199 protein-coding genes, 6 tRNA genes, 3 rRNA genes, 1 other RNA gene, 2 pseudogenes and 1 riboswitch (1 of these 212 cut by a window edge) are annotated in these 230686 nt (G+C 50.1%); of the genes and pseudogenes, 83 read left to right on the top strand and 128 right to left on the bottom strand.

All coding sequences use genetic code 11. The annotated features are described in order from the left end of the window. A protein-coding gene (locus ACFODX_RS01055) for a CheR family methyltransferase (protein WP_378115176.1) crosses the window boundary here: on the bottom strand, positions 1-49 show its start. 869 nt of this gene lie to the left of the window's left edge; 49 of the gene's 918 nt are visible here — the first part of the coding sequence; its start codon is at positions 47-49; its stop codon lies off the left edge, out of view. A gap of 291 nt (positions 50-340) precedes the next feature. Between ACFODX_RS01055 and ACFODX_RS01050 the strand changes: the two genes are divergently transcribed. Together ACFODX_RS01050 and ACFODX_RS01045 are read left to right on the top strand one after the other, a co-directional pair. Continuing rightward, positions 341-934 carry a DUF6088 family protein gene (locus tag ACFODX_RS01050; RefSeq protein ID WP_378115174.1) on the top strand — a complete coding sequence of 198 codons (594 nt, stop codon included), beginning with the start codon at positions 341-343 and terminating at the stop codon, positions 932-934. After that, the gene (locus ACFODX_RS01045; RefSeq protein ID WP_378115172.1) at positions 924-1874 is read left to right on the top strand and encodes a nucleotidyl transferase AbiEii/AbiGii toxin family protein; all 951 of its coding nucleotides are present in this window, start codon (positions 924-926) and stop codon (positions 1872-1874) included. The genes ACFODX_RS01050 and ACFODX_RS01045 overlap by 11 nt, the downstream gene beginning before the upstream one ends. A gap of 210 nt (positions 1875-2084) precedes the next feature. Here ACFODX_RS01045 and ACFODX_RS01040 read toward each other — a convergent pair whose 3' ends face one another. Next, positions 2085-2705, bottom strand: a complete 621-nt coding sequence (locus tag ACFODX_RS01040; protein WP_378115170.1) for a response regulator transcription factor — start codon at positions 2703-2705, stop codon at positions 2085-2087. Positions 2706-2963: 258 nt separating this feature from the next. Here ACFODX_RS01040 and ACFODX_RS01035 point away from each other — a divergent pair, with 258 nt between their 5' ends. The 6 genes from ACFODX_RS01035 to ACFODX_RS01010 all read left to right on the top strand — a co-directional run bounded on the left by ACFODX_RS01035 (position 2964) and on the right by ACFODX_RS01010 (position 8243). Continuing rightward, positions 2964-3761, top strand: a complete 798-nt coding sequence (locus ACFODX_RS01035) for a tRNA threonylcarbamoyladenosine dehydratase (RefSeq protein ID WP_378115168.1) — start codon at positions 2964-2966, stop codon at positions 3759-3761. 170 nt (positions 3762-3931) lie between these two features. Further along, positions 3932-4144, top strand: a complete 213-nt coding sequence (locus ACFODX_RS01030) for a periplasmic nitrate reductase, NapE protein (protein ID WP_378115166.1) — start codon at positions 3932-3934, stop codon at positions 4142-4144. A 10-nt stretch (positions 4145-4154) separates the two neighbouring features. Next, the gene (locus ACFODX_RS01025; RefSeq protein ID WP_378115163.1) at positions 4155-4493 is read left to right on the top strand and encodes a chaperone NapD; all 339 of its coding nucleotides are present in this window, start codon (positions 4155-4157) and stop codon (positions 4491-4493) included. Further along, positions 4490-6994: a nitrate reductase catalytic subunit NapA gene (gene napA, locus ACFODX_RS01020; protein ID WP_378115161.1), complete on the top strand. Its 2505-nt coding sequence runs from the start codon at positions 4490-4492 to the stop codon at positions 6992-6994. The genes ACFODX_RS01025 and napA overlap by 4 nt, the downstream gene beginning before the upstream one ends. Before the next feature lie 10 nt (positions 6995-7004). Then, positions 7005-7532, top strand: a complete 528-nt coding sequence (locus ACFODX_RS01015; RefSeq protein ID WP_378115159.1) for a nitrate reductase cytochrome c-type subunit — start codon at positions 7005-7007, stop codon at positions 7530-7532. Between the two features lie 3 nt (positions 7533-7535). After that, entirely contained in the window at positions 7536-8243 is a 708-nt protein-coding gene (locus ACFODX_RS01010; protein ID WP_378115156.1) for a NapC/NirT family cytochrome c, read from the top strand. A 96-nt stretch (positions 8244-8339) separates the two neighbouring features. Here the strand turns inward: ACFODX_RS01010 and ACFODX_RS01005 are convergent, their stop codons facing one another. After that, positions 8340-8759, bottom strand: a complete 420-nt coding sequence (locus ACFODX_RS01005; protein WP_378115154.1) for a SufE family protein — start codon at positions 8757-8759, stop codon at positions 8340-8342. A 221-nt stretch (positions 8760-8980) separates the two neighbouring features. On the opposite strand from ACFODX_RS01005, the gene ACFODX_RS01000 reads away from it, so the two are divergent. Further along, a complete protein-coding gene (locus ACFODX_RS01000; RefSeq protein ID WP_378115152.1) occupies positions 8981-10108 on the top strand; it encodes a glycoside hydrolase family 18 protein in 1128 nt (375 codons plus the stop codon). 1 nt (position 10109) lies between these two features. On the opposite strand, the gene ACFODX_RS00995 is transcribed toward ACFODX_RS01000, so the two are convergent. Continuing rightward, a complete protein-coding gene (locus ACFODX_RS00995; protein ID WP_378115150.1) occupies positions 10110-10988 on the bottom strand; it encodes a TatD family hydrolase in 879 nt (292 codons plus the stop codon). Between the two features lie 163 nt (positions 10989-11151). Here ACFODX_RS00995 and ACFODX_RS00990 point away from each other — a divergent pair, with 163 nt between their 5' ends. The 6 genes from ACFODX_RS00990 to ACFODX_RS00965 all read left to right on the top strand — a co-directional run bounded on the left by ACFODX_RS00990 (position 11152) and on the right by ACFODX_RS00965 (position 18670). Beyond that, a complete protein-coding gene (locus tag ACFODX_RS00990; protein WP_378115148.1) occupies positions 11152-11913 on the top strand; it encodes an esterase/lipase family protein in 762 nt (253 codons plus the stop codon). Positions 11914-12002: 89 nt separating this feature from the next. Further along, positions 12003-13499 (top strand): alpha/beta hydrolase, encoded by a 1497-nt coding sequence (locus ACFODX_RS00985; protein WP_378115146.1) that lies wholly within the window; start codon positions 12003-12005, stop codon positions 13497-13499. A 90-nt stretch (positions 13500-13589) separates the two neighbouring features. Beyond that, positions 13590-14567, top strand: coding sequence for a GGDEF domain-containing protein (locus ACFODX_RS00980; RefSeq protein ID WP_378115144.1), 978 nt, complete (start codon positions 13590-13592; stop codon positions 14565-14567). Positions 14568-14719: 152 nt separating this feature from the next. Beyond that, positions 14720-15634, top strand: a complete 915-nt coding sequence (locus ACFODX_RS00975; RefSeq protein ID WP_378115142.1) for an AAA family ATPase — start codon at positions 14720-14722, stop codon at positions 15632-15634. 35 nt (positions 15635-15669) lie between these two features. Continuing rightward, positions 15670-16674, top strand: a complete 1005-nt coding sequence (locus ACFODX_RS00970) for a DUF58 domain-containing protein (protein ID WP_378115140.1) — start codon at positions 15670-15672, stop codon at positions 16672-16674. Further along, the gene (locus ACFODX_RS00965) at positions 16664-18670 is read left to right on the top strand and encodes a transglutaminase TgpA family protein (protein ID WP_378115137.1); all 2007 of its coding nucleotides are present in this window, start codon (positions 16664-16666) and stop codon (positions 18668-18670) included. The genes ACFODX_RS00970 and ACFODX_RS00965 overlap by 11 nt, the downstream gene beginning before the upstream one ends. 88 nt (positions 18671-18758) lie before the next feature. Here ACFODX_RS00965 and ACFODX_RS00960 read toward each other — a convergent pair whose 3' ends face one another. After that, positions 18759-19367 (bottom strand): hypothetical protein, encoded by a 609-nt coding sequence (locus ACFODX_RS00960; protein WP_378115135.1) that lies wholly within the window; start codon positions 19365-19367, stop codon positions 18759-18761. Between the two features lie 282 nt (positions 19368-19649). Here ACFODX_RS00960 and ACFODX_RS00955 point away from each other — a divergent pair, with 282 nt between their 5' ends. Continuing rightward, entirely contained in the window at positions 19650-21062 is a 1413-nt protein-coding gene (locus tag ACFODX_RS00955) for an NAD(P)/FAD-dependent oxidoreductase (protein WP_378115133.1), read from the top strand. A gap of 19 nt (positions 21063-21081) precedes the next feature. On the opposite strand, the gene ACFODX_RS00950 is transcribed toward ACFODX_RS00955, so the two are convergent. Both ACFODX_RS00950 and ACFODX_RS00945 read right to left on the bottom strand, forming a co-directional pair. Further along, positions 21082-22092 carry a hypothetical protein gene (locus ACFODX_RS00950; protein WP_378115131.1) on the bottom strand — a complete coding sequence of 337 codons (1011 nt, stop codon included), beginning with the start codon at positions 22090-22092 and terminating at the stop codon, positions 21082-21084. A gap of 86 nt (positions 22093-22178) precedes the next feature. Further along, entirely contained in the window at positions 22179-22691 is a 513-nt protein-coding gene (locus tag ACFODX_RS00945; RefSeq protein ID WP_378115129.1) for a DUF1993 domain-containing protein, read from the bottom strand. Positions 22692-22888: 197 nt separating this feature from the next. On the opposite strand from ACFODX_RS00945, the gene ybaL reads away from it, so the two are divergent. Then, positions 22889-24616 (top strand): YbaL family putative K(+) efflux transporter, encoded by a 1728-nt coding sequence (ybaL, locus tag ACFODX_RS00940; RefSeq protein ID WP_378115127.1) that lies wholly within the window; start codon positions 22889-22891, stop codon positions 24614-24616. Position 24617: 1 nt separating this feature from the next. On the opposite strand, the gene ACFODX_RS00935 is transcribed toward ybaL, so the two are convergent. The 6 genes from ACFODX_RS00935 to ACFODX_RS00910 form a co-directional block, all read right to left on the bottom strand. Then, positions 24618-28805, bottom strand: coding sequence for a YhdP family protein (locus tag ACFODX_RS00935; RefSeq protein ID WP_378115125.1), 4188 nt, complete (start codon positions 28803-28805; stop codon positions 24618-24620). 35 nt (positions 28806-28840) lie between these two features. Beyond that, entirely contained in the window at positions 28841-30310 is a 1470-nt protein-coding gene (rng, locus tag ACFODX_RS00930; protein WP_378115123.1) for a ribonuclease G, read from the bottom strand. After that, positions 30307-30930: a Maf family protein gene (locus ACFODX_RS00925; protein WP_378115121.1), complete on the bottom strand. Its 624-nt coding sequence runs from the start codon at positions 30928-30930 to the stop codon at positions 30307-30309. The genes rng and ACFODX_RS00925 overlap by 4 nt, the downstream gene beginning before the upstream one ends. Positions 30931-30994: 64 nt before the next feature. Then, a complete protein-coding gene (mreD, locus tag ACFODX_RS00920) occupies positions 30995-31480 on the bottom strand; it encodes a rod shape-determining protein MreD (protein ID WP_378115119.1) in 486 nt (161 codons plus the stop codon). Further along, the gene (mreC, locus tag ACFODX_RS00915; RefSeq protein WP_378115506.1) at positions 31480-32358 is read right to left on the bottom strand and encodes a rod shape-determining protein MreC; all 879 of its coding nucleotides are present in this window, start codon (positions 32356-32358) and stop codon (positions 31480-31482) included. Before mreC ends, mreD begins: the two co-directional genes overlap by 1 nt. A 60-nt stretch (positions 32359-32418) precedes the next feature. Then, positions 32419-33453: a rod shape-determining protein gene (locus tag ACFODX_RS00910; protein WP_007644386.1), complete on the bottom strand. Its 1035-nt coding sequence runs from the start codon at positions 33451-33453 to the stop codon at positions 32419-32421. A 504-nt stretch (positions 33454-33957) separates the two neighbouring features. Here ACFODX_RS00910 and gatC point away from each other — a divergent pair. Genes gatC through ACFODX_RS00890 form a run of 4 tightly spaced genes read left to right on the top strand, consistent with a single transcriptional unit; the run spans position 33958 to position 37519 of the window. Continuing rightward, entirely contained in the window at positions 33958-34245 is a 288-nt protein-coding gene (gatC, locus tag ACFODX_RS00905) for an Asp-tRNA(Asn)/Glu-tRNA(Gln) amidotransferase subunit GatC (RefSeq protein WP_378115116.1), read from the top strand. Between the two features lie 53 nt (positions 34246-34298). Then, on the top strand, positions 34299-35753 hold the full coding sequence (gatA, locus tag ACFODX_RS00900; RefSeq protein ID WP_378115114.1) for an Asp-tRNA(Asn)/Glu-tRNA(Gln) amidotransferase subunit GatA: 1455 nt from the start codon (positions 34299-34301) through the stop codon (positions 35751-35753). A gap of 15 nt (positions 35754-35768) precedes the next feature. Beyond that, positions 35769-37214 (top strand): Asp-tRNA(Asn)/Glu-tRNA(Gln) amidotransferase subunit GatB, encoded by a 1446-nt coding sequence (gene gatB / locus ACFODX_RS00895; RefSeq protein ID WP_378115112.1) that lies wholly within the window; start codon positions 35769-35771, stop codon positions 37212-37214. 8 nt (positions 37215-37222) lie between these two features. Then, positions 37223-37519, top strand: a complete 297-nt coding sequence (locus tag ACFODX_RS00890) for a PA4642 family protein (protein ID WP_378115110.1) — start codon at positions 37223-37225, stop codon at positions 37517-37519. 100 nt (positions 37520-37619) lie between these two features. On the opposite strand, the gene ACFODX_RS00885 is transcribed toward ACFODX_RS00890, so the two are convergent. The 4 genes from ACFODX_RS00885 to ACFODX_RS00870 all read right to left on the bottom strand — a co-directional run bounded on the left by ACFODX_RS00885 (position 37620) and on the right by ACFODX_RS00870 (position 39857). Beyond that, positions 37620-38543: a hypothetical protein gene (locus ACFODX_RS00885; protein WP_378115108.1), complete on the bottom strand. Its 924-nt coding sequence runs from the start codon at positions 38541-38543 to the stop codon at positions 37620-37622. A 42-nt stretch (positions 38544-38585) separates the two neighbouring features. Then, complete coding sequence (locus ACFODX_RS00880) at positions 38586-39113, bottom strand: REP-associated tyrosine transposase (protein ID WP_378115106.1); 528 nt, start codon at positions 39111-39113, stop codon at positions 38586-38588. 148 nt (positions 39114-39261) lie between these two features. Then, complete coding sequence (locus tag ACFODX_RS00875) at positions 39262-39588, bottom strand: type II toxin-antitoxin system RelE/ParE family toxin (protein ID WP_378115104.1); 327 nt, start codon at positions 39586-39588, stop codon at positions 39262-39264. Beyond that, a complete protein-coding gene (locus ACFODX_RS00870; protein WP_378115102.1) occupies positions 39588-39857 on the bottom strand; it encodes a type II toxin-antitoxin system Phd/YefM family antitoxin in 270 nt (89 codons plus the stop codon). The genes ACFODX_RS00875 and ACFODX_RS00870 overlap by 1 nt, the downstream gene beginning before the upstream one ends. Before the next feature lie 255 nt (positions 39858-40112). Here ACFODX_RS00870 and rrtA point away from each other — a divergent pair, with 255 nt between their 5' ends. Together rrtA and cysZ are read left to right on the top strand one after the other, a co-directional pair. Further along, on the top strand, positions 40113-40643 hold the full coding sequence (rrtA, locus tag ACFODX_RS00865; protein WP_378115099.1) for a rhombosortase: 531 nt from the start codon (positions 40113-40115) through the stop codon (positions 40641-40643). Positions 40644-40648: 5 nt separating this feature from the next. Further along, positions 40649-41383: a sulfate transporter CysZ gene (gene cysZ, locus ACFODX_RS00860; protein ID WP_378115097.1), complete on the top strand. Its 735-nt coding sequence runs from the start codon at positions 40649-40651 to the stop codon at positions 41381-41383. Between the two features lie 79 nt (positions 41384-41462). Here the strand turns inward: cysZ and ACFODX_RS00855 are convergent, their stop codons facing one another. The 4 genes from ACFODX_RS00855 to rhlB form a co-directional block, all read right to left on the bottom strand. Next, positions 41463-42719 (bottom strand): response regulator, encoded by a 1257-nt coding sequence (locus ACFODX_RS00855; RefSeq protein WP_378115095.1) that lies wholly within the window; start codon positions 42717-42719, stop codon positions 41463-41465. A gap of 86 nt (positions 42720-42805) precedes the next feature. Then, positions 42806-43612 (bottom strand): DODA-type extradiol aromatic ring-opening family dioxygenase, encoded by an 807-nt coding sequence (locus ACFODX_RS00850; RefSeq protein ID WP_378115093.1) that lies wholly within the window; start codon positions 43610-43612, stop codon positions 42806-42808. Between the two features lie 92 nt (positions 43613-43704). Continuing rightward, positions 43705-44589, bottom strand: coding sequence for a DMT family transporter (locus ACFODX_RS00845; RefSeq protein WP_378115091.1), 885 nt, complete (start codon positions 44587-44589; stop codon positions 43705-43707). Positions 44590-44689: 100 nt separating this feature from the next. Continuing rightward, complete coding sequence (gene rhlB, locus ACFODX_RS00840; RefSeq protein WP_378115089.1) at positions 44690-46309, bottom strand: ATP-dependent RNA helicase RhlB; 1620 nt, start codon at positions 46307-46309, stop codon at positions 44690-44692. A gap of 246 nt (positions 46310-46555) precedes the next feature. Between rhlB and ACFODX_RS00835 the strand changes: the two genes are divergently transcribed. Beyond that, a complete protein-coding gene (locus ACFODX_RS00835; protein ID WP_378115087.1) occupies positions 46556-47263 on the top strand; it encodes a type 1 glutamine amidotransferase in 708 nt (235 codons plus the stop codon). Between the two features lie 79 nt (positions 47264-47342). On the opposite strand, the gene ACFODX_RS00830 is transcribed toward ACFODX_RS00835, so the two are convergent. Together ACFODX_RS00830 and ACFODX_RS00825 are read right to left on the bottom strand one after the other, a co-directional pair. Next, positions 47343-48032, bottom strand: a complete 690-nt coding sequence (locus ACFODX_RS00830; protein ID WP_378115085.1) for a VIT1/CCC1 transporter family protein — start codon at positions 48030-48032, stop codon at positions 47343-47345. Between the two features lie 26 nt (positions 48033-48058). Further along, on the bottom strand, positions 48059-48613 hold the full coding sequence (locus ACFODX_RS00825; RefSeq protein WP_378115083.1) for a cytochrome b: 555 nt from the start codon (positions 48611-48613) through the stop codon (positions 48059-48061). A 179-nt stretch (positions 48614-48792) separates the two neighbouring features. Between ACFODX_RS00825 and ACFODX_RS00820 the strand changes: the two genes are divergently transcribed. After that, positions 48793-48990, top strand: a complete 198-nt coding sequence (locus ACFODX_RS00820; RefSeq protein ID WP_378115081.1) for a hypothetical protein — start codon at positions 48793-48795, stop codon at positions 48988-48990. 122 nt (positions 48991-49112) lie between these two features. Beyond that, positions 49113-49730, top strand: a complete 618-nt coding sequence (locus ACFODX_RS00815; RefSeq protein ID WP_378115079.1) for a TetR/AcrR family transcriptional regulator — start codon at positions 49113-49115, stop codon at positions 49728-49730. A gap of 3 nt (positions 49731-49733) precedes the next feature. On the opposite strand, the gene ACFODX_RS00810 is transcribed toward ACFODX_RS00815, so the two are convergent. The 3 genes from ACFODX_RS00810 to ACFODX_RS00800 form a co-directional block, all read right to left on the bottom strand. After that, positions 49734-50102, bottom strand: coding sequence for an FmdB family zinc ribbon protein (locus tag ACFODX_RS00810; protein ID WP_378115077.1), 369 nt, complete (start codon positions 50100-50102; stop codon positions 49734-49736). 100 nt (positions 50103-50202) lie between these two features. Then, a complete protein-coding gene (fmdA, locus tag ACFODX_RS00805) occupies positions 50203-51432 on the bottom strand; it encodes a formamidase (protein ID WP_378115075.1) in 1230 nt (409 codons plus the stop codon). A 138-nt stretch (positions 51433-51570) separates the two neighbouring features. Then, on the bottom strand, positions 51571-52737 hold the full coding sequence (locus tag ACFODX_RS00800) for a helix-turn-helix domain-containing protein (protein ID WP_378115072.1): 1167 nt from the start codon (positions 52735-52737) through the stop codon (positions 51571-51573). Between the two features lie 239 nt (positions 52738-52976). Here ACFODX_RS00800 and ACFODX_RS00795 point away from each other — a divergent pair, with 239 nt between their 5' ends. After that, positions 52977-53309: a hypothetical protein gene (locus tag ACFODX_RS00795; protein WP_378115070.1), complete on the top strand. Its 333-nt coding sequence runs from the start codon at positions 52977-52979 to the stop codon at positions 53307-53309. Between the two features lie 87 nt (positions 53310-53396). On the opposite strand, the gene urtE is transcribed toward ACFODX_RS00795, so the two are convergent. From urtE to urtA, 5 genes are all read right to left on the bottom strand, one after another. Continuing rightward, positions 53397-54086, bottom strand: a complete 690-nt coding sequence (gene urtE, locus ACFODX_RS00790; protein ID WP_324258341.1) for an urea ABC transporter ATP-binding subunit UrtE — start codon at positions 54084-54086, stop codon at positions 53397-53399. A gap of 43 nt (positions 54087-54129) precedes the next feature. Next, positions 54130-54873: an urea ABC transporter ATP-binding protein UrtD gene (gene urtD / locus ACFODX_RS00785; RefSeq protein WP_378115068.1), complete on the bottom strand. Its 744-nt coding sequence runs from the start codon at positions 54871-54873 to the stop codon at positions 54130-54132. Continuing rightward, the gene (gene urtC / locus ACFODX_RS00780) at positions 54866-56113 is read right to left on the bottom strand and encodes an urea ABC transporter permease subunit UrtC (protein ID WP_378115066.1); all 1248 of its coding nucleotides are present in this window, start codon (positions 56111-56113) and stop codon (positions 54866-54868) included. Before urtC ends, urtD begins: the two co-directional genes overlap by 8 nt. Before the next feature lie 15 nt (positions 56114-56128). Next, complete coding sequence (gene urtB / locus ACFODX_RS00775; protein WP_324258344.1) at positions 56129-57055, bottom strand: urea ABC transporter permease subunit UrtB; 927 nt, start codon at positions 57053-57055, stop codon at positions 56129-56131. An 87-nt stretch (positions 57056-57142) separates the two neighbouring features. Beyond that, complete coding sequence (urtA, locus tag ACFODX_RS00770; RefSeq protein ID WP_378115063.1) at positions 57143-58390, bottom strand: urea ABC transporter substrate-binding protein; 1248 nt, start codon at positions 58388-58390, stop codon at positions 57143-57145. Between the two features lie 461 nt (positions 58391-58851). On the opposite strand from urtA, the gene ACFODX_RS00765 reads away from it, so the two are divergent. From ACFODX_RS00765 to ACFODX_RS00755, 3 genes are all read left to right on the top strand, one after another. Then, positions 58852-62376, top strand: a complete 3525-nt coding sequence (locus ACFODX_RS00765) for a hybrid sensor histidine kinase/response regulator (protein WP_378115061.1) — start codon at positions 58852-58854, stop codon at positions 62374-62376. A 12-nt stretch (positions 62377-62388) separates the two neighbouring features. Beyond that, entirely contained in the window at positions 62389-63300 is a 912-nt protein-coding gene (locus ACFODX_RS00760; protein WP_378115059.1) for a response regulator, read from the top strand. A 110-nt stretch (positions 63301-63410) separates the two neighbouring features. Next, positions 63411-63656 carry a type II toxin-antitoxin system CcdA family antitoxin gene (locus tag ACFODX_RS00755; RefSeq protein WP_378115057.1) on the top strand — a complete coding sequence of 82 codons (246 nt, stop codon included), beginning with the start codon at positions 63411-63413 and terminating at the stop codon, positions 63654-63656. Positions 63657-63885: 229 nt separating this feature from the next. On the opposite strand, the gene ACFODX_RS00750 is transcribed toward ACFODX_RS00755, so the two are convergent. Together ACFODX_RS00750 and ACFODX_RS00745 are read right to left on the bottom strand one after the other, a co-directional pair. Next, entirely contained in the window at positions 63886-64221 is a 336-nt protein-coding gene (locus tag ACFODX_RS00750) for a DUF2489 domain-containing protein (protein WP_378115055.1), read from the bottom strand. Positions 64222-64306: 85 nt separating this feature from the next. Next, complete coding sequence (locus ACFODX_RS00745) at positions 64307-64525, bottom strand: hypothetical protein (protein ID WP_378115053.1); 219 nt, start codon at positions 64523-64525, stop codon at positions 64307-64309. A gap of 72 nt (positions 64526-64597) precedes the next feature. Between ACFODX_RS00745 and ACFODX_RS00740 the strand changes: the two are divergent. Continuing rightward, positions 64598-64774 (top strand): annotated as a pseudogene (locus tag ACFODX_RS00740) (response regulator transcription factor); the annotation flags it as partial. Between the two features lie 184 nt (positions 64775-64958). On the opposite strand, the gene ACFODX_RS00735 reads toward ACFODX_RS00740, so the two are convergent. Genes ACFODX_RS00735 through pdxR form a run of 3 tightly spaced genes read right to left on the bottom strand, consistent with a single transcriptional unit; the run spans position 64959 to position 67360 of the window. Then, positions 64959-65471, bottom strand: a complete 513-nt coding sequence (locus tag ACFODX_RS00735; protein WP_378115051.1) for a GNAT family N-acetyltransferase — start codon at positions 65469-65471, stop codon at positions 64959-64961. 41 nt (positions 65472-65512) lie between these two features. After that, a complete protein-coding gene (locus ACFODX_RS00730) occupies positions 65513-65842 on the bottom strand; it encodes an antibiotic biosynthesis monooxygenase family protein (RefSeq protein ID WP_378115049.1) in 330 nt (109 codons plus the stop codon). A 36-nt stretch (positions 65843-65878) separates the two neighbouring features. Beyond that, complete coding sequence (gene pdxR / locus ACFODX_RS00725) at positions 65879-67360, bottom strand: MocR-like pyridoxine biosynthesis transcription factor PdxR (protein ID WP_378115047.1); 1482 nt, start codon at positions 67358-67360, stop codon at positions 65879-65881. A 101-nt stretch (positions 67361-67461) separates the two neighbouring features. On the opposite strand from pdxR, the gene ACFODX_RS00720 reads away from it, so the two are divergent. From ACFODX_RS00720 to ACFODX_RS00710, 3 genes are all read left to right on the top strand, one after another. Next, positions 67462-68133, top strand: coding sequence for an FMN-binding negative transcriptional regulator (locus ACFODX_RS00720; protein WP_378115045.1), 672 nt, complete (start codon positions 67462-67464; stop codon positions 68131-68133). A 150-nt stretch (positions 68134-68283) separates the two neighbouring features. Next, positions 68284-68604 carry a quaternary ammonium compound efflux SMR transporter SugE gene (sugE, locus tag ACFODX_RS00715; protein WP_378115043.1) on the top strand — a complete coding sequence of 107 codons (321 nt, stop codon included), beginning with the start codon at positions 68284-68286 and terminating at the stop codon, positions 68602-68604. Between the two features lie 143 nt (positions 68605-68747). Beyond that, a complete protein-coding gene (locus ACFODX_RS00710; protein ID WP_378115041.1) occupies positions 68748-69173 on the top strand; it encodes a GNAT family N-acetyltransferase in 426 nt (141 codons plus the stop codon). A gap of 554 nt (positions 69174-69727) precedes the next feature. Here ACFODX_RS00710 and ACFODX_RS00705 read toward each other — a convergent pair. Then, positions 69728-69982 (bottom strand): GNAT family N-acetyltransferase, encoded by a 255-nt coding sequence (locus tag ACFODX_RS00705; RefSeq protein WP_378115039.1) that lies wholly within the window; start codon positions 69980-69982, stop codon positions 69728-69730. Between the two features lies 1 nt (position 69983). After that, positions 69984-70445 (bottom strand): GNAT family N-acetyltransferase, encoded by a 462-nt coding sequence (locus ACFODX_RS00700; protein ID WP_378115037.1) that lies wholly within the window; start codon positions 70443-70445, stop codon positions 69984-69986. 275 nt (positions 70446-70720) lie between these two features. Between ACFODX_RS00700 and ACFODX_RS00695 the strand changes: the two genes are divergently transcribed. Continuing rightward, positions 70721-74113 (top strand): glycosyl hydrolase, encoded by a 3393-nt coding sequence (locus ACFODX_RS00695; protein ID WP_378115035.1) that lies wholly within the window; start codon positions 70721-70723, stop codon positions 74111-74113. A gap of 116 nt (positions 74114-74229) precedes the next feature. Then, positions 74230-74787, top strand: coding sequence for a PEP-CTERM sorting domain-containing protein (locus tag ACFODX_RS00690; RefSeq protein WP_378115033.1), 558 nt, complete (start codon positions 74230-74232; stop codon positions 74785-74787). A 35-nt stretch (positions 74788-74822) separates the two neighbouring features. On the opposite strand, the gene ACFODX_RS00685 is transcribed toward ACFODX_RS00690, so the two are convergent. The 3 genes from ACFODX_RS00685 to ACFODX_RS00675 are packed head-to-tail and all read right to left on the bottom strand — an operon-like array spanning position 74823 to position 76350. Further along, on the bottom strand, positions 74823-75281 hold the full coding sequence (locus ACFODX_RS00685; protein ID WP_378115031.1) for a GNAT family N-acetyltransferase: 459 nt from the start codon (positions 75279-75281) through the stop codon (positions 74823-74825). Between the two features lie 34 nt (positions 75282-75315). Beyond that, on the bottom strand, positions 75316-75723 hold the full coding sequence (locus ACFODX_RS00680; protein WP_378115029.1) for a GNAT family N-acetyltransferase: 408 nt from the start codon (positions 75721-75723) through the stop codon (positions 75316-75318). Positions 75724-75753: 30 nt separating this feature from the next. Further along, positions 75754-76350, bottom strand: coding sequence for a CPBP family intramembrane glutamic endopeptidase (locus ACFODX_RS00675; RefSeq protein ID WP_378115027.1), 597 nt, complete (start codon positions 76348-76350; stop codon positions 75754-75756). A gap of 175 nt (positions 76351-76525) precedes the next feature. On the opposite strand from ACFODX_RS00675, the gene ACFODX_RS00670 reads away from it, so the two are divergent. After that, positions 76526-77425 carry an aspartyl/asparaginyl beta-hydroxylase domain-containing protein gene (locus ACFODX_RS00670; RefSeq protein ID WP_378115025.1) on the top strand — a complete coding sequence of 300 codons (900 nt, stop codon included), beginning with the start codon at positions 76526-76528 and terminating at the stop codon, positions 77423-77425. Positions 77426-77541: 116 nt separating this feature from the next. Here ACFODX_RS00670 and ACFODX_RS00665 read toward each other — a convergent pair whose 3' ends face one another. The 4 genes from ACFODX_RS00665 to ACFODX_RS00650 all read right to left on the bottom strand — a co-directional run bounded on the left by ACFODX_RS00665 (position 77542) and on the right by ACFODX_RS00650 (position 80650). Then, a complete protein-coding gene (locus ACFODX_RS00665) occupies positions 77542-78105 on the bottom strand; it encodes a pyridoxamine 5'-phosphate oxidase family protein (RefSeq protein WP_378115023.1) in 564 nt (187 codons plus the stop codon). 10 nt (positions 78106-78115) lie between these two features. Next, on the bottom strand, positions 78116-79246 hold the full coding sequence (locus tag ACFODX_RS00660) for an aspartyl protease family protein (RefSeq protein WP_378115021.1): 1131 nt from the start codon (positions 79244-79246) through the stop codon (positions 78116-78118). Between the two features lie 6 nt (positions 79247-79252). After that, on the bottom strand, positions 79253-79735 hold the full coding sequence (locus ACFODX_RS00655; RefSeq protein WP_378115019.1) for a glutathione peroxidase: 483 nt from the start codon (positions 79733-79735) through the stop codon (positions 79253-79255). Between the two features lie 87 nt (positions 79736-79822). Continuing rightward, positions 79823-80650 (bottom strand): 3-keto-disaccharide hydrolase, encoded by an 828-nt coding sequence (locus tag ACFODX_RS00650; RefSeq protein ID WP_378115017.1) that lies wholly within the window; start codon positions 80648-80650, stop codon positions 79823-79825. Positions 80651-80898: 248 nt separating this feature from the next. Between ACFODX_RS00650 and ACFODX_RS00645 the strand changes: the two genes are divergently transcribed. Further along, positions 80899-81432 (top strand): DUF3833 domain-containing protein, encoded by a 534-nt coding sequence (locus tag ACFODX_RS00645; RefSeq protein WP_378115015.1) that lies wholly within the window; start codon positions 80899-80901, stop codon positions 81430-81432. Here the strand turns inward: ACFODX_RS00645 and ACFODX_RS00640 are convergent. Beyond that, positions 81419-82579 carry a transglutaminase domain-containing protein gene (locus tag ACFODX_RS00640; RefSeq protein ID WP_378115013.1) on the bottom strand — a complete coding sequence of 387 codons (1161 nt, stop codon included), beginning with the start codon at positions 82577-82579 and terminating at the stop codon, positions 81419-81421. The genes ACFODX_RS00645 and ACFODX_RS00640 overlap by 14 nt on opposite strands. A 468-nt stretch (positions 82580-83047) precedes the next feature. Here ACFODX_RS00640 and ACFODX_RS00635 point away from each other — a divergent pair, with 468 nt between their 5' ends. From ACFODX_RS00635 to ACFODX_RS00620, 4 genes are all read left to right on the top strand, one after another. Next, complete coding sequence (locus ACFODX_RS00635) at positions 83048-84424, top strand: CmpA/NrtA family ABC transporter substrate-binding protein (RefSeq protein ID WP_378115011.1); 1377 nt, start codon at positions 83048-83050, stop codon at positions 84422-84424. Between the two features lie 123 nt (positions 84425-84547). After that, on the top strand, positions 84548-85525 hold the full coding sequence (locus ACFODX_RS00630; protein WP_378115008.1) for an ABC transporter permease: 978 nt from the start codon (positions 84548-84550) through the stop codon (positions 85523-85525). A 157-nt stretch (positions 85526-85682) separates the two neighbouring features. Then, entirely contained in the window at positions 85683-86543 is an 861-nt protein-coding gene (locus ACFODX_RS00625) for an ABC transporter ATP-binding protein (RefSeq protein ID WP_378115006.1), read from the top strand. Between the two features lie 111 nt (positions 86544-86654). Next, positions 86655-89204 (top strand): two-component system response regulator, encoded by a 2550-nt coding sequence (locus ACFODX_RS00620; protein ID WP_378115004.1) that lies wholly within the window; start codon positions 86655-86657, stop codon positions 89202-89204. Here the strand turns inward: ACFODX_RS00620 and ACFODX_RS00615 are convergent. The 16 genes from ACFODX_RS00615 to ACFODX_RS00540 form a co-directional block, all read right to left on the bottom strand. Beyond that, the gene (locus ACFODX_RS00615) at positions 89152-91047 is read right to left on the bottom strand and encodes a YfiR/HmsC family protein (protein ID WP_378115002.1); all 1896 of its coding nucleotides are present in this window, start codon (positions 91045-91047) and stop codon (positions 89152-89154) included. The genes ACFODX_RS00620 and ACFODX_RS00615 overlap by 53 nt on opposite strands. A gap of 50 nt (positions 91048-91097) precedes the next feature. Beyond that, positions 91098-91622: a nucleotidyltransferase domain-containing protein gene (locus tag ACFODX_RS00610; protein WP_378115000.1), complete on the bottom strand. Its 525-nt coding sequence runs from the start codon at positions 91620-91622 to the stop codon at positions 91098-91100. 204 nt (positions 91623-91826) lie between these two features. Continuing rightward, the gene (gene bdpA / locus ACFODX_RS00605) at positions 91827-93404 is read right to left on the bottom strand and encodes a BAR domain-like protein A BdpA (RefSeq protein WP_378114998.1); all 1578 of its coding nucleotides are present in this window, start codon (positions 93402-93404) and stop codon (positions 91827-91829) included. 28 nt (positions 93405-93432) lie between these two features. Next, positions 93433-94359 carry a hypothetical protein gene (locus tag ACFODX_RS00600; protein ID WP_378114996.1) on the bottom strand — a complete coding sequence of 309 codons (927 nt, stop codon included), beginning with the start codon at positions 94357-94359 and terminating at the stop codon, positions 93433-93435. A 178-nt stretch (positions 94360-94537) separates the two neighbouring features. Continuing rightward, the gene (locus tag ACFODX_RS00595) at positions 94538-95188 is read right to left on the bottom strand and encodes a DUF3617 domain-containing protein (RefSeq protein ID WP_378114994.1); all 651 of its coding nucleotides are present in this window, start codon (positions 95186-95188) and stop codon (positions 94538-94540) included. Positions 95189-95344: 156 nt separating this feature from the next. Next, a complete protein-coding gene (locus ACFODX_RS00590; protein ID WP_378114992.1) occupies positions 95345-97849 on the bottom strand; it encodes a glycoside hydrolase family 95 protein in 2505 nt (834 codons plus the stop codon). A 163-nt stretch (positions 97850-98012) separates the two neighbouring features. Then, positions 98013-99308: a GDSL-type esterase/lipase family protein gene (locus tag ACFODX_RS00585; protein WP_378114990.1), complete on the bottom strand. Its 1296-nt coding sequence runs from the start codon at positions 99306-99308 to the stop codon at positions 98013-98015. A gap of 192 nt (positions 99309-99500) precedes the next feature. Next, complete coding sequence (locus ACFODX_RS00580) at positions 99501-100346, bottom strand: fumarylacetoacetate hydrolase family protein (protein ID WP_378114988.1); 846 nt, start codon at positions 100344-100346, stop codon at positions 99501-99503. A 132-nt stretch (positions 100347-100478) separates the two neighbouring features. Beyond that, complete coding sequence (locus tag ACFODX_RS00575) at positions 100479-101207, bottom strand: SDR family oxidoreductase (protein WP_378114986.1); 729 nt, start codon at positions 101205-101207, stop codon at positions 100479-100481. Positions 101208-101390: 183 nt separating this feature from the next. Beyond that, on the bottom strand, positions 101391-102632 hold the full coding sequence (locus tag ACFODX_RS00570) for a UxaA family hydrolase (protein WP_378114984.1): 1242 nt from the start codon (positions 102630-102632) through the stop codon (positions 101391-101393). Beyond that, positions 102629-102982, bottom strand: coding sequence for a UxaA family hydrolase (locus tag ACFODX_RS00565; RefSeq protein WP_378114982.1), 354 nt, complete (start codon positions 102980-102982; stop codon positions 102629-102631). The genes ACFODX_RS00570 and ACFODX_RS00565 overlap by 4 nt, the downstream gene beginning before the upstream one ends. Before the next feature lie 2 nt (positions 102983-102984). After that, positions 102985-104154, bottom strand: coding sequence for an aldo/keto reductase (locus ACFODX_RS00560; protein ID WP_378114980.1), 1170 nt, complete (start codon positions 104152-104154; stop codon positions 102985-102987). A gap of 188 nt (positions 104155-104342) precedes the next feature. Further along, entirely contained in the window at positions 104343-105146 is an 804-nt protein-coding gene (locus tag ACFODX_RS00555; protein WP_378114978.1) for an IclR family transcriptional regulator, read from the bottom strand. Between the two features lie 136 nt (positions 105147-105282). Then, positions 105283-106581 carry an L-fucose:H+ symporter permease gene (gene fucP, locus ACFODX_RS00550; protein ID WP_378114976.1) on the bottom strand — a complete coding sequence of 433 codons (1299 nt, stop codon included), beginning with the start codon at positions 106579-106581 and terminating at the stop codon, positions 105283-105285. Between the two features lie 313 nt (positions 106582-106894). Next, positions 106895-107818: a substrate-binding periplasmic protein gene (locus ACFODX_RS00545; protein WP_378114974.1), complete on the bottom strand. Its 924-nt coding sequence runs from the start codon at positions 107816-107818 to the stop codon at positions 106895-106897. Positions 107819-107978: 160 nt separating this feature from the next. After that, positions 107979-108920 carry a DUF4114 domain-containing protein gene (locus tag ACFODX_RS00540; protein ID WP_378114972.1) on the bottom strand — a complete coding sequence of 314 codons (942 nt, stop codon included), beginning with the start codon at positions 108918-108920 and terminating at the stop codon, positions 107979-107981. Between the two features lie 295 nt (positions 108921-109215). On the opposite strand from ACFODX_RS00540, the gene ACFODX_RS00535 reads away from it, so the two are divergent. The 4 genes from ACFODX_RS00535 to ACFODX_RS00520 all read left to right on the top strand — a co-directional run bounded on the left by ACFODX_RS00535 (position 109216) and on the right by ACFODX_RS00520 (position 111788). Then, positions 109216-109593: a DUF1304 domain-containing protein gene (locus tag ACFODX_RS00535; protein ID WP_378114970.1), complete on the top strand. Its 378-nt coding sequence runs from the start codon at positions 109216-109218 to the stop codon at positions 109591-109593. 80 nt (positions 109594-109673) lie between these two features. Further along, complete coding sequence (locus tag ACFODX_RS00530; RefSeq protein ID WP_378114968.1) at positions 109674-110126, top strand: hypothetical protein; 453 nt, start codon at positions 109674-109676, stop codon at positions 110124-110126. Between the two features lie 62 nt (positions 110127-110188). Further along, positions 110189-111373 carry a sialidase family protein gene (locus ACFODX_RS00525; RefSeq protein WP_378114966.1) on the top strand — a complete coding sequence of 395 codons (1185 nt, stop codon included), beginning with the start codon at positions 110189-110191 and terminating at the stop codon, positions 111371-111373. Next, positions 111360-111788: a hypothetical protein gene (locus tag ACFODX_RS00520; RefSeq protein ID WP_378114964.1), complete on the top strand. Its 429-nt coding sequence runs from the start codon at positions 111360-111362 to the stop codon at positions 111786-111788. Before ACFODX_RS00525 ends, ACFODX_RS00520 begins: the two co-directional genes overlap by 14 nt. Before the next feature lie 97 nt (positions 111789-111885). Here ACFODX_RS00520 and ACFODX_RS00515 read toward each other — a convergent pair whose 3' ends face one another. The 5 genes from ACFODX_RS00515 to ACFODX_RS00495 form a co-directional block, all read right to left on the bottom strand. Beyond that, positions 111886-112023 (bottom strand): type II toxin-antitoxin system ParD family antitoxin, encoded by a 138-nt coding sequence (locus tag ACFODX_RS00515; protein ID WP_378114961.1) that lies wholly within the window; start codon positions 112021-112023, stop codon positions 111886-111888. 20 nt (positions 112024-112043) lie between these two features. Further along, complete coding sequence (locus ACFODX_RS00510) at positions 112044-113711, bottom strand: family 43 glycosylhydrolase (protein WP_378114959.1); 1668 nt, start codon at positions 113709-113711, stop codon at positions 112044-112046. A 49-nt stretch (positions 113712-113760) separates the two neighbouring features. Continuing rightward, the gene (locus ACFODX_RS00505) at positions 113761-114234 is read right to left on the bottom strand and encodes a hypothetical protein (RefSeq protein WP_378114957.1); all 474 of its coding nucleotides are present in this window, start codon (positions 114232-114234) and stop codon (positions 113761-113763) included. A gap of 141 nt (positions 114235-114375) precedes the next feature. Then, the gene (locus ACFODX_RS00500) at positions 114376-115530 is read right to left on the bottom strand and encodes a helix-turn-helix domain-containing protein (protein WP_378114955.1); all 1155 of its coding nucleotides are present in this window, start codon (positions 115528-115530) and stop codon (positions 114376-114378) included. A gap of 50 nt (positions 115531-115580) precedes the next feature. Next, positions 115581-116210 carry a class I SAM-dependent methyltransferase gene (locus ACFODX_RS00495; protein WP_378114953.1) on the bottom strand — a complete coding sequence of 210 codons (630 nt, stop codon included), beginning with the start codon at positions 116208-116210 and terminating at the stop codon, positions 115581-115583. 167 nt (positions 116211-116377) lie between these two features. On the opposite strand from ACFODX_RS00495, the gene ACFODX_RS00490 reads away from it, so the two are divergent. The 3 genes from ACFODX_RS00490 to ACFODX_RS00480 all read left to right on the top strand — a co-directional run bounded on the left by ACFODX_RS00490 (position 116378) and on the right by ACFODX_RS00480 (position 120442). Next, on the top strand, positions 116378-117277 hold the full coding sequence (locus ACFODX_RS00490) for a LysR family transcriptional regulator (RefSeq protein ID WP_378114951.1): 900 nt from the start codon (positions 116378-116380) through the stop codon (positions 117275-117277). Between the two features lie 119 nt (positions 117278-117396). Next, entirely contained in the window at positions 117397-118491 is a 1095-nt protein-coding gene (locus ACFODX_RS00485) for an NADH:flavin oxidoreductase/NADH oxidase (RefSeq protein WP_378114949.1), read from the top strand. A 382-nt stretch (positions 118492-118873) separates the two neighbouring features. Further along, positions 118874-120442, top strand: a complete 1569-nt coding sequence (locus ACFODX_RS00480) for a sensor domain-containing diguanylate cyclase (RefSeq protein ID WP_378114947.1) — start codon at positions 118874-118876, stop codon at positions 120440-120442. Positions 120443-120554: 112 nt separating this feature from the next. Here ACFODX_RS00480 and ACFODX_RS00475 read toward each other — a convergent pair whose 3' ends face one another. Beyond that, positions 120555-121547 (bottom strand): LLM class flavin-dependent oxidoreductase, encoded by a 993-nt coding sequence (locus ACFODX_RS00475; protein ID WP_378114945.1) that lies wholly within the window; start codon positions 121545-121547, stop codon positions 120555-120557. A 367-nt stretch (positions 121548-121914) separates the two neighbouring features. Between ACFODX_RS00475 and ACFODX_RS00470 the strand changes: the two genes are divergently transcribed. From ACFODX_RS00470 to ACFODX_RS00460, 3 genes are all read left to right on the top strand, one after another. Beyond that, positions 121915-122664, top strand: a complete 750-nt coding sequence (locus tag ACFODX_RS00470) for a hypothetical protein (protein WP_378114943.1) — start codon at positions 121915-121917, stop codon at positions 122662-122664. A 57-nt stretch (positions 122665-122721) separates the two neighbouring features. Further along, positions 122722-123360: a hypothetical protein gene (locus ACFODX_RS00465; protein WP_378114941.1), complete on the top strand. Its 639-nt coding sequence runs from the start codon at positions 122722-122724 to the stop codon at positions 123358-123360. 173 nt (positions 123361-123533) lie between these two features. After that, entirely contained in the window at positions 123534-124223 is a 690-nt protein-coding gene (locus ACFODX_RS00460) for a hypothetical protein (protein ID WP_378114939.1), read from the top strand. Positions 124224-124385: 162 nt separating this feature from the next. Here ACFODX_RS00460 and ACFODX_RS00455 read toward each other — a convergent pair whose 3' ends face one another. Then, positions 124386-125078, bottom strand: a complete 693-nt coding sequence (locus tag ACFODX_RS00455) for a hypothetical protein (RefSeq protein ID WP_378114937.1) — start codon at positions 125076-125078, stop codon at positions 124386-124388. Beyond that, on the bottom strand, positions 125078-126670 hold the full coding sequence (locus ACFODX_RS00450; RefSeq protein WP_378114935.1) for an alkaline phosphatase: 1593 nt from the start codon (positions 126668-126670) through the stop codon (positions 125078-125080). Before ACFODX_RS00450 ends, ACFODX_RS00455 begins: the two co-directional genes overlap by 1 nt. Before the next feature lie 175 nt (positions 126671-126845). On the opposite strand from ACFODX_RS00450, the gene ACFODX_RS00445 reads away from it, so the two are divergent. Both ACFODX_RS00445 and ACFODX_RS00440 read left to right on the top strand, forming a co-directional pair. Continuing rightward, positions 126846-128198 carry a lytic murein transglycosylase gene (locus ACFODX_RS00445; RefSeq protein WP_378114933.1) on the top strand — a complete coding sequence of 451 codons (1353 nt, stop codon included), beginning with the start codon at positions 126846-126848 and terminating at the stop codon, positions 128196-128198. Between the two features lie 44 nt (positions 128199-128242). Beyond that, positions 128243-129100 (top strand): amidohydrolase family protein, encoded by an 858-nt coding sequence (locus tag ACFODX_RS00440; protein WP_378114931.1) that lies wholly within the window; start codon positions 128243-128245, stop codon positions 129098-129100. 32 nt (positions 129101-129132) lie between these two features. Here the strand turns inward: ACFODX_RS00440 and ACFODX_RS00435 are convergent, their stop codons facing one another. The 4 genes from ACFODX_RS00435 to ACFODX_RS00420 form a co-directional block, all read right to left on the bottom strand. Then, on the bottom strand, positions 129133-130839 hold the full coding sequence (locus tag ACFODX_RS00435) for a DUF5597 domain-containing protein (protein WP_378114929.1): 1707 nt from the start codon (positions 130837-130839) through the stop codon (positions 129133-129135). Between the two features lie 112 nt (positions 130840-130951). Further along, positions 130952-133876, bottom strand: a complete 2925-nt coding sequence (locus ACFODX_RS00430) for a TonB-dependent receptor (protein WP_378114927.1) — start codon at positions 133874-133876, stop codon at positions 130952-130954. A gap of 38 nt (positions 133877-133914) precedes the next feature. Beyond that, positions 133915-136383: a glycoside hydrolase family 95 protein gene (locus ACFODX_RS00425; protein ID WP_378114925.1), complete on the bottom strand. Its 2469-nt coding sequence runs from the start codon at positions 136381-136383 to the stop codon at positions 133915-133917. 183 nt (positions 136384-136566) lie between these two features. Continuing rightward, positions 136567-138054 carry a tryptophan halogenase family protein gene (locus ACFODX_RS00420; RefSeq protein WP_378114923.1) on the bottom strand — a complete coding sequence of 496 codons (1488 nt, stop codon included), beginning with the start codon at positions 138052-138054 and terminating at the stop codon, positions 136567-136569. Between the two features lie 255 nt (positions 138055-138309). Between ACFODX_RS00420 and ACFODX_RS00415 the strand changes: the two genes are divergently transcribed. Next, positions 138310-139257 carry a hypothetical protein gene (locus tag ACFODX_RS00415; protein ID WP_378114921.1) on the top strand — a complete coding sequence of 316 codons (948 nt, stop codon included), beginning with the start codon at positions 138310-138312 and terminating at the stop codon, positions 139255-139257. A gap of 112 nt (positions 139258-139369) precedes the next feature. After that, positions 139370-140518, top strand: a complete 1149-nt coding sequence (locus ACFODX_RS00410) for a phospholipase A (RefSeq protein ID WP_378114919.1) — start codon at positions 139370-139372, stop codon at positions 140516-140518. Positions 140519-140613: 95 nt separating this feature from the next. Here the strand turns inward: ACFODX_RS00410 and ACFODX_RS00405 are convergent, their stop codons facing one another. Both ACFODX_RS00405 and ACFODX_RS00400 read right to left on the bottom strand, forming a co-directional pair. Then, complete coding sequence (locus tag ACFODX_RS00405) at positions 140614-140976, bottom strand: PilZ domain-containing protein (protein WP_378114917.1); 363 nt, start codon at positions 140974-140976, stop codon at positions 140614-140616. Continuing rightward, positions 140973-143405 carry a DUF1631 family protein gene (locus tag ACFODX_RS00400; protein WP_378114915.1) on the bottom strand — a complete coding sequence of 811 codons (2433 nt, stop codon included), beginning with the start codon at positions 143403-143405 and terminating at the stop codon, positions 140973-140975. Before ACFODX_RS00400 ends, ACFODX_RS00405 begins: the two co-directional genes overlap by 4 nt. Positions 143406-143833: 428 nt before the next feature. Beyond that, positions 143834-143954: riboswitch (guanidine-I (ykkC/yxkD leader) on the top strand. Positions 143955-144031: 77 nt separating this feature from the next. On the opposite strand from ACFODX_RS00400, the gene ACFODX_RS00395 reads away from it, so the two are divergent. From ACFODX_RS00395 to uca, 6 genes are all read left to right on the top strand, one after another. Further along, positions 144032-145093 carry a putative urea ABC transporter substrate-binding protein gene (locus tag ACFODX_RS00395; protein WP_378114913.1) on the top strand — a complete coding sequence of 354 codons (1062 nt, stop codon included), beginning with the start codon at positions 144032-144034 and terminating at the stop codon, positions 145091-145093. A 189-nt stretch (positions 145094-145282) separates the two neighbouring features. Then, a complete protein-coding gene (locus tag ACFODX_RS00390) occupies positions 145283-146104 on the top strand; it encodes an ABC transporter permease (RefSeq protein WP_378114911.1) in 822 nt (273 codons plus the stop codon). A gap of 72 nt (positions 146105-146176) precedes the next feature. Beyond that, positions 146177-146962 (top strand): ABC transporter ATP-binding protein, encoded by a 786-nt coding sequence (locus ACFODX_RS00385; protein WP_378115504.1) that lies wholly within the window; start codon positions 146177-146179, stop codon positions 146960-146962. Further along, positions 146959-147699 carry an urea amidolyase associated protein UAAP1 gene (locus ACFODX_RS00380; RefSeq protein WP_378114909.1) on the top strand — a complete coding sequence of 247 codons (741 nt, stop codon included), beginning with the start codon at positions 146959-146961 and terminating at the stop codon, positions 147697-147699. The genes ACFODX_RS00385 and ACFODX_RS00380 overlap by 4 nt, the downstream gene beginning before the upstream one ends. A 3-nt stretch (positions 147700-147702) precedes the next feature. After that, positions 147703-148344 carry an urea amidolyase associated protein UAAP2 gene (locus tag ACFODX_RS00375; protein ID WP_378114907.1) on the top strand — a complete coding sequence of 214 codons (642 nt, stop codon included), beginning with the start codon at positions 147703-147705 and terminating at the stop codon, positions 148342-148344. 75 nt (positions 148345-148419) lie between these two features. Beyond that, entirely contained in the window at positions 148420-152028 is a 3609-nt protein-coding gene (gene uca, locus ACFODX_RS00370) for an urea carboxylase (RefSeq protein ID WP_378114905.1), read from the top strand. 111 nt (positions 152029-152139) lie between these two features. Here uca and ACFODX_RS00365 read toward each other — a convergent pair whose 3' ends face one another. Beyond that, complete coding sequence (locus ACFODX_RS00365) at positions 152140-154560, bottom strand: DUF1631 domain-containing protein (RefSeq protein ID WP_378114903.1); 2421 nt, start codon at positions 154558-154560, stop codon at positions 152140-152142. Between the two features lie 217 nt (positions 154561-154777). On the opposite strand from ACFODX_RS00365, the gene nadC reads away from it, so the two are divergent. Then, the gene (gene nadC / locus ACFODX_RS00360; protein ID WP_378114901.1) at positions 154778-155632 is read left to right on the top strand and encodes a carboxylating nicotinate-nucleotide diphosphorylase; all 855 of its coding nucleotides are present in this window, start codon (positions 154778-154780) and stop codon (positions 155630-155632) included. Between the two features lie 7 nt (positions 155633-155639). Here the strand turns inward: nadC and ACFODX_RS00355 are convergent, their stop codons facing one another. The 3 genes from ACFODX_RS00355 to ACFODX_RS00345 all read right to left on the bottom strand — a co-directional run bounded on the left by ACFODX_RS00355 (position 155640) and on the right by ACFODX_RS00345 (position 158757). Next, on the bottom strand, positions 155640-156443 hold the full coding sequence (locus ACFODX_RS00355) for a glycerophosphodiester phosphodiesterase family protein (RefSeq protein ID WP_378114899.1): 804 nt from the start codon (positions 156441-156443) through the stop codon (positions 155640-155642). A gap of 54 nt (positions 156444-156497) precedes the next feature. Next, positions 156498-158015 carry a sulfatase-like hydrolase/transferase gene (locus ACFODX_RS00350; protein WP_378115502.1) on the bottom strand — a complete coding sequence of 506 codons (1518 nt, stop codon included), beginning with the start codon at positions 158013-158015 and terminating at the stop codon, positions 156498-156500. A gap of 82 nt (positions 158016-158097) precedes the next feature. Beyond that, positions 158098-158757, bottom strand: coding sequence for a pilin (locus ACFODX_RS00345; protein WP_378114897.1), 660 nt, complete (start codon positions 158755-158757; stop codon positions 158098-158100). Between the two features lie 142 nt (positions 158758-158899). Here ACFODX_RS00345 and pilB point away from each other — a divergent pair, with 142 nt between their 5' ends. The 5 genes from pilB to yacG are packed head-to-tail and all read left to right on the top strand — an operon-like array spanning position 158900 to position 163646. After that, positions 158900-160627, top strand: a complete 1728-nt coding sequence (pilB, locus tag ACFODX_RS00340) for a type IV-A pilus assembly ATPase PilB (RefSeq protein WP_378114895.1) — start codon at positions 158900-158902, stop codon at positions 160625-160627. Positions 160628-160630: 3 nt separating this feature from the next. Next, positions 160631-161908 (top strand): type II secretion system F family protein, encoded by a 1278-nt coding sequence (locus tag ACFODX_RS00335; RefSeq protein ID WP_378114893.1) that lies wholly within the window; start codon positions 160631-160633, stop codon positions 161906-161908. A gap of 2 nt (positions 161909-161910) precedes the next feature. Beyond that, positions 161911-162807, top strand: coding sequence for a prepilin peptidase (locus ACFODX_RS00330; RefSeq protein WP_378114891.1), 897 nt, complete (start codon positions 161911-161913; stop codon positions 162805-162807). 16 nt (positions 162808-162823) lie between these two features. After that, entirely contained in the window at positions 162824-163432 is a 609-nt protein-coding gene (coaE, locus tag ACFODX_RS00325; RefSeq protein ID WP_378114889.1) for a dephospho-CoA kinase, read from the top strand. 7 nt (positions 163433-163439) lie between these two features. Then, complete coding sequence (gene yacG / locus ACFODX_RS00320; RefSeq protein ID WP_449244690.1) at positions 163440-163646, top strand: DNA gyrase inhibitor YacG; 207 nt, start codon at positions 163440-163442, stop codon at positions 163644-163646. A 73-nt stretch (positions 163647-163719) separates the two neighbouring features. Here the strand turns inward: yacG and ACFODX_RS00315 are convergent, their stop codons facing one another. The 21 genes from ACFODX_RS00315 to rnpB form a co-directional block, all read right to left on the bottom strand. Continuing rightward, the gene (locus ACFODX_RS00315; RefSeq protein WP_378114887.1) at positions 163720-164670 is read right to left on the bottom strand and encodes a Nudix family hydrolase; all 951 of its coding nucleotides are present in this window, start codon (positions 164668-164670) and stop codon (positions 163720-163722) included. Positions 164671-164706: 36 nt separating this feature from the next. Continuing rightward, positions 164707-165927, bottom strand: coding sequence for a bifunctional glutamate N-acetyltransferase/amino-acid acetyltransferase ArgJ (gene argJ, locus ACFODX_RS00310; RefSeq protein ID WP_378114885.1), 1221 nt, complete (start codon positions 165925-165927; stop codon positions 164707-164709). A gap of 73 nt (positions 165928-166000) precedes the next feature. Beyond that, complete coding sequence (secA, locus tag ACFODX_RS00305; protein ID WP_378114883.1) at positions 166001-168733, bottom strand: preprotein translocase subunit SecA; 2733 nt, start codon at positions 168731-168733, stop codon at positions 166001-166003. Between the two features lie 157 nt (positions 168734-168890). Further along, positions 168891-169820, bottom strand: coding sequence for a M23 family metallopeptidase (locus ACFODX_RS00300; protein ID WP_378114881.1), 930 nt, complete (start codon positions 169818-169820; stop codon positions 168891-168893). 319 nt (positions 169821-170139) lie between these two features. Next, a complete protein-coding gene (gene lpxC / locus ACFODX_RS00295) occupies positions 170140-171051 on the bottom strand; it encodes a UDP-3-O-acyl-N-acetylglucosamine deacetylase (protein ID WP_378114879.1) in 912 nt (303 codons plus the stop codon). Between the two features lie 146 nt (positions 171052-171197). After that, the gene (gene ftsZ / locus ACFODX_RS00290; protein WP_378114877.1) at positions 171198-172373 is read right to left on the bottom strand and encodes a cell division protein FtsZ; all 1176 of its coding nucleotides are present in this window, start codon (positions 172371-172373) and stop codon (positions 171198-171200) included. Between the two features lie 64 nt (positions 172374-172437). Then, positions 172438-173676 carry a cell division protein FtsA gene (gene ftsA, locus ACFODX_RS00285; RefSeq protein ID WP_324258061.1) on the bottom strand — a complete coding sequence of 413 codons (1239 nt, stop codon included), beginning with the start codon at positions 173674-173676 and terminating at the stop codon, positions 172438-172440. Positions 173677-173735: 59 nt separating this feature from the next. Continuing rightward, positions 173736-174713: a cell division protein FtsQ/DivIB gene (locus tag ACFODX_RS00280; protein ID WP_378114875.1), complete on the bottom strand. Its 978-nt coding sequence runs from the start codon at positions 174711-174713 to the stop codon at positions 173736-173738. A gap of 130 nt (positions 174714-174843) precedes the next feature. Next, the gene (locus ACFODX_RS00275) at positions 174844-175815 is read right to left on the bottom strand and encodes a D-alanine--D-alanine ligase (protein ID WP_378114873.1); all 972 of its coding nucleotides are present in this window, start codon (positions 175813-175815) and stop codon (positions 174844-174846) included. A 13-nt stretch (positions 175816-175828) separates the two neighbouring features. Further along, complete coding sequence (murC, locus tag ACFODX_RS00270; protein WP_378115498.1) at positions 175829-177217, bottom strand: UDP-N-acetylmuramate--L-alanine ligase; 1389 nt, start codon at positions 177215-177217, stop codon at positions 175829-175831. Between the two features lie 40 nt (positions 177218-177257). Then, positions 177258-178361, bottom strand: a complete 1104-nt coding sequence (gene murG, locus ACFODX_RS00265; RefSeq protein WP_378114871.1) for an undecaprenyldiphospho-muramoylpentapeptide beta-N-acetylglucosaminyltransferase — start codon at positions 178359-178361, stop codon at positions 177258-177260. Further along, positions 178358-179554, bottom strand: a complete 1197-nt coding sequence (gene ftsW / locus ACFODX_RS00260; RefSeq protein ID WP_378115496.1) for a putative lipid II flippase FtsW — start codon at positions 179552-179554, stop codon at positions 178358-178360. Before ftsW ends, murG begins: the two co-directional genes overlap by 4 nt. Beyond that, a complete protein-coding gene (gene murD, locus ACFODX_RS00255) occupies positions 179554-180894 on the bottom strand; it encodes a UDP-N-acetylmuramoyl-L-alanine--D-glutamate ligase (protein ID WP_378115494.1) in 1341 nt (446 codons plus the stop codon). Before murD ends, ftsW begins: the two co-directional genes overlap by 1 nt. A 54-nt stretch (positions 180895-180948) precedes the next feature. Next, entirely contained in the window at positions 180949-182031 is a 1083-nt protein-coding gene (gene mraY, locus ACFODX_RS00250) for a phospho-N-acetylmuramoyl-pentapeptide-transferase (protein WP_324258065.1), read from the bottom strand. After that, entirely contained in the window at positions 182031-183422 is a 1392-nt protein-coding gene (locus ACFODX_RS00245; protein WP_378114868.1) for a UDP-N-acetylmuramoyl-tripeptide--D-alanyl-D-alanine ligase, read from the bottom strand. The genes mraY and ACFODX_RS00245 overlap by 1 nt, the downstream gene beginning before the upstream one ends. Then, positions 183419-185017 (bottom strand): UDP-N-acetylmuramoyl-L-alanyl-D-glutamate--2,6-diaminopimelate ligase, encoded by a 1599-nt coding sequence (locus ACFODX_RS00240; protein ID WP_378114866.1) that lies wholly within the window; start codon positions 185015-185017, stop codon positions 183419-183421. The genes ACFODX_RS00245 and ACFODX_RS00240 overlap by 4 nt, the downstream gene beginning before the upstream one ends. Beyond that, the gene (locus ACFODX_RS00235) at positions 185014-186864 is read right to left on the bottom strand and encodes a peptidoglycan D,D-transpeptidase FtsI family protein (RefSeq protein WP_378114864.1); all 1851 of its coding nucleotides are present in this window, start codon (positions 186862-186864) and stop codon (positions 185014-185016) included. Before ACFODX_RS00235 ends, ACFODX_RS00240 begins: the two co-directional genes overlap by 4 nt. Next, positions 186861-187217 (bottom strand): cell division protein FtsL, encoded by a 357-nt coding sequence (gene ftsL / locus ACFODX_RS00230; protein WP_378114862.1) that lies wholly within the window; start codon positions 187215-187217, stop codon positions 186861-186863. Before ftsL ends, ACFODX_RS00235 begins: the two co-directional genes overlap by 4 nt. Before the next feature lie 77 nt (positions 187218-187294). Then, on the bottom strand, positions 187295-188224 hold the full coding sequence (gene rsmH / locus ACFODX_RS00225; RefSeq protein WP_378114860.1) for a 16S rRNA (cytosine(1402)-N(4))-methyltransferase RsmH: 930 nt from the start codon (positions 188222-188224) through the stop codon (positions 187295-187297). Between the two features lie 8 nt (positions 188225-188232). Further along, a complete protein-coding gene (gene mraZ, locus ACFODX_RS00220; RefSeq protein ID WP_324258071.1) occupies positions 188233-188673 on the bottom strand; it encodes a division/cell wall cluster transcriptional repressor MraZ in 441 nt (146 codons plus the stop codon). A gap of 368 nt (positions 188674-189041) precedes the next feature. Next, positions 189042-189424, bottom strand: an RNA gene (gene rnpB, locus ACFODX_RS00215) — RNase P RNA component class A. A 259-nt stretch (positions 189425-189683) separates the two neighbouring features. Here rnpB and ACFODX_RS00210 point away from each other — a divergent pair. Both ACFODX_RS00210 and ACFODX_RS00205 read left to right on the top strand, forming a co-directional pair. Continuing rightward, on the top strand, positions 189684-192077 hold the full coding sequence (locus ACFODX_RS00210) for a TonB-dependent receptor (RefSeq protein WP_378114858.1): 2394 nt from the start codon (positions 189684-189686) through the stop codon (positions 192075-192077). 184 nt (positions 192078-192261) lie between these two features. After that, the gene (locus tag ACFODX_RS00205) at positions 192262-193221 is read left to right on the top strand and encodes a DMT family transporter (RefSeq protein WP_378114856.1); all 960 of its coding nucleotides are present in this window, start codon (positions 192262-192264) and stop codon (positions 193219-193221) included. Here the strand turns inward: ACFODX_RS00205 and ACFODX_RS00200 are convergent. The 3 genes from ACFODX_RS00200 to ACFODX_RS00190 all read right to left on the bottom strand — a co-directional run bounded on the left by ACFODX_RS00200 (position 193181) and on the right by ACFODX_RS00190 (position 198092). Then, entirely contained in the window at positions 193181-195202 is a 2022-nt protein-coding gene (locus ACFODX_RS00200; protein WP_378114854.1) for an LTA synthase family protein, read from the bottom strand. The genes ACFODX_RS00205 and ACFODX_RS00200 overlap by 41 nt on opposite strands. A 126-nt stretch (positions 195203-195328) precedes the next feature. After that, positions 195329-196705, bottom strand: a complete 1377-nt coding sequence (locus ACFODX_RS00195; protein ID WP_378114852.1) for a glycoside hydrolase family 5 protein — start codon at positions 196703-196705, stop codon at positions 195329-195331. Between the two features lie 235 nt (positions 196706-196940). Next, positions 196941-198092 (bottom strand): helix-turn-helix domain-containing protein, encoded by a 1152-nt coding sequence (locus ACFODX_RS00190; RefSeq protein ID WP_378114850.1) that lies wholly within the window; start codon positions 198090-198092, stop codon positions 196941-196943. Between the two features lie 188 nt (positions 198093-198280). Between ACFODX_RS00190 and ACFODX_RS00185 the strand changes: the two genes are divergently transcribed. Further along, positions 198281-198754: a heme-degrading domain-containing protein gene (locus tag ACFODX_RS00185; protein WP_378114848.1), complete on the top strand. Its 474-nt coding sequence runs from the start codon at positions 198281-198283 to the stop codon at positions 198752-198754. Here the strand turns inward: ACFODX_RS00185 and rsmI are convergent. Further along, entirely contained in the window at positions 198751-199605 is an 855-nt protein-coding gene (gene rsmI / locus ACFODX_RS00180; RefSeq protein ID WP_378114846.1) for a 16S rRNA (cytidine(1402)-2'-O)-methyltransferase, read from the bottom strand. The two genes, ACFODX_RS00185 and rsmI, sit on opposite strands and share 4 nt — an antisense overlap. A gap of 115 nt (positions 199606-199720) precedes the next feature. Here rsmI and ACFODX_RS00175 point away from each other — a divergent pair, with 115 nt between their 5' ends. From ACFODX_RS00175 to ACFODX_RS00140, 8 genes are all read left to right on the top strand, one after another. Beyond that, positions 199721-201622, top strand: a complete 1902-nt coding sequence (locus ACFODX_RS00175) for a penicillin-binding protein activator (protein ID WP_378114844.1) — start codon at positions 199721-199723, stop codon at positions 201620-201622. Between the two features lie 41 nt (positions 201623-201663). Continuing rightward, entirely contained in the window at positions 201664-202095 is a 432-nt protein-coding gene (locus ACFODX_RS00170; RefSeq protein ID WP_378114842.1) for a YraN family protein, read from the top strand. A 68-nt stretch (positions 202096-202163) separates the two neighbouring features. Next, the gene (locus ACFODX_RS00165) at positions 202164-202748 is read left to right on the top strand and encodes an SIS domain-containing protein (protein ID WP_324258086.1); all 585 of its coding nucleotides are present in this window, start codon (positions 202164-202166) and stop codon (positions 202746-202748) included. Further along, positions 202748-203341, top strand: coding sequence for a BON domain-containing protein (locus ACFODX_RS00160; protein WP_378114840.1), 594 nt, complete (start codon positions 202748-202750; stop codon positions 203339-203341). Before ACFODX_RS00165 ends, ACFODX_RS00160 begins: the two co-directional genes overlap by 1 nt. A gap of 142 nt (positions 203342-203483) precedes the next feature. After that, on the top strand, positions 203484-204077 hold the full coding sequence (locus tag ACFODX_RS00155) for a LemA family protein (protein WP_378114838.1): 594 nt from the start codon (positions 203484-203486) through the stop codon (positions 204075-204077). Positions 204078-204104: 27 nt separating this feature from the next. Further along, complete coding sequence (locus ACFODX_RS00150) at positions 204105-206087, top strand: M48 family metallopeptidase (protein WP_378114836.1); 1983 nt, start codon at positions 204105-204107, stop codon at positions 206085-206087. 136 nt (positions 206088-206223) lie between these two features. Beyond that, positions 206224-207507: an aminotransferase class I/II-fold pyridoxal phosphate-dependent enzyme gene (locus ACFODX_RS00145; RefSeq protein ID WP_378114834.1), complete on the top strand. Its 1284-nt coding sequence runs from the start codon at positions 206224-206226 to the stop codon at positions 207505-207507. Positions 207508-207807: 300 nt separating this feature from the next. Next, on the top strand, positions 207808-208332 hold the full coding sequence (locus ACFODX_RS00140) for an aminoacyl-tRNA deacylase (protein WP_324258091.1): 525 nt from the start codon (positions 207808-207810) through the stop codon (positions 208330-208332). A gap of 108 nt (positions 208333-208440) precedes the next feature. Here ACFODX_RS00140 and ACFODX_RS00135 read toward each other — a convergent pair whose 3' ends face one another. After that, positions 208441-208863 (bottom strand): ExbD/TolR family protein, encoded by a 423-nt coding sequence (locus ACFODX_RS00135; protein WP_324260156.1) that lies wholly within the window; start codon positions 208861-208863, stop codon positions 208441-208443. Between the two features lie 1263 nt (positions 208864-210126). Between ACFODX_RS00135 and ACFODX_RS00130 the strand changes: the two genes are divergently transcribed. Continuing rightward, a complete protein-coding gene (locus ACFODX_RS00130; RefSeq protein ID WP_378114831.1) occupies positions 210127-210954 on the top strand; it encodes a hypothetical protein in 828 nt (275 codons plus the stop codon). A 119-nt stretch (positions 210955-211073) separates the two neighbouring features. Here ACFODX_RS00130 and ACFODX_RS00125 read toward each other — a convergent pair whose 3' ends face one another. After that, positions 211074-211745, bottom strand: a complete 672-nt coding sequence (locus ACFODX_RS00125; protein WP_378114829.1) for a flagellar brake protein — start codon at positions 211743-211745, stop codon at positions 211074-211076. 88 nt (positions 211746-211833) lie between these two features. After that, a complete protein-coding gene (locus ACFODX_RS00120; protein WP_378114827.1) occupies positions 211834-212433 on the bottom strand; it encodes a cyclic nucleotide-binding domain-containing protein in 600 nt (199 codons plus the stop codon). 401 nt (positions 212434-212834) lie between these two features. On the opposite strand from ACFODX_RS00120, the gene ACFODX_RS00115 reads away from it, so the two are divergent. Then, the gene (locus ACFODX_RS00115) at positions 212835-213935 is read left to right on the top strand and encodes a TonB family protein (RefSeq protein ID WP_378114826.1); all 1101 of its coding nucleotides are present in this window, start codon (positions 212835-212837) and stop codon (positions 213933-213935) included. Between the two features lie 87 nt (positions 213936-214022). Here ACFODX_RS00115 and ACFODX_RS00110 read toward each other — a convergent pair whose 3' ends face one another. The 4 genes from ACFODX_RS00110 to ACFODX_RS00095 form a co-directional block, all read right to left on the bottom strand. Further along, a complete protein-coding gene (locus ACFODX_RS00110) occupies positions 214023-214583 on the bottom strand; it encodes a hypothetical protein (RefSeq protein ID WP_378114824.1) in 561 nt (186 codons plus the stop codon). 34 nt (positions 214584-214617) lie between these two features. Continuing rightward, positions 214618-214878, bottom strand: coding sequence for a hypothetical protein (locus ACFODX_RS00105; RefSeq protein ID WP_378114822.1), 261 nt, complete (start codon positions 214876-214878; stop codon positions 214618-214620). An 86-nt stretch (positions 214879-214964) separates the two neighbouring features. Next, positions 214965-216542: a peptide chain release factor 3 gene (locus tag ACFODX_RS00100; RefSeq protein ID WP_378114820.1), complete on the bottom strand. Its 1578-nt coding sequence runs from the start codon at positions 216540-216542 to the stop codon at positions 214965-214967. A gap of 63 nt (positions 216543-216605) precedes the next feature. Then, positions 216606-217964 (bottom strand): MATE family efflux transporter, encoded by a 1359-nt coding sequence (locus ACFODX_RS00095; RefSeq protein ID WP_378114818.1) that lies wholly within the window; start codon positions 217962-217964, stop codon positions 216606-216608. Between the two features lie 305 nt (positions 217965-218269). Here ACFODX_RS00095 and ACFODX_RS00090 point away from each other — a divergent pair, with 305 nt between their 5' ends. Continuing rightward, entirely contained in the window at positions 218270-219460 is a 1191-nt protein-coding gene (locus ACFODX_RS00090; protein WP_378114816.1) for an ATP-binding protein, read from the top strand. Positions 219461-219516: 56 nt separating this feature from the next. After that, positions 219517-220053: a response regulator transcription factor gene (locus tag ACFODX_RS00085; protein WP_378114814.1), complete on the top strand. Its 537-nt coding sequence runs from the start codon at positions 219517-219519 to the stop codon at positions 220051-220053. Here the strand turns inward: ACFODX_RS00085 and rimI are convergent. The 16 genes and pseudogenes from rimI to ACFODX_RS00005 all read right to left on the bottom strand — a co-directional run. Further along, the gene (gene rimI / locus ACFODX_RS00080; protein WP_378114812.1) at positions 220050-220526 is read right to left on the bottom strand and encodes a ribosomal protein S18-alanine N-acetyltransferase; all 477 of its coding nucleotides are present in this window, start codon (positions 220524-220526) and stop codon (positions 220050-220052) included. The two genes, ACFODX_RS00085 and rimI, sit on opposite strands and share 4 nt — an antisense overlap. An 11-nt stretch (positions 220527-220537) precedes the next feature. Further along, positions 220538-221317: a hypothetical protein gene (locus ACFODX_RS00075; protein ID WP_378114810.1), complete on the bottom strand. Its 780-nt coding sequence runs from the start codon at positions 221315-221317 to the stop codon at positions 220538-220540. A gap of 123 nt (positions 221318-221440) precedes the next feature. Beyond that, positions 221441-221626: pseudogene (locus tag ACFODX_RS00070) on the bottom strand (GTP-binding protein); the annotation flags it as partial. Positions 221627-221703: 77 nt separating this feature from the next. Then, a tRNA-Thr gene (locus ACFODX_RS00065) sits at positions 221704-221779 on the bottom strand. 16 nt (positions 221780-221795) lie between these two features. Then, a tRNA-Gly gene (locus ACFODX_RS00060) sits at positions 221796-221869 on the bottom strand. A 59-nt stretch (positions 221870-221928) separates the two neighbouring features. Beyond that, positions 221929-222012, bottom strand: a tRNA-Tyr gene (locus tag ACFODX_RS00055). Between the two features lie 93 nt (positions 222013-222105). Continuing rightward, a tRNA-Thr gene (locus tag ACFODX_RS00050) sits at positions 222106-222181 on the bottom strand. Positions 222182-222226: 45 nt separating this feature from the next. After that, positions 222227-222937: a hypothetical protein gene (locus ACFODX_RS00045; protein WP_378114808.1), complete on the bottom strand. Its 711-nt coding sequence runs from the start codon at positions 222935-222937 to the stop codon at positions 222227-222229. A gap of 16 nt (positions 222938-222953) precedes the next feature. After that, positions 222954-223697, bottom strand: coding sequence for a type III pantothenate kinase (locus ACFODX_RS00040; RefSeq protein WP_378114806.1), 744 nt, complete (start codon positions 223695-223697; stop codon positions 222954-222956). Beyond that, positions 223687-224679 (bottom strand): bifunctional biotin--[acetyl-CoA-carboxylase] ligase/biotin operon repressor BirA, encoded by a 993-nt coding sequence (birA, locus tag ACFODX_RS00035; RefSeq protein ID WP_378114804.1) that lies wholly within the window; start codon positions 224677-224679, stop codon positions 223687-223689. Before birA ends, ACFODX_RS00040 begins: the two co-directional genes overlap by 11 nt. Continuing rightward, positions 224676-225773 (bottom strand): alanine racemase, encoded by a 1098-nt coding sequence (gene alr / locus ACFODX_RS00030; RefSeq protein WP_378114802.1) that lies wholly within the window; start codon positions 225771-225773, stop codon positions 224676-224678. The genes birA and alr overlap by 4 nt, the downstream gene beginning before the upstream one ends. Before the next feature lie 151 nt (positions 225774-225924). After that, positions 225925-226040: ribosomal RNA gene (gene rrf, locus ACFODX_RS00025) — 5S ribosomal RNA — on the bottom strand. A gap of 184 nt (positions 226041-226224) precedes the next feature. Then, positions 226225-229111, bottom strand: a 23S ribosomal RNA gene (locus tag ACFODX_RS00020). A 245-nt stretch (positions 229112-229356) separates the two neighbouring features. Then, a tRNA-Ala gene (locus ACFODX_RS00015) sits at positions 229357-229432 on the bottom strand. Between the two features lie 112 nt (positions 229433-229544). After that, positions 229545-229621, bottom strand: a tRNA-Ile gene (locus tag ACFODX_RS00010). 161 nt (positions 229622-229782) lie between these two features. Continuing rightward, a 16S ribosomal RNA gene (locus tag ACFODX_RS00005) occupies positions 229783-230686 on the bottom strand; the annotation flags it as partial.

Here is a 230686-nt window from a genome sequence, read left to right as displayed (position 1 = left end):
CGCGGATCTTACTCAAGGCGGCGGGGCTAATGTCGCTGTGGAAATTCATGTTTGCAAAACCATCCAAAGTTGTTTGAGGGAACTTATTGCTATCACTAGCAGTTGTTCACAGTGTGATGGTTTGGCAAAAAAGCCGTGAGAGTAAAAATACTCAGGGGGGATGGGGGGAAACACCTAACGGAGGGGGTAATAGCTGCTTAAGCAGGCTTCCGCTCCCCCAAGTCATTTTCATTCTTATTAATCCCTCAGTATCAATATGCATGAATTTTTAATAAAAAAGTTGGCACATCAACGCTAACTGTGTATTTTATGAACAGATAAGTCAGTATCGGGGCGGAACATGAACGCGCTAGATGAGTTAAAACAGCATTTGAAACCTGGCCAGGTTTACCGCAGAAGCGATCTATTGCAATGGAGTAATGCTGTTGATCGCCATTTGAAGTTACTGGTAAAAGACGGAACCTTATACAAGGTCTCCCAAGGGGTTTATGCCTGCCCCAAGAAAACGTCGTTTGGCAAGGCAGCGCCAGAGGATTACAAACTGGTCGAAGCTTTCTTAAAAACGGACGACTTCTTGTTGTTTTCCTCGAATACCTACAACGCATTAGGGGTGGGTACAACCCAGCTCTACAACGAACAGCTTGTCTACAACCGAAAACGTCACGGCAAGTTCAAGCTTGGCAACCGCACCTTTAATTTTCAAATGAAGCCTTACTTCCCCAAAGAGCTGTCAAAAGAATTCCTATTAGTTGATTTGGTAAACAATGTAAAAAAATTGGCAGAAGAACAGGATGCTGTGTTGGAACGTGTTAGCCAGGTAGCCGCCAACATGGATTCATCTTCTTTAAAAAATGATGCCCAGCTTTATGGTGGCGTTAGAGCCAAAAAACTATTTGCATCAATTGATAACAAGACAGTGATACATGCCGCTTGATTATTTACATCGCCATGAAGATTTCAACGATCTCATTCGCACCGTTGCTGAAGAAAAAGGTATTTCGCCTGACCTGGTAGAAAAAGACTACTGGATTATGCATTGCCTTTATGGCCTGACTCAGCAGGGATATTCATTTGAACTAAAAGGCGGTACGAGTCTGTCAAAAGGCTTCCAGATTATTCATCGTTTCTCCGAAGATATTGATATTCGTATCGAACCACATACTGGAAGTACAGTGGCTACCGGGAAGAATCAAAACAAAGCTCAACACTGCGAGAGCCGAAAAGCTTTTTATGATCAGCTAGCCCAAGACATTGTTATTGACGGCATTGATGAAGTGGTAAGAGATCACGCCTTTGACGATGAAAAATTTCGAAGCGCAGGTATTCGCTTGAAATACTCCAGCGCAAATCCAATTTCTGCGGGTGTGAAAGATGGTGTTTTGCTGGAGGTGGGGTTTGATACCGTAACCCCGAACAGGCGTATCGATATCAGTTCGTGGGCTCTGGATTTTGCCAAACAACATAACTTATCCGTCATCGATAATCTGGCCACAGCGATTCCCTGCTATGAGCCGGGTTACACCTTTGTAGAAAAACTCCAAACGATAGCGACCAAATATAGAAACCAGCAAGAGCGTGGCAGCATGCCGAGAAACTTTATGCGGCATTACTATGACGTATATTGTTTGCTTGAAGATGAAAGCGTTAAATCTTTTATTGGTACAGATGCATACCATGCCCATAAGCGTGCCCGCTTCCCCGAAAAAGATTATCAAATACCTATAGCAGAGAATGAGGCTTTCATTTTGTCCGATGTTGCTACGAGGAAGTTATATCAGGAAAACTATTTGGCTACGTCTGCTTTGTATTATCGGGAGCAGCCAAATTTTGATGCCCTGCTAGAACGAATTCGTTCAGTTTTAGATGACCTGTAGAATCTTAAACATTTCTTTCGCGCTGGCGATGAATCATTTTCAAGAATAAATTAGCTTCATATTTCTATAAAAATTGAATCAGCTTTTAGCATTTACAACTACTTTTTGAATTACGATTCACTCATCGCACAACATATTGCCCCTTATCACTCAAACCAAAGGCAGGAGTTAACACACGAGGGTGAAAGGCTTGCTCTTTGTTTTGAAATTCTAACGCGGGGTAATGTTAATAAAATCCCGCATCAACTCCAGCGCAGAATTTACCCTCAACTTTTCCATAATGCGCGCGCGGTGGTTTTCTACTGTGCGGACGCTCAGGTTTAGGTGGGCGGCTATGTCTTTGCTGGATAGGCCGGCGAGGACTTCGTGTAGGACTTCTTGTTCTTTGGGGGTTAAGAGTGCGATGCGCGCTTCGCGGGCGGCGAGTTGCAGGCGCTGTTGATGCAGGTCGCGGCTGAGGGCGAGTGCGGCTTGCAGTTTTTCCAGGAATTGATGGCCCTGAATGGGTTTTTCTACAAAATCGAAAGCGCCTTGTTTCATCGCTTCCACGGCGGCGCTGACTTCGGCGTAGCCGGTGACAATAATTAGCGGTGGTGGCACCGGATAGCGCGCCTGCAAGGCTTTGTGTAACTGCAGGCCGCTCACGCCAGGCATGCGCATATCGGAAATCACACACTCGCAGGGGCGCGGGCTGTAGGCTTGCAAAAATGCCTCGGCACTGCTGAAGGTGATGGGGGCAACTCCAATCGGTTCGATAATGCCACTCATCAGCTCCAGGGTGATGCCGTCATCGTCGATCAGGTAGGCGGTAGCAAACGCAGCAGAATTCATGTCACTCCTTAGGGATAAACGGCTGGCTATGTTATGGGGCTTCTGGTGCCAGATTAGCTGCCATTGAGTGTAGCAGAGGGTGGCGGATTTCACGGGCGATGCTTGTATTCACTGGTCATCTCCGTTAAAAAGCCGCCTCTTGACGCCATGCCTTGGGCGCTCGCCAATGACCGTTTAACCTGGCCAGCCACCGTTAGCTGTTTATTACCAAGTCATCTTTTATTAGCTAGCCACCTTTTATTTATCACCGAGCCATCTATGAACAGACCTCTCACCCCAGCTTATTTGCAGCGCTTTAGTGGTTTGGGCCGGCTTTATGGCCAGGCTGCCCTGCCTGCTTTGACCAATGCGCATTTTGCGGTGATTGGCCTCGGCGGTGTGGGTACTTGGGTGGCGGAGGCGCTGGTGCGTTCAGGGGTGGGCGAGTTAACGCTTATCGAAATGGATGAGGTGTGTATCACCAATACCAACCGTCAATCCCACGCGCTGCAATCCACCATCGGGCAGTCCAAAAATCAGGTGATTAGCGAGCGCTTGCGCGATATCAACCCCGAATTAATTATTCATTCGGTGGAGGATTTTTTGGACGACCAAAACATGAAAACGCTGATTGGTAAACAGCACCATGTGGTGATTGATGCAATCGATGCGGCCCATTTAAAAGCGCGGTTGGTGGCTTATTGTTTGGCGATTAAAGTGCGTTTGATCACCATTGGCTCCTCGGGCGGCAAACGCAGCCCGCAGGCGGTTACGGTGGATGATTTGGGGCGCAGTATTAGCGACCCTATGCTGGCCAAGGTGCGCAGCCAGTTGTATCGCCACCACAATTTTGCACGCGACACTAATCGCCGCTTTCGTGTGGATGCGGTCTATTCCACCGAGCAGATGGTTTACCTCAAGCCTGATGGTTCCGTGTGCATGGATAAACAAGCCTTGGCCGATGGTGTGAAGCTGGATTGCGCTGGCGGTTTTGGCTCCAGCATGATGGTGACTGCCAGCTTTGGTTTGGTGGCGGCAAATCGCGCGATTGAACGCTATTTAACAAAAGTGCTTTAACCCAATCAAAGCCAGATAAAAAACCAGATAAAAATAATTTTTTATTTCATTTAATTTTTAAAATCCGCTTCTTTTTGACATCGATCAAAAACCCGCCCGCTTTGTTTTGCAATCTTTTTTAATCCAACTAGGCTAAAACCGACGTGAGTATTAAACCCCGGAGATAGCCCATGCAGGACCAGCCTATTGCCGAAGACGGCGCGGAAGTACGCGCTGAAGCGGCCCAGCGCAATCAACAAGAACGACAAAAAAAACGCGAGTGGCGCCTGTTTATTTTCATCATCGTTTTCCTTTTTCCCATACTGACTGTTGCACTGGTAAGTGCGATGGGTTTTTCCATTTGGTTTTATCAATTAATAGCAGGGCCGCCGGGTGCGGGCTAAGGGAGTCACTATGTCGATGTCTATGCCCCATTCCTCACCCGCTGCGCTGATTGCGACAGAAACACTAAACCCGCCGCCAACGCATCTGCATATCGCCAGTTTTATTGCCCATGTGCGCCCCGAACAAATGAACGAATTAAAACACTGGTTGCAAGCCTGCGTGCATTTTGAAATTCATGCCGAACACGCGCTGGGAAAATTGGTACTGGTGACCGAGAGCAATAACGAACAACAAATTGTGCAGCGCCTTGATGAGCTGCGCGCCCAAGCCGGTGTATTAAACGCCGCGCTGGTGTACCACGAACAAATCGCATTGGAAGAATTAGCCGCCGAGGAACAGCCTCTATGAACATTACCCGCCGCCTGTTTGCCAAAGCCAACGCTGCTGCCGTTGCCGCCGCTGCCATTGGTTTGCCGGTGCCCGCCAGCGCCAGTAATTTAATTACCAACCGCGAACTCACCAGCCTCAAATGGAACAAAGCGCCCTGCCGTTTTTGCGGCACTGGCTGCGGGGTGATGGTGGCCACCAAGGACAACCGCGTGGTCGCCACCCACGGCGATGTCAAAGCGGAAGTGAACCGCGGTTTGAATTGTGCGAAGGGTTATTTCCTCTCCAAAATCATGTACGGCAGTGACCGTTTGCAACAGCCAATGCTGCGCATGACTAACGGCAAGTACGATAAAAACGGGGAATTCACGCCGATTAGCTGGAAGCAGGCGTTTGAAATTATGGCCGACAAAGCCAAAACCGCACTGCGCGATCACGGCCCGGAAAGTGTGGCCATGTTTGGCTCCGGCCAGTGGACAGTGTGGGAGGCTTACGCGGCGAGTAAATTGATGAAAGGCGGTTTGCGCACCAACAACCTTGACCCAAATGCGCGCCACTGTATGGCATCCGCCGTGGCCGGTTTTATGCGCACCTTTGGTATGGATGAACCCATGGGCTGCTATGACGATTTTGAAGCCGCTGACGCTTTTGTGCTTTGGGGTTCCAACATGGCGGAGATGCACCCGATTTTGTGGAGCCGCATCACCGACCGGCGCATGTCCTTCCCCCATGTGCAAGTCGCGGTGTTATCGCCCTATGAAACCCGCAGTTTTGAGTTGGCCGATGTGCCGCTGATTTTTAAACCGCAAACCGATTTGATTATTCTGAATTACATCGCCAACCACATTATTCAAAGCGGCAAGGTGAATCAGGAATTTGTGAAAAATCACACCCGTTTTGCCAAGGGGCAAGACGATATTGGCTATGGTTTACGCCCGGAAGATGAACGCCAAAAAAGCGCCAAAGGCGCCGATAAAGCCAATACCTGGAGCGATATCACCTTTGACGATTTTGCCGAGTACGTAAAACCCTACACCCTGGAATACACCGCCAAAGAAACCGGTGTGGGCAAGGATCACCTGCTGCGCTTGGCGGAAATTTACGCCGACCCAAAAACCAAAGTCATGTCGCTCTGGACCATGGGTTTTAACCAACATACACGCGGCGTATGGGCCAACAACATGGTGTACAACCTGCACCTGCTCACTGGCAAAATCGCCGAGCCGGGCAATAGCCCCTTTTCATTGACCGGTCAGCCTTCGGCCTGCGGTTCAGCGCGGGAGGTGGGAACTTTTGCTCATCGCCTGCCCGCGGATTTATTGGTTACCGACCCAAAACACCGCGCGATTACCGAAAAAATCTGGAAGTTGCCGGAGGGCACCATTCCCGACAAAGTGGGCTTCTCGGCCGTGCATCAAAGCCGCAAATTAAAAGACGGGGTGATTCGTTTTTATTGGACGCAAGTCTCCAACAATATGCAGGCAGGGCCAAATATTGCGCAGGAAATTTTGCCCGGCTGGCGCAACCCCAATGCCTTTGTGGTGGTATCTGATGTCTACCCAACCGTATCGGCCCAAGCCGCCGATTTAATTTTACCCAGCGCCATGTGGGTGGAAAAAGAAGGCGCCTATGGCAACGCCGAGCGCCGCACGCAATTCTGGCACCAGTTGGTGACGGCACCGGGTGAGGCCAAATCGGATTTGTGGCAACTGATCGAATTCTCCAAACACATCAACACTGACGATGCCTGGCCACAGGAATTATTGGCCAAAGCCCCTGACTACAAAAACAAATCACTCTACGACGTGTTATTTGCCAATGGTCAGGTTAATCAATTCCCCAATAGCGAACGCGATTCCGCTTATTTAAATAGCGACGCCGATGCACTGGGCTTTTACGTGCAAAAAGGCCTGTTTGAAGAATACGCGCGTTTCGGGCGCGGCCACGGCCATGACCTGGCGGATTTTGACAGCTACCACGAGGCGCGCGGTTTGCGCTGGCCGGTGGTGGAGGGCAAAGAAACCCGCTGGCGCTACCGCGAGGGTTACGACCCCTATGTGAAACAAGGCACCGGTGTGCAGTTTTATGGCAAGCCCGATAACCGCGCGATTATTTTCGCCCTGCCCTATGAGCCGCCCGCTGAATCGCCCGATAAGGATTACCCCTTCTGGCTCAGCACCGGCCGCGTATTGGAGCACTGGCACACCGGCACTATGACCAACCGCGTGGAGGAGTTACACGCGGCGGTGCCCGATGCACTGGTGTATATGAACCACGAGGACGCCGAAGCGATTGGTGTGCGGCAAGGCAGCGAAGTGCGGGTGATTAGCCGGCGCGGCGCGGTGCGCGTGCGCGTGGAAACCCGTGGCCGCGTTAAACCGCCGCGCGGGCTGGTTTTTATTCCGTTTTTTGATGCAACCAAATTGGTCAACAACGTCACGCTCGATGCGACTGATCCAATTTCGCTGCAAACGGATTACAAAAAATGCGCGGTAAAAATCGAACTGGTGAGCCTGGCCTAAGGAGCAGATGATGAAAAAAACAATTCTCTTGGCGGCGGCGCTGGTGAGTGCCACATTCATCACCAGCCTGCAATTACAGGCGCAAGATGTAAAAGAACAGGACGTAAAAGCAATCCCGCTGGAAGGCGCCAAGGCCAATTTGGATGCGCCCGCGCCCGATGGCATTCGCCCCGGCGGCACCCTGAGCCAGGAATTGCCCGCGCCTAAAATTCCCCGTCAACGCATTAGTGCTGCGCCGGCCAACCGCAATTACCCCGAGCAACCGCCGATGATTCCGCACAATATTCGCGGTTATCAAATCGACAAAAATTTTAATATGTGCCTGAGCTGCCACAGCCGCAGCGCCAGCCCACAAACCGGCGCAACTATGGTGAGCATCACCCACTATTACGACCGCGATGGGCAAGCGCTTGCTGCGGTTTCACCGCGCCGCTATTTCTGTTTGCAATGCCATTTGCCGCAGCACGATGTAAAACCCACACGCGCAAATAATTTCCAAAGCATAGACAGCATGCTCCAACAACCTGCGGCGGAATAACTAATGAATAACGACAGCAAAAAAAACAATACACAGGCTAAACCCGGCGGCTTTAAACGCGCCTGGGCGTTTATCAAAGAATACTGGGGCCAATTTCGCCGCCCGGCCATGTATATCAGCATGGGCACCCTGAGCATGGGTGGTTTTATTGCCGGCATTATTTTTTGGGGTGGTTTTAATACCGCGCTGGAATTTACCAATACCGAACAATTTTGTATTGGCTGCCATGAAATGAAAAATAATCCCTATCAGGAATTAGCCAGCACTATTCACTACACCAATCGCTCGGGTGTGCGCGCCATGTGTTCGGACTGCCATGTGCCCCACGCCTGGACGGATAAAATCGCGCGCAAAATGCAGGCCTCCAAAGAGGTCTGGGGCAAGGTTTTTGGCACTATTAATACCCGCGAAAAATTCCTCGCCAAACGGCGCGAATTGGCGGAGCGCGAGTGGGCGCGGCTAAAAGCGAATGACTCGCTGGAGTGTCGCAACTGCCACGCGCTGGAGTCTATGGATTTTACCCAGCAATCGCCGCGCGCCCAGGCCATGCATTCCACCCTGCTCGCCAGCGGTGAAAAAACCTGTATCGATTGTCATAAAGGTATAGCCCACCATTTACCGGATATGGCGGGTGTACCCATGGTGACCAGCATTGAATTCCAGGAGCCCTGGCAGGAATTTATCGCAGAGGAAATTGCAAAAACCAATTAATGACTGGAATGTAGGTTGGAAGAGCGCAGCGACTTCCGACGTTTTTCTCAATCGCGAACAATTCGTCAATGTCGGAAGTCGCTGCGCTCTTCCAACCTACGGTAAATCGGAATCGTTTAGGTGTTGATAAATCCGCGCAATAATTGCATTCAAGCCATTATTGCGCGAAGGCGTTAAATGTTTTTCCAAACCCAATCCGCGCAATTCCCCCTGCAAATCCAGGCCAGATAATTCGCTGCTGGTTTTACCATTCACTTGTACAAGTAGCAGCGAAGCCAGCCCTTTAATCACACTGCTATCGGCATCCAGCGCAAAATAATGCCGCTCTTGCTCCACAATATGCCCCAGCCACACCGGCACTTCGCAGCCGCGAATTACCTTATCGGCTACGCGCAATGTCGGTTTGGGGGATATCAACTTGCCCCAGTGGATAATCAATTTATATTGCTGTTGCCAGCTGTGTGCTGCCTGTAATTCGGCAAGGGAAATCGCAGAGAGGTCGTCGTGGTAGGTCACAGCCAAAACTCGTTAAAAAATCAGATTATAAAGCAGCGGCTGAAATAACTTTAAGATTCTTTACCCGGCACCCATGGGTTTGTGCAGAAAACTCTGCGTACAATGCAGCGCATCTGCCCTGGCATTTAATACAATTACCGCAGAATCACCACGCCGAATATGCCCCAGGCAAATTCACACAGCTCTCGCGATTAACTAACCAGCGTTTTTCCGAGGGATTTATGTACTATTTTTTCAAATACTTTTTAGCAATCTTACTGGTGCTGGGCCTATCGGCCTGCGGCACTCACACTAATAATTCGCCCACTGCTGCAACAGCTGAAAAACCCGTTAAAGTCATTGCCTATTACATGGGTGATGGCACCGATTTAGCGCGTTACAACGTCAATCAGCTCACCCATATCATTTACAGCTTTTTGCATTTACAGGGCAACCAATTAGCGTTTGATAATGCGCAAGACGAGCAAGCTTTTGCGCGGCTAGTTGCACTGAAAAAAGATCATCCGCACTTAAAAGTCATGTTATCGCTGGGCGGTTGGGGTGGCTGTGAAACCTGCTCCAATGTTTTTAACAGCGCTGAAAATCGCGTGGCATTTGCCAAATCCACCCTCGCACTTATTCAACAACACAACGCCGATGGTATCGACCTGGATTGGGAATACCCCACAGTACCCGGTTTTCCCGGCCACAAATACGCTGCCTATGACCGCGCTAATTTCACCGCGTTGATTCGCGAGTTGCGTGCACAATTGGGCAGTCGCTATGAATTGAGTTTTGCCGCTGGCGGTTTTGATTCTTTTTTGGAAAAGGCAGTGGACTGGGCTGCAATTATGCCGCTGTTGGATAACGTCAACCTGATGAGTTACGACATAGTCAATGGCGGCACACCACACACTGGCCACCACACTGCACTTTACTCCACACCTGAGCAGAAAGATTCCACCGACAACGCCGTGCAATTTTTATTACGCCAAGGTGTAGCACCGCACAAAATCGTTATTGGCGCCGCGTTTTATGCACGCGTGTGGAAGGATGTGGCAGCCACCAACAACGGGCTTTATCAAGCCGGCACCCATATTGAAGGTTATGGCTATAAGGAATTTGCTACGCAATTCAGTGCCGCCAAAGGCTATCAATATTATTGGGATGATGTGGCTAAAGCGCCCAGTTATTACAGCGCCGCAGAAAAAACCTTTGCTACTTTTGATGACCGGCGCTCCATGGCTGCAAAAGTCAATTATGTAAAACAGCAACGCCTGGGTGGCATTATGTTTTGGCAATTACCACACGACAGCGACAGCAATGGTTTGCTCAATGCAATCCATCACAGCGTGCACGAAGTAAAATAATTTACTCCGGCAAACCAAATAACCGCTGCGCATTGCAGGTGGTGACTTCCGCCACCTGCTCAACACTTACTCCTTGCAACTGCGCCAGTTGTTGCGCAATTTGCGGCAAATATTCCGGGCTGTTGCGCTCACCTTGTTTGCCGCTGAGCGGCATATCCGGCGCATCGGTTTCCAGCAGTAAATATTGCAGGGGTATTTTGCTGAAGGTTGCACGCGTTTTTTTTGCGCGCTCGTAGGTAATAGTACCGCCCACCCCCAACAAAAAACCCTGCGCAATAAATTGCTGCGCGGTTTCCAGGCTGCCACTAAAGGCGTGAATCACACCGCCATAACGCGGTGGCATTTGTTTAAAACACGCCAGGATTTCATTGTGGGTTTTTACGCTGTGAATAATCAGTGGCATCTGGTATTCGTTAGCAAACATTGTGTGCAATTGTAATAACTCTTGTTGCAGCACAAGCGGCACATTGATCAATTTATCCAACCCCGTTTCGCCCACCGCGACGCAGCGTTTTTTTTGCGCTGCCAATGCGCGCTCGCCGTGTAATGTCGCTATTGATTGAGGAGCTGACTGAGCGGCCGACTGAGGAATTAACTGCGCCGTTAATTGTTGGTAAATCTGTGCCTGACTGTGGTCATCCAATAATGTCCCAGGCGAAAACCAGGGTTGTTGGTTAATCCAATGCGGGTGAAGGCCAGCGGCAAAATAAAAACCGGAATATTGCTCACAGAGCGCCGCTGCGTTTAACCACTGCGCGGGGTTTACGCCGGGTATGACCAGCCCCTCAATTCCCAGCCTATTACAGCGCGCCCATAGCTCAGCGCGGTCGCTATCAAACGCTGCAAAATCAATGTGGCAATGGCTATCAAATAACAACATAGGAATAATCAAATAAATGCATAAGAATAATCAAATAAATACATGGCGATAATTAAATGCACACACAAAGAAAGCGCCGGCAGCGGCGATCATGCCCAACAACACGATCATGTCCAACAACAAGAGTGTGGCATACTTTGTTCACTTGCACCGGAAACTGATTATGCCTGTCTACCTACGACTGATTATTGCTCTTGCCGCTGCGGCACTGTGTGGCTGTAGTTTTACTAACAGCCCAGCCAACATAAAACCATCGCTGCCAGTGAAACAAGACTGCGTGATTTTACTGCACGGTTTGGCACGCACCAGCGATTCAATGCGCCCCATGGCAGAAGCCCTGCAAGCACAGGGTTACCGGGTTGTTAATCTAGATTACCCCTCGCGCCAATGGCCTATCGCCACGCTTGCGCAAAAAGCGATACCGACGGCGCTAACACAATGTCGCACACAGCCAACCACCAGAATTCATTTTGTGACTCATTCGCTGGGCGGCATTTTGTTGCGCCAATATTTACAGCATCATCGCATTAGCGAATTACACCGGGTAGTCATGCTGGCGCCGCCCAATAAGGGCAGTGAAATTGTCGATCATTTAAAAACCTTGCCGCCATTTGCTTGGCTTAATGGCCCTGCCGGGAGTGAGCTGGGCACATCCGCCAATGACCTGCCGCAACAGCTGGGCGCAGTGAATTTTGAGTTAGGGGTTATTGCCGGAACCACCAGTATAAATTTGTTGCTATCGCTCTATTTGCCCAACCCGGATGACGGCAAAGTGTCGCTAGAGAGTACCAAAGTAGAAGGCATGCGCGACTTTATCGCGCTGCCGGTTTCACACCCGTTTATTATGAAAGATAAAGACACCGTCGCGCAGGTGATCTATTTTTTACAGCAGGGCCATTTTTTACATGAGGCCAGCGCGCAATAAATACAGGGGTATATCGGCCCCCAAACATTAATCGTAAACATTAATCGTAAACATTAATCGTAAACATTAATCGTAAACAGGGAATTATTATGGTGAGTTTTGCCAGCCAGTCAGGTCTGTCCATGTTGCTGGGCGTTTTTATAGTGTTGGTTCTGCTGCTGGTATTAAATGGCTGCAGCACATTGCGCAGCGCCAAACCCTGGCACAAAACCGAATTACAACAGGAATTTCGCGCAAGCATGGTTAAGGCCGCTACCGCCAAAGCCGTGTTAACCGGTGGCACAACACCGGCTTATCGCTGGAGTGATTATCTCGCGCAGGAGGAAAAACTGTTTGCCGAATTGCGCGCGAGCTTGCATGAAGCGGAGACTTATCAAGGTTACCGGTTCGATGTTAAATCGCCTTTGAACCCACTCAATCAAACACACAATTGGAATCGCAGTTTTGTTTTAACGCCAGAAAAAATTCGCGCAGGTATTGTGATGATCCACGGCCTTACCGACTCACCTTATTCGGTGCGCAGCCTGGCAAATAGTTTTGCACAACAAGGCTTTTTAGTGATTGCCCTGCGCGTTCCCGGTCACGGCACCCTGCCCTCGGGTTTATTAAATGTGCGCTGGCGCGATTGGACAGCGGCAACCCAATTGGCAGCTGAAGAAATGCAGCGGCGCTTGGGCGACAACCCGCATTTTTATATTCTGGGCTATTCCAACGGCGGCACACTTGCGCTCAATTACACCTTGGATGCATTGCAAAACCCGCAGTTACCGCAACCCAAAAAAGTGATTTTATTATCGCCCATGATTGGCATCAGCAAATTTGCCGGCTTGAGCAAACCGCTGGAGTGGATCGGTCAATTGCCGCTGTTAAGTTCGCGCCGCTGGCTCGGCAAAAGCCCCGAATACAATCCGTTTAAATACAATTCTTTTCCGGTCAATGCCGCGTGGCAAGCGCACCGATTTTCTCGCCACGTGCAATTTAAAATCCAGCGCTTAGCCAAACAGCAGCAGTTGAAACATTTACCGCCCGTTTTGGGTTTTCAATCGGTTGTGGATGCAACGGTCAGCACCGCGGCTATCGAAGAATATTTTTATCGTTATTTACCGGCGAATCACAGTGAGTTGGTGTTGTTTGATATCAATCGCCACCAGGATTTTTTGCCCATCACCCGCACCGGCGCCAGCCGTTATTTAACCAGCCATTTTGCGCCGGCGCTGCGCAATTATGATCTGGTGAAAATTGCCAACCGTAACGCAGATACCATGGAAGTGAGTGAGTGGCGGCAGCCAGCAGGCCGCATGGATGAACAGGAGCAGCCTCTGGGGCTGGAATTTCCCGCTGGTGTTTTTTCGCTGTCCCATGTTGCACTGCCATTTGCGATGACCGACCCGCTCTATGGTTTAACGCCCAGCAGCGCGGAAAATTTTGGCATACGTTTGGGTAATCGCCAGCTGCTGGGCGAAACCAACACGCTTATTATCAAAGCGACCACTGGCATGCGGCTCTACTGCAACCCGTTTTACGACTATATGGAAGCGCGGATATTTGCCTGGCTGGATATTGAATCACTGCCGCGCGGGGATTAACGGCAAGGTTTGGTGATGAATAGCAACGGCAAACCCGCTAATGAGCGTCTATGCTGAAACCATAATTACACCAGAAACTGAAATACCACTATGCCTCTAGATTCAAGAAACAAGTTCCAACGCGGATTGGTATACCTGTTTGCCATACTGGCGACCATAGGCATAGCGCCGTTTGTGGTGATCCGCTATTTACATGGCGAGCTGCTGAACGCGGCAGTTGATTTGGCAATTGTGATTGCAGCACTGGGCAGTGCCTTAATCACCTACTGGCGCGGTCAGGCAACACCGGCCATTTCGGTGATGACTGCAATTCTCTATTCCTCGGGTGCGGTGGCCGTGACCCACCTCAACGAACCGATTTTTGTGTTCTGGCTGTTTCCGGCCATTCTCGCCAACTTTTTCCTGCTCAGCATTAACGCGGCACTTATCGCCAACATGCTGTGTATTCTGGCGGTGCTACCCATCGCCAGCCGCCTGGAAACCAATACCGAATTATTTGCGATGATTTCCAGCCTACTGATGTGCGGCAGCATGGCCTACACCTTTGCGCTATTAAATGATCGCCAGCGCACAATGCTGCAGGGTTTTGCTACCCAGGATGCCCTGACCCACCTGGGCAACAGGCGCGCTATGGATGAGGAGCTGCGCCTGTGTGTGGAGGACTTTGCCCGCGCCGGCATTCCCGCCTCACTGATTGTGTTGGATCTGGATTTTTTTAAAACCGTGAACGATAAATTTGGCCACAAGATGGGCGATCAAGTATTGGTGGATTTGGCTGAACTGCTTGAAAACCGGGTGCGTAAAACTGACCGGTTATTCCGTTTTGGCGGCGAGGAATTTGTGGTTCTGGCGCGCAATACCGAGCTTGAGGCTGCCATGGTGATTGCAGAGCAGCTGCGCGCGCAAATCGAGGAGGAAATTAAAGACCCGGAAGGTTCACTCACCGCGTCCTTTGGTTGCGCCCAGCTGCGGCAGGATGAAGATCAACACGAATGGTTTGTGCGCGCCGATAAAGCCATCTACCAAGCCAAACAACAGGGCCGCAACTGCGTTATTGCGGCGGATTAAGGCTCTGCTACAACACACTACTAGCCCGTGAATTTTTTAGCCCGTGAATTTTTCAGCCTGTGACTTCTCACCCGCTTTGCGATTCTTAATCACCCCGATTTCCGCGCCTGCGTTATGCTCGCCGGCGAGGTTCTCCTTAATAAGGCATTTTCATGCAGTCACTGATTAGCAACGTTATCAACCAGGTAGATCAAGTTTTATTAGGTAAGGATCAGCAGGTTCGTTTGGCGCTCGCCTGCCTGTTTGCCGAGGGCCATTTATTAATTGAAGACTTGCCCGGCATGGGTAAAACCACCCTCGCCCACTGCCTTGCCAAGGTGCTGGGCCTGAAGTTTGAGCGGGTGCAATTCACCAGCGATTTGTTACCTGCCGATATTTTGGGGGTTGCCATTTTTGAGCGCGAGCAAGGTGTCTTTAAATTCCACCCGGGGCCGGTGTTTACGCAAGTGCTGCTGGCCGATGAAATCAACCGCAGTTCACCTAAAACCCAAAGTGCGCTGCTAGAGGCTATGGAAGAAGGGCAAGTGACCATTGAAGGCAAAAGCCGCCCGTTGCCAACGCCCTTTTTTGTCATAGCCACACAAAACCCGCTCTCGCAAAGCGGCACTTTTCCGCTGCCGGAATCGCAACTCGACCGATTCCTGATGCGCATCTCCCTCGGCTACCCCAGCCCCGCTTCCGAGCGCTTGTTGTTTGAAGGGGTAGACCCGCGCGCGCGCATCCGCGAGCTGAAACCACTGGTCACTAATGAGCAGTTGGCGGCCATTCAAACAGCGGTAAAACAGGTGGCGGCGAGTGACGTGCTGCTGGATTATGTGCAGCGGCTGGTGGAATTTACCCGCAGCGATGCCCGCTTTAGCTATGGCCTGTCGCCGCGTGGTGCACTGGCGTTATTGCGCGCCGCCAAAGCCTGGGCGCTAATCCACAATCGCAGTTATCTGGTGCCGGAGGATGTACAAACTGTACTGCCCGCAGTGGTAGGCCACAGGGTGCGCGGCACCGGTCACAGCAATGACAGCGAAGCGCTGGTTCGCCACCTGCGCGACAGCGTTAACGTGCTGGTGTGAGCGAGCGATGGGCAAACAATGAGTCTACATAAAACATGAGCCTGGCCACACACTGGCGCGACCTCTGGCAGCGCCGCTTCTTCCGCTGGATTGATAAACGCGCGCCGCGCGCACGCCAGATCGGTCTGGATCGCAATAACCTCTACATATTCCCCAATCGCAACGGGCTGCTGTTTTTGGGCCTGATTGTGATTATTTGGCTGCTGGGCACCAATTACCAAAACAACCTGATCCTCGCCCTCGCCTATTTGATGATTAGCCTGTTTGTGGTGAGCATCCACCATACCTTTGGCAACCTTTCGGGAGTGAAGGTGCGGTTCATTAGCGCCCAGCCGACTTTTGCCGGGGAGGCCGCCGTTTTTGTACTGGAACTTGAAACGGCACATAAACGCGGCAGCGAAACGATTGAATTGGGTTGGCAGGGCAGCGAGCGCCAAACCATTAGCCTCAACCCGCGCGAGCCGCTCAGGGTCAGCTTGCCGGCCCCCAGCCACCGGCGCGGGTATCTGCAACCGGGGCGATTGCTCGTCCAAAGCAGTTTTCCATTGGGCATCATCCGCTGCTGGAGCTGGTTAAATCTGGAGGCGGTTGCGCTGGTTTACCCACAACCTATCGCGATTGAAGAGCCATATCACCAAAATACCAGCGGGCGTGAGGAGGGCGGCACCAGCCGTCGCGGTGGCGATGACTTTAGCGGCCTGCGCGAGTATCAAGCCGGCGACCCCATCAAACACATCGCCTGGAAGCAGTTTGCGCAGCACAAGGGGTTATTTACCAAAGAGTACGAAGCCTATTTTTCCGCTGACAAATGGCTGGATTGGTACAGCTTGAACCAACTGCAGGAGCTGCGTTTGTCCGGCCTGTGTTACTGGGCGCTCCACTACGAGCGCCAGCAGATTCCCTACGGTTTGGCGCTGCCTGAACTGACACTGGAACCCGCACTCGGCGAGACCCATTTGCAAAGGGTACTGACCGCACTGGCTCAATTTAACCTGGAGCCACCTTCCATCCCGACAGCAGGGAAAGATTATGTGGGCTAAACGCAAACCAGCTAAGCCCAGCGTGCGGCGCGAATATCTGGCGCGCGACAAACTCGCCTGGCTGCTGGTAATGCAGGCGCTAGTGATACTGCCGCTGCTGATGAATTTACCCGTCTGGCTCTGGCTGATCTGGGCATTGGCCGGTTTTTGGCGCACCCAGGTATTTCGCGGTCGCTGGGGTGCACCGAGCGGACTGGTGAAAACACTGGTCACCCTGGGCTGCGCCGCCGGCATGGTCGCCAGCTATTCCGGTAAAACCGGCACCGACACTATGGTCGGGCTGCTGGTATGTGCTTTTGTGCTCAAGTTGCTGGAAGTCAATTCCGCGCGCGATGCCTTCTTCCTGATTTTTATCGGCTTTGTTATCACCGCCTGCCAACTGCTGTTTAGCCAAAGCCCGCTGGCCGCCATCTATTGCCTGGGCAGCCTGCTGGTATTGCTGGCCAGCTGGCGCTCGCTCCAATCCAACCGCCAGCAAACGGCGCGCGCCGGTATTTATGCCGGCGGGCGCTTACTGCTGCACGCCCTGCCCATCATGCTGGTGTTGTTTTTAGTGATTCCCCGCCTGGGGCCACTCTGGGCTGTACCCAACCAGCAGGCGGCCAAAACCGGGTTTAGCGACAGCCTCTCGCCCGGCGACCTGGGCCAGCTGGCGCTGAACCGCGCGCCGGCATTTCGTGTGGAGTTCCCCGGTTTAGCAACACCGCCGGCCGCCAACCAGCTCTATTGGCGCGGCCTGGTATTGGATACTTTTGATGGCCGCACCTGGCGCCAACGCGAGCAATGGGGCCTGCCGCCACAGGCCGACAACGCGCAGCTAAAGGTTGTAGAAAGGCTGGATTACAGCATCATTCTGGAACCCCACGGCCAACCCTGGCTGTTCAGCCTAATGACCCCGCTGCGCACCAGCGCGGTCAGCAACCGCCGCCCCATCCGCATCACCCGTGATTATTTGCTGTTCAACCCTATACCCGTCGCCCAGCGCTTGCGCTACGAAGTCAGCTCTGCGCTGCGTCTGGAACAACCAACCACACCCGCGCTGGCCAACGCCGAGCGCGCCAGCTTTAGTCGCCTGCCTGCCAGAAGCAACCCGCAAACCTATGCGCTGGCGGCGCAATGGCGCGGCGAGGGGCTAAACGATGAAGCGATTATTGCGCGGGCGCTGACCTTGTTTACGCGGGAATTTACCTACAGCCTGCAACCACCCCTGCTGGGCCAACACTCGGTGGATGAGTTTTTATTCAACACCAAAAAAGGCTTTTGCGAACACTTCGCCAGCAGTTTCAGTGTGCTGTTGCGCGCCGCCGGCATACCTACCCGGGTGGTCGTGGGCTATCAGGGCGGGCGCTGGAATCCGGTCGAAAATTACCTGTTGGTCAGCCAGTCAGATGCCCATGCCTGGACTGAAGTCTGGATTGAGGGGGAAGGCTGGCGCAGCATAGACCCAACCGCTGCGGTAGCACCCAACCGCATCGAACAGGGGCTGGATGATGCCCTCAGCCTTGAGGAGCAAGCGCTGGTGGGCAACAACTGGAGCGGTTCGTCGCTGCTTTATAACCTGCAACTGCGCTGGGATGCCGCCACCTTTGTGTGGCAGCGCTGGGTACTGAATTACGATTCACAAGCACAGGAGGGCTTGCTTAGCCGTTTGTTGGGCGGCACCGAAGCCTGGCGTATCACCCTGTGGTTGATTGGACTGGGGCTGGTTGCTGCGGCTATTGCGGCCTGGACACTGCTGCGCAGCCAGCTACGCCCCAGCGCTCGCGCCGAGATACGCGCCATCCAGATGCTGGAGCGCAAGCTGGCGCAGTCCGGCTATCTGCGCCAGCAGGGTGAAACACCGGGCGATTTTATTGCGCGGGTGGTACAACAGGAGCCGCGCTGGCAGGCCAGTTTGAGCATTATCGGCCGCTTGTTTGAACAAGTTGCCTACCAGCAACAGCAGCAGGTCTTACCGCAGCTGCAAGCGCGAATCCGCCGCTTTCCCGCTAACTAACGCCCATAAAAAAACCGCTCCCTGAGGCCAGGGAGCGGTTTTTGGTGAACCCATTTCGCGGTTATCGCATCAACCGGTAAAAATGAACTCAGGCGCGGTTATTTCTTCTTACCATCACCAGGCTCAGCAAACCCATCGCCAACAATACCAGTGAGCTGGCTTCGTTTACTTTGGTGCTGGCGGTAACCACTACACCATCCAAAAAGTTGCCAACGGTAGAGTTGTCAGCAGTGGTGAAGGTGATGGTAGTGAGTGCTGAGTTAGCCACAAAACTGCCAGTAAACTGGTTCCATACACCCACGGTGTGATCGTTGAGCAGTGCAGCCAGGGTGCCGGCACTAAAAGAGAAAGCTTCGTTGGCGCTCTGACGTGCGCTGTAAAAGAAAGACACGTCATAAGTCTGGCCTACTACCGTAGCAAAACTTTGGTAGATAGAGAAAACACCGCCGGTGTAAGGATGAGCATTCAATTCGGCGTGCTGGGTACCCTCTGGCGCCACAACGCCATTCATAGAATCCCAAATCTCGATATTGCTGCCTTCCCAACCGTTGACATTGGCGGAAGAGAAGTAAGACCAACTGCCGGTAGCGACGTTATTGTCTTCAAAGCCACCGTTGACGATCAGATTGGCTTGCGCTGAAACAGCCAGAAACGCACCAGCCAATAATGCAAACACAGAAGCAACAGGTTTCAACATAAAGTAATCCTTGGTTAATTGATGACGGCGAGCTGGACTCAGCCACTTGACGCCTAAATCAGCAATTTCTGCGCCATTGATGATTTTTTGATATGCATCAGCCTATTAGTGATAACTGCATCTCATAAAAATCAATTAAATGTAAAAAAAATCGACACAACCTAGTCCTAGCTTGCTGCTGGCCCAACTGGATTTTGGCGACAGCGCCTGTTTATACTCGCGCCCGCGCAACAAGACGGCCAAACAGACCGCGGCCGGTGCATTAGTCATTAAGGAGGCGCGATGAAATCCCCATTGGATAACCCTATTTCCGGCGCTTACGAACGCACCGGCCTGCTCGGTGGCCAGCAGCGTCAATCTATTGAACTTGCGCCAGTGATAACTATTTCGACACCGGTCGCCCAACGCCACAGTGTTGTGGTGATTGGCGGCGGGCCTGCCGGCAGTGTAGCCGCTACCCGATTGGCACAGGCCGGCGTGGATGTTGTGGTGCTGGAGCGTGAGCAATTCCCGCGTTTTCATATCGGCGAATCACTGCTGCCCAATGGCAACCGCATACTCAAAGCGATTGGGGTATGGGACAAAATTGCCGCCGCCGGTTTTGTGGAAAAACGCGGCGCCCAATTCACCCTGGCCGACCGCTCGCGCACGGTGCGCAATGTGTTTGCCCAAGGCTGGGTCAAGGGGCTGGATATGACCTATCAGGTAGAGCGCGCCCGCTTTGATGAAATACTCCTGCGCCACGCCCAGAGCTGCGGCGCCCAGGTGCGCGAACAGTGCCCGGTTACCAAAGTGACGCGCACAGCATCGGGCTGGGAGCTTGAGGCGAACCATGCCGGCCAGCCACAAGTGCTTCATGCCGACTGGGTAATTGATGCCAGCGGCCGGCACAGTGTGATGGGCCGCGCGCTCAAACTCGCCAAATCCGCCCTACCCTATCCTGGCCGCATGGCAGTGTTTAACCACTTTGAACATATGCAGCGCGATGAAGGGGAACGGGGTGGCGATGTGATAGTGCTGCGGCTGGAACACGCCTGGTTTTGGGCGATCCCCATTTCTGCCACAGTCACCTCGGTGGGTGTTGTGCTGCAAAAAAATGGCGGCCGCGAAAAAAATGAAAGCTGGGAACAGCTGTTTTGGCGCAAGGTCAATGAATCCTCTTTCCTCCGCGAGGCCTTGGCCAAGGCTAGACCGCTGGGCGATTACCGCATTGAATCCGACTACAGTTTCTCCCATGAAACCTTTGGCGCCGAGCGCTGTTTGCTGGCGGGTGATGCAGCCAGTTTTATCGACCCGGTATTTTCCTCGGGCGTGTACCTCGCGCTGGAGTCAGGTTTGCTAGCGGCCGACCAGATAGCCGCACAGGTCAAAAAGCCGCGCGCCCCAACGCAAGAAGCCAGGGTCTACGCGCATTACACCCAGTCTTTAAAAGCGCAAATTGGCACCATGCGCCAACTGATTGATGCCTATTACGACAACAGCGCCTGTGAAGTATTTATGTCGCCGCGCCCTACCTTGAGCTTGCCGCAGGCGATTAACTCAGTACTCGCCGGCAGCCTGACACCGGGTTTTGCAGTGCGCTGGCGCCTGTGGCTGTTTAAGCAAATTTGCAAACTGCAACAAAAACGCCAGCTGGTGCCGGCGATTGAGTGGTGTCGTTTATCCAGTAATAAGCCGCCTGAATCGCCCCAATAACCGGTGTGTTTGTGTCGCTTCAGTGCAGGGTAAAACTCTCACTAACCTGTTTTAACAACGCCTGCTGTGCCGGAAAACGCGACGCCAGTGTCCAGGCGTAAATCACATAGAAGTGCTCAGCCGTTTCTAGCGTGGTGATAACGTAAATAATATTGATGCCATCCACCTTGGCGGCAAGCGCAGCTTGTTGTGCGGCTAGGCCATTAATACTGAGCTGGCGCGGCGCCTGTTGCACATAAAATTCCTGAGTCGATTTTTTCAGCCCCTGGGTAATCAACTCGCTGTAGCGCAGCAAATTGAAATCGCTGCCAAAGGGCAATTTGTTTTCACGCAGCACCACGGCGTAAAGGTTATCCCTGATATTGGCGACACCTATAGCCGCCTCAGGGTTGAGGCGCCGCTCGCCTTTCCAATCCGTTGGTGTCGTCAGCGACATGCGCTTGTCATCGCTGTAAGTGCGCAGCAATTCAGGCGGCTTGGGCTGTGATGACCTGGACTGGGCACTGTTGGCAGCCGTTTGTGCTGTGTTTGCGGGTGATGTCACCGCGCTGGCAGCGGGTGGTGTTGCCGGTTTGCCGGTGAAATAAACCAATACCGTAATGCTAATCGCCGCCAGAATCACCACCGGCAGCAGCAAACGCGGGGAGACAAGCTTTTCAATCAGCGGCGGCCGAACCGGTGCAGGGTTAACCCGATGGGGTACCGCCGCGGTGGCCGTTTCAACATCTGGCCCGGCAAGAGTTGCGGGCTGCGGTGCCATCACGCTCGCGGGTGCTTCTGCGCTGGGCGCGGGAATATCCTGCTCAACCAGTTCACACTCGCAACCCGCCTGGCGGATGGCGCGGCAATATTTTTCGGCCATTGCGGTGTCAACACCGGCTTTGATCAGGGTGCGTGGTCTGGCCAGAATTTTTTCAATCGCGGGAATATCTTTTTTGAAGAGTGCGGCAAGGTTGCGCACCAATGTTGCTCGCTCAATCCCGGCGCGAGCCTGGGCTAGCAGGTATACATCCACCGTTTTTTCAGTCATACACGCATCCATTTATTTATTCACCGGCGCACCGCTGTTCATTTGCAAGCAAGGCAGTGCGCAGGTGTATTTATCGATGCGTCATCTTAACTTTTGTAAGGCATGGCTCCAAGGTAATCCTTTTTGCCTACATCCACGCCGTTGTGACGCAAAATGGCGTAGGCGGTGGTGATGTGAAAATAAATATTCGGGATCGCATGTTGAATCGCAAACTCGGTTCCGGTCAGGTATTTACCCTCCCAGCGCGGCTGGCTGATATGGCGCTCGGCGGCGCCGGCAAAATCCTCAGGTTTGAATCCGGCAAGGTAATCCACCACCGCTTGAATGCGCGCTTTTAACTCCGGCAAGGTTGTTTCGGTGTCAGCGTGAACCGGCGCCGACTCTACTGTACCGGTCAAACGCGCCACACCTAACTTGGCAGTATCGCAAGCGATTTGCACCTGACGAATCAGGTTGAATTGATCGGGCGCGAGGCGCGAGTTAAGCAGCACATTCACATCAAACTTTTTGGCTTCAGCGTGGGCCGCGCCCTTATCCAATATCGCACTGAGGTTATTCAATGCCTTGGTGAATTGCACAACAGTAAGTTCGTAAAACATAAGACTCTCCTTTGGGGATGGGCGGATTTTACAATTGGCGTACATAGCGCTTGGGTTAGTGGGGGCCGGGTGCTGCCTATTCAATCCAGCGGGGTGTAAATAGCGCGGTAAAAAAACGCAAATTTTGGCTCATTGCTTGCATTGGTTTTATTTCAGCCAATATAGTTAAGTCTCATTCATCAAGGACTTAGCTGCTTATGCCACACGACATTAGCCTAATTACTACCATTGCGGCTGGCCTCGGTTTAGCCATGATCCTGGGGTTCATCGCCGCGCGCCTGCGCATGCCGCCACTTATTGGCTACCTTATCGCCGGTATTATTGTTGGCCCCTCAACCCCCGGTTTTGTTGCCGATATGGCACTCACCGCCCAGCTCGCCGAAATTGGCGTGATGCTGTTGATGTTTGGCGTTGGCCTGCATTTTTCGGTGGGCGATTTGATGGCGGTAAAACGTATCGCCCTACCTGGCGCCATGCTGCAAATCACTATCGCTACCCTGCTGGGTGCTGGTGCCGGCTATTTTTGGGGCTGGGATCTGGCGCAGTGTCTGGTGTTTGGCTTGTCACTCTCCTGCGCCAGTACCGTGGTTTTGCTAAAAGCCCTTGAAGCGCGCGGCCAAATTGAGACCATCAACGGGCGCATCGCCGTAGGTTGGTTGATAGTGGAAGATCTGGTGATGGTACTGGTGCTGGTGCTGCTGCCGGTGATTGCGGGAATTATGGGAACCGTCCCTGCTGCCGATGGCCATGCGCCCGCCGCCAATGACCAGCATGTCGCGGTCGCGCTCTTGATCACTCTGGGTAAAGTCGCCGCCTTTGTGGTGTTTATGCTGGTGGTGGGCAAACGCTTGCTGCCCAAATTACTCTGGTGGGTGGCGGGTACCGGGTCGCGCGAGCTGTTCAGCCTTTGTGTGATTGCCACCGCTGTGGGTGTGGCCTACGGTTCGGCGCTGCTGTTTGATGTGTCCTTCGCCCTGGGTGCATTTTTTGCGGGCATGATGTTGCGTGAATCAGAATTCAGCCACCGCGCCGCCGATGATTCCCTGCCGCTGCGCGATGCTTTTGCGGTATTGTTTTTTGTGTCGGTTGGCATGTTGTTTGACCCGCAGATACTGATCGACGAGCCGCTCAAAGTGCTCGCCGTGGTCGCCATTATTATGTTTGGGAAAACCATCGCCGCGGTCGCGCTGGTACTGGTATTTCGCTATCCGCTCAACACAGCGCTGATTGTCGGCGCGAGCCTCGCACAAATCGGTGAGTTTTCGTTTATTTTGGCCGGCTTGAGCATCAGTTTGGGTTTGATGGATATACAAGCGCAAAACCTGATTCTCGCTGGCGCGCTGGTGTCCATCGCATTCAACTCGTTGATGTTTACCCTGCTCGAGCCACTGCGCGCTTGGGCGCTCAAACACTCGGCTTTTGCGCGCAAACTGGAAGTGCGCGATGACCCATTGGCGGTATTACCGATGACTACCGACGAGGTTTATCTCTCTGGCCAAGTGGTGCTGGTGGGCTATGGCCGCGTAGGTCGCCGCATCGCCAAGGTTCTCGATGAACAACAAATTCCCTACGTGGTCACCGAAGCCAATCGCGCCATTGTTGAGGAATTGCGTGCGCGAAATATTCCCGCCGTGTGCGGCGATGCCGCTGATGCAAATGTGTTGATCCAGGCGCATATTGCCAAGGCAGGCATGCTGGTAGCAGCAACCTCCAACACCTTTCATGTACGCCAAATGGTGGATATTGCGCGCAAGTTGAACCCCAAAATTGAAACCGTGATTCGCACCCACAACGAAGAAGAAGCGGAACTCTGGGTGAAAGAAAATATCGGCCGGATATTTTTAAGCGAACAGCAATTGGCTAGCGGTATGGCTGAACACGTGTTGCAGCGCATGGGCAAAGCCGCATCAACGGCAGGTCACTGACCTACCGTCGCCGGTTTTCTGTTTTGGGTTCCTTGCCTGCGCGTTTTTTATTGACGCTGTCGCGCAGGCTCTGCTCACTTTCAAACAGGCGATCAAAGCGCATCTTGGGTTCATCCCAGCTGCCTTTGATGGTGTAGCTCACGCTGGTGGCTTGATCGACCTGTTTTTTGAATAGCTTACTGACCACATAGATGCCCGCCGCGGCAGGCAAGCCGGCTGCGAGTGCGGCATAGAAGGTGACGTTACCGGCAACCGGTAGCGAGGCCACCAAGCGGGTATTGAGCCGCTCGCGACGCAGGTCGATGGTGCCGGCCATTTGCATGCCGCTGGAGGGGGTGGTCACCACCAGCGGTTCTTCAAACACTAAAGTGCCCTGGTTAAACCTGACTTTACCGGTGATTTGGTCGTAGGCGAGGCCGCTTTTATAGAGGTCGGAAAAGTCCAGGCGCAGGCGCCGTGCGAGTGAGTCGAAATTGAGGATCGACATCAGGCGCAAAATACCCTCACCGGCACCGGCATCGCGTTTGAAGCGACCATTTTCCATGGCAATAGTCATCTCGCCCCCAAGGTTGAGGATCTTGAAATCCTGCGGCGATCCGGGCCAAAAAAGATCCGCATCGTAGCTGGCCGCGGTACTTTCCAGCATGTCGGGTTTTTGCCAATCGCGCAGTACTGCCCCCATATCACCCGCGCGCAAACGGCCGATAAAGCGGGTTTGTACGCCCACCTCGGTGTTGTGCCAAATCAAGCGCGCACCTGCCTGTTCCGGTTCATCGGGGTTATCGTCTATGCCGCTGACAGTTACTCCGCGAATGGTGCCGCGAATTTTGTCGATCACCACCCCCAGGTCATCGGGGCGCAAGGCTAATGACCAGGTGCCGTAATCCTTATTGTCCAGTAGCAGCGATTCGATACTGATATTGGCGCGCGGCAAACGGCGCGGATCTATCACACTCACCGCCTCTACCACCTCAGCCGAGGCGGGTTCAGCGGCATCAGGCGCACCGGTATTGATCGACTCCGAGGGCGCTGTTGCAGCTGGCTGGCTCAGGCCCAGGGCGACAGAATCCAATGACAGACGACGCAGGTTTACATCCATGGCGACAAAGGGGCTTGCCGGCACAAACAGATCGCCCTCAACTACCGGGTTGCGCACCGCTAACTGCCAACCCGCCGCAACAGGCATAGCGGTCACGGCAAGGTTTTCCAGGGTCATGGGGCCGAGTTCATACTCGCCCAGCACTAATTCAATTAAAAACGGTAAACCGGCAACCTTGCCGATCTGGTCATCCACGGCAGCAACCGGGTTGCTGCCGGCATTCGCGACCAAGGGGCGCACCACCACCGGTGTCAGACGCTCGGCATAGGCGAGGTAGCGGGCCTGAACCGCTTTCCAGGCATCCAGATCGATCCCCGGCAGGAAACCGGATACCAAAAACTGGGCCTTATCGCCCAAGCGGGCATCTTCAGCGAGCGCGATATTCGCGTTTAGCAATTGGTTGTTATTGCCGCGATCCATGCGCAGCAGCGCTTGTACATCGCGGTTGTAGTCCACGCGGATTTGCGATTGTGCTTCCTGTAACCAGAGGGAAAACTTGAGTGGGCGCTCCTCATTGGCAGCCTTGCCGTAGGGGGCGGGCAAATCGACCGCAACACCCGCAAGGTTGGAGTTGAGTGTAACCCGGGCAAAGGACTGTGCAGCAAATTCGCGTGGGCTGGGCGGTACAGCGTCCGCATTGGCTTGAGCGCGGCTGCCCACCTGATGGTTGAGTTCCACCTGCGCCTCATAGGGCATAACCCCTTTCAGGAACAGGGCTTCGGGGCGTTTGCTCCACAGCGCTAACTGTTCGGCATCCACCCTGCCCTGCAAATCAATCAAGGTCTTATTGGCACCCTTCGCCTTATCACTGGCCAGACTCACGAGCAGCGGCTCGCCAAAAAAAGTGCCCTGCAAGTCTTTGCTGGCGATGCCACTGGTGCTGTTGTAACTGATATTACCGCTTAACTCGCCAACGCTGAGGTTGAGGTTTTGCAGTTCAAAAAATGGCACCTGTAGATCCACATCCACCTGCTGGCGCGCATCGGCTGGCTTCTGTTCACCGCTGCCCAGAGGGATATCCAGATCCAGGCGGGCCAACATATCGCCCTGCATTGACCAAGAATCCAGACTGCTACCCAGATACTGGCGCATTTGACCTTCGCGCAGCACCCTGATGCCATCGGCGGCCGGCCCTTTTACTTCACCATCCACCTGCAACAGCGAGCCACGCCCCTGTGCACGCGGGTTTACCTTGATACTGGCCTGTTCTATCTGGCTCTCAAGCACTTTGGCGCTGCTGACCTGGGCAGAGACATGCACATCGCTGACGGACAATTGCCCTTTGATATCACTCAGTGCGGGCCAGCCGGGGTGGTAGTCCAGCGATACACCGTCCAAATCCAATGTTAACTGCGCAGTGCGCGCCAGCGGGTTAGGGGTGTTGAGAGTGCCGCGATAGATAAAACCGACACGCTTGGCGATACCGGGATTGGCCTCGCCCAAGCTATCGCCCAACCATTTGCGCAGTGGCTCTGGCAGAGTCTGGGGAACATAAGTGCGATAGCGACTGGCGCTGACCTGCTGGCCGCCAATTTGTAAGTAGAGGTCGATGTTACCGGTGTTGCGCTGCCAGGGCAGGCCCAACCACATGTAGCCGCGCGCCAGTTCGTCGCCCTTTTGGAACTCGAGCAGGCCACTGTTGACGTAAATCTGGTTTTTATCGCGCTGCAAGTGCCAGGCAACCTGGCCGCGGGCGCGGTCGTAATCCATTGCTCCGGCAAAGGTGGGGGAGTAGTGCATGGAGAAGCCACGACGACTGTCGATATCGACAAAACCGCCTTTTTGCCCGGCTTGCAAGTAGCCATCAACACCCGTCAGGGCCGGCACACCGCGCCAGGCACCCACGGCAAGTTGCTCCAGATTGGCACTTAATTGCCACTCGGCCGGCGCTTTGGGCGGTAAGCTCAACACTATGTTGCGCAGCTCGCCGCGTGGCGACAGGCTGGTCAGCACTTCGGCGAGGCGCCCCTCCGGCAACACACCTGAACGCGTGACAATACTGGTCAGGCCGGCGAGATCGAGGCTATCCATATTGACCTTAACCACCTGGTTATAACCGCTGGCAGAAAAAGCGATATTCATCTCGTCGATTTTTTCGCTCTGCACGGCTGCGGTCAAACCTTGCAGGCCCAGACGCCATTCACCGCCGGGCAACCAATAACCGGTGAGGTCTGTGGTGAAATCATCCAGCGCCAGCCGGCGCTCGGCAAAGGGCACCGACAAGCGCTGCAAGTCCAATCGCCCCGAGAGATCGTAGCCTTTGCCACCGGCGCGGCTCTCAAACCAGATGTTGGCATCCAGGCTACCCTCACTCTGGATGACCGATTTGCCGGCATCACCGAGCAAAAATGCAGTCGCTGCCGCCACTGGTTCACCGGTGGGGAAACTATTCAGCTGCAGGTAGCCTTTGCTGCGAAAACGCGCGGGTTTGCGCGGATCACCTTCAGCTTCCAGCACCAGATAAACACTGCGCGGCTGCCCGTCCACATCTACTTGCAGCGCAAGGCGATGGAAGTCAGCGGCGCTTTCCAGCAATACATAGGGGGATTGCAGCAACATCTGCTGGCCGCTGGTAAACGCAAAATGAAAACGGCTGGATTGCAGCTCAATGCGCGTGGAGAGCAGCAGCATATCAACCAAACTGTTGATATCTGTACCTTTGGCGTCCTGTTCACGCCGCTGGGGAAGGCCGGCAATACGCCAGGAACCGGCCGCTGTCTGGACAAAATCCATATCTACCTGGCTCAAGCCCAGGTGGCTCCACACCAGGCGCGCATTGCGCAGGGACTTGAGAATATCAAAACGCATACGCGCTTCGCCGATAGCCACAATGGGCTGGTCAGCAGGATTGTGAATGTGCAGGTCGCTCACCACCAAGCTGGGTTTTAGCCCGTTCCACTCGGCCTGGATTGCACCTATGGTCACCTTGGCGTTGAGCTGGTCGGAAAAGTAGCGCGCTATATCCTGATTGTAATTGCCCAACACCGGGGAAAAGCTGCGCCCGGACTGCACGACCACCGCCAATAGAATCAGCGCCAGCGCAATCAGCAGGTAACACCATTTCACCAGTTTATGCAGGGTGCGTTTCATCAGCGCAGTAGGTTCCAGGGAGGCAAAAGGACAAGTTAAACCAACACAATATCGTACTGCTCTTGATGGAAGAGCGCCTCAACCCTGAACTCTATAGTACGGTTAATAAAAGCTTCCAAATCCGCGACGTAGCTTGCCTGTTCATCCAGTAAACGGTCCACCACCAACTGCGAAGCCAGCACCAAAAACTTCTCGTTGTCGTAGGTGCGGGCCATGCGCAGAATCTCGCGGAAAATTTCATAACACACAGTCTCGGCCGATTTCACCTGACCGCGCCCCTGACACACCGGGCAGGGCTCACACAGCAATTGGCCCAAGGATTCGCGGGTGCGCTTGCGCGCCATTTCCACCAGCCCCAGCTCCGATACCCCGGTGATTCTGGTTTTGGCGTGATCCTTCTCCAGCGCTTTTTCCAGGGTTCGCAATACCTGACGCTGGTGTTCGGCATCTTTCATATCGATAAAATCGAGAATGATAATGCCGCCCAGATTGCGCAACCGCAGCTGGCGCGCGATGGCGGTTGCCGCTTCCAGATTGGTTTTGAAAATCGTCTCTTCCAGATTCCTGTGGCCAACAAAGGCGCCGGTGTTTACATCCACCGTGGTCATGGCTTCGGTCTGTTCGATGATCAAATAACCATTGGATTTAAGCGGCACCCGCGGCTCCAGGGCGCGGCGGATTTCCTCTTCCACACCATAAAGCTCAAGCAGCGGGCGATCACCGCTGTACAACTCAATCAACTCCACCAATTGGGGCGCATATTTGGCGGCAAATTCTTGCATCTGCTGCCAGGTCAGGCGCGAATCCACCCGCACCCGGTCGATAGGCGCACGCGCCATATCGCGCAGCGCGCGCAAATAGAGCGGCATATCGCGATGAAGTTCCGCCGGCACACCCAAGCTAGGCAATTTAGTGCTCAAGTCCTGCCAAAGCTGGCATAAAAACGGGATATCCGCATTGATTGCCTCGGCGTCGGCACCTTCAGCCACAGTGCGCACGATAAAGCCACCACTGATGCCCTGCCCGGCCACCGCCGCCTCAACCGCCTGACGCAAACGCTCGCGCTCGGGTTCGTCCTCAATACGGGTAGATACGCCTATGTGGGAGGAGTTGGGCATATACACCAGATAGCGCGACGACAGCGTCAGGTGGGTAGTCAAACGCGCGCCCTTGGTGCTGATCGGGTCTTTGGCGACCTGTACCAGCAGGGTTTGGCCCTCGCGCACCAGAGTGCGAATATCCGGCACTTCACCGCGCCGCACTTCGCCTTCCGGCGGCTCTGGCATCATATCGGCAGCATGGATAAACCCGGTGCGCTCAAGGCCGATATCCACAAACGCCGCCTGCATACCGGGCAGTACACGCACTACCTTACCTTTATAGATGTTGCCAACGTAGGTTTCGCCGTGGCTGCGCTCTATGTAGAACTCCTGAACCACACCGTTTTCAACCAGTGCAACCCGGGTTTCCACCGGTGAGACATTGATGAGAATCTCTTCGCTCATGAGCCTGACTCCGCTCCCAAAGGCGTCCACCAAGGCACTGCAAATTCACGCAGCAACTCGCAAGTCATTTCAATCGGCAAGCCCACAACACAGGAGTAACTGCCGCGAATCTCTTTGACAAAAACCGCACCTAGCCCCTGAATGGCATAGCTGCCGGCTTTATCCTGCGGTTCACCGGTTTCCCAGTAGGCGGCTATTTCTTCATCGCTCAATTCGCGAAATGTGACATCCGTAGTGGAGACTCGCAGTGCCTGACGCTCGCCACTGTGCAGGGCAACAGCGGTAACCACCTGATGAGTCCGGCCGGAGAGCTGGCGCAACATCGCCAGGGCATGGTTTTTATCCAGTGGCTTTTCCAGGATCTCGCCATCCAGCAAGCCGAGGGTATCGGCGCCCAATACAGGCGCAAGAGGCAGATTCAGCGCGATAAGCCGGGCATAGCCGGCCTCGGCCTTTTGCCGTGCAAGACGCTGGACATAGGCGAGACCGGTTTCGCCGGGAGCAGCTTGTTCGGGAATTGAAGCGTTGATAACAGCGTGTTGGACACCAATCTGTCGCAACAGCTCGCGCCGGCGCGGCGACTGGGAAGCCAGATACAACGAAGGAACTACTGGTTTCACCCTGAATTCTCCTGCCCCCAAGCTCGGGGCGACAATATTATTCTGTGTAATTCAACCGCAACCGCTAGTGGTGAAAACCATGGGTCCAGCGGTTCAAGGCGCCACAACACAGCGGCCAAATCAGCGCACTGGTAAAGGCGGGGTACAAAAACTGGACGCCAGAGAGTGGGCGCCCTGCCATGCCTTGCACCCAGTTATCGACCAGTTGGGCGATGCCAACCAATATAAATACCCAAGCCGCTTGCCGCGATAGGGGAAAGTTACGCACTCGCTGGTAAGAGAGTATGCAAATGTAAGCCACTATCACCAAACCGAGGCTGTGCTGCCCAAAAGGTACACCTTCGAGCAGATCCTGAAACAGGCCAAGCGCGCACAAGAAGCTAAAACTGACGGTGAGTGGCATAAAGAATACCCAGTAAATAGCTACCACCAATACAAACTCAGGGCGCCACCAACGCCAGTCCATGGGCAATGGATAAACCGACAGCACCAGAGCCAGCAAAAAACTAATGCCAATCGCGGCATAGAGATTAACGCGTGAGGCGGGCATTACTTGGCCCCGTCAGCAGTATCGGGAAGGGATAGCGCGCCGGGTACACTGGCGCGGTCGCGGTCGGCAAACACCAACAGCAAGTGACGGCTGCGATCCAGGCGCGCCATGGGCTTGGCGATTACCGTCAGAAAGGCTTTACCGGGGTCACGCACCACATCAAGAACTTCAGCAACCGGGTAACCCACCGGGAAACGGTCGCCCAAGCCTGAACTGACGAGCAAATCGCCGGCGCGGATATCGGTATTGGCCGAGACGTGACGCAGGCTCAAACTGTTGAGGTCGCCCGTGCCTTCGGCGATGGCACGCACACCGTTGCGGTTCACCTGCACCGGAATGGCATGGGTAGAATCAGAGATAAGCAACACCGTACTGGAGTGCTCTGCCACTTCAATCACCTGCCCCATCAAACCAAAGGCATCCAGTACTGGCTGCCCCTTGAATGCGCCGTCTTTGGCGCCGCGATTGATAATCACCTTGTGGCTCAGGGGGTTGGGTGAGACGCCGATAAGTTCGGTGATCAGCACCGTATCCTGCAGGGTTTGACTGGCATTGAGCAACTGGCGCAAGCGCACGTTTTCCGCTGCCAGCGATGCCATTTGTTGCAATTTGCGCTGATGAATCAACAGCTCGGTTTTGAGTGTGTCGTTTTCCAGCTTGAGGTCTATTTGCGAGACAAAGGTATCCTTGCGCCAGTCATTCACACGGCTGGGCACATCGGTGAGCTGATAAAAAGGAGTGACAAATTGCGCGAATTTTTCGCGCAGGGGTTCAAGCCGGTCGGTGTAGAGCCCAACTACCACCAGCACCATCATGATCACAATGAACAGAAAGGCGCGGCCGGCGGCAGAAGAGCCTCGATTGAAGAGCGGTTTAATGGCGATATCTCCTGTGCAGGTGGAGCGCCAGCGCCAACTGCGCCAGTCGCCCCGCTGTTATCAGGACGAGAGCAGGTCGATATTGCGCTTGTCGTTCATCTCCAGCGCAATACCACCACCACGGGCCACACAGGTAAGCGGCTCTTCGGCAACAATAAACGGCAAGCCAGTCTCGTTAGACAGCAGACGGTCGATATCGCGCAAGAGTGCACCGCCGCCCGTTAATACCACACCGCTTTCGGCGATATCAGAAGCCAACTCCGGTGGTGATTGTTCCAACGCGCTTTTCACTGCCTGCACTATGCCCGCCAGCGGGTCTTGCAGGGCTTCAAGGATTTCATCGCTACTCAGGGTAAAGCTGCGCGGTACACCTTCGGCCAGGTTGCGGCCACGCACATCAATTTCGCGAATCTCGCTGCCGGCAAAGGCGCAGCCAATTTCTTGTTTGATACGCTCAGCAGTCGCATCACCAATCACACTGCCGTAATTGCGGCGCACGTAGTTCACAATCGCTTCATCAAAACGGTCGCCACCAATACGCACGGAATCAGAGTAAACCACACCATTCAGGGAGATAACCGCAATCTCGGTAGTACCACCGCCAATATCCACCACCATAGAACCATTGGCTTCAGAGACTTTGAGGCCAGCACCAATCGCTGCCGCCATTGGCTCTTCAATCAAACGCACTTCGCGTGCACCGGCACCCAGTGCTGATTCACGAATCGCACGTTTTTCCACTTCAGTAGACAGACAGGGAACACTGATCAATACACGGGGGGATGGGTTAAACCAGGAGTTTTCGTGAACCTTGCGAATGAAATGTTGGAGCATTTTTTCGGTGACCTGGAAGTCGGCGATCACACCGTCTTTCAATGGGCGAATAGCAGTGATGTTGCCCGGAGTACGGCCTAACATACGCTTTGCTTCGACACCTACAGCTTCAACAATTTTGGTGCCGTTGTGATGGCGAATCGCCACGACCGAGGGTTCATTTAAAACAATGCCGCGGCCGCGGACATAAATCAGGGTGTTTGCTGTACCCAAATCAATAGACAAGTCGTTGGAAAATGCTCCACGCAAAAGTTTCATCATGACGAGACGAGGCCTTAAATAAATGTGTTGGAATAGGTGTTCGGTAAAAGCAGCCGGAAGACAGCCATACTGAAATTATTGATGCCAGCGGTGACGGCGGCGCGCTCCTGGCTCTTTATCGTTGGCGTTAAGCCAAGCTCCCTGATTCATCAGCTCCACGCGGTGGAGATCCATGCAAAAAAATGTAAGCGCGCAGTATATGTGAATTTTTATTTTTTATCCGAGTCGATTTAGCTTTAAAAAATAAAAAAATCTGCAAAAAACTACCGCAATGTTTCAATAAAGAGGGATTCATCGGATAAAAGTTCACTTTCACCCACAAATCAATTGCCTCGTCCGCGCGTTTTTTGCACAAGCAGATCAGCAACTCACAGGAGTCCGAATCAGGGATTCAGGGCACTCGCCAAATGTGATACCTTGGGCGCCCATTTTTCAGCGACTTGACGCAGGATACCTGCGGTTTAGCCGCACTTTTGCATTTTATCTGCTGGAGCTAATACCACTATGGCTGTAGACCGTTCCGATATCGCCAAGCTGGCCAAGCTGGCGCGTATCCAGATTACCGATGAGGCCGCTGACGAAGCGGCCAAAAGTATCTCCGATGTGCTGGCTCTGGTTGACCAATTACAGGCAGTGAATACCGATGGCGTACTGCCCATGGCGCACCCCTTGGATGCCGTGCAGCGCCTGCGTGCCGATGTGGTAACAGAGCCCAACCAACGCGCCGCGTTTCAGGCAATTGCGCCAGCCACCCAAGACGGCTTGTATCTGGTGCCACAGGTTATCGAATAGCCGGCGCTCAATAGCTGCCCGCCCTTCTTACAAAAAAATCTCAGGAATTTGCAATGCATCAATTCACCATTGCCGAACTGGTCAAAGGCCTGCACAACAAGGACTTTTCCAGTACCGAAGTGACCCAGCACTATCTCGACCGCATCGCGCGTCTGGATCAAACCTACAACAGCTACATCACCGTCACGCCCGAACTGGCGCTGCAACAAGCCGCTGCTGCCGATGCGCGCCTCGCCGCCGGCAATGCGCCAGCGCTCTGTGGTGTGCCCATCGCCCACAAAGATATTTTCTGTACCACCGGTGTGCGTACCTCTTGCGCCTCCAAAATGCTGGATAAATTTATCGCCCCCTACAACGCCACTATCGTCGAAAATTATTTGAATTCTGGTGTGGTGATGCTGGGTAAAACCAATATGGATGAATTTGCCATGGGTTCATCCAACGAAACCAGCTGGTACGGCCCGGTGAAAAACCCCTGGGCGACTGACTGTGTTCCCGGCGGTTCATCCGGCGGTTCTGCCGCTGCCGTTGCGGCCCATTTGGCACCTGCCGCTACCGCATCCGATACCGGCGGTTCGATTCGCCAGCCAGCGGCACTCTGCGGCTTAACCGGCATTAAACCCACCTATGGTCGCGTGTCGCGCTGGGGCATGATTGCCTTTGCGTCAAGCCTTGACCAAGCGGGTATTTTATCGCGCACCGCCGAAGACGCCGCGATTTTGTTAAACGATATGGCGAGCTATGACGCGAAGGACTCCACCTGTGTTGAACGCGAGGTGCCGGATTACACCGCCGATTTGAACAAGCCATTGACCGGCCTGCGCATTGGTGTGCCCAAAGAATATTTCGGTGAAGGTTTAAATCCGCAAACCGCAGCGCTGGTTGAAGCGGCGATTAAAGTGTACGAGCACATGGGCGCAACGATTCACAGCGTCAGCTTGCCCCACACCCATCTCGCCGTGCCGGCTTACTACGTGATTGCGCCAGCAGAATGTTCTGCCAACCTGTCGCGTTTTGATGGCGTGCGCTACGGCCATCGCTGCGAAAACCCAACGGATTTAAATGACCTTTACATGCGCTCGCGCAGCGAAGGTTTTGGCAACGAAGTGAAACGCCGCATTTTGGTGGGCACCTATGCGCTCTCCGCGGGTTATTACGATGCCTATTACAGCAAGGCGCAAAAAATCCGCCGCTTGATCAAGCAGGATTTTATGGATGCTTTTGCCCAGGTTGATGTCATTATTGGCCCAACCTCGCCGTCACCCGCATTCCAATTTGGCTCCAAAACCAAAGACCCGGTGGCCATGTATTTGGAAGATATTTACACCATCGCCACTAACCTTGCCGGTTTGCCCGCACTTTCAATTCCCTGCGGTTTAGTGGATAACAAACCCGTTGGCCTGCAATTAATTGGCAACTTCTTTGCGGAAGCACAGCTGCTTAATGCCGCGCACCAATTCCAGCAAGCAACCAACTTCCACCAACAAACCGCCCCTGGCATTGAATAAAGAGGAGAAGAAAAAATGCAATGGGAAACCGTAATCGGGTTGGAAGTTCACGTACAACTCGCCACCAAAACCAAAATTTTCTCCGGCGCCAGCACGGCGTTTGGCGCTGAGCCAAACACTCAAGCCTGTGCGATTGACTTAGCCATGCCCGGCACACTGCCCGTTGCCAACGAACAGGCGTTTCGTTTTGCCACCATGTTTGGTTTGGCAGTGAATGCAGAAATTGGCAAACGCTCGGTGTTTGAACGCAAAAATTATTTTTATCCCGATCTGCCCAAGGGTTATCAAACCACACAGCTTGCCGAGCCAATTGTCGGCGCGGGCTATATTGATTTGGAATTAAGCGAAGGCCGCACCAAACGCGTTCGCATTCACCACGCGCACTTGGAAGAAGATGCGGGCAAATCCCTGCACGAAGATTTTGCCGGCATGAGCGGCATCGACTTAAACCGCGCCGGCACACCACTAATTGAAGTGGTCACCGAACCGGATATGCGCAGCGCCGAAGAAGCCGTTGCCTTCGCCAAAAAATTGCACTCTATCGTGACCTCGCTGGAAATTTGCGATGGCGAAATGAGTCAAGGCTCTATGCGTTTTGACGTAAATATTTCTGTGCGTCCCAAAGGCTCCGACAAACTCGGCACACGTACCGAAACCAAAAATTTAAACTCGTTTAAATTTATGGAAGAGGCGATTGAGCTGGAAGTCGAGCGTCAAATTGATGTGCTGGAAGACGGCGGCAAAATTATTCAGGAAACCCGCCTCTACAACGGCGACACCAAAAAAGCCCGTAGCATGCGCAGCAAAGAAGACAGCAACGACTACCGCTACTTCCCCTGCCCTGATTTGCTGCCGGTAATTTTGGACGATGAATATATCGAATCCGTTCGCCAGCAAATGCCGGAGTTGCCCGAAGCCAAGCGCGCGCGTTTTGTGGAGCAATACGGCCTGAGCAGCTACGACGCCGGTCAAATCACCATGGATAAATTTACCGCGGCGTTTTTTGAAGCCTCGGCAAAAATTTCCGGCGAAGCCAAACTCACCGCCAACTGGATCATGGCGGACCTGGGTGCTTATTTAAATCGCACCGAACAGCGCATCGACCAATCACCCGTCACCCCCGAACTGCTTGCCGGTTTGGTCGTGCGCGTGAAAGACGGCACACTCTCCAGCAAAATTGCCAAACAAGTGTTTGAAGCAATCTGTAACCGTGAAGGCGATGCCGACACGATTATCGAAACCAAAGGATTGAAACAGGTTTCCGATACCGGCGCACTGGAAAAAATTATCGACGACATCATCGCCGCGAATACCGCACAAGTGGAGGGCTACCGCGCCGCTGCCGAAGACAAACGCGCAAAAATGCTCGGTTTCTTTGTCGGCCAAGCCATGAAAGCCTCCAAAGGCCAAGCGAATCCGCAAGTGCTGAATGAATTGTTAATTAAAAAATTGAATGGTTGAGAACTGAAATGAGCCAACGTAAAGACAAAGAAAAAGTACTGGGTGAAACTTTTGATGATGAACGCATCAAAACCTTTTTAAACTACCCTGCCCCCGCCGGCGTAAACCCGGACTATCACCTGCTGGAAAAAGCCTATCGCGGTATGCTCGGCGACAACTTCAACACCTTTGTAAAATTTTTTGTTGAAGCCGGCAAAGATGTAAACGCCATAGGCCCGGAAGGTAAAACCTTTTTGCAGGTGGTAAAAACCCACCGCAATGGTGAGGAATATGCCGCCGCTCTGGAAGCAGCAGGCGCGAAGTAAATAAAACACCGCATGCAAAATAAAAAGGCAGCCCTCACCGGCTGCCTTTTTCGTTTCTGAGAGCTACTCACGTAGGGCGGCTTCGCGAAGCAAGCCGCCATTACTCCCTATGAATATATATTCTTGCTTTACGTTTCTTATTGAAAATATAAGGCTCCATATTTTCATCAAACAAGAGCTTGAGCTTTAAATCATCTGAATCCAGAAAATTCAACTGCTTCCTGATATTTACATATCCTGCCTTTACGTCAAGTTCAATCTCTTCTATTTTACTAAGCATTTGATCAACACAACGCATGACATGAAAGTTCGATCCATCTGCAGCAAAACCACCACCTAATGACATATATACTGTTCCGTCAGATACACGTACCCAAAGATTCGAATTCTTATCTCTTGAATTTTTACGAGCATCAGGACTCTCGTAAGCTAGATCATCAGCAATCAAATCTGTATAAACAAACCGCCTGATGATTTCAGGCCAATTTGAGTGTATAACCTCTACCAGATGCCTATTGCACCACAAATCAGCATCATCTGTATCGCTCCCATGAGACAAGATATCCAAGAAATAAACACTATTTCCATTAATATAAATAAATAATAAGTCCGCTGTCCGTTTTTCATCGAAATGGAGATGATAAATACCCCACTCGCTCCGCATGTGATCTAAATTTTCTTGTTTAAACTGTCTTACCATCTTGGCTTTATTGCTTATTAAGTGGTTTACATCTATACCGCTTGCAAATGCATTTTTGAAGAATTCACACCGCTTCATTTTCTCTGCGTCAGAAGCAATTAAATCCGAGAAACACACATTGTAATTAATAACTGGAACGCGCCTTGCAGCCACTGAACAGAAATGTTTAAACAATTTTTCTGCACGTACTGCGTCAGGCAATGATTTACTGGAACCATTACTCAAATCCAAATCACTAGGAATCGCGTACCCAAAATTTTTCAACCTATTTTTAACTTCATCAGACAAGTCACGCCAAAAATTAAATTTTAACTTTTCTTTCACAGAATGAGCCTCCGGCGGTTTGCTTCGCGAAGCCGCCCTACATTAATCGTGGTATTGCAATGTATCTTCTTTGCCTCCAGCCCAGTTATGTGGGTAGATGCCTTGCGTTACGTAGCGATGAAACGTGGAATATGGCCAATCGCTAACTCGTTGCACCAAACCATGCTTTAATGGATTGATGTGAATGTAATCCATGTGTGCATTAAAGTCTTGCTGGTCACGAATTAAATGCTCCCAATAGCGGCGCTGCCATATTCCGCGTTCGCGGCGCTTAATTTGTACCGCAGAACGATACTCTTCCCTTGGAATACCTTTTGAAAACATTAATTTTATTAATTGCCAGCGCATAGCAAAATCTGCATCACCTTCCGGCAATTCGATAATGCAATGCATATGATCTGGTAATACGACCCATCCGTGAATTTTGAAGGGGTGGTGCTTGCGTACTCTGGCTACAGAGTTGCGTAACAAATCAATATGCCGAACTAATAGATCGTTATTCTTTCGCTGTTGTAAATTTATAGTGAAAAAATAGGTGCCGCCTGGGTGCCATAGCCTACGATAATCCATTCTCCAATAACTCCTTTTATTAACCTACGGCGGAGTGCTGCGCGACTCCGCCCTACAATCATCGCACCACGTAGGGCGGCTTCGCGAAGCAAGCCGCCGTAATGCACAAGATTAAAAATTTATAACAGACCAATCACCCCACACCCAATTATCCTGCAAACAACCGCCTCTCCAACAATGACTGCATATCCCTGCGCCCATCCGCAATTAAATAAATCAGTATTTGCGATGGCAGTGCGCGATAGATAACGCGATAGGGTTTGAAATAAACCTGCCGATACTCGCGAATACCTAGCTGCAACAATTCTTTAGGGAAGGTTCCGCGCTCTGGGTTTTCACTCAAGTTATTGATGAGCTTTTGCAGCTGATCCAATAGCTGATCGGCCTTTTGTGGGGAGTCGTGTTCGGCGATGTAATCGTAGATGCTGAATAAATCGCGTTCAGCGCCGGCGGTAAAACTGATTGCTAAGGACATTATTCTTTAATATTCCGGGCGCGGGCAAAAACATCATTTGCCGGTGCAATCTTACCTTCTTCCAAATCGCGATTTCCCAGGGCGAGAATTTTTAATAGCGCCATTGTTTCCTGGGTTTCGTTATAACTGGCAACATCCTGCAGGACGGCTTTGGCCTCGCCGTTCTGGGTGATAATCAACGGCTCACGACTTTGGGTCAGGGTTTCGAGCACTTCTGCCGCATTTGCCTTTAAATAGCTGATTGGCTTTATTTGATTGGTGTAGTTCATAGTTTCCGCAAGACCGATTAAAGACCAGATTTAGTCTCACCTAAGCTTAAGTCGATTACCCATGGCCAGCAAGCATTAAATAGCTCTACCTAAGAACAATAAGCTCCCGATAATTTGCACCAACCCGCACCCTGAGTCTAAGATGGCAGCCCACTTAACTTATCTCCCCCCACAACACAGATGCCCGCAATAAAAATTACAGCCACACTTGGACTCTGCTTGATATTAAGCGCAGTAACGCTCAGCCTAACTGCCGTGGAAAGCTCACTGTTTCCTCTGCTCGGCTTATACCCTGACCAAGTCTCCACCGGCGAAATTTGGCGTTTGCTTAGCGCTAACTTTGTGCACTTTGGATGGATTCATACTTTGATGAATCTAGCCGCACTGCTGCTGTGTGTGTTGGCATTTTTTATGGAGACATCCATCAGAAAATTTTTATTCTTGTTGCTCTGGTGCTGTGCCGCGGTCGGTTTAGGAATTTATTTTTTCAATCCGGAATACCAGCCCTATGCGGGTTTATCTGGTGCGCTGCATGGTTTGATTGTGGTGGGCTTGATAGGCGCTGGCGCCTACCCTTGGTGGATACGTGCGGCGGGGTTGTTATTGGTTGCCGCAAAACTCCTGCAGGAAAATAGTGCAGGTTACCAAGCGACAGATCTACAGCAATTGATTCCTGCGGCGGTTGCCGTCGAATCCCATGTGTATGGTGCGATTGCCGGTTTGATTTTTGCGGTTGGTGATAGCTTGCTTGGAGCAATGCAAAAAAAAACAAATATCAGAGGATAAGCTAAATGCAAGGCTCACCCGGTAAGGCGCTGGATTATTTTGTAGAGGGCGGGAAATTAATTATCAAACCAGGTTTCCGCCGCTTTATTTTGATTCCGCTGTTGATCAATATAATTATTTTTGTCGCTATTACTGCTGCGCTGTTTAATGCCTTCGGCGATTTTTTTAACCAGATTTTGGCTTGGTCGCCCGATTGGCTGGATTGGTTAGCCTGGCTGTTATGGCCGCTGGTTGCGTTTATTTTTTTAGTGGTTTATGGCTACAGCTTTAATTTGATTACCAATTTTATTGCGGCGCCTTTTTTTGGCCTGCTCGCTGAAAAAGTGGAAACTCACCTAACGGGTAATACACCACCAGAGGAGCCCTGGAGTTTATTAATTCCCCGAACACTGCAACGTGAACTGGTAAAACTTTGGTATTTTGTAAGCCGCGGTTTATTGGTGTTGATTTTATTAGGCTTCTGTTTATTTATCCCCGGGTTAAATCTGATCGCGGCTATTGTCGCTGCACTCTGGGGTTGCTGGAGTATGGTGGTGCAATACGCCGATTATCCGGCAGACAACCACCAATTGGGTTTTCGGGAGCTGCGGCGCCGCTTAAACAGTCAACCTTTAACCAGTTATAGCTATGGCGCCATTATTTTATTAGGCAGTATGGTGCCAGTGCTGAATATTGTTGTTACGCCGATTGCAGTAGCCGGTGCAACTATTTATTGGATTAAAGAAGTGCGCCACCTTTGAAAGTGGCGGCCTTTGAAAAGCCATTCAACATAAAAAAGGCGCGATTAATCGCGCCCCTGCCATTAAAGAATGCGTATATTTATTCGTCACCATCATCCACAATCATATTGCCGCCCGCTTCTTTAGCGCGCCGCAGGTATTCATTGGCGGTGGTGATTTGTTCATCCAGGCTATTTTTTAACTGCCCGGTGACTCCTGCACTGAAATAAATATGGCGCGAATCACCATTGATATTAATCGGCTCTGCGGCCAGCAATTGTTTCACTTTGCTCAAAAACGCAGCCGCTTTTTCATGGTCAAGCCCCGGCATCATCACAAAAAAATCGTCACTATCCGCACGCGCCAATAAAAAGCGATCCAGCATGGCGGCCAAGCGACTGGCAATTTGTTTAAGGGCAAGATCACCCCAGGCATTGCCGTGCTGTTGGTTAATTTCACTAAAATTATCGATATTAATAATTGCCATCACCAAGGGAGCTGACTTTTCCTGTGCGGATTTATACAACTCACGCGCCGCGTTAAAAAAATGGGAGCGATGGTAAAGCCCGGTCAGGTGATCGCGCTGGGCGTTATAGGTGATCTGCTCCACCAATTCCAGCGACTCTATATTGTGGATAATGCGACAGTAAAACTCTTCCGGATGAAATGGCTTGCGCAAAAAATCGTTGGCACCGTGTTTGATAAATTTAGCAGACAATGCCTCGCTACTTTCACCGGACACACCAATCATAATCAAATCGGTTTTGTCGTATTTGTAGCGCAGGTTGCGCACCAACTCAAAGCCATCCATTTTAGGCATGTTGTAATCGGTGATTAATAATTTTACCTCAGGGTTTTCCAACAGCACTTTAATGGCATCTACACCATCAACCGCTTCAATCACCTGAAATAAATGCCGGCGGAATAAATTCACCATATGTTTGCGCGACATATCCGAATCATCCACCACCAACACTTTAATGTGCTGATTTTTTTCCAGCCGCTGAATCATGGCAACTGCTTTGCTGTAAGCGTAACGGCCTTCTTTGGTTACGTAATCCACTATGCCTTTATTAAAAAGTTGCTCGCGGCGTTTTTCGTCGTAGGAGCCGGTGAGCACTATGCTGGGAATTTTTTTGCTGAGGGTAAAATCCACCACTTCGCCATCCGGCGCATCGGGCAAATTAAGGTCTACCAGCGCAGCAAAAAAATCATTGGGGGATTCGCTATACAAACTGCTCGCCTGCGCCAGGCTGGTCGCATACACCGCCTCGTAGGGAAGTGATGAAGCTTGCACCAAATGGCGCAATATTTTCATCACCATATCGCTGTCTTCAACGATCAGAATTTTTTTCATCGTGGCTTACTCTATTTTGTTCTGGTATCCAAAGAGTGTAGCCAAACTTTTGAAAAATGCGCCAAGTCCTTGAAACAGCGAGATCTTTAACACCAGAGGTAGCCTGAAATAGCCGTATTGAATAACAGCCCGGAGAAATTTTGCTGGGCCGCTTTGCGCTCTGCACAAGCCGCACCAAAACACACATGTAATGGCAACAAATGCTCTTCGCGGGGATGGCAAAAACGTCCTTGCGGCGTGTTTGCCCAAGTGACCAAACGCTGCTCGCGCTCGGCGTGGCTCAGATCCGGGTGGGTAAGCGTGTCGCTAAGCCAGGAATCAAAAATTTCACTTTTGCCGCGCACGCCGGGGTCATTAGAGAAAAAAGCGCGCATATTGTGGAACGACATTCCCGAGCCGAGAATCAGCACACCCTGCTCACGCAGCGGCGCAAGCGCTTTGCCCATGGCGATGTGCGCCGCAGGATCAAGCGATGCCAACAGGGACAACTGCACCACCGGAATATCGGCGGCAGGATAGGCCAACATCAGCGGCACAAAAGTACCGTGATCATAAGCGCGCAGGTTATCCAGCCGCGCCTCAATCTGCTGCGCTATCAACAACTGTTGTATTTGTTTTGCCAGCTCGGGATTACCCGGCGCAGGGTAATTAAATTCATAACTCTCCGGCGGAAAACCATAGTAATCAAACAGCATGCCCGGCGCCGGTGAATAGCTAATGCTGGCAACCTCCTCTTCCCAATGTGCACTGATCACCAGGATCGCACTGGGGCGCGGCAATTGGCTAGCCAGTGATTGCATAAATGCGGTGAGCTCGCGGTGATTGGCGTCGCCCAACAAGGGCATAGGGCCGCCACCATGGGGAACAAAAACCACAGGCATTAACTCAGTCATGGAAACACCTCGCACTTGGTTGTGACTCGCTCTGGGATTGTTACTCACTCTGGGGCCGTTACTTGCTCCGGGCTGTTAGCCAGAGCGAATAATCAAAGGTTAATGGCTGCTGTGGCCGCCGCCTTGCTGTGCTCGCGCACCGATTCATAAATCGCCGCCGCAATAATGACGCTGCCGCCTAATAGCGTGCTCATATCAGGATAGGTGTGTAACACCGCAATTTCATAACCCACCGCATAAACCGGCTGCAGGCAAGCAACCAGCCCGACAGTTTTGGCTTTCAGGTAACGCAGGGAGTAGCCCAACAGGGTATGGGTAAAAGCGGTAAAAAAGATGCCCAAACACAGCAGTAACCAACCGTCTTTTGCACTGGGCTGATGCGGTGAGAGTAGCAATACCGGCGTCATCAGCAGCGCCACAATTAACACTTGATAACTCATGGAGCGGGCAGCCGTTTGATCGCTGAACCAATGACTGAGCAACAAGTTGCGCACGGCAAAGGTCACTGCCGAAATAACGCCCCAAATAACTCCCTGGGTCATGTTATTGCTGAAAGTAAATTCCGGCACCAGCCAGTAAATACCAAATAACACCAGGCAACCGCTGGTTACATCGCGCCAGTCGAGTTTGGTGCCTTTGAGCCAAGGCTCCAAAAAGACGGTAACCACCGGATAGGCGTAAAGCGAGATCATACCCACTGCGATATTGGCGACCTGCATGGAATAGAAAAAAGTCACCCAATGCAGTGCCAGAAGCGCACCCAGAAGCAGCATACGGCGATAATCGCGCGCGGAGCGCAGGGCGACATTGCGCTCACGCCACCACACCCAGGCAAACAATACCAAGGCGGCCACCCAGGTGCGGTAACCCGTGATATCCCAAGCAGGCAACTCAATGATTTTGGAAAAAAGCCCGGTGGCGCCCATTAAAAAGGCACCCAGATGCAGACTTAACAGGGCTGATTTCGCTGAAGACATAAATATTCCAAGCGATAGGTATGCCCGGCAAACCGCCGGCTGTTGCAGGGCTAGCCGCTTGGCGTGCCCTGCTATCGGGTTAATTGCGCTTTATATCGGATTAGTTGCGCGGCCGGCGACTGCGATTTCCGCCGGGGCGATTACCTACCGAGCGGTTGCTGTAGCGCTCCCCTGAATTGCGTGCCCGCGCCGGGGCCGGCAGGCTTTCTGGCGGTGGCAGCATCAGGTATTCAGGTGGCTGTTCGCATTTGATGACCTTGCCGAGCAGTTTTTCAATCGGCTCCAACAACATGGCGTCGTCTTCGCAGGCAAAACTGATAGAGGTTCCGGTTTTACCCGCGCGCCCAGTACGACCAATGCGATGCACATAGTCCTCCGGCTCTTCCGGCAGGGTGAAATTCACCACATGACTGATGCCGCTGATATGGATGCCGCGACCCGCGACATCGGTAGCTACCAGCACTTTGATTTCACCGGATTTAAATGCATCCAGCGTGGACACCCGTTTGTTCTGAGCGATCTCACCGGAGAGTAAACCCGCCTTGATACCGTGGCGCTCCAACTTTTCCTGCAAATCGCGACACTCATCGCGGCGATTGGCAAACACGATCATGCTCTCGGCGTGTTCCTGTTGGATCAGGTTGTACAGGAGTGTGTATTTTTCCTCAGTGGAAACCAGATACACATGCTGATCTACCCGCTCATTGGCAACGGATTCCGGCTCGATATCCACAGTGACTGGTTTGTAAGTCCACTGCTCTACCAAAATGCGCACTTCATCGGTAAAAGTCGCCGAGAAGAACAGGGTTTGGCGATCTTCCCGCTTGGGCGTTTGACGCACAATTTGGCGCACCTGGGGGATAAAACCCATGTCCAACATGCGGTCGGCTTCATCGATAACCAGCACTTCCAACTGATCCAGATAGACATCTTTATTACCGCAAAAATCCAGCAAACGCCCGGGCGTGGCCACCAGAATATCTACCAGATCCTCATGCAGGTGACGCTGCTGCTTCACGTAATCCATACCGCCTACCAGCGTATGAATTTTCAGGTCGGTGTATTTACAGAGCTTTTTAGCATCATCGGCAATCTGGATCACCAGTTCGCGCGTGGGGGCAATAATCAAGGCTCTTGCCTCGCCCGCATAACGTTTTTCACTGATAGGGTTTTTCAGCAAGTCATCAATAATCGCTGTTAAAAATGCAGCGGTTTTGCCTGTGCCTGTCTGCGCTTTACCTACCACATCCTTACCTTGCAAGGCGTGGGGCAGCGATTGCGCCTGAATAGGCGAGCAATATTTAAAGCCCAAATCCGCGATGGCGCGCATCAGCGGTAATTCAAGATCAAAATCGTGGAAACGGGCTTTGCCTTCTTCAGCCTCCACCGGGAATTGCGACAAATCCCAGGGGCCATGATCTACCTTGGCTGGCCGTTTTGGGCGAGGGGCATTGGAGTGGCGCGGCGGTTTGGCATTGGTTGGGGAGTTATTACTGGAAGCTACCGCAGCAGCGGGCTGACTCTCGTGTTTGTGGCCGGAGCGATCACGCTGATTGCGGTTGCCACGATCACGCTGACTATTCGTTTGACCACTGCGCTCACGCGGGTGCTTTTTGGCAGCAGTTTTATCACTCGCAGAGGGGCTTGCTTCCTTTTTTTCAGGCTTGTCAGCCGCTGAACCTATTAGTTTTTTAAACAGTTTTCCGATCAATCTATTCACCAAAAATGTGTAGCCAGAGGCTCTAAAAGGCTGTCACGCAGACAAGCCGGGGGGCAGGAGAGCGCACAATTTGCGTATTAATTGCACGCATAAACTGTGCCCGAGTATACACCAATCGTCAGACAATCAGCGGTTTTGGCGCCAATTGCCCGCAATTAATCGCCAAGCTGCGTGATGAATTCTGCATAATCGCTACCGTTTGCCATCAACCAAAACGCCCCTTACTTCCAATTCATGGAGCGCATCATGCGAATACACAGCTTGCAACACGTCCCTTTTGAAGATATCGGCAGCATGGCAGAGGATTTCCGGCGGCGCGGGTATTCACTCACTACCAGCCATTGGTATAGCGGCGATGCTGCACCCGCGGTGACAGATTTTGATGCATTGATTGTGATGGGTGGCCCCATGGGTATTTACGATGAGGCCATTTATCCCTGGCTCGCCGCTGAAAAAATACTGATCAAAAACGCCATAGATGCCGGAAAAATTGTGCTGGGAATTTGTTTGGGAGCACAGCTGATTGCCGATGTATTGGGCGGCAAAGTCACTCGCAATGCCCACAAAGAAATCGGCTGGTGGCCTGTTACCGTTCAGCCCACCGCACAAGATCACCCAATCGCCCGGATACTGGCGCGCTACCCGGAAGTATTTCACTGGCATGGCGACACCTTTGCACTGCCGCCCGGGGCACTACTTTTGGCCAGCAGCGAGGCCTGCCTGAATCAGGCGTTTAGTTATGGCGACCGGGTTTATGGCTTTCAATTCCACCTGGAAACCACGCCCGACTCGGCAGCGGCGCTCATTGAAAACTGTGGTGATGATATAGACGGCTCAACCTATACCCAGACAGCAGCTAGCCTAACGGCGAGCAGCGAACGATTTGCCGCCATCAACCGCGCCATGAGCGAGGTTATTGCGGTTATTTTTGGCGGCGAATTACCAGCGTCTTAATTCATCCGGGATGGTTTTTGGAGATGGTTCTTGGGGATGGCATTTTAGATGCAGCCCCAACGAACTTGCGACATTCAGTTTACAAAAGCGCGCCAAAGAAATGGCCGGCGGCATAGGTGAGCAACATAGCTGCCGCGCCCCAAAAACCTACCCGTAAAGCGCCCGGCAACACCGGCGCGCCGCCCACTTTAGCGGCCACTCCGCCAAGTATCAGCAGCGCCAGTAACGAGATACCTGCCACCGAATGGACGATCAGGGACGCTGGAACAAACAACAGGGCCAACAACGGCAGCGCAGCCCCCACCGCAAAGGTGGCCGCTGAGGTAAGTGCAGCCTGCAAAGGGCGAGCACTCATCACTTCGGTGATGCCCAACTCATCGCGCGCATGGGCCCCCAGTGCATCGTGCAGCATCAGTTGTTTTGCCACCTCTTTGGCCAATGGCCGCTCCAGCCCACGGGCGACATATATCTCCTCCAGCTCGCGATGCTCGGCTTCGCTGTCGGTCGCCAGTTCGTGCCGTTCACGCGCCAGGTCTGCGGCTTCGGTATCTGCCTGGGAGCGCACCGACACATACTCACCCGCCGCCATACTCATGGCGCCAGCCACCAAACCCGCAACGCCTGCCAGCACAATCGCTGCGCTGTCGCTCGCGGTAGCCGCAATGCCCATCATCAAACTGGCAGTAGAGATAATACCGTCGTTAGCTCCCAGCACCGCGGCGCGCAGCCAACCGGCATGGTGTGAACGATGTATTTCGCGATGACGCATACACAAGCTCCTGCGACTGAACCGGGTTATTTGGATTTGAAGGGCGACATACGCAGCAGGGTATTGTCGCGTTTCACATAGTGGTGAAACAGGGCCGCCACTACATGCAGCGCAATAAGGTAATAACCAATGGTGCCGACTTGTTTGTGCAAATCCTCAACTTGTTCTGCCAAGCCTGGGTTTTTGTCCACTAACGGCGGCAGCTCCACACCAAAAAAAGGTACGCCATGCCCCTCGGCACTCAGAATCACCCAGCCGGCAATTGGCATAAAAATCATAAAGGCGTAGAGGCTGATGTGAACCAGTTTGGCCAGCAGGTTTTCCCAAAGTTTGGGCGCAGGCAATATCGCCGGTGTTTTGCTGGACAAGCGCAGCGCAAGGCGTACCACCACCAGCAAGAGCACACTTATGCCCAACATAAAATGCAGGGCCTTCACCAAGTCGCGCGGCTCGCTGCCACGGGGAAACTGACCGCGGATTTCGATGGTGACAAATACCGCCACCAGCAACACAAACATAAACCAATGCAGCGCAATCAACAGGGTGCTGTAACGGTTGGTATTGGGGGTTAAAGAGTTCATACATTTCTCGGTAGGGATTGATCAAGTAGCGAAGCATAGCGCCTGCACTGAAAAGACGCACACTTTTACACAAAACCCTGTTTGACAGACCAAATGGTCTGTTATTAAATACCGACCAACCAGTCGGTTGGCATTTAATAACCGGAGCGATCCCCGATTTTGACCGCAAGGAGACTCTTATGAACGAGCTGCACTCTCGCGTTAGTCGCCCCCTCTACACACTCGATCACATCCCCATGCTGGGTTACCCGGAGTTTTCCACAGGGCTGCAAACCCATGTGCGTGTACTGCGCCTTTTGGCATACGGTTTTGTGACGCTGGGGGTTTTACTGATTGGCAGCGCGCTTGGCTTTCAATACCTCTGGCAGATTCATTAGTTCGAATGAATTTGTTTAAATAGATGCCATAGTGCCGCCACCGAACCGCCGCCTGGCAATAGATATAGACATCCAAAACCCAGATAAAAACTACCCATAAAAACGAGATTAACGAGAGCACCATGGTCACCGAACGCAACGCCGAACAAACCCGCAGCCGTATTTTGGAAGCCGCCTATGAGGAGATTTACCAAAACGGCTATCAGGGCATGCGTATCGATGCCATCCTGCAAAAAACCAATCTCGCCAAGGGTGCGCTCTACCATCACTTCCCCAATAAACTGGCTCTGGGTTATGCGGTAGTGGATGAGATTTTGATGGAGCATTTCCACCACAACTGGAAGGAATTCAGTAGCAAACACCCCGATCCGCTCACCGCCATGCAGCAATTATTTTTGTGGAAAGCCGAGAGCTACCGCAATGAACAGTGTTTTAACGGTTGCCCGCTCAATAATTTGAATCAGGAAATGGCAGCATTGGACGAAGGTTTTCACCAGCGTTTGGAAATGGCGATGGAAGCCATTTATCAATCGGTGGTGACCGCACTGGAACAGGGCCAAGCGCAGGGTTATGTGCGCGCCGATATCAACCCGACCCGCATTGCTATGTTTATTATGGCGAGCTATCAGGGAATTATGGGAACCGCAAAATGTATGCAGGCTCCCGAATTGCTATCGGATTTATTTGGCACACTCAACGATTACATAGACACACTGCGCAGCCAGGCCACAGCCCGCTAGCCGTCAGTGACTAATCATCCAGGGGCGCATGGAAGGAAACATTTTATTGCCCTCGGCGGTATAGAGCAGATTGGATTTGCGAATCGGTTTATCGCCACAACCACACCCCTTGCCATGTTTGTGCTCGCGCCGCGCCTGTTGCTCAGCGCGATATTCCGGCGTGGATAACACCGGGCTGTGCATCGCTGTTTCATTGCGCGCATGGGCTACGCGATTTTCTTGTTTCATATCCAAAAATTCCGGCGCCACCATAATTACCCGCGCGCAGAGTGTGTTGCACTGCGGGCAGGCTTTGGGCTGGCTGGATTCATCCATCGCCGCTAATTCATAAAACAAACCGTGCTCGGCGCATTTGTAATCGTAAACAGGCATATTCAACTCCAGGATTTTTTTACCCCACCCTAACCCTCTCCTTCACAAAGGGAGGGAACATCTAGCTCCTCCCCCTGACAAGGGGGAGGTTGGGAGGGGGTCATTTATCTTTCGACAAAGGTACATCCATTCCCGGCGAGACTTTTTTGGTCGGGCCTTCGGCGGATGGGTTTACATCAAAGTCGAAAATATCCGTCGGCAGCCAGAGCGTTGCACAGGCATTGGGGATATCCACCACACCAGAAATATGCCCTTGCACCGGTGCACAACCTAATATCGAATAGGCCTGTGCTTTGGAGTAACCAAACTTGGTTAAGTAGTTGATGGCATTCAAGCAGGCCTGACGATAGGCGACGTGCACATCCAAATAATGTTGCTCGCCATATTCATCCACCGAGATACCTTCAAAAATCAAATAGTCGTCGTACTTGGGCGCAATGGGGCTGGGTTTGAAAATCGGGTTTTTAATGCCGTATTTCGCCATGCCGTCTTTAATTAAATTCACCCGCAGATGAATCCAACCGGCCATTTCAATCGCGCCGCAGAAAGTGATTTCGCCATCGCCTTGGCTAAAGTGCAAATCGCCTACCGACAGCCCACCGCCTTTCACGTACACAGGAAAATAAATTTTGGAACCGCGCGATAAATCTTTAATGTCGCAGTTACCGCCGTGTTCACGCGGCGGCACAGTGCGCGCGCCTTCGGCCGCCGCAATTTTGGCCGCATCGGGTGCCATTTTGCCCATGTGGGCAGTATCGGCATAAGGTAGGGTGGCGAGTGCGGGTACGCGATCCGGCTCAGTGTCGTAGAGTTCTTTTTCGCGTTTATTCCACTCCATCAACATTTCTTTGGAGGGCAAACAACCAATCAAGCCGGGATGAATCAAACCCGCAAATTCCACGTTGGGCACATGGCGGGACTTGGTAAACATACCGTTAATATCCCAAATGGATTTTTGCGCTTCCGGAAAATGCTCCGTTAAAAAACCGCCGCCATTTTGTTTGGAGAAAAAGCCGTTAAAACCCCAGAGGCTCTCCTGAAACGCGCCAATGTCCAGAATGTCCACCACCAGCAAATCACCCGGCTCAGCTCCTTCCACACCCACAGGGCCAGAGAGGAAATGCACCTGCGACAAATCCACATCGCGCACGTCGTCGGCGCAGTCGTCATTTTTAATTTGGCCGCCGGTCCAGTCGTAACATTCAATAATAAAATCATCGCCCGGCTTCACCGTTTTCACCATGGGAATATCCGGGTGCCAACGGTTGTGGATCATCTCGTTTTCGTAGGGGGATTTGCTTAAATCTATTTTGATAATGGTTTCGGCCATGGTGCTGACTCCAGTAAGTGGGACAAAGAATTGTCGCGGGACTGGGTCAGTATCCAATTGCGGGGGAGCAGCAACAATACGACAAATAGCGCGGCTAACTACGCTATTTGACGTATGGACTCAGCAGCTAAAAACAGCTCAAGGCTGTTGTTTGCCCGCCTGCTCTTGATACTCGGTGGGCGTCATATTGGTGATTTTTTTAAAGGCGCGATAAAACGTGGATTTGCTGTTAAAACCCGCATCGGCCATCACATCCAACATCGACAATTTGGCATTGCTATTTGTCAAAATATCCGCGGCTTTTTTCACCCGGAAATTATTGATGTAATCAAAAAAGTTTTGTTTACCGGTGCGATTAATCGCCGATGAAATTTTGCGTGCAGAAATGCCGGTGATGTCCGCTAATTGTTCCAGGGTGAGGTCGGGGTCCAAAAATAACTCGCGCTCCAGCATCAGTTGGTTCAGCTTCTCCATAATGCCTGGGTCTATGTTGTCTACCTCCTTGTGCTCGCCCGGTTCCACTTTTTCTTCAGCGGGGTTCAAGGTGTATCCAATCGTGACATGCGCCATGCTGTAAACCACCAGCGCATTCACAAAAATCGCATTAAATACATTGCCGGAGATACCTATCACATTGCCCAACCACATGGATGAACTGAACAGGGTAATCAGGTAAGAGATAAATACCCAAAACCAAATCATCAGGAACCCACCGACCAGCATGGTGAGCCAGAACATATCGATGTTTTCAATATTGGAGTAGCGCTGTTTCAGCTCTTCTTTGTAGCGCACCAACAACAGCAAACAAGCCACGCCGTAACCCACGTACAAAATATTGCGCACCCACAAATGCACTTGATAAATCGGGTTGCTGTAAAGCAGGCCAAATTGGGTGATGCCCAACTCGCGCCCCTCTTCGCCCAAACTCAAATAGAGTGCAGCAATTAGTACAGGGAAGAGTGCAAGCGGAATGAAATGTAATAAATCTTTGCGAGAAAAAACAAAATCGGCATATAAAAGTGATTTGACATAGAAATAGAGCGTGGGCGCCGCAAGGTAAACACTGAACTTTAAACAATAAAAAATATGCACATGATCGGAGAGGTAAACATGTTTGATGCTGGGGCTCCAATAAATCATTGCATCCAGTGCATCCAACCCCAGGGCCATGAGGAAAAACGCAAGAAAAATATTGGCCTGTCGTTTGCCAATTCTTGCCACCAATAAAAGTATGGCAAACAAAAAAGACTGAAAAATAATCAGAATGACCGGAACGTCATTAAAACTAAAAACGAGTTTATCCACGGTTGATCTTCTCTCTATTTATAAGAATTTATTATCGGTATTGAATCGCTGTAGCCGCGCTGCCGTCTGTCAAACAATATACGGGGTTTACCGGGACTCTGCAAAAAAGCCTGCAATAAAAGCCACGAAAAACCCGATTGTGCAAATACTGTGATTCCTCGATATTGCCGCGAACCACAAGGCGGTTGTTGCGTCTCACTATCACTTGATGACAATTCACCACTGCGAGGTAAATTAATATGATTATTAAACTGTTAAAGATGGCAGGCGTTGCCGGAGTTTTGCTGCACAGTGTTGCCCAACCTGTGTATGCGGCCGACCAACAGCGACCACTGCGCGAAGACCGCCAACAGCGCGAGCACACTCACCCCGGCCCACCGGAAGAAGCACTACTTGCCTGTAAAGGCCTGAGCGAAAACGATGCCTGCGCCTTTGCCGGGCGCAATGATGAAATGATTAATGGTGTCTGTGCACTTCCGCCGCGTTTTAGCGACTCAACTGCACTCGCCTGCAAACCGGACCAGATGCCCGACCACCCCGATATGGAACCGCCAGCAGATCGAGAGGATTGATACGAAAAAAGAAAAAAATAGCCGATAAAAAAGCCAGCGATTGCCCGAGACTAGCAAACGCTGGCAGGAAACTTTTGGTGAATGGATTTATACCGATAAATAAGCGGCGACCTTGGCTTCGTTAACCGTTGCGCGCAGCTCTTCATGAACTATCTGTCCCTTCTCGATCACCAAAATGCGGTCGGCAATATCCAGTGCAAAACTTAATACTTGTTCCGATACCACGATGGATAAACCGCGCTGGTCGCGAATCATTTTTAAGGTGCGCCCCATCTCGCGAATAATCGATGGCTGGATACCCTCGGTAGGTTCATCCAAAAATAACATTTTAGGGTCGCTGGCCAATGCCCGTGCAATAGCCAATTGTTGCTGTTGGCCGCCGGACAAATTACCGCCGCGCCGGTTGCGCATTTCCAATAGCACCGGAAACATATCGTACAATTCGCGCGGCACTGAGCGGCGCTTGGTAGTGGTTAAACCGGTTTCAATATTTTCCTTCACCGTCATGCTGGAAAAAATCATCCGCCCCTGGGGCACAAAACCAAAACCACTGGCAACACGTTGATAACTTTTTAATTGGCTGACTTCTTTGCCGTCTAACTTAACGCTGCCGCTACTGCTGGGAATAACACCCATGAGTGATTTCATCAGCGTGGTTTTACCCATGCCATTGCGCCCCATCACTGCCACAATTTCGCGCGGTTTCACTTCAAAATTCAAACCGTGTAACACTTCACTTTGGCCATAACTGACCCGGTAATCGGCTACAGATAACATAAGTATTTACTCCGTCGGTTTAGCTGTTATTGCTACACAGTCATCAATGGCCCAAATAAACTTCAATCACTTTTGGATCATTCTTCACTTTATCCACCGAACCTTCGGCGAGTATTTTCCCCTGATGCAACACCGTCACCTTGTCGGCAATCTGCGCCACAAATTGCATGTCGTGTTCAATCACAATCACCGAGCGATCTTTAATAATGCTGCGCAGTAATTCTGCCGTTTGTTGCCGCTCGCCCACCGACATACCGGCCACAGGTTCATCCAGCATCAACAAGTCAGGGTCTTGCATTAACAACATGCCAATTTCCAGCCATTGTTTTTGCCCGTGGCTGAGCAGCTCCGCTTGCCTGTCTAATTGGTCACCCAAAAAAATCATATTGGCAATTTCATGGACTTTGTTCACGACTTCTTCATCGCGTTTAAATACCAGTGCACCAAATACCGAGCGGCCGCGCGGAAACGAAATTTCCAAATTTTCAAATACGGTTAAATCGCTATAAATCGACGGCGTTTGAAACTTGCGCCCAACACCGGCTTTTACTATGTCGTGCTCCTTCATTTTGGTGAGTTCTTTATTGCGGAACTTGATCGATCCCTCGGTGGCCTTAGTGCGCCCGCAAATCAAATCCAACACCGTCGTTTTACCTGCACCGTTGGGGCCGATGATTACGCGGATTTCATTTTCATCCACATAAAAACTCAAATCATTCACCGCTTTAAAACCATCAAAAGAAACGGTGAGCCCCTCTACCGCCAATACAAAGTCTGTATTACTCATGGAGTGCTCCTTGTGGCATAGGGTGTGAATCTTTGGAAGCTGGTTTAAGCTCAGGGGTTTTAGCGGGTGAGATTGGCGACTCGGTTGTGCTCGCAGCGTTTGTGGCTACCGAGGGAGTTGGCACTTTTTTGGCGAAGAGCTTATCCATCAACGCATCCACCTTGGGCGCAGCATAGGTGTTGTATAAACCAGCCAATCCATTGGGGAATGCCATGACCACGGCGATAAATAAACCGCCCATCGCAAACAACCAGAGTTCAGGGAAACTTTCCGAGAAAGACGTTTTGGCAAAGTTCACCACCAGTGCGCCATAAACTGCACCGATAATGGAGAGCCGCCCACCCACCGCGCAAAAGATTACCATTTCAATAGAAGGCACTATGCCCACCAGGGTTGGCGACATAAAACCTACTTGCAAGGTAAAGAGTGCACCGCCAATTGCCGCAAACACCGCGCCGACACAAAAAACAAATATTTTAAAATTGGAAACGTCATACCCGGAAAAACGCACGCGGTCTTCTTTATCGCGCATGGCCACCAACAAGCGGCCCAATTTACTTTTGCGAATAAACTGCGCGATGAGCAAGCATACAAACAACATAAATACGCACAGAAAATAAAACACATACTTGGCGTTGTCGGTGCGAATATCCCAGCCGTGCAGCGTGCGCAAATCGGTCATACCATTCACACCGCCGGTATAACCCTGCTGGCCAATAATTAAAATGGTGAGAATCGCCGCAATCGCCTGGGTAATAATCGCAAAGTAAACACCACCAACACGGCGTTTAAACATAGCTACACCAATGATGTAACCGAGCAGACTGGGCAGCACAATAATGGCGAGTAAAGTAAAACCAAAACTGTGGAAGGGCTGCCAAAAAAACGGCAATTCGGTGAGCTGGTTCCAATCCATAAAATCGGGAATGCCGGGGGTGGATTGGATTTTGGTGCTTTCCGGGTCTGATGCCTCCAGTTTTAAAAACATCGCCATGGCGTAGCCACCCAATCCAAAAAACACGCCCTGCCCCAAACTTAAAATACCGCCGTAGCCCCAGCAGAGCACCAGTCCCACCGCAACAAAGGCATAGGTTAAATATTTGCCCACCAAATTAAGGCGGAAAATATCCAAACTCAGCGGCAGAACCACCACCAAAATAAACGCAAGCACAACAAAACCCAGCAGTTCTTTTTTGGGCAAGAAGGACGCCATTGCCTGACTCGATAGCATGGAAGACATAATCATCGACTCCTGTTAGCGACGCACTTTGAGAGTGAATAAACCTTGCGGGCGCAGCATTAGAATTACCACTACAAACAAGAGTGTTAATACTTTGGACATGGAACCACTCATAAAAAATTCCATGGTGGATTGCGCTTGGGAAATACTGAATGCTGAAGCGATAGTACCGAGCAAACTGGAGGCACCGCCGAATACAACAACGAGGAAAGTATCCACAATATAAAGCTGGCCAGAGGTTGGGCCAGTAGAACCAATCATGGTAAAAGCGCTGCCCGCCACACCGGCAATACCGCAACCTAATGCAAAGGTAATGCGATCCACCTTCGCGGTATTAATGCCCACAGCACCCGCCATAGGGCGATTTTGTACCACCGCACGCACCTGTGTGCCCCAGCGCGAGCGATACATCAACAGTGCAACGGCGAGTGAAATTCCCAAAGCCAAACACATGACAAACAAACCGTTTATCGGTAATTCAATGGTCTCGGTGAGTTGGTAAGAACCCATTAACCAATCCGGCAGGGTTACGCCCACTTCGCGCGCACCAAATACGGTGCGATAAAGTTGTTGCAGAATTAAACTTAGCCCCCAAGTGGCGAGTAATGTATCCAGCGGTCGATTATATAAATGCCGGATCATCGACCATTCCACTAATGCCCCCAATGCGGCAGCGGCGATAAACGCGAGGATCATGGCGAGAATAAAATAAATACTGAAAAAATCTGGCAGATAGGTGGAAAACACATTGGACGTTAAGTAAGTGACGTAGGCACCGAGAATCATAAACTCACCGTGCGCCATGTTAATTACGCCCATCTGCCCAAAAATAATGGCAAGCCCCAGCGCCATGAGCACAAACACCGAAAATAAAATCAACCCTGCTACACCTTGCATGGCAAAGATCGACAATAATTCCGAGCTACTGTATTCAGCAAACATAGCTGCACCTCATCTCGAATAAAAACTTCTTGGTTTATTGCCTGGATCGAGCAAAACAACCAGCCCGAAGGCTGGTTGTGCTTGATGTTATTGATAACCTTTCGGGAACGGATCTGGCTCGATCAATTCGGCAGTTTCAAACACTACATCGTATTGGCCATCCGCACGTGCATGACCGATACGGGTTTTGGACCAGAGGTGATGGTTGGGGTGAATTTTTACGTAGCCTTCCGGTGCGGTAGTTAACTCAATACCGGGCGATGCAGCGCGCACTTTATCGATATCAAATGAGCCGGCTTTTTCCACTGCAGCTTTCCACAACCAGGGGCCAAGGTAAGCCGCTTGGGTTACGTCGCCGATAACGGTGTCTTTGCCCCATTTGGCTTTAAAGTCAGCAACAAATTTTTTGTTGTTGTCGTTCGGCAAGCTTTGGAAGTATTTCATTGCCGCGTAAGCGCCTTGCATGTTCTCACCACCAATACCCAGAATTTCATCCTCGGTTACGGAAATAGTGAGCACCAGTGGTTTTTCTTTGGTCATATCAATACCGGCGGCTTTTAATTGTTTGTAGAAGGCCACGTTAGAACCACCTACTACAATCGCATAAATGACATCCGGCTTTTTGAGTTTGATTTTGTTAATCACCGAGTTAAATTGCGTGTGACCGAGTGGATAATATTCTTCACCCACCACACTCAAACCCAATTTCTCGATGTGTTTGCGCGCAATTTTGTTGGAGGTGCGCGGCCAAATGTAATCTGAACCCAAGAGGTAGAAAGACTTGGCGCCTTTGGTTTTAGTGACCCAATCAATACCGGCGATAATTTGTTGCGTCGCTTCCTGACCGGTGTAAATCACGTTGGGCGATTGCTCCAAACCTTCATAAAAGGTGGGGTAATACAACATGCCGTTGTACTGTTCAAAAATCGGCAGTACCGCTTTGCGCGAGGCAGAAGTCCAACAGCCAAATACCGCAGCAACCTTGTCGTTTACCAATAACTTTTTGGATTTTTCCGCAAAGGTTGGCCAGTCACTGGCGCCATCTTCCTGAATGTATTCAATCTTGCGACCGAGCACACCGCCCATGGCATTGATCTGTTCAATCGCCAATTTTTCTGCTTGCACAGAACCGGTTTCACTGATCGCCATGGTGCCGGTTACCGAGTGCAGAATCCCCACTTTTACCGTGGTGTCGGTCACCGCCAGGCCAGTGGTATTCACCTCTGCCTGCGCACCGCTAAACGCGAGGGATGCTGCAAGGGTTAATAAACATTTTTTCCAGGGTTTTGAACGCGCGCTTTTTACTGGCGCGGTTGTTGGCAAAGTCGTAGTCATGGTCATTCCTCAGATAATTGAAACTTGTTTGTTCACACAGCCGTTGTAAAACAACAGTGCGCAAAGAACATTGAATAAGAACATTGCATAAAAAACTTACCTACAGCGCCTTGCATTGAATCCACTGAGTTGGTCTTCCACCGAGACATTGCCCTGAAGCGGGAGCAATCTCTACGTGACTCAATGTAAGTCCGGGCACTGGCTATCACCATTCGATAAATGACACAGGCCACTACGTCATTTGACGCAGTGGCAAAAAAGGCGAGTTGGTACAGCAATTGAAAGCAATAGAAACAAGAGATCTAGCGCAGGGAAAACAACCGGAATTGCTGATTAAAACCGCAAGATAAAAAAATCAGGGCGCAGGTATGCACCAAAATATGACAGCCAGTTAATGGCTTGCATGAAAATAAAGCAGAGCAGACACCTCAAGCGCAGCAATTAAAAATGGCGGCAACAAAATGACAGCCAAACAACATATATTTCGTGTGCGGCGCAATTACAACCAGTGGGTGGCCAACCAAACCCTGGAAGATTACGCGCTGCGTTTTACCGCGAAAAGTGCGCGGCGCTGGTCGGCGGCCAGAGTGGCCACCACAGCCTTGGGGGCGATTTCATTTCTGGCGCTGGAGGCCATAGGCGGTGCAATTACCCTGCACTACGGTTTTAACAATGCCGTCGCTGCCATTCTTGCGGTGAGTGCGATTATTTTTCTCACCGCCATTCCTATTAGCTACTACGCCGCAAAATACGGCGTGGATATAGATTTGCTCACCCGCGGCGCCGGTTTTGGTTATATAGGCTCCACCATCACCTCGCTGATTTACGCCTCCTTCACTTTTATTTTTTTCGCGCTGGAAGCGGCCATTATGGCCATGGCGCTGGATTTATTATTTGGCATTCCGCTAGCGTGGGGTTATCTCATTAGTTCGGTGGTAATTATCCCGCTAGTCACCCACGGCATTACCTTTATCAGTCGCTTCCAATTGTGGACACAACCCCTGTGGATTTTGTTACAGCTATTACCTTTCGTTTTTATTATTTACGCCGATGCCAGCGCCGTAGAAAGTTGGACTGAATTTTCCGGCGGTTTTTCCAACGACAATAATGGGGCAGCGGCAGGAGTAAATATTTTATTGTTTGGCGCTGCATCTGCCGTCATATTTTCGCTGATTGCACAAATTGGTGAGCAGGTGGATTTTTTGCGCTTTCTACCAACACCTAAACCACAAACCCGCTGGCGCTGGTGGGCGGCATTAATTGCCGGTGGACCGGGTTGGATTGTGATTGGTGCAATAAAAATTTTGGCGGGGTCATTCCTGGCGGTGCTGGCACTTAACCACGGTATTAGCAGTGAAGAAGCCGCCGACCCGACACGCATGTATATGGTGGCATTTAGTTACATTGCCAATTCACCGGAAGTGGCGTTAGCGGTTGCGGGAATTTTTGTCATCCTCAGCCAATTAAAAATTAATGTGACCAATGCTTATGCCGGCTCCATCGCCTGGTCCAATTTTTTTTCGCGCCTGACCCACAGTCATCCGGGCCGTGTGGTCTGGCTGGTATTTAATGTTGCTATCGCCCTGCTGCTCATGGAATTGGGAGTTTACCGCGCGCTGGAACAAACCCTGGGTTTTTACGGCATAGTGGCGGTAGCCTGGCTGGGCGCATTGGTGGCAGATTTAATTATTAATAAACCACTGGGTTTAAGCCCCAAACATATCGAATTTAAACGCGCCCACTTGTACGACATCAATCCGGTGGGGGTTGGCTCCATGTTAATCGCCTCAGTGATGGGCATTGTGTGTCATGCCGGTGTGCTGGGCGATATTGCACAGGCGCTATCCCATTTTATCGCTCTGGGTTTGGCGCTCATTTGCGCACCGCTCATTGCGCTGGCCACGGGCGGGCGTTATTACCTTGCGCGGCCAGTCACCGGTATTAATTCTGCAGAGTACCGTTATTACGAGCCGCAAAAAAATGCCACCGTTTCCTGCTGTATTTGTGAACACCGGTTTGAATATGAAGACATGACCTACTGCCCCGCCTATGCCGGTGATATTTGTTCACTCTGCTGCTCACTGGATGCACGCTGTAATGATTACTGCAAACCCGAAGCAAATTACAACCAGCAGCTGCGCCGGTTTTTTGCGCGCTTTTTGCCGGCAACTGTCAGTGCCAATATTAATTCCCGCCTCGGCCACTTTGTTATTTTGGTGGCGATTATTAACGGCCTCTCGGCAATACTGTTATCGCTCATTTATTTCCAAACGCCGATTGATGCACCGGAAACGGCAGCGCTGCTGGAGGCCACGCTATGGAAAGTATTTTTTCTGTTAGTGATTATCACCGGTGTGGTGAGTTGGTTGTTTGTATTGGCCCATGAAAGCCGTGTGGTGGCGCAGGAGGAATCGCAGCGGCAAACGCGTTTGTTAATGGAGGAAATTGAAGCCCACGAACGCACCGACCGCGCCCTGCAAACCGCCAAAGAACAAGCCGAGGCCGCCAACCTTGCCAAAAGTCGCTACCTCACCGGCATTAGCCATGAATTGCGCTCGCCGTTAAATGCAGTATTGGGTTACGCCCAACTGCTGGAAAAAGCCACAGATATTCCCGCCAATCGCAAAGAGGCCTTAGCGGTAATTCGCCGCAGCGGTGAACACCTTGCCGATTTAATTGAAGGCTTGTTGGATATTTCCAAAATAGAAGCCGGGCGATTGGATTTGCATCAGGATCAAGTGCGTTTGTCATTGCTGATTGAGCAATTGGTACATATGTTCCGCTTGCAAGCTGAAGCGAAAGGGCTGGAGTTTGTGTACGAATGCAAAGATCGCCTGCCAGAGTTAGTGCGCACCGATGAAAAGCGCTTGCGTCAAATTTTAATTAACTTGTTATCCAACGCGGTGAAATATACCCACAAAGGCAAAGTGATTTTTAAATTGCGCTACCGCAGCCAAGTCGCAGAATTTACCGTGATAGATACTGGCGAGGGCATAGCCACCGAAAATATTGAACGCATTTTTCGCCCCTTTGAGCGAGTGCATCGCCCCGGCTCCACCGCAACCGGCACAGGTTTGGGTTTAACCATTACGCGCTTGCTGTGTGAAATTATGGGCGGCGATATTGCCGTAAGCAGCAAGCTGGGTGAAGGGAGCCAATTTAAAGCGAGTTTAATGCTGGCAAGCATCGCCAACCCGCAGCGCGAAACTATAAATCCACCTGTACAAACTATTTATGGTTATCGCGGCCGGGTGCGCAAATTATTAGTGGTGGATGATGATGCGAGCCATCGCCAACTTATGCGCGCCATGCTCACGCCGCTGGGTTTTGAATTAACCGATATGGATAACCCGCTGGACGTTGCCGGTTATTTGCAACAACAAATGGCGCAAGGCCAGCAGCCGGATTTAATTATGCTGGATGTCTCCATGCCCGGCATGAGCGGCTGGCAATTAGCTGAACAATTGCGCGCCCTTGCATTTAGTGGCCCGATCATAATGGTTTCTGCCGATGCCAGTGAAGGCAAATCCCACAGCGACACACCCGAGCAAGCACCGCACAATGCCTATGTCATTAAACCGGTGCGCTTACCGCTGCTGTTGGATCATGTGGGCAACCTGCTTAATCTCACCTGGTGTTACGAGCAACAGAACGTCCACGCCAATAACAACACAAACATCAGTATTCACAGCAATACCAATAGCGAACATTCGCGCAATCAGTTAATCAGCAGCGACAAATTAATAATCAGCGCACCTAGTAATAAATCGGTAGAAATTACTCAATCCAAACTGCAACACATAAAACAGCTGGCGGCCATTGGCCACAAAAAAGGTTTACTGGACGCACTTGTACAGCTGGCCAGTGAATCAGGCGATGATGAAGTCAGTTGGCTGGAGGAATTGCAACGGCTAAGCGCGCAATTCCAATTTGAAAAAGTCATTGAAATGATTGATGAACAACTTTCCGGTGAGTTAACTCACTAAGCGGAGCAAGGCATGATGAACAACAGCAATGTAGTATTGGTAGTAGACGATTCCATCGACAGCATTCATATGCTGAACGATGTATTGGAGGATGCAAAATTTACCGTACTGGTTGCACTGGAAGGCACACAAGCACTGACCATCACCCAAAATATTCGCCCGGATATTATTTTGTTGGATGCCGTCATGCCCAATATGGATGGCTTTGAAACCTGCAAACGGTTAAAACAAAACCCGCAGCTCGCCGATGTGCCGATTATTTTTATGACGGGATTAAGTGATACCGAACACATCGTTAAGGGGTTGGGCGCAGGCGGTGTGGATTACATTACCAAGCCGATTAAAGCCGACGAATTAATTGCACGCATGCAAGTGCATTTAGCCAATGCGCGCATCACCCAAAGCGCACGCGCCGCACTGGACACTGCCGGCCAATATTTATTCACCATCAACGCGCAAGGCAATCTGGTCTGGGCTACGCCCCAGGTTTATCAACTATTGGACAACTCCGGCGCAACCCGGGATTCCATTGCACTCACACCAGCCATTGCCCAACAGCTGCGCGACTGGTTAAGCCACAAACCCGAAAACGGTCGCCAACTCGGCTTGCAACAATTGCAGCAGGAATTGTCGGTAGAAATGCTGAATTTAATCGATGGCAAAGAATACCTACTGCGCCTGACACCCGCCCACAAACCCACCGACGACACCCAATCCCTCAAACAACAATTCGCCGTCACCGGCCGCGAAGCCGACGTACTCCTCTGGATAGCCAACGGCAAAACCAACCGCGAAATAGGCCAGATTTTAGAAATGAGCCCGCGCACAGTGAATAAACATCTGGAACAGATCTTTAAAAAATTGGGCGTGGAGAATAGAACCTCGGCAGCGGCAGTGGCGATTAAGTGTTTGGCGCGGGGGTGACCGGTAAACCAAAACCTTCTCTACCCAAGGACAACAACACTCGGCCCGGCATATTGCACTTTAATATTCATGCGCATAGGGTATGCAGATACCTTGTGCGGACAAATATCATGAATCGAACCTACAACACCCAAGCCCCCAAAAAGCCCGTTAATGTCAGTATAAACAGCGACTTACTTGAAAGGGCCAAAGGGCTTAGCATCAACCTATCTGCAATATTTGAGCAGGCATTGGCTGAACAATTACGAAAAGAACAACGTGCACAATGGCTGCAGGAGAACGCCGAGGCCATTAAAAACTACAATCAATTTATTGAATCCAACGGAAGTTTTAGCGACGGCTTAAGGAAATTTTAATCACCCAGTTCTACTCCTATAGAAACTCAAATACCGGAACCTACTCCGCGAACAATTTTATGATTTTTCAATATATCGCGATGAAATTATTACCTCCGTGGTCTTTACGATTCCTAGTATTTAATAAGAACTGATTTTATGGAAAACCTTTGCACATAAAAAAACAAAACACCACTTACAAACAATCGTGCGCAAGTACGAAACGCTGAAACAGTTCTGAATTCAATCATTACACATCGAATCTTTCTATAATGGATTTACAATTCGACAAAGAAAATTCCTTTGCCCAGTGAATAGATTGTTCTATTTCCAACTCGTGTTCATTAAGCGCTTCCTGAGACCAATACTGCCGTGCCGCTCCAAGTGGAAGATGATCAACTTCCGAAGCTACTGCCGTAAAAGCAAAAAAGTCAGAGTCATTTTCAGAAAGTCCGACTTCAAACCTTAAAGAGGATAATTCAACAGCCCCCTCCAGATAATCTATTGAACCATCAAGCATCCCTCGAGCAAGCTCCACCGCCCGACAGCGTTGCTTTTGTATATATTCTTCGCGACTCATTTTCATAATTTTTTAATGTCGTTTTTAATGGCAGCTATTAAGTTGTGGTTTTGTAGAATACTTTTGCGCGGAAAAACTAAAACTCCACGATTTAAAAACCTTCTAGAGCATGAAACTGTAAAGGCTCATACTCCTCAATGCTGAGTACGATATTACCCTCTAAAGCATTTTCAAATCGATGCCCAATTACACCGCGAAGAATTACATTACCACTTTCACTATCGTGATGCTGCTTAAGTTTGAGTGTAATTTCGCGCCGTCCACAATTTACGCCATACCCATAGATATTGAAATCATGAAAACTCTTCATGCTACTCCTGCATAACATTAGGTTCAGTTGCGGATTGTAGGTGGTGCGTTACGATAAACCTGACGCAGTGATGAAGCCGACGTACTCCTCTGGATAGCCAACGGCAAAACCAACCGCGAAATCGGCCAAATTCTGGAAATGAGCCCACGTACAGTGAATAAACATTTGGAGCAAATCTTTAGAAAATTGGGTGTGGAGAATAGAACCTCGGAAGCGGCAGTGGCGATTAAGTGTTTGGCGCGGGGGTGAAATCTACTTTTTATGAAAAGTAGATTTCACCAATTAAATATTTTTAATTACGTAGCGCGCGCTTCGCGAAGCAAGCCGCCGGGCGGCGGCTTTCGGCCATGAGCGGAAGTTGGAGTGAGGCCACCCGTTTCGGCATCGCGTGTACGACTGGAAAAATAACTCTGACCTGGATTGAGAAAAAAGTTTAAATAACACACTGCATGATCACGTCTCGTTGCGGGTCATCCCCCAAGGTGAAGACATGCTCTCCAACTTCAACAAATCCGGATTTTTTATAAAAGGAAATTGCACGCGGATTTAGCTCCCAAACACCGAGCCAAATAACATTTTTTCCTAACCCCTTCAATTCCTGCATACAGGCTTCCATTAAATTTTTTGCGATACCTTTCCCATGGTATGCACTGGAAACATAAAGCCGCTGAATCTCTCCTGGTGCGTTCCCGCAAACACAATCCGGTACTGAATCCCAACGAAGCTGGGCATACGCAATCAGCCTCTTATTTTCTTCCACCACCAATGTGACCGTATTTAGATCAACAATTTCGCCGTATTGAATTTCTTTGCCGTAGCTAGATTGACAGTGGCTATCCATATTTTCTATCGAATTCATTGCGCCAAATGTTGCTCTGAATGTTTCTTCCGCAAGCTCTGCCAACGGAGCCGCATCAGCGGAGTTGGCTTTTCGTATGATATACATGGATAGCACCTTGAACATTAACGTTAATTGAGACTAACAAACTAAAGCGGTGGAACTTTCGCAATGGGAAGATCAAGAGTGCCATCACCGTAGGTTCGTAACACTTGTGATATCACTACCTGATACCCTTTAAGCCATTCTCCTTGTTTCGCTTTTGCAATGTTATGACTTGGATTGTTCATTAGCTCCTTTAAACCATCCATACTTTCCCAGTAGTAAACATTGGACACCAGCCCTGCATCGTTATTCATCCAGGATTCTTCGCCAAGATATCCGACGGAATTCTTCGCAGCCTCGGCAATTTCTTTATCGAGTTTGAAAAACTCCTCATTGAAATCACCCTCTTTAAAAATAAAAGTTGCCGAATACATAGTTCACTCCTAACAATATAATTAACACGGTTATTTCTATGCAGCATTGTTGAACTGCTTCAATACTTTTTTTAGTTTTCTTGCTGCGGCCTTAAGCTGGTCTTGTGAAAATCCGCCAAATCCCATCATCAATCCTGAAAGTTTTAAGTTTGCCGAACACATCGGTGAAATTGCCCTAACAGCAATTCCTGCTAACCGGGCAGCTTCAGCAATTTGGATATCATCTATCCCTTCTGGAAGCCAAGCCACAATATGCATTCCTTGGTCAGCCGGTTGAACTTTTAACTCGGGGGCTTCTTTTTCAAGAGCGCCGATTAACACTTCCCGTCGCTCTCCATAAACACTTCGAATGCGGCGAATGTGAGCATCGAAATAACCTTCACTCATATATGCAGCAATAACATGCTGCTCAGTGGAAGGCGATCCGCGCCCCATTAAGGCACGAGCACCAATAAAACTCGCCACCAAACTGTCTGGCACTACCATGTAACCAAGACGAAGTGATGGTGCTAACACTTTGCTAAATGTTCCTAAATAAATTACTCGCTCACTATCCAAACCCTGCATTGAAGGAAATGGATATCCTGCATAGCGCAGCTCACTATCGTAGTCATCTTCAACAATCCAGCTATTGTATTTTCGAGCCCATTCAACCAAGGTCAGCCGCCTGGACATGCTCAATGGCATCCCAATTGGATATTGATGAGACGGTGTAACAAATACAGCTTTAGCGTTCGCCGAAACTTCAATAGCTTTAGCTACGTTGAAACCCTGATCATCAACAGGGATTCGATGCAACTGAACATTTAAATCTTCTAATATTGAAATCAATCCTGGATATGCAGGATCTTCTGCTAACACCGAATCGCCATTTGACAACAATACTTTGCTTGCAAGATAAAGCCCTTGTTGCGCACCTTCAGTGATTACAATATTTTCTGGTTTACAAAGCACTGCGCGAGACTTCCGCAAATATTCTGCAATGGATTCACGTAGTGAAAGCAAACCGCTAGGATCACTGTAACCAGTCAATGCAGCTGATTGTGAACCTCTAATTCGATTGCTTAGCTTCCGCCAATGCTCATCCATCGCCACTTCCCCTTCGGGAACTGCAATAGCAAATGGAGCTGAAGGCAAGGGATTTAATTTATTTAGAACAGCTGCATAACGTTGTGCCGATTCGGGAATTGGTATTGGAGAGGTGGGCTTGGTCATTGAAGATGGCAATACATGTGGCATGAGGTCATGAAGAGCGGCCGCCACCTGAGTACCAGATCCTGTCCGAGCTTCCAGGCATCCTTCTGCAATCAATTGCTCAAACGCATCACTTACGGTGCCACGAGATAACCCCAGAGTCTCTGCCAGTGTCCGTGTGGATGGCAACCGCTCGCCAACCGCTAGGTGCCCTTTAGAAATAGCATCCCTTAATGCATCAACCAACTGCTTGCCTAGATGTCCTTGCGTGCGATCTATGGCCCCCAATGCCGGAATCTGGCTCATTACAGGACGCTTAGGCATATCAAACTCCAATATTTTCTCAAGCAATTGGCTCGCTCTGCCTACATCAAAGTGGACTACTAATATTTGATTTAAATGGCACTACATAATAGACCATTTAAATGGAAAATATACCTGGTCGTCAACTAGTGAGAAAAAATCAAATGTACTGCCCGCGCGCATTCCGAGAAGAGCGATTGGATATCCTTCATGAACTGATCAAGGCCTATCCGTTGGCAACATTGATAACCAACGGGCCTAACGGCCTCATGGCTAATCTCATCCCTTTCTCTTTAGTCCACGATGGAAAGAATGGAATTTTGCAGGCGCATGTTGCACGAAACAACAGTCAGCTTGACTCCATTCGAGAGGCGAGCGAGGCGTTGGTGATTTTCCAAGGCCCACAGTGCTACGTGACGCCATCATGGTATCCATCAAAAGCGAAAGATGGAAAGCAGGTGCCCACCTGGAACTTTGTAATGGTTCAAGCCAGAGGAAAACCGACAGTAATTGAAAATACTAGCTGGCTCCTCACCCAACTCAATAATTTGACTTCGCATCTCGAAAGCAGTCGCGATCATCCATGGAGGGTATCCGATGCCCCTGAAAATTATATTGCTGCTCAACTGAAAGGACTTGTGGGCATTGAAATTCCTATAAGTACAATCGAGGGAAAGTGGAAGGTTAGCCAGAACCGATCAGAGATAGATCGCAAAGGAGTTATTGCTGGCCTGCAAGCAGAAAACGCATGTCCAGCGATGTCGCAATTAATGAATTCGAATTTCAATACTTAACTGCAAAAAATAGTAGGAGGTGAATGGCCACTAAAAAATAAATCAACACTCATTGAGGCTGCATAAAAACAGCATCTGTCCAATGAGGTAAGGACGACCTTACCTGTCTTTTGCATCGGGGACGGCCCCACTTAATTTCAGGATAGGTTTATGAATTGGTTTATTCTTATCATTGCAGGTTTACTCGAAGTTGGCTGGGCGATTGGCCTTAAATACTCTGATGGTTTTACAAAACTATGGCCGTCTATTTTCACTATCATCGGAATCGTATTTAGCCTTGGGCTATTAAGTATTGCCATGAAAGGATTACCTATTGGAACTGCCTATGCAGTGTGGGTGGGGATTGGAACCATCGGAACAGCAGTGCTCGGAATTATGCTTTTCGGTGATTCAGCTAATGCGTTCAGATTAATAAGCCTTACATTAATCGTTGCTGGAATAATTGGATTAAAGCTGGCCTCTCCAGCCTGATCAAAAATACGCTACATTTTTCATAGGGCCGTATAGCCCATATTGTCAGTCTGCTGGCTGAATCAAAGTAAAAGCCTGAAAGATTTTTTAAAGAAATGTATGAAAGCGTGCCCGCACAAAGGGCAAATACGAGGAAGACTGAATTGAATTTTGCAATATTAATCGCCAACACCGATCAAGAAATCAATTCCTGCTTTTCAGTTTTTAAAGAATTGAGACCAACATTGAATTATCAGGAGTTCCTTCCTCAGGTTAGAAGACAAGAGAGTCAGTCTTATCAGATTATTGCCATTCGTCAACATGGTGAAATCAAGAGTGTAGCAGGCTTTCGATTTTGTGAGTTTTTTGCGTGGGGCAAAGTACTTTACATTGACGACCTTGCAACACTTTCGAGCGACAGGGGACATGGTTACGCTAGTTCACTGTTAGCTTGGTTAATCGAATATGCTAAAACAGAAGGCTGTAAAGGTGTCCATTTAGACTCCGGATATGCTCGCCACGCTGCGCATCGTTTATATTTGCAAAAGGGTTTTAGACTCAGCGGTCATCACCTTTCCTTAGAGTTCTAAAAACATGCTTACTACTTTACTTACGTATCCGTCACTTCGCTCAGTTATCCAAGTCTCAGTATGCACGCTGGCTATATAGACGCAAAGCAAGAGTTGATTGTTGCTTTCGCGCACTGGCCAGAGCGTTTTTTTATCTGACATTCAGAATTACTTAATACAAACGCGTAGGTAGATTTTTCTGGTGCGTAGCCAACGCTGCATCAAAAAGTAAAATAAGTTTTTTGCCTCCAACGAGCATGTGATGGCCAAGTCATTACATGCTATTTATTTTTGAAATTTTCAGAATTAACATCTGGTCGTATGCCAAATTTTACAGGAGGCCATAATTAATTAAGGTCCGCTTTGGGCACGTTTCTGCCCTTCGGCGGCTTGCTCCGCGAAGCGCGCCCTACAGATACCAACCTATCGTTCTGGTATTAGCATATTGAGGGCCACCAATCTGTACGGCTCTTAAACTCTTATTACACGGATTTAGATTACAAATCCATTACTCCACATAACACATGCGTCATAAACAACATAGCACTGACCGACATGTTGCTTCGGTTAAAGCGTTATTCATCCCGAACCTTACTGTAATGCAACTCATTAAAAACCGAGGCGTTTTTGTAAATCGCTTTTTGCAATACGGCTTCTAATCTATAGCCGCTGTTCTCCAACACCTTAGCGGATGCGTGGTTTCCCTCCATGACTGAGGCGTAGAGCCGGCTCAGGTCGGTGGTTTCAAAGAGGTTTGTGGTGAATTTTTTTAACGCTGCAGAGGCGATGCCTTTGCCCCAATGAGGGCGGGCTACCCAGTTGCTACACACCTTAGCCCAACTCAATCTTCATCAAAGTCGCCTGGCCGCCGCGATAGGATTCTTGTGCGATAAATTGCCAGCCCAGATTTTTATAAAAGTGTTCCTGATCCGGTGTGAATAAATAGAGGGGGCTGTAGCCGAGGGTTTTGGCTACGGTGACCACTTTATTCACGAGTAAGGCGCCTATGCCGCGTTTGCGGTAATCCGCATGGACATAGACGCTGGCGAGCCAGGGTGATAATTCCGGGTGGCTGTCCATGTCGCTTTCCACCAAAGCGGCAGTGCCTAATACCCTGTCGCCCTCCACACAGATGTACATGCTGGGCATGGCCTCGCCGCGCAAATAGCGCTGCATTTTTTCGATGCGTGTTTGTACTGTACCACCGGGATTTAAATAGCCCCACTCGGCGTGATGCCATTGGGCGATGGTGGGTATGTGTTCCGGCGCTGAGCGCAAATTAATAATTTTCAACGATTGGCCTCCACCGTTTTAGTTTTTTTACTGAATTCAATACTAGCGAATAAACAGATTTTTTCTCAGATCAAATGATTCACTCATGCGCCAAATACCTTGCCTGTCCCAGAAAAACAGCCGGTTTATTGCAAAGTGGAACCGTCCCACCTTGATATTCCAGTCAATTTGGGACGATTTCAATGCGCGCCCTACTTAGATTGGGACACCGCTCAGCTGAGGATTGGAGCGGCTTTAACTCTAACAATAATGATGCACAATCAATAGGACATCACATGAAACAGTTACGCAAAGCCCTGCTTGCTCTGGGGGCCAGTGTTATTACACCCATTGCTTTTACCTCCATCGCCATTTCCCCCGTTGCTGTTGCCAATGTCACCGCTTACGGTGCGGGCAATATTGCCAACGCACCTAACCCTGCGGGATACAAATGTGCGACTGATTATGGTTACTGGATTTACAACGCCGGTTTGGTTAAACCCGGCGTAAGTAGCTGTAACCCGATTGGTTCGCCAACACCCATTTACCCACAATTAGTTGCACCGGCGGCCGACAAACCCACCATGACCCATCGCTGGTGGGGCTCTATTTCGTTTATGGGCGAGATGAAAATTGGCGACCCCAACGGCGCGGGTTACATAACACCAGACCCTATGACCGCGCGCATCACTGATCGCGGTGTGCGCATTTTGGGAATACCCGGTGGTTTGCGCACTAATCCAACCGCCACACAATATTCCATTCCCGATCCCTTTAATGAAGTGTTTGATGGCATAGCCGTTGGCAATAGCGATTACAACAATCTGGAAGCCTATTTAAAAGATTACAGCGATGGCTCAGTGACCGTGCAATGGCAAAGCGCGGGCACGGCAGTGATGGAAGCCACTTTTGTACATGGCTCGCCCTACGCCTATTTCACCGCGCTCAAAGGTAATTTGCAGCTGCGCACCAAAGCGGCGGACGGCGGCGAGAAAGGTGTGTTTTATCAAGCGGGAAATAGCTTGGGTGTGTGGACGAACGTTGCGGGTAATCACAATAATTTTTTAATTACCGGTCACGATGCCACCAGTTTCAGCAACCCAAATACCGCAACGATTGGTGTGAACAACGCCAGTAAACGCATGACTGTTACTCTGCTTCCGCAAATATCCGGCAAGCCTTCCACCGCGATGATTCAGGATTTTGCCCAGCACGCGACCCAGCGGGTGGACAAGGTCAACATCACCTACGCGGTTAATCGCAACACCAATAAAGTGACTGTCACTCACAGTTATCAATTTAATGGTGTGCCAGTAACTACCATGGCGGGCCTGCTGCCCATGGCGTGGAAAAATGCCACGCAACAAGCCTTTACGCCTTACAAAGTGCGCAGTGCGCGCGGTGTGACTAAATTTGCGGCGACCAAAAGTTTTAGCTACACCATTCCCTTTGTGGGTGTACTGCCCTACTTGCCGGAAAATATTGGCGACTACGATGAAGCCCGTTTGCGTCAATTGGTGAATGAATTTATTAACCAGGATCCCGCCAGTTGGAATACGTTTACCGATACTTATTGGGCCGGAAAAAATTACGGCAAAATCGCAGAGCTTGCCGCGATTGCACGCTCAATTGGCATGACCGCAGAAGCGGATCAATTAATTCAATGGCTCAAAGCCGAATTGCAAGATTGGTTCCGCGCCAATACCAACGGCGGTTTGGATACCACCAAATATTTTGCCTACGACAACAACTGGAACACGCTGCTTGGTTTTGATGAATCCTTTGGTTCACAACAACAATTAAACGATCACCATTTTCACTACGGTTATTTTGTGCGTGCCGCTGCAGAAATTTGTCGCGTAGAAGCCAGCTGGTGTAGTGCAACCCAATACGGGCCTATGGTGGAATTATTAATTCGCGATTACGCCGCCGCGCGCAACGACAGCATGTTCCCCTATTTGCGTAACTTTGATCCTGCGAATGGTTTTTCCTGGGCATCCGGCCACGCCAATTTTGTGTTGGGCAACAATAACGAATCCACATCGGAAGCCGCTAACGCTTACGGCGCGATGGTGCTTTACGGGCAAATCACCCGCAATAAAGCCATCACCGATCGCGGCATGTATTTGCATGCATCCTCCACCGCCGCCTATTGGGAGTATTGGAATAATATTGATCGCTTCCGTGGTTTAGGTGGCGATTACGATAACTTTGATTCCGCTTACCCCAAAATGACCACCTCCATTATTTGGGGCAACGGCCATGTATTTTCCACCTGGTTCAGCGGTGCCTACGCGCACATTTTAGGTATTCAAGGTTTGCCCCTGAGCCCATTGGTATTTCACATTGGCCAGCATGCAGATTATTTGGATAAGTATGTTGAGCTGGGCTTGAGCCAATCCAGCAATGGCAAACCTTCGGGTTTAATTGATGATCAATGGCGCGATGTGTGGTGGAATATTTGGGCGATGAGCAACGGTGAAGCCGCCGTGGAGGACATGCTCGCCTACAATTTTAATTACACGCCTGAAGCCGGTGAAACCAAAGCCCACACTTATCACTGGGTGCACACATTAAAACAACTCGGCCATTTAGCCACGGGCACAGGTGCATTAACCGCATCCAGCCCCAGCGCCGTTGCATTTAATAAAAATGGTTTGCTGACGTACATCGCTTACAACTTTGGTTGCAGCCCGCAATATGTGCGTTTTTCCGATGGCATGACATTAAATGTACCGGCCAATAGTTTCCGCATAAAACGCACCGGTGAAACACCCGATGCATTGCCCACCTCAACCAGTTGTACACCGACTACGGGCAGCAGCAATAGCAGCTTGGCAAGTTCGGTGACCAACAGTGTGACTTCATCAAAAGCCAGCAGCTCCGCAGCAACTTCGGTTGCAACATCAGCGGCAAGCTCAGTGACTACATCGAGTGCCATTGCAAGCTCAAGTGTAATGTCATCCAGCAGTACGCAGGCATCAAGCATCGCCAACAACAATCAATATGGTCACACAGTTTTGAGTAGTGACAGCCTGCGCTTTTTTGCCAACAACGCGGCCTGGGCGGATATTCATTTCACGGTGAATGGCGGGCCACAACAAAATATTCGCATGACACACAGCAGCGACAATTCCAATTATTACGAATTAACCGGCATCCCCGCGGGTGCAAGGGTTCGCTACTTTATGACTATCGCCCAGGAAATTGGGGCAATGGATACGCCCTGGGCTGAATTGATCATGAGTGGAAATAATCAATCCAGCGCGCCCGCCAGCAGCTCATCCAGCAGCAGTTCGGTTGCCGCGTTCAGTCGATTAATTGAGGCAGAAACCTACGCATTTATGTCCGGGCTGGAATTATTTCCCTCGGCGGATGCCGGCGGTGGCCAAGTGGTAGGCGCGATTGATAGCGGTGATTGGATGGCCTTTACCAATATCAACTTTCCGTCATCCGGCAGTTATTTGGTGGAGTACCGAGTTGCCAGCCCGAGTGGTGGAATGCTGTCGCTGGATTTGAATGGCGGTTCAATTGTATTGGGCAGCGCGGCGATTCCAGCCACTGGTGACTGGGGCAATTTCACTACCATCAGCCACACGGTGAATATCAACGCAGGAACATTCAATGTTGGTATTTATGCACAGCAAGGTGGTTGGAGCATTAATTGGTTGCGCATTACCAAGCTCTGAAAATTAACTATTGAAGATAATTAACTTTTTAATTAATCAGTTTTCAATCACTCAAACACACCCTGTCACTGCAGCATAAACAGTGGCAGGGTTAACCAGAAAACCAATGGATATTTATGATGAAAAAAATAATTTCTACCTTTGCAATCACCGCCAGCCTGTTGCTCAGCACCCAGGCAAACGCCGTTATTATCGATGCCTCTACCATTATTCCCGATGAAAATATTTTATTGAATTTTAATGGCCTGGATTGGGTTTACGCTGGCCCTATAGGTACGGGTGAGTGGGGCGAAGGCAATATTGAAGCGCCTGAATATCGCGCCAGTGAAGGCTGGCGTTATGCCACTGAAACCGAGTGGGCCATGCGCCCGGATTGGACGGATTTTATTATCGGCAATGCCATTATTAACCCTGAATCCAGTTTTGGCGATCATTCACTCTATCGTTTTGCAGCGGAATACTGGAGCAACTTTAATCACATCGATTTAAGCGATGCCTCCATGGGTTTGATCACCAACGGCTTTGATATTGGCTCACTGGAAGACGCCTGGGAAACCTGGTACGTGCGCGACAGCCGCGCCAGCACCCCGGTGCCCGAGTCATCCTCCATCATCCTGCTGAGCCTGGGTTTACTCGGCCTTGTGTACTCGCGCAGAGTAAAAAATAATAAATAAAAAATTCAAAGCGCCGCACAAAAGTGCGGCGTTTTTTATTCGCTAATTACATGCTTGTTGTAAGTAAAAAACACATCATCCCTAACCCACCCCAAGGATTCATATAAGCTTTGGGCAGTGAGGTTTGTTTTTGCCGTTGTCAGATCCATGCGTTTCATGCCGGCGCGTTTTGCCTGCGCTTCTGCCGCTAACAGTAGTGCCTTTCCTGCACCAATTCCCCGCTGTTCCGGGTGCACAAATAAATCATAAAGCACATAAATAGGCGCCGCTATTACCGAGCAAAAACTGGGATACAGCTGACAAAAACCCACAGCCTCACCTTTAAACTCCGCTAACAGAATCACTGACTCGTTATTTCTGATTCGCGCTTCGATAAAACCTTGCGCCAGTGTCTGGTCTGGTGCCTGTTCATAAAACTGGCGATAAAGATTGAATAAGTTTGCAACAGCAGCGACATCACTTGCACTCGCCTGTTTGATAACCAGATTAGTCATAAAGATTCCTTTTAGAAGGTTAAACGTAAAAATATCAACGCATTGTCAGCCGCATTAATTGCATGCCGCCTACATCGGTGCCAAAACCAAATTGTTGATAGTAGCTCTGCAATTCCGGCAGGCAGTAGAGTTCAAGGTGTTTTACGCGGGCAAGCCTGGGGTGGTGTTTTACGTACTCCACCAACTGCGAGCCAATTTTGTGGCCGCGATAATCTTCGCTCACAATAACGTCGAACATAATGGCTTTAAAAATGCCATCGGTTAATACCCGGGTAAAACCGATCAAATTATTTTCAGCATCAATAACACCAAGAGTGAGCGAAGAGCCGGCAAGTACAGCGCTGACTTCTTCCAGTGTGCGGGTGTTTGACCACCATTGTTGCAAATAGAGTTGGTGCAACTGTGGTTGATGATGTGGCTCAAGCGATTCAATAATTTTCATATGGTGATTGCACAGCAAAAGAAAAATTCATCAGGATAAAAAGGCGTTTTTCACCGGAGGAGGCAAACCCAACCACTGGGGATATTTGATCATCACCCCCAGTGCAATCAGGTCATAGACCGCGTGCCAGATAATCACCAGCATGGCACTTTGGGTGTAGTGGTAAACAATACCAAACGCCAGCCCCATTAGTGTCGCCGCAATAAAATAAGCCCAGGACAAAAAGTGCAGCAGGCCAAATACCAGGGCAGGTATAACAATCGCCAGGGGTACAGATAAATAGCCGGTCAGCCCGCCCTGCAGGGCAAGGCGAAATAACAACTCCTCCCCCACACCCGCGAGCAGTGCAACACAGGCGATTTTGGCCCAGGAATAGTCGGCAAAATGCAGGGTGATTTTCTGCATATCCGCCAAGAGGCTGGCAGCAAAACGCCCGGCATGGCGATACATGAGGTAGATAAGCCCATAGGTGAAAAGTGCCGCCAACACCGCCAGCAGCGAGTCCACCAAGGGCGAAAAAACCCATAATTGCCAGTGAATTTCGCCAAACCCGAGCGCAAGGGCGCCCACCAGCAGAATGGCCAGCTGGCTGACAACAACCTCGCCAAAGCGTAATTTTCTTTCCATAGATCCCCTGTTATTACTGAAAAATAGCGCTAAATAGTGGCGTCTGGCGGCAGAGTGAACATTTTGTACAACCCGGGCGCCTCGCCGTGCAATTCTCTTACATTTGTCCATTGAAAAGCCAAAACCGCCTGATTATTCTGCGCGCCGTTTTAGCTTGCCCCCGGAGAGATGACAAATGGGAATTTTTATACTGGCTATTTTTGTAGTTTCAGCCATTTATATCCAGAATCGGGGTGCTGTACAGCACGACCGATGGACGCGCAAAATCACTGATCACGCCAACTTTTTAGCCCCTATCAATTGCCTGTTTTATATTTTTGGCAAGGATAAAAAAACCGCTTATTTGGAGCCTGACGATTTTCCCGAGCTGAAAATCCTGCAGGACAACTGGGAAACCATTCGCGATGAAGCATTGAACCTGAATGCCGAGGCTAAAATCAAAGCGTCCGATAAGCTGGACGATTTGGGTTTTAACTCTTTTTTCAAAACCGGCTGGAAGCGTTTTTACCTGAAATGGTACGGCGCCAACCTGAAATCCGCTGAACAGCTCTGCCCCAAAACCGTCGCGCTGATTAATCAGGTGCCCAACATTAAAGGCGCCATGTTTACCATGCTGCCACCGGGCGCACGCCTGGTAAGGCATCGCGACCCCTACGCTGGCTCGCTGCGTTATCACCTGGGTTTATCCACCCCCAACTCCGAAGATTGTTTCATCAGTGTGGATGGCCAAAAATATTTTTGGCGCGATGGCGAAGCGGTCATGTTTGATGAAACTTATATTCACTACGCACAAAATAAAACCGATCAAAACCGTATTATTTTGTTTGTGGATATAAAACGCCCGGTGAATTTCTTTCTGGTCGATTGGTTTAACGAACTGTTTTCCCGCCTGGTAGTGGCCGGTTCAGCCACCAAGAATATGGACGGCGATAAAGTAGGATTTTTAAACCGCGCCTTTGGTACGCTGTATAAAATTCGCATGCTGGGCAAGAAACTGAAAGCCTTTAACCGCACTCTGTATTATCTGGTGCAATACAGCATGTACCTCGCGCTCATTTACTGGATTTTCTTCTAAAAAAATCTGCAAAAAAAGCAGCTTTTGTAGCTGCTTTTTTTGTTTTTACTCTGTTGTTTTACTCTTTTTTTGTAAGCCTTGTGTATCGATTGTTTTCAATAACTCGCCGGCCACAGCTACGACTCGCCTGCAGTAATCGCCTTATCAATACCCGTCGCTATACCATCCAGACTGAAGCGATTTTTCTCGCGCCAATAATGGCGAATATCTGCCTCACCTTTTTTATTGGCCCATTGGTTTAACTGTTCGCGCTCACCCTGGTAATCAAAAAAAGGCACTGCCATACCGCAGGAGGTTTGCACCAGATCTACCTGCAAATCAAAAATCTGCCGCGCGCCGGTATTGGCAGGAAACTGTGCGTAAAGGGCGGGCCACTCGGCATCGGTGCAATGAATAGCGCGCGCCGTGCCATAGAGGCGCAAGATCATGGGCGCGCCTTCAAATGCCGCAAACATAATTGTCATGCGCGGATGGGTTTGCAGGTGCGCTGCCGTTTCATTGCCACTGCCCGTCACGTTTAACCAAATCACCCGGTTGGCGCCCAGTACACGCAGGGAATCCATACCCTTGGGGGAAATATTTACCCGGCTGGTATCGGTGGCTGTGCCTACAAAAAATAGTTTTTGTCTGGCGATAAAATCCTGCAGCTCAGTTGATATAGCTTCATAGCGTTTACCCATTTGTCGCTCCTTAATGACGTTTGCGCAAGCGCAATTGCGCTGCGTCCTGATCTATTACAAATTCAAAGCGGCCCAGAATATCCACACCGAGCAAACCATCAAACGGCGCGCTGCTGTCCATGGGCAAACGCGCAAGTAAATGCTTAGGGAAATCCAGCGAAGCGAGGCGCAGGTTGTTCACCACAAACACATAACTTTCTACTGTGCCGCTTGCGGTGTTGAGGGTGATGGGTTTGGTATTGCGCACCAGGTTGTGATGCCGCTCCACAAAACTGGACGTAAGCCCGCTGATGGATGCCCCTGTATCCAACAGCAGGCGCGCGGCAATGCCATCAATCTCCAGCGGAACCAAAAACTGGTTGCCGTACCGCTGCAGTGCGAGGGTGACTTCTTCGCCACTTGCCACGCCGCCCGCCGTATCGCCATTGATTACCAGCAGCAGCGCCTGTGCCCGCGTGTGAGTGTCCTGCTGATTGGCGGCCATCAGCGCGTGGTATTGGGAGAGTTCTTTGTCCTTCGCCTCCCAGTGCATATTGGCAAGGCGCAAATGCAGCTCGCCGTTGTCCGGCGTCAGGCGGATCACATCATTTAACTGCTGCATTAACCAGTCTGCCTGCTCCTGTGCAAACACCGGGTTCGCCGCGAGGCGCAGCAGATAACTGGCAAGGTATTGCAGGCCGTCCTGCAGCTGCTGGGCATCCACTTCCTGAGCGACATAATCAAACCAGCTGGCGATGGCCAACACATGGCGCCCCTGCTCTTCGTACACCCGCGCCAGCAAGCGCAGCGCTCTGGTGTGTTGCGCATCCGCAGCGGGTAATTGTGCGAGCAGTTGTTCCAGCAACTGTGCCGCTTGTGGGTAATTGCCCAGGGCGATCCAGCGATTGGCCTGCTCCAGCGGGGTTAATAGAGCGGCACTGGATATAGCCAGTGCCGCGGCAGGCGATGAGCCGGGGGATGTCGCCGACTCAGGTATTGGCGAGCCGCCAAGGGACGGGGTTGCGAGGGCTTGTGGCGCGGCGCCTGCAGCTAGCGGCTCACCAGCGCCGGCCCCGGCTTGCAACTGGTGGCGATAGTCATTTGCGTAAAACCCCGCCGCAAACGCAGCGAGGCACAGCGCCAACACTCCCGGTGTACGCATGGCGAATCAGTTTTTTAACAGCGCCTGGATATCATCGGCCAGGGCTTCCGGTTTGGTGATGGGGGCAAAACGTTTTACCGCATCGCCCTGGCGATTGATTAAAAACTTGGTGAAGTTCCATTTGACCGCATTGCCCAGCAACCCCGGTGCCGCATCCACCAGCCATTTAAACAGCGGGTGCGCCTCGCTGCCGTTGACATCTACCTTGGCAAACATAGGAAAGGTCACGCCGTAGTTGAGCTGGCAGGTCTGGGCGATTTCCGCAGCATCGCCCGGCTCCTGGCCGCCAAATTGATTGCAGGGAAAGCCGAGGATGACCAAGCCATCATCTTTGTAGCGCTGATAAAGCGCCTCCAAACCAGCGTATTGAGGGGTAAAACCGCACTGGCTGGCAGTGTTCACCACCAGCACCAGTTTGTCGCGATAGTCAGCCAGCGCAACCGGTTCGCCGGACAGTGATTCAGCAGAAAAAGTATAGAAAGGGCTCATAGCGTTTCCTCATAGGGAGATGAGCCCAGACTGCCCGCCCCATGGTTTTTAATCAAGGGGGTTCTGACCGTGAAGCGGGTTGGCAGATCAGTATTCGGCGGCGGGTTTATCCAGGCTCTTGATGTAGATGTTGCGATAAAAAGTCTCTGCACCTTCGGACTGGATCTGCAATTTGCCGCGCTGGAGCGGGACGTATTTGCCATCCACTTTATGGCGAGAGTTAAAACCGCGGAATACTTCGTGACCGTTCACCTTGTGGATCAGCGTTTCGCCATCGGCGATCACTTCCATAGTGTCCCACTCGCCACTCGGTTTTTCGTGCAAGCCGAGTTTTAATACGCGCGCGGCAATGTCTTTGCGCAGTGGCGCTTTGGGGTCGTAGGCGTAAAACTTCCAATCGCCGATATTGGTATCGGTGGCGTGTACATCAATAATCACCCCGTCCAGGCTGTGATAATCGCCGCTGTCACCCTCCTGCACCTGAAATTCATGGCTGCGCAGCCAATGCTGGCTCTGGGCGCCCTCTGGCCCTACCGCAAAATACAGCAGGCCGCTGTCGCGCGGGGCATCCAAACGCGGCGGCCATTTTTGCTCGCCCCACTTCACCTCGAACTTCAAATGAAACGCGCCAAACTCCTCGTTGGAAGTTAAGCCGCCCCACTCTTCCCCCGATACCCGCAGCAGGCCATCCACCACCGTGAATACTTTTTTCGGATCATTGTTGATGCCGCGCGGTGTGTGTTTGGAGACCAGATTGTAGGCGTTAGTCTCGGGCTGGAAACTCACATAAGGCTGCCAGCCGGTGAGGTCTTTGCCATTAAAGAGAGAGCGCCACTCGCCCGTCCCGGCCGCTTGCAGCGGGGTGCTTAATACCAGTGCGAGCACGCCGGCCCAGGCGGATCTAGATACTTTCATTGCAATTCCTCTTGTCGCTGTTTCTTGTTGTAAGTGCGGCAGCCTAGAGGCTGGGGCGCGGCGAGTCCATATAGGCAAATAGACAATTACAGTCTTTTACCTGTGAACACCGGTGATCCTGCCTATGACTGGCGGCGTATCTAGTTTTAACAATATTGCGTTCACCAATGTTCAGCGGCAGGCCGTTTTTAGCGGTCGTCCATGTAGATTTTTAACCATGCAGGAATGCCCAATAAAGGCCCAACCCCATGCGCACCTTGTGGAAATCGCTCTTTTTTTCAGGCTTGATACTTATGCTCTCCTCTTGCTCCAGTACGTCCATTAACGACTACACCAACAACACACCGGTGCTTGATCCCAAGCAGTTTTTTAACGGCTCGCTCAGCGCTCACGGCGTGTTAAAAAATCGCAGCGGCAAGGTGACGCGGCACTTCAATGCCAGCATCAAAGCCTATTGGGTGAATGGTGTGGGCACACTGGAGGAGCGCTTTGTATTTGATGATGGCGAAGTGCAATTTCGCACCTGGAAACTCACACCCAACGGCGAGGGTTACGATGCCACTGCCGGCGATGTGATAGGCACAGGCAAAGCCAATGTCAGCGGCAATGCTATGAAACTGGATTACACCCTGGAAATCACCTACAAAGATTCACCGCTGCAACTGCAGGTAGAAGACTGGATGTGGCAAGTGGACAACAAGGTGCTGCTCAACGAATCCATCCTGCGCAAGTGGGGCTTTAAAGTGGGCAGCATTCAACTGGTTATTGTTAAAAACGAATAGTGCTTAATTGATACACCTTGTCGCGCATATGTTCCGCGTTTTGTTTATCGCCCAGCGCATCGTAAATAGTCACCGCCAAGCGATAAAAACGCACTTCATCTTTTTCTTTTTTAATCGCAGCTTTAATTAAACCGAGCGCTTTGGTGTAGTCCTGCTGATCAACGGCGTCTTGCGCGCGGCGATACATGTAATAGGGGTTGGCGTTGCGGTGTTTGCGCACTCGCTCCTGATAATATTGCTGCCGCTCTGCATTGCCGGTTTCTTTATACAAACCCGCCAGGTTATGCATGATGGTGTAATCCCTGGGGTTTACTTTCAGGCCATGCAAATAGATAGCCTCAGCCTCAAGCAAAAACCCCTGGCGGCGATAAAAGCTGCCGAAGTTGCTCCAGATATAACTTGGCTCCTCGCTCATTAACAGCGCTTTGCGCAAATACAAAAACGCATTGCGACTGTCGCCCTCCGCCGCCAACTCCATACCGCGATTGGAATAAAACTGGGCAGCGATCAAATCCTTGCCAATCACTTTTTGTTTGTAATGAGCGCGAAAGCGACGCATCTCCAAATCCACCACTATGTCAGCCACGTCGGCGGTATTCACGGCGCGCACCCAGGAGCGCAGGCCACCACCGGACATAAATACCTTGGCGTTGACATGCCGCATAAATAAATAGGTGTCGCCTTCACGCATATCCCAGGTCGGCGGCAGGATCACCTCATTCACCTCGGCCTTTAAACCCAAGTGACGCGCCATGGCCACATACAGCAGGGTGTAACTCAGGCAATTGGCCTGGCGCTTTTCAAAGGCATCAATACCCGTGTTAGTGGTGTACGCCGAATAGGTAATACCGCGCCCACCCAACTGCGTGGAGGTCATCAACGCCTGATGCAGTGCCTCGGCTTTTTTATCCGCTGTTGTTTCTCCCGCTGCGGCGGCCTCGGCAAAGGCTTCCATCTCCGGCGTCAAGGCAAACAGCTCATGGTCCGGCAATTCGCTCGCGCTATAGGGGCGCCCTAAAATCAATTCTCCCGAGAGCGCGCGGCTCACCGGCCCCTGATCTCCCATCAAGGGCACCTTTTGCACCACTGCAGAACAACCGCAGAGACTGAAGTAGAGAAAAACCGCAAAAAACCGCCATAGACTCATGGTTATTTATCCTGATCGAGGGGCTTGTCTGTTATTGAGTATAGCCGGCAACGGGCGGGTATCTAGGCGCGCCAAACGCACTAGCCCATTGACTGCAAAGGTTTTTTACACAAAAACAGCAAGGCCCCTGCAGATTCACCAATCACTCACTCAGGTTCGATTGCGCCGCCCTAGTGCAATTTTGCGCCAAGAGAGTGCGGCTCGCCGCTCACCAAGCACCAGTCGCTGACCACCGGATTGTGCACGGCCGGCACCAAAAAAACGCAGCGCATTTTTTTGTGATCCGACTGCGTGCAAAAGCTAAAAATTTTCTCTTCCCCGGTGAAATTCCTGCGCCATAAAAATGCATTTCAGTTATTGGCACAGTGTTTGAATAAGGTCTGATACAAACGTTTTATTTTTTTGTAAAAACAAAATCACTTTCGCCAACACTATTTCGTTTTCGTTCATAGCCAGGAGCAAAAAAAAATGCATGCAGTCTCACGTTTTTTAAAACCCATGAAAAAAGCGGCTGCGGTTCTTGCAGCCACTATTTCACTTATAAGCACTGCTCAGGCAGCAACCGGCCCCGCTGAAAAAACTGATTTGAAATTTGGTTTTATTAAATTAACTGACATGGCCGATTTAGCGGTGGCTTATGAAAATGGTTACTTTGACGATGAAGGTTTAACGGTAGAACTGGAAGCGCAAGCTAACTGGAAAGTGGTGCTCGACCGCGTTATTTCCGGCGAGTTGGATGGCTCACACATGCTGCTCGCACAACCTGTTGCAGCCAATATTGGTTATGGCACCCAGGCCGATTTGGTGTTCCCTTTCACCATGACGCAAAACACCTACGCGATTACTGTTTCCAATGACATTTGGAAAAAAATGAAAAAAAATGTTCCCCTGGGTGCGGATGGAAAACCCGTTCACCCCATCAGCGCGAGCAGTTTGAAACCCGTAGTAGACAGCATGAAAGACGCGGGCAAATCAATTCAAATGGGCGTGGTATTTCCAGTATCAACCCACAATATGGGTTTGCGTTATTGGTTAGCAGCCGGCGGTATTAACCCAGGTTTATACGCTCCGCATAAAGGCGACACCACCGGTCAAATCAATGCCGATGTTTTACTCTCGGTCACACCACCACCACAAATGCCGGCCACAATGGAAGCGGGCACCATTCAGGGTTATTCCGTAGGTGAACCCTGGAACCAACAGGCAGTATTTCGCGGCATTGGTGTTCCAGTCATGGCGGTGCACAACAAAATTGGCGATAAAGTATTTGGTATGCGCCGCGATTTTATGGAGAAAAACCCCAACACTACCGTGCGTGTTGTAAAAGCCATGATTCGCGCCGCCTACTGGTTGGATGAAAAAGAAAATGCCAATCGCCCCGCCGCTGCAAAAATGATTTCTGCCAGCCACTACGTTGGTGCCGATTACAAAGTTATCGCCAACTCCATGACGGGCGTGTTTGAGTATGAACGCAAAGATGTGCGCCCAACGCCGGACTTCAATGTGTTTTTCCGCTACAACGCCTCTTACCCACATGTTTCCGATGCAGTCTGGTACCTGACCCAAATGCGCCGCTGGGGCCAAATTCCTGAAGCCAAACCCGATAGCTGGTACATGGATATGGCGAAAAAAGCCGTGGCACCGGAGATTTACCAACAAGCAGCCGCTGATTTGATTGCCGAAGGAAAGATGTCCGCCAGTGACTTCCCCGATTTCAAAACCTTTAACGGCATTCGCACTCCCGATGAAACTGTGTGGATTGACGGTGTGCAATTTGATGCAACCAAACCCAATGACTACCTCACCAAATTCCCGATTGGTTTAAAGGGTGATGAGAAAATTTAATTGCCCAAGCGGGCTCCGCGCTCGCTGCAATTAATAGATGTTGGTTACGACTGGATTCTTTTTTGATAAATGCTGTCGCCCACTGTCGGATCACACATCGGCAGTGCGGCCGAGGAAACAATCATGAGCACTAAATTAGCAACCTTGAAACTTGAACAATTTAAAGCAATTAAATGGCGTGAAGTTGTCATTAGCATGTTAATGCCCATGATTGGTGTACTCATGTTTTTAATGCTCTGGCACAGTATTGCGCCCCACGTAAAAACCTCACTGGGTGAATTCCCGCAACCCAAACAAGTGTATGAGCAATGGGGCAACCTGGTGGACGAATACACCGCCGAACAGGAGCGCGCGGCGTTGTTTTACGAGCGTCAGGAAAAGCGCAACGCTGAGTTATTAGCAAATGACCCCAATGCAAAATTGGATGAGCGCAGCTTTAGCGGTCGCCCCACTTTTTTTGACAAAATTAAAACCAGTTTGGTAACGGTGCTGTCTGGCTTTTTAGTGGCATCGGTGATCGCAATTCCCTTGGGCATAGTGATTGGTTTAAGTCAGCCCTTGTACAGCGCCTTTAACCCGCTCATCCAATTATTTAAACCGGTATCACCACTGGCTTGGTTGCCACTGGTCACTATTGTGGTGAGTGCTGTTTACGTTTCTGACTCGCCGATGTTTTCCAAGTCCTACATTATTTCTTTATTAACCGTGAGCCTCTGTTCACTCTGGCCCACCATGATTAACACCGCCGTCGGTGTTGCCGGTGTCAGCAAAGATTTAATCAACGTGAGCCGTGTATTGCGCTTGGGCTGGTTTACCCACGTAGTAAAAATTGTATTGCCCTCGGCAATTCCCATGATGTTTACCGGCTTGCGTATTTCCCTGGGTATCGCCTGGATGGTACTGATCGCCGCAGAAATGTTGTCGCAAAACCCCGGCCTTGGAAAATTTGTCTGGGATGAATTCCAAAACGGTTCATCGGATTCACTGAGCCGAATTTGCCTGGCTATTTTGGTGATTGGCGCCATAGGCTTTTTCCTCGACCGCACCATTTTAATGATTCAAACCTACGTGAATTGGGATAAAAGTGCGGTGGTACGCTAAGCCGCATTCGCTCCAGCGCGGCATAGCATTTGCTTGATTGAAGCTGATCCGCCTGTGTGTTGTTAACCCAAAATAGTGTTAACCAAAACTGTTTAGCCAAAAGCCTATTTATTTTCGCAACTGTTTATTTTCGCAATAAGATTGCAGAGGAAACACCATGAGCCAGATTCATTTGGAACTCACCAAAGTCGGTATTGAATTCCCCACGCCTAAAGGCCCATTTTGCGCGCTGCAAAATGTGGATCTGAAAATTAAAAAAGGCGAATTTGTTTCGCTGATTGGTCACTCTGGTTGCGGTAAATCCACCGTGCTGAATATTGTTGCCGGCCTTTACCAAGCCACCACCGGCGGCGTTGTGCTCAACGGTCGCGAAGTAAATGAACCAGGCCCGGAGCGCGCGGTGGTTTTCCAAAACCATTCACTGCTGCCCTGGTTAACGGCCTATGAAAATGTGGAGCTGGGTGTTAAGCGAGTGTTCAAAGGTAAAAAAACCAAAGCGCAAATGCGCGAGTGGATTGAACACAACCTCGAATTAGTCCATATGAGCCACGCCATGCACAAACGCCCCGATGAAATTTCCGGCGGCATGAAACAGCGCGTGGGTATTGCACGTGCACTCGCCATGGAGCCGCAAGTGTTATTAATGGACGAACCTTTTGGTGCGCTGGATGCACTGACCCGTGCACATTTGCAAGATTCACTGATGGAAATCCAGAACCAGTTGGGCAATACCGTGATTATGATTACCCACGATGTGGATGAAGCCGTATTGCTTTCTGATCGCATTGTGATGATGACCAACGGCCCCGCTGCCACCGTGGGTGAAATTTTGGATGTACATTTGCCGCGCCCGCGCAATCGCCTGGCATTGGCGGACAACGCCGAATACAACGGCTATCGTTCGGCAGTGCTGCGCTTCCTCTACGAAAAACAGCGCAAAGTCGAGCCCATCAGTGCAAAGCGCGCGGAGAAGCTCGCCGATAAAGACGCTACAACACCCGCCAAAAGTGTTGCCTGATATTGAATTAGCCGTATAACCGACAAGTGCGCAGTGAGTGACGCGCGTTAGAGTTAAAAACCAGGGAGGGTTTATGCTAGTCTGCGCGCAGGTTAACGCGGAGACACAAGCGTGTTTAATAATAATTTCAGACAAAATCCCCACGCCTTTATCAGTATTCTGGTGGTCAATAGCGACAACAAAGCGCTGGACGCCATACTTACCTGCCTGGAAGATGCGGATTATCAGACAATACATGCCGTAGATTCCGCCCAAAAAGCCCTTCGATTGTTGCGCCACCAACCGGTGGATTTATTAATTGTCGATGTAGAAACCCCCGATCTGGATGGCTGGCGCTTATCGCGACTGGTGCGCAGCGGTATTTTGCACTGCCGCGCCGACCTGCCCATCATCATCACCGCGCGCACCTGGTGCGAGCGCATTGCCGAGGTGACCGCACGCGAATATGGCATTAACCAATTGGTGCCGCTCGATCATCTACACCGTTTGATTCCCGCCATCACCCAACTCAGTCAGGCGCAGGAAGTGGGTTCACGCAAACCACGCCTGTTGGTGATAGAGGATGAACCCGACACCGCAGACCTGATTAAACGGGTGTTAGCGGCTAATTTCGAAATAGAAGTTGCCGACCAGGGCGATACCGGCCTTGCGGCCTGGCAGCGCGGCCAGCACGACCTGGTGTTGCTGGACGTTATGCTGCCAAAATTATCCGGGCGCGACATATTGATTGAGATACAAACCAGTCGCCCCAGCCAACCGGTTGTAATGATGACCGCGCACACCACTATTGATCAGGCCGAAGAATTAATGTTGTTGGGTGCGGTGGATTTTTTACCCAAACCCTTCCGCGCCGACCAACTGCGCCGCGTATGCGACATAGCCATTCACCGCGACGACTTTTTAGTGAGCAACGCGCAATTTGCCGCGCGGGTAAAATCCCTGGAGGCGCGCGAACTCGCGTTTCGCCAACTCTATGAAAACCACCATCAACTGCTCAACGATTTGCAATCCGTGGTGATGGAGCTGGATTTGGATTTCCGCATTCACTATTTAAATCACGCCTGGGAAAAATTGCTGGGGTTTGCGATTTCCGACTGCATAGGCCACAAGCTGGATTATTTTATTGCGCCCGATGATGTGAGTCAGTTTGCGCTGTTTAAAAGTAAAATTCGCAAAGCCCTGCAACAGAAAAAACCCTGCCCGGAAATTGAACTCTGCTTCAGCACCAATCGCCATCAGCGCATTTGGGCGCAATTAAAAATCAGCCGTTCCAGCAAAATTAATGAACAGACTACACTCACTGTGTGCCTGGATAATGTGACTGAGCGGCGCGAGTCCCAGGCGCAATTAAAATACCTGGCAATGCACGACTCGCTGACTGGTTTGTACAACCGCCACTTTTTTGAAACTACACTCAGCCAGCTTACCGCCGACGCTGTGCGCACCCAAACCCAACACGCCTTGGTGTATATGGATTTGGATCACTTTAAAGTGATTAACGATACCTTTGGCCATCAGCGCGGCGACGATGTGTTGCGCGATATGTCGCGCCTGCTCAGCCAGCAAGTGCGCAGCAGCGACATACTCTGCCGTTTGGGCGGCGATGAATTTGCAGTTTTATTGCGCGACAGCAGCAACGGCGAAGCGCATGAATTTGCCTTGAGTTTGCAAGCCATAGTTGCCAGCTTCAGCTTTCCCTTGCACGAACAGCAAATCAACCTGGGCAGCAGTATTGGCATTAGTTTAATCGACGGCAGTAGCCACAACCCCGAAGAATATTTAATGCGTGCGGATATAGCGCTCTACGTCGCCAAGGGGCGCGGGCGCAATTTGATTCACCTCTATAATCCGCTGGACAGTGAGAGCGATGAGCTGCGCCACTCCATTAATATGTCGCAAAAAGTGCGCAAGGCCATTGTGGAAGACCGTATAGCACTTTATTTCCAACCGATTTTTGATGTGAAGGCCAACCAGGTTTCCTATTACGAAGCGCTGGTGCGCCTGCAGGATGTAGATGGCAAAACTATTGGCCCCTGCAGTTTTATCCCGGCGCTGGAAGCCTCCGGCGAAATGCACTTATTGGATCGCTGGATTATTAAATTAGCGATTCGCCATTTGCGCGATTATCCCCTGCTCAACCACATTGCCATCAACCTCTCGGCACAAGCCTTTAAAGATGAACAATTAATGCCGACCATTCTCGCCAGTTTGGAAGAGACAGGCGTGGACCCGAGCCGAATCACGTTTGAATTAACCGAGAGTGCGAGTTTATTTAACCTGCATATTACCCAGCGCGTGATTGCCGAATTACACAAGCTCGGTTGCAGTTTTTCGGTGGATGATTTTGGTTCCGGCTTTAGCAGTTTTGCTTATTTAAAAGATTTACCGGCGGATTACATTAAGTTGGACGGCTCGTTTATCCAAAATCTGGACAGCGATGAAATTGATCAAACCCTGGTGAGATCCATGATTCAGGTTATCCAAACTCTGGGAAAAAAAGCGGTGGCCGAGTATGTGGAAAGCCACGCGATTTTGCGCATATTGGAACAAATGGGTGTGGACTATGTGCAAGGTTATCACCTAGGGCCCCCCAAACCCGCACAGGAACTTATTCAGGCGCACCAGCCATTGCCGGTGCGAGAGCTGGAACTGAAGGTTTAATCGGCAGGGGCAGCTCAATAATAAAACGCGCCCCTTTGCCCAACTCACTTTCCACCTGAATACTGCCCCCCATCAATTCACACAACTGGCGGCTAATAGACAAGCCCAAACCGCTGCCCTGATATTTTCGGGTTGAACCGGAATCCGCTTGTTTAAAGGGTTCAAAAATACTGGTGTGCTGCTCCGGGGGAATGCCAATACCGGTATCGGCCACGCTGATAAAAATTTCCTCAGGGCGATGAAACGCCTGCACTTCCACTTCGCCATGCGGCGCAAATTTAACCGCGTTACTGAGTAAATTAATCAGTATGTGTACAATTTTTTCCGGGTCGGCCAGCGGCAGGGTTTCACCATCATCCACATCAACCCGCAACTGAATGGCATTTTTTTCCAGCAGTGGTGCAACCGCGGTCAAGGCTTCATTCACCAAGCGCGACAACTTCACCTGGGTGAGATCCAGACTCATACCACCCGCTTCGATTTTGGCCATATCCAACACGCCATTGATTAATTTCAACAGGCGCTCGGCGTTATTAATCACACGCTGCAAATCATCAATGTGGGTTTCATCGCAGGCCAACTTTAATTCTTCCATCACCAATTCGGTGTAGCCAATAATGGATTGCAGCGGGGTGCGCAACTCATGGCTCATCAGCGACAAAAATTCACCCTTGGCCTGGCTGGCATCTTCCGCTTTGCGCTTGGCAATGGCGAGGCGATCCTGGGCCAATTGCAAATCCTCACTGCGCGCCGCCAAGCGCCGGTTGTCATTTTGTTTCACTATATAGGCGATAAAAATAGTGATAATTAACAGTACCCCTAATACCACCGAGCCCCACAAATAGCGCAGCGCTACCTGCTGTGAATCAACCTGCTGATCCAAACCCATAATCGCATTTTTTTGCTCCAGAATAGTGGCTTCCAAATCGCTAATATTTTTATTCAGATAAGCAAGGCGCCGCTCGCGCTGGTCAATCTCCTGCAAAATAGTTTGCAAATATTGTTTTTGTTCTTCCAACTGGTTAGTGCGCAGCGCTACCTCATCCACCAGCTGTTCACGCTCATGTAAACTCAGTTCAATTTGATTTTGCTGCAACTCCAGCTGGTGCTTCTGGTGGGCAATTAACGCATCGCTGGCATCAATATTTTCGGCAAGCTCAGCCATTTGTACCTGCAGGTTATTATTGGTTGCCTGTTGGCTTTCAATGGCGGCACTTAACTCCTTCAAGGTTTTTTCCCGATTGCGCAATTGTTTTTGCAACGCAACCAAAGAGGCTTGGCCCTCGCGGTAAAGCCTCGCCACATCAATCTCGGTGCCGCCACTTAAAATCAATTCAGACTGAACCCCCAAACCCTGGTTGATAATGTTGGGTTTATTCACCTCAAATTTAAGCCGGCTTTTGCCTTCACTCACAATATTAATCATCACCAATTGCTGGTTGCCATAATCTTTGGTCACCAACAACACCGGTTTACCATCCAATGCATCGTACACATCGGTCATGGTTTTTTTATCGGCGCGCGCTAGATACACCATCTGGAAATCCGCCAACTCCGCCAAGGTTTTTACTTGCCGGTAAGTCACGCGCAACCCATGAATTTTCACCCGTTCACGCATCCCCTCCAACTCCGCCAGCAGCGCCGGATCAATATCACCATAGAGCGCAATCGCAAACGAATCACGCGCACGCAACTGCGGCCAATCAATTTTTTTGGCAAAGTTATACAGGTAAGAAGCAACAATTTTTTGCTCTTCCAATGGCTGGGCATATAAACGCGGCGCAAGTAGTAATATGCAACTAGCGCAAAAGAATATGGCAACAAAGCAGGAAACTAGACGCATAAATTTTCTATTTATTATGAAAGTATTTTCGATGAGCAAATAATTTGCTGCTATTTTGAGTCAAACTCAGCTCTTAGCCGTTGGACTTTTGCATTCCCCACTACTGAGCAGACCAGCGCATAAGAATACTGATGTTTTGCCGGCCACTGGTTCTGTGGGAGTTCATCGGCGTAATAAAAATAATCCCACAGAATGGCTTCCCAGCTATTGCATCTAACCTTCACGCCGTTTAGCGTCCCTTCGTAAGCTGCCGGACAAGAGCCTGCTGGTGTTTCCTCAATTTCGTAAGCGCTACCAGCCCAATAAGCTGGTTCACAGTCCAGCAATATATTGCGCAGCTGCGCTAGAAAACCATAATCCGTCTCTTCTGTTATTTGCCCACCCATAGTTGTAAGCAAGGCTAAAAAATCGCCCTTACGCTCTGCGGGAAAGGTGATGTCTATATCTTCATGTTCGCGAGTAATATTGCCCAAGCGGGCATCAATTGCCCAACCGCCACCAATCCATATCGGCATATCCATTTTTTCAGCGGCAGCAAATAATTCGTCGATCAACTGGAGATGGAATTCATTCATACAAATTATTCATCATCAAAAAAATACTGGCAGACAAAAAGTCACCGCAAGAGAAATTTTGATCAGCAGCCCTTGTTGCTATAGCTGTTTTGAGCGTCCCAGAACCTTATCACCGCGTGCAGTCCTGTTCCAGAAAATTTGTTGCTTAAAAACAAAAACGCCCCAACTTGTGGGGCGTCTGAGAGTATTAATACTCGGTAGTTGTTACATGTACGCCTTGGCAAACGCCGCTTTGGATTCCTGGATGTAGGCGCGGACTTTTACCGCGTGGGATTCCCATACGGCGCGGTCTTTGTCGTTGGTGAAGGGGTTTTGATCCTTGGCGACTGAGCGGTCGAATTTGTCGTAAAAGGTGATGACCGACGAGGCGATTTGGTTGAAGCGCTCCTTGAAGGCTTGGGTTTCCTCCATGGTGCGGGTGGCCTTCATCATGAACTGTACGAACTCGGTGTTGGAGCTGGAGAAATTTTGGTAGCTCTCGGCTTGCACCATAAAGTAATTATTGATTTCTTCCAGTGCCGCGGCGCGCACCGGCTCATCCTTACTCATCACGCGATTGTAATTTTCTTTGCCGCGCCCCATGCCACCGGCAATCAGCGATTCTTTTAAATGTTTGTCCAGGTCTTTGCGGAATTTATCTACTTCGCGCTGGATATCTAACAGGTCTTTATCCAATGCGGTAACGGTGTTGAGTTCTTTTTCAATTTCACCGAGGAAGGTTTCGGTTTTTTTGAAAGTCTCCAAACCATTGGCTTCTGCAAACTTACGCGCTTTGCGGTCGATGCCTGCATTTTCATAGGAGGAGCGATCAAACGCGGTTGCCACAATAGTTTTGAATGGCTCCGCAAAAGCCGCGTAGGTGCCATTGGTCATGATATTCAACGTGGCGGTGGCAATATCACCCAATGGGCGCAACATGGAATCCATCCGCGCCTTTTGAATAGGCGATGCCACGGTGCGCACATCGTTCACTACACCTTTAAACGTTTGATAGCCGAGTGGGTTGGCCATTTTGCCGCGCTCTGAGGTGGCGAGTACCAGCGTTACGCTGGAGTAAATACCGTTGGCATATTCCAGATACTGGCGCTGCACATCCACCTGCGCGGCGTAATTTTTACCCAGGGTGCGCAGGGCATCGGCCTGCACCTGATAATTTTTATCGTCGCGCAATTTGCCTAGCACTTCGGCAATCACTTTTTCCTGATTTTTTTGTAGCGCAGTATCCAGCAGAATTTTTTCTACGCGCAGATCATCAATCCACAATTGACCGTTTTGCACTTCAATGTCCAGGCGCAAAAACTTTTTGCCCGGGTCGTCAATAGAAACACGTTTGGCGTAGTACTCGGCGGTGTCGTTATTGCCATTAATTTGCCCCACATTTACCCAACCGTTATCACTGTTTTGGCTGGTCGCTACCAACACATTGATTTTGTATTGGGTTGCGGGCGATGAAGTTTTGAGCCACAACTCCAGTGTGCCCTGCTCACTTAAACTGACACGACTGCGCAGCGAGGCCTCGCCCTGCTCGACAAACAGTGCGCCACTACCGGTGCGCGCATCAGCCTCGACAATAGTGGCACCGTACATGAGAGCCCACTGTTTGCTGTCGCTGCCGGCTTCAAAACCATTTTTAAAAATAACGGATTTTTGTTGTGCAGCGAGCGGCATAGCAAGCAGTGCTGCCAACACCAATACAACCGGGCGGCCGAGTGCGGGGAACACTGGCAGGCGACGAGCGCTGACTGAATCCACACCGGGTTTGATTGCAGTTTTCGTTTGCATTTGGTTTAAAACTCCCTAAACAACACAATTAGTTTTCAAGTAAACCGGGAATACGGTTTTGTAAAAAAGTATCTACTTCTTGTTGGCGCTCACCCAGTGTGCGCGGGTAAGCCACGCGCCTGTCGGGCAAACCCGTCACCGCCGGCCACACACTGTTTGCGCCCCAGCCGCTATGGAATAAAGGGTTGGCGATGGGCGCCTCCAGCAAGCGCCGGGCGGTAGTTAACTGCCAGCCTTGTGCGACCAATTTATCCACCAGCGCCACAACAAAATACGCGGCTAAATCATTTTCCTGTAACACCAGGGTTTGCGGTGGCGAATAGCCCAGCAGGTTGAACGCGAGGGCATCCTGTTGCTGCAGGGCTTGGGTAAGCAGCTCTGTGTAGGCAGACTCCAGCGCCGCCATATTCACCGGGCGATTGCGTTTTAGCCGCGCTTGATACAACTGGTTCAAGTAAGCATCCACACCGCGCCAGGGATTAAAGTTGGTAAATGCCGGGCGATAACCGCGCTCGGCCAAAAAAGCGATCAAGCCGCGCTGGATGCTGCTATCGCCCTGCTCATGCAGGTAGGAAAAATGCACATGTTGTTGATAACCGCTATAAGGTGCCAGCAAGCGGTTCGCTTTAAGTATGCCCACTTCATAGGCATAGAGATCACCCTTGCTCACCAAGCTGTGGTTATAGCCCGCATTTACCAACAAATGGCCGCGCTCGCTGTACAGCTGCAAGCGGGCTTTATCTTTGTTGTCCAACGCGCGCGGCTGCACCAGAAACATCGCCTGGGGCACACCGGCCATGGCCAGGTTGCGCATCAGCATTTGCGAGCGCGCCATGGCATCCAGCGAGGAAGAAGGCTGCAGGCTATTTTCAAACACTATCACCAGTTCGCGCGCCTGGGCGGCAAGGCTGGTGGCCAGCATCAATAACCCGATAAGGGTGCAGCGTTTAATCACAATCGTTACTCGCACAGTGTGAAAAATGTGGCGACAAGGATAAGCCAAAGCAGACTATAGGTCATCGCATGAATGGAGAATTAATAACCAGTGGCGGGCGGTTGCGCGGGCGACAAATACTAAAAAAGCACCCTGCGGTGCTTTTTTAGCGTTTTGCCAAGATGTTAGCTAACAGACATCAGAGCTGGTCATCTGGCTGGATGGAACCGCAATCGCTCCCCAGCCAACTGCCTTCCACCGCCACACTGATGTTGTGGGTTTGGCCGTTGACAGTTTGGGTCATAACACCGGTGCCCGAGTAGCGTTTGGATGAGCTGAAGGTAATTTCCGCTTCGCTGCGCGATGGATTTTCACCGCCACACTCCTGCAGGGATTTAAAGCGATTTTTGCTCACTTGGGTCAGGCTGTGGGTACATTCATCGCCCTCTTTCAAACCCATTTCACCTGAATCAATTTGCGCCTGGGTCACACATTGTTTAGTGGTGATGCCCTCTTTGGTCATGCTGACCTGATCATTCTTGAAGTTCATTCCATCTTCGGTAATTTCCATTCCCGACTGTGACATCAAGGCTTCCATTTGTTTGCGCTGCTCTGGTGGCATAGCGGCAAATTGTTTTTTCATCTCCTCCATCGCAGCTTCCATCTGCCCGGACTGCATCTGCTGCATTTGCTCCGCGCCATCGCCGGTGTAGCGCATTTTGTTTTCCCACAAACCGGGCGTCATATCCACATCCAAAGGTTTGGCAAAAGCAGGGATAGCCATAGACACCAGGGCAATTGCAGCGAGGGCTTCAGCAATGGGCGAGGTCAAAATAGAAAATGATTTCACGGTTAGCTCCTTGGTTTTCCTTAGATTGATACACAGGGTAGATTGCGGTGCGCAATAAGTTGATGCGCGCAAACAGGCTCAGGTTATAGAACCGCAAGGCTGAATATATCATTAACCGGCAACAAAGCATCCCTGCCGTGTCACACCGCGCCAATGTTAATGAGCGGCGGGTGATTGCCACTCCAGAACCTGCCCTGCTTTGGTCGCCACATCAATCACATAGGCATTAGCCAGCGATAAAAGCGGCACCACTTTTTGGGTATTGATAATGGGCGGTTTGATGTTCGCCTGGGCATAAAACCCATTGGGGTTAGGCTTATTCGCCGCAACTTTTTTCACCTTTAAACCTTTTACCGCCGGCAGCGGTGTGTGCGTGCGCAAACGCAAATTCCCGCCCAGACGCGAATGGATTTTTAATGCTGTTATCTGGCCTTTTTCCCAACGCATATCCACCACAAAACCGCCGCGCATTAACAGGCCTTTTACTTCGCCCTCCGGCCATGCCTGTGGCAGCGCCGGCAATAAATGTACGGCACCGTCGTGGCTCTGCGCCAACATTTCCACCATGCCCGAGGTAAAACCAAAATTGCCATCAATTTGAAACGGCGGGTGCGCGTCAAACATATTGGGATAGGTGCCGCCACTTTCATTGACACTGCCATCAAGTGTCATGGCCGGGCTAATTTGTTCGCGCATGAGTTTTAAAGCGCGATCACCATCCAGCAGGCGCGCCCACAAATTAATTTTCCAATTCATCGACCAACCGGTGGAAGGATCACCGCGCTGTTCCATAGTCACACGCGCTGCGCTAAATAATTCGGGGGAGTTAATGGGCGAAATCTGGTTGCTGGGAAACAGGCCGTACAAATGTGAAATATGGCGATGTTTATCCTGCGGGTGATCCCAGTCTTCCAACCATTCCTGCAATTGGTGGTACTGGCCAATTTGCATAGGCGGCAGACGTGAAAGGATTTTTTTCCAGGCCGCAAGGCGGGGTTTATCTTCACCGAGTATTTGCGCGGCGGCGATGGTATTGGAAAACAAATCAAACAAAAGCTGGTTATCCATAGTCACGCCGGCGGCAATTTTAGTGCCCGTGGCAACAGGTGCATTTTCCGGAGACATGGAGGGTGAAACAATCAGCCAGGGTTGATCGGGTGAATTTTTACCAAGTGCTTCAATTAAAAAATCTTCAAAAAATTCCACTGCCGATTTCATTACCGGGTAAACACTGGCAAGGTAATTTTTATCGTCTGAGTACAAATATTTTTCCCACAAATGTTGGCTTAACCAGGCATTGCTGGTGGGCCATGAGCCCCAGGTGCGATCCACTCCGCCGGTAATGCGCCAGATATCGGTATTGTGGTGCGCCATCCAACCGCGCGCGCCGTACATGGTTTTTGCACTTTGCTGCCCGGTTTGCGCCAGCTCTTTTACCATAGTGATAAACGGCTCGTGCAACTCATTTAACTGTGTTACCTCAGCGGGCCAATAATTCATTTCGGCATTGATGTTCAGGGTGTATTTGCTATCCCAGGGCGGGTCCATGCGGTGATTCCACAGGCCTTGCAAATTAGCGGGCTGGCCACCGGGTTGCGAGGAGGAAATTAATAAATAGCGGCCAAACTGGAAATATAAACTGGCGAGTTCAGGATCATGCCGGCTGGCAAATAAACGAATGCGGGCATCGGTTGGCTCGCGGGAAAATTCACTGCTTCCCAAATTCAAACTGACGCGCTCAAAATAGCGTTTATAAAAATCGCTGTGCGCCTGTTTGCGCTGCTCATACTCCGCCGGATTAAATTGCACCGCAGCGCGACTTAAATAATCCTGCGCGCGCGCGAGTGCATTAGCGCTGATGTCCTGATAGTTGACAAAGTTAGTAGCCATGGCAATTAAAATAATCGCTGAGTCAGCACCTTTAACCGCAATACGCTGATTATTTTTTGCAACCTGGCCACCTGTTGCCATCACTTTGGCAAGCACCGCCAATTTCACCTGACCTTTAATGCCTTCGTGATCCTTGGACATACCTTGCATCACCAGCGTGTCATTATTTTCGGTTGCAAACTGCATCTCAGCAGGGTGGGATAAATGGGCCGCAAAAGTTAATTGCCCCGGTTTACTCGCCGAGAGTTTTACCGCAATGACCTGATCCACAAATGAACTGAATACTTCGCGGGTATAAACCACATCGCCCACTTGGTAGCGAGTAGTGGTTAGCGCCCGGCCTATATCCAGTTCGCGATAATAATGGCTGAATTGTTTATGCGCAGGAAATTCCAAATGCAAATTGCCCGCCGTTTGATAAGGCATGCCATTTGAACCCTGGCTGGTAATCGTATTTGCCGCCAGATTTTCTGCCGCCAGATAATTGCCCGTTGCAATTAACCGGCGAATTTCCGGCAGTGACTCCAAGGCTTTAGGGTTTAGATTATTGTGCGGGCCGCCCGCCCAAAACGTGGCTTCATTCAGTTGGATGTTATCGCTGGTTACACCGCCATACACCATTGCCCCCAAACGCCCATTACCCAGAGGCAGGGCCTCCTCCCAATGTTCGGCGGCCTGTTCGTACCAGAGAATATTAGGCTTGGCAGCGACACTAAGACTAAAACAAGCCAGTAGCAGGCTGATAATAAAATAAGGCAGATATAATTTCATAACGCGGTCTCGTGCAGTTGATTGTTGTTATTTGCCGACATTTATTTTTTGCTAATTATTTATTGAAAGCTATTTTCCGATATTTTTTATTTGTTACATTTTTTAAAACAAACGGCGCCTGCAGGCGCCGTATTGTTATTTATTACAGGCATATGCACAGCGTTTATTTCAATAGCTTTTGCAAATGCGGCTCCAGTGCCTCCGCCCAAAGGTCGTAACCCTTTTCATTGGGGTGCAACAAATCCGGCATTATAGCTTTGGGCAGAACACCTTCGGGGGTTAAAAATACTGAGTTGATATCGGCAAAAAATACACGTTTGTTATCGGCATAATCTTTAATAATGGCATTGACTCCATCGTTAATTTTACGCAGATCACCATCGGGTTTTGCATCGCGCGGGAATACCGCCAGCAATAAAATTTTTGCCTTTGGTTGACGTTGCTGAATTTCAGTGATTAAACGTTTAATACCAGCAGCTGTGGTTGCCGGATTTTCCTGGCGATGACCGGTATTGTTGGTGCCAATCATCATCACCACTAACTTGGGTGACATATTATCCAGCGCGCCATGTTGCAAACGCCAAAGCACATTCTCGGTGCGGTCGCCACCAAAACCTATGGCAAAGGCATTGCGCTGGGCGTAGTGTTTTTGCCAGGTCGCTGCGCCTTCTTTTTCCCAGCCCTGGGTGATGGAGTCACCAATAAATAACAAATCAATTTTTCCACCCTTGGCAGCGATGGCTTTAGCGTCTGCGAGTTTTTGCTCGTGGCGCGGCAGCCACCAATCGATAGACCACCACTCATTTAACATGCCGGGTGTTACCGAGACAGTTTTATAATCCGGACACTGGTGCAACACCGCATCCTTGGGCGCGGCGGCTAACAAATTCACATTGGCGACCGACACATCGCCCTTGCCGCCAACTTCCAGCGCAAAGGGCATAGTGGTTTTACTAAAATCATCCTGCTGCTGTTTGAAACAACCGAGCGGCACATACACTGTGCTCCAGCCCTTGCCACGCAATTCGCGCGCGGCCATAGTAAACGGCACCACGCGCTCGCAACCTTGCGGCTGGCATTCCATTTTGAAAGAAACGCCACCCTTCTCCAGCTCATTGATTTTTATATCCAGTGCCAGTACACCTTGTTTCATTAAACCATTCAGGTTGATGGGCGCACCCGCCTCCAATGTCATCCCGGCGCGCCAGGTGTCTTGCCAACTGAAGGTGAGCACATCGGCAGAATTATCTTTACCGCTGATTTGCAGTTTTACATCGTCTTTGGGTAACGCTGCTGCCGCGGCAGTAACTTTTTGTTGCTGCTCGGGGTTTTCAATAAACAATTGCCATCCATTTAGTGGCTGGTTGTTATAGAGCGCGATATTGTCAGCTGCCATCGCCGATGCAGAAAAAATGCTGCTGGCGATTAACAATAATTTATTGAATGTATTTTTTTTCATGATCACTTCTCGTGTTGTTAATTTTTTTAACCCCAACCCTTTCTTAATAAGGAGAAAGTTGTAACACCACCCTGTCCCCTTCGTAAGGAGAAAGTGTAACCCCACCCCGACCCTCCCCTTCATAAGGGGAGGGAGTAAAGCTCCTCCCCGGCTGCGCGCCCCGCTTTAAGGGGGAGGTTGGGAGGGGGTTACTCACGCATTTACCACCACTTGTTTTTGCGTGCCCATACCTTCAATGCCCAATTCAATGACATCGCCCGCATTCAAATACACTGGCGGTTTTTGCCCCAGGCCAACACCGGGCGGCGTGCCGGTGCTGATCACATCGCCCGGTTGCAAACTCATAAACTGCGAGAGGTAATGCACTAAAAATTGCGGGCTAAATACCATTTGATCGGTGGAGCCATTTTGGAATGTTTTGCCATTAACCTTGAGCCACAAATACAAATCCAATGGATTTTTCACTTCATCGCGCGTAACCAAATAAGGGCCAAGAGGGCCAAAGCTGTCGCAGCCTTTACCCTTATCCCACTGGCCACCCGGCCGCTCTAGTTGGAAATTGCGTTCGGATACATCGTTAATCACACAATAACCGGCGATGTAATCCATCGCTTCATCCAGCTCCACATAACTGGCGTGTTTGCCGATGACAAAACCCAATTCCACTTCCCAATCGAGTTTGGTGGAGTTGCGCGGTTTGATCACATTGTCGTTGGGGCCGGTGATCGCGCTGGTCGCTTTCATAAACACCACAGGTTCAGATGGCACAGCCACACCCGATTCAGCGGCGTGATCGGCGTAATTCAAACCGATACAAATAAATTTACCCACGTTGCTTACACAGGGGCCAAAACGCGTACCCTCGGGCACCAGAGGCAAACTGGCCAAATCCAGCGCGGCAATTTTTTTCAGCGTTTCATCGTTAATCGCAGCGCCATTAATATCAGCAATCACACCCGACAAATCGCGCAACTGCCCGCTACTATCAACCACACCCGGTTTTTCTTGGCCGGGATTACCGTGACGAAATAATTTCATGTTGTTGCTCTCAATTTATTTAACACTTACTAACCCCTTCATAATCGACCCCCTCCCAACCTCCCCCTTGGCAGGGGGAGGAGCTTTTACTCCCTCCGCTTGTGAAGGGGAGGGTCGGGGTGGGGTTAGTTTTTAATTACTCCAACCACCATCAATAATATTGATGGTGCCAGTGGTGAATGCCGATGCGTCGCTCGCCAGATAAAGCGCTAGCTCTGCCATTTCTCGCGCAGTGCCTAAACGCCCCATAGGTTGGCGGGCGACAAAGTTTTTATAAGCAGTTTCGTAATCACCGGTTGCGTGCAAACGCTGCTCAAGTGATGGGGTTTGTACTGTGCCGGGGCAAATTGCATTGCAGCGAATCCCCTGGGTGACAAAATCGGCAGCTACCGCTTTGGTTAAACCAATCACCGCCGCTTTAGTCATGCCATAAGCAAAACGGTTGGGCGCACCTTTAATGGAACTGGCAACGGAAGACATATTGATAATAGAGCCACCACCGCGCGCAATCATGCCCGGCAAAAAAGTGCGGATCATGCGATACATGGAACTTACGTTTAAATCGATGGAAAAATTCCAATCGTTTTCATCACATTCCAAAATGGTTCCGCTGTGCACGTAACCGGCGCAATTAAATAAAATATCGATACCCTCAATGGTTTCGCTGAGCTGCTGAATTTTTTCCTGGTTTAATACATCCAAACCATAAATTTCGCAGCCTTTTAAACCATTCATAGCCGCGACATTAATATCGGTGGCGATAACACGCGCGCCTTCGGCGGCAAATAATTCTGCACTGGCGCGCCCAATACCTTGGGCCGCGGCTGTAATTAATGCGGTTTTACCTTCCAGTCTTTTCATAATTTTTTATCTTTCATATTCATAAAAACCCCACCCCTGCCCTCCCTTTCATAAAGGGAGAGAGAAACCCCACCCCAGCCCTCCCCTTCATAAGGGGAGGGAGAAACCCCACCCCAGCCCTCCCCTTCATAAGGGGAGGGGGTAGCAGCTCCTCCCCCTGCCAAGGGGGAGGTTGGGAGGGGGTTAGCCGCGCACCGGTAAACAACCCGGGCCAATGGGTTCAAAGGATTTGTAGGTCAAAATAAATTCCTGATGCCCCAAGGCTTCCGAAACACTGGGCGCACCGCTGGCTACCGCAATCACTGTTTGTAAAATTTCTTCGCCCACTTCATCGAGCGTTGCAGCGCCGTGCAAAATGCGCCCGGCATTAACATCCATATCTCCCGCGAGGCGGCGATAGGTTTCCGGGTTGGCGCAAATTTTTATGACCGGCGAAATTGCCGAGCCAACGACCGAGCCGCGCCCGGTGGTAAATAAAATCACATGGGAACCGCAGGCAATTAATTCGATAATTTCAGCGTTGTCGGAAATGTTGGGGAAACCAAAACGCGGTTCACCGTCAGGCACTACATCCAATAAATACAAACCGCCAACGGGAGGAATATCGCCGGGTTTAATTAAACCGCTAATGGGCGATGAACCGGATTTGGAATAGGCGCCCATGGATTTTTCTTCCAGGGTTGTTAAGCCGCCGTCCGCATTGCCCGGTGCAAAACTGCCAAAACCCATCACCCGATAATAGTGCTCGGCCTTGGCGACACAGGCTTCAATGGCTGCGCCCAATTCCGGCGTTATCGCGCGGTCGGCCATAATGGTTTCGCAACCGATTAATTCGCCGGTTTCTTCAAAAATACAGGTGGCATTGGCAGCGACCAGCGCATCAAAACAGCGGCCTACCGCCGGGTTGGCGGTGATACCGCTGGTGCCATCGGAGCCGCCACAAATAGTGCCCACCACTAATTCGTGTAATTGCATGGGCACGCGCTGCACCTTGGCGGCTTGTGCCTGCAAACGTTTTACTGCCGCAAGACCGGCACTGATGGTCGCCTTGGTGCCGCCCGCCTCCTGGATCACCAACAATTCAGCCGGGCGCCCCGTTGCCATCACATCGGCCAATAATTTTTCGCGATTCATACTTTCGCAGCCGAGCGATACCAGCAGTGCACCGCCCACGTTGGGGTGGGTACACACGGCGCGCAGCATCTCATAGGCATATTGGTTGGGATAACAACCGGGGAAACCGATCAGGTGTACATCGCCAATGGCGTTTTCGTCCTGCGGGTTGGCGAGGTTTACTATCTGGCGCGTGACGTGGTGGGCGCACTCCACCAAATAGGCCACCACAATCACATTGCGGATACCTTTGCGCCCATCACTGCGCGGCCAGGCTAAAAATTCCGGGGAGGCGGAGCCAGGTTGATTCATTGCTCACTCCTGTCTTGATGCTGGCGCGAGCGGGTATGGCTCGGGATGTAATCGCTTTTCATGTTGTGCATATGCACATGCTCACCTTTGGCAGCCGCCTGGGTCATAGAACCTATGGGGGCGCCATAGCGATACACCTTGTCGCCCGGGGTTAACGCGCGGCGCGCGATCTTGTGGCCCAGCGCTATGTCAGCGGCCAGCCGAATGGTGTCGTTATCAATCAGAATTGCATCGCCCGCATTGAGCTGTTTTACACACACCAGAATATTGTCTTCGGGGTGCAGCAAAATAACGGCGTTAGCGATTGTTTGGGCGTTAGCGATTGTTTGGGTGTTATCAACAGTTTGCATAATCAGTTCGCACTCCCGTAGATATGCGCCGGCGCAGCAGCCGATAACGCAGATGCAACAGCCTTGGGAATTGGCGCGGCGGGGTGCAACAGATCCTGCGCGCGTAGCGCCTGCCAGCATTCGGCGGGGATAGGTGTATTCATCCACTGACTCGCCTGCTGCACTTGGGTCGCGCTGGCAAAACCGGCCAGTACCGAGCAAATTTGCGGATGCGCCGCCGGAAATTGCAGCGCTGCGGCGGCCAATGGCACCCCAAAACGGTTGCACACCCGCTCGATGGCCGCCACCCGATCAATCACGGTTTGGGGCGCCGGTTCGTAGTTGTAATAAAGCGGTTGTTTGCCGGAGGCGACAGCCGGTGCAAGCACCCCGGTGGCGAGAATGCCGGAGTTAAACGGCCCGCCCAAAATCACCGAGGCACCGCGCTGGGCGCAGAGTGGTAGAAAGGTTTCGCAGGCGCCCTGCTCCAACAAGGTGTAGCGCCCCGCCAGGAGAAAGCCATCAAAATCCCCCTGGCGCAGTGCCGCCTCGCAGATCTGCCACTCATTGGCGCCCAGACCTATGGCCTTTACCAAGCCCGCCGCTTTCAGCTCACACATGGCGCGATAACCGCCATCCATAAATTCGCGAAAACGCGCCGGGTGATCGGCGCCGTGGGTGAGCGGGCCAAGGTCGTGGGCAAACAGGATATCAACTCGCTCCAACTGCAAGCGCTTGAGGCTTTCCGCAAAGGAGCGCATCACCCCGTCGTAGCTGTAATCGAATTGCGGCTCCAGGGCCGGGGCGTTGGCAAAACCGTGGCGCAGGCTGTCGGCTGAATCCGTGGGAACCAGCAACCGCCCGACTTTGGTGGAGATCACCAAGGGTTCAAGCAAAGGTTCCGTTGCCAGCGCCGCGCCCAGCCGGGTTTCGCTCAGCCCGAAACCATAATGGGGCGCCGTATCCAGGTAGGTAATACCAGCGGCGAGTGCGGCCGCGACAGTGGCGCGCGCTTGATCATCGCCCATGGCTTGATAGAGGTTGCCAATCGGCGCTGCACCAAACCCCAGGGGTGAAAGATGTAAGCCCGACGCCCCAAAACAGTTCGCCGAACCATTGACCAAACCACTGCCCGAACCATTGCCCGACTGAGACGCCGCATCACCCGGCTCATTACCGCTTGCTGTGCTCATAAAAAACTCGCGTATCGCTATTTTTATAATTAAAACCAAATCCGCCGATGAAAATCAGCTTATCCGATAGCCTCCCCAATTAACATATAGTTATTGTGACTTTTTGGTAAAAGAATGAAAAAAATCGCCGCAGGTGCGGCGATTTTCAGTGGGCAATTCATAGATAAAAACAGAACTTGCGCTTGCGCTTAATCCATCAAGGCTTGCGAGATTTTATCGGCGGCCTGCAGCAGGCGCTCAAGCACCCGCTCGGTACTTACCGCTTGAGCTTTGATATTGATAAATGGAATGATCAGCACCCCCACCGCACCATGCACGCCAATCACCGGCACACAAAAATCGGTCACGCCCTCCACAAAATCGCTGCCCAGCTGGATATAACCCTGAGTCACGCCTTTGCGCACCTTGGCGAGGAAACGCTCTATGCGCTCCAGATCGACCGTTGCGGAGAGTTGCGGCAGCCAACTGGCCTGCACATCGGGCGATGCAAAACCGTAGAGCAGCGCCCCTGAGTTGGTGTCTATGAGACGGCGGCGATAGCCAACCCGCACCGAAAACCCCAAATCCATAGGGCTTTCCTGCCGGGCAATGACCACTATCTGGTCGCCCGAGGGCACAACCAAATGACAGGATTGCCCCAGTTCACGGCTCAGGTCTTTCATCGCTGGCAGGGCAACCTCCAACAAGGTCTTGGCGGTGCCCTGGGAGATACCCAGAGTAAATAATTTATTGGTGAGCATGTAGCCGTCGCGCCCGTCGCTCATGTGGCTGATATAGCCGCGATACTCCAGCGCCAACACCATGCGGAACAGCTCGCTCACCGAGCGCCCCAGCTGTGCCGCCATTTGCGACGTGGTTAAGGGCGACGAACTGCGCGCCAACAGCTCAAGGATATCCAACCCTTTTTCCAGTGCCGGCGCACGGTATTTGCGCTCGGCGTCCTCGGTTAGTTCCAGCTCCATACGGTCTGCCACATTGCTCATAGTTGTCATAGCTCTACCCATTATTAATTGTCGTTATGGTTTTATGTCGCTCAAGATTTAACATCATCACTGTTTTACTGCGCACCACTTTAGGAAATTCGCTAAAAGCGCAAACTGGTGCCCCCTGCACCAGGCCCCGAAAGGCCTAATCACAACCCGCTTCCGCGCGCATTGCCGCCGAAGCCACAAGGCTTTGGCTGTCAGCGCGACGGGCGTAGATTGCAATCACCACAAAACACAACAATGGCACCACTACTGCCACATGGATGGCGCTGAGGTCAGAGATCAGCCCCATCACTGCCGTCAGTACTGCACCGCCGATAATCGCCATCACCACCAGCGAGGAGCCAGCCTTGGCCAGCACACCCAGGTTTTTCAGGCTGAGCGCAAAAATCGTAGGGAACATCAGCGACATAAAAAAGCTGGTGGCGACCAGAGCCAAGAGCCCGGTATGACCGGGGTGCACTATGGCAAAGGCGCAGAGCAGCACATTGATCAGCGCGTAAACCCACATTAACCAAGCGGCGCGCAGGCGCGTCATCAAGGCCGTGGCCACAAATCGCCCGAGCATAAACAGCACCAGCGATGCCATGAGGTAAGTGGCCAGGGTTTTCTCGCCGGTACCGGGCATGGCCTCCTGCCCGTAGCGGATCAGAAAACTCCAAATGCACACCTGGGCGCCCACATAGAAAAACTGCGCGCTCACGCCAAACATAAAGCGACCGTTGCGCAACAGGGTTTTGTAGTCCGCCCAGCCACTCCAATCCTCTTCATGGCGCTGGGTGGCAATACGCGGAAACTTCACCCAGAGCACCAGCAGTGCCCAGGCGATAACCACCAACCCCAGCACCAGATAAGGCAGCTGCACCGCCTGCGCCTCGCTGCGGTAAAACTGTTCCAGCTGTGCGCTGCTCATGGCGGCCAGCTCCGCCGCCGTAGGCTCATGGCCAGAGAAGATAAACTCGCGCCCAATGTAGATGCCCGCAATACAGCCGAAGGGGTTAAACGACTGGGCAAAATTGAGCCGGCGCTCGGCGCTGGCGGGGTCGCCCATGGCCACAATCAGCGGGTTGGCCGAGGTCTCCAAAAAGGCCAGGCCACTGGCAATCACAAACAGCGCCAGCAAAAACAAACTGTATTCGCGCACCTGCGCCGCCGGGTAAAACATCAAGGCGCCCGCGCCGTACAGCAGCAAACCAAACACCACCGCAGCCTTGTAGCCAAAACGTTTCATCCACAGCGCAGCGGGAATAGAGAACACAAAATAGCCGGTATAAAAAGCGGATTGCACCAAACCTGCTTTGAAATCCGAGAGCGTAAATAGCTTTTTAAAATGGGTGATCAGTATGTCATTGAGGTTATTAGCCATTCCCCACAGAAAAAAGAGGCTAATAATCAGCACAAAAGGCAGCAGCAAAGTCGCCGACCTGGGCGTTGTGTTCATCGTTACTCCGCAGCTGCATCGGGTGCAGCTTGTTATTCGTTATGTAAGCTGGAGGTGGTTTCCGGAACCTTTCTATGAACCCGGCATTTTACCGCGGCAAGCCCAGGCTCACTCACACGCAAAACACGCTTCATATTTAAAACATACTAGCATAGAGTCAAAAAAACCATAACTCTTTTGCAGGATGATATGCCGGCAGGGAATTCTAGACAACAGCGAGCATTAACAGCGGGAAAAACAAAAGAGGAGTGAGGCGACAATCGATACAGCACCGACCACCAGAACGGCGGCCGGCACTGTGCAAACGCGGGCGTTATTCGGGCAAATCCAAGGGTTGATCGCTTTCTACCGGTGCCGGTGCTGGCTTTTTGAGGCTATTGATGTCAAACCACAGCTCCTCGCGCTCCAGCGGCGTTTCTTTGGGCAGGGTTGGGTTATCGATCATAAACGCAATCCGGTCATGCATATTGGACTGCTCAATCGCCGAGCGAACAATGGGGTGACGGAAAAACACCTCGTTAAAACTGCCGTCTGCAATTGCGCGATTCAACCCCAGCTCAAGGTCAGCCGCCAGTTTGGTATTGCCGTGTTTGGTGAAAAAATACAGCGGCATGCGGTACACCAGCATGATGCGCTTCTCCACCGCGAGCGGCAGGTTTTTGTTCGTTTCCAGTTCCGCCCAAGGCTCCTGCACCCCGCGCGGGAAGGCATCAAACCGGCCGCCATCCAACATATAAAACAGGCCGGGGTATTTATTGGTGCGAATCACTGTTAAGCCGTTGCTCTCCAAAATACTGGAGTCGGCCCAGGTAGTGCCTTGGCCAAAGCTGAATTTTTTCAGGTCTTCAAAGGTTTTTACCTGATCAAACTGCGCCTGGGATTCAGGCCGAATAATAAAAATCCGGTGGCCCAGCAAGCCGCGGTAGAGCGGAATGCGGATCGGCAGCAGCATTTCTTCCATTTCCATATTGGTTGCCGCCCAGAGCAAATCCATACGGCCAGAGGCAACATCATCCATGTTGCGCGCCTGGGTCACCGGCGTGTTATCGATTTTCAGTTCGTAGCGGGTGTCCAGCTTGCTGAGTGCCAGGTTGAGAATCTCCATGACATAACTGGAGTTGCCATCGGCAGCACCATTAATGCGAATCACGTTGGACTGCGCATGGCTGGGCAGCGCCAGGGATAAGGTCATAAAGACCAGGGACATAAGCAGGGTACGGGAGGGGAATCTAGTCATAAATACACGCCGGGGTTGGTAGTCTGGGCTTTTTTCATCATGAATTTCTTGTTATGTGCACAAACTTGTGGCGAAAAAAACCAGCAGTTTGTGCTGGTTTTTAGTGTAGCTCTTATTGGACTGGCGCGCCGACCTTAATCGCCCACGCCAAAGGCCCCCCTTAACGGCGGGCGCGACGGCGCCACAGCAAACCGCCCACCAACAAAGCCAGTAGCGGCAAACTGGCAGGTTCGCTCACCACCAGAGGCGGCAGGGGAATATCAACACCAACGCCTTCAAATAAAAATACATTGTCGTTGTAATCGCGATCGCCACCGCCCCAGATATCTTCAAAACCCACCAGGAAACGGTTGCTGCCAAGGTTCAATACCTTGGTGTGCACCTGACCGTCGTTCCAGCCTTTGCGATCCTGGTTATTGGCCGCTGCACCGCTGAAAAAGTAGTTGGTATTGGGGTAGTGAATATTGTCGGCGTTGTAATGCAGCACCAGCGCCTGCAAACCAAAAATTAAATTTTCGCCCACGGTTAAACCGGAAATAACACGCGACTGACCAAGGTTGGTAGGCACACAGCTATTGCCCGCTTTGGCCTGGGCGTATTCACAACCGCCGCGGGTTTCAAACAGGCGATTGTTACTGTTGACCGGGTTAAAAGTGCCCAGGTTATTGGTGCCGCCGGTTGCATAGATGGGGTCCCAGAAGGCATCGCGATTGAGCAATGCACTGCCCTCTTGCGCCAAAAACAACACCGAGTTGCGCGCCGCGCCGGTGCCTAAAAAGGTCACACGCACCGATTCCGAGGCCGCCGTCAAACCGGCTCCGGTAGTGTCCTGCAGGGGCGCATTGCGGAATTGCCCGAGAATAGACTCATCGATATTAAAACGGCTGTCGCCATTGCCGACGGTATAGCGGGAAAACCACTCGTTAGTCCCGGGGGTTGCACCGGGTGTAGCGATAATTTGGTGGGGCGCGGTAGTACCAGTCCAACCACTACCGTTGGTGCTGGCGCTCTGCAAACCGCTAATGGAATAAGCCTGAGCCATTGCGCCTATAAGCGACAGGCCACCCGCCAACAAAGATGAAACAAGGAATGAGTTGCGCATATAACTGTTCGTTAGCCTCTTGCCGTAATTTATGGTTATTGGTTTGTATAAAAAACAAACTGTAAATTATCACGCCAAAAAATGTGATGCCATCGACAAACCAATCAAAGCCCAATGAATACGAATGCAAAAAAACAGCGCCGCCAGCAACTGGCGGATTAGTCAGATTTATTTGCCGTATTTCCCTCGGTCGCCGCTAGGCTTATAGTCACTCCTGCCATACCACAGCCGGCGACAACACAATCCAGCGACACCACCGGTACAACTGCATCCAACACAACACCAAGGGCAATTTATGGACTCACCGCTTCTACTTGCTGCCAACCTCCTTATCGCCGCCATTGCCCTGCTGCACATTTATATATTGGTGCTGGAAATGTTCCTCTGGGAAAAACCCGCCGGCCTGCGCGCCTTCCGCAACACCCCGGAAAAAGCCGCCACCACGCGCGTACTGGCAGCCAACCAAGGTTTATACAACGGCTTTTTAGCCGCAGGTTTACTCTGGGGTTTATGGCTGGGCGATGCCGGGGTTCACATCAAGATTTTCTTTTTACTGTGCATCGCCATCGCCGGTATTTACGGCGGGCTAACCGCCGCGCGCAAAATTATATTTATCCAAACAGCGCCAGCGGTGCTTGCGCTGGGGTTATTGGCTCTGGTGATAGTTGTGTAATTATGAATCGCGGAAAATAATTTAGCGGCGGCAACCGTTAATGTTGCATAACAGGCATAACAACTTGTGCAGGAGCACTAATGAAAAATATTGAAATACTCGGCAGTCCGGACATTCATCTTTTAAGAAGCTGGCTAATGCCTGCGTTGTTTGGAGGGCTGCTTGTCGCTGATTACATAGCATCGGACAAATTCAATTTTATAATTGCACTTTGTTTCCTGTCCTGGACGATCCTTGTAGCAGCTAACCGCCGAGCGCGGCCCGATGAAAAAAGCAGAAGCCAATATGTATTAGAGTTTGGCGACACAGCGCTGATTTGCAAATTCAAAAACGCCACATACTGGCATATCCCCTACTCAAACATATCTCATGCAGCAGAAGAGGAAGATAAGTCTGGAACAATTTTTCTTCCCAAAATAAAACACTTCCTGATTCATACAAAAGATGGTGATTCATTTTCAATTCCAATAAAAATAAACTCCACACAAATCGCAGAAATTAAAACGGCAATTGCACAGATGGCAAATACATAACAAAAGACCAGAGCACAATCGATAGCGCAAACAAACCGCTCAACCACAAAAATGTAAATATTATGCAGCCGACTTCAGGGTTAAAAATTATTATCGCAAGCGCTTTAGTACTGCTGAGCGCTGCTTGTGCGATAAAAAACACAACAACCAACACTACTAACAACACCGCGCTCTTGGTAGTGGATGAGGTGTTTGATAACACTCAGCCAGACACTTTGGGCCTGCAAAAACCGGCGCAACTAAAACATCACTCGGTGTTTAAAGCCAAAGCCGGCAGTGCGCAATACAACCATGGGGCGGTACTGTTTGCGTTTAATAGCGAGCTGCTTATTCAGTGGCAAAGTTCACAGCAGGATGAAGACGCACCTGAAACAAAAATTCTGTATAGCCGCAGCCGCGATGGCAGCGAGTGGAGTGCGCCACAAGAATTGGTCGCGGCGCGCACCAATGCGCTGGTAACCAATGGCGGTTGGTGGAGTTATGGCAATACATTAGTGGCATTTATTAATGTGTGGCCGCAGGGTTTACAACCCAAAGCAGGCTTCGTGGAATACATTACCAGTCGCGATGGCATTCACTGGTCTGCACCTAAACCGCTGCGAGACTTTGATGGCAACGCGGTTGCGGGAATCATTGAGCAGGATTTGAAACAATTACCTAACGGCAGAATTCTCACCGCCATTCATGCACCCCCCGGTTTAATTGCAAAACCTTTTTATACAGATGACCCAACCGGGCTGAGTGGCTGGATGCAAGGCGAGATGGAAAACCTGCCGCATCAACCGGGTATTAGCCGTGAGCTGGAACCCAGTTGGTTTTTAACCAAACAAATGAACCCGGTGATGGTGTTTCGCGATCAGGGCAGCAGCTTTGCTCTGTTAGCAGCAAGCAGTAGTGACAAGGGAAAAACCTGGAGCAATCCCGTCATCACGAATATGCCCGACTCCCGCGCCAAACAAAGCGCCGGCAACCTGCCGGATGGCCGCGCATTTTTAATTAACAACCCCAGTGGCAACAAAAACCGCGCACCGCTCACCATTACGTTAAGTGAGGATGGCCAGCGGTTTGATAAAGCCTACCTGCTGCGCAGTGAATCCGAGTTGCCGCCAATGCGGTACGCCGGCAAATACAAACGCACTGGCTACAGTTATCCGAAAAGTATTGTATGGAATAATCGTGTCTGGGTGAGTTATGCGGTGAACAAGGAGGATATCGAGGTTACCTCGGTCGCAGTTGGAAATTTATAGCGGTGCAGCGGCTTTAGTATATTTGGGATGTATTGTTTTCGGCGGGGATTGGTACCGTTTTTTGGGTGCCGGAGAGCAGATGGCACAAATGGCTGAGGCGGGGCTTATTTATCCAACTATAGTGACATCTGTCCTTGTGGCAGTGTTAATTATTTGGTCGCTCTATGCGCTTTCTGGTGCAGGTATTATTTTCAGGCTTCCGTTATTACGTTTGGGCTTGTGTATTATCGCCGCAATATATTTGTTACGCGGCCTGGCCTTTATCCCTTTAATGCCGATGTTTCCGGAAAATAGCATTACCTTCTGGATAGTAAGTTCGGCTATCTGTTTTGCATTTGGTTTGTTTTATGTATTAGGTATCCGGCAGTCCTGGGCGCAGCTGAGTCGCTATGAAAAAAGCGACTTAACGTATTAAATCCACATCCATGCTTTTGTGGAGTATGCGCACAATAAAAACATTCGCTGTTGTGCTGGACGTGTAAAAAATCACATGACTAGTCCGTGTGATCCTTCTAGCCTGCGGGGGCCATATAGTGCGGATCATCCAGTTCGTTAATAAATTCCTCATAGTCATAATCGGTCGCGCCGCTTTCTTCACCCTGAGTCAGCATTTGGCGTAGCGCCTGAAGTTTACTTTCAGAATTTTCCACAGTCTGTTTCCGCTATTAAATTAGTTTTCCAATGCACGATAGCAGAAATCCCCCAGCTGCACCTTGCCGCTGCCGGCGCAGTAAATACCCACGCGTAAGCTCAGGAAGCCGCCAAACACATTGTGATTTAACCCCGAAACTTCCATGCGTGTGGGGTGGCGTGTCCAGGTTTGGCCTTCATCCTGCGAGTATTCGTAGGTGATGACTTGATGGTCGTTGGTGATGCGCATCCGCAGGTTTCGGGTGTTGAGTGGGATGCGCGCCCAGCTTTGCTCCTCGGCATATTGGAAACTTTTGATTGCCTCGGGGCTGAAACCCATACCGACAAACGCCCTGTGGTTGTAAAACAGCAACAGGCCCGCTTCGGCATTGCCCTCCAGTTGCAGGCTCACCTCGACCTGGTAGGCGCGATCCACCACCCCGCAGGTCAGCGGCGATGAATCTGCCGGTGAGCTGCCAGCGGCGGCCAGCTCCAAGACTTTTTTGCCGTAGTTAACCCGCGCTAATTCCTTGGCGCCGGGGTTGTGGAATGCCCACTGGATACCAAACCGGTTGCGCGAGAAATCGTCCGACAGCGCCGCGCCACTTGCACTGGTTTTGCCATTGCGCGGTTTGGCGATGGGTTGCGACAGGTCGCCGCCTTTGGCGTGAAACCAGCCATCCTCCGTCCATTCGATAGGTTCCAGCAGCGCTTGGCGGCCCAGGGTTCTAAAGCCGTTTTCGTAACCGTGGTAGACCATCCACCAGTCGCCCTCCTCACCTTTGGTATCACCGTTGAGGGAAGGCCCTTGAATAACGGTGGCGTGACCGCGCGACCACCAGGGTTCCGCGTCAGACAAGCTGCGCACCAGCGGGTTGTGCGGGCAGTGTTCCCAGGGGCCGTGAATGGAGCGCGAGCGCGCCGCAATCACCATATGGCCGGTGACCGGGCCGGCGGTGCCGCCCACGGCGGTGACCAAATAAAACCAGTCGCCGCGTTTGAATAACTTGGGGCCTTCGGGCGCAAAGTTTTCCACAATCCAGTGGTCGGGGTAGCGCCAGGGGCTGTAGGCCGCTTGCAATTCGCCATCGGTGGCGAGGCCGTCATCGCTGAGGCGGATTTTGCGGATGCCATTCACAAACAAATAGCGTTTGCCATCCTCCCCCACCATGTGGCCGGGGTCGATACAGCCCTCTATCTGCAAGTCGATGGGGTCGCTCCAGGGGCCGTTGATGTCGTCCGCCCAAATCACATAGGTAGACCAGGGGTTGCCGTCACTCAGCGCCGGAATGTAGATGTAATAGCGGTCGCCGTGTTTACAGATGTCCAGCGCCCACACAGTGCCAATATTTTTGCTGAGCGCCGCACCAATAGGCGCCCAGTTCACCAGATCGGTGGAGTGCCAAATCACTATGCCGGGGTAGGTATTAAATGACGAAAAAGTCATGTAGTAGTCGGCACCGTCCTTGAGGATGGTCGGGTCAGGACGGTCGCCGGCGATGATCGGATTCAAATAGGTGCCATTGCCCAGATCGGCCTTGCGCTGACCTTCAACTCCCCGCCCCCACTGCGGGCGATAGGGAATACAGGTGGAAGCAACAGGTGCAGGGGCGACAGCTTGGGCTCCACGGGTCAGTAGCGCCAAGGGCGATGCGGCGGCGCCGGCAAGGCAAACTTTGAAGATGTTTCTGCGAGTTGAATCAAACATGGGCTGAACTCTTGATGGTCTTGGTGATTGATGTCAGAAATGATGGGTATTAGTGCGCGCAAGCGCCCTGCAGCTCGCGCCAATCGGCCATTACTACCAAATTATTGGTGTGCTGCTTGTGGGGGCGCAGGCGTTTGAGGGTGCCGCAGGCATTTGCCACTAACTGATTGTCCGGGGTGTAGATGCAGCTGGTAAAAAGGGCCAGGCTGTTTTCGACCAGATCCAGGCTTGCCTCGGCAATAAACTCACGGGGCAAGTCTGCCAGCAGCGGTTCATGGTGAAAGTTCACTTCCGACTCTGCTGCCGCACAATCCCCCAAAACTTGGTGGCCGGCGATGCTGGCAAGGCAATCCAGGGCGCAGCCCAGGGCGCTGGTGATGTGGCTGGCCTTGGCAAATTCGCTGCGCAATACCAGCCCCAGGCGAGCGCTGTTCGCACTGCACACCAGAGGGCGAATCTCAAAAAATACATTGGCGGAGTGGTTGATAAGGAGGGAGGTAATTACCTCTGGCTGTTCGCGCATAGTTATTAGTCACTGGCTTGTCACAAAAATGCCAGTCTAATTAGCGCGCCAGTATGGCAATAACGCTTTAACGCAAAATTGCTGTCTTAATGCAAAAGTTGAAAGATTCTTTATTTAATTGCTAATTTTCCGGCTGATCGCTTACGGATTTTTACAAACACTTTTGTAGGTTTTGGGTGTGCAGCCGTACTCCTCCTTGAATAGCTTGTTGAAGTAGGAGGTATTTTTGTAACCCACCGAGTAGGCGATTTCACCCACGTTGGCCTCGGGTTTGTCCGCCAACAAACGCGCCGCCTCGGTTAAACGCAGTTTGTTCAGGTAGCTGATAAAGGTGTAACCCAGTTCGGATTTCAGTATCTCGTTGATCTTGGCGCGGGTGATATTGATGGCCGCCACCATAGTGTCCAGGTCGAGTTCCGGGTTGGCGTACTCGCTCGCCATGTATTGCAAAATGGCGGTCTTCTCGCGGTCGCGCAGGGGGGCGATAGACAGCTGCTGGTAGGCCAATAGCGGCCGGTCGCGCTCGCGTTTGCGCGCCAGGCTTTGCACCAGCGAGCGGGTGTATTGTTTGATCAGCCAAACCGCAAACCCACTCCAGGCCAGCAGTAAAAACCCCGCCAGAAAATACAGGTAGCGCCAATCGCGCCCACTCAGGGTGATGTTGTTTATCAACACCGAGACTGTCTGGTTAGCGGGACTTTGGAAACTGTTGCCTATGGCGATACGCGGCACCTTGTCCAACCGGTACTCCTGGCGCGACAGATCCAACTTGTGCAAATCAAACCACCACTGCGGCGTTTCCAGGCGGGTGAGATCCAGATGCACACTCGACCAGTCCTGGCCGCAGGAGAAATAGGACGAAGGGGCGCGGTAACTGACCAGCTTGTCGGTGAGGGGAACGCCCTGCTCAATCGTGTACACGCTGAGCACCATGGTATTGGCGGGCGAACATTTGGTGTTAAAGGAAATGGCATCGTAAGCGGTTAAGTCTACCTGCCGGGGCTGCCGGGATTCATCCACAAATACCAGCGCCACCTCGGCGTAGGGGTATTGGGCTTTGCTGGTGAGGGTGTAGTCAAAACTCAAACTGAACTGGTCATCCAGAATGTTGACCTGTGAACTGCCGCCCTCCTCGACATCGGTGCGCGGTACAGCACGCCACAGCAATTCACTTTCGCTGACGGGCACCAAAGGCAGCGATAAATAGGAGCGGCTGACGCAGGCATAAACGAGCAACAGGCTAAGCAATAGCAAACACATGCCACTGATAAACGCATTGGTATAAAACTTTTGCATGACCCCGCAACAACCTCTGGCTAAGCACTCAAGCCCGCCAGTGTAACGCCTCAGTCATTCAAGGTCACAATCATCAAGCTGCCTTCAAATTTTTTGGGCTGTAACGCCAACCAAATCAAATGTTCGGTGGGCCACTTTTTATCGCAGCGGTCAATCAAGTCCAAAAACGGCTGGCGCCCCGGGTCGGCCAGCACCAGTTTTTTTACCCCGGCGGCAGCAGCGCGTTTGAGCATGGCAAACCACTCTTCCGCCAGCTCGTCCCAAAAACAAATATCGCCGCCCACAATCACATCGTAATTGGCCAAGTCTTTCTTTTTCATCTGCTTCATGGAGCGGGTCAGGGTTTGGATTTTCACCTGATTCAAATCCGCCTGGGCCTCCAAAAAGGGAAACACCTCACTGTCCACATCCATACCGGTAACCCTGCAGCCCTTGCGCGCAAAAAAGATGGAAGTCGGCCCCCAGCCGCAGCCCACATCCAACACGCGGGTATGTTTGCGCGGGCGATGCTCGGTGAAGTAATCCATCAACAGGTAACTGGAATCCCAATGGCGATCACCGTGCACGCTGGGGCTCACGGTTTTTTTGATTTGTTTCAGGCGGGGGTTTTTGTCGGTAAACAACCAGACACCATAAGCACCCCGGGTATGTTTGGCGGGCGGAGCAATCAGTTCAGGCACGTTGTTTCCTTAAACAAATGGATGGCTTAGCAACAGTATATGAAGGATTTGTTACGGTTTTTTGAACTCACCGCGCAGCACCGTCACTGCAGGGGAATATCGGTTTCACTTCGCCGGCAGAAAGCTTTAGGCTGGACACCGGTATTTCACCCGCGAGCCCAAGCAATATGCGCGATATCAAAACCGTCGATCTGAATTTATTAAAAGCCCTGGATGCGCTATTGGATGAGCGCAACGTAACGCGCGCGGCGGCGCGGCTGTCGCTCACCCAACCGGCAATGAGCGGCATGCTCACCCGCCTGCGCGAGAGTTTTAACGACCCGCTGTTTGTGCGCTCGCAGCGCGGCATAGTGCCCACCCAGCGCGCGCTGGATTTGGCCCTGCCGGTAAAAAAAGTATTGGCCGAAATAGCCACTCTGCTACAACCGGCAGAATTTGATCCGCGCAGTGCAAGCCTCACTCTCACCATCGCCGCCACCGATTACGCGCTGCAGGCGATTGCCGTGCCCTTTTTGGTGGAGCTAAAAAAACGCGCGCCGCAGATTCGTGTCGCGCTATTGCCCATCGAAAACCAACTGCTCCCACAGCAACTGGAGCGCGGCGAAATTGATCTGGCGCTGCTCACGCCGCCCAATTGCCCGGCGGAATTACACGCGCGCCGCCTCTACGATGAAGACTATGTGTGTGTGATGCGCAGCGATCACCCCAACGCCCAACAGCCGCTCAGCCTGGATGAATTTTGCACCCTGGAACACGCGTTATTTTCCTACACCGGCGGCGGTTTTCTGGGCGTGACCGACGAAGCGCTAGCGCGCATTGGCCGCGCGCGGCAGGTGATGCTGTCGGTCAAATCCTTTCTGGTGATGGCGAGCATACTGCGCGCCAGCGACATGATTGCGGTAGTGCCCAAACGCTTGGTGGACAGCCTGGACGGGCTGGTCACCCAACCAACGCCTATCCCCGTGGAGGGTTTTACCAAAATCGCCGCCTGGCATGAGCGCACCCATCAAAACCCGGCGCACCGCTGGATTCGCGACTTGCTGTTTGAGCTGTTTATCGCACCCTAGCTGTCATAAGCGCAGCTTATAAAGCAGATAACAAAAGCTGATTATTTTTATATCTCAGCAGGCCTTACTCTAGGCGCCAAACCCTGCACATCAGGGTAATGATCCCGTCTGGAGGAAGTATGTCCGCTCTTTTTAGCCGTTTTAAACTCAAAGATGTTGAACTGCGCAACCGCATTGCCGTACCCCCCATGTGCCAATACATGGCCACCGATGGTTTTAGTAACGACTGGCACCTGACCCACTACAGCAGCATTGCGCGCGGTGGCGCCGGTTTGGTGATAGTAGAGGCGACCGCCGTCGCGCCGGAAGGCCGCATCTCCCCCAACTGTTTGGGCCTGTGGAGCGACGAACACGCCATAGGCCTGGCACAAATTGCCAGCGCGATTAAAAAAGCCGGCGCCGTACCGGGCATTCAAATCGCCCACGCCGGGCGCAAAGCCAGCGCCAATCGCCCTTGGGAAGGTGACGATCATATTGCCGAAGGCGATGCACGCGGCTGGCAAACCATTTCCCCTTCCGCTATCGCCTTTGGTGATGGTTTGGAAAAAGTCCCGCAGGAAATGTCCATCGCCGATATCAAACGTGTGACCGCCGATTTTGCCGCTGCCGCACAGCGCGCCCGCGCCGCTGGTTTTGAATGGCTGGAATTGCATTTTGCCCACGGTTATTTGGCGCAAAGTTTTTTCTCTGCCCACGCCAACCAACGCACCGATGAATACGGCGGCAACTTGGAAAACCGCAGCCGGTTTTTATTGGAAACCTTCGCAGCCGTGCGCGCCGTCTGGCCGCAACATTTACCGCTCACCGCCCGTTTTGGGGTGATTGAATACGATGGCCGCGATGAACAAACCCTCGCTGAATCCATCCAACTCACCCAACAATTGCGCAACAATGGTTTGGATATGTTGAGCGTCAGCATCGGCTTCTCCACACCTGATGTGAACATCCCCTGGGCACCGGCGTTTCTCGCCCCCATCGCTGAACAAGTGCGCAACCAGGCCGATATTCCTGTCGCATCCGCCTGGGGTTTTAGCACACCGCAATTAGCAGAGCAGGCCATCGCCAATAAACAGTTGGACTTGGTGATGATTGGTCGCCCGCATTTGGCTAACCCACACTGGCCCTATTTTGCGGCGAAAGAACTGGGCGTAGAAAAATCCGCGTGGGTTTTACCTGCATCCTACGCGCATTGGTTGGAGCGCTATCGCACGTAATAATTTTTATTGCGATGCAGCAAATCCCCCGGCTTCGTTTACACCCTGAGCCGGGGGAGATTCACCGCGTCCCCCCCCCTTACCCACATGACCATCAATTAATTTGCCCGCAACAACAGCGGCACCACCGGCACACTGGCCCCGAATAATTGCACAGCTTCCATAATCTATTCCTGTGATTTGTTGCCGGTTTTTCCCCCTGCGGAATACTGCCAGCCATAGGATAAAAATGTATATTATGGCGACAAGTTAATCACACAAGGCATGCTAATTGTTCAAGCACAGTAGCTTTAGAGTGAGGCTGGCATTGTGGTTTGGCGGGCTCTCGCTATTTACGCTTCTCAGCGTAGGTATTTATGCGGGCTGGATAACAACCAACCAAATGAAAATAAATGCCGGAGAAGCTGTTCATGCCCAAGCCGTTGCCGCTGCCGAACTGCTGGGCGCCAACTTGCGTGAGCGCGAAATAGAAATTGTACTGCTCAGCCAAGCGCCGCATTTTGTGCGCGGCGATTTAACCAGCCCCGACATTCTCGCCTCGCTCGACCGGCGCCGCACACTGCGCAGCGAATTTGCCTGGCTGGGCGTGGCCGATGCGGCAGGCAATGTGATTCAAGCCAGCAACAATATGCTCGTCGGGCAATCTGTAGCGCAGCGCCCCTGGTTTATCGCCGGGTTAAAAAATATTTACAGCGGCGATGTTCACGAAGCACTGTTACTCGCCAAATTGTTGCCCAACCCTCACGCCGATGAACCCCTGCGCTTTATCGATTTTGCTGCGCCCATTCGCACCAATGATGGCAAGGTGGTTGGTGTTGTTGCCGCACACGCGCATTGGAACTGGGTTACCAACACAGTACAAGCCGTCATTAATCGCCGAGAAACTAACAGCGATGCGCAGATCCTGATTGTGAGCAACAGCGGCAATGTGCTCTACCCGCAAGCGCTGGCAGGCGTGAGCCAACTCCCCAAACAGTTACCACTCAGCAACACCTATTCAATTGCAACCTGGGATGACGGGCGCAGTTATATAACCAGTCAGGTATTGGTAAATGCAGATTCGCCCACCAATTTTGGCTGGCGAATTGTGGTGCGCCAATCGCTGGAAAATGCACTCATCCCGGTGTACGACATGTACGCGCGGTTGTTAGTGCTGGCATTTATCGCCGTTATAGTATTTGCATTATTAGCCTGGCGCCTGGCGCAAAGTGTGAGCAAACCCATCGAGCAACTCGCCGCTGCCGCGCACTGCATTCAACACAACACCAGTGCACCGCAATACCCTAGCGACACTAGCCTGAGTGAAGTCGCGCAGTTGAGCAACGCCATGCAATCCATGACTGACTCGCTACTCACACGCGAGCACGAATTGGAATTATTGAATCGAACGCTGGAGCAACAAGTGTTGCAGCGCACCGAAGCTCTGGCGGCCGCCAATAAACAATTGGAACACCTGGCGACCACAGACCCTTTAACCGGCATACACAATCGGCGCAGCTTTGATGAAACATTAACGGCTTATGTACAAATGGGTAAACGCACCGGGCGCGGCTTTTCTATTTTATTGCTCGATGCGGATCACTTTAAAAAAGTAAACGACAACTATGGCCACCCGGTGGGCGATGCAGTGTTACAACAAATCGCCAGCTTGATTACGCAAAACACCCGCGCGACGGATTTTGTCGCACGCTACGGCGGCGAAGAATTTGTGGTGCTTTTACCCAATGCGCCCAGCGCTACCGAAGTGATGACTGTTGCCGAAAAAATTCGCAGCGCCATTGAATCTGCCACCTTCCCCGAAGTCGGCCGCATGACCATGAGCATCGGTAGCAGCGATTGGCGCGCAGAGGAAACACATGCAACCGATCTAATCCTACGCGCCGACGAAGCGCTCTACAACGCTAAAGCCTCCGGCCGTAATCGCGTCATCACCTACGCACAACTTCCGTAGCCCGTAAGAAGTGCAACGGCTTGCGGGGCTGTTGCTACTCCCTAGATTAAAAGTTACGCCCTACATTAAAAGTTAAGCCCTACATAAAAATTTACGTCCCATATAAAAATAGTTAGCGCAAATGCGCTTTAATACGCGCGAGCACTTCCAATGTTTGAACGCGCAGTGCGCGATCATAAACATCGATGGTAAACATAAACTCATCTACCGCGAGTTCATCGCGCAGCTGTTGTAAGCCATCCAAAATTTCCAACTCATCGCCAATTTGTGCCAGCGCCAAAAATTCTTGTACGCTGTGTTTTTCACCTATCGACCAGTCCAATTGCTCAACCGGTTTCGGCGGGCACAACCATAAAGGTTCACCGCGAAATAAAGCGGTAATGCGCTGAAAACTGGTGCTCGCGTTAAACATCGCCTGCTCGGCGGTTTCACTCCACACCACCGGCAAACCCAACACAAAATAAGGTTTTTCCAAATGTGCAGAAGGGCGAAACTCTGTGCGGTAACGTTTAAGCGCCGCGCGCATATAAGCCGGTGCAAAATGCCCCGCAAATGAATAAGGCAAACCCAGTTGTGCGGCTAGGCCTGCGCTGTAAAGGCTGGAACCTAAAATCCAAATCGGCACCTGTGTGCCCTCGCCCGGCACCGCACGCAAACGCTGCTGCGGTTGACTCGGTTGCAATAATTGCTGGATTACCTGCACTTCTTGCGCAAAATTTTCTGCCGCCGAATCATCGCGTTTTAACGCGCGACTGGTCACCGGGTCAGTACCCGGCGCACGCCCCAAACCTAAATCAATACGGTCGCCATACAGTGACGCCAAAGTGCCAAATTGTTCCGCCACAATTAACGGCGAATGGTTGGGCAACATAATGCCCCCAGAACCCACACGCAGCCGCTGCGTATTCCCCGCCACATGGCCAATCAACACCGCCGTCGCAGAACTGGCAATGCCCTGCATATTATGGTGCTCCGCCAACCAAAACCGCTTAAACCCCAACCCATCCGCCGCCTGCGCATAAGCCACCGTGTGCTTAAACGTATCGCAAGGCGTTTCATCCACTCGCACCGAAGCAAGCTCAAGCAAAGAAAATTCAACTGACATAAAAACCTCCTCAGTGATTTCCCGATATTTTAAAGCCAAACCACCCACACAGGGCTTTACCCGCAGCGGCTTATTAATTCTTTACGCGTGTAATAAGCGGTAATTACGTTTGTGTGCGGGATTTGTTATTCAGTTGTTATGTGCTTCAATCATCGGGTAATGTTGTGTAGGGCGAGCTTCGCGAAGCAAGCCGCCGAAGGGATGGAGTGTGCCAAAGCGGACGTTTGAGCAGAATAAACAGCTCATGCGGTTTATCGCTTTGATATCATGTGATTTTAAGATTCTGCAAAACTTCATCAGAATTAATATGCTGCGGGAAAATATATGGCTTGAGCCGTCTAATAAACTGTTATGTTGAAGGAAAGGTATGGCCAAATATAAAGGTTGGGATACATCAAGATCACTATTGATTGCTTATGAAAGCATGGCTATGGCCTATAAAAAGCAACATAGCATAGAAGAAATTAATGCGGATTTTGCAAAAAGAACTCCAAGTAAGTACGTCAACTATAATCATGCTTTTGCACTTCTGATTCTCAATGCTTCAATAATAGAAGGAATATTGAGAGGAATAATTTCTGACCGAGTAACATCTGATATTGATCAAGCTGTTATAAAAGGTCGTTCGCTAGGGCAAACCTCACCATCAAAACCAGAACAACTACTTTCTAAGTTTTTATCTGACATAGAAATGCAGGGTGGCTGGGACAAACTGAAAGAACAATACTCATTCTACTATGATGTTTCTCTTGAAAAATTAGTATCCGAAGAAATAAAGGAGGGAATTAGCTCGCTTTTTGTTTTGAGAAATGTTCTTGCGCACGGAACAACTCTTATTCAGCCGAGCGTTAAGATGGATGAATCTCTTCAAGATACATACCCTTATAATTGGCAGAGAAAGTTACAACGAGTAGCAGTGTACCTTGAGAAGCAATTTTCAAAAGGTGAGCTATTTGAAAATTTAGCAGAATTTGAAATGCCATCGCACTTTTTTGAGGTTACAAAGCAATACATAGAGGCTGTGGAAAAGCGATTTAGTCCATTGCCACAGAGAATTGAAGAAACCATCAAAATGGTTAAAGAATATAGTTTTGGCTATATTAACTATACAAGGTAAAACATAATAAAGTGCTCCAACATCGCGCACTGCGTGCGCTGGACAGTAGGAATGAACATGGAGGCAAAAGTAAAGGCATCGTGGCAAAGAGCGCTTCACCCCAAAACACTTAAGAAAAATATTATTACGGCCTCAATATTTTCTATGGCATTTGAAATGCTAAAAGATAGCATTGTAGAAAAAATACATAGCTTCTACACAAATGGCCTTGATGAAAATGGATTTATAATCAGCGAAGAATACAAGCACAAGGTTCTTTCATTAAATAAAAGCCCTCTATATGCTTCTTTAAAATGGTTGCAAAATATAGGCGCCATAAATGAAAAAGACTTGGAACGTTTTGAGTACATTAAGAAATGTAGGAATACCTTGGCTCATGAAATGCTTAAATTCACCGCAGAAGAGCTAGATTTTGAGGTTTCTGAAGTGTTTTCAGAAATGGTTAATCTGCTAAGAAAAATAGAGCTCTGGTGGTTTGAAAATCTGGAAATGGCCATAGTGCCTTGCTGCTCGATCAGTAGACAGAAGAAAGTTCCTCGCATTAGAAAATTATTGATAAGGAAAACCACCACTGCCACGATGAGCCTACTTCCATTTTTTTCCGATCCTAATTTACAGTGCCCCTCAATGCCCATGCTGCTCCACCAATTCATGCTGGATTTTCATGACAAACGGGTCGCGCTCCATATCACCTAGACCGGTGTATTCGATGGTGCGAGACCGTGCGATATCTGAAAAGATAAAGAAAGCTTAGGCAACATGGATGTGCAATTTACAAATAGTAACCATGGGTTTTTGCTGCGCAAAAGCACGCTACTAGTTTATGGATTTAAAAAGCTACCCGTGCTTAACATGAAAAAAGGATAATCATGAATAAAATTTCTCTCCTTGTATTACTGATCTTAATTTCCATTAAGGCTAGCGCTATTGATTTAAGTACACCTGAAAATAAAGTGTCCTGTCCGGAATTAGGAAATAGTTTTGAATGTGCATTAAAAATTGAAAAAAGTATTATCGCACTCAATAAGGGAATAATTTCCAGAAAAAATGAATCCCTAGAAATTGTTTCTGCTGCGGGCGACATACATCATATAAAAGAGAATAAGAATAAAGATGACAGTGAGGCTACTGTACATGTTCTGGCAGTCGGAGTATCAGATGACAAAAGATTTGTATCGCTATATGTTCAATATTTTGAAGGTAATTCATGGAGTATTTTTGATAGGAAAACAGCCGTTTTAACTCCCGTTTGTGGTTTTCCTATGTTCTCTCCAGAAAACAATTATGTGGCGTTTTCAGAAATGAACCCTTACACAGAAATGACCCCAACCTGCCTTCAAGTTTATCAAGTCAAAAAAAATGAAATAAGAAAGGTTTTTGAAGCAAGCACTGAAAATATTTGGTGGCCCGAAAAAACAAAATGGGTAACGAAGGAAAAACTCATATTCAAAAGAGCCGAATGGAACCCTTCACGCTCCACAAAAGGTCAGCCAGATTTTATTTTCAAAGACTATAGCCTTCAGTTAGATAATGGGGCGTGGAAAATGGTCAAAAATTAGCCTGCACAATCCATAGCAACCCGTAATGTCCAGGTAAAAATCAAAAAAATATATCGTTGAGTTGGGCAAAAAATAATTTTTGCTGATTAAAAACTCCGATCAGCTAATTCGCTGCCCGGGGTTTTATTTTTTACCACGCCCAATTTACAGCTACCCCCCCCCTCAATGCCCATGCTCCAACAACTCATGCTGGATTTTCATAACAAACGGGTCGCGTTCCATATCGCCTAGATCGGTGTATTCGATGGTGCGGTACTGGGTGATATCTGAAAAGGTGAAAGGGGCTTGTTGATTCACGTAAAGCGCGCGGATTGCGGTGATGGTTTTTTGCTTGCCTTGGGTAGCGGTTATGCGGGCGGCGAGGGAGAGTTGGGGGAGCCATAGGACTTCATAGTTAATGCCAGATTGTTCTCCGCTGTAGAGGATCGCTAAAAACCCATGAAAATTTTCGGCGGCGTTGCTGTGGGTGAGTGCCGGTAATATTGCAGGGTTAATGGCGAAGTACTGCCACTGCTGGTGCATGCCGAGCAAATTCATGTCCACCGGGGAATATTCAATCACTTGGCGGTCGGTGTGAAATATTTTGTGGTAAAACCACAAATTGTTCGTAGTTTTTTTCCATAACTCGCTGGTGTTGTTAGCGAGGTAATTCCACTCCACCGCATCGCCGCTGCGCACCAGCTGTGCAATGTTATGAGTGGAATTATCGCCCGCAATGGTGGTGACAAATTCTGCCGCGAGTGGCGGCAGGTTGTTGGTATTAGTGACCGACACCGGCTCGCTTAATTCATCGCAATGAAATGCGCAGCTCAGGTTTACGCCGGCAATAAATAACACTACCCAAAACGATTTCATTATTTAGCCTGTTTATTCAGGCCAAGCGCATCGGCCATGACGTGATAAATAAGGTGCTGCTCTTGCACACCGCGAAATAAATGCGCGTTTGGCCCCAGCGCATAAATACCTACGTCCTCACCGCCGTGGGTTTCTGACGCGAGTGGTACAGCTGCTTCTTGCATATAGCTGGGACTGGTGGTGTCCACCTGGGTTAAATCGGGGCGCGCGGCGGTGCCGCTGTAGGTGGCGGCGGTTGCAGTTTCATTGTCGCCATTAAATTCGCGGCGAATTTTTCCACCGGTAAAACCGGGGCCGTTCGCGTAGCCGAGTGTGGTGTAGGGTAAGCCAAGAGAATCGGTTGCAAATTCTCCATCCACTTTGGTTTTGCCCAATATGGGATTGCCGCGCTCGGGGTAGCCGGCGATGGTAAAGGTGTGACTGTGATCGGCGGTGACGATAATTAATGTCTCGCGCGGATCAGTGGCAGCCTGCGCCGCTTTTACGGCATTTGAAAGTGCAATCGCATCGGTGAGTGCGCGGTAGGCATTGCCGGCATGGTGGGCATGATCAATGCGCCCTGCTTCCACCATTAAATAAAAACCTTTTCTATTTTTTTGTAGCAACTGAATGGCGGTTTGCGTCATTTCGGCGAGCGATGGTTCACCCGCTATATCATCGGCGCGATCGGCTTCGTAACGCATATGCGATGGCCCAAACAAGGCGAGCAAATGTTTGGTTTTTTTAATATCCAACGCATCCAATTGTTTTTTATTCCACACATATGCCGCCTGCGGATGTTTTGCCAACCATTCCTTGTGCAGGTTGCGACCATCGCGCCGAATACCGGTGCGACCGGTGTATTCAGGGTCGGCTTCAGTGCTGGCATAAAATTGTTTACGCCCGCCGCCCATCACCACTTCAATGCCATCGCCGTAGGGAAATTCAATTAATTGCCGCGCTATATCTTTTACTGTTGCGCCAGCGGGCAAATTGGCATCGGCCTCCCATTCTCGATCAGGCACATGGGCGTAATTGGTAGCGGGCGTGGCATGGGTGACACGCGCGGTGGTGACTATGCCGGTGGCCAAGCCCTGCTCTTCGGCTTGCTGCAAAATACTTTTTACACTGGCGGCCGCTACTTGCTCGGCGCGATGTTCATTGCGCGCGAGGGTTTGATTAACCGAAATCGCGCCATCATTCGCTTTTATTCCCGTCACCAATGCAGTGGCAGTGGGGGCAGAATCCGAGGTTTGTTGGTTGGCACTGGCCGTCACGCTCAACGCAAAGTAGGGAAATTTTTCAAACGCGAGGCGATTGCTTTCACCATCGCGCGCTTGCTGTTGCCCTTCCAAAATACGCGCGGCAGTCACGGTGGATATGCCCATGCCATCGCCCACAAACAGAATGACATTTTTAGCCTTGCCGGTCTGCGGCACCGGCTGTTTAGCGGCGGCAAGTGCCGCCTGCCCGGATTCATACCAGAATTGCGGGGTATTAAATTCAGTGGCGGGTTTGGCAACACCCGGTTGCGCCGCCAGTGGCAAGCTGGCGATAACGGCCAAACGCAGTAAATGCTGCAAACGCAGAGAGAAACAGTAATGAGGACTCATTCGATATTCCAAAGAAACTAAAACGCAGGGGCGCGGTGGATAAATCCCTCTACCCCAAAAGAGGAAATAGATGACAAGCATGCAACCCATAGAATAGATGAGTCAATGCCCTTTGCCAGAGGATGGGCATACAATAGCCCCATAGCACGCCAGAAACCTGAGGAAAACGCACCCCATGCCAGACACCCTGACGCTACACACCAGACTCCCATTGGTATCGACTAATCGCCTGCGCCAGCTGCTCACCATTACCTGTTGTACCAGCCTGCTCTCCTGCGCCAATACGCCGCCGACACCCGCGACACCAAACCAGCCAGCCGCCGCTACATCAATAAGCGCGACCAACACCGCCACCGCAGCCACAACCGCACCCACACACACCAGCGCGATGATCAGCGAAGCCGATTTTGCGCAGTGCCTTACCAAATTCGCGCAAATCGCAAAAAACCAGGGCATTTCAGCGCCGGTGATTAATAACAGTTTGGCGAATGCCAGATTGAATAAACGTGTGTTGGAGCTGGACAAACAGCAACCGGAATTTACCACCAGTTTTGCCGACTATTTTAATCGCCGCGTAACCGAACAGCGGGTAAAACAAGGGCGTGAGCTTTGGGCAAAACATCGCGTCCTGTTTGATAAAGTGGAACAGGAATACGGCGTACCAGCGCCTTATTTATTGTCCTTTTGGGGATTGGAAACGAATTTCGGCAGCTATTTTGGCAATATTAAAGTGGTCGATTCACTCGCCACACTTGCTTGCGATGCACGACGCAGCGAATTTTTTACCATCGAATTAATGAACGCGCTGCGCATTCTGGATGAAGGTGCTATTGCGCCCGCGCAAATGGTTGGCTCATGGGCGGGCGCCATGGGGCACGTGCAATTTATGCCTTCCGCCTTTCTCAAAAACGCCGTTGATTACGATGGCGACAACAAACGCGATTTATGGAAAAGCACAGCAGACGCCATGGGTTCTGCCGCTAACTTTTTACGCAACCTTGGCTGGCAACCCAATTCGCGCTGGGGCCGCGAAGTGAAACTGCCCGCGAACTTTCCGTTTTTGGAAGCGGGTTTAAAAAATACCAAATCATTAAACGAGTGGCGCCAATTAGGAATAACCCGCGCCGACAATTCACCACTGCCCGCGGAAAATATTCAGGCGTCACTGCTGGTGCCTGCCGGCCATCAGGGGCCAGCATTTTTGGTGTATGAAAACTTTAACGTGATCATGCGCTGGAACCGCTCGGAGTTTTATGCGATTGCCGTTGGCCAACTGGCCGATCAAATTGCCGGCGGCGGAAAATTAATGCAATCGCCACCGGAAAATGTGCCGCGTTTGCATCGCAACCAGGTGATTGAATTGCAAAGCCTGCTCAATACCAAAGGGTTTGATACCGGCACGCCCGATGGCATATTTGGCCCGGCCACACGCCGCGCCCTGAGCGAATTCCAACAACAGCAAGGTATGATTGCCGATGGTTTCCCCAGCCGCGAATTGCTGAAATTACTAGGCATAAAGGCGCGCTGAGTTTGCCGCGCCCAAGGCCAGAATAACAATCACAGGAGCCTGCATTGACCAACTATTTGCGTATCGATAGCCATCAACATTGTTGGCAATTGGCCAGAGGCGACTACCACTGGCTTAATAACGGCCCGGCAAAACTCCAGCGGGATTTTTTACCCGCTGATTTGCAACCACAACTGCAACAAAATGGCATTGACTATTCGGTTATAGTGCAGGCCACTGAAACCCTTGCAGAAACGGAGTTTATGTTGCGGCTCGCGCAGCAACATCCATTTATTGCAGGCGTGGTTGGCTGGGTGGATATGAATTTGCCCAATGCTACCGAGTTGCTCAGTGCGCTACACCAACAGCCAAAATTTCTGGGAATTCGCCCGATGATTCAGGGCATAGCTGACCCCAACTGGATGCTAAAACCTGAACTGGATTCGGTGTTCACCTGGCTGATCGATAATGATTTAACTTTTGATGCACTGGTAAAACCTGTGCACCTGAATGCGCTGTATCAATTATTGCAGCGCTACCCCGAACTCAAACTGGTGATTGATCACGGCGCAAAACCGGATATTGCCGCCAATGTTTTTAAGCCCTGGGCGGAACAACTGCAAAAAATCAGCGAGGAAACAGCGGCCTACTGCAAATTTTCCGGCTTGGTAACTGAAGCGGGAACTGATACCTCTTTTAATTGCTTGCTTCCCTACATGAACCAGTTAATAAAATGTTTTGGCGCAGAGCGCTTGATGTGGGGTAGCGATTGGCCGGTATGTACCCTTGCCACTACTTATGGGCAATGGGTGGAGACAACGGAAACTTTTTTAGCGCGTTATACACCGCAAGCAGCGCAAGCGATTTGGGGTGGAAATGCCATTCGTTTTTATAATCTGGACTTGCCGCGCCAAGATGATTGACGCAGCAAGCCCAGCCTATTTCACAATAAAACTTAATGCGTGGTGTAAGCCGCCATTTTCACTTTTAACAGCACTGGGCGATCACTGAAATTTAACCCCCAATCGGTTTGATCGCCATTCCAAACACGCGACAGAATCCATTTGCCATTCTCATAGCGGCCCTCTTCTACACGATCAATCATGTACTTTTTATTGATAAGTTCAGCGGAAGGTTTAAATTCCACACGCGCTTTATGTGCAGTAACCAAATATTCGTTATCACTTAATTGCACCACCAAGGCACCGCCAGCCGCCGGGGTATTGCCTTCGGGGGGCGCTATCCAAAACATGGGCCGACCGTAAGTGACTTCTATATCCCACAGGCCCGCATCCACCAATTGCGTAAGCGCGGCGGCTTTGTCTTTTGCGTGCTGTTCTTTTTCGGCGGGTGTTGCTTCAGCGTTCCAGATTTTTTGCGTATCGCCCGTGGTATCCAGCGGCTCGGCGAAACCCCAACTGTTATTTTCAAATAACAATTTTGCCCAAGCGCGCATATTGGGCTCTATTGCGCGATAGTGCTGCGCAAAATGTTCGATGGTTTCATCGTTATATTCTTTGGCACCGAGCGGATAGTTGGTGTAACCGGTGTCGTCCATACCAAAGGGAGAAAAACCAATACCACCCAAACCGAGGGTGGAATAAAAATAGCGCGCATAGGGTTGGTCGTTACCTATCTCGGCTACAAATAACGCATTATCCGGGCGCGCATATAATTCCAATACTTTAGTTACGGTTTTGTGATCACGGAAATAAATATCCGGGCCGATTAAATTTATCGCGGGTGCGGCGGCTTTCCAAATGTGCAACACATTATCGGTGGCACCACCGCTGGAATACTGGCCGGGCAAGCCGGGGTTAAACGGGTTGCGCAGGGCTACGTTTACATACATAGGTAAATTTTTAATCGCTTTACCCGCTTGTGCAATTTCATTGCAGTATTTGGCGATGTAATACGCATGAAAAAATTCGTCCGCATCGCTACCAAATACTTGTGCCCAATTGCCAGGTTTTAGATTGAGTGTATTCAGCAAGTCGGCAGGTACAGGAGCGTTAAATTGTTGCTGGGCCAAGGCGGAATAATCGCGCACCGCACCATAGGTGCCCACTTCGTTTTGCACCTGTACCATAATCACTGTGTGATCTTTATCGGTTTTTTTCAGGTATTTCATTAATTCCACAAAGGCTTTTTTATCTGCTGCCAGGGTATTTTGGCCCAGCGGCGAGAGTGAATTCAGCGTGTCGCCATCCTGTTTTACCACGCGCGGAAAACGTTGGTTATCCAATTTCACCCATGCAGGCGCATAGTGGGGTGCGTTGTTTTTCCAGGTGGCAAACCATAACAAAACAACTTTTACCTTGCGCTCACGCGCTTGTTTAATTAGCACATCGACAAAAGAAAAATCGAACTCGCCTTCAACCGGTTCAATTTGCTCCCATGCAACAGGAATACTCAAGGTATTCGCGTGCATTTTCTCCACCGATGGCCAAACGTCTTTTAACGCATCAGGGTAGTTACTGGAGTTATTGGTTTGTGCTCCCAAGATTAAATAGGGAGCGCCATCTACCATGAGCGCATGACGGCCATTGTTGCTAACCAGATCAGGCAATGGCGCCGCCCATAAAGGCATAGCCGCAAAACATAAAATACTTGCACCCAACCAGCGCAACAGCGATGAACAACAGTGAGGGGAAGTTTGCATAATTCCTCTTGCGATAGTGCGAATGTAAAAAAGGAGAATAGCGAATTATAAAAACAAAAAAACCTTGCCCCGAACGGGGCAAGGCGGGGCAAGGTTTTTTTAACTGCGCTAATTAAAATCTGGCGCGGATACCAAGAGCAAAACGTGCATCCTGTGCATAAGAATAAGCAACATGATCGCCCGCTGCGTTTTGGTCGATAATACCCACGGTTTTCTCTTTCAGCAGATTAGACGCTTCCGCAGTCACAGTGTAGTTATCGAGGAAGGTGTAGCTGACAGACGCATCCAATTGACCGTAATCGTCGTTGTAAACAGGAATACGTGCCTTACCACCTAAACCATCGTTGAAGTCTGGATCGAATCCATTACCACCCCAGCTGATCAGGTATTTACTTCTCCATGAGTAAGCCAAACGCGCAGAGAAGCCATCTTTTTCATACATACCAATAATATTGAATGCATTTTTAGAGAGCTGATCGATTGGCAATTGACCATAGGAAGAGCGGTCGGTATCCAATGGCGCAGCGCCTGCTTGGGTGTCACCCGTGGTTGGCTGGGTATTTAACGGAATATCCGCATTGCTATCGATGTAAGTGTAGTTTGCTTGAATGCCCAGGCCATCAAAGGGTGCAGGCAGTGCATCAAAGAATTTATTGACACCGATTTCCAAGCCGTTGATATCACCGCTACCTACATTGTCCAACCAAGTGGCTTGACCAGTGAATTCACCGATGGCAAAACCGTCAGTATTCTTTTTAAAGAAACCTTCAACTTGTTTGTTAAACAATGCCGCGTAAGCCATACCACCGTTTGAATCAAAGTACCACTCAACCGACAAGTCGAACTGGGTTGCTTCCATCGGTTGCAGGTAGGGGTTGGTATCCTGACTCAAATTAAAGCCTTCGATAACACCGGTTTCGTCATTGATATCAGCACTGATAGTTACAAATGCTTGCATATCGGAAAACGATGGATTCCAAATCGCTTCGGAAGCGGCAAAACGGACAAACAGATCTTCCGTTGCTTGCATGCGCAGGTTGAAACTTGGTAATACATGAGTTTGGTTAGTTTTAGCATTCAGCGGTTCATTAAACGCATCGAATACAACATTACCGGCTTGATCCTGTGCTTCATTACCTACCAAAAACCCTGATGCAGTATTATCGGTTTGCACAACACGCACACCAATATTACCGTCGATTGGCATAGCCAAATCATCAAAACCGTAATTCGCCATCATGTACATAGCGACAGTTTTTTCTTCCTGCAGGTTTCTATAAATTGGATTCTCTAAACGATCCCATTCAGAGTATACAAAGCCATCACACCACCATGCGCCACCGGTTTCACAATCGGCGTTAACTGCATCTGTGGTTGCACGGAAATTTCTGGCGGCATTGGATGAATACAAATATCCCGCCGCAGGAACAGAAACGTCACCACGTTGGAAATCATCAAATGAATAGAGAGTTAAATAATTTTCAGCTTGTTCCGGTGTTACTTTTGGAATGGAGTTTTTGTCAAAACCAAACCAGGTTGCGTAACGGGTATTCCAGTCGTAACCAGTGTTAATGTTGTCAGCAGTTTTCTCAGAGAAACGCACACCGGCTTTTACCGATTTAATAATGTCACCATCAAAATCGTATTCTGCATCAATGCGGCCGGTTTTAGCCTCTGCTTCATTGCGCTCAAAATGTGTCATCGCCTGGCCAAGATTGTAATTGGCAAAGTTGGACATGTAGGCGTCATCAATAATGATCGAAGGAGTCTCTGTGCCAATGCCGTCCATATAGGCTTCAGCAGGAATTACTTTCAAGCCAAGGGTGTAATCATCCACATGGGCTTCTGCTTTTACATATTGTAAATCTGCAGAGAATTTCCACTTGTCATCTGGCGACCACTTGATGCCGGTAGCGTAATCAGTGGTTTTTGAAACATTCTGCGCCCAGCGTGTACTGGTACCAAAATCCAGCCCCCACTGCGCGGGATTGGTAACGGTCACTGTGCCCGACTCCATTGCACCGTTTTCGCTGAACACCCAATCATTATCACTGGTTGGCACTAACGCTTGATCGCCTGTATGACCTTCGAGGAAGAAAGCATTTTCGTCATAAACGTTATCGTGTTTGGTTTGGAATGCAGTGAAATAAAGTTCAGTGTTTTCATTAGGTGCCCATTGCAATGCAAGGTAGCCACCTTCACGGGTACTTTGGTGATCGTTGCGGCGCCAGTCCACACCTTTGGAAACCCAAACATCGTCGCCATCAATAGTTCTTGGCATATAAGCGCGGGAGTAAACCTGATCTGAACGGGTTGCCAAATCCGAGGTAGAGGCGTTCACGAGAACACCAAATTCACCTGCATCGGTTTCCCAACGGTTGCTGTATAAACCGGAGTATTCACCGTCGGTTTCTTTCATTTGATCGCCGTAGTTTGCCTTGGCAGATACGCTGACCATTTGGCCATCAGAATCGAAAGGCATACGAGTGCGCAGGTTTACTGTACCGCCCAAACCACCTTCAATCATGTCTGCTGATGGGCTTTTGTAGGTATCAACGGCGTACATTAATTCAGCCGGAACCGATTCAAAACTGATACCGCGACCACTGGCTGCGGAGAATACATCGCGGCCATTTAATTCAGAGCGAACTTGCGTTAAACCGCGAACTGCAACACCGCTACCTTCTGCAGCAGGATGCTCGGCATCGTTGTTGGTATAACGGCCAACGGTTACACCGGGAACACGTTGCAGTGCTTCAGTTACGCTGCGATCCGGCAATTTACCAATATCTTCCGCAACGATTGAATCTACAACCACGCTTGCATTTCGTTTTACATCTTGCGCTGATTGAATACTCGCGCGCTGACCCGTGACTACAACTTCTTCCAAGGCATCAGCGTCGTCTTGCGCAAATGAATAAGGCGCTACGCCCATAGCACCAACAACCAGCGAAACGCTGGAAGCCAGTTTTATATAAGCCGGTAATTGTTTTTTTAAAAATGTTTTACCGAGGTTGTGCTTGTTATTAGCTGTCATGATTTTCTCCAGTTAGTATTGTAAAACTACCCCTAAAGCTATCTCCCGCTGCTGGATAAGAGATATGTTCCCGCTCCCTCTAGCGTATAACTCCCTGAATTCCCCTGGCCGTCTAGCCTTAGGGATTTCCCGGTGCTTACATCCACCAGCGTAAATTGCGCTGCTGGGCGTGAAGTTCTGATGTGTATTTTTTGTGGCGCTTTTTTATGCTGCGCAGATTGTTGGATAAGCGCACGGGTTAATTCGCCGTTGCGCCATTCCAAATCAACAGTGAAACCACCGCGCGCGCGCAAACCTTTTACCGAACCATTGGGCCAGCGGGATGGCAGTGCGGGTAACAAATGCAATTCATCGCCGTGACTTTGCAACAACATTTCTGCAATGCCGGCGCTTGCGCCAAAATTGCCATCGATTTGGAAAGGTGGATGGTTGTCCCACAAATTACTGAGAGTGCTGCGCTGTAATTGTTCGCCCAATACTTTGTGCGCGCGGTTGCCATCTAATAAACGCGCCCACATATTTACCTTCCAGGCCTGCGACCAACCGGTGCCACCATCGCCACGCGCATTTAATGTGGTGCGCGCGGCCGCGAGTAATTCAGGTGTGTTGCGCGGGTTGATATCGCGCCCCGGGTGCAAGGCAAATAAATGGGAAATGTGGCGATGATCATTTTTGGGATCATCCAAATCTTCTTTCCACTCTTGCAATTGCCCCCAGCTGCCAACGCGCATACCGCGATCCAGTTGTGCGAGTGTTTGCTGCAATTTTTTTGCAAAGGTTTTATCGCCAGTGCGCAGCGCCGCTTCATGGGTATTGCGCAATAAATCGAACACAATTTGCTGCGACATGGCGGCGCCGCGAGTAAAGGGGCCATGCTCGGGCGAGAAGCTGGGCGTGACAATGAATAAACCATCGCGCGGGTCCTTTACTAAAAATTCCAGCCAGAATTCGCTGGCGCCTTTCATCAGGGGATAAGCACGTTTGCGCAGGAATTTTTCATCGCCCGAAAATAAATAGTGCTCGTAATAATGTTGGGCGAGCCAGGCAGCGGCCTCGGGTTGCCAAAAGGCGGTGGGCCAATCGATAACGCCGGTAAAGCCCCAGATATTGGTGTTGAGGAAGAGCGCCCAACCTTTATTTACACCGGCCACTTGTTTTGCGGCAATGCTGCCGGGTTTAACCAGGCTATCGACAAAGGCAAAAAAAGGTTGCGCCAGCTCCGGCAAATTGGTGGTTTCCGCCAACCAATAATTCATCTGCAAATTAATGTTGACGTGGTAGTCGGCATTCCAGGGTGGAGTGATGGAATTATTCCAAACACCTTGCAAGTTGGCCGGCAGTGAACCGGGGCGCGATGAGGCAATTAATAAATAACGGCCGAATTGAAAATAAGTCGCTTCCAGTGTGCGATCCAAATTGGCATCGCCTTTTTGATAGCCCGCCAATAATTGCGGCGTAGTGAGTTTGGCCAACTGGGCATTGGGTTTCTGGCCTATATCCAATGCCACGCGCTTGAACAGCGACTGATGATCAGCGCGATGTGTTTGCTGAATTTGCGCGAAGGATTTTTTAATCGCGTTATCCAGCAGTGCATTCAAACGCTGGTGCGGATGTGCGCCGCGATACGCGGGGTAGCGCTGGGCATAGTCAGTGCCTGCAGCCAACAAAACGACTACCGAGTCGGCGCCCGTGATTTGGATTTTATTGCCGGCTACCGCCTTGAGTTCGCCGCCCTGGTTGAGGAACTGGATTTGGGTTTCAAATTGCAATCCATTGCTGTGCAATTTGCCGCTGGCAATCAGTCGCCCCTGCTCAAGGTTTACATTCAGGCTGCGGTTATCCGGCACTTGCAGGCTGGCAGAAAAAGAAATGCTGGCAGGTTTATCCGCCGAGTATTTAATAGCGATAACCCCATCGGGATAACTCGCCAGATATTCGCGGCGATAATTCACGCCGGCCTGCGAATAGCTGACATCCACCTGGGCATCACTGAGCGACAGCGCGCGGCGATAATCACTGAAAGGTGCCAGATTAGCATCACTGACACCGCTGTCATTTTTATCCGACACAGTTTTACCGGACACAATAACCAGATCGCCGAATGTCTGATAATCACCGTAGGCGGTGATTTTGCGGCCAAGCTGCTTGGCGGCGGCTTCCGGTGTTATGGAACCCTGCGCATCGATTAGGCGACGAACCTGCGCGACCTTTTCGCCCTGGGCAGTGTCTGGCCAGCCAAAATCGTAACCCTGAGCGCCTGGGCCACCGGTCCACAGGGTTTTTTCATTGAATTGGATACGGTCTTCTTGCACGCCACCGGCTATCACCGCGCCCATGGCACCGTTGCCAATCGGCAAACCTTCAGGCTCCCACGCGGATGCCGGCGCAGCAAACCAAATTGGCGCCACAGTCTCCGCCTGCACCGACACAGCCGCTATGGCGAGCATCAAACCAAAAGGTGCAATGCTGGCCTGCAGGGCAGATGAATTCAGGCGGGAACTGGACAATGGGCTCACTCCGGAAGGATAAAATCTATATGGTATATATGACTATATGAGCGAATATTAAGGTAATGATTTTATCGGTGCAAGCTTTATCACCTATAACAAAATTGGCGCCTATTTCGTGATACCAAAAGAAACAATTCCGCCGATTTCACTCGGCTTGTGGTCCTTCGGCTAGCCCTTCAGCTAGTCCTGCAGCGTCTGTAAAAAGCCGGCATGGGAGGGGGCAAGGGCGCAACCCTTGAGGATTGCCGCGCGCATCTTGTCCATAACGGATTGCATTTTTTGTGGATCGGAAGAAGGTGCAAGCCCATTGGGATTCACCCCGAAACCGGCAAACATGCTGATCCAGCTCTCCTCCACAAAGGTTTCCTGCTCCAGCAATTTCACTTTGCCCTGGGCTTTAAACACAGCGATTTTTTCTGTGAGCGAGGGCGGAATATCCATCCCCCGCACCGCTTGCCACAGGGGTTCGGGGCGACCATTGAGCTTGTAGTGCAGGATGATGAAATCGCGGATGCGCTCGTATTCCAGGCGGTTGAGGCGGTTGGCTTCGGCGACCTGCTGCGCGTTTATCTCAAAACTCACCAAAAACGCGGCGAGCTTGCTAATGCCGGTTTGGATCAGGGAAATGCTGGTGGACTCCAAGGGCTCCAAAAATCCGCTGGAGAGGCCAATGGCCACACAGTTTTTGTGCCAGAAGTCGCGGCGCATGCCCGTTTTGAAACGGATCAAACGCGGCTCGGTCAGCAGCTCGCCCTTAAGGTTGGCCAGCAGCTCGGCGCGCGCCTGATCCTCGCTGATAAATTGGCTGGCATAAACGTAACCGTTGCCCACCCGGTGTTGCAGCGGGATATGCCACTGCCAACCGGCACTGCGCGCACTGGAGCGGGTAAAGGGGTCAGGCTCGGCCACACTCCGGGTTTGCACCGCGAGCGCCGAATCGCTCAGCAGCCAATGGCTCCAATCCTCGTAACCCACCCCCAAGGCCTGCTGGATTAGCAGCGCGCTCATGCCCGAGCAATCCACAAACAAATCGCCATGCAGCGACTGGCCGGATTCCAATACCAGCGACTGGATGAAACCGCTGTCCGGGTCGAGCTGGACTTGCTGGATCTTGCCTTCGATGCGCGTCACACCGCGCGCTTCCGCATAACTGCGCAGGTATTTGGCAAAAAGTGAGGCATCAAAGTGATAGGCGTAGTTGTACCAGGCCAGGCGGCTCTCGCTGTCAAAGCTGGGCTGGGCAAACTTGCCGGCGCTGGCTAATTGGGTACAAAGACAAAAATCACTCAGACTGGCGCCATAGCCCTGCCCCTTTGCCGACCACCAGGTTTGGTAAAAAGGGCGGTTTTCAATGGCAACGCCATAACCGGCAAAAGGGTGGAAAAACGCCTGTTCCGGTGCCGACCAGCCGTCAAATTCAATACCCAACTTAAAGGTGGCATGGGTCGCTGCGATAAATTCGCGCTCTTTCACGCCCAAATGCTGGATGAACTGGTGGATGCCGGGAACTGTCGCCTCGCCCACCCCCACAGTGCCAATCAATTCAGATTCCACCAGCGTGACGCTTAGACCCGTTCCCTCCAACCAGCGGGCCAGATAGGCAGCCGTCATCCAACCGGCAGTACCGCCACCGGCAATCACTATCTGTTTGACAGGTTTATTGGGCATGGAAACTCCACAGCCAGCGTAATCGCTGACAGAAACATTATTGTCATTAGGACAAGATGATTGATATTAAGCCGGTGTTTTTATGGGCACAAGCATTATCACCTGTGCAAAAAGTTTATTTTGCAACTGGCACGGCTGTTGCCACTAATTGGGAAATAGCAGTTATCCAACCCCTTCCGTGCAGATAAATGCACCGGAATGCAGCGAATTATCTTGAAAAGAGCGATAGCAATCATGGGAACAGGCACTATCATCATGCACAACCCCTCTTTTTCTGCACCAACGGGTAGCAAGGGTTCAGCCCAATTTGTCCGGTTTTGCGAGGAGTACCAGCAGCGGCTGGATGCCCTCACCTTGCTAAAACAACTTATCCATATGATTAAAGCGGTGCAGCGCCACCGGGGCATGTCCATGGGGGCACTGGGTGGTAACAGCCTGTTCCGCAGTGAGCTGACCCAGCTGCAGGCGCAACTGGAGCGCCGCCTGGAATTGGTACAGGCGTTTGCGGCGCGCAGTTTGAACCTGCTCAGCCCACGGGACAGGGACAACCTGAGCAATGCCTGGCTAACCATCAGCCGCGATTGGCAGCAGGATGCCGTGGTGGATAACTATGAACTGCACTGCCACCTGATCGAGCAATTGCTGAGCATGGTCGCCGCGCTGGGCAAACAGCTGGAGCTGCCAACCTCCCAGGCATTGCTGCAGAGCGAGCGCAACACCGATCAGCCCAGCGAGGCCAGCAGCTATCCCAACCGTTTTAAATACCTGGAAGTACTGCATTTTTCTACGCGCCTCATGCCCGCCGTCGCCGAGCAGATCGGCCGTATTCGCGCACTTTCCACCTACGCCTCGGCACTGGGTTACTGCGATAAGGATGTCACCAGCAAACTGCGTTACGCCATCCAGTGCACCCGGGTCAACAATGAAAAACTGCGCCATCAAACCAAACGTTTGGAGGGTTTGCTGGACAAAGACCTGAGCCTGCTGGCACAGCTGAAAAGTTTCGAGATCAAACTCGACTTCCTGCTCAGTATGGTGGAGAGCGATGTAGTCAACCCGCACCAGATCAATGCCGACAGCCATCGCCTGTTTGTGCTGGCGTCAGACATCATCGACATGTATTTGAAGGTGGTGGACGAAGGGGTACACCTACTGACCGATTGGCACGAACAGGACATAGAACTCTGGTTGGAGCAGGTGTAGCCCCACAAAGGCATGACGTCTGCGCCTGACTTGTCTCTATTGCGATAGCGCCTAGAATAGCGGTCAACGACTGCTCACCTCTGTACCGCCATCCGCCCGGAGACTTTGCCCAATGCGCTACTGCCCCTCCCAGCATCACCGGCACCGGTTAAGCCTTTTGCCGCTCACCCTTGCCAGTGCGCTAGCCACGGCGCAAACCGCCGACAGCAGCGCGCCGGAAATGCCGCTGGAAGCCATGAATAGTTGTTTGCAAGCCTCGGTTACCAGTGCAGCCTCGGCCATGACGGTTGCCGAACTGCGCCAGGCCTGCCAGTTACTCTACGAACAGCAGCTCCAAAGCGCGGGGGTGAACGAGCAAAATCAGGCGCAATTAACGGAGCAAACCATTGCCGGCAGTGACGCGACTACTAATGCGACAAGCAATTCGACAAGCAATGAGGACGACCGACTGCTAAAGCGACGCATGACGCTGGAGGCTCTCAACCGCTCCAACCGGTTTATGCTGACACCGCACAAAATCAATTATTTTTACCCCGCCAGTTACACCCGCACCCCCAACGAGTCGCCCTACCGGGACAACGCCAATGAATCGCTCAGCGACCTGCGCAATGTCGAGGCAGACTTTCAGCTGAGTGTGAAAATCCTGCTGCGCGAGGATATCTTTGGCGAGAACGGCCACCTGTATTTGGGCTACACCAATCACTCGCTCTGGCAGCTTTACAGCGATTCAGACTCGGCGCCCTTTCGCGAAACCAACCATCAACCGGAATTGATCCTGAGTTTTACCAATGACTGGGAAATTCTGGGGTTCCGCAACGTACTCAACGACCTGATCCTCAACCATCAATCCAACGGTCAGGGCGGCCTGCTATCGCGCAGTTGGAACAGGGTGATGTTTACCAGTGTGTTCGAGCGGGGCAACTTTGCCTTTGCGCTCAACCCCTGGTATCGCCTGCCGGAATCCGCACAGGAGTACCCCGGCGACCCGGACGGCGACGATAATCCCGACATTACCGATTACCTGGGCAACTTTGAATTAAACGCTGCCTACCAGCACCATGACGATATTTACAGCCTGATGCTGCGCGACAGCCTGGACGGCACAAGCTGGGGTGCCATTGAGTTGGGCTGGAGCTTTCCGATTAGCAGCAACCTGCGCGGCCAGTTCAAATACTTCAACGGCTACGGCCACAGCCTGATCGACTACAACGTCGACCTTGAAGTCTTTGCCTTGGGCATAGTGTTTACCGATCTCTTCTAAAGCAAACCACCCATCAACAAAAACGCCGCGTGATTAGCGCGGCGTTTTTGGTTGTTAAGGGCAGGCTGGTGAGGGCAAGCTGAATAGGAAAGCAGCTAGTAGGATTCCCCCAGGCGCTCAACCAAATCCCGAATCGACTGCAGCGACTCGGTAGACGCATCGATAATGGAAAAGCCCATCCAATATTTACCCGCCAAATCTGCCTCGCGCGTCCACAGACAATCCACACCCAATTGGATTACCAATTGATCATTGATCGGCTCCGGCAAATGCAGGTCAAGGGTGTAGAGACGATCCTCTTCCAGCGACAGATCCCCCATGACCATCAAACCCTGGGTATGGATATTGACCAGGCGCCCCAGATACAGGTCGCGCAGACTGTCGTAAACGTCTACGTCGCCCTGGATGATGTGCCGCTCCATGTCGCGGTCGTGCTCTTTGCTGCAGTTGTGACTCATGAGGCGGCTCCGGTTTTCAGGTGATCCGCACGCTCGTTGAGGTTGTGGTAGATATTCTCCAGCGCCCGCTCAAAGAAGGGTTTGGTACTGCCGGCGATAATGCGCGCGCGCCCGGCGATCATGTCGCGCGCCAGCTGCAAACCACCCGCCAGTGACACTTTACGCCCCTGCTGATCCACCAACATGTAGTGCTGGGTCTTTTTGTTGTACCAGGCCACCTTCAGGCGTTTACCGCCATCAAATTCAAACCAGGTGCCAAACTCCACCATTTTGAGGCTATCCACCAGCTTGGCCTCCTCGGGGGAGACGGGATGTTGCTGGGCCACCACATGACCCGCTTTTTCCGCCGCTAACAGTTCCAACTTGGTGCGCATAGGCGCCGGTGCCGGCTCGGCTTTGCGGCTGAGCAGTGCCATGCGCTGCAATGAGGCAACCGCATCCAGCAGCTTGCGCCCCTTGGCCTGTTCATAACCTATGGTTTCAAACCCGCGCTCCAGGCTGGATAAAAGATCATCCTGCAGCTCCATGTGTTTAACCTTGTCCTGCTGGGTGGTTTTAGGCTCCAACGACCAGAGCAGATCATCGATCACTCTGAGCGCCCGCGCCCAGCTTTCCGATTTATCGCCGTAACGCAGCAATACAAACGACAGGTAATCCGACCAGGGCTGCAATAACAGCAGCAAAATCGCCGAGGGCATGTCGCGATTATCGGTGCGACTGCGCACCTCATGGTTCACTTGCAACTTGGCTTCGCGCAGTTTTTCTTCGCCCTGGGCTTTTTCCAGCGCGCGGCGCTCCATCAATTCCTGACGGCGGGCAACGTTGTTGGTGTAGCCGTTAAATTCAATCAGCAGCTCGGCAAAAATGCGCACGTCATTTTTGAATTCGTGCAGCAGGCGAAACACCGTGGTTTTGATCTTGGTAAAAATATCGTACTGGTCGCTGCCGTCATTGCTTACCCAGCGCACTCCCGCCTCGGCCAAACTGTTGAGCAGCACTCGCGCCGGGTGTTCGGGTTGCTCAAAAAAGCCTTTGTCGATAAACGCAATTTTCAAAAATGGCGTGTGCAAATAACTCAGCAGGGCTTTGACTGAATCGGGCAGATGATCGTCGGACAGCATGTACTCAAACAACATGCCCACCAAATCAATGGTCTGCATATCGCCCGCTTCCACCGCGCCGTTTTCGTTTTCGCTGGCGATCTGCCGCATCATTTGGCGACTGACTTCAGCCGCACTCTGCACCGGAATAACTGCCGGCGCCGCGGTTTCCTGATCGGCCAGCGCCTGCTGGCTGGCATGGAGAGCCTGAGCCTGCATCTGATCCAGCACATTCACCAGCTGCGGGCTGGTGTAGACCTGCAATTGCGCTGGTGGCGTTTGCGGCACGGCCGCCGTCGGGGCGGGCTGGGCGGCGGCATTTGCCTGAATCGCCGGCATCATCTGGGTGACGTGGGTTTGCAATAAGCGAATAGCGTTCAACAGGCTATTTTGATACTGGATGTCGTTGGGGTTGAGCGCGCCATTTAACAGCTTGTCGCTGGCGCGGCGCTGGTGTTGCTGCGCATCTACCGCCTGCTGCTGTGTGCTGGCTTCGGCATGGTGTTGTTCAGAAGGGTCATCCTGAATCGCGTCTTCACGCAGGCTCTCGGGTTTGTCATGGGCCACCACAAAACGCAGGTTGGGCAGCAAGTTTTGGCGAATCAGGTAATCGTTCAGCTCGTTATAAAGCTCGCCCAACATGCCAACTACATCCTGATCAAACAGCTTGTAGCCGATGATCTTGGTTTTTACGTCCACATCCAGATTGGTAAGCACCCGGCGCAAGGCTTCGCAAAACTGCACCGGGCTTGCCGGATTGGTGCGTTCATCGATCTTTTCGCCATCGTTCAGTAGCGCCAAACGCTGTTGCAACGCCCAGAGGTTTTCGGCAAAAAAGTTATCGGCGCGGTGGGTGATGGAGGTAATAGCGATGGTTTCTTCCAAATCGGAATGTTCCACGAGGGATAGGATATCGCCACTAAAACGCTCTTCCCCGGTCAAGGTATTGAGCGATTTGTTTTTGAATTTCACAAAACCATTGGCCAGATGCTGGCAAAACTCCTGTTCGGCCGCTTGCTGCACGGCGCTCAACAGGTTTTGGATTTCGTAGAGCGCGACCTGATCTTTATTGGATTTTGCCTGCTCGGCAATCTCCAAAATCTGCTTACACCACTCGCGCCAAAAATTGGGAAAAACACGGTAGGCAAAACCGCGCGTTAAGTCGCGGCAATGTTTGAGATGTTCGATGATAAGTTGTTCTGACATAGCCACACTGGAGTATTGCGAAGGTTTAGTCGCATCGCCACCTGGCAAGCCTGTACCGCCCACACCGGAGTTGTGCATACCTGAGTTGTGCATAAGAATTCCGTACTGATCCATGAGATTCATATTCCTTAGCCCCTGCTGTTAATGCCCAATAAGGGACCTCTGCAAACCTTAATCATCCATCAGCTGATCAACCCGCAACCAGCGACGCCGAAAAAAGGTTGTCCTGAGCGACAATCTTAGCAGTTTGTGCCCAATGTTTCACAGAATAGCGCGGCTTTACCCCCTCAGCGAGCAAAAAATAATCAGCTCGACTTTATCGGAATACCGCGCCACCTTGGTGCACTTACCCCCTCAAGCAGAGGTGGCTGCGCACCAAAAAAAAGCACCCATCGAGAAGCAACACCTGCCCTTATTGTTTACCCCAATGCTGCAACTAGCGCCAACACTGGTGGATAAACATAAATTCCACACTTGGCACCCATATTGCGAGAGTGCAGGCTGAAATAACTGACTCGCAATCTGGGCGGTCGGGCTATTCACACAATTAATTAATAGGGAGCTAGGGTTCCGGTCGCGGCGATTGCCAGCGATGTCTGGTCCGAGAGCTCTCGACCTCTAACGGCCTCTCACAGGCGCGGGGTTACACGGCGGGACAAAAGCCCGGGAGATGATTGGCCTAATCGCCAGAGCGCTCTCTTTCATTTTTGTTACGTCGCCGCTGTATACCCATACCTGGAGGTTTGTTCATGTTGCGCCATTCCCGTCTGCATAAGCTATTACTCGCCCTTACACTTGGCATGAGCGCCCAGCTCGCCAGTGCCGCTGAACCCTTTAAAGTCTGCTGGTCGATTTATGTGGGCTGGATGCCTTGGGGCTACGCCGCCGAGCAAAAAATTATCGACAAGTGGGCGAGCAAATACGGCATAGCGATAGAAGTCGTACAAATTAACGACTACATAGAGTCCATCAACCAATACACCGCCGGCGAGTTTGATGGCTGTGTGATGACCAATATGGATGCCCTCACCATTCCCGCTGCCGGCGGCGTGGATTCCACCGCGCTGATTGTGGGTGACTTCTCTAACGGCAACGATGGGGTGGTACTCAAGGGCGCCAATAAAACCCTCAAAGACATCAAAGGCCAGCAAGTCAATTTAGTGGAGCTGAGCGTGTCGCATTATTTGCTGGCACGCGCGCTGGAATCAGTCGGCCTGAAAGAGTCCGATGTCAAAGTCGTCAACACCTCTGACGCCGATATGGTTGCCGTGTATAGCTCCAAGGATGTCACCGCCGTGACCACCTGGAACCCACTGCTGAGTGAAATACTCGCGCAACCCAACAGCACCAAAGTATTCGACTCGTCACAAATCCCCGGTGAGATTATGGATTTGATGGTGGTGAATAGTGCGACCCTGCAAAAAAATCCCGCCCTCGGTAAAGCCTTGGTGGGCGCTTGGTACGAAATCATGGCCACCATGAGCGGCAGCGACAAGGCCGCCACCGCGGCTAAAACGGCAATGGCCGTTGCATCAGGCACCGATCTGGCCGGTTACGAGGCGCAGTTAGCCAGCACCAAAATGTTTTACACCCCGGAGGCCGCGCTGGAGTTAGTGAACAGCGATGCCCTGCTCACCACCATGCAAAAAGTCGCGGAGTTTTCCTTTGATCACGGCTTGCTGGGCGAAGGCGCACCCGACGCGGAATTTATCGGCGTAGCCGGCCCCAAGGGTGTTTATGGCAATAAACAAAATGTGAAGCTGCGTTTTGATACCACTTACATGCAAATGGCGGCGGATAAAAAACTTTAATTTTTTAACCCCCTCCCGGCCTCTCCCCTTCACCAAGGGGAGTAGCTAGACCCCCTCCCAACCTCCCCCTTGGTAAGGGGGAGGAGTTTCCAGTCCCCTTGTGAAGGGGAGAGTTAGGGTGGGGTGAGTTCCCTCCCCTTACGGAGGGTCAGGGTGGGGTTAAAGCCTTAACAACGCAGCGATAAAAACATGAAACGATTGATTAATCTCACGCCATCAAAACCACTCAAACTGCTGTTAGGCATTTTGCCCTTTGCGTTAATTCTGGTGATTTATTTAATCGCTTCCGATGCGCGACTTGCCGAAAATGCCAACGACAAACTCCTGCCCAGTTTTTCGCAAATGGGCGCAGCCATCAACAATCTGGCATTTGAACCGAGTAAACGCACCGGCGAGTATTTATTTTGGCAAGATACCTTCAGCAGCCTGCATCGTTTAGCGCTGGGTATTGTTATCGCCGCACTATTAGGTTTTAGCATCGGCCTGTTAACCGGTGCCATTCCCACCCTGCATTCACCCATTGCACCACTGTTAACCGTTATCTCGCTGGTGCCGCCCATGGCATTACTACCGGTGTTATTTATTGTGTTTGGCTTGGGCGAGTTATCCAAAGTGGCACTGATTGTCATTGGTGTCGCACCTTTTATCGCGCGCGACATTCAGCGCTGCACCCAAGAAATTCCCCTGGAGCAATTGGTCAAAGCGCAAACCCTGGGCGCATCCACCTGGCAAATTATTGTGCGGGTATTAACCCCACAACTCTTGCCACGCTTGATTAATGCCGTGCGTTTATCGCTCGGCGCCGGTTGGTTATTTTTAATTGCTGCCGAAGCCATAGCCTCCACCGACGGTTTGGGTTATCGCATTTTTTTAGTGCGCCGCTATATGTCGATGGATGTGATTCTGCCTTACGTTGCCTGGATCACCCTGCTCGCCTTTTTAGTGGATTGGTTGCTGGCCAAAATAAATCTCTGGTGTTTCCCCTGGCACAGTGCCGGCAATCAACGCTAACACAGAGTGAGTCGCACCATGACCGTGATTCCTTTTGATAAAAACCTGCATGAAAAACAAAGAGCCAACCGCATGCCGATGATCCAAGCAAAAAACCTGTGGAAAACCTACGGCGATACTGTCGTGCTGGAGCGTTTGAATATCAGCGTCAATGCCGGCGAATTTATTACTATGGTGGGCACATCTGGCTGCGGCAAAAGTACGTTTTTAAAAATGTTGTTGGGCATGGAAACGCCCAGCAGTGGGGAACTATTACTGGACGGCAAAACCATTCCCGATGAACCGGATCAAGCGCGCGGCATTGTGTTTCAACAATACTCGGTATTTCCGCATTTAACGGTATTACAAAATGTGATGATTGCGCGCGAGTTTGAACACTCTCCGCTGTTAGGGAAATTATTTGGCCAACAAAAACGCAAGGTAATGGATGAGGCCAAAGCGTTGCTGGATTCTGTAGGTTTAAGCCACGCCCTCACTCGCTACCCGCACGAATTATCGGGCGGTATGAAACAGCGTTTGGCGATTGCCCAAGCACTTATCCGCAAGCCGCGCATTTTATTATTGGATGAACCATTCGGCGCACTCGACCCCGGTATTCGCGCCGACATGCATCAATTAATTTTAAAACTCTGGCAAGAACATCAGCTCACCGTGTTTATGGTGACCCACGATTTAAGCGAAGGTTTTTATTTGGGCACTCGTTTGTGGGTATTCGATAAATTACGACGCGATAATCAAGCGCCCAGCGCTTACGGTGCCAGCATCACCTACGACTTGCCCATTACCAAACGCACGCAAGAACTACCGCCAGAATTAACCAGCATCACCCAAGCAATAAATAGCGAACCCCAGTCATGAGCAAAACACATTACACCACTACCCTGCCCGGCAATGGCCACTGGTCATTGGAGTTGCGCCGTGGCAGTTTTATGAAAATAACCGACCTCACGGGCGGCGCCAATGTTGGCATGTTGTTTTATAACCCGCGCAATTTATTGGAGCGCTACAACGCGCCCGACACACTCAAGTGCCAACACACATTTAAATTACAGCGCGGCAATTGTTTGTATTCCGACATGGGCAGAATTTTTGCGTCCATCATTGAGGACTATTCTGCAAATGGCACCGGCAATTGGCACGACACTATTTGCGGCAACAGCACCGCGCAAAGTATTGAACAGCAATTTGGCAAACGCGATTACCAGCATGACCGCAATCAGTGGTTGCAAAATGGTTACGACGCTTTTTTAGTCGAGCTGGCCAAATACGGTTTGGGCCGCGCGGATATGGCCGCGAATATTAATTGGTTCAGCAAAGTTATCGCTGACGATTGCGGCAATATCACCCTGGATACCAGCAATCACGCCAAGGGCAATAGTGTCACCCTGCGTTTTGAAATGGATACATTGGTGATCATGCATGGCTGCCCTCATCCATTAAATAAATCCAGCAGTTATCCCTTTACCTCGGTGCAAATTGAATTGGGCGAAGCCGATCCGGTCGCTGAGGATGACTATTGCAAAAATTTCCGCCCCGAAAATCAGCGCGGTTTTCACAACAATCAACTCTATTATTTGGCGGCGAATCCGAGGTAAACCATGTCACTCAAAACCAGCCATTTGCATCCGGAAACGGCAACTGCCCGTCATCATGTTAAAGCGGGCGATTATTTTTTAGGTGAAATAAAACAGGGGCAAATTTTTCGTATTGTGGATTTGGAAGGCAACCAGGCCGCCGATGTATTGTTTTACAACGCCAAAGACCCGAGCGAACGCTACAGTGCAATGGATACCATTCGCACCCAAGGCAATTTGTATTTAAGCGCGGGCACCAAATTAATCTCCAATGCTAACCGCGAGTTATTGGAAATTGTGGCCGACACCTGCGGCCGTCACGACACCCTCGGCGGTGCCTGTGCTACCGAAAGTAATACCGTGCGTTACAGCTTGGAAAAACGCTGCATGCATGCCTGTCGCGACAGTTGGATGCTCGCCATTGCCGAGCACCCGGAATTTGGCATTTGCAAGCGCGACATCACCCACAACATTAATTTTTTTATGAATGTGCCAGTGACCAGCGAGGGTGGCCTCACCTTTGCCGATGGCATATCCGCACCGGGAAAATATGTGGAGCTGGAGGCAAAAATGGATATCGTCATGCTGATTTCCAATTGCCCGCAATTAAACAACCCTTGCAACGGTTACAACCCAACACCGATTGAAGTTATCGTGTGGAATTAAATTTAATTTTTTGAAAGCTTCAATGGACGACCATTGTCGTATTAATCCCAGCGGGACGACCCGCCGGAGCAGAGCATGTTCACCAAAGTCTTAATTGCCAACCGTGGCGCTATTGCCACCCGCATTATTCGCACCCTGAAAAAACTGAATATTACTGCCGTTGCGGTTTATGCTGAATCCGATGCGGATTCTTTACACGTGCGGCTCGCTGACGAAGCTTATTGCCTGGGTGAAGGCGCGGCGGCACAAACTTATCTGAATCGCCAAAAAATCATTGCCATCGCCCAGCAAACGGGCGCGCAGGCCATTCACCCCGGCTATGGTTTTTTAAGTGAAAACGCTAGCTTTGTGGCCGAATGTGAAGCCGCCGGTTTGGTGTTTATTGGCCCCACCGCCGAACAGATGCTCACCTTTGGTTTAAAACACAAGGCGCGCGCACTGGCGCAAGCAGCGGGCGTTCCACTCTGCCCCGGCACAGATTTATTAACCAGTTTGGATGACGCCAAACACGCCGCGCAGCAAATTGGCTACCCGGTCATGTTAAAAAGTACCGCCGGTGGCGGCGGCATAGGCATGCAGTTATGCCAGAGCGAAGCGGATTTAATTAACGCCTTTGATTCGGTTAAACGCTTGGGCAAAAACAACTTTGCTGACGATGGTGTATTTTTAGAAAAATTTATTGCCGCCGCGCGCCATATTGAAGTGCAAGTTTTTGGCGATGGCAAAGGCAAGGCGATCGCGATTGGTGAGCGCGACTGTTCCAGCCAACGCCGCAATCAAAAAGTGGTTGAAGAATGCCCCGCCCCCAATTTGCCGGATGTACAGCGCATTGCCATGCAGCGCACCGCCGAACAATTACTCGCCTCGGTCAATTATCGCAACGCTGGCACGGTGGAATTTATTTATGACGCCAACACACAACAATTTTATTTCCTGGAAGTAAACACTCGCCTGCAGGTAGAACATGGTGTGACCGAAGAAGTGTTCGGTGTGGATTTAGTCGCCTGGATGCTGCGCCAAGCGGCGAATGAACTTGAGGATATTCACACACTGAGCGCAGGCTTATCACCGCGCGGCCATGCCATTCAAGTGCGGGTCTACGCAGAAGATCCAGCGCTGAATTTTCAACCCTGCGCCGGCCTCTTGAGCAAGGTGGAATTTCCTCCATGCAACGAGCAGTTACGCATCGACCACTGGATTGAAAGCGGCATAGAAGTACCGGCCTACTTTGACCCTATGCTCGCTAAAATTATTGTCAAAGGCGAAGACCGCGACCAAACGCTGAAAAATTTGACCCATGCGCTGGATAACACCTATCTCTACGGCATAGAAACCAATATCAATTATTTACGCTGCCTGCTAAAAGATGAAACGCTATTACAGGGCCGCATGACAACGCGCTATTTAAATAGTTTTGTCTTCACTCCTGCGCGTATCGACGTGTTGCAAGGCGGTACACAAACCACCATTCAGGATTTCCCCGGCCGCACCGGCTACTGGCATGTAGGCGTGCCCACCTCCGGGCCATTTGATAATTATTCGTTTCGTTTGGCGAATCGCTTAATCGGCAACAGCGAAACCGCCGCCGGTTTGGAAATCACCCTGCAAGGCCCCAGTTTAAAATTTTATTGCGACACTCAAATTGTATTAACCGGCGCGAGTATCGAAGCAAACATTAATGAGCAGAGCATCGCGCTGTATCAAGTCATCACCATCAAAGCCGGGCAAATTTTGCAGCTGGGGCGTATTAGCGATAAAGGCGCGCGCACTTATCTTGCCGTGGCTGGCGGCATTCAATGCCCTGAATATTTAGGTGCAAAATCCACCTTTACCCTCGGCCAGTTTGGCGGTCACAACGGCCGCGCCTTGCGCACCGGTGATGTGCTGGCGCTGGATGAACAAAAGGTTAATCCAGAAAGTGGCACACCGGTTTTTGATTCGCAATTAATTACCCCCATTAGCAACCATTGGCAGCTGCGCGTTATTTATGGCCCACACGGCGCGCCGGATTTTTTTACTGAACAAGACATCCATACTTTTTTTACTAGCGACTGGGAAGTTCACTACAACTCCAGTCGCACAGGTGTACGCTTGATTGGCCCCAAACCCGAATGGGCGCGCAGCTCCGGCGGCGAGGCGGGCATGCATCCCTCCAATATCCACGACAATGCCTACGCCTTTGGCACAGTGGATTTTACCGGCGATATGCCGGTGATCCTCGGGCCGGACGGGCCATCTCTCGGGGGGTTTGTCTGCCCTGCCACAGTAATTACTGCCGACCTGTGGAAACTCGGCCAACTGCGTGCGGGCGATAAAATTCGTTTTGTTCCCGTCATACTCGCAGCGGCCGTTGCGCTTGAAAAATCGCAAAATGAATCACTGCAGCAACTGCAGCCAACAGGTTGTGATTGGGAAACAACTCGCCCGACATCACCCATTGTCAAACAACTCAGCGCCGCTGAATTTGGTGAAGCGGTGACCTATCGCATCGCAGGCGATCATTTTCTGTTAGTTGAATACGGCGCGCTGGAGCTGGATATTAAATTGCGTTTTCGTGCCCATGCACTCATGCAATGGCTGGAAAAAAATACGCTTGATGGGTTGCGCGAATTAACACCGGGAATTCGCTCACTGCAAATTCATTACGACAACCAGCAAGTATCGCTCACGCAATTATTAGCGCACCTTGAAATTGGCGAGCGCGAGCTGATGACACAACTCGCGCAATTAAGTGTGCCTTCGCGCATCGTACATTTACCCCTGAGCTGGGATGACGAGGCCTGTCAGCTCGCCGTGCAAAAATATATGCAATCGGTGCGCGCCAACGCCCCTTGGTGCCCCAGCAACCTGGAATTTATTCGCCGCATTAACGGTTTGGATTCTATCGCCGAGGTAAAACACATTTTATTTAATGCCTCTTATTTAGTGATGGGACTGGGCGATGTGTATTTGGGGGCGCCAGTTGCCACGCCGATTGATCCGCGCCATCGTTTAGTCACCACCAAGTACAACCCAGCCCGCACCTGGACAGCAGAAAACTCCGTAGGCATTGGTGGCTCCTACCTGTGTGTTTATGGCATGGAAGGCCCGGGTGGTTATCAATTTGTGGGGCGCACCCTGCAAATGTGGAATCGCTATCGCCAAACGACTGAATTTAAACAGCCCTGGTTATTGAACTTCTTCGATCAAATTCGTTTTTATGAAGTGAGCGCCGACGAACTTAAAACCATTCGCAAGAATTTTCCACAAGGCCGCTACCCCATAAAAATTGAAGAAAGTCATTTCAGCCTGAGTGAATATCTGGCTTTTGTTGAGCACAACCAAACATCCATTCAACAATTCACCCAGCGGCGGGAGCAAGCCTTTGATGAAGAACTAGCGCGCTGGCATGCCAATGGCCAATTTAATTATGAGCAACCAGACCAGGTTGAAGAACAGAGTGAAACTGAATTTCCTGAACATGCGATAGGTATCGACAGCCCGGTATCCGGCAGCCTATGGCAAACCCAGGTTCAGCTGGGGCAAGTAGTAAAAGCAGGCGATTTGCTGCTGATTTTGGAGTCGATGAAAATGGAAATTAACATCACCGCTCACTGCGCCGGTAAAGTCACACATTTGTTAAAAACGGATGGCGCGCGCGTACAGGCCGGACAAACGCTGGTGGTGCTGGAACCCTTGGAATAAATAGCACTGACCAATTAGCGCCCACAAAAAAACCGGCCGGCTGCCGGTTTTTTTGTTTGTTTCAGAATGTCAGCGCTCGCGCTTGCAGCACATGAACAACGATACGTTGAACTAACCCAAGCTGCGCTGATCGCGCAGACTACCAATTACCGCTTCCAGGGCGCGGTCGAACAACATACCGTCATCCAATATAGTTAACCGTTTGGTTTGCAAGGCAATCGCCAAACTTTCGCGACTTTCCTCAGCCACTTTCATACCTGAGCGATTCACAAAAATATATTTTCCAACCGAGCGAATAATCGCAGCCAAGCGGCAGCGGTACTTCTCCCCTGCCTCGCCTTGCATTTCAAACCAGGTGCCTTGGGTAATGTTATTGACCAGCGCTAAGTGTTGAGGGTCTGCCACAATGGCTTCAACCACTGGTTCAGCCATTGGCTCAACCTGAGGTGAATCTACAGTTTGCTCAGCAATGGCTGGCGATGGCTGAGTCTGAACCTCATTTACAACAGGCTCGCTCGCAACCACAGCCGGAGCTTCAATTACAGCAGGAGCCTCAACTGCTGGCTGCTCCACAACCGGTGTAATTATCGCTTGGGATCTGGCCTGGGCATCAGCCATAGCCGCTTTCATGCTTGCCGCTTTTGCAGCCATTTCTTGCGCTTTTACAGCGACATCAACCGAGGGTGTAGAAGGTGCAATAGGTTTGGTATCACCACGCAATCTGGCCAAATGAACCATTTCAAGCTGTTTAAATAAATTGCCAGTTTCAAACGGGCTGAATGAAATACTTTCCAAACCAGTGCGCAGTTTTTGTAGCAGCTCAGGCACCAACTTCAATAGTTTTTGGCGATTATCACCCTCCATCGGCGCCACAACACTCCACACCAATTGTTGGGCGGTCAGGGTGCAGCGACGCCACTCATCACTCTCCACGCCTTGTTTAAGCGATGTGATAAACATTACGTTTGCCCAGGCTTCACGCAGCAATTTAGTCACCGCCAATGGCAGATCGCGGCCCTGGGTGATGCGATTTAATTCTGCATCCACCTGCGCACGTGCACGTTCTGATTTTGCTTTACCATCTTCAGCATCAATCGTGCGTTGTTCAAGAATTTGAGCGCGACGTTTTTCCTTGTCCAGATAGGAGCGAAAATCAACCAACAACCGTTCAAATAAGCCAATATCCGTATCGAACTCAGCAACTATGGTTTGCACCATCTCTTCCATTTTCGCGAAGAGCGTATCTTTACGTTGATTCTCCTCGGTGGGTTCCTGCCACCCCAAACAAGCCATCGCCATTTCATTCAACAATCTGCGCGCAGGGTGCCCGCCTTTACTAAAAAATGTTTTGTCCGCAATGGCAACTTTAACCATAGGGATCTGCAAGCGCCCGATAAGCACCTTCATGGGCGCCGCCAGGTTGCGGTCATCCAATATAAACTCAAACATCATACTCACCAGATTGATAACGTCATCATCAACCTGATTAATCGCGGCAGCTGTCTGGGTTTCGTTGCGCAAAAGTTCAGTAAGAAAACTACGCAAGTTGGTAGGCGCGGCAGTATTAGCGGCCAGACTATTTTGCTGCTGTGCAAGCGACAGCATCTTTATTAGATCCTGGGTATTTATTTCTTCGCCAGGAACCTGATTGCGTGGCGCACGGTTACTGCCCAGCAAGTTGCGCAACTGGTGTAAGACCTGCTGCGTTTGATCATCGTAATGGCTCAAACCAGCTTTTAATTGCGCAGTGAGACCATCGCCAAAATTATCAGCATGAGAGGCTGTGTCAGGGCGCTTTACCGGGCGCAACTCGGACTTGAGAGAAGGCAATATATTGGCGTCAATCAAGGTCTGATTGAGCACCTCAAAAAGTTTGCCCAATTTACCCATCATCACGTTGTCAAATATTTTGTACATCACCAATTTTGCTTTGAGATCGATGCTTAACGATTCAGCCGCATCAGTAAATGCACTGCAAATAACATCAACACCCAGCGGATTATTTTTTTGATAAACCTTGGTCGGCACCAAATGATCGATACGCAAAGTGAGGTGCTGGATTAGCTCGGCAAACTGTTCATTGGCCTTGTTCACCATACCTTCAATGGCAACCATTTCTTCCAGTTCGTCATTTTTTACAATCGACAACTCGTCCAGCGCAACAGCCCGTTCTGCGGAGCGCTTTTCATCTTTATAAGCCGTTGGATCTAACAGCCGTGCAAAACTGATATCGATGGTGCGAAAAAAAGAGTTTTCAATAGCGCGACGGCGGATACGAACTTCGCGCATGGAATCAAAAAAGATGTTTTGATCCTGATTGTTGTTGGCCTTGTCCGCCAGCTCAAACATGGCGTCATCAATACGATCAAATAGTTCGCGAAGATGCAACTGCAGTTGCTGGCGAGCCTTGTCACGCAACGCGTGAATGGGCGCTGGCAGGCGCGCTAAAACCACTGGCTGGTTAACCGGGGCGGGGCGATCAGGAACTAACTGAACCACCTTATTGGTATCTGATTTCATCTGTTCGCTCATGGTGAATTACCAGAAAAGTAAACCTCTATGCGAGAAGTATAACGAAGCAAAAGACACATCAAGCGGGCAAATGATAAGATCGAGAGACATATCACAAATGGCTATAACCATACCTTTGGCTTACCCCTTTTAAAGTTCCTTTTGGAATTAGCGGATGTTTAGGGCGCCAAAAAGACGATTTATTAGCCTTTTCTGGCCATTTTTTGGACACCCCAAAATGACTTCACCACACAAAATCCAACCGGAAACCCTCAGCGCCGACATTCAGCAATCTGTCGCCTTTGCATTACAAGAAGACATAGGTTCGGGTGACATTACCGCCAAGCTCATCCCCGCTGAAGAATATGCAAGCGCAAAAGTTATTACTCGGGAAACCTGCATATTTTGCGGTAGAGCATGGGTTGAAGCGGTGTTTCGGCAGATAGATCCAGAAGTGCGTATTGACTGGGAAATTGACGACGGGCAACTGGCGCAGGCCAATAGCACCCTGTTTACCCTGCATGGAAAAGCCCGCAGCCTGCTGACCGGAGAGCGCACTGCTTTAAACTTCGTGCAAACCCTGTCAGGTACTGCCACCAGTAGTCACTTCTTTGCCCAACAAGTCGCACACACCAAGGTGAAATTATTGGACACCCGCAAAACTATCCCCGGCCTGCGCACCGCGCAAAAATATGCCGTGGCTTGCGGCGGCTGCCACAATCATCGCATCGGCTTGTACGATGCATTTCTAATCAAGGAAAACCACATCGCCGCCTGCGGCAGCATCAGCCAAGCAATTACCAAAGCCCATGAAATCGCACCGGGCAAACCGGTTGAAGTGGAAGTAGAAAATTTTGCGGAATTAGAAGAAGCACTAGCTGCCGGTGCCGACATCATCATGCTGGATAACTTCACAATTGAAGACATGAAAAAAGCTGTTGCGATTAATGCTGGAAAAGCAAAACTGGAAGCGTCAGGAAATATCAATGAACAAACATTGGTACCAACAGCAGAAACAGGGGTTGACTTCATTTCTATTGGCGCCCTGACTAAACATTGCAGGGCAGTGGATTTGTCGATGCGGTTTTTATAACTGCACATTACATACAATCAATTGAGGGATCTAATGAGTCTGTAAATACTTCCCGCACTTGAAGCGTATCTTTTAAAATACACATTAAGCGCTTGTCATTTATGGTATGAACATATACCGGGATTTCGAGACGACTGGATCGCAAATCATTAAGCAGTCCACTATTAATACGCTGCATACCAACAGATATTGCTATTGGTTTTGAAATTTTTTTAAGTTCGCCAATAACACTACTATTTTCACCATCAAAACGATACAAGGCCCAAATAACACGATCAAAACCTAACGATCTTACCTTGCTGAAATCATTAGGTTGAAAAACTTGTGGAATAATGCGGTTTCTCAGCTTTGGATACTCTTCACTTATGCTGGCCAAGGCGATCAGTTCATTTTGTTTTATGTCGGCTATCAATGTTGCATCACTGTGCTCACTTAGCCAACTCATCAAGCTTTCTTTGACGCAGGGAGTAAACAAGTGCTCTGAATAAGCATCCAGATACTCATCTCGTGTCGGAGTGTGATCCGACCATAAAACTTGTCCTTTTTTACTCCCCCATCGATGAGCACACACCAAAAACCCATCTTTGGTGTAGTTCAAATCTATTTCAAAATAACGATACCCGCTAGCATAACTAGCAGTTAATGCATGTAGACTATTGGTGAGTATCATTCCATGAAACTGCCCGCCGGCATGGGCAATACGGCTAGCCTCAAAAGCCGGCCCCCGCAATAACAGACTCAACAAAAAACACACCACAAAAAAAAATGTAGTAAAAAGAATTACTATCGATACACGAAAGAATGGACTCACAGTTGGAATTTCCTCGATGGAAACTGCCAATCCATTAACAGTTAAAGTTAATAATTACTCTTCTGCGTTTTCTTTCCACAACTTCCAAAATTCGGCGCGCCATAACACAAGCTGATCAAAAAAAGACTTTTCACCAAAGGTTTCCGTCAGAGTCTGCAAATTTTTATTCCTTAAATCTCTCCCTAAGCCATAAGCATCAATATCGTAGCCAAGAATATTTAACACCGTGGGTGAAATATCCAAGGTTGTTGCATGGCGTTTGATTACTTGTGGGGCAATATTTTTATCAAAAACCATCCACATGTTGGTGCGATCAACCTGATCAGGTAATAAACCAACTTTGTTTTGCATCATAAAATGATCTGATGCAACAAATATCGTTATGTCGTTGGCTTTTGGTGAGGCCATAACCTTAAGCAGAAATTCAGCAAGCAGCTTATCCGCACAATGCACAGCATTAAGCATCTCATTGGAACCGTCACCATATTTTATGTTGCTGCACGCCGGTGTTTGATGGCCAAGAGGCGAATGAGTATCCAAAGTGAGCATAAAAAAACCATAAGGCTCATCTCTATTACTTATTTCATCCCATTTTTTATAAGTAAGTGTGTAGAGATCATCATCAAAGACGCCCCATTTGGATTTGGGCAATTCGCGGCCAGCATATGCATCTAACTCTGCACCGCCCATAATTTCATCAAACCCATGATCATCATAAAACCCCCCCTTATAAGAGAAATTTAAACTGGCCCCCCCCATATACGACAAATGATATCCAGCCTCTGAAAGTATATCTCCCAAACAAATAGAGCCTGGCAATATTTCATCCACGACCGATATGGTATTTCGCCCCTCCTTATAGGTAGACAACGGAAAACCACATTGACTTGCAGTCATGCCCGCAATAGTCCATCCAGTCATAGGAGCCTGACGAATACCCTCTACCCGAAGCGCCTGTTGCTCTAATGATTTCATGTGTGGCATCAAGCCGGGAAAACGAGTTTCATTAAAGAAAGTTCGCTCGAGGCTTTCTGCATATATATAAATAAAGCTCTTTTTACGTTCGGGATGAACCTTGGGTGGTTCACTTTGAATATAGGATGAAAGTTCGCGCGCACTCTCATTTAAATATAATTGCTCAATCATTCTCTGTGTATCAGACACAGCGGGGTGAATTATCAAACTGACAAAAATGGCGAGCCAACCCACTAACGCCATGAACGATCGAAAAAAAATTGTTCCTGACGGGAAGAAATATTGGTGCGATGCAGACCAACGCTTCGAGTAAAAACGCCAAATTATTAAAAGCGATAAAAGTACCAGCGGAACCAAAAACAAATATGGCCAGAACTGTAACAATACCTCAAAGTCAATGAGATAAATTATGTGAAACACTGCGGCATCATTTATGCCGTTACCCGAGAAATGATCGCAGACCAAGTAAAATGCAGTTATCGTCATCACCAACATGCAAGCGATAAGCACAAGCTTGGCTACAGGTTTGTATCCTGGATAAAAGCGAATTACAACCAGCCCCAACAAAAGCAAGATCAAACTTGGGTAGAGAAACATCAGTGCCACAAAAAAACCTCTTATAAATAACCAAAAAAAACACCGCCTAAGCGGTGTCTTTTTCAAACTAGAATACTATGAATTACTCTCTGCATTGAGACGGCAAGTGTTTAGCAGTAACTGTAGTTGCGTCAACACCCTGAACAGTCAACCCAGTAGGCACTAGAGCACGACCACAAATCCAGCTGATGTCTCCTGAACCCGAAGTAGCAGGACGCAGGGTAAGAACTAGAGTATTTAACGCGGCGTTGGTCGCGCGATCATTGGTATTATCATATGTGATTGTAATAACACCATCTTCGCTAACAACACTCCCAACGAAGTTACCTTCGATAGTACCACTGATACCTAAATCGGCGTTATCTGCTGGCCACTCACCACGGTTAGCATAATGCTCAGAGATAGCAGCTTTTAAACCAGCCGCCAAAGTTGGGCCTTCAGCTACCTGAGAACGGATGGTGTAGTCTTGGTAGGCGGGCAATGCAACCGCAGCCAGAATGCCGATAATCGCTACAACGATCATCAATTCAATTAAGGTAAAACCTTTTTGTAGAGTTTTTTTCATTTTAGAGCTCCGATTATTTAACAAGTTAGAAACACACATCTGGATAAAAGCAATGAGAATGCCAACACTGGCAAAGCTACTGAACATGCCACCTCGAGCTTTTATCTTGTGACCAACATCACAAAACAATGCTTTCTGCAAAATGCAATATAGACACGAATCGAAAACAACTGACATTTTTTGTCATTCATCTGTGTTTTCGACAGCACATCCCCCCAAGTAGCAGATTTCAGGATTGGTTAGCGTGTTATTAGGTGCTAGAGTTCAATTCATATAAAAATTGCATACCATTTGAAATCAGCGGTTAATGGCACTAATTATGAACAACCCGTCCCCTATTGCGCTAAACGGTTTGGCTCGCAGGCTTGTTGCAGACAATATTTTGGAGGCAGAACTGGCAGCCAAGGCCGTCGCCCAAGCCAAAAAAGATAAAGTCACACTTGCCCAACATCTGGTGAATCACGCCATAGTAGATGCGCGCACCTTGGCATTGGTAGCTGCAGAAGAGTTCGGCTCTCCCGTATTCGACCTGAATGCATTGAATAAGGATTTGATTCCGCAAAAGTTGGTAGATGAAAAGCTGATTCGCAAGCATCACACCCTACCTATAGCTCGACGCGGCAACCGTTTATTCCTTGCCGTCACAGACCCTACCGATTTACATGCCCTGGATGAAATTAAGTTCAATACAGGTATAAATACCGAAGCAGTTTTAGTGGAGGCAGATAAGCTTCAAATTGCCATCGAAAAGTACCTAAACGCCCAAGAGGAAACATTGGGAGGTGCGCTGGGAGATCTGGATGAAAATCTGGATGATCTGGATGTGCAGGCGGTGGGCGATACCCCCGCACAGGAAGATGCCAGTGAAGCTGATGAAGCGCCGATTGTTAAGTACATTAATAAGGTATTGCTGGATGCAATTAAAACCGGCGCATCGGATATTCACTTTGAGCCTTACGAAAAAAGCTACCGCATCAGATTTCGTACAGACGGTGTTTTGCATGAAGTTTCTCGTCCGCCGGTCAATCTTGCCTTTCGTATGGCGGCGCGTTTAAAAGTCATGTCGCAAATGGATATCTCAGAGCGACGCTTGCCGCAGGATGGCCGTATTAAACTCAAGGTATCCAAAACCCGTGCAATTGACTTCCGCGTCAACACACTCCCTACCCTGTTCGGTGAAAAAATTGTACTGCGTATTCTTGACCCCAGCTCTGCCAAGCTTGGTATTGATGCTCTGGGTTATGAAGACGACCAGAAAAAACTCTACCTAGACGCGCTGGCTCAGTCGCAAGGCATGATATTGGTAACAGGCCCCACGGGTAGCGGCAAAACAGTGTCGCTTTACACGGGCTTGAATATTCTGAATACCAGCGAAGTGAATATTTCTACTGCCGAAGACCCAGTGGAAATTAACCTGGAAGGCATTAACCAGGTACAAATGAACACTAAAGTCGGCCTTACTTTCGCGGAAGCACTCCGCTCCTTCTTGCGCCAAGACCCTGACGTGATTATGGTGGGGGAGATTCGCGACCTTGAGACAGCTGAAATTGCGATTAAGGCATCACAAACCGGCCACTTGGTGCTATCGACTTTGCATACCAATTCAGCACCGGAAACCTTAACGCGTCTGTTAAACATGGGAGTTCCTGCTTTCAACGTAGCAACCAGCGTGAGCTTAATTATTGCGCAGCGTTTGGCCAGACGTTTGTGTACTGTTTGTAAAAAGCCAGCCACAGACATTCCTGCCGATATTCTTACCCAAGAAGGCTTTGATGAGATCAAGATTCCGCGCGCCGAGTTTCAACTATTTCACCCAGGGCCAGGCTGTGAAAAATGCAATGGCGGTTATAAGGGGCGCGTAGGTGTATATGAAGTGGTTCGCATCACCCCATTAATAGCCAACCTTATAATGGAAGGCGGCAATTCACTGCAAATCGCCCGCGCCGCTAAAGAAGCGGGTTTTAATAATTTACGGGTATCTGCATTGCGCAAAGTCGCAATGGGATTAACCAGCCTCGAAGAGGCCAACCGAGTCACCAAGGATTAATCCATGGCACTAACTACAACCAACAAAACAGCTGCCGCAAGCAAAAGTAAAGCCGCCGCCAAGCCAAAACAGATTGCTACCAGCAATACCTATGTCTACAAAGGTATTGACAAAAAAGGCAATAAAATTCAAGGCGAGATTAATGGCGGCAGCCCAACCATTGTTAAAACATTACTAGCCAAACAAGGAATTACTGTCCGCTCAGTCTCTAAAAAGCCAAAACCTTTGTTTGGCTCCAGCGGGAAGGCGATTAAACCTGCAGATATAGCGGTATTTTCTCGTCAAATGGCGACCATGATGAAAGCAGGTGTACCGTTAGTCCAAGCTTTTGACATAGTGGCAGATGGTCTCGAAAATCCTAATCTGAAAAAGTTGGTCTTACAGATCAGGGACAGCGTGGCGGCGGGGGGAGGCTTTGCAGCCTCTTTACGAGAGCATCCAAAATATTTTGACGATTTATTCTGCAACTTAGTGGATGCAGGTGAGCAGTCAGGCGCACTTGAAACAATGCTCGACAGGATCGCAACCTACAAGGAAAAGACAGAAGCACTGAAGGCAAAAATTAAAAAGGCAATGACATATCCTATAGCTGTAGTTGTAGTTGCGGTTATTGTCACGGGAATCCTACTGGTAAAAGTAGTGCCTCAATTTGCTCAAACTTTTAGCAGTTTTGGTGCAGAACTACCTGCATTCACACTTTTTGTTTTACATCTTTCCGAGCTTGCTCAATCTTATTGGTTTTTAATTCTTATAATTACTGTAGCGTCAGTCTTTTCACTTAAACTTGCAGTTCAGCGCTCTCCAAAATTTGCATATATTGTCGATAAATACATACTCAAACTTCCTATAATCGGGCAAATAATCTATCTATCTGTGATGGCGAGATTCGCAAGAACACTTGCAACCACCTTTGCTGCAGGCGTACCACTTATCGACGCATTAACATCAGTATCTGGCGCCGCTGGCAATAGAATTTACTCAGAGGCGATAATTAGAGTGAGGGAGGATGTCTCTACGGGTATTCAGCTCAATACAGCTTTAAAAGCAAGGTCAATATTTCCAACGCTTCTCATTCAAATGTCGGCTATTGGTGAGGAGTCTGGTGCTTTAGACGCGATGCTAGACAAAGTAGCAGTTTATTATGAAGAAGCTGTAGACAATATGGTTGATAGCTTAACTTCTTTGCTGGAACCCCTCATTATGTCTGTGCTCGGTATTTTAGTTGGCGGGCTTATGATCGCGATGTACCTACCGATATTCCAACTAGGTCAGGTTGTATAACAGTGTCTATTGTCCCTGCTCTGCAAGCCTACCCGTTATTGGCTATGGCATGTGCACTAACCCTAGGCTTACTCGTTGGCAGCTTTTTGAACGTAGTAATTTTTCGCCTCCCTAAAATGATGGAACGCGATTGGCAAAACCAGTGTAGGGATTTTCTAGCTAACGACACCGATATAGCCAAGCTTCCTGAGCAAAATGAAAAACAAGAATCATTTAATTTAATGGTTCCTCGCTCTCGCTGCCCAAGCTGCGGACACCAAATCCGCGCTTGGGAAAATATCCCTGTGATCAGTTATCTCGTACTCGGTGGCAAATGTAGCCAGTGCAAAGCGCATATCTCCTTGCGCTACCCAAGTATTGAGCTTGTTACCGGTATTTTATCGGTGATTGTAGTCGCCTATTTTGGCGTGAGCTGGAATGGCCTTGCGGCACTGGTATTGAGCTGGTCATTGATCGCATTAACGATGATCGATATAGACACCTATCTACTCCCTGACGACATCACCTTGCCCTTGCTATGGCTCGGATTAATACTCAATTCCGGCGGTATGTTTACAGATTTGAGCAGTGCCGTTTGGGGTGCAGTTGCAGGCTACATGTCACTTTGGTTAGTTTACCAAGGCTTCAAACTAGTAACGGGTAAAGAGGGCATGGGTTTTGGTGACTTTAAACTGCTCGCTGCCCTTGGAGCCTGGATGGGTTGGCAAATGTTGCCACAAATTATTTTGCTGTCGTCACTCGTGGGCGCAATTCTTGGCGTGGCGATGATGGTTATTCGCGGCCGAGATAAAAACATCCCTATTCCTTTTGGACCTTATCTTGCGATAGCCGGCTGGATTGCTTTTATCTGGGGCGACACCATCAACCAAACCTATTTGAAATTATTTGTTGCACCTTAGCCTAAGGAGTTTGCGCATGATTGTGGGCCTTACAGGTGGCATAGGCAGCGGTAAGTCTCTGGTGGCAAGCCGATTTGTAAACCATAAGATCACAATCGTAAACGCCGATATATTAGCTCGTGATGTGGTAGCCAAGGGTAGCCCTGCACTTGCTGAAATCTCCCTGCATTTTGGTCAAGATATTCTGGATGCAGAGAGCAATCTCAATCGGCGTAAACTGCGCGATATTATTTTTAACTCACCCGCAGAAAAACATTGGCTTGAAGCCTTATTACACCCACTCATCAACGCGGAAATTCGCCGCCAACTCAAGGCATCAACTAGCGATTACACCATTCTGGAATCCCCTCTTCTGTTGGAGACAGAACAATACAAGCTAGTCGATCGTATTTTGGTGGTCGATGCTAGCGAACATATTCAAATTGAGCGTGCAAGCCAACGTGACAATAGCGACCCGCAACACATAAAACAAATTATGGCTACACAGCTAAATCGTCAGGAACGCTGCGCGAGAGCGCATGATATTATCCAAAACCATGGCAGTATCGACGAACTTTATCAGCAGGTAGACAAACTGCATCAGCTTTATTTGGAAATTACCCAGACCCAACACACCGATAACTAATCCACTTATGCAATCGACAGACCAAATGACAGACTTTACCACATTGCAGCTTATGTGCCCAAGCTGTAAAAAAAACGTGCTATGGAATAACGACTTTCCTCACCGTCCATTTTGCAGCGACCGCTGCAGGCTTATTGACTTGGGGGAATGGGCTAGCGAAAACCATCGAATCGCTGGTGATGATTTGGTAATCAACACTGAGGAAGAGCATTAACGCTCAACCATGGTCTGCGCGAGTTGCTTCAGAACCTACCGATATGGTTTGTGTTTGAGCCAGATACCCTTCACTACCACCACTCTCTAATGCTGGCGACGCCTTGCGCACCATGTTTTCTGGCCTCTGGCAAATCAGCCGCTACAACACCTCCCAACGCATAAACTGGCACGTTTGCAAGCTCAACCAGCTTGGAAAAACTAATCCAACCCAGCGGAATCGCATCAGGGTGTGATGAGGTGTTTTTAACAGGCGATAACAGGAGATAGTCGGCCCCTATTGACTGAGCGTGATGAATTTCCTGCTCATTGTGGCATGACACTCCCAGTAAAATATCAGCACCCACCGGGCGCTTATCTAAACTTGCAGCCTCATGACGATTTAGATGAAGACCGATATGCCCGGGAGATAATTCCTGAATCCGGGTGAACAGCTGTGGAGAAGTATTTATTTGCAGCAGCGCTTTGCGAGATAGGGTTAAGTCAGCGAGCCGTTGCACCAAGCTCTGATGCTCATGCGGCAAGAAATTAGGAATGCGCAGCTGCAACAGGCCTGCACCCGCATCAATTGCGCGCGCCGCTTTCATCAAGAACTCTGACTCATTGAGCAGTGGGCCACTGATGGCATAACAGGATGGCAAATTAATCGCGGAAATAATCGGGCGATTGGCGGCGGGAAATTCATACTGATAAAGTTGCGAGCGATTAACCCACTGAATAGGCTGCCCCTCGTTGCCGCAAGGGACGCCAGAAAAATCAGTGATTGCATGAACATCCAACAATACCGATTTATCAACATAATGATGGCGAATTTGAATGAGGGGCTCGCTCGCCAGTACTGCGATGTTCAACTCTTCGCGCAATTCACGAGCCAGCGCTTGAGTGACAGTTTCGCCGGCATCAACCTTACCCCCAGGAAACTCCCATAAACCGCCCTGATGAACGGTATCTGGTCGTTTGGCGATAAGGATTCTGCCGTCTGTACCATAGATCACGCCTACAGCAACATGAACTAGTTTACCCACGATAACACCTGTTCTTGATTATCTATTCCGTAGCGATTAGGAACGATAGTCAGCGTTGATACGCACGTATTCGTAGGACAGGTCTGTGGTCCATACAGTTTCCGCATATTCACCGCGACCAAGATTAATGTTAATAGCGATTTCCGCTTGATTCATCACTGCCTGGCCCTGGGCTTCGGTATAACTTTTCGCCCGACCGCCATGCTCTACGATAAGAGTATCATTCAAGTGCACACGCACTTTGGTTGCATCCAAATCGGGAATACCTGCATAACCTATGGCAGCTACAATCCGCCCCCAATTGGGATCGGATGCAAACAAAGCCGTTTTGATGAGCGGCGAGTGAGCGACCGCATAAGCCACATCCAGACACTCATCTCGATTAGCCCCGCCACTGACCGCTACAGTTACAAATTTGGTTGCGCCCTCGCCATCACTCACAATACTTTTTGCTAGATGAACATGTGCTGCAAAAATTACCGAGCGCAATTTTTCATAAAGCTCACCCTCAGCCTCGTTAACCTCAGGCAAATCTATTTGGCCCGTTGCGATCAAAATGCAGGAGTCATTAGTTGATGTATCGCCATCAATGGTGATGCGATTAAAAGATTTGTCCGCCGCCTCACGCGCAAGTAATTGCAGTAAAGGCTGGGCAATTTTTGCATCGGTGGCGATGTAACCCAACATGGTCGCCATATTGGGCTTGATCATGCCCGCCCCTTTGGAAATTCCGTTAACGGTGATGGTTTTTCCCTGATGCTCAAATTGTTGGCTGAATCCTTTTGGGCGAGTATCGGTAGTCATAATCCCCGCGCCGGCGTCTTCCCAGCCGTTGATGTCAACTTTGGACAATGCCTCAGGAATAACCGCTGTAATTTTCTGCACAGGCAAAGGCTCACCAATGACTCCCGTGGAGAATGGCAATACCTGTTCTGGTTTGACACCAGCAAGCTCTGCAATTGCAGCACAGGTGGCTTTAGCATCCAATAAACCCTGCTCTCCAGTGCAGGCATTCGCGTTACCCGAATTGATTACCAAATAGCGGATAGGCGCTTGAGCTAAATGCGCCTTACAAACAGTTACCGGAGCTGCACAGAATGCATTACGAGTAAACACACCTGCGACACTACTACCCTCCGCCAGCTCAAATAGAACAACATCACGACGCCCTACTTTTTTTATACCCGCACTAACAGCGGTCAATTTAACCCCTTGTACAGGGTGCATATGAGGAAATGGATAATCGCCAACAGCCATAGCATTCGCTCGCTAAAAATTGTTTGTTTTCAATTCAGGCAAAAATGCCTAAAACCGCATTAATTCGATAACTTTATTCAAGCGCACCATGGCAGCTTTTAAATTTTTTCCCTGAACCACAGGGGCAAGGATCATTGCGACCAACTTTTCGCCCCTCTCTAACAACAGTTGCAGGAGTGCGTGGTGCCTGTGGCTCGCTAGGCTCACCCAAGCCGGAAAGTTCATCGTGACGAAGCTGCATTTTTTGTCGCGCCAACTCTTCGCGGCGCTGATTTTCCATTTCCTCCATTTGCTCGCGCGAAATTGGTTCTACACGTGCCATCAAGTAAATGGTTTCACGCTTAACAGTCATCAACAAACTTTGAAATAATTCAAAGGACTCACGCTTATATTCCTGCTTGGGGTTTTTCTGAGCGTAAGAACGCAAATTAATACCCTGACGAAGATGATCCATAGTGGCAAGGTGATCTTTCCACGCATTGTCCAACACCTGCAGCATCACCTGTTTTTCAATTTCCAACATGATGTCGCCAACTCGCTCGCACTTGGCGTCATAGGCACCTTGCACCTCATCAAGAATTTTCTTACGCAAGGTTTCTTCGTGTAGACGATTATCTTCTTCTAGCCATTTAGAGATGGGCAAATGTAAACCAAAATCCATTTCGATTTGTTTTTCAAGACCAGCAATATCCCACTGATCCTCAATGGATTGTGGCGGGATAAACCCATTAACCAGATCCTCAACTACCTCGCCACGAATAGCAGTAATGGTGTCGCGAATAGAGTCAGCATCCAACAGTTCGTTGCGCTGATGATAAATAATCTGACGCTGATCGTTGGCAACGTCATCAAATTCGAGCAATTGTTTACGGATATCAAAGTTGCGCCCTTCCACTTTGCGCTGTGCCTTTTCAATTGCGTTGTTCACCATACGATGCTCAATCGCCTCTCCTTTTTCCATGCCCAACGCTTGCATGAAATTGCGCACACGCTCTGAAGCAAAAATGCGCATCAGGTTATCTTCAAGGGATAAATAGAAACGAGTTAAACCCGGATCTCCTTGACGTCCTGCGCGTCCGCGAAGCTGATTATCGATACGGCGCGATTCGTGACGCTCGGTGCCGATAATATGTAAACCACCGGCTGCCAATACGGTTTCATGACGCTGCTTCCAATCGGCTTTAATAGCCTCGATTTGTTCCGGTGTCGGATTCTCCAACTTGGCAACATCAGACTCCCAGCGCCCACCCAGAACGATATCGGTACCACGACCAGCCATATTGGTTGCAATAGTTACTGCGCCAGGGCGCCCGGCTTGAGCAATGATTTCCGCTTCTTGGGCGTGGAATTTAGCATTGAGTACCTGATGCTTAATGCCTGCTTTAGTCAAACGCCGCGACATTTCTTCCGAGGTTTCAATCGATGCAGTCCCTACCAAAATAGGTGCATTTTTGGATTGGAATGCTTTAATGTCCTCAACGATGGCCTGATATTTTTCTTCCAGCGACAAATAAACTTTGTCGTTCATATCCAAACGCTGAATCGTCCTATTAGTTGGGATTACTACAACATCCAATCCGTAGATTTCACGAAATTCATAGGCTTCCGTATCCGCAGTACCTGTCATACCGGAAAGCGTTGGATATAGACGGAAATAGTTTTGAAAAGTCGTGGAAGCCAATGTTTGGCTTTCACTTTGAATCGCAACGCCCTCTTTTGCTTCAATTGCTTGATGCAAACCTTCAGACAAACGACGCCCAGGCATAGTGCGGCCGGTATGTTCGTCAATTAAAACAACCTGACCTTCCTGCACTATATATTCAACATCCAAATGGAAAAGTGCATGAGCGCGCAGCGCGGAATTAACATGGTGTAAGAGCGCCAAGTTGTTAGCTGCATAGAGATTTTGATCGGGTTGCAATAAACCCGCTCTAATAAGCAAATCTTCTACGTGCTGATGACCATCTTCAGTCAGCTCTACCTGGCGGGATTTTTCATCAACCGTAAAATCGCCAGGCTCGGAAATAACGCGACGATCGCCATCTTCGCCATTATCAACTTGGCGCTTTAATTTGAGCACCAACTGATTCATGCGCTTATAGAGCTCAGAACTATTTTCGGCAGCACCTGAAATGATCAGTGGAGTACGGGCCTCATCGATAAGGATCGAGTCAACTTCATCGATAACCGCAAAATTTAATGGACGCTGTACTTTATCGCGTTTGCTCAACGCCATATTGTCGCGAAGATAATCGAACCCATATTCATTGTTAGTCCCATAAGTAACATCGGCAGCGTATGCCGCACGCTTTACTACCGCTGGCTGCATAGACTGAATGACACCAACAGTCATACCCAAAAATTCATATAAAGGCATCATCCAGTTAGCATCACGACTGGCCAGATAATCATTGACTGTAACAATATGCACACCCTTTCCTGCAAGAGCATGAAGGTAGCTTGGTAACGTAGACACCAGGGTTTTACCTTCACCGGTACGCATCTCTGCAATTCGACCTTCGTGCAGCGTCATACCACCAATCATTTGCACATCGAAATGACGCATCCCCAATACACGGCTACTTGCTTCACGTACTACAGCAAATGCTTCTGGCAGCAACTGATCCAAAGATTCGCCCTTACTGTAGCGGTCGCGGAATTCTGTTGTTTTGGCTTTTAATTGCTCATCACTGAGCTTTTGTATCTCAGGCTCAAGTGCATTAATGCGCTGCACTACTTTGCTCATGCGCTTCAACTCGCGCTCATTTTTTGAACCAAAAACTGCTTTTATTAACTTACCGATCATGATGGATACCGTAAAAAACTAACAACTTGAATACAATTTGCGCAGCATTGAAAGTGGACAGATTATCCCGGCCAATACGGAAAAAATGCTGGCAAGTAAATAGGAAGGCGCCGACTAAAGCAAGCAGGGAATGTGCTGTCAGCAGGGTAGGAAAAAACTAACGAGTGGTATGGCGGATGTAAGATGCTGGATCTACTACGCGTCCATTTTTATACACTTCAAAATGAACATGTGGTGCGGTCGAGCGGCCGGTTGAGCCAGAAAGAGCAATTATCTGCCCTTTTTTGACGACATCGCCAGCCTTTACGAGGTTTGATTTATTGTGGGCATAGCGCGTGACAAGACCATCGCTATGCTTAACTTCCACCATGTTGCCATATTCGGGATGGCGGCCGGCCCAATTTACAATTCCAGCGGCAACGCTACTAACTTTACTACCCGTGGGGGCGGCAAAATCCAACCCTGAATGGAACTCTGTTTTACCCGTAAAGGGATCCTTTCGGTAACCGAATCGTGACGTCATCCAAGCATTCGCAACCGGCGCGCCAGACACTAAAGTCTCTTCCAACAAACTGCGATTAGCTAACAATGATTCGATAGTGTTGAGCTGTTGCTCTCGGCTATCAATCTGACCAGATAGCTGATCTATTGCAGCAAAAAAGTCGGGGGTTTGATAAAGCTGATTAGGTGTTACCTTGGATGGTCCGCCCACCGCAGGAATCTGGCCAAAGTCGAATTCGCCTTGCTCAAGATTGGCAGCAGAGGTGAGTCGCTCCCCCAAGGCATCCAGTCGCATCAGTCGCGCCTGAAGTTCAGCCATTTTGCTAGTTAGTGCCGCAATTTGCGCTTCTGAGGCGGCACGCTCCTGCTCTATTTCAGTTTCGTGAGCAGAAAGAATATCAGTCCAGGCTTTTGTGTCTGATGAAAAGAAGCCGTCTTTGTCTCCTGATACCAGCCAGCTATAGCCCCAAGCGCCAACAAACGTGGGAATCCCCAATAAACACACAGACAAAAACGCGCGAGTCCACCCACCAAGGGTGAAACTGCGTGCTTGCGCATGATTTTTATTGACGATGATAATCTTCATTTACTAATCGAATTTTTATTAAAAAAATAATTTCTTGCAGAGAAATATATCTGCCAAATCACCTTGGATTCATATTGAACTAAGAAACAGCTTTGGCGGGAGCTATCCGCCCAGAGCTTCCTGCACACGAATCTGCACAGCAAAATTCGCTTTCAGATCAAAGAGTTGCGCCATTTTCAGAGGAAATTAAGAGGCGCGAAGATTCCTTGCAGCGCGCTTGAAACAGCGCGAGCAGGAAATATGGCACAGAAGGGAAGTCTTTAACAAGCATAAAATCAGGGCATGTTCACATTTTGAACACGCCCTTTTGGGTTTGCGATCAGGCCGCTAACACTGGCTCAATAAACCGGATTGGTACACCCTGCTGTTGATCAAAAGTCACAATCTCCCAAGCATCAGGATGGTCAAGCAACAATCGCAGAGCACGATTATTAAGCGAGTGCCCTGATTTATGCGCCTTGTACTCACAGATCAGGCTGTTGCCCAGCATATAAAGATCGCCAATTGCATCAAGGACTTTATGTTTTACAAACTCATCCTCAAACCGCAAACCCTCTTCATTTAATATGCGGTACTGATCAACAACAATAGCGTTATCCATGCTTCCGCCACGAGCCAAGCCTTTGGAGCGTAAATATTCGATCTCATGCATGAAGCCAAAAGTACGGGCCCGACTGATATCTTTTACAAAGCTTGAGCTGGAAAAATCCAGCTCCGTTTGCGGCCTGCGATCTTTAAATACTGGGTGATCAAACTCTATGGAAAAAGAGACTTTAAAACCATCAAAAGGAACGAAAGTAGCGAATTTATCGCCGTCCTTCAATGTAACCTCTTTTTTGATACGCACGAATTTTTTAGGGCCATTCTGTTCCTGTACGCCGGCAGATTGAATCAGGAACACAAAGGGACCGGCGCTGCCATCCATGATAGGGATTTCTGGCCCCGTTAATTCTACAACTGCATTATCAATACCCATACCCGCCATCGCTGACATCAGGTGCTCTACGGTTGACACCCTGACGCCATCTTTAATCAGACAGGTGGATAAGGTTGTTTCGCCCACGTTGTGAGCACTTGCCTTAATTTCTACCGGGGGATTCAAGTCCACCCTACGAAACACAATTCCGTGGTCAACTGGAGCAGGCTTGAGTGTCAGGTGGATTTTATCCCCTGTATGCAAACCCACCCCTGTTGTTCGCACAGAGTTCTTAAGTGTCCGCTGTTTGATCATCGGTCTACCTCTACCGGGTCGGCATAATTCATACGGTGATTGAACGATTGGGGTTAACTTACCCCCCACCAATGCCAGATATGCTACCAACCCGAGGGAATATCAACCAGTTAAAGCTGACAATCCCCGCTATAGCCAGAGTTTAATTAATCTGCCTGACGACGCAAAAAAGCCGGAATATCAAGGTACTCAAGCTCTTTATCACCCAGCGGTGCAGCCAGTGCCGCCGCACCAGCAGAATGCGCATTGGCACGCAGGTGCGCAGGACGATCCAGCGCTGCATAATCCGCAGGTGGTGCTGCACGACGAGTATTGTCGACGACCTTGGTTGGTGCCGGCTTAATTTCTTTAGCCTGAGCTGGAGCAGCAACCCCCAAACCAGTTGCCACCACAGTGACGCGCAGTTCGTTAGTGAGTTCCGGATCAATAACGGTACCTACCACTACTGTTGCATCACCAGATGCAAATTCTTCGATAATGCTGCCAACTTCGGAGTACTCCCCCAAAGAAAGGTCGATGCCCGCAGTAATGTTTACCAAAATACCACGTGCGCCTTGTAGATTTACATCTTCCAACAAGGGACTGCGAATTGCGGCTTCAGCTGCTTCGCGAGCACGGTTTTCACCCGTTGCGCGACCAGTACCCATCATTGCCATACCCATTTCGGACATAACGGTACGCACATCTGCGAAGTCAACGTTGATCATACCCGGGCGAATAATAAGATCAGCAATCCCCTGCACTGCACCAAGCAATACATTGTTTGCCGCCTTAAAAGCATCAAGCAAACTGGTGGACTTGCCCAGTACTGATAAAAGCTTTTCATTGGGAATGGTAATCAGAGAATCAACACGCTCACCCAACTCCTTAATACCTGCATCGGCAATGACCATGCGCTTGCGGCCTTCGAAAGGGAAAGGCTTGGTAACTACCGCAACGGTTAAGATACCTAAATCGCGCGCCACTTCAGCAACAACCGGCGCAGCGCCTGTGCCAGTACCACCGCCCATTCCCGCCGCGATAAATACCATATCGGCACCGCGCAATACCTCAGCGATACGCTCGCGATCTTCCATTGCTGCCTGACGACCAATTTCCGGATTGGCGCCAGCTCCCAGACCTTTAGTCATGGAATTACCCAGCTGCAATACGGTGCGAGCATCAATGTCTTTCAATGCTTGCGAGTCGGTATTAGCACAAATAAATTCAACGCCTTCGATCTTGCTGGCGATCATATGTTTAACAGCATTTCCGCCACCGCCACCAACGCCGATGACTTTAATTACTGCGTTTTGATGCAGGTTATCTACTAATTCAAACATGGCCACACCCCTTTGTTTCCCTTGACTCAATCTGTGAAAAAATAATTTGGTTTATGCGTAACGATTAAAAATTACTTTGGAAAATCTTTTTAATTTTACTAAACAGCGAACCTTGTGATTCTTTAGCGGCAGGCGACGAACGCCCCTGGCTGTGCTGTTGTTTCATGGCGTAAATCAGCAAGCCAACACCCGTAGAATAAATAGGGTTATTAACTATGTCGGACAAACCCCGAATATTCTGCGGCGCTCCCAAGCGTACTGGCATGTGGAAAATTTCCTCAGCCAACTCGATAACACCTTCCATTTTTGAAGTGCCACCGGTAAGAACAATGCCGGCAGCTAATAAATCTTCATAACCACTGCGGCGCAGCTCAGCTTGAACGAGGGTAAACAATTCGTCATAGCGCGGCTCAACCACTTCAGCCAATGCTTGGCGGGATAAATCCCTGGGCTGACGATCACCAACGCTTGGCACTTTAATGGTCTCATCCGGGCTGGTGAGTTTTGCCAAGGCACAGGCGTACTTAATTTTGATCTCTTCAGCATTGGGCGTAGGGGTACGCAATGCCATAGCAATATCGTTTGTTACCTGATCCCCCGCGATGGGAATGACACCGGTGTGACGAATAGCTCCCTCTTTAAAAATCGCTATATCTGTAGTGCCACCACCAATATCAACGACACAAACACCCAACTCTTTTTCATCGTCAGTCAACACCGAATAACTAGATGCTAATTGCTCCAGAATGATGTCTTCGACTTCCAAACCACAGCGACGAATACATTTTTCAATATTTTGCGCAGCATTTACCGCACAGGTAACCAAGTGAACCTTAGCCTCCAGGCGAACGCCAGACATGCCCAAGGGTTCTTTTACGCCATCCTGATCATCGATAAGAAACTCTTGCGGCAGAATGTGCAGGATTTTTTGATCCGCAGGTATGGCGACAGCTTGCGCCGCATCGATAACGCGCTCCAGATCCTGGGAAAAAACTTCACGGTCGCGAATCGCCACAATTCCATGTGAGTTCAGGCTACGGATATGGCTGCCAGCAATACCGGCATAAACCGAATGAATCTGACAGCCGGCCATCAGCTCCGCTTCTTCAATCGCGCGCTGAATCGATAACACCGTGGATTCAATATTAACTACCACACCTTTTTTCAGCCCGGTTGAACGATGCGAGCCGATACCAACAATTTCCAACTGGCCTTCAGGAGTAATAGCACCAACAATAGCTACAACCTTGGATGTACCAATATCCAAGCCTACGATCATTTTGTTGTCGCTAACATGTGCCATTCAACCAACCTCATTTGCCAGTAGTAAGCCAATTTCAATACAACTGGCGATATTCATTATCAATTAACTTGGGGTAAAACTTTTGTTGCCGGAACAGCAACACCATCTTGAGCTTGGCTTTTTATATATTTTTTTGCCATCTCTGAATCAGCAACCCAACGCACTGCGACCCCATTGCTATACCGTAGATCAATCGCTTTTACATCAGCCCATACAGTATTTAATTTTGTGTCGTATACAGTAACAAATCTACGTATTTTTTCCATCACTTGATCGCGTCCAAGCGCGATTTCTACGTGATTTTTTATCGTTAATCGCCATGATTTTTTGTTATCACACTTTAACGCTAAAACTTCCAAGCCACGCGACCGCAAAATTTGGGATAAATCCTGATATTGCTGCAAAATTTCAATCGCATCTGCTTCATTTCCCTGCAACCAAGGAAGACCGGAAAGTTTGGTTGCATCTTCAACGCGGACGATCTCTCCCCGCTGATTTAGAAAACCATCTCCCCAGCGGGCAATCGGTTTTTGCTCGGTAATTTTTACCACCAAGGTGTCGGGCCAGCGACGATTCAACGTAACCTTTTCCACCCAGGGGTCAACCAACAAAGCCTCTTTTAAACGCATTAAGTTGAGCTGCAAAAAATCGCCATCAATTTCGTTGCCAATCAATTCTGTTGCCCGGGCTTTGGTGATGAGATTGAATTCACCTTCCACAACAACGCTTTTGATTGGGCGCTCAAATACCTTTGCCAGTGGCTCACTTATCCAATAAAGCCCGCCCGCCAGAAGCATTACAAAAACCACAGAGGCAAAACGCCGATTGAGCCAGGAAAAATTCCATCGCCAAGACCGTTTTGCTGCCGTTGGCCGACGAGCACTTTCGCGCGTCTGCGGCGATGCTTTTGCATAACCTTGCTCGCGTCGCGACACGCGAGCAGAGCGAGGCGCAAAATCATTCTGTACCCCCGCCGCTTCAGACGATTCCAATAACACATCACGAATAACTCGCGACTTAGGCGCAGCAACTTCCACAGCACCCGGGGCATCCACTCGCTCAACTGTCGAACGACGGGAACGAAGCGGCACACTTTCCCCCTCTGGCTGCGCATTACCAAAACGCGGCTCTATACGCTCCCGAACACCCTTGAAATCGCGCATATAATTAAGCTTTCGCCTTTACGCTTGCACCCAAAATGGTTACCACCAACTCTGCAAACGACAAACCAACTGCTTTAGCTGCCATTGGCACCAAACTGTGACTTGTCATGCCCGGTGCGGTATTAACCTCCAACAAATAAAAATTTTGCTGTTGATCAGCCATCACATCGACTCGCCCCCAGCCGCGGCAACCAACAGCGTTAAATGCATTCAGTGCGAGCGTTTTCAGCTCCTGTTCTTTTTCTGGTGGCAATCCACAAGGACATAAATAACGCGTGTCCTCCGCGATATATTTTGCATTGAAATCATAAAAGCTATGATCAGTTTCCAGTTTGATAGGAGGCAGCGCCTCACCATCCAAAATAGCAACGGTATATTCGCCCCCCACAATCAAACGCTCTACCAATACACGCCCTTGGTATTGAGCTGCTTTGTTAAATGCAATTTCCAGTTCTTCTGCAGAGTTCACGCGCGACATTCCAATACTGGAACCTTCATTGGCCGGCTTAACCATGACTTCACCGCCCAAATGGGCGAGTACTTCAGCAAAATTTGAATGCTTATCCAAGACTGCAAATTCAGGTGTTGGCAAACCTTGTTTGCCATTAATATCAACCCCACGCCACAGTTGTTTGGTGCGCAATTTATCCATGGCCAGAGCAGAAGATTGAACATCGCTACCAGTGTAAGGAATATTTAAAAACTCAAGCAGCGCCTGAATACGGCCATCTTCACCACCCGGGCCGTGCAGAATTAAAAATGCACGATCAATATTCGCCGACTGAATATCCGCAATAACGTTATGCCCAACATCTATCGCCACATGTTCAATACCCGCATCAGTCAGTGCCGCTAAAACCGCAGCGCCACTTTGCAGCGATATTTCCCGCTCAGCGGAGAGGCCGCCATATAAAACACCCACACGGCCAATTTGTTTTTTTAGCGCCTCATCAATAGGCAGCTTGACTGCTTGCATGACTTTAAAACCTCTACCGCAATTGTCGTTTTGCTAATTCAGGGGAAAGGACACCGACATTACCGGCGCCTTGAGTAATTACTATGTCGCCGGCACGCACCAGATCTTTCACTATCGCGGGCACACCATCGACCGTTTCAACAAAAATTGGCTCAATAACGCCACGTGCACGCACACTGCGACACAGATGACGACTGTCCGCACCGGGAATAGCATCTTCACCAGCGCTATAAACTTCTAACAAGATCAGTGCATCTACCGTGGAGAGAACCTCTACAAAATCCTCATACAGGTCACGGGTTCGGGTGTAGCGATGCGGCTGATATATCATCACCAGACGTCGATCAGGCCAACCGTCGCGCACTGCTTTAATCACTGCAGCAACTTCACGCGGGTGATGCCCATAATCGTCCACCAACATGGCATCGCCATCGCCCACTGGAAAATTGCCGTAAACCTGGAAGCGACGGCCTACACCCTGAAAATTTTCCAAGCCTTGTTGAATTGCTTCGTCATTAATTCCTTCGTCGGTAGCAACAGCAATCACTGCAGTTGCATTGAGCACATTGTGGATGCCCGGAATATTGATGCGGATATGTAATGGTTTTTCATGCCCGGGACGAATCACATCAAATTCAGAATGCATTTTATTCTGGCGAATGTTAATCGCGCGGAAATCACAGTGCTCGTCAAAACCGTAAGTGAGAATCGGGCGGGCTACTTCGGGGATAATTTCGCGAATAACCGGATCATCAGCACAGAGCACAGCCAAACCATAAAAGGGTAAGTTATGCAGAAACTCGATGAACGTTTTTTTCAGTTTGGAAAAATCGCCACCGTAAGTCTCCATGTGGTCTGCATCGATATTGGTAACAATCGATACCATGGGTTGCAAATGTAAAAAGGACGCATCACTTTCATCAGCTTCTGCAACCAAATAGCGACTGGCACCCAGCTGTGCATTAGTGCCAGTGCTATTTACCAAACCACCAATAATAAATGTAGGGTCCAGTTTTGCCGCCGCCAGCACAGACGCCAGCAAACTGGTTGTTGTCGTTTTTCCGTGAGTACCAGCCACCGCGATACCGTGGCGATAACGCATTAACTCAGCGAGCATTTCTGCGCGACGAACGATGGGGATACGCAACTCACGCGCCCCTTGAATCTCTGGATTTTGGCTATTAACCGCGCTGGAATTTACCACTACATCGGCGCCCTGCACGTTTTCTGCCGCATGGCCAATATAAATAACAGCGCCCTTACTTTTTAATCGCTCGGTAACATTTGATGCTTTTATATCAGAACCCGATATTTCATAACCCTGATTGAGCAATACCTCGGCAATCCCGCTCATGCCCGCACCACCAATGCCAATGAAATGAATACGGCGAATACGCCGCATTTCCGGCACACAAAACTGACCTATGGACTTCTGCGCAGAATTATCCACGGGCTACCTCCTCACAAATATCAGCTACTTCGCGCGCAGAATTTGGCTTGGCCAACTGCCGCGCTTTCTCCGCCATAGATTTCAAATGTTGGCGATCAGCTAATTCGGTTAACAGTAATGCAGCTAATTTTGCTGCGGTTAAATCTTTTTGTACCAAAGCAATACCGGCACCGGCATCGGTTAAATTTTTTGCATTAAATGTCTGGTGATCATCAATCGCCGAAGGCAAGGGAATTAAAATCGACGCAACACCTGCCATCATCAATTCCGAAACAGTAAGTGCACCAGCGCGGCAAATCACTACATCGGCCCAGGCATAAACCGCAGCCATGTCATCGATAAACGCATCGACTTTGGCGTTAACCTGATGTTGCATATAGAGTGCTATGGTTGCTTCGGCGTGATTTTTCCCGGTTTGATGACGAACTTCAGGGCGCAGATTTGCGGGTAAATCAGCCAGTGCTTTGGGTACCAATTCGTTAATGGCTTTAGCTCCCAAGCTTCCGCCCACAACCAACAAACGCAGCGGTGCCTGCTGTTCAATTCGCCTTTGGTAGCGAACTGATGGCACTTCCAAATTCTGGATTTGTTGACGCACAGGGTTGCCAACTACTTGTGTTTGTAACTCACTGCGACCAACAAACGCATGGGGAAATGCAGCCAGCACACGGCGTGCAATTTTTGCGAGAATTCGATTCGTTGTTCCCGCCACTGCATTTTGTTCGTGAATAATTAATGGAACACCTGCGATTACTGCTGCTGCACCACCAGGGCCAGAAGCAAAACCACCAAAACCAATAACCACATCGGGCTGCAAGCGGCGAATAATTTGCAAGGATTGAATGAGTGCATAAGCAATTAAAAAAGGTGCTTTAAGCAAGCCTATTACACCGCGACCGCGCACGCCTTCCACACTAATAAAATGCAGAGGAATATTTGCTTCAGGCACCAGGCGAGTTTCAATTCCGCGCGCAGTGCCCAACCAATGAATGCTCGCACCGCGTGCACGCAACTCCTCGGCTACCGCGAGTGCGGGGAAAACATGGCCTCCGGTTCCGCCGGCCATTACCAACACTTGTAACGGTTTGTGTGTCATACACTGGCCTCCATCAAACGAGTGCGCGGCACCTTAGCCGGCTCGGGCACTTCGGGCACATAACCCGCCAGCTCCCATTGCACACGCATCACAAAAGCCATCAGTACACAGCACATTAACAAACTACTTCCGCCATAACTGATAAATGGCAGCGTCAAACCTTTGGTCGGCAATAACCCGGAAGAAACGCCCATATTGATAAATACTTGGAACGAAAACAAAATCGCTATACCAAAAGTCGCCAAGGCAGCAAACATTTTTCCGGCGGCAAGATTTTGTTTGGCCACATTAAAAATGCGCAGTATCAATGCAGCAAACAAACCCAGCAGTGCTACTGCACCTACCAAACCAAATTCTTCGGCGATAATGGCAAAAATAAAATCAGTGTGCGCCTCAGGCAAAAAGAATAGTTTCTGCAAACTATTACCCAAGCCCAACCCAAACCATTCACCACGCCCAAACCCAATAAGCGATTGAGTTAACTGATAACCGGTATTAAATTGATCGGCCCAGGGGTCAAGAAAAGTAATTAAACGCTGCATGCGATAGGGAGACAAAACGGCAACCGCAGCAAGCCCGCCAACACCAATCACAATAAGCAATAAAAAGTGCAGCATTCTTACGCCGGCGATAAACATCATGGCAAATACGGTTGCACTTAATACCACCGAGCTACCAAAGTCGGGTTCAAGCAGTAACAAACCAACAAACACACCAACAACCATCAAAGGTTTTAAAAAACCCTGCCACCCAAAATGTAACTCCTGATAGCGGCGCGCAAAAAAGCTGGCAAAAAAAACTACCGCACAAAATTTGGCAATTTCTGAAACCTGAATAGATATAACACCAAGACTGAACCAGCGCTGACTCCCGTTAACCTTCTTTCCAATCCCCGGGATAAGAACAATAACTAACAGGAAAATAGTCAGCAACAAAAAATGCCCTGCATATTTTTGCCAAACACTCATTGGTACACAGACAACAAATGCCGCCAAACACATCCCCATCAACATATAAACCGCATGGCGTTTGGCAAAAAACCAGGCATCGTTATAAGTTAATGCAGCAAAAGAAACAGAGGCCGATGCCACCATGACAAGCCCCACAGACATCAGCGCCAACCACAAACACAAGAGTGGCCAATCGATACGCTGACTCAGTGGCACTGATCTAACCAGGGTGGCGGAAGTCATCATGATTGACATAACTCCCGCACCGCGAGGCAGAACTTTTCGCCGCGATCTTCATAGTTTTTGAACATGTCAAAACTGGCACAGGCAGGCGACAAAAGAATTGCATCACCTGGATGGGCGAGCGCGAACGCTTTATTGACGGCATCCTGCATTGAGCCGGCGAGAGATACAGCAACAGTGCTCGCGATTGCCTGTTCGATAAGCGGTGCATCGCGCCCGATTAATACCGCACGACAATTTGCGGCGGCGAGCGCAGACGTTAACTCGGCAAAATCTTGCCCCTTGCCTTCGCCACCCAGAATCACGATTAACTGTTGCGGATTGCGCGCCAAGCCGGAAATGGCGGCAAGGGTTGCGCCTATATTGGTGCCTTTGGAATCGTTGTAAAACTCCACAGCATTTTTCTCAGCAACAAATTCACAGCGATGACGCAACCCGGAAAAGTTTTTTAAGGTTGCCACCATCGCATCCAGCGGAATGCCTGCTGCATCACCCAAGGCCAGAGCAGCCAGAGCATTATCGATATTGTGGCGACCGCGAATTTTTAATTCGGCTGCCGGCATCAAGGGTGTGAGATTCTTGGCGAGAAACTCAACACCGTCACGCGACAATAAACCAAAGCTGCCAAAATCAGCACGGCCGCCAAAATAAACAGGCTTAACACCGGCCGCTAACGGCGGTTGAGTCAATACGTCATTGCGATTGACCACAATATTTTCAGCACCAAAATAAACCCGCAGCTTGGCCAGAATATAAGCGCGCATGTTGTCGTAACGATCAAGATGATCCGCGCTGATATTTAAAATAGTCGCCACCTTGGCGTTGAGCTTAGTCACCGTTTCCAATTGAAAACTGGAAAGTTCCATTACATAAAGTTCAACCTGGTCATCTAGCAATTCCAGTGCCGGCGTTCCCAAATTGCCGCCAACAGCCACGCGAATGCCAGCAGTTTTTGCCATTTCGCCCACCAAGCTAGTCACTGTACTTTTAGCGTTGGAACCGGTAATTGCCACAATCGGCGCTCTGGCATAACGCGAAAATAATTCGATATCGCCCACTACGGAAATGCCGGCAGCTTGTGCCTGGGCAATGGCAGGTGTAGCAACGGCAACACCGGGGCTTACAATTATTTCATCGCAGGCGAGCAAGGTCTGTGGGTTTAACTCACCGCATTCGACAGTGACACCAGGAAATTCTTTTTTAACTTGCTCAAGATTAGGCGGTGCAGCACGTGTATCCAGCAACACAAATGCCTGTTGTTGTGCCGCCAAAAAGCGTGCAACCGACAAGCCGGTAATACCGGTGCCGATAACCGCTTTCACTTTACTGGTGGCAATCATTTGAGTCACAGTATTTTCTCTCGTCTGCAGAATTTGTCTTTGGGTTTAAAAAATCTAGCGCAGCTTTAAGGTCGCAAGGCCGATCAACACCAATACCAACGTAATAATCCAAAAACGCACAATTACACGCGGCTCCGGCCAGCCTTTTAATTCAAAGTGATGGTGAATAGGTGCCATGCGGAAAATGCGGCGCCCCGTTAATTTGAATGAGGCGACTTGCAGAATTACCGATACAGTCTCCAGGACAAAAATGCCGCCCATAATAAAAAGTACAATTTCGTGACGCACAATCACCGCAATTAATCCCAATGCAGCTCCCAGAGCGAGCGCGCCTACATCGCCCATAAAAACTTGTGCGGGATATGTGTTGAACCATAAAAATCCGAGACCTGCACCTACTAACGCACAACAAAAAATTGCCAATTCACCGGCACCAGCAATGTAAGCAATTTGCAAATATTGGGAGAATTGGGAATGGCCGGCCAGATAAGCAATCAGTGCCAAGGCGCCGGCGACCATCACACTCGGCATAATTGCCAAGCCATCCAAACCATCGGTAAGGTTCACCGCATTGCTAGTACCCACAATGACAAAGTAAGTGAATACAATGTAAAAAATGCCCAAATCGATAGCGACGTTTTTAAAGAAGGGAATAAATAACTGCGTTTCAGCCGGAGTTTGTGCGGTGTAATACAAAAAGGTCGCCGCGCCAAAACCGGCAATGGACTGCCAAAAATATTTCCAGCGCGCAGGCAAACCGCGCGAGTCGCGTTTGGCCACTTTGCGATAGTCATCCACCCAACCTACTGCACCAAAAATAGCAGTGACAATCAGCACCACCCACACATAGCGGTTGGACAAGTTTGCCCACAGCAAGGTACTGATAAAAATGGCGGACAAAATCAGCGCGCCACCCATGGTGGGTGTGCCTGATTTACTCAGGTGTGATTGGGGGCCATCATTGCGTACCGATTGGCCAATACGCAATTCAGTTAACCGCCGAATGAACCAAGGGCCAAGCAATAACGAAATACCTAACGCGGTAAGCACACCCAATATGGCGCGTACAGTCAGGTATTGAAATACTGCAAAACTACGCAGGTATTCTTGTAGGTATTCTGCCAGCCAGTACAGCATTAGTGATGATCTCCTGCCGAAGTGCAAAGCTCGCGTACAACTGTGTCCATGGCTGAACTGCGCGAACCTTTTATTAAAATAGTGGTGTGGTTATTGGCAATGGATTTTAAATGCGCAACCAAGGCGACTTTGTCTGCAAAATGTTGCGCACCCGCGCCAAATGCTTGGCTTGCATTTTCACTGAGCTTGCCTACCGTAAATAAATGACTCAATTTTTTTGCGCGCGCATATTCACCCAGCTCTGTGTGTAACTGCGGCGCTTCTGGCCCCAGTTCACCCAAATCGCCCAACACCAAAATGCTATTCTTTTTTTGTGCAAGCACATCAATAGCTGCGCGCACTGAGCCGGGGTTAGCGTTGTAGCTATCATCAATAATGGCCGCTTGATTGATGCCGATATGACGACTCATGCGACCAGCAACAGGCGCAAAGTTGGCCAGCCCCTGTTTAATGCTTTGTAAATCTGCCCCCACTGCAGAGGCGCAAGCTGCGGCCATTAAGGCATTGCGAATATTATGTTCGCCTTGCGCATTGAGGCTCACCTGCATCACCTGGCCATGCAGGTTGATGGAAAATTCCAAACTATTGGCACTGGTTTGAATGTCCTGCGCAAAACAATCGGCACCGGTCTCTTTAAATGACACACGCAGCACGCGACGATTAGTTAAAGCGGCCAACCAGTCAGACACGAAGCGATCATCCATATTCACCACGGCGACACCGGCTGCGGGAAGTGCGGCGTAAATTTCACCTTTAGCGCGCGCAACGCCTTGCAATGAGCCAAAGCCTTGGATGTGCGCAGCCATGACATTGTTAATCATGGTCACGTCAGGCTTGGCTAAGGAGCAGAGATATTCAATTTCACCCGGGCCACTCGCGCCCATTTCAATAACGGCATATTGGTGATGTGCTTCCAACTGCAATAAGGTCAGGGGCACACCGATGTGATTATTAAAATTACCTTTGGTCGCGTGAGTGGAGCCACACTCGGCGAGGATGCAGGCCAGCAGGGTTTTAACTGTGGTTTTGCCACTGCTGCCGGTAATGGCTATAACCGGGCCGGTAAATAAACTGCGATTGAGTGCTGCAATCTGACCAAGCGCCAGCAGCGAATCACTCACTACCAATTGCGGTAAATTGATGTCCGGGAAAAACCGCTCCACCACCAAGGCGCAGGGATTTTTAGCAACCGCATCCTGAATAAAATCGTGCGCGTCGAAACGCTCGCCACGCAATGCAACAAATAATTCACCGGCATTTAAATGACGCGAATCAGTACTCACCGCTGTGAACTCGGCATTGCCCTGATGGCATTTTGCACTCACCGCACGCAGCGGCTGATTTGCCGCTATAAATTCTTCAACCCACTGGAGATTCAGAGGCTTGATCATGAGCTAGCCCCTTGTGACGCTGTGTCGTTTTCAGATTTGGCGATGCGTTTTTGCAACGCAATACGCGCTTGTTTGGTATCGCTAAACGGCAGGGTTTGGTTGGCAAAGATCTGGTAATCCTCATGCCCCTTACCGGCGATTAATACTATGTCGCCCGCCTTGGCTTGCTGCACGGCAAAATCAATTGCCTGGGCGCGGTCTGCAATCACCAGACAACCACTGGGGCGATTCATACCGCGCAGGATTTCTCCAGCAATGACCGAGGGATCTTCCGAGCGTGGATTATCGTTAGTCACTATCACGTAATCGCTCAAACGCTCGGCGATTGTGCCCATTTGCGGGCGCTTGGTTTTATCGCGATCGCCACCACAACCAAAGACAGTCCAGATATTTCCGGGCCGATGTTGATGAATTGCGCTGAGGGTATTTTCCAACGCATCGGGGGTGTGGGCGTAATCCACAATGACTTGAATTTGTTGTGCTTGCTGATCAACCACCACCTGTTGCATGCGGCCCGGCGCTGGCAACAATTCCGGCAGCTCGGCCACCACCGCATTCAATGGAAAACCTTGCACCGCAACCGCGGCAATCACAGCCAATAAATTACTGAGATTAAATTCACCCAACAGCGGCGAATGAATATCTGCAGTGCCCCAAGGTGTAATGAGAGTGGCGCTTACCCCAAAAGGATTTAGCTGAATATTTTTGGCGTAAATATCAGCCGGATTTTCAACCGAATCACCCTGCGTAGAAAAAGTCAGTGGCGTCACGCCAGCCGGCATTTTGGCGAGCAAACTTTTTGCCCAAGCATCATCGGCATTGAGGATGGCAGTCTGTAGACCCGGTGCATTTAATAATTGCGCCTTGGCATTACCGTAGCGTATTAAATCGCCGTGATAATCCAAATGATCCTGGGTGAGATTGGTAAAAATGGCAGTGCGAATATTTACACTGGCAATGCGTTTTTGCTCAAGGCTATGCGAGGAAGCCTCTATCGCAATAGCGGTTGCACCCTGCTCCACCAGCTCAGCCAAAATACGCTGCATGGCGATAGGATCGGGCGTGGTTAAACCTGTGTTTTGTAACGCGCCCAGCTGCTGGGATATAGGCGCAACTGCCTGTGCATCCAATAAACCATAACCGATGGTGCCAATTACCGCTGATTTTTGTTGCAACTTTGCAAGCAACTGTGCAGCCAGCAAACTGCACGTGGTTTTGCCATTAGTTCCGGTGATTCCGATCACTGGAATTTTTTTGCTGGGATTGCCGAAAAAAATCGCCGCTAAAGCACTGACTTGCGCTGCAAGATTTTCGATAGCAATCACCGGCACTTTGCCCAACCAGGCAATGCTCTGCCAATTTTTATCTGCCTCAACCAAAATTGCGCTGGCGCCCGCTTCAATCGCTTTGGCGATAAAATTGCGCCCGTCAACTTTAGTCCCCACCAACGCAATAAAAGCAGCACCTGCCGCTAACTGGCGGGTATCCAGGCACAAATTATTGACCTTGATTTGCGCCGCATTGCTTTCCAGTGGTATGGCGGGCAACAACTCTTGTAAGGTCATGGTTATGGGCGTGTTGTGAGTAGTCATCATGTTGCTGACCTCTCATTCGCCACAACTTTGGTTTGCGATTTTTCGCGCTGTACCGCTTTGGCGGGTTCAGTTTTTGAAGCTGATTTATCAACAACTTTTTCATCGTGTTGATAAATATTATCGGGCGGTACTTGCAACATCCGCAGCGCATCTTCCGCCACCTTGGAAAACGCCGGCGCCGCAACCCATCCACCGTTGGCATAAATGCCCGAACCTTGCGGTTCATCAACAATCACCATCGCCACTATGCGCGGGTTATCTGCAGGAGCCATACCGATAAAAGAGGCAATTTGTTTGGTGGAGTAGCGCCCGTTTACAGCTTTGTACGCAGTACCCGTTTTTCCGGCAACCGAATAGGAAATTGCTTTTGCTCTGGAGCCGGTACCTTCCGCCGTTACTACTCGCTTAAGCATTTGAGTCACTTGATCGGTATATTTTTTATCGATCACACGCTCGCCGACAGGCGGGTTATCTACACGCAGTAAAGATACCGGACGCTTAACACCTCCCGAGGCGATTACCCCATATGCCTGCACGACTTGCAGCGGGGTCATGGTCATTGCATAGCCGTAAGAAATATTGGCGCGCTCAATGCGCTGCAGTGGCTTAAGCACGGGCACATTGCCGGTGCCTTCCCCCGGAAAACCGGTGCCAACAGGTTGCGCCGCGCCCAAGCGCGCAAACATATCGCGCACGGTATTGGTATCCAGCGCAAAAGAAATTTTTGTCATGGCAATGTTGCTGGATTTGGCAATCGCCATGGCCAGATCCATCGCACCGTAATTGCGGTGATCTTTGATCGGCTTGCTGCCCACCATGAAATAACCGGGGTTGGTGTCGATAATATCTTCGGGTTTGAATTTACCACTATCGAGCGCGGCCAATACCACCCAGGGTTTTACTGTAGAGCCTGGCTCATACAAATCCGTGATAGCGCGATTGCGCAGACCATCGCCGCGGGCACGACTGCGGTCGTTGGGGTTGTAACTGGGCCAGTTGGAAATAGCCAATACTTCACCGGTTAGCACATCGAGGATAACAATAGAACCCGCAACCGCACTGCTGGACTCAACCGCTTTTTTCAATTCGCGATGGGCCAGATACTGCAAACGCAAATCGATACTCAATGTCAGGTTTTGACCAGAGCGCGCTGCGCGCACCAAGCGCAACTCTTTAACCGTGCGACCACGCAAATCCTTCAGCACTTCTTTTGCGCCATTCTCACCAGTGAGCCAGGCATCGTAAGCCAGCTCCATACCTTCTTGTCCGCGATCATCCACATCAGTCATGCCAACCAAATGCGCGGCCACATCGGCTGCCGGGTAATAACGGTGATATTCAATCTGCTCGTAGACGCCGGGAATATCGAGCGACAACACCGCTTGCGCGGCTTCGGGGGACATTTGGCGCTGCAGGTACATAAATTCTTTATTGGCATAACGCGCAAGCCGCGACTCCAACTCAGCCTTGTTGGCATTCAGCGCTTGCGCCAAATCGGCAATGCGGTGTGGTGCCTGGGATAACACCTTGGGATTGGCCCAGAGCGTAGATACGGGCGTGCTTACCGCCAGGGGTGAGCCGTTGCGGTCGGTAATCACACCGCGATAGGCGGGAATCACTTCCGTGCGCAGGGTGCGCGACTCGCCTTGATCCTGCAGGAATTCATAGCCTTTATCGGCATTAGGTAGGACTTGCAAGCTGGCCACATGCACGACCAGCACAACCACTAATAGCGCCAATACCAAGCCAACGCTGTAAAAACGCCAGCGCGCTACTTTTAATGGTTTGTGATCCGGCTTGACCGGTGGCCGGGCGCGGCGCGGCTCAAAAGCAGATGAGCGACTCATTGGCCACCTGCCGCGGGTGCATGCAGCTGATCACCGGCATTAATAATGCGATCACCTGAAATCATGACGATTTCTTCGGGTGTCGGGGCCATCATATTCAATTCAGAAATCGCCGCATTTTCCACGCGACTATAAGCAGCCCACGTGCTCTGCTCCAACAGGTACTGCCCCCACTGAACCTGTAGCTGGGCAGCTTCACGGCGCAGGGTTTCCAAGGTGTTCACATCGCGGCGCACAACCTGGGTAGTTGCCACCACACCCAATGCCGACACCAAGGTTGCCACCCACAATACCGCCACAATCAGCAAAACGCTGGTCGCTGGTGGTTTTGGTGTTGGCAGGTTTCTGTTCATGGTTTCCTTGGCAAGTGTTGGAAATAAATTAACGCGTGTTAGGTTTTAACTAATGGGTCGAGCTTGTTGGGCTGGTTTTACAATTTTTCTGCCACACGCATAACGGCGCTGCGCGAGCGAACATTTGCATCCACTTCCGCATCGCTCGCCTTTATTGCCTTGCCAAGTGAGCGCATGCGTTTATTGAGCTGGTCATCGCGAATCGGCAATCCTTTTGGCACCGGATCGCCCTGCTCCTGGCGACGGATAAAACGCTTTACAACACGATCCTCAAGCGAGTGAAAACTGATTACCACCAAGCGCCCGCCCGGTGCGAGAACGGTCAGCGCCTGTTCCAGCACCGTTTCCAAATCGCCCAACTCGTTATTCACATGAATTCGAATCGCTTGAAATGCACGGGTTGCGGGGTGCTTGCCTTTCTCCCATGCGGGGTTGGCCTCTTTCACAACCTCTGCCAAGTGTTTGGTGCGGGTGAACGGCTGCTTCTGGCGCTCGGCAATAATCGCGCGCGCCATGCGCTTGGCAAAACGCTCCTCGCCGAACTCTTTGAGCACCCGGATAATTTCATCTTCATCCGCACTATTAACCCAGTCGGCTGCGCTTTGGCCGCGACTCTGGTCCATGCGCATATCCAAAGGGCCATCCTGCATAAAACTGAACCCGCGCTCGGCTTCATCCAATTGCGGTGATGACACCCCCAAATCCAGCAGCACACCGGCAACCTTGCCTGTCATACCACGCGCCTCAACCAGCGCCGCCAATTCCGCGAAAGAACCATGGGCGATAGCAAAACGTGAGTCATCGCCAAAACGCTGGTTGGCAGTGGCAATTGCGGCCAAGTCTTTATCTATGCCCAACAACCGGCCATCGGCGGCGAGCTGCTGCAAGATCAAACCACTGTGACCGCCGCGGCCGAAGGTGCCGTCCACATAAAAACCGGAGGTATCGGTAACCAGTGCCTCTACCGCCTCGTTCAAGAGCACGGTGATGTGTTGAGCGTCAGACACGGAGTTACCTAAAAAGAAAGATTTTGTAATTCGGCAGACATTTCGCCGTCGATGTTCTGATCCATGAGCGCATTCCAGCTGTCTTCATTCCACAGCTCGAACTTATTACCCAAGCAGACCAACATCAGTTTTTTGTCCAGATGCGCAAATTCGCGCAGGGTGGGGGGAACCAGGATTCGGCCATTGGCATCCATTTCAAGATTCACCGCATGGCCCATAAAGCGGCGCTGGATCTTGCGTACTTGCTCATTGCCAGACGGCAATGCCTGGATTTTTTGCAGCACAGGCTCCCATTCGGCCTCGGTGTAAACCAACAGGCAGCGCTCGTACATATGAGCAGTCACCCACAAACTCCCGGCACCCGCCGCCAGCAGCGAATCGCGAATGCGCGCTGGTATCGCCATGCGACCCTTAGGGTCCATGCTGATGGAGTAACTGCCTGTTGCCACTTTTCACCACTTAACGGGTTTGATATCCAAGAAAATCCACAAAAAACCACAAATACCCACTTTTCCCCACGGTGCTCACTATAAATCGGAGCAAGTCAAAGTCAAGCGAGCTGGCGTGAAAACACACGCAATTTCACGGGAAAAATCAGGAAAAATCGGCGAACAAGAAGGGAAAGCGCAAAAAGAAAGCACAGCAAAAACCAATAAAAATAGATAAAACAAAGCGATAGCAAGCAAACCTAATGTAAAACATTAAGTTTGCGATTATTTCGCGGTAAAAAGCAGGGATTTATAGAAGGATTTGGTCTAAATCGACCTTGAAGAAAACAACAAACCACAAACTAAAGATCACAAATTGCAGGAAATTAAGTCGGAGTCAGCCGATAAGCCGGGTTCTGTCGTGGACAGTCATTCATCTGGGACCAGTGTCACCACTGGCCTCGAGCAACCTACCCGCCCTCGATACGGGTCGCATCATAGAGGGCCTATTTGGTCTTGCTCCGAGCGGGGTTTACCATGCCGCAGCCTGTTGCCAGTTGCGCGGTGCGCTCTTACCGCACCCTTTCACCCTTACCGTTGCCCTTGCGAGCACTTAGGCGGTCTGCTCTCTGTTGCACTTTCCGTAGGCTCGCACCTCCCAGGCGTTACCTGGCGCTCTACCCTATGGAGCCCGGACTTTCCTCCCCGATGCACCAACCGACACTCAAGAGAGCCAATCAGTTAACACCGGAGCGACTGTCGGGCCGACTCCGAGGCGGCACATTAACCGCCCCGAGCGACAAGCGCAAGATCATAAATATGACGATATGCGTTTTCCTTGATCGGCCAGTTTACTTTTTTTGCTAACCGGATCACTTCTGCCATGCGAGGGGCTTACAAATCTCACTAACAGCAACAGTAAACTGGTATTTTTGCGGCTTTAGGCTATTAATTAAGACAAATCAATTACGCTTGATTACAGCCCATCTCCCCGAATCGGATCTCACAATAAAAGCGCAGGAGAACTTCCAGTGAAAGCTTATCAATACAACCTTCTTGCCCTGGCCATAGCAACGCAATTAGCCATTCCCGCAAGCGCGCAGGACACCCCTGCCCCGAGCGATAGCCCCGCGCTGGAAGAGGTCATGGTTACGGCACAAAAACGCCCGCAAAGCCTGCGCGATGTGCCCATTTCGGTGAATGCGCTGTCCAGTAAAAAAATCGAGGAGGCCGGCATTACCAGTGTGGAGCGTGTGGCTGATTACATTCCCAGCTTCAACATGACCCAGACAGGCATAGGTACAAATATTGCGATTCGCGGCATCAGCTCCGGCGTGAACCCGGGGTTTGAACAGTCAGCAGCCCAGTTTGTCGATGGCATCCACTTTGGCCGTTCGCAGCTTTCACGTGCGCCGTTTTTGGACTTGGAGCGGGTAGAAATTCTGCGCGGCCCACAGAGTATTTTATTTGGTAAGAACTCCACCGCAGGTGCAATCAGTATCACTACCGCCAAACCCGGCACAGAACATGAGGCCAAGCTGAGCTACCTCTATGAGCCGGAACATGGCGAGCAGGACCTGCGCTTGATTCTCTCAGGCCCTATTAGCGACACAGTCGGTGGCAGACTTGCGATTCTCGACAGCCAGATTGATGGCTTTATGGAAAATACCACCCTCGGACGCGACGAGTCAGGCGATGACAACCGTGTAATCCGTGCCACGCTGGTATGGCAGCCGAGCGACCTCTGGGACATCACCCTGAAACTGGAGGACGGCTCCTTTGATAGCGAGGGGCGCAATATTGAAGTGCTGCGGCCCGTAGAAATCCCATCCCCCACAACAGGGGTTGCAACACCCTACGCTAACGCCCTGCAATTCTTCACCCAAGGAGCCTATTTACTCGATACTACTCACGACTGGAAACGCCAATCCAACGGGGATTTCAGCTACAACGACACCGAAAACGTGACACTCACCGTGGAGCGCGAATTGGGTGAACACACCCTGACCGCCGTAACCGGCTATAACGCCTACACCTACGATGAACTCTGCGATTGCGATTTTACCGGTGCCTCGGGGTTCAATATTTTGTCCAACGAAGATTACCGCCAGGTAAGCCAGGAGATTCGCATCACCTCACCGGAAGATGGCACCTTTAGCTACATCGGCGGCCTGTTTTTCCAAAGCAGTTCGATGGATTTTAATGATGCGGTAAGGGTTCCTACCGATAGTTTTATCGCCACTGCCTTCACCCCCATTTTGGGCGCGGGAGCAGCTAACCTACTGCGCGGCGCTTCGTCCAACCGCAGCTTTGAGCAGGATACTGACCTTGCAGCTATTTTTGCCCAGCTGACCTGGAACTTTACCGATACTTCTCGCGCCATCTTTGGTGCCCGCCACACCACAGAAACCAAAGAGGCAAGCCGCACCCAATATCATGTGAGTAATACCGGCACCATCCTTCCGCAAGGCAGCGCGACTGATCCTTACAACATCATTTGGAGTCAATTCAAAATCGACCCCCACTCAGTAAAAGGGGATCGCGACGAATCAGGCTTTACGCCATCGATCACCTTCCAGCAAGACTTCTGGGGCAGCGATATGTTCTACCTCAGTTATACCACCGGCTTTAAATCTGGCGGTTTTGACGTGAGAGCTAACGCTGCACCCAATGAGTTGGATGGCGTCTATCCAGCCATTGAAGGAACCTGGGAGTTTGAGGAGGAGAAAGTTCAAAACTTTGAAGCGGGCACAAAACTGGTATTAGCCGATGGCGCGGCGGAATTAAACATCGCCGCCTTCCGCTCCGAGTTTGAAGACATGCAGACCAGCCAGTTTGATGGCAGCCTGAGTTTTAACGTGACCAATGCTGGCGAGGCGGTAGTACAGGGGGTAGAAATCGATGGCCGCTGGGCGATTATCGACAACCTGATGTTGCGTGGCGGCATGGCCTATATCGACTTTGAGTACACCGATTTCCCCAACTCGCAATGCTACTTTGGCCAACCGGACAACGTATTACCAACCGGTGATGGTGTCTGTGATGCGACTGGTCAGCGCCGTGAGTTCACCCCCGAACTCCAGGGTAATGTGGGTGTGGACTACACCATCAACTTCAGCAATGGCTTGAAGCTGGTGAATACTCTGGACCTGATTTACAGCGATGAATACCTGACCACGCCATCACTGGATCCGCGCTTTAGCCAAGACGCCTACACCAAGGTGAATGCCCGCATTGCACTGAGCGGCAATGACGATACCTGGGAGCTGGCGGTCATTGGAAAAAACCTGGGCGATGAATCCATAGTCTCCTACGCCAATGGCCTGCCGGTCGCATCCACCGTAACACGCGGTACTGGCTCGGGTTACTACGCCTTCTATGAGCGCCCAAGAAGTGTGGCAGTCCAGGGGACAATTCGTTTCTGAGGCCACTGAGATATCAACATGGTCGGCATTCGAGGGGGCGCACTGGCGCCCCTTTTTTATGGTCGGGTCATTGTCGGACGCGGACTATTATTCAGGGTATTTTGCTACCGCCACTGCCGACTAATTTGCATTACTGCTATTATTAATAAGACTTATTTTTGTGCAGCGATTGGACTACAAGCAAATGAGCGATTCACCTACCGGCCAACCACCGGTGACGCCCTCTACACCAGAGATCAGCACCCAACCGCAGCAAGCACACTTGCCCCACAATATCCTCAAGGGCTTTTTGCTCGCCGCCGCCGCGCTTTTTTTGTTTACCTGCATGGACAGCATCACCAAATACCTGACCAGCCACTACAACGTGCCCTTTGTGGTTGCCATGCGCTATCTGGTGCACTGCTCGGTAATGCTGATTATTCTGGCGCCGCGCCATTCGACCCAGCTAGTGAAAACCCAACGCACCGGCCTTGTCATTCTGCGCGGGCTTGCGCTGACACTTTCTTCGCTGTGTATGGGAATGGCGCTGCAGCGCATGCCACTGGCAGAGACTACCGCGATCAATTTTCTGGCGCCCACACTGGTGGCTTTATTAGCGGGTTCACTGCTTAGCGAACGCATTGGTGCCTGGGGTTGGCTGGCGATTGTGACCGGGTTTATTGGCGTGTTGTTGATTGCACGCCCGGGCGGCGGGCTGGATGCACTGGGAGTCTTTTTTGCGCTGATGGCGGCCTGCGCTAACGCGACTTATCAATTGTTGTCGCGCCTTCTGGCGAGTACCGAAAAAGCGATAGCCTTGCTGTTTTACACCGCACTGATCGGCTCCATCATTTTTGGCTTGGCACTCCCTTGGTATTGGGAGAACAAAACGCCCAGCACCCTCGAACTGGTGTTGCTGCTCAGCATGGGGCTAACCGGTGGTTTGGGCCATTACCTGTTCACCCTGGCCTACCGCCATGCGCCCGCCTCAGTACTTGCGCCTATGACCTACCTGCAGCTGATTTGGGCGGGCTTAATGGGCTGGTTTATCTTCGGCACCATTCCTGACAGCACCAGTCTGATCGGCATGTGTATTGTCGCGGCCTCAGGGTTGATTATTGCCGTTAAATCCCGCCCGGCGAAGCCGGTGGCTGATCAGTTGTAAGCGAGGAGACGGGCGCGCATGCATCACCGCTGCGGTATTTATGCTCTCGATACAAATAAGACGGCAATTGCACCTGCGCCAACGCCCTGCGCTGCTCTTCCGGCGTGGCTGGGCGCAACACCGAGAGCTTGTTTTGCTCCTCGTTGTAATGCGCAATAGCGGCGGAAGCGTCGGGCTTGAGTAGGGTGAGCTGTTCCGTCTCCATCAGCGCAAAATAATCGCCGAACTGCAGCAGCGCCCGCCCGGGGCTTGCAGGGTCGGCAACAAAATCGCGCCCGATTAAAGCGTGACAACTGGAAACACCAAGCAAGGATAACAGCGTAGGCGCCAAATCGATCTGGCTTGCCAGTTGGCTGATTCGCTTGGGTTCCACATTAGCACCCAATATCAAACCGGGAATTTGGAATTTTTCTACCGGAATCAAGTTATCGCCATAAACACGATTATCGTGGTCGGCAACAATCAAAAAGAGCGTGTCCTGCCAGTAATCGCTTTGTTTGGCATTTGCAAAAAATTGCCCCATCGCCCAATCCGCATATTTAACTGCGTTATTCACCACACTTTTGGGTTGCTCGTGCAGTTCAATACGACCATCGGGAAACTCAAATGGCTCGTGGTTGCTGGAGGTAAAAATCAGCGAGAAAAAAGGTTTTCCGCTCTGATGTAATTGGGTTAGCTGTTGATGGGCGGTATTAAATACATCCTCATCACTCGCGCCCCAACTGCCGATAAACACCGGGTTTTTAATGCTATTCACATCAATGATTTCATCCACACCATTGCCGGTAAAAAAGCTGGCCATGTTGTCAAAATGCGCTTCACCGCCATAAATAAATTGGGTGCTGTAGCCGGCGTTTTTTAATATGGATGCCAGGGTAGTAAAACCCTGTTGGCTTTTTGAAAGCTTGACCACACTTTGCGCCGGGGTAGGTGGAAAGCCTGCCATCACCGCTTCTATACCGCGTACCGAACGGGTTCCGGTCGCGTACAGGCGCTCAAACCAAATCCCCTGCCCGACCAGTTTGTCCAACTCCGGTGTTACCCCCGCGCCACCTAAAGCACCCACAAAGGTTGCCCCCATGCTCTCCTGCAGCACTATGACCAAATTCAGCGGCTTTGCGCGCGCGTTTGCCGCTTGCTGGTAATGGGCTGTGGGGTAATTCTGGTCATTGAATGCATAGTTTTTTAGCCAGGGCCAATCCCGGCTGAGCGTCAGCATCTCCGGCGTAGACAATTTGCCGTACATCTCGGTAGAGCGGGCCTCATGCTTGAGGTTATAAATCGCGTAGAGCACCGAATAACCGGAATTAATGACCAGCGAATTCACCATGGCATCGCCAGTAATCGCAAAAAAAGCCGGGTTAGCGGGGCGATGATCTGTTGTAGAACGCACCCCCATAAACAGGCACAGCAATACCAGCGGCCAAGCCAGAAGATATTTTGGTAACGACCATTGAGGCGCAGATGCTGCTGGCAAACGCAGCACCCGATAAAGCACCACACTTAACAGAACCGTCAGGCTCAGCCCTCCGATAAATGGCAGGGTAAAACCAAATAACAGCGTGGACAGCACCTCTTTGGGGTAACGCAGGTATTCGATAAACAATCGATTGGGACGGGAATCAAACTGCAGCAAAAAGGCGGGCGTTGCCAATTCGATAAACACAATCAACGCAAGCCCCAGCCAAGCCCAATAAAAAGAAACCCGCAGCCAGAGCTGTCGCCAGGCGACCACCAAGGGCAATAGCAGCGCCAAAGGAGTCAACCAGAGGGAGACTAAAATAATGTCGGCGCGCACGCCCTGCAGCAAAATGCCAAGCCAGTCGCCCGTGGCACTCACCCGCTCCGCCTGCCAGAGCGCCAAACCGACACGACTCAAACTCAACAGCAGAAGCGCAATAGCCGCCATGCGCAACAAATAGACATAGGGGCCTGCAGCCATGCCCCAGAATGATTCTTCAGGTTTATTGCTTTTATTCATCGCTCAATCCAATACCACAGCCAAAATTGTTTTTAGCTTAGCTAGCGAAACTTAAGAAATCCTTAAAAGTGAAAAAAAGCCGGCAACCTCGCACGAAAGGTTGCCGGCTAAAAGAGGAACAGGGGTTTAACGAGAATTTGCCGCGGGAGACATTGCCGACGCAGAGCTTGCAGCGGCACTTGATGTTTTACCTGCGCCTTGTAATAAGGCGTCCAATACCCGTTGATCAGTGACCACCAAGTTGTTGCGACTGAATAGACTGCCGGTATCCCACACAAACGGAATCAAGCCCTTGGTATTGGCGCGTTCAGTTACGTAGCGAAAATAATAAGCGCGGGATGCCAAATGCAACTCCAGCGCCTCACCCGTCAGGTTGTCGCGGCGCATGGCGCTGTATTCACCCAAAATCACAGGAATACCCTGATCGACAAAGCGGGTTTTCATCAGGTCAAACATTTGATCCACCCAGGCTTCTTGACCCCAGCTGGCATTGCGCTCTGTGTCAGTCGCGGAATGAAAACCTTGACCCCAGTAGTAAAACTGTTTGCCCCAGCTCTCGTCTTTGGTCATCAGGGTAAAATTGAAGGGTGTATAGAAGTGCACCTCTGCCATAAGTTTGTTGGTTGCGCTGTCGCTGGGCATTCCAGTCCAGAGGCGGTCAGTTTCTTCAATATCTGTTTTAGGCCCCTGCAGCACCAGTACCCGGTTGGCGTTTTTGCCACCGGTCGCGCGCACGGCATCGACAAATGTCTGGTGATAACTATCGAGCACCGCCATCTGCGCAGCATTATCCACATTAGGTTCATTGGCGCTGGCGAAGATCAGGTGTTCATCAAAGTCGCGCAAATGGGTCGCTATCTGCTGCCAAAAGGCCTTCTGTTTGGCATTGTTAGCACGCTGTTTGTCGGTGGTGACATTGTTTTCCAACCAACCGCCGTCCCAGTGGATGTTTACTATCACGTACAAATTATTATCTACCGCGTAACCCACCACCTGCTTAACGCGATTAAGCCACTCTAGGCTGATGGCGGCAGTTTGCTGATTGGCGTATTGATCCCAGGCAACCGGCAGGCGAATCGCATCAAAACCGGCCTCTTTAACCCACTGGATCTGCGCCTCGGTGATCAGCGGATTGCCCCAGGCCGTCTCGCCACCAATAGCCTCCAGGGTGTTGCCAAAGTTAAAACCGAGTTTGATCTTGCTGGCAACTTGCACCGCCGTGCTGCCCATACCGGTTGCATCGGCGGCCAGTGGGCTGGTGTTGTAGTCTGGATAAAGGCTCGATACCGGGCTGGATGAGCTGTTGCCGAGCGATGAGCTGGCCGCCAGTGACGAAACAGGCGCAACCGATGCAGTGGACAGACTGGAAGACTGCGCGATAGAAGATGGGATAAGTCTGGCACTGGAAGCACCCGCGGCTGGCGATGAGCCACCCCCACCGCCTCCACATGCGGAAAGAAACGACACTAGAGACAAGAGAACAAACAGATTGGCAGACTTCATTGGCATTTCGGCTTTTATTAGTATTTCGACTTTTTATTGTCAGGCATCTTGTGCGGGCCTGTTCCTCCCTGAGCCCAATGCCGCGATATCCCGCTGCGGTCAACAAAGCCTATAAAAAACCGGGAAATGCCAATAACGCTTTTCCAAAAAAGCCTAGAACTTGCAAAAAATTGAAGTTTTTTTCGTTTTATTTGAAGGTGACGATTAAAAATCAACCAGCCTGATAACTGGAGTGTTACTTATTGCACAGGCTTTTGAAGGTTTTGGGGGTACAGCCGTACTCCTCTTTAAACAGCTTGTTGAAATAAGACACGTTGTTATACCCCACTGAGTAGGCAATTTGGGCGATGTTGGCCTCTTCTTGTTCGGCCAGTAATCGCGCGGCCTCGGTCAGGCGCAACTTATTCAAGTAGCCGGTAAAGGTAAAACCCAGTTCCGCCTTGAGTATGTCATTGATCTTGGTGCGGCTGACGCCAATCCGGCTCACCATCAACTCCAGGCTCAGTTCGGCATTGGCGTATTCAGTGGCCATAAAGCGCAGAATGGCATCGGTATCCTTGTCCCGTTGCGGCTCTACAGATAACTGCTGGTAAGCCACCAGAGGGCGGTCTTTTTGCAGGCGGCTTTGTAAATCCGCAATCAATGCGCGACTGTGAGCGCGAAAAAACCAAAAGCCAAAACCGCCCCAGGCAAGCAGCAATAACACCCCCAACAGATAAAGGTAACGCCAGTCGCGCCCCATCAGGGTAATTTCATTCAACTGCACACGCGCTTCAAGATCCGTCGGGCTCTGGGGGCTGCTGGCAAATAACAGTTTGGGCACTTGTTTGAGCTGATACTCCTTCATGGATAACTTCAGATGAAACCGCTCCAGCCACCACTGCGGCGTTTCAAGGCGAGTCAGATCCAGCACAACCGGAGTCCAGTCTTCATCACAGGCAAAAAAAGCCGAGGGGGAACGGTAACTCAAAGGATCGCTGGCAGTGGTGATTTTCTCGTCAACCGTTACCAGGCTAAAAGTGAGCACATTAGCCGGAGCGCATTTGGCACTGAAGGAAATAGTTTGGAAGGAGGCAAGATTCGCCAGCACCGGCTTTCCCTTGGCATCGCCAAACACCAGTGATACCGACGCAAAGGGGTGCTCCACCTTGGAAGAAACTTTTATATCGGCATCGATACTAAAGCTGGCATCGTTAATTTTTACTGACGAATCACCACCCCAGTAGCGGTCATCTCCGGCTTCGGCCGACCAGGGTAAGGCACTTTGTTGTGCTGGCAGCAGCGATAACTGTAAGAAGGTGCGCTGCATACACCAATAGGCGGCCAGCGCGCTTAACAACAATAACCCCGCCAGGGCGAGTAATACTTTTTTATAAAATGCCAGCATGGGTGAAGCCACCAAAATCAACGCAGGCAGACAATTTAGTCGCGAATCGCACCACATACAAGTTTTGCAAACTGCACCAAGCCTCTGGAAACAAATGCAATTTTGCTTTGCAGCAACGCGTGCCTGAGGTTTAATCCAACCATTCCAACCGGCGACGGTTATCAATCACAACTAAGGCTGGGCACACCATGACTAGCAATCTTTTGAGCACACTCCTGGATCAGGAAGCAGAACTGCAGCTGCACTACTTCAACAACAGCACCGCCTGGGAGCTGGGCAGCCTGATTAAAGCGGCGGCAGATCAAAACGCGGCCCCCATAGCCATAGAGATCTATGGTTTTGAGCAGGTACTTTTTAGCTACTTTATGCCCGGCACCAACAAGGACAATCAGGACTGGATCTACCGTAAGCGCCAATCAGTGATGCGTTTTGGTCACAGCTCCTATTACACCGGCCAATACAACCTCGCCAAAAACCGCGACTTTGAAACCATCCCCCACCTGGACCCCAAACAATACTGCGCCCATGGCGGCGCGTTTCCGCTGCGCATTAAAAATAGCGGCTTGATTGGCGCGGCCACTGTGTCTGGCTTGGCTCAGGAAGTGGATCACCAAATGGTGATCGATGCCCTGCGGAAGGTCGTGCTGGCGCAAACGCGTTAACTATCCCGCTGAAGCGCCCAGTCATACAAAAAATTCTTTTTCAAACCGGTGAGCTTGGCGCCCAGGCTCGCCGCTTGTTTTACCGGCAATTCCTCCAGCAGGACATTCATTATGTGAATTTGCTCAGGAGTAATAGCATCGCCCTCGGGTTTGGGCGCGCCGTGTACCAATAACACTATTTCACCGCGCTGCTGATTGCTGTCCGCCGCAACCCAGGCAGCAAGCTCGGCCACCTTATCGCCTTTAATCGTTTCAAAGGTTTTGGTCAGCTCTCGTGCCATCACCACTTCGCGCTCGGGGCCAAACACCTGCACCATATCCTGCAGGGTTTCCAGAATGCGATGCGGCGCCTCGTAAAAAATCAGGGTGCGCGGGTCGGCCACAAGGCTCTGTAAATGCGTGCAGCGCGCCACCTGTTTCGCCGGTAAAAAGCCTTCAAATGCGAAACGATCCGAGGGTAAACCGGCAGCGCTCAGGGCGGCGATCATGGCGCAAGCGCCGGGCACAGGCACAATGGTTATCCCCGCCTGACGCGCGCTGCGCACCAGACGATAACCGGGATCAGACACCAGCGGGGTTCCCGCATCAGAAATTAAGGCAATGGATTCACCGGCTTGCATACGCGCAATCAGCTGTGCGGTGCGCTGCTCATCGCTGTGATCGTGGTAGGCAACGCAGGGGGTTTTAATATCGAAATGCGCCAGCAAACGAGAACTGTGGCGCGTATCCTCCGCGGCGATGAGCGCTACAGTTTGTAGAGTTTCCACCGCTCGCGGTACCATATCGCCCAAATTGCCAATCGGGGTTGCCACGACATAAAGGGTGCCTGGGTTGGAGCTAGGAGTTGCCATAACGCATTCCGCAAAAGTGAGATCAGGCCAGTTAAGCGCGCACTGATACTGATATGAATGTTGATATTGAATTGTTACTGCAGCTTGCTAGCCGCAGTTTTTCACCGAGGTCGTCATGCCCCACAGGCTAATGTTGCGTAGCGTTTTTCGCCCGATTGCTGTATCCAAACTAGTGCTTTGCTCGCTCTCGGCAGCATTGTTACTCAGTGGCTGCAGCAGCACACCACCCCAGTCTACAAAAGCAGCCAAACCCAAGCCGGCATCCAGCCAGCCAGCGCAACTCAGTGCCGGCAAATTGTTACAAATGGCCAACCAGGCACAATCGCCTGAGCGCGAAAGTTTGGTGTTGCAAGCGGCACAAGTCTATATCGACGGAGGGAAATACAATCGCGCTCGCGATTTGTTGGTGGATATAAACGCAGAGGCATTGCCCGATCAGGCCTACATCAAACACACCGATTTGCTGAGCGCCGTCGCCTTAAATGAAGGCTCCAACTTTTTAGCGCACGGCATTTTAACCAAGCCGCGCCTGGAACAACAATGGCAAGCCATGGAGCCGGCGATGGAAATCTCCCTGCGCGATAAACGCGCGCAGGTGTTTGCGCTTTTGGGCGAACAACAAAATAGCGTGAATGAACGTATTCAACTTGCCGCGCTGACCAACAATAAAAAATTGTTGCAAACCAATCAGGATGCGCTCTGGCAAAGCCTCATGAGCATTCCTTTTGCAGAGCTACAACAGTTAGCCATGAGCGGCATGAGTGATACCGCGCGCGGCTGGTATAGCCTGGCCGCCATCAATAAAAATAATCAAATCGATTTGGAACAACAGCGCGAACAATTACAGCAATGGCTGCGCGACTGGCGCCAACATCCGGCACACAATAATCTGCCAAGCGATTTAAAACTCCTGCAAAGTTTAATTGACCAACAACCCAAACAAATTGCGCTGCTATTGCCTATGCAAGGCAAACTTGCCGAAGCCGGCGAGGCAGTGCGCGATGGTTTTTTTGCGGCATATTTCCAAGCGCTAGGCAATGGCCGCCAAGCGCCTGAAGTGCGCCAATACGATAGCAGCGAAGATGCCATCAGCGCTTATCAACAAGCCGTAGCCGATGGTGCAGATTTGGTGATTGGCCCCATCGACAAAGAAAAAGTCACTGAATTGAGCCTGATGCCAGCGCTGGAAGTGCCGGTGCTTGCGCTAAATTACCCGGACAACCAACCCGCACAACCACTCAAAGGTTTTTATCAATTCGGATTGGCGGTAGAGGATGAAGCGCGACAAGTTGCGCGTCAGGCTTTTTTAGAAGGTCATCGCCAGGCGATGGTGATTATTCCCTCGCAAGAATGGAGTGAGCGCAGTGCTCGCGCATTTGCGGAGGAGTGGGAAAAACTGGGCGGCGTGGTGGTGAATCGCAGCCAATTCCAAAGCGGCGCTAACTATTCAAAATTAGTCAAAGATGCGATGCAAATTGAAAACAGTTTGGTTCGCAACCGCGAAATGCAAGAGCTGCTTGGTGTACCGCTGCAAACTGCTCCGCGCAGCCGCAGCGATGTGGACATGATTTTCCTGATTGCCGATCCGGCACAAGGGCGCCAGATCAAACCAACCTTTGCGTTCCACTATGCCGGCAACATTCCGGTGTACGCCACCAGCCAAATTTATTCCGGCCAGGCCAACATAAAAGCAGATCGCGATTTAAACGGTGTGCGTTTTAATACTATGCCCTGGTTATTTGACACCAGCAGCGCAGAGAAACAAGCCGTTGCGCAACACACTCAATCAGCGGCAGTTTACGGTCGTTTGCATGCGTTGGGCGCAGATGCCTTCCGTCTTTACGCCCGTTTACCACAGCTGGAGCAGGTGCCCGGCATGCGTATTTTTGGCGCGACTGGGGCACTGCAAATGGCAAGGGATGGCCGTATCGAACGCGAGCAGATCTGGGTGCGCTTCCGCAATGGCGAAGCACAACCCCTGCCGATGGTCATCAACCAAAGTGATCTGCAATATTAAACATTCATCACGCTCAACATCACCCACAAGGAATAGACGCAATGCCCAACAAGGATGTTACAACCCCGGCACAAAATAACCCGCCAGTTCACAACAGTATTGCCCTTGGCTCCGCCGCCGAATCACAGGCCGAAACTTTTTTAAACCAACAGGGGCTGGTCACTCGCCTACGCAATTACCGCTGCAAACTGGGCGAAATCGATTTAATCATGCTCGATAAAACCCCGCATTCCAATCCCAGCGAGAACACGCTGGTATTTGTGGAAGTAAGGCTGCGTACCAACAAACGTTTCGCACCGGCACTGGAAACGGTGGACTATCGCAAACAACAAAAAATTATTAAAACTGCGATGCGTTTTCTACAGGAGCAAAAACTTTACGACAAAGTCCGCTGCCGGTTTGATGTGATAGCATTAGACCAAACCGGCACTGCGCCCGCTATTCAATGGGTTAAAAACGCTTTTGGGGTATAACACACCGGGCGACAGCTACAGTAGCTACCTTCTATTTTTATTAGCACCAACACGGCAAGTAGTCTCTTATGGATCAACGCGTTATCACTCTCTTTCACGAAAGTATTGAAGCCAAAATGCACGCGGGTGAGCAGCTTGCACCGCTAATTGCCCATGCCAGCCAGGTAATCGTGCATGCACTGCTGAATGAACGCAAAGTGCTGACCTGTGGTAATGGAATTTCTGCGGCACAAGCACAAATTCTCACCGCCAGCCTAATCAATCGCTTCGAACAGGAACGGCCAAGCCTGCCAGCACTAAACATAGGTGCAGATTTCACCACCCAAACAGCCATAGGCAGCGATACAAACTTTAATGATATTTATGCAAAGCAAATTCGTGCACTCGGCCAGGCCGGCGATGTGTTGATTCTGCTCACCAGCACCGGGAAAGCTAGCAATTTATTGCAGGCGATTAGCGCCGCACACGATAAAGGCATGCAAGTTATTGCCTTCACCGCTAACGATGGTGGCGACGTAGCCGCACTACTGGATCAACAAGATATTGAACTTCGCGTGCCTTCTGCAGCCAAACCCCGTATTCACGAAGTTCATCTGCTCAGTTTGTTTTGTTTGTGCGACCTGATCGACCAGCAATTATTCGGAGGATTCTAATGGGATTCACGCGCACCGCCAGCCCTGCTTTTTTTATGCTGTTGCCGGTTTTGCTCACACTGATACTGTTCAGTGGGTGCGCTAAAATAATTCAGGTCACTACCAGCGAACCAGTACAAATCAGCACCAATAAACGCAGCCTGGGCACGCGAATTAATGATGAACAGCTGGAAACCTTTGCACGGGTAAACATCCATAAAGCGAGCAAAGAATTTGAAAATGCACGCATTAATATCGACAGTTTCAATGGCATAGTGCTGCTCACCGGGCAGGTGCCAAGTGAGCAACTACGTCAATTGGCGGGCACTACCGTTAGCCAGATTAATACCCTGCGTCAACTTCACAATGAGCTTGCGGTCAGTGAGCGAACTCGCCTGCCCACACACGCTAAAGATGCCTGGATCAGCACCAAAATAAAAACAAAACTCATTGCAAGTAATATCCAAAGCAGTCGTGTGCGGATAATTACCGAATCCCAAAGCGTTTATTTAATGGGGTTGGTATCGCGCCATGAAGCGGAGCGCGTCACCGAAATGGCCCGCACCACCAAGGGTGTAATACAAGTCGTTAAAGTATTTGAATATATCGACTAGTAAACCAGCTTTCTCCCACCCCCATCCTCACTGCGTCAACCACTAGTATTCTGTCGCCATCCTGCTAGTATCGAGTCGGTATTTAGCTGTGCGATATTTGCCCAGTTCCTAGCGATAATATTTCCAGGCAAAGGAATTCACTATGATTACTACTTTGATTGTTCTTGTTGTACTTGCCCTGTTGGTGTTTTACGTCATTGGGATTTACAACAAATTGGTGACCTTAAAAAATCGTTTTGAAAATGCATTTTCCCAAATTGCCGTGCAACTCAAGCGCCGCTACGATTTAATTCCAAACCTGGTAGAAACGGCTAAAGCCTATATCACCCATGAGCGCGACACACTCGAGGCAGTAGTTAAAGCGCGCAATCAAGCATTGCAAGGTTTACAAGCGGCAAGCGCCAACCCGGGCAGCCCTGTGGCAATTGCCGATTTGGCAAATGCAGAAACCCTGTTGGGTGCAGCCATGTCGCGTTTGAGTGTCGTAATGGAAGCCTATCCCGACCTGAAAGCCTCGCAAAATATGCTGCAAGTCTCTGAGGAACTGACCAGCACTGAAAATAAAATTGCCTTTGCACGCCAAGCATTTAACGACGCAGTCACTGAATTTAATACCTACAAACAAACCTTTCCCCCGGTACTTTTAGCGAATGCTTTTGGTTTCAGTGAAAATGCCAGTTTGTTGGAGTTTGATGATCACACCGAGATTCAGGCTGCACCTAAAGTGCAATTTTAATCAGGCCTACATATCGCAAGGTGCAAGATGAATTTTTTTGAGCATCAGGATCGTGCGCGCCGCAAAACCAAGCAGTTGATCGCCTTGTTGGCACTGGCGGTATTGGCATTGGTGAGCATCACCACTTTCGCGGCAGCCGCGCTGGTTTATTTTTCCGGCAATGCCTCTCCTTGGATATACGAACAACCGCACAGCACGTGGAATGGCGTGCTGCATGCGTTCAGTGTGCAAACTTTTTTCTGGATTGCACTGGCGGTCACCAGCGTAGTTTTTCTTGGTAGTTTTTTTCGCTTTATGCAATTAGGCTCCGGCGGTCGCGCTATCGCCGAGGCTATGGGTGGGCGTTTATTGCTAGGCACCAGTCAGGATCAGGATGAACGCAAAATCCTGAATGTAGTCGAGGAAATGGCCATCGCCTCCGGCACACCAGTGCCTCCTGTTTACTTATTAGAGGACGATGCAATAAATGCATTTGCCGCTGGCTACCGCGCCCAAGATGCAGTGATTGGCATCACCCGTGGCTGCATTCAACAATTATCGCGCGATGAATTACAGGGGGTCGTCGCGCATGAATTCAGCCATATTTTTCATGGCGACATGCGTTTGAATATGCGCTTGGTCGCACTGCTTTACGGCATTTTAGTCATCGGATTAATTGGTGATTTTTTGCTGCGCGCCAACCGTCGCACCAGTCTGGTGAGTTCAAGCCGCAATAAATCTTCTGGCGGATTTATTGTATTGATTGGCTTGGGTTTATTAATTATTGGTTATACCGGTACATTTTTTGGCAATTTGATTAAGGCCGCGGTGAGCCGTCAGCGCGAGTTTTTAGCCGACGCCTCTGCCGTGCAATTCACACGTAACCCCGAGGGTATTGCAGGCGCGCTAAAAAAGATCGGCGCCAGCACAGCAGGCTCCAGATTGCACAATGACAATGCCGCCGAGTTCAGTCATATGTACTTTAGCCAAGGCGTGAAGCACTTATTAGCATTCATGGCAACGCACCCGCCCTTAGGCGAGCGCATTAAACGCATACTGCCGCGCTGGGATGGAAAATTTGAATCCACACATGCTGCAAACAATGATAGTGATCAGACTAATAAAGGAAGCAAGACTTTTACCGATTCGGACTCCAGCCCTATTGCTTCTATATATAGCAATGAATTTCACAACGACCAGACAACACTGCATCCATCTATTGATAACAACCTGGCACAAATCGCCCAACCGACACACGAACAGTTAGCTTATGCACAAGACTGTTTAACCCATATAACTCCCGCGTTAAAAAAAGCCTGTCAGGAACCCTTTAGTGCGCGGGGTGTTGTGTTTGGATTATTGCTGGATCAGCTGCCGCAAACGCGAACCGATCAATTAAGTGCGTTGACCGAACAATTCGATGCCGACGAACTGGGCAGTTTGCTACCGATTATTAATATTAGCGCCGCGGCTGAGGTACACCTGCGCTTGCCGCTAGTTGAACTTTCTATAGCCGCATTGAAGCAATTATCTGCCGCACAACAACAGAACTTTTTGTCTGGATTAAATCGATTGATACAGGCCGATGAAAAAGTGAGCCTGATGGAGTGGGCAATCCATCGCATTGTATTACACAACATTTGTCCGGCTCCTCTGCCATTGAGCAAATATTCCTTGCAGCAAATGCACGAGGAATGCCAGCTTCTGATTTCGTTAATGGCCTACACCGGCGCCACCAACCAAGCGAATGCAGAGATGGCGTTTGCCCTGGCATCCAGGGTTTTACCGTTTAAACAATTCACGCTGCTTGCACGCAGTGCGATAAAACTCGATGCGGTGGACGCAGCCTTGACGCGCTTGAATCAGTTGCAGCCACTGCAAAAACCACAGCTACTAAAAGCCATGAATCTTTGTGTTATGCAAGATGGCAAACTACACATAGCTGAAGCAGAATTATTGCGCGCACTCGCCGATGGAATCGACTGCCCGATACCACCGCAATTGCAAGCGCTGCCAATACAGTCGCGCTGAGTTTCTGAGGCATATCAACTGACCCGTAAAAGCGCACGGGCACCAGCTAAAAGACCCGGCAAGTTGCTACAACATTTATGGCCCGAGCGGTTATAATGCCGCGCACTTTATCCCGCCAACCAAAGAGGTAATCACCTTGCAACTGGACAACGCATCTGTAGCGCAATTGCGCGAATGGGAAAGCCAACTGACCGAACAGTATCAGGCAATCCTCGCTAAAAAACTCAATCTGGATTTAACCCGCGGCAAACCATCTGCTGAACAATTGAATCTGTCTGATGCGATGGACGGCTTACTGCAAGGTAACTATATTGCTGCCGATGGTACTGACACCCGCAACTATGGCGGCCTGGATGGCCTACCCGAAGCCAAACAGCTCGGCGCTAACATTATGGATGTAGACGCTGCCAACGTATTGGTCGGCGGCAACTCCAGCCTGACACTGATGTTCCAGGTAATGCTGACTGCCCACCAGTTTGGCCTGAAAGACGCCGCGAGCGCCTGGAAACATGAAGGGGAAGTGAAATTCCTTTGCCCGGTTCCCGGTTACGACCGTCATTACACCGTATGTGAACAACTGGGCATCAAAATGATCAATGTGCCCATGACCTCTACTGGCCCGGATATGGATCTGGTGGAATCTTTGGTCAAAGCAGATAAATCTATCAAAGGCATGTGGTGCGTACCCAAGTACTCCAACCCTACCGGCGTGGTATACAGTGACGAAACCGTTGAGCGCATCGCTAAATTGGGCCAAATCGCCAGCGCCAATTTCCGTGTCTTTTGGGATAACGCCTATTCTGTGCATGATCTGGCGCCCAACGCACCCAAACTCGCCAGCATTCAAGATGCAACCCGTCGCAACGGCACCGAAGACTCAGTCATTCAATTTGCCTCAACCTCCAAAATTACCCATGCGGGCTCGGGAGTTGCCTTTGTGTCCGCCAGCGCAGCCAACCTGGCAGGCTTCAAGAAATTTCTCAATAGCTGCACCATTGGCCCTGACAAGGTGAACCAGATTCGCCACACCCGCTTCCTGCCAACCAAAGATGCACTAATGGCACACATGGGCAAACATGCAGCCCTATTAAACCCACGTTTTGAGGCAGTATTGACTGCGCTGAGCAATGCCTTTGATGGCACAGATCTGGGTGCATGGGAAAAACCCGTAGGCGGTTATTTTGTCTCGTTTGATACACGCAAAGGTTGTGCTAAAGAAACTGTACGTCTTGCTGCAGAAGCCGGCGTAAAGTTAACCCCCGCCGGTGCCACCTACCCCTACGGCAAAGACCCGGAAGACCGCAATATTCGTATCGCACCTTCAGTTCCAACAGTCCCAGAGGTTGTTGGCGCTATGGAAGTCTTTGTAACCTGCGTAAAACTCGCCTCGGTAAAACAACAATTAGCCAGCATGGGTTAATTTTGTTTTGCAACACATGAAAAAGCCGCTCATTGAGCGGCTTTTTTATTTCTGCCAACCGGGTTCAACTGATTCCGCACTAAAACTGACTGATCTAATAATTGCGGCTTAATTCCAAAACACTTGGCACACAGTTTAAAAGCCTTCCTATACTCAATAACAGCAAGATTGATCCAAGCTTGCATTCAAGAAGTATCACAAGACATTCATTAACCAATGAGCTTCTAACAAACAGCGTTCAATAGCTCAATAAAACACTACTTAATCCTTTCTCTGTGAGAGTCGCTTCAGGAGATTTTTATGGGTGTTGCTGCCACTGTTGAAAACTATCTAAAAGCAAAACAAATTGAATTTACGCTACTTGAGCATGAATACTGCGAGGGCACTTACAACACAGCACGCGTAGCAAAAATAGATGATCACTGCCTGGCTAAAGGTGTACTGCTTCGCGATGAAGATTTTCACTACACCCTCTGCGTACTGCCAACCCGCAATAAGATATTGCGCCACACACTCAATCAAATCTTTGACCGACACATGGAGTTAGTTGAGGAGGAAGAGTTAACCGAAATTTTTCGTGACTGCGCTGAAGGCGCCATCCCAGCGTTAGGTGAAGCTTATGGTTTGGATGTTATTTGGGATGAAGAGCTACTGGGCGTAGAGGATATTTATATAGAAGCAGGCGACCATCGCCATTTAATTCGCTTAAAACAACCCGACTTTGTTCACCTTATGGAGAACAAACTGCACGATCACTTTAGTGCTGACAGAAGCCGTCACAGCAGCCTACCCAAAAAATACATTCGCCAAGAGTACGAACTCTGATTAACCGGCATCAACTCTTCAAAAACCAAGTAATCCAGTACAACCCAGAAAACCCAGGCATAAAAAAACCGCCTTGTTACCAAGGCGGTTTTTTTATTTCAATGCCACTTATTTGGAAGGAACAAGCACTACAGTTGGTGCCTTGGCTTCACGAGCGGCATCAGCTACCGCAACATAAGTGCCAGTGTGAGCAGCAACATCAGCCTGGATAATAACGGCTGCTTTTGGCAACTCCGCACGAAGACGTTCAATATTAGAGCGTACAGCACGGGTATCAACACGACGCTCTCCCTCTTTCTCCATTAGCCATATCTGGTTGTCTGCAGAGATGCGAACCAGAATATTCGGCTCAGCATCTGGCGGAGGAGGGTTATTGTTCGGCTCAGGAACATTAGGGTTGATACCGATTTCCTTCACGAAGGAGGCGGTAACAATGAAGAAAATCAACATAATGAATACAACGTCCAGCATGGGCGTCAGGTCAATATCATTAGTATCGTCGCCAGCACGGCTCTTCTTTCTGCGGCTCACTGTGGGTACTCCTCGTGATGTTATGTAAAACGTTATATTTAGATATCTAGCAAAACACCAATTCTAGCAGTTTTGGCGCCGCAAAAACCAACCCTTAGCCCCCTAATACAGGGAATTTACGCCAAATATTCGGGCTGGATAAGAACCTTAACCTTTTCCCCATATGCTGTTCATTCTGCCCCCTAAAAACGTCAAGAAACAGGCACGTGCATTGCGTCTCTGAATGTCACACAAAGGCAGAGCTGCCCCCACAACCAATAACGAAGCACCAAAGCTTGGAATCGCTGCAAACATTGGCCAAGTTACATGATGCAACAGCTTTGCCCGAGCTACCGACAGCAATACAAACACCACACAGTCACAAGCTATTTACCGAAACAATCATGGCCATGCCTTACGCCACATAAAAATGAAAAGATGGATTCAAAATGGCTAGCTCCCAGCAATAAGACCAGTTATCGAGTCCCATTTTTACTGCAACACAAAGTTAACGGATAAATTTAGTATTCCTGCGCCCCCGCCCAACACAAATTACCCATTCAATTGACCTTTAGCCGTGGATCTCAACCTGATGCGACTAAAGTAGAAGTACAATTTAATTAAGCGCCACTAAAAAAGCAGAACTCTCAGTCTCCGCACAAGGCAACACAATGCGCTCCCGCAATTTAAACAAATAAAACGATAACGATTGAAAGTCTCTTCAGGGAAAACAGCACGCACATTGAGCCGCTAAGCCATCTCCTTACCGTAACTAGTTGTGAACGACAGAAGAAATTCCTGCTGCAGTAATAGGTTTTATCGCGCCTGTTATCGCAAGTAGTTGCCGCAACTTCCAGCATGCTCAGATTTAAAGGCAGATTAAAAAATAGAATCGGTGGTTGCCGTTCATAATCCCAAAAATAAATTAGACATACGTTCAATCAAAGGAATAGTGACGCCCAGCAAAAAAATTCTGCATCAAGAACTCAGATTGATCGAAGCAAAGGAAATGAAGATGAAAAAATCATGGGGGGCACTCTGCAAATGAATTCAAAAGAGGCCCCTGCAGTTTAGATTTATCAACTGAGGATAATAAACATTGCAGGAAAAAATTCGAAAACTTTCCTAAAAAGACAAATTTTCACTAAAAACCATCAAAAACCCGCGATTTCACCGACTATTTGACGCAAAAAACTTGAATTTTTTTCATAAAGTTTTAACTTATACATGTTGGACTTTTTAATCCATTTATCGACCTTTCGAAAACCATAAAGGAAGCACACCATGGCTGCACGTAAACAAACCGCTGTTAATACTGTTGCAAGTTTGGAACAGCAATTAGCCCAACTGAAAACCCAACTCTCTAAAGCTCGTGCCGCACAAGCTGCAGATGCTGTTAAAGCTGTTGCTGGTTTAGTTAAAGATGCCGCTAAAGCTGCTGCTGCACTGAAAGCTGCTCAAACCAAGTTGACTGCTGCTGCTAAAAAGAAAACTCCAGGTTCAGCTAAACAAGTAGCTGCTGCTAAAGCTGCTGTTGCTGCTGCCAAGAAAGATGCTGCTGCTGCAAAAGCTGCTGTTGTTAATGCCAAGAAAGAAGCCGCTGCTGCTAAAGCGGCTGCCAAGCTTGCTGCAGCTCACGATAAAGCAGTAGCCAAAGCTGAAGCAGCTGTTGCCAAGCGCCTGAAAGCTGCAGCCAAAAAATCTGCAGCCAAAAGTAAAATTGCTGAAAAGAAAGCGGCCGCTAAAGCAAAATTAGCCGCTAAAAAAGCAGCAGCAAAAGCAAAACTGGCGGCAAAAAAACAAGCAGCCAAAGCTAAAGTTGCTGCCAAAAAAGCAGCTCTGAAAAAGAAAGCAGCTGATAAAAAAGCGGCTATGAAAGCGAAATTAGCAGCGAAGAAAGCTGCAGCTAAGGCCAAAGCAGCTGCAAAAAAACCAGCCGCTAAAGCAAAAAAAGTAGTAGCTGCTAAACCAGCTGCTGCAAAAAAGCCAGCAGCTCCAAAGGCAGCCGCTAAAAAGCCAGCAGCTAAAAAAGCGCCTGCCGCTAAGAAGCCAGCTGGTTCAGCACCAGCTAAACGTGGCCGCAAGCCAAAGGCCGTTGTTGCAGCCGCTTAATACGCGATGCACCAATAAAAAAGGCACCGAAAGGTGCCTTTTTTATTGGTGATGTACGATCCCGAATAAAGCTGATGTTTTCTAAGCTCTATTGAGGACACAGGCTAGGCGTCTCGATATCAACCGGCAGCCTGTTCTTGCTGAGCCATATGACTGAATACAAAGGCATACATCACTAAGCGCTCCTGCTCTTCCAGCTCAGTGAACTCAATGCCATAACTAACTAATACCCCTGCTTCCAAATTATCCGTGGGTTCTACTCGCGAGCGAATAATCCCTTTTAGCGACAACTGCTGTTTTAAACCAAGAATATCAACTTCTAATTGCAACTCCAGGTTACCACCTAATTCGGCAACCTCTTCATCAACCTCTATGCGACAACCATTGATACTGATATCACAAATGAAGCCCACCAAAGAACGCTCCGGGTGCGCAGGAGATTTGAGCGTAACTCGTTCACGCACAGCAACCCGGGTTGCACTTCGAATCCCTTTGAAGGTGACTAATTCAGGAAAGCTCAAATGTAAAATTGGATAAGGCTCAAGGGTTTGTGCCTCGACAGCAACTGCAAAAACTCCAATTCCGTTATCAATCATAAAGCGAACAACAACTTTCTGACCTATTTTGAACTTCACCAATTTGCCAGAAACTTTGGGGACGGAAAATAAAAGTGATCTTCCCGGCAGGCAACCAATCAAACGACATGAATATCGTTCTGGCTGCCCGGAGAGAGAGGTGGTTTGTAATTGCAACGGATAACCAAAGGTCAGCTTGATATCATCGAATTTCATTGCAACATTCACTGATTGTTAGTTGTTATTTTTTTAGTCTAGCAGTGTTCGATGGCTTTGCCTGCACATAGTATAGGCACAGCAGAGGTCAGGTTTGCACAGAAGTCTGATCTTGCAAAACATCAGCACTCAACACACCAAATTCATTATTCCATTCGAGCAAAAGGATAGCCAAGGCTTTGGACTGCTCAAAGAGTGATTGCAGCTCTTCGTATGTATCTTTGATCCCATGATAAAGCTTGATTTGGCGATGCTTGTTGGCCAAAGGATGTTGCAGATGCTGGGATCGGTAGACTTCCAGTTTCCAACGGAGATTGTGGGCCATATTGCGATAGTAAATAAGCTTGGTTGCCAGAGAAATTGGATTAGTTGCGTTAAGCGGGCCGAATACATTGATATCCAATGCCAACACAGTTGATTCTTTTACGCTTTGATCAGCAACAACAGTGGCCGTGCGTGGTTGCCCAACAAGCTGCGCCAAATCACCAAAAACCTCGCCCGGCGTAACGTAATTTACCAAGTCACTGACGAGTGGTTGCTCCACATAAACCGCTAACTTTCCTTTTAACAAAAAATACTGCCAATTACTTTGTTCACCTTTTTGTACAACGACCTCCCCGGGAAGATAGGAAACGATTCGGGAGGCCTGCAGTAATAAATCAAATTGCTGGGGATCTTGCTGACGCACAGCCTTAAAAAAAGATATGCCCGAGAGCAAATGCTCCAGAGTGGATTTGGGGAATTTATGTATGGACTTGGTTTCCATCGTTGACCTGTGTGATGTGTTTTTATCTATAACGCAGGCATTAAACTAACGCATATTAGCCCTTTCGCACGAGCATCATACTACCGAAAAGACTTGGAACAACAGTACAGATCTCATTTACATGGTTCGCTACTCGTAGATTTTTCTATATCATATAAACGCACTTATAGTGACCGCACCAACAGCTATAGAACAATAAATTCACCATAGACAATAAAGTCTCATCAATAGAGAGTCGTACCACTATGCGTTTGAGCCATCTAACCCGCTTATTGTCCAGTTTTCTTCTGGCAACCTTTTGTCAACTTGTACACGCAGAGCCAATGCTGAACGGTGTAGGTGTTCACCAAGAGCTTGGCCGCGATGTATTTATAGGTGCACTTTTCTCCGAGTCCCTAAGTAATGATGCAGGAACACTGCTTAGAAACTCTCAGCCGATGAGAATGGAGTTAAAAATTGTGGCCCCCGAAGGAATCACGGCAAGGCGTTTTAGCCGGTTGTGGATTGAAGGCCTAGCGGTAAATAGCAAGGCGGATGAGCTGATGGCTCAAGCCGACAACACTGTTCTTTTTGATGGCTTATTCAAAGGTCGTCTGCAGAAGGACGATCATCTGGTAATCTCCCATTCACCCGGTGCCGGGCTATCCATCAGTCTCAACAAAGTTGAGTTGGGAAAAATCGAAGATGATTCTTTCTTTTATATGTTGTTGGCAACCTGGATCGGCCAAGTGCCCCTATCATCTGATTACCGCGACAGCCTATTAAAAGTTGGCGACGTAGATGCCGGCTTAAGAGGTCGCTTTGCCAGTATTAACCCCAGCCCCAGCCGCGTGGCAGAGATTAATGGTTGGAATAATAAAGCACTCGCGGTTGAGCCTACAGCCAACAATATAGCAGCCACCACAAAACCAGAAACGGCGAAAGTAGAAGTTCCCAAACTGGATACCCCTGCAATCGAAAAACCTAAACTCGATATTCCACTACCAGTCGCACAAGCAAGCAGCAAGAGTAAATCGTCTGTAGCAGCTATAGCTGCAGCGGCCACCTCCAGTTCAATCGCCAGCACCGCGCCTGTGGCAGCAACAGAGGTAGAAGAAGAGGATGAAGGCCCGGCGCTGACCACACAGACACTCTTGGCTCGTCAGTTTTATGTCTCGGATTCAATCAAAAAAATCCGCTCCAAAACTAAATATCCGCAACGGGCGTTGGATCGTAATCAGGCAGGCAACGTGCGTGTTGCGGTTGTCGTTGATCGCGATGGCAACTTGATTAGCAGCAATATTATTGAAAGTAGTCGTTATGAATTGTTGAATAAAGAGGCCTTGGAGGCAATTAAACGCTCCGCCCCTTTCCCCAAATTGCCAGAGGCAATCAGCGGCACCCGGTTTGAATTTTCAGTTCCAATGCGCTGGGCTTTACCATAGCTAATAGATGATCAGGATTAATCAGACACCAAAACCAAAAAGCCACCCTCGCGGTGGCTTTTTGGTTTTGGTGAAAACAGCAGCTCACTACTTTAACTGACGCAACCGCTGTTCAATGACTTTGTGAATTCCTGTGCGCTCCAAGCCTGAGTGCTCAGTCAGCCGATCCAAATGGATTGCATGCAAATGCAAACAGGGAGTGGATGCATCCAGCTCGCGCAAGTCTCCTTTCATGAGCACAGGCAACAAAGGTTTGGTTGGCGGCAGTTTTTGGCGAACTATATTAAGCCCCATCTGCAAAGGCACCGCCCTATATTTAACAGTGCCACTCCTAAAAGGAATGCGCAAAAACAAACAAGGGGAGGACTGATATACACCGGGAATGATTTCCATGCCGGTAGGAGTTACCGCTGATTCAGGAATACCATTAAACGTATCATGAGGAGCATAGGGATTTGGCAGAATGACCAGCTTACGATCTTCCTCTTTGGGAAAGAATATATTGTAGTTAGTATAAAGTTGCTCCACAGAACTTGAATAAACACAGAGTTTATTCTCGAACCCCATGACAAAGTCTACGGCGCGCTGTCGCTGGTTAAAGGCATCAAGATCCCAAATCAGATCCTTGTTATCAGAAATAGTTGTCACAGTAACGCTCGCCGATTATTAGAGAACTCAATAATTAGTTAATGGAATCAATATCCAATACTTCAACTTGCTGAAGAATAACACGCAACTGTGCAAGCCCATGGTCGCTAAATAAAAAGCCGGCGCGGGTGTGACCAAGATATTCTTTTTCATCAACAGCGGCGCAGGCATCACGAATAACTTCTAGCGGTGGGCAGTGGCGAAATGAAGTGGATAAAAAAATAGCCCAGTCATTTTCACTCGCCTGCCCCACCAAAACACGCTGCAACAGTGTTATCACATCAGCCTTAGTCATCTGATAGCGCGGCGTTTTTACCCACAGTAACACGCCGACAACTATCACAAACATCAGCAATGTAACGATAAACACCGCCACAGTGCTTAGTGCTCCCGTGTTGCGCGGAACACCACTTCGGGATGGCGCTCTTGTGTAAGCGACAAGTTAACCCGCGAAGGTGCGAGGTAAGTCAAATGCCCGCCGCCATCAACGGCGAGATTCTCTGCGCATTTACGCTTGAACTCTTCGAGCTTTTTAGCATCGTCGCAGTCGCACCATCGCGCTGTTGTGACACTGACTGGCTCATAAATCGCTTCCACTTTGTATTCATCTTTCAAGCGATAAGCAACCACTTCAAATTGCAACACACCCACAGCGCCGACCACTATGTCATTGTTGTTCAATGGGAAAAACACCTGAGTAGAGCCCTCTTCGGATAACTGCTGCAGACCTTTTTGCAGCTGTTTCATTTTGAGCGGATCTTTTAAGCGAATACGACGAAATAATTCCGGCGCAAAATGCGGAATACCGGTGAACTTTAAATTTTCGCCCTCAGTGAAGGTGTCACCGATTTGAATCGTACCGTGATTGTGTAAACCGATAATATCGCCGGCGATGGCTTCATCCACCGCGCTGCGATCCCCCGCCATAAAGGTCACTGCATCAGCAATTTTGACATCTTTACCCAAACGCACGTGTTTCATTTTCATGCCCTGGGAATAGGTGCCAGAGCAGATGCGCATAAAGGCAATACGGTCGCGATGTTTTGGATCCATATTGGCTTGAATTTTAAAAATAAAACCGCTGAATTTTTCTTCGCCCGGTTCAACCACTCGCTCGTGGGTCGCGCGCGCGCGCGGTGTAGGCGCCCACTCAACAAAACCATCGAGCATTTCACGCACACCAAAATTGCCCAACGCGGTACCAAAAAATACTGGTGTCATGCGCCCGGCAAGGTATTCATCCAAATCAAATTGATGTGTGGCACCACGCACAAAATCTATTTGCTCGCGGTAATCATCGGCGTAGGCGCCCATGAATGCGGTAGCTTCCGCGCTATCGAGACCTTTAATTTGCACATCGTCGGGAATGGTGTGGCCAAAACCCTGTTCGTACACGTGAATGACATCGGTGTAAAAATTGTAAACACCCAAAAATTCTTTCCCGCTGCCCAGCGGCCAATTAATCGGCGCGGCGGTAATTTTTAAGACGTTTTCAATTTCATCCAACAACTCAACCGCATCGCGGCTTTCGCGATCCATTTTGTTGATAAACGTCAGAATCGGCGTATCGCGCAGGCGGCAGACTTCCATCAATTTAATGGTGCGATCTTCAACACCTTTGGCGCCGTCGATCATCATCAATACAGAGTCCACCGCCGTGAGTGTGCGATAGGTATCTTCCGAGAAGTCTTCGTGACCGGGGGTATCCAACAGGTTAACAATGCGATCTTTGTAGGGGAATTGCATCACCGAGGAGGTCACCGAAATACCGCGTTCTTGCTCCATGGTCATCCAATCAGATTTTGCATGGGGCCCACGCTTGCCTTTTACCGAGCCGGCCAATTGAATCGCATTACCCCAGAGCAATAATTTTTCGGTGACGGTGGTTTTACCGGCATCGGGGTGAGAAATAATGGCAAAGGTACGACGCTTTGCCAGTTCAGCAGTTAAGTTAGTCATAAAAATATCGCGAGTAAAAAAAGAAAGTGAAAAATTATACCCTGTTGCTCTGGGTTGAGCGCGCTAGGGTTGTGCAGCGCTGGATTGCTGCTTGATATGCGCATTAAGCCAATACCAAGCCCAGAGGCCGAGCATCACATTAGCGGTGGCCGTGGCGACAAAAATACCGGTGATACCAAACCAATGCTGTCCGACCCAAGCCAGCGGCAGGTAGATGTAAAACACTCGCCCGGAGGAAATGATCATCGCCGGCCAGGGACGGCCTAATCCATTAAAGGCAGCGTTGACTGCCATGACCAAACCGTAAGCACCGTAGCTGATGGGCACTATCATAAAATACGCGGCAGTGATGTTGACCACCTCTTGATGCCCACCGAACAAGCTGGCAATTTCTGCCCCTAACAGCCCTAAGATTACCGCCAACAGCAAACCAAATAGCAAACAAAACAGCGTTAAAACTCGCAGCGCTTCGTGCAAGCGTTCCAGTCGCCCAGCTCCGGAGTTCTGCCCGAAAAACGGCCCGATAACACCGGAGAGGGCATAAAACACAATCAACGCTAGCGGTTCGATACGCATTGCAATACCCAAAGCCGCCACGGCATCGGTGCCATAAGCAGCAACCATAGCCACCACAATCGCACTGGCAAACGGAATAATCACATTGGCCACCATGGCTGGCACACCAACCTCAATGATCGCCATCCAGGATTGCTGTAATCGCGCCCAAGGTAAAAACGGGTTAACCAGCATGTGCACGCGAGCATGGAGAATATAAATCGCCACCACCAGCATCAGCACCCGGGTAATGAGTGTCGCCACGGCTGCGCCTTGCAACCCCATGGCGGGGAAGCCCAATAATCCAAAAATGAGCAAAGGGTCGAGCAACACATTCAACAGTGCCGCGCCCCCCATCAAATAACCCTGTACCTGACTCATGCCCATTGCACGCAGTGCCGACAAACACACCATGGGCACCATCAAACAGGGTGCACTGAAATACCAAATCGCCATGTAGGAGCGAATCAGCGGGATTAACTCCGGCGTTGCACCCAAGGCCAAAAAAAGCGGCTCCAGAGTCAGCCATCCCAGCAGGCAGACACTTGCGGAAATAATAAACGTGAGGCTCATGGCATCGGTTGCCAAGCGACGCGCTTTGTTGGAGTCGCCCTCGCCGATCGCACGTGCCACGGCAGACGAAGTACCCGCACCCAGTCCAATACCGAGACTGGTGAGCACCATAATGACAGGGAAAGTAAAACTGAGCGCAGCGAGGGGTTCACGCCCCAGCTGTGCGATAAAAAAAGTCTCAATCGCATTGAGCGACATGGTAGCCATCAGGCCCCACACCAATGGCAGCGCCAAACTTTTCAGCTGTTCGGAGACGCGCCCTTCAGTGAGGGTGGCCTGCAGGGGTTCTGCCATAAAATCGCCAATCATTACCGATCAAAAACGGATCGGCAGTATACACCAGCTTAGTAGCGCCCCTGCGCTTGCGCCTGTTAAAGCTGCGACAAAGTGTCGCACAGCCAGACGATGCCACACCCTCACAAAGCGAGCGGGCTATAATCGCCAAACTCTCTCACTTGAATTCTTGTCGACCTATGTACGCTCAGCAGATTTTCAGCCACAAATCCAAAATATCCACAGCCTCATTAACACTGGCTGATCACGGGCAACACCTCAGTTATTGGGTAATGATTCGCACATTGGTTTTGGTTTGTTTAGGTGTGTCAGCACTGTTTTGTCTTTGGCAAGACGCGATGAATTTGCCCTTTAAAGAAATACTCATCGCGCTGGTGATATTAACGGTGGTGAATCTGCTCACTTTTGTTCGCTTGCGCCAGCAACTACCCGTCACTGAGCTGGAGTTTTTTATTCAATTACTCATTGATCTGCTGTGTTTAAGCAGTGTGTTTTATTTCAGTGGCGGGGCAAACAATCCTTTTGTTTCTTATTTTCTGGTACCCATCTGTATTTCTGCTGCCACCTTAAATTACGGTTACACACTCGCCATCACCCTGCTAAGTGTTATCAGCTACAGCCTACTCATGTTTTTTAATGTTCCTCTGCCAGCCTTATCACCCCATCAACATCACGCCGAGAGTGGTTTAAATTTTCATGTGTTAGGTATGTGGCTCAATTTTTTTATCAGTGCTGGGCTGATCACCTATTTTGTTGTCCGAATGGCGCACGATTTACGCCAACAAGAAGCGCGTTTAACGCGCGCGCGGGAAGATCAGCTGCGCGATGAACAAGTCATGGCGGTAGCAACCTTGGCAGCAGGTACAGCCCACGAGCTTGGCACACCACTATCCAGCATGAAATTATTATTGAAAGAATTGAGTGATGAATACCAAACCCATTCATCACTGCAGCAGGATTTGCAACTATTACAACAACAGGTCGATCACTGCTCAGCGATTTTACGCAACTTGGTAGCGACAGCGGAGCAAACTAAAGACGGCACCACTCAAGCTGAAACGGTGAAAGTTTACTGCAATCAGATTCTCAATCACTGGCAACTATTACGCCCTGAAGTAATCGCCGTGATTGAAATAAAGGGAACAGACGAAACCCAAAAGTGCCACTATCACCCCACTATTGCGCAGGCCATTTTAAATTTGCTCAACAATGCCGCCGATGCTAGTTCGCACAATATTCAGGTAAAAATCACTTGGGACGCCCACCATCTCTATTGGACGATTACCGATGAAGGCCCGGGAATTCATGACGACATTGCTGTGCGTGCAGGAAAAACATTTGTATCAAACAAACATCAAGGAATGGGAATTGGTTTACTACTGACCCAAGCAACGATTAATCGTTATGGTGGCGAAGTTAGACTCTACAATCGTAAACCACTGGGCGCAGTCACCGAATTAAGCTTGCCGCTAAACTCCAGCGACATCAATACATAATTCAACCAGCTCAAATAATTAATCAGCGATCAATAGTTATCAATTGGGTAGGCATCATGAATAAACAGCGGGATTTTTTAATTGTCGATGATGACCCAACCTTCGCCGGACTTTTACTGCGCGCGCTAGAGCGACGCCAACTGAGCGGAGAAATAGCGCACAGTGCGGCCGATTCACTGCAACTGAGCGAGCAATTTTTATTTGCGCGCGCCATTATTGATTTGAAGCTTGGTGCGGATTCAGGTCTGCAACTCATTCGCGAACTTAAGTTGCGACAGCCAGACATTGCAGTGCTGATGCTTACAGGCTACTCCAGTATCTCGACCGCCGTAGAAGCCGTGAAATCAGGTGCGATTAATTATTTATGTAAACCTGCCGATGCGGATGAAATACTGGCGGCGTTTGGAAAAGATCAGAAGATCACAGCCACTGACATGGACTACACACCCATATCAGTTGATCGTTTGGAGTGGGAACATATTCAGCGAGTACTACAAGAAAATAATGGCAACATATCGGCAACTGCGCGGGCGCTTAACATGCATCGGCGCACACTACAGCGCAAGCTGCAAAAGCGCCCAGTTAAACATTAAAGCTGTAACGCCATTAGCAAGGCATCCTCGCGACCGTTCAGCGTAGGGTAGTAGTTTTTACGATTACCTAATTCAAAAAAACCCATCTTGGCGTAGAGGTCAATAGCTTTTTGATTGGATACTCGCACTTCCAAAAACAGCATATCCGCTTTACCTGTTATGGAGGTTAAGGCGAACTCTAGTAAACACTGAGCAATCCCCTTACGCTGAAAAGCTGGAGCAACCGCCAAGTTTAATAATTCCGCATCACCGCCACCATGAGCAAACACTACATAACCAACCAAAACATTATTCGCTTCTGCCAACCAACATTTCTGGCGCCCTTTCAAACAATCTTCAAAACTGGACTGCCTCCAAGGGTGAGAATGCGCACTGCGTTCAAGATTCATAACCGTCGCAATATCGTCGGATGATAATTCACGCAAATGTAAAACCAAACCGGAGTAGGTAGTTAAGCAAATAGATGTCGTCATCAGCGCAATACCTACGTCACAGTTGCCCAAAAACGCGCTTTGAGTTCAGGCTGTTGTAACAACTCAATCAAACTCGGTGTAACCCAAGCGACAAGTGTTTGTGTCGAAGAATGAGTAACAACACTGCGTTGCTGCCAGTAGCTTTCACTGATAGGTGAATTGTCTTCTAACCAATAGCGCGCAGCGTTATTACCCATCAGCCAAAGCTTTTGTATAGGACGCAGTTCATTTTCAACGGAGAGCCATGTTTGCAGCTCGTTGCGTGCATCATCCTCCGTGCGCGCCACAAAGCGATTCTCCACCATTGGCCAACGCATAACCTCTTCTCGCAAATCCAACTCTTGCGAAGGTAGATAACTAAGCAGGATATTTTTCAGTAACAATTCTGTGGGGAGAGCCAAACTGGAATTACGCGCATCAATAATCAAAAAACCTGTAACTGGCCGCCAAATGCTCAATGAGAATGGATTGAGTTCAGGAGATTTTTTTATTTCCAGTTGCTGAAGGATTGTCTCAGCGTTGACTGTTACCGTCATTTTTTTAACGGGAATGATGTCTGTCAGTATTTCACTAGCGCTAATACTGCTGGACTTCTGAACCGAAATAGGATTTAGATCTAGGGCAGCATCTTGTGATTCAGAGAGTATTGAAGTGGAAATTTCTTGCCCAGGTGCCAAATCCGGCAACAAACAGGCTCTAGATTGTGCCGCAAACGGCAAACACATCCGTGGCATATAATTTTCAATGCCTAATGCGGAGAGATAGGACTGCCGTTGCCACTCGTTAATCATGAAAAACCAACTGTTTTTGTCAGATACATGGAGCTAGATTTAAGAGCGAATCGAATTTCCTGAGATTGCTCAAAGCGAAATGATAATCCATCACAAGATTTTCGGTTTAGATTAGCGTAACNTGGTAATACCGCGCGCCTTTTCTTCAGGTGCGTTATCGATACCATCATAACCAACAAACGCACCACCCCAGCTTTCTGCGCAAACGCGAGTCAGCGCTGCAGTCAGAGTGGTTTTACCGTGGTCAACGTGACCAATGGTGCCCACGTTGACGTGGGGCTTGTTACGTTCAAACTTTTCCTTCGCCATTGCGAGCGCCTCCTCAGACGTAAATAACAATCACACAGATAAAAAAGCTGCGAGAGCTCTACCCTCACAGCATTATTTGGAGCTCATAAGCAGATTTGAACTGCTGACCTCACCCTTACCAAGGGTGTGCTCTACCAACTGAGCTATATGAGCACTAACTTGAACATAGTGGAGCGGGTAGCGGGAATCGAACCCGCGCCATCAGCTTGGAAGGCTGAGGTTCTACCATTGAACCATACCCGCTTTAACGAGATATTGGTCAGACACCAGACTTACCTAACCCCAATGAAATCAAGGTAATTTGGTGCAGGGGGATGGATTCGAACCATCGAAGCTTGCGCGTCAGATTTACAGTCTGATCCCTTTGGCCACTCGGGAACCCCTGCCGAAAACCGCCGGCATTGTCCGGCCCAAACAATTAACTGTCAATCTATTTTTTCAATAAATTCACAGAGTTATGATCAAAAACACTCCAAAACTGGAGCTGGCGAGAGGAATCGAACCCCCGACCGGCTGATTACAAGTCAGCTGCTCTACCTACTGAGCTACGCCAGCTTTTTGACCACCGCTGTTTGTGGAGGCAGAATTCTATTGGAAGAACTACTGAGACGCAACACCAAAACAGTAATTTTTTCTTCTCTCGAGACCTTTTTGCTTTTCCACCAACATCGCCCACACCGAACCGTCTATTTTCTCGGCAGAATCAGCAGAAAGAACAACCCAAGTCTCCTGAATCATTCTAGGCATAATCTTTATTTGAGCATCGTACCCAATACTTTTAATATGCTTGGCATGAGTCTCTGCATCCTCATACAAAGAAAAACGCCCCAGCGAGATACCATTCATCAACTCGCCTTTTGATATGACATGACTTTCAATTTGCTTCCCCTGCAATTCATAAAGCCTATTCAGAGCTTCACGCTCAGAAACCTCTGGATTTAAATAAACCCAGAACAAATCTCCTTCTTTTATCTCCAAAGGAGCTATATGAGCCTTAACACCCAAAGCAGACAGATGCTCTACAGCATATTCAGCCTGAAGCAACTGATCATAGGGGCCTATGATCGAGCAAAGCTCAGTTTTCCGAGTAGCTTTTTCAATCTCATCATCGGCAACAACATGATTCTGCACTGTAGTTTTTTTATTGAGCACCACATCTGGCTTTTCAGACAACAAATGTAGAGCCCGATAATCCGAATCTACAGCCTCACCCTTATTCTTTATATCCTCATGGAGATCGACCGAAAAAAAATATTGTTGCGCAAAGAAAATTATATTGGATGCAAGAATCAGAAAAAAAATTGACCTCATTAATTACTCCAAGGAGTCAGCACTCTCCCATCACATATTTAAGCCCATCCAACACCAAGTCATTGATCAACAATGCTGATGAATAGAAGGGCAACAAGCGAATCGCATCGCCTCCGGTAAATATTAATTCAAACGGCTCATCGCCTATTTTTAGACGCATTTGCTCGATTGCATTATCTACAAAACCACAAAGCATTGATGTGCAACCTCCACAAATCGCCTCAGAAGTGGACAAACCGAAATCCGCACTCAAGTAAAGACCTGTGGAATCTAATTGAATACGGCCTGTGTTATTCAAGAGTGAGCCGACCAGTAAGGACAGACCGGGGCCGATAAAGCCACCAAGATGCCGCCCATCAGCCCCGATAGCATCAACTGTAGCCGCAGTCCCAAAAGAGAAAACAATACAAGCCCCACCCACTCGATGATAAGCAGACAAAATACCAAGCCACCTATCAACACCAAGCGACTCGGGCTCTTTATAGGCATTTGTCACACCACAAATAGTGGCGCTACTTTTGGCAAATAGTGGCTTAAGCGAGAGCCGGTCTTGAACCCAGCGTATTATTTTCGCTTCCTGTTTTTCACTTACAACACTGGCAATCCATACCGCTGTCACTCTTTCAATGTAGGGATTCATGATTGAGTCGAGTTGATCCAATCCCTCATCTGCGAAAAAAAAGCCCGTATTAACTATATTTAAACCATCCCTAATACGCCATTTGGTACGAGTATTGCCCATATCTATTTCAAGATACATTTGAAAATCTCACAGATACCTCGCCGCCGTGAAATACTTTTTCGCAACCTTCTACATCAACCAGCAGAGCACCACTACTATCTACACCTCGCAAAACACCAGTTTGCGTACCATTAGCAGCATGAATGTTAATTTGCTCATTAATATATGCAGCGGCCATTATCCATGACGCTCTATATGCTCTAAAGCCATCTCGTTGATATGTAGATAGGGCAGAAAGCAGATTATCGAGGAGGGAAAACACAATCTGATTGCGACTGATTAGCGGGACTCCCTGCTCAATCGAAATCTCTTTGAGGCTCGTCCAAGGTTGCTCAATCAAATCGCATGAAGCACGGCACATTGAGACATTTAGACCAATCCCAATCACGCACAAACAATCTCCAAGAGGATCACCATTTACTTCTATTAATATACCGCCGAGCTTTTTATCCCGATAAAGAATGTCATTTGGCCACTTCAAGGCCAGATTCTTGAAGCCATAAATCTCAAGAGCCCGCACCACTATTACGCCGACAGCAAGACTCAATCCCTCGATAGAGGCAAGGCCACCATCAAACCGCCAGCCCATAGAGAGATACAAATTCTGGGCAAATGGGCTTACCCAGCCTCTCCCACGTCGGCCACGCCCCGCAGTCTGAGCTTCAGCAAGACAAACTTGGCGATCTGCATTATCTTGTCGCAAAAGATAAGAATTGGTTGAATCTAACTGAGTAAAGACTTTTACATCCAATTTGTTGAGATATTGTTTTTGAATAACAACGCTATCCAGCAGATCCAAACCACCCACTACACAATAGCCGCGCCCTTTAACAGATAAAACCCGAACCCCTAGCGACTCAAACTTTTTCAACGTTTTCCACACAGCTGCCCGGCTAACGCCAAGCAGTGCACCCAACTCCTCACCCGAATGAAACTCTCCATCGGCTAGCAATCTGAGAACCGAGATTAACGGTTCAGACTCAGCCGGAGCGTTGCTCATAGATCTCCACCTACATAAGATCGAGTAAATCTATCACCCAAGCTTGTAAGCACTTCATAGCCCAAGGACTGTCTATTGGCTTGCATTAATCCATCTAATGGCAATTGCTCTCCAATCACCTCAATAGTCGAGTTCATCAATTCTTCTTCAGAGGCCGATACGGAAGAAATATCAAAAATCATCGAATCCATTGATATTCTTCCTGCAACATTTACACGACGTCCATATAAAATCCCGGCGGGCTGCGCCCCTAAAGTTCTATGCAAACCATCAGCATAGCCTCCGCTCACAACTGCGAGCCTTGCCCCCACAGGAAGATTCGCTGTTGCACCATACCCCACTGATTCAGATAAGCTCAGTGTACGAATTTGCCTAATAGGCAAAGCGAGTTTTAACACTTGAGACATAGGGTTTTGCTGCAGAGGCATAGGATTCAAGCCATAAAGAGCCGCACCAGGACGAACAAGATCAAAATGCCAAGACTTGCCCAAAAAAATACCAGAAGAGTTAGCCAGACTAGCGCGAATATGAGGGAGTTTTTCCCTTATTTGTTCAACTGAGATTAAAAATTTATTAAGTTGTTCAGCATTTTTACTATGGTGCTCATCGTCAGCACATGCAAGATGACTCACGATTAAGGCTGGATTGAGTGCGGTTATTTGCTCAATATTAGCACAAAGGCTAGACAGCTCCATGCCATCAATACCAAAGCGATTCATACCGGTATTTATTTTTAAAGCTGGTTGAAAAACTGGGGGGTTATTTTTTTTTAACTTCAACCATTGCTCAATATCAAAACCAGAACAAAGCACTGGAATAATTTGCTGATTATGTAAACCCTCAAGATCTACACCACGCAGGCCTCCAAGCATATAAATTACCGCATCAGGAGGCAAAAAAGATCTCGCGGCTACTGCTTCATCAAATGTAGCCAAAAAAAACTCTCTACAACCGGCAGTATATAAAGCCGTACCTACTTCTTTTGCACCTAATCCATAGGCGTTCGCCTTAATAACAGCAGCAACAGAGGCTCTGGTCATCGACGCGAGTCTAAGCCAATTATTTTGAATAGCACTTAAATCTATTGTTAACACTGGAGCATCTCATGCGTGAATTAAGTAATTATATAAGCAGAGCGGCGCCATAAATACCATCTGCATCATGAGATTTAGCCATACGACTTTAGGCAATAGCAAAATAGAAAAAAGCCCCTGCAGCTATTCTGCAGGGGCTTTGGGTTTAAGAGCTTGACGATGACCTACTCTCACATGGGGAGACCCCACACTACCATCGGCGCTAAGTCGTTTCACTTCTGAGTTCGGAATGGGATCAGGTGGTTCCAACTTGCTATGGTCGTCAAGCAATTCGTGATGAGTTCGAAGGTCTTAGGATGTGTAGTACATCAGCCTTGATTGACTCAAATAGGGCGGCAGAACGTAAAGTTTGCTGTGTTTTTTTGGATGCTTGCGTATCGCACAAGTCCGGTTGCAGATAATTTTTCTCTCTGCATTGAATCGTAAACCGTCTAACAGTCGATTCTGTTATATGGTCAAGCCGCACGAGCAATTAGTATCAGTTAGCTCAACGCTTCGCAGCGCTTCCACACCTGACCTATCAACGTCGTAGTCTTCAACGGCTCTTTAGGGGGCTTAAAGCCCCAGGGAGATCTCATCTTGAAGGAGGCTTCCCGCTTAGATGCTTTCAGCGGTTATCCCGTCCGAACATAGCTACCGGGCAGTGCCATTGGCATGACAACCCGAACACCAGAGGTTCGTTCATTCCGGTCCTCTCGTACTAGGAACAACTCTTCTCAAATCTCCAACGCCCACGGCAGATAGGGACCGAACTGTCTCACGACGTTCTAAACCCAGCTCGCGTACCACTTTAAATGGCGAACAGCCATACCCTTGGGACCGGCTTCAGCCCCAGGATGTGATGAGCCGACATCGAGGTGCCAAACACCGCCGTCGATGTGAACTCTTGGGCGGTATCAGCCTGTTATCCCCGGAGTACCTTTTATCCGTTGAGCGATGGCCCTTCCATACAGAACCACCGGATCACTAAGACCTACTTTCGTACCTGCTCGACATGTCTGTCTCGCAGTCAAGCGTGCTTTTGCCTTTACACTAACCTCATGATTTCCGACCATGATTAGCACACCTTCGTGCTCCTCCGTTACTCTTTGGGAGGAGACCGCCCCAGTCAAACTACCCACCATACACTGTCCGTAACCCCGATAAGGGGCCGACGTTAGAACCTCAAACATACCAGGGTGGTATTTCAAGGACGGCTCCATCGAAACTAGCGTCTCGACTTCAAAGCCTCCCACCTATCCTACACAGATAGGTTCAAAGTTCAGTGCAAAGCTATAGTAAAGGTTCACGGGGTCTTTCCGTCTAGCCGCGGGAACACGGCATCTTAACCGCGATTTCAATTTCACTGAGTCTCGGGTGGAGACAGCGCCCCCATCATTACGCCATTCGTGCAGGTCGGAACTTACCCGACAAGGAATTTCGCTACCTTAGGACCGTTATAGTTACGGCCGCCGTTTACCGGGGCTTCGATCAAGAGCTTCGCTTGCGCTAACCCCATCAATTAACCTTCCGGCACCGGGCAGGCGTCACACCCTATACGTCCACTTACGTGTTTGCAGAGTGCTGTGTTTTTAATAAACAGTTGCAGGGGCCTGGTATCTTCGACTGCCAGTAGCTTACGGAGCAAGTCCTTCACCACCAGCAGTGCACCTTCTCCCGAAGTTACGGTGCCATTTTGCCTAGTTCCTTCACCCGAGTTCTCTCAAGCGCCTTGGTATTCTCTACCTGATCACCTGTGTCGGTTTGGAGTACGGTCTCTTTTTACCTGAAGCTTAGAGGCTTTTCTTGGAAGCATGGCATCAAGCACTTCGTGTTCCGAGGAACACTCGTCATCAGTTCTCAGCCTTAGCATCCCGGATTTACCTAAGACACCAGCCTACGACCTTAAACACGGACAACCAACGCCGTGCTGCTCTAGCCTTCTCCGTCCCCCCATCGCAGTAAAAAGAGGTACAGGAATATTAACCTGTTTCCCATCGACTACGCGTTTCCGCCTCGCCTTAGGGGCCGACTAACCCTGTCCCGATTAGCGTTGGACAGGAACCCTTGATCTTCCGGCGGGGGAGTTTTTCACTCCCCTTATCGTTACTCATGTCAGCATTCGCACTTCTGATACCTCCAGCATGCTTCTCAACACACCTTCGACGGCTTACAGAACGCTCCCCTACCCCACATACAAAGTATGCAGCCGCAGCTTCGGTTGCTAGTTTTAGCCCCGTTACATCTTCCGCGCAGGCCGACTCGACTAGTGAGCTATTACGCTTTCTTTAAAGGGTGGCTGCTTCTAAGCCAACCTCCTAGCTGTCTAAGCCTTCCCACATCGTTTCCCACTTAACTAACATTGGGGACCTTAGCTGGCGGTCTGGGTTGTTGCCCTCTTGACAACGGACGTTAGCACCCGCTGTCTGTCTGCCATGATTGCACTCCTCGGTATTCGTAGTTTGCATGGGTTTGGTAAGTCGGGATGACCCCCTAGCCCAAACAGTGCTCTACCCCCGAGGGTGAGACATGACGCGCTACCTAAATAGCTTTCGGGGAGAACCAGATATCTCCCGGCTTGATTAGCCTTTCACCCCTATCCACACGTCATCCCCAAATTTTTCAACATTTGTGGGTTCGGTCCTCCAGTTAGTGTTACCCAACCTTCAACCTGCACATGGATAGATCGCCGGGTTTCGGGTCTATTGCCAGCGACTAGACGCCCTATTAAGACTCGCTTTCGCTACGGCTCCCCTATACGGTTAACCTTGCCACTGACAATAAGTCGCTGACCCATTATACAAAAGGTACGCAGTCACACCACGAAGGTGCTCCTACTGCTTGTACGCACACGGTTTCAGGATCTATTTCACTCCCCTCACAGGGGTTCTTTTCGCCTTTCCCTCACGGTACTGGTTCACTATCGGTCAGTTGGGAGTATTTAGCCTTGGAGGATGGTCCCCCCATATTCAAACAGGATATCACGTGTCCCGTCCTACTCGTTTTCATGACTAAGGCATTTTCGTGTACGGGGCTATCACCCTGTATCGCGGCACTTTCCAGAGCCTTCCACTAATACCAAAGCCACTTAAGGGCTGGTCCCCTTTCGCTCGCCGCTACTGAGGGAATCTCGGTTGATTTCTTTTCCTCCGGGTACTTAGATGTTTCAGTTCCCCGGGTTCGCCTCCAGCAGCTATGTATTCACTGCAGGATACTTACTAAAGTAAGTGGGTTTCCCCATTCAGAGATCTCGGGATCACAGCTTGTTTGCCAGCTCCCCCGAGCTTATCGCAGGCTCCTACGTCTTTCATCGCCTCCAACTGCCTAGGCATCCACCGTGTGCGCTTAGTCGCTTGACCATATAACACAAGCGACTGCTTTAACGATTTACAACATTGATACGCTCACGATAATAAGCGTATCGCATGAGTATGATTCGCCGGACTTTTGTGTAGAGATACACAAGACATCCATAAATCAGCAATTTATTACTTTACATTCCACCTTGTTAAAGAGCTTCTGGCGTAAAAACCAGTCAGTTGTTTTCTCGATTCATTTCTAAATCCAGACAACAAGTGACTGACTTCTTTAATCAATAAAAGAGTGGTGGAGCTAAACGGGATCGAACCGTTGACCTCCTGCGTGCAAGGCAGGCGCTCTCCCAGCTGAGCTATAGCCCCTTAATCATCACACCATTAAAGGCAAGATTCTTAATTTGACTCAATCGAGGCAAAGTGATGTGAAGTGTGCTTTAGCACATGAGCATCGCTTTAACGAAGAGTGAGGCAAATTTGGTAGGCCTGGGCAGACTCGAACTGCCGACCTCACCCTTATCAGGGGTGCGCTCTAACCAGCTGAGCTACAGGCCTATATCCTGGTCTGTAGACACTAGTTGTCGGCCGCTTACCTTTCCAGTAACTCGCGGCGTCTAGCGACAAGCACTAGGGGACTAGCGACTAACAAATCTTTTATTGATTCCAGTTGATCAAGCAATGCGTGTGAGCACTTACAGACGGGTTGGCATATCGTTTAAGGAGGTGATCCAGCCCCAGGTTCCCCTAGGGCTACCTTGTTACGACTTCACCCCAGTCATGAATCACAAAGTGGTAACCGTCCCCCTTGCGGTTAGACTAGCTACTTCTTTTGCAACCCACTCCCATGGTGTGACGGGCGGTGTGTACAAGGCCCGGGAACGTATTCACCGCAACGTTCTGATTTGCGATTACTAGCGATTCCGACTTCATGGAGTCGAGTTGCAGACTCCAATCCGGACTACGAACGGTTTTACGGGATTAGCTCCACCTCGCGGTTTGGCAACCCTTTGTACCGCCCATTGTAGCACGTGTGTAGCCCAGGTCGTAAGGGCCATGATGACTTGACGTCATCCCCACCTTCCTCCGGTTTGTCACCGGCAGTCTCCTTAGAGTTCCCGCCATTACGCGCTGGCAACTAAGGACAAGGGTTGCGCTCGTTACGGGACTTAACCCAACATCTCACGACACGAGCTGACGACAGCCATGCAGCACCTGTCTCTAGATTCCCGAAGGCACCAATCCATCTCTGGAAAGTTTCTAGGATGTCAAGACCTGGTAAGGTTCTTCGCGTTGCGTCGAATTAAACCACATGCTCCACCGCTTGTGCGGGCCCCCGTCAATTCATTTGAGTTTTAATCTTGCGACCGTACTCCCCAGGCGGTCTACTTAGTGCGTTAGCTGCGCCACTAAGAGCTCAAGGCTCCCAACGGCTAGTAGACATCGTTTACGGCGTGGACTACCAGGGTATCTAATCCTGTTTGCTCCCCACGCTTTCGCACCTCAGTGTCAGTATGAGTCCAGGGTGTCGCCTTCGCCACTGATGTTCCTCCAGATATCTACGCATTTCACCGCTACACCTGGAATTCCACACCCCTCTACCCTACTCTAGCTTGCCAGTTC

Source organism: Cellvibrio fontiphilus, assembly GCF_042646205.1.
Taxonomy (GTDB): Bacteria; Pseudomonadota; Gammaproteobacteria; order Pseudomonadales; family Cellvibrionaceae; genus Cellvibrio; species Cellvibrio fontiphilus_A.
The sequence above is the reverse complement of the archived record's forward strand: the minus strand, read 5'-3'. Positions and strand labels throughout refer to the sequence as shown.

Coding starts and splice junctions, on each gene's coding strand:
- ftsW (WP_378115496.1), bottom strand. CDS start 179,554: ATGACTTCCGCCACCCTGGTTAGATCAGTGCCACTGAGTCAGCGTATC.
- ACFODX_RS00945 (WP_378115129.1), bottom strand. CDS start 22,691: ATGTTTTACGAACTTACTGTTGTGCAATTCACCAAGGCATTGAATAAC.
- ftsZ (WP_378114877.1), bottom strand. CDS start 172,373: ATGTTTGAATTAGTAGATAACCTGCATCAAAACGCAGTAATTAAAGTC.
- pdxR (WP_378115047.1), bottom strand. CDS start 67,360: ATGCCTAAGCGTCCTGTAATGAGCCAGATTCCGGCATTGGGGGCCATA.
- ACFODX_RS00485 (WP_378114949.1), top strand. CDS start 117,397: ATGTCCGCTCTTTTTAGCCGTTTTAAACTCAAAGATGTTGAACTGCGC.
- ACFODX_RS00200 (WP_378114854.1), bottom strand. CDS start 195,202: ATGAATAAAAGCAATAAACCTGAAGAATCATTCTGGGGCATGGCTGCA.
- cysZ (WP_378115097.1), top strand. CDS start 40,649: ATGCAAGGCTCACCCGGTAAGGCGCTGGATTATTTTGTAGAGGGCGGG.
- ACFODX_RS00755 (WP_378115057.1), top strand. CDS start 63,411: ATGAATCGAACCTACAACACCCAAGCCCCCAAAAAGCCCGTTAATGTC.
- ACFODX_RS00175 (WP_378114844.1), top strand. CDS start 199,721: ATGCCCCACAGGCTAATGTTGCGTAGCGTTTTTCGCCCGATTGCTGTA.
- fmdA (WP_378115075.1), bottom strand. CDS start 51,432: ATGGCCGAAACCATTATCAAAATAGATTTAAGCAAATCCCCCTACGAA.
- ACFODX_RS00810 (WP_378115077.1), bottom strand. CDS start 50,102: ATGCCTGTTTACGATTACAAATGCGCCGAGCACGGTTTGTTTTATGAA.
- ACFODX_RS00335 (WP_378114893.1), top strand. CDS start 160,631: ATGGCACTAACTACAACCAACAAAACAGCTGCCGCAAGCAAAAGTAAA.
- ACFODX_RS00995 (WP_378115150.1), bottom strand. CDS start 10,988: ATGTTGTTATTTGATAGCCATTGCCACATTGATTTTGCAGCGTTTGAT.
- ACFODX_RS00195 (WP_378114852.1), bottom strand. CDS start 196,705: ATGAAGTCTGCCAATCTGTTTGTTCTCTTGTCTCTAGTGTCGTTTCTT.
- ACFODX_RS00105 (WP_378114822.1), bottom strand. CDS start 214,878: ATGACTAAGGCTGATGTGATAACACTGTTGCAGCGTGTTTTGGTGGGG.
- ACFODX_RS00125 (WP_378114829.1), bottom strand. CDS start 211,745: ATGAAATTCGATGATATCAAGCTGACCTTTGGTTATCCGTTGCAATTA.
- ACFODX_RS00390 (WP_378114911.1), top strand. CDS start 145,283: ATGAAACGATTGATTAATCTCACGCCATCAAAACCACTCAAACTGCTG.
- ACFODX_RS00670 (WP_378115025.1), top strand. CDS start 76,526: ATGGGAATTTTTATACTGGCTATTTTTGTAGTTTCAGCCATTTATATC.
- ACFODX_RS00245 (WP_378114868.1), bottom strand. CDS start 183,422: ATGATCAAGCCTCTGAATCTCCAGTGGGTTGAAGAATTTATAGCGGCA.
- ACFODX_RS00955 (WP_378115133.1), top strand. CDS start 19,650: ATGAAATCCCCATTGGATAACCCTATTTCCGGCGCTTACGAACGCACC.
- ACFODX_RS00165 (WP_324258086.1), top strand. CDS start 202,164: ATGGATCAACGCGTTATCACTCTCTTTCACGAAAGTATTGAAGCCAAA.
- ACFODX_RS00875 (WP_378115104.1), bottom strand. CDS start 39,588: ATGTCCTTAGCAATCAGTTTTACCGCCGGCGCTGAACGCGATTTATTC.
- ACFODX_RS00510 (WP_378114959.1), bottom strand. CDS start 113,711: ATGTTTGATTCAACTCGCAGAAACATCTTCAAAGTTTGCCTTGCCGGC.
- ACFODX_RS00525 (WP_378114966.1), top strand. CDS start 110,189: ATGCAGCCGACTTCAGGGTTAAAAATTATTATCGCAAGCGCTTTAGTA.
- ACFODX_RS00625 (WP_378115006.1), top strand. CDS start 85,683: ATGAGCCAGATTCATTTGGAACTCACCAAAGTCGGTATTGAATTCCCC.
- ftsA (WP_324258061.1), bottom strand. CDS start 173,676: ATGGCACATGTTAGCGACAACAAAATGATCGTAGGCTTGGATATTGGT.
- ACFODX_RS00130 (WP_378114831.1), top strand. CDS start 210,127: ATGGCTGCACGTAAACAAACCGCTGTTAATACTGTTGCAAGTTTGGAA.
- ACFODX_RS00980 (WP_378115144.1), top strand. CDS start 13,590: ATGCCTCTAGATTCAAGAAACAAGTTCCAACGCGGATTGGTATACCTG.
- gatC (WP_378115116.1), top strand. CDS start 33,958: ATGGCTGTAGACCGTTCCGATATCGCCAAGCTGGCCAAGCTGGCGCGT.
- ACFODX_RS00475 (WP_378114945.1), bottom strand. CDS start 121,547: ATGTCAGTTGAATTTTCTTTGCTTGAGCTTGCTTCGGTGCGAGTGGAT.
- ACFODX_RS00465 (WP_378114941.1), top strand. CDS start 122,722: ATGGAGGCAAAAGTAAAGGCATCGTGGCAAAGAGCGCTTCACCCCAAA.
- ACFODX_RS00095 (WP_378114818.1), bottom strand. CDS start 217,964: ATGGCAGAACCCCTGCAGGCCACCCTCACTGAAGGGCGCGTCTCCGAA.
- ACFODX_RS00685 (WP_378115031.1), bottom strand. CDS start 75,281: ATGACTAATCTGGTTATCAAACAGGCGAGTGCAAGTGATGTCGCTGCT.
- ACFODX_RS00445 (WP_378114933.1), top strand. CDS start 126,846: ATGCCAGACACCCTGACGCTACACACCAGACTCCCATTGGTATCGACT.
- ACFODX_RS00970 (WP_378115140.1), top strand. CDS start 15,670: ATGAGCCTGGCCACACACTGGCGCGACCTCTGGCAGCGCCGCTTCTTC.
- ACFODX_RS00275 (WP_378114873.1), bottom strand. CDS start 175,815: ATGCAAGCAGTCAAGCTGCCTATTGATGAGGCGCTAAAAAAACAAATT.
- ACFODX_RS00570 (WP_378114984.1), bottom strand. CDS start 102,632: ATGAATCAACCTGGCTCCGCCTCCCCGGAATTTTTAGCCTGGCCGCGC.
- ACFODX_RS00665 (WP_378115023.1), bottom strand. CDS start 78,105: ATGGGTAAACGCTATGAAGCTATATCAACTGAGCTGCAGGATTTTATC.
- ACFODX_RS00640 (WP_378115013.1), bottom strand. CDS start 82,579: ATGAGTCTATGGCGGTTTTTTGCGGTTTTTCTCTACTTCAGTCTCTGC.
- ACFODX_RS01025 (WP_378115163.1), top strand. CDS start 4,155: ATGTCGATGTCTATGCCCCATTCCTCACCCGCTGCGCTGATTGCGACA.
- ACFODX_RS00935 (WP_378115125.1), bottom strand. CDS start 28,805: ATGAAACGCACCCTGCATAAACTGGTGAAATGGTGTTACCTGCTGATT.
- rimI (WP_378114812.1), bottom strand. CDS start 220,526: ATGACGACATCTATTTGCTTAACTACCTACTCCGGTTTGGTTTTACAT.
- ACFODX_RS01010 (WP_378115156.1), top strand. CDS start 7,536: ATGAATAACGACAGCAAAAAAAACAATACACAGGCTAAACCCGGCGGC.
- ACFODX_RS00735 (WP_378115051.1), bottom strand. CDS start 65,471: ATGTATATCATACGAAAAGCCAACTCCGCTGATGCGGCTCCGTTGGCA.
- ACFODX_RS00235 (WP_378114864.1), bottom strand. CDS start 186,864: ATGAGTCGCTCATCTGCTTTTGAGCCGCGCCGCGCCCGGCCACCGGTC.
- ACFODX_RS01035 (WP_378115168.1), top strand. CDS start 2,964: ATGAACAGACCTCTCACCCCAGCTTATTTGCAGCGCTTTAGTGGTTTG.
- ACFODX_RS00405 (WP_378114917.1), bottom strand. CDS start 140,976: ATGAGTCACAACTGCAGCAAAGAGCACGACCGCGACATGGAGCGGCAC.
- ACFODX_RS00535 (WP_378114970.1), top strand. CDS start 109,216: ATGGACTCACCGCTTCTACTTGCTGCCAACCTCCTTATCGCCGCCATT.
- ACFODX_RS00155 (WP_378114838.1), top strand. CDS start 203,484: ATGATTACTACTTTGATTGTTCTTGTTGTACTTGCCCTGTTGGTGTTT.
- secA (WP_378114883.1), bottom strand. CDS start 168,733: ATGATCGGTAAGTTAATAAAAGCAGTTTTTGGTTCAAAAAATGAGCGC.
- ACFODX_RS00420 (WP_378114923.1), bottom strand. CDS start 138,054: ATGCCCAATAAACCTGTCAAACAGATAGTGATTGCCGGTGGCGGTACT.
- ACFODX_RS00730 (WP_378115049.1), bottom strand. CDS start 65,842: ATGTATTCGGCAACTTTTATTTTTAAAGAGGGTGATTTCAATGAGGAG.
- ACFODX_RS00040 (WP_378114806.1), bottom strand. CDS start 223,697: ATGTATCTTGAAATAGATATGGGCAATACTCGTACCAAATGGCGTATT.
- ACFODX_RS00100 (WP_378114820.1), bottom strand. CDS start 216,542: ATGACTAACTTAACTGCTGAACTGGCAAAGCGTCGTACCTTTGCCATT.
- urtB (WP_324258344.1), bottom strand. CDS start 57,055: ATGTTTGCTGAATACAGTAGCTCGGAATTATTGTCGATCTTTGCCATG.
- ACFODX_RS00830 (WP_378115085.1), bottom strand. CDS start 48,032: ATGCGTCATCGCGAAATACATCGTTCACACCATGCCGGTTGGCTGCGC.
- ACFODX_RS00680 (WP_378115029.1), bottom strand. CDS start 75,723: ATGAAAATTATTGAATCGCTTGAGCCACATCATCAACCACAGTTGCAC.
- ACFODX_RS00350 (WP_378115502.1), bottom strand. CDS start 158,015: ATGTTTCTCTACCCAAGTTTGATCTTGCTTTTGTTGGGGCTGGTTGTA.
- ACFODX_RS00660 (WP_378115021.1), bottom strand. CDS start 79,246: ATGCGTACACCGGGAGTGTTGGCGCTGTGCCTCGCTGCGTTTGCGGCG.
- ACFODX_RS00585 (WP_378114990.1), bottom strand. CDS start 99,308: ATGAAAAAAAATACATTCAATAAATTATTGTTAATCGCCAGCAGCATT.
- urtE (WP_324258341.1), bottom strand. CDS start 54,086: ATGTTATCTGTAGCCGATTACCGGGTCAGTTATGGCCAAAGTGAAGTG.
- ACFODX_RS00540 (WP_378114972.1), bottom strand. CDS start 108,920: ATGCGCAACTCATTCCTTGTTTCATCTTTGTTGGCGGGTGGCCTGTCG.
- ACFODX_RS00615 (WP_378115002.1), bottom strand. CDS start 91,047: ATGCGTCTAGTTTCCTGCTTTGTTGCCATATTCTTTTGCGCTAGTTGC.
- argJ (WP_378114885.1), bottom strand. CDS start 165,927: ATGGCTGTTGGCGATTATCCATTTCCTCATATGCACCCTGTACAAGGG.
- ACFODX_RS00565 (WP_378114982.1), bottom strand. CDS start 102,982: ATGCAAACTGTTGATAACACCCAAACAATCGCTAACGCCCAAACAATC.
- urtD (WP_378115068.1), bottom strand. CDS start 54,873: ATGAGTAATACAGACTTTGTATTGGCGGTAGAGGGGCTCACCGTTTCT.
- lpxC (WP_378114879.1), bottom strand. CDS start 171,051: ATGATCAAACAGCGGACACTTAAGAACTCTGTGCGAACAACAGGGGTG.
- ACFODX_RS00505 (WP_378114957.1), bottom strand. CDS start 114,234: ATGCGCGAACAGCCAGAGGTAATTACCTCCCTCCTTATCAACCACTCC.
- ACFODX_RS00415 (WP_378114921.1), top strand. CDS start 138,310: ATGCACAACCCCTCTTTTTCTGCACCAACGGGTAGCAAGGGTTCAGCC.
- ybaL (WP_378115127.1), top strand. CDS start 22,889: ATGCCACACGACATTAGCCTAATTACTACCATTGCGGCTGGCCTCGGT.
- ACFODX_RS00645 (WP_378115015.1), top strand. CDS start 80,899: ATGCGCACCTTGTGGAAATCGCTCTTTTTTTCAGGCTTGATACTTATG.
- gatB (WP_378115112.1), top strand. CDS start 35,769: ATGCAATGGGAAACCGTAATCGGGTTGGAAGTTCACGTACAACTCGCC.
- urtC (WP_378115066.1), bottom strand. CDS start 56,113: ATGTCTTCCATGCTATCGAGTCAGGCAATGGCGTCCTTCTTGCCCAAA.
- ACFODX_RS00890 (WP_378115110.1), top strand. CDS start 37,223: ATGAGCCAACGTAAAGACAAAGAAAAAGTACTGGGTGAAACTTTTGAT.
- ACFODX_RS00480 (WP_378114947.1), top strand. CDS start 118,874: ATGAAAATAAATGCCGGAGAAGCTGTTCATGCCCAAGCCGTTGCCGCT.
- ACFODX_RS00870 (WP_378115102.1), bottom strand. CDS start 39,857: ATGAACTACACCAATCAAATAAAGCCAATCAGCTATTTAAAGGCAAAT.
- ACFODX_RS01040 (WP_378115170.1), bottom strand. CDS start 2,705: ATGAATTCTGCTGCGTTTGCTACCGCCTACCTGATCGACGATGACGGC.
- ACFODX_RS00835 (WP_378115087.1), top strand. CDS start 46,556: ATGCGAATACACAGCTTGCAACACGTCCCTTTTGAAGATATCGGCAGC.
- ACFODX_RS00815 (WP_378115079.1), top strand. CDS start 49,113: ATGGTCACCGAACGCAACGCCGAACAAACCCGCAGCCGTATTTTGGAA.
- gatA (WP_378115114.1), top strand. CDS start 34,299: ATGCATCAATTCACCATTGCCGAACTGGTCAAAGGCCTGCACAACAAG.
- ACFODX_RS00490 (WP_378114951.1), top strand. CDS start 116,378: ATGCGCGATATCAAAACCGTCGATCTGAATTTATTAAAAGCCCTGGAT.
- mraY (WP_324258065.1), bottom strand. CDS start 182,031: ATGCTGTACTGGCTGGCAGAATACCTACAAGAATACCTGCGTAGTTTT.
- ACFODX_RS00825 (WP_378115083.1), bottom strand. CDS start 48,613: ATGAACTCTTTAACCCCCAATACCAACCGTTACAGCACCCTGTTGATT.
- ACFODX_RS01000 (WP_378115152.1), top strand. CDS start 8,981: ATGTACTATTTTTTCAAATACTTTTTAGCAATCTTACTGGTGCTGGGC.
- ACFODX_RS00170 (WP_378114842.1), top strand. CDS start 201,664: ATGCCCAACAAGGATGTTACAACCCCGGCACAAAATAACCCGCCAGTT.
- ACFODX_RS00745 (WP_378115053.1), bottom strand. CDS start 64,525: ATGAAGAGTTTTCATGATTTCAATATCTATGGGTATGGCGTAAATTGT.
- ACFODX_RS01030 (WP_378115166.1), top strand. CDS start 3,932: ATGCAGGACCAGCCTATTGCCGAAGACGGCGCGGAAGTACGCGCTGAA.
- ACFODX_RS00385 (WP_378115504.1), top strand. CDS start 146,177: ATGCCGATGATCCAAGCAAAAAACCTGTGGAAAACCTACGGCGATACT.
- murC (WP_378115498.1), bottom strand. CDS start 177,217: ATGCGGCGTATTCGCCGTATTCATTTCATTGGCATTGGTGGTGCGGGC.
- ACFODX_RS00185 (WP_378114848.1), top strand. CDS start 198,281: ATGACTAGCAATCTTTTGAGCACACTCCTGGATCAGGAAGCAGAACTG.
- ACFODX_RS00610 (WP_378115000.1), bottom strand. CDS start 91,622: ATGAATGAATTCCATCTCCAGTTGATCGACGAATTATTTGCTGCCGCT.
- ACFODX_RS00590 (WP_378114992.1), bottom strand. CDS start 97,849: ATGAAATTATATCTGCCTTATTTTATTATCAGCCTGCTACTGGCTTGT.
- ACFODX_RS00820 (WP_378115081.1), top strand. CDS start 48,793: ATGAACGAGCTGCACTCTCGCGTTAGTCGCCCCCTCTACACACTCGAT.
- ftsL (WP_378114862.1), bottom strand. CDS start 187,217: ATGAACAGAAACCTGCCAACACCAAAACCACCAGCGACCAGCGTTTTG.
- ACFODX_RS00380 (WP_378114909.1), top strand. CDS start 146,959: ATGAGCAAAACACATTACACCACTACCCTGCCCGGCAATGGCCACTGG.
- ACFODX_RS00545 (WP_378114974.1), bottom strand. CDS start 107,818: ATGACTAGATTCCCCTCCCGTACCCTGCTTATGTCCCTGGTCTTTATG.
- ACFODX_RS00580 (WP_378114988.1), bottom strand. CDS start 100,346: ATGAAATTATTTCGTCACGGTAATCCCGGCCAAGAAAAACCGGGTGTG.
- ACFODX_RS00300 (WP_378114881.1), bottom strand. CDS start 169,820: ATGAAGATTATCATCGTCAATAAAAATCATGCGCAAGCACGCAGTTTC.
- ACFODX_RS01050 (WP_378115174.1), top strand. CDS start 341: ATGAACGCGCTAGATGAGTTAAAACAGCATTTGAAACCTGGCCAGGTT.
- ACFODX_RS00150 (WP_378114836.1), top strand. CDS start 204,105: ATGAATTTTTTTGAGCATCAGGATCGTGCGCGCCGCAAAACCAAGCAG.
- birA (WP_378114804.1), bottom strand. CDS start 224,679: ATGAGCAACGCTCCGGCTGAGTCTGAACCGTTAATCTCGGTTCTCAGA.
- ACFODX_RS00365 (WP_378114903.1), bottom strand. CDS start 154,560: ATGAGCGAACAGATGAAATCAGATACCAATAAGGTGGTTCAGTTAGTT.
- ACFODX_RS00880 (WP_378115106.1), bottom strand. CDS start 39,113: ATGGATTATCGTAGGCTATGGCACCCAGGCGGCACCTATTTTTTCACT.
- ACFODX_RS00190 (WP_378114850.1), bottom strand. CDS start 198,092: ATGCTGGCATTTTATAAAAAAGTATTACTCGCCCTGGCGGGGTTATTG.
- ACFODX_RS00205 (WP_378114856.1), top strand. CDS start 192,262: ATGAGCGATTCACCTACCGGCCAACCACCGGTGACGCCCTCTACACCA.
- ACFODX_RS00085 (WP_378114814.1), top strand. CDS start 219,517: ATGAATAAACAGCGGGATTTTTTAATTGTCGATGATGACCCAACCTTC.
- ACFODX_RS00910 (WP_007644386.1), bottom strand. CDS start 33,453: ATGATGAAACTTTTGCGTGGAGCATTTTCCAACGACTTGTCTATTGAT.
- ACFODX_RS00115 (WP_378114826.1), top strand. CDS start 212,835: ATGCTGAACGGTGTAGGTGTTCACCAAGAGCTTGGCCGCGATGTATTT.
- ACFODX_RS00470 (WP_378114943.1), top strand. CDS start 121,915: ATGGCCAAATATAAAGGTTGGGATACATCAAGATCACTATTGATTGCT.
- ACFODX_RS00560 (WP_378114980.1), bottom strand. CDS start 104,154: ATGAGCACAGCAAGCGGTAATGAGCCGGGTGATGCGGCGTCTCAGTCG.
- ACFODX_RS00160 (WP_378114840.1), top strand. CDS start 202,748: ATGGGATTCACGCGCACCGCCAGCCCTGCTTTTTTTATGCTGTTGCCG.
- ACFODX_RS00635 (WP_378115011.1), top strand. CDS start 83,048: ATGCATGCAGTCTCACGTTTTTTAAAACCCATGAAAAAAGCGGCTGCG.
- ACFODX_RS00240 (WP_378114866.1), bottom strand. CDS start 185,017: ATGATGACTACTCACAACACGCCCATAACCATGACCTTACAAGAGTTG.
- urtA (WP_378115063.1), bottom strand. CDS start 58,390: ATGACTACGACTTTGCCAACAACCGCGCCAGTAAAAAGCGCGCGTTCA.
- mreD (WP_378115119.1), bottom strand. CDS start 31,480: ATGCCCGCCTCACGCGTTAATCTCTATGCCGCGATTGGCATTAGTTTT.
- ACFODX_RS00655 (WP_378115019.1), bottom strand. CDS start 79,735: ATGAGCCCTTTCTATACTTTTTCTGCTGAATCACTGTCCGGCGAACCG.
- uca (WP_378114905.1), top strand. CDS start 148,420: ATGTTCACCAAAGTCTTAATTGCCAACCGTGGCGCTATTGCCACCCGC.
- ACFODX_RS00045 (WP_378114808.1), bottom strand. CDS start 222,937: ATGAGGTCAATTTTTTTTCTGATTCTTGCATCCAATATAATTTTCTTT.
- ACFODX_RS00630 (WP_378115008.1), top strand. CDS start 84,548: ATGAGCACTAAATTAGCAACCTTGAAACTTGAACAATTTAAAGCAATT.
- ACFODX_RS00975 (WP_378115142.1), top strand. CDS start 14,720: ATGCAGTCACTGATTAGCAACGTTATCAACCAGGTAGATCAAGTTTTA.
- ACFODX_RS00750 (WP_378115055.1), bottom strand. CDS start 64,221: ATGAAAATGAGTCGCGAAGAATATATACAAAAGCAACGCTGTCGGGCG.
- murD (WP_378115494.1), bottom strand. CDS start 180,894: ATGATTGCCACCAGTAAAGTGAAAGCGGTTATCGGCACCGGTATTACC.
- ACFODX_RS00500 (WP_378114955.1), bottom strand. CDS start 115,530: ATGCAAAAGTTTTATACCAATGCGTTTATCAGTGGCATGTGTTTGCTA.
- ACFODX_RS00960 (WP_378115135.1), bottom strand. CDS start 19,367: ATGTTGAAACCTGTTGCTTCTGTGTTTGCATTATTGGCTGGTGCGTTT.
- ACFODX_RS00650 (WP_378115017.1), bottom strand. CDS start 80,650: ATGAAAGTATCTAGATCCGCCTGGGCCGGCGTGCTCGCACTGGTATTA.
- ACFODX_RS01045 (WP_378115172.1), top strand. CDS start 924: ATGCCGCTTGATTATTTACATCGCCATGAAGATTTCAACGATCTCATT.
- fucP (WP_378114976.1), bottom strand. CDS start 106,581: ATGAACACAACGCCCAGGTCGGCGACTTTGCTGCTGCCTTTTGTGCTG.
- ACFODX_RS00395 (WP_378114913.1), top strand. CDS start 144,032: ATGTTGCGCCATTCCCGTCTGCATAAGCTATTACTCGCCCTTACACTT.
- ACFODX_RS00400 (WP_378114915.1), bottom strand. CDS start 143,405: ATGAATCTCATGGATCAGTACGGAATTCTTATGCACAACTCAGGTATG.
- ACFODX_RS00375 (WP_378114907.1), top strand. CDS start 147,703: ATGTCACTCAAAACCAGCCATTTGCATCCGGAAACGGCAACTGCCCGT.
- ACFODX_RS00075 (WP_378114810.1), bottom strand. CDS start 221,317: ATGATTAACGAGTGGCAACGGCAGTCCTATCTCTCCGCATTAGGCATT.
- coaE (WP_378114889.1), top strand. CDS start 162,824: ATGATTGTGGGCCTTACAGGTGGCATAGGCAGCGGTAAGTCTCTGGTG.
- rsmI (WP_378114846.1), bottom strand. CDS start 199,605: ATGGCAACTCCTAGCTCCAACCCAGGCACCCTTTATGTCGTGGCAACC.
- napA (WP_378115161.1), top strand. CDS start 4,490: ATGAACATTACCCGCCGCCTGTTTGCCAAAGCCAACGCTGCTGCCGTT.
- ACFODX_RS00950 (WP_378115131.1), bottom strand. CDS start 22,092: ATGACTGAAAAAACGGTGGATGTATACCTGCTAGCCCAGGCTCGCGCC.
- ACFODX_RS00965 (WP_378115137.1), top strand. CDS start 16,664: ATGTGGGCTAAACGCAAACCAGCTAAGCCCAGCGTGCGGCGCGAATAT.
- sugE (WP_378115043.1), top strand. CDS start 68,284: ATGAATTGGTTTATTCTTATCATTGCAGGTTTACTCGAAGTTGGCTGG.
- ACFODX_RS00695 (WP_378115035.1), top strand. CDS start 70,721: ATGAAACAGTTACGCAAAGCCCTGCTTGCTCTGGGGGCCAGTGTTATT.
- rng (WP_378115123.1), bottom strand. CDS start 30,310: ATGAGCGAAGAGATTCTCATCAATGTCTCACCGGTGGAAACCCGGGTT.
- murG (WP_378114871.1), bottom strand. CDS start 178,361: ATGACACACAAACCGTTACAAGTGTTGGTAATGGCCGGCGGAACCGGA.
- bdpA (WP_378114998.1), bottom strand. CDS start 93,404: ATGCAAACGAAAACTGCAATCAAACCCGGTGTGGATTCAGTCAGCGCT.
- pilB (WP_378114895.1), top strand. CDS start 158,900: ATGAACAACCCGTCCCCTATTGCGCTAAACGGTTTGGCTCGCAGGCTT.
- ACFODX_RS00795 (WP_378115070.1), top strand. CDS start 52,977: ATGATTATTAAACTGTTAAAGATGGCAGGCGTTGCCGGAGTTTTGCTG.
- ACFODX_RS01015 (WP_378115159.1), top strand. CDS start 7,005: ATGAAAAAAACAATTCTCTTGGCGGCGGCGCTGGTGAGTGCCACATTC.
- ACFODX_RS00140 (WP_324258091.1), top strand. CDS start 207,808: ATGGGTGTTGCTGCCACTGTTGAAAACTATCTAAAAGCAAAACAAATT.
- ACFODX_RS00985 (WP_378115146.1), top strand. CDS start 12,003: ATGGTGAGTTTTGCCAGCCAGTCAGGTCTGTCCATGTTGCTGGGCGTT.
- ACFODX_RS00855 (WP_378115095.1), bottom strand. CDS start 42,719: ATGAAAAAAATTCTGATCGTTGAAGACAGCGATATGGTGATGAAAATA.
- ACFODX_RS00845 (WP_378115091.1), bottom strand. CDS start 44,589: ATGTCTTCAGCGAAATCAGCCCTGTTAAGTCTGCATCTGGGTGCCTTT.
- ACFODX_RS00345 (WP_378114897.1), bottom strand. CDS start 158,757: ATGTCAGTTGTTTTCGATTCGTGTCTATATTGCATTTTGCAGAAAGCA.
- ACFODX_RS00675 (WP_378115027.1), bottom strand. CDS start 76,350: ATGGAAAGAAAATTACGCTTTGGCGAGGTTGTTGTCAGCCAGCTGGCC.
- ACFODX_RS00450 (WP_378114935.1), bottom strand. CDS start 126,670: ATGAGTCCTCATTACTGTTTCTCTCTGCGTTTGCAGCATTTACTGCGT.
- ACFODX_RS00530 (WP_378114968.1), top strand. CDS start 109,674: ATGAAAAATATTGAAATACTCGGCAGTCCGGACATTCATCTTTTAAGA.
- nadC (WP_378114901.1), top strand. CDS start 154,778: ATGACTTCACCACACAAAATCCAACCGGAAACCCTCAGCGCCGACATT.
- ACFODX_RS00460 (WP_378114939.1), top strand. CDS start 123,534: ATGAATAAAATTTCTCTCCTTGTATTACTGATCTTAATTTCCATTAAG.
- ACFODX_RS00435 (WP_378114929.1), bottom strand. CDS start 130,839: ATGCAAACTTCCCCTCACTGTTGTTCATCGCTGTTGCGCTGGTTGGGT.
- ACFODX_RS00575 (WP_378114986.1), bottom strand. CDS start 101,207: ATGAAAAGACTGGAAGGTAAAACCGCATTAATTACAGCCGCGGCCCAA.
- ACFODX_RS00555 (WP_378114978.1), bottom strand. CDS start 105,146: ATGACAACTATGAGCAATGTGGCAGACCGTATGGAGCTGGAACTAACC.
- ACFODX_RS00990 (WP_378115148.1), top strand. CDS start 11,152: ATGCCTGTCTACCTACGACTGATTATTGCTCTTGCCGCTGCGGCACTG.
- ACFODX_RS00455 (WP_378114937.1), bottom strand. CDS start 125,078: ATGAAATCGTTTTGGGTAGTGTTATTTATTGCCGGCGTAAACCTGAGC.
- ACFODX_RS00690 (WP_378115033.1), top strand. CDS start 74,230: ATGATGAAAAAAATAATTTCTACCTTTGCAATCACCGCCAGCCTGTTG.
- ACFODX_RS00720 (WP_378115045.1), top strand. CDS start 67,462: ATGGAAAATATACCTGGTCGTCAACTAGTGAGAAAAAATCAAATGTAC.
- ACFODX_RS00430 (WP_378114927.1), bottom strand. CDS start 133,876: ATGACAGCTAATAACAAGCACAACCTCGGTAAAACATTTTTAAAAAAA.
- ACFODX_RS00850 (WP_378115093.1), bottom strand. CDS start 43,612: ATGACTGAGTTAATGCCTGTGGTTTTTGTTCCCCATGGTGGCGGCCCT.
- ACFODX_RS00765 (WP_378115061.1), top strand. CDS start 58,852: ATGACAGCCAAACAACATATATTTCGTGTGCGGCGCAATTACAACCAG.
- ACFODX_RS00760 (WP_378115059.1), top strand. CDS start 62,389: ATGATGAACAACAGCAATGTAGTATTGGTAGTAGACGATTCCATCGAC.
- ACFODX_RS00410 (WP_378114919.1), top strand. CDS start 139,370: ATGCGCTACTGCCCCTCCCAGCATCACCGGCACCGGTTAAGCCTTTTG.
- yacG (WP_449244690.1), top strand. CDS start 163,440: ATGCAATCGACAGACCAAATGACAGACTTTACCACATTGCAGCTTATG.